At 35.7% G+C, this 178,600-nt stretch carries 165 protein-coding genes, 1 tRNA gene and 3 pseudogenes (1 of these 169 cut by a window edge); 61 read left to right on the top strand and 108 right to left on the bottom strand.

Annotated elements, in window-relative coordinates:
* Both M2265_RS26885 and M2265_RS26880 read left to right on the top strand, forming a co-directional pair.
* Positions 1–2,139, top strand: a 2,139-nt coding sequence (locus M2265_RS26885; protein WP_264599375.1) for an outer membrane beta-barrel protein, incomplete at its 5' end; no start/stop codon positions are given.
* An 85-nt stretch (positions 2,140–2,224) separates the two neighbouring features.
* Complete coding sequence (locus tag M2265_RS26880; protein ID WP_132768789.1) at positions 2,225–2,428, top strand: AAA family ATPase; 204 nt, start codon at positions 2,225–2,227, stop codon at positions 2,426–2,428.
* Positions 2,429–2,704: 276 nt separating this feature from the next.
* Here the strand turns inward: M2265_RS26880 and M2265_RS26875 are convergent, their stop codons facing one another.
* From M2265_RS26875 to M2265_RS26865, 3 genes are all read right to left on the bottom strand, one after another.
* Entirely contained in the window at positions 2,705–3,130 is a 426-nt protein-coding gene (locus tag M2265_RS26875; RefSeq protein ID WP_262708417.1) for a DUF2802 domain-containing protein, read from the bottom strand.
* 43 nt (positions 3,131–3,173) lie between these two features.
* A complete protein-coding gene (locus M2265_RS26870; RefSeq protein ID WP_132768793.1) occupies positions 3,174–3,668 on the bottom strand; it encodes a PD-(D/E)XK nuclease family transposase in 495 nt (164 codons plus the stop codon).
* A gap of 208 nt (positions 3,669–3,876) precedes the next feature.
* Entirely contained in the window at positions 3,877–4,326 is a 450-nt protein-coding gene (locus M2265_RS26865; protein WP_132768795.1) for a nuclear transport factor 2 family protein, read from the bottom strand.
* A gap of 339 nt (positions 4,327–4,665) precedes the next feature.
* Here M2265_RS26865 and M2265_RS26860 point away from each other — a divergent pair, with 339 nt between their 5' ends.
* Complete coding sequence (locus M2265_RS26860) at positions 4,666–4,887, top strand: WGR domain-containing protein (protein WP_132768797.1); 222 nt, start codon at positions 4,666–4,668, stop codon at positions 4,885–4,887.
* Between the two features lie 273 nt (positions 4,888–5,160).
* Here the strand turns inward: M2265_RS26860 and M2265_RS26855 are convergent, their stop codons facing one another.
* On the bottom strand, positions 5,161–6,147 hold the full coding sequence (locus M2265_RS26855; protein ID WP_132768799.1) for a GlxA family transcriptional regulator: 987 nt from the start codon (positions 6,145–6,147) through the stop codon (positions 5,161–5,163).
* A 149-nt stretch (positions 6,148–6,296) separates the two neighbouring features.
* Here M2265_RS26855 and M2265_RS26850 point away from each other — a divergent pair, with 149 nt between their 5' ends.
* Entirely contained in the window at positions 6,297–6,884 is a 588-nt protein-coding gene (locus M2265_RS26850) for an SRPBCC domain-containing protein (protein WP_243655384.1), read from the top strand.
* 508 nt (positions 6,885–7,392) lie between these two features.
* On the opposite strand, the gene M2265_RS26845 is transcribed toward M2265_RS26850, so the two are convergent.
* Complete coding sequence (locus M2265_RS26845) at positions 7,393–7,740, bottom strand: hypothetical protein (protein WP_132768801.1); 348 nt, start codon at positions 7,738–7,740, stop codon at positions 7,393–7,395.
* Between the two features lie 322 nt (positions 7,741–8,062).
* Positions 8,063–8,224, bottom strand: coding sequence for a hypothetical protein (locus M2265_RS26840; RefSeq protein WP_165905800.1), 162 nt, complete (start codon positions 8,222–8,224; stop codon positions 8,063–8,065).
* A gap of 9 nt (positions 8,225–8,233) precedes the next feature.
* Between M2265_RS26840 and M2265_RS26835 the strand changes: the two are divergent.
* Positions 8,234–8,362: pseudogene (locus tag M2265_RS26835) on the top strand (helix-turn-helix domain-containing protein); the annotation flags it as partial.
* 176 nt (positions 8,363–8,538) lie between these two features.
* Here the strand turns inward: M2265_RS26835 and M2265_RS26830 are convergent.
* From M2265_RS26830 to M2265_RS26720, 23 genes are all read right to left on the bottom strand, one after another.
* Positions 8,539–8,712: a hypothetical protein gene (locus M2265_RS26830; RefSeq protein ID WP_165905846.1), complete on the bottom strand. Its 174-nt coding sequence runs from the start codon at positions 8,710–8,712 to the stop codon at positions 8,539–8,541.
* 193 nt (positions 8,713–8,905) lie between these two features.
* Positions 8,906–9,919: an LLM class flavin-dependent oxidoreductase gene (locus M2265_RS26825; RefSeq protein ID WP_132768803.1), complete on the bottom strand. Its 1,014-nt coding sequence runs from the start codon at positions 9,917–9,919 to the stop codon at positions 8,906–8,908.
* A gap of 27 nt (positions 9,920–9,946) precedes the next feature.
* On the bottom strand, positions 9,947–10,864 hold the full coding sequence (locus M2265_RS26820; RefSeq protein ID WP_132768805.1) for a pirin family protein: 918 nt from the start codon (positions 10,862–10,864) through the stop codon (positions 9,947–9,949).
* Positions 10,865–10,880: 16 nt separating this feature from the next.
* The gene (locus tag M2265_RS26815) at positions 10,881–11,984 is read right to left on the bottom strand and encodes an NADH:flavin oxidoreductase (RefSeq protein ID WP_132768807.1); all 1,104 of its coding nucleotides are present in this window, start codon (positions 11,982–11,984) and stop codon (positions 10,881–10,883) included.
* 234 nt (positions 11,985–12,218) lie between these two features.
* A complete protein-coding gene (locus M2265_RS26810; protein WP_132768809.1) occupies positions 12,219–12,854 on the bottom strand; it encodes a (4Fe-4S)-binding protein in 636 nt (211 codons plus the stop codon).
* Positions 12,855–12,923: 69 nt separating this feature from the next.
* Positions 12,924–13,631, bottom strand: coding sequence for an isochorismatase family protein (locus tag M2265_RS26805; protein ID WP_132768811.1), 708 nt, complete (start codon positions 13,629–13,631; stop codon positions 12,924–12,926).
* A 50-nt stretch (positions 13,632–13,681) separates the two neighbouring features.
* On the bottom strand, positions 13,682–14,080 hold the full coding sequence (locus tag M2265_RS26800) for a YybH family protein (protein WP_132768813.1): 399 nt from the start codon (positions 14,078–14,080) through the stop codon (positions 13,682–13,684).
* Between the two features lie 41 nt (positions 14,081–14,121).
* The gene (locus M2265_RS26795; protein WP_132768815.1) at positions 14,122–14,982 is read right to left on the bottom strand and encodes a pirin family protein; all 861 of its coding nucleotides are present in this window, start codon (positions 14,980–14,982) and stop codon (positions 14,122–14,124) included.
* 25 nt (positions 14,983–15,007) lie between these two features.
* A complete protein-coding gene (locus M2265_RS26790) occupies positions 15,008–15,511 on the bottom strand; it encodes a DUF4440 domain-containing protein (RefSeq protein ID WP_132768817.1) in 504 nt (167 codons plus the stop codon).
* Between the two features lies 1 nt (position 15,512).
* Complete coding sequence (locus M2265_RS26785) at positions 15,513–15,923, bottom strand: hypothetical protein (protein WP_132768819.1); 411 nt, start codon at positions 15,921–15,923, stop codon at positions 15,513–15,515.
* Between the two features lie 45 nt (positions 15,924–15,968).
* Positions 15,969–16,694, bottom strand: a complete 726-nt coding sequence (locus M2265_RS26780) for a hydrolase (protein ID WP_132768821.1) — start codon at positions 16,692–16,694, stop codon at positions 15,969–15,971.
* A gap of 72 nt (positions 16,695–16,766) precedes the next feature.
* Positions 16,767–17,357 carry a Crp/Fnr family transcriptional regulator gene (locus M2265_RS26775; RefSeq protein WP_132768823.1) on the bottom strand — a complete coding sequence of 197 codons (591 nt, stop codon included), beginning with the start codon at positions 17,355–17,357 and terminating at the stop codon, positions 16,767–16,769.
* 43 nt (positions 17,358–17,400) lie between these two features.
* Positions 17,401–18,258, bottom strand: a complete 858-nt coding sequence (locus M2265_RS26770) for a nuclear transport factor 2 family protein (RefSeq protein ID WP_264599374.1) — start codon at positions 18,256–18,258, stop codon at positions 17,401–17,403.
* Positions 18,259–19,311: 1,053 nt separating this feature from the next.
* The gene (locus tag M2265_RS26765) at positions 19,312–19,620 is read right to left on the bottom strand and encodes a hypothetical protein (protein ID WP_132768827.1); all 309 of its coding nucleotides are present in this window, start codon (positions 19,618–19,620) and stop codon (positions 19,312–19,314) included.
* A gap of 176 nt (positions 19,621–19,796) precedes the next feature.
* On the bottom strand, positions 19,797–20,381 hold the full coding sequence (locus M2265_RS26760; protein ID WP_132768829.1) for a hypothetical protein: 585 nt from the start codon (positions 20,379–20,381) through the stop codon (positions 19,797–19,799).
* A gap of 299 nt (positions 20,382–20,680) precedes the next feature.
* Complete coding sequence (locus M2265_RS26755) at positions 20,681–20,968, bottom strand: hypothetical protein (RefSeq protein ID WP_132768831.1); 288 nt, start codon at positions 20,966–20,968, stop codon at positions 20,681–20,683.
* A gap of 411 nt (positions 20,969–21,379) precedes the next feature.
* Positions 21,380–21,859 (bottom strand): hypothetical protein, encoded by a 480-nt coding sequence (locus M2265_RS26750; protein ID WP_132768833.1) that lies wholly within the window; start codon positions 21,857–21,859, stop codon positions 21,380–21,382.
* Positions 21,860–22,512: 653 nt separating this feature from the next.
* Positions 22,513–23,205 carry a HEAT repeat domain-containing protein gene (locus tag M2265_RS26745; RefSeq protein ID WP_132768835.1) on the bottom strand — a complete coding sequence of 231 codons (693 nt, stop codon included), beginning with the start codon at positions 23,203–23,205 and terminating at the stop codon, positions 22,513–22,515.
* Between the two features lie 156 nt (positions 23,206–23,361).
* Positions 23,362–23,820 carry a hypothetical protein gene (locus tag M2265_RS26740; RefSeq protein WP_132768837.1) on the bottom strand — a complete coding sequence of 153 codons (459 nt, stop codon included), beginning with the start codon at positions 23,818–23,820 and terminating at the stop codon, positions 23,362–23,364.
* Between the two features lie 316 nt (positions 23,821–24,136).
* Positions 24,137–24,964, bottom strand: coding sequence for a flavin reductase family protein (locus tag M2265_RS26735; RefSeq protein WP_243655385.1), 828 nt, complete (start codon positions 24,962–24,964; stop codon positions 24,137–24,139).
* A 265-nt stretch (positions 24,965–25,229) separates the two neighbouring features.
* Positions 25,230–26,174, bottom strand: coding sequence for an Rpn family recombination-promoting nuclease/putative transposase (locus tag M2265_RS26730; RefSeq protein WP_132768839.1), 945 nt, complete (start codon positions 26,172–26,174; stop codon positions 25,230–25,232).
* A gap of 208 nt (positions 26,175–26,382) precedes the next feature.
* Positions 26,383–26,832: a nuclear transport factor 2 family protein gene (locus tag M2265_RS26725; protein ID WP_132768841.1), complete on the bottom strand. Its 450-nt coding sequence runs from the start codon at positions 26,830–26,832 to the stop codon at positions 26,383–26,385.
* A gap of 246 nt (positions 26,833–27,078) precedes the next feature.
* A complete protein-coding gene (locus tag M2265_RS26720) occupies positions 27,079–27,270 on the bottom strand; it encodes a hypothetical protein (protein ID WP_132768843.1) in 192 nt (63 codons plus the stop codon).
* 484 nt (positions 27,271–27,754) lie between these two features.
* Between M2265_RS26720 and M2265_RS26715 the strand changes: the two genes are divergently transcribed.
* Together M2265_RS26715 and M2265_RS26710 are read left to right on the top strand one after the other, a co-directional pair.
* A complete protein-coding gene (locus M2265_RS26715; RefSeq protein ID WP_165905847.1) occupies positions 27,755–28,198 on the top strand; it encodes a MarR family winged helix-turn-helix transcriptional regulator in 444 nt (147 codons plus the stop codon).
* Positions 28,195–29,619 (top strand): serine hydrolase, encoded by a 1,425-nt coding sequence (locus tag M2265_RS26710; protein ID WP_132768847.1) that lies wholly within the window; start codon positions 28,195–28,197, stop codon positions 29,617–29,619. Before M2265_RS26715 ends, M2265_RS26710 begins: the two co-directional genes overlap by 4 nt.
* Positions 29,620–29,962: 343 nt before the next feature.
* Here M2265_RS26710 and M2265_RS26705 read toward each other — a convergent pair whose 3' ends face one another.
* The 5 genes from M2265_RS26705 to M2265_RS26685 all read right to left on the bottom strand — a co-directional run bounded on the left by M2265_RS26705 (position 29,963) and on the right by M2265_RS26685 (position 33,282).
* Complete coding sequence (locus M2265_RS26705; protein WP_132768849.1) at positions 29,963–30,367, bottom strand: hypothetical protein; 405 nt, start codon at positions 30,365–30,367, stop codon at positions 29,963–29,965.
* 161 nt (positions 30,368–30,528) lie between these two features.
* The gene (locus M2265_RS26700) at positions 30,529–30,783 is read right to left on the bottom strand and encodes a hypothetical protein (RefSeq protein WP_132768851.1); all 255 of its coding nucleotides are present in this window, start codon (positions 30,781–30,783) and stop codon (positions 30,529–30,531) included.
* A 108-nt stretch (positions 30,784–30,891) separates the two neighbouring features.
* Positions 30,892–31,374, bottom strand: coding sequence for an HAD domain-containing protein (locus M2265_RS26695; protein ID WP_132768853.1), 483 nt, complete (start codon positions 31,372–31,374; stop codon positions 30,892–30,894).
* Between the two features lie 363 nt (positions 31,375–31,737).
* Positions 31,738–32,610 carry an Rpn family recombination-promoting nuclease/putative transposase gene (locus M2265_RS26690; protein ID WP_132768855.1) on the bottom strand — a complete coding sequence of 291 codons (873 nt, stop codon included), beginning with the start codon at positions 32,608–32,610 and terminating at the stop codon, positions 31,738–31,740.
* Positions 32,611–32,832: 222 nt separating this feature from the next.
* The gene (locus M2265_RS26685; RefSeq protein WP_132768857.1) at positions 32,833–33,282 is read right to left on the bottom strand and encodes a nuclear transport factor 2 family protein; all 450 of its coding nucleotides are present in this window, start codon (positions 33,280–33,282) and stop codon (positions 32,833–32,835) included.
* A gap of 564 nt (positions 33,283–33,846) precedes the next feature.
* On the opposite strand from M2265_RS26685, the gene M2265_RS26680 reads away from it, so the two are divergent.
* The gene (locus M2265_RS26680) at positions 33,847–35,160 is read left to right on the top strand and encodes a hypothetical protein (RefSeq protein WP_132768859.1); all 1,314 of its coding nucleotides are present in this window, start codon (positions 33,847–33,849) and stop codon (positions 35,158–35,160) included.
* A 73-nt stretch (positions 35,161–35,233) separates the two neighbouring features.
* Positions 35,234–35,917: a prolyl oligopeptidase family serine peptidase gene (locus tag M2265_RS26675; protein WP_132768861.1), complete on the top strand. Its 684-nt coding sequence runs from the start codon at positions 35,234–35,236 to the stop codon at positions 35,915–35,917.
* Positions 35,918–36,005: 88 nt separating this feature from the next.
* Here the strand turns inward: M2265_RS26675 and M2265_RS26670 are convergent, their stop codons facing one another.
* Positions 36,006–37,079, bottom strand: coding sequence for a serine hydrolase domain-containing protein (locus M2265_RS26670; RefSeq protein ID WP_165905848.1), 1,074 nt, complete (start codon positions 37,077–37,079; stop codon positions 36,006–36,008).
* Positions 37,080–37,666: 587 nt separating this feature from the next.
* Between M2265_RS26670 and M2265_RS26665 the strand changes: the two genes are divergently transcribed.
* From M2265_RS26665 to M2265_RS26650, 4 genes are all read left to right on the top strand, one after another.
* Entirely contained in the window at positions 37,667–39,559 is a 1,893-nt protein-coding gene (locus M2265_RS26665) for a serine hydrolase domain-containing protein (RefSeq protein WP_132768865.1), read from the top strand.
* Between the two features lie 54 nt (positions 39,560–39,613).
* On the top strand, positions 39,614–40,729 hold the full coding sequence (locus M2265_RS26660; RefSeq protein ID WP_132768867.1) for a helix-turn-helix domain-containing protein: 1,116 nt from the start codon (positions 39,614–39,616) through the stop codon (positions 40,727–40,729).
* Positions 40,730–40,806: 77 nt separating this feature from the next.
* Positions 40,807–41,493: a hypothetical protein gene (locus M2265_RS26655; protein ID WP_132768869.1), complete on the top strand. Its 687-nt coding sequence runs from the start codon at positions 40,807–40,809 to the stop codon at positions 41,491–41,493.
* Between the two features lie 3 nt (positions 41,494–41,496).
* A complete protein-coding gene (locus M2265_RS26650) occupies positions 41,497–42,426 on the top strand; it encodes a hypothetical protein (RefSeq protein WP_132768870.1) in 930 nt (309 codons plus the stop codon).
* Between the two features lie 557 nt (positions 42,427–42,983).
* Here the strand turns inward: M2265_RS26650 and M2265_RS26645 are convergent.
* From M2265_RS26645 to M2265_RS26610, 8 genes are all read right to left on the bottom strand, one after another.
* A complete protein-coding gene (locus tag M2265_RS26645; protein WP_132768872.1) occupies positions 42,984–43,292 on the bottom strand; it encodes a hypothetical protein in 309 nt (102 codons plus the stop codon).
* A gap of 176 nt (positions 43,293–43,468) precedes the next feature.
* A complete protein-coding gene (locus M2265_RS26640) occupies positions 43,469–44,092 on the bottom strand; it encodes a hypothetical protein (protein WP_132768874.1) in 624 nt (207 codons plus the stop codon).
* A 33-nt stretch (positions 44,093–44,125) separates the two neighbouring features.
* On the bottom strand, positions 44,126–45,046 hold the full coding sequence (locus M2265_RS26635) for an Rpn family recombination-promoting nuclease/putative transposase (RefSeq protein WP_132768875.1): 921 nt from the start codon (positions 45,044–45,046) through the stop codon (positions 44,126–44,128).
* A gap of 199 nt (positions 45,047–45,245) precedes the next feature.
* Positions 45,246–45,695 (bottom strand): nuclear transport factor 2 family protein, encoded by a 450-nt coding sequence (locus M2265_RS26630; protein ID WP_132768877.1) that lies wholly within the window; start codon positions 45,693–45,695, stop codon positions 45,246–45,248.
* Positions 45,696–45,941: 246 nt separating this feature from the next.
* Positions 45,942–46,862, bottom strand: a complete 921-nt coding sequence (locus M2265_RS26625) for a hypothetical protein (RefSeq protein WP_132768879.1) — start codon at positions 46,860–46,862, stop codon at positions 45,942–45,944.
* A 379-nt stretch (positions 46,863–47,241) separates the two neighbouring features.
* Positions 47,242–48,738 carry a lysine--tRNA ligase gene (lysS, locus tag M2265_RS26620; RefSeq protein WP_132768880.1) on the bottom strand — a complete coding sequence of 499 codons (1,497 nt, stop codon included), beginning with the start codon at positions 48,736–48,738 and terminating at the stop codon, positions 47,242–47,244.
* A 146-nt stretch (positions 48,739–48,884) separates the two neighbouring features.
* A complete protein-coding gene (locus M2265_RS26615) occupies positions 48,885–49,775 on the bottom strand; it encodes a helix-turn-helix domain-containing protein (protein ID WP_132768882.1) in 891 nt (296 codons plus the stop codon).
* Positions 49,776–50,280: 505 nt separating this feature from the next.
* Positions 50,281–50,649 carry a nuclear transport factor 2 family protein gene (locus M2265_RS26610; protein ID WP_132768883.1) on the bottom strand — a complete coding sequence of 123 codons (369 nt, stop codon included), beginning with the start codon at positions 50,647–50,649 and terminating at the stop codon, positions 50,281–50,283.
* A gap of 134 nt (positions 50,650–50,783) precedes the next feature.
* On the opposite strand from M2265_RS26610, the gene M2265_RS26605 reads away from it, so the two are divergent.
* The gene (locus tag M2265_RS26605) at positions 50,784–51,386 is read left to right on the top strand and encodes a hypothetical protein (RefSeq protein WP_132768885.1); all 603 of its coding nucleotides are present in this window, start codon (positions 50,784–50,786) and stop codon (positions 51,384–51,386) included.
* A gap of 1 nt (position 51,387) precedes the next feature.
* On the opposite strand, the gene M2265_RS26600 is transcribed toward M2265_RS26605, so the two are convergent.
* The gene (locus M2265_RS26600) at positions 51,388–51,837 is read right to left on the bottom strand and encodes a nuclear transport factor 2 family protein (protein WP_132768887.1); all 450 of its coding nucleotides are present in this window, start codon (positions 51,835–51,837) and stop codon (positions 51,388–51,390) included.
* A gap of 370 nt (positions 51,838–52,207) precedes the next feature.
* Between M2265_RS26600 and M2265_RS26595 the strand changes: the two genes are divergently transcribed.
* The 6 genes from M2265_RS26595 to M2265_RS26570 all read left to right on the top strand — a co-directional run bounded on the left by M2265_RS26595 (position 52,208) and on the right by M2265_RS26570 (position 55,719).
* Positions 52,208–52,603, top strand: coding sequence for a hypothetical protein (locus M2265_RS26595; protein WP_132768888.1), 396 nt, complete (start codon positions 52,208–52,210; stop codon positions 52,601–52,603).
* Positions 52,604–52,624: 21 nt separating this feature from the next.
* Positions 52,625–52,858, top strand: a complete 234-nt coding sequence (locus tag M2265_RS26590) for a hypothetical protein (RefSeq protein ID WP_132768890.1) — start codon at positions 52,625–52,627, stop codon at positions 52,856–52,858.
* Between the two features lie 106 nt (positions 52,859–52,964).
* The gene (locus tag M2265_RS26585; protein ID WP_132768892.1) at positions 52,965–53,528 is read left to right on the top strand and encodes a hypothetical protein; all 564 of its coding nucleotides are present in this window, start codon (positions 52,965–52,967) and stop codon (positions 53,526–53,528) included.
* A 79-nt stretch (positions 53,529–53,607) separates the two neighbouring features.
* Positions 53,608–54,258 (top strand): DUF3885 domain-containing protein, encoded by a 651-nt coding sequence (locus M2265_RS26580; RefSeq protein WP_165905849.1) that lies wholly within the window; start codon positions 53,608–53,610, stop codon positions 54,256–54,258.
* Positions 54,259–54,369: 111 nt separating this feature from the next.
* Positions 54,370–55,005, top strand: a complete 636-nt coding sequence (locus tag M2265_RS26575) for a hypothetical protein (RefSeq protein ID WP_132768895.1) — start codon at positions 54,370–54,372, stop codon at positions 55,003–55,005.
* A gap of 27 nt (positions 55,006–55,032) precedes the next feature.
* Positions 55,033–55,719 (top strand): tetratricopeptide repeat protein, encoded by a 687-nt coding sequence (locus M2265_RS26570; RefSeq protein ID WP_132768896.1) that lies wholly within the window; start codon positions 55,033–55,035, stop codon positions 55,717–55,719.
* 232 nt (positions 55,720–55,951) lie between these two features.
* Here the strand turns inward: M2265_RS26570 and M2265_RS26565 are convergent, their stop codons facing one another.
* The 5 genes and pseudogenes from M2265_RS26565 to M2265_RS26545 all read right to left on the bottom strand — a co-directional run bounded on the left by M2265_RS26565 (position 55,952) and on the right by M2265_RS26545 (position 59,909).
* Positions 55,952–56,299 (bottom strand): hypothetical protein, encoded by a 348-nt coding sequence (locus M2265_RS26565; RefSeq protein ID WP_132768898.1) that lies wholly within the window; start codon positions 56,297–56,299, stop codon positions 55,952–55,954.
* A 252-nt stretch (positions 56,300–56,551) separates the two neighbouring features.
* A complete protein-coding gene (locus M2265_RS26560; RefSeq protein WP_132768900.1) occupies positions 56,552–57,001 on the bottom strand; it encodes a nuclear transport factor 2 family protein in 450 nt (149 codons plus the stop codon).
* 430 nt (positions 57,002–57,431) lie between these two features.
* Positions 57,432–58,226 (bottom strand): annotated as a pseudogene (locus tag M2265_RS26555) (Rpn family recombination-promoting nuclease/putative transposase); the annotation flags it as partial.
* 312 nt (positions 58,227–58,538) lie between these two features.
* Complete coding sequence (locus M2265_RS26550; RefSeq protein WP_132773664.1) at positions 58,539–58,736, bottom strand: hypothetical protein; 198 nt, start codon at positions 58,734–58,736, stop codon at positions 58,539–58,541.
* 87 nt (positions 58,737–58,823) lie between these two features.
* Positions 58,824–59,909 (bottom strand): glycoside hydrolase family 43 protein, encoded by a 1,086-nt coding sequence (locus tag M2265_RS26545; protein WP_021188253.1) that lies wholly within the window; start codon positions 59,907–59,909, stop codon positions 58,824–58,826.
* A gap of 593 nt (positions 59,910–60,502) precedes the next feature.
* Here M2265_RS26545 and M2265_RS26540 point away from each other — a divergent pair.
* From M2265_RS26540 to M2265_RS26525, 4 genes are all read left to right on the top strand, one after another.
* Complete coding sequence (locus M2265_RS26540) at positions 60,503–61,477, top strand: glycoside hydrolase family 43 protein (protein WP_132773662.1); 975 nt, start codon at positions 60,503–60,505, stop codon at positions 61,475–61,477.
* A gap of 284 nt (positions 61,478–61,761) precedes the next feature.
* The gene (locus M2265_RS26535; protein WP_132773660.1) at positions 61,762–62,724 is read left to right on the top strand and encodes an alpha/beta fold hydrolase; all 963 of its coding nucleotides are present in this window, start codon (positions 61,762–61,764) and stop codon (positions 62,722–62,724) included.
* Between the two features lie 315 nt (positions 62,725–63,039).
* Positions 63,040–63,465: a DUF2251 domain-containing protein gene (locus M2265_RS26530; protein WP_132773659.1), complete on the top strand. Its 426-nt coding sequence runs from the start codon at positions 63,040–63,042 to the stop codon at positions 63,463–63,465.
* 203 nt (positions 63,466–63,668) lie between these two features.
* Entirely contained in the window at positions 63,669–64,022 is a 354-nt protein-coding gene (locus tag M2265_RS26525) for a VOC family protein (RefSeq protein WP_132773657.1), read from the top strand.
* A gap of 369 nt (positions 64,023–64,391) precedes the next feature.
* On the opposite strand, the gene M2265_RS26520 is transcribed toward M2265_RS26525, so the two are convergent.
* The 9 genes from M2265_RS26520 to M2265_RS26480 form a co-directional block, all read right to left on the bottom strand.
* On the bottom strand, positions 64,392–65,738 hold the full coding sequence (locus M2265_RS26520; protein ID WP_132773655.1) for an anaerobic C4-dicarboxylate transporter family protein: 1,347 nt from the start codon (positions 65,736–65,738) through the stop codon (positions 64,392–64,394).
* Between the two features lie 252 nt (positions 65,739–65,990).
* Positions 65,991–67,670 carry a sodium:solute symporter family protein gene (locus tag M2265_RS26515; RefSeq protein ID WP_132773653.1) on the bottom strand — a complete coding sequence of 560 codons (1,680 nt, stop codon included), beginning with the start codon at positions 67,668–67,670 and terminating at the stop codon, positions 65,991–65,993.
* A gap of 43 nt (positions 67,671–67,713) precedes the next feature.
* Positions 67,714–69,996, bottom strand: a complete 2,283-nt coding sequence (locus M2265_RS26510) for an FAD-dependent oxidoreductase (protein ID WP_132773651.1) — start codon at positions 69,994–69,996, stop codon at positions 67,714–67,716.
* 73 nt (positions 69,997–70,069) lie between these two features.
* Positions 70,070–70,741 carry a GDSL-type esterase/lipase family protein gene (locus tag M2265_RS26505; RefSeq protein ID WP_132773649.1) on the bottom strand — a complete coding sequence of 224 codons (672 nt, stop codon included), beginning with the start codon at positions 70,739–70,741 and terminating at the stop codon, positions 70,070–70,072.
* An 82-nt stretch (positions 70,742–70,823) separates the two neighbouring features.
* Positions 70,824–72,257, bottom strand: coding sequence for a hypothetical protein (locus M2265_RS26500; protein ID WP_132773647.1), 1,434 nt, complete (start codon positions 72,255–72,257; stop codon positions 70,824–70,826).
* Between the two features lie 21 nt (positions 72,258–72,278).
* Positions 72,279–74,927 carry a glycerophosphoryl diester phosphodiesterase gene (locus M2265_RS26495; RefSeq protein WP_132773645.1) on the bottom strand — a complete coding sequence of 883 codons (2,649 nt, stop codon included), beginning with the start codon at positions 74,925–74,927 and terminating at the stop codon, positions 72,279–72,281.
* On the bottom strand, positions 74,924–75,808 hold the full coding sequence (locus M2265_RS26490; RefSeq protein ID WP_132773643.1) for a DUF5017 domain-containing protein: 885 nt from the start codon (positions 75,806–75,808) through the stop codon (positions 74,924–74,926). Before M2265_RS26490 ends, M2265_RS26495 begins: the two co-directional genes overlap by 4 nt.
* Positions 75,809–75,831: 23 nt before the next feature.
* Complete coding sequence (locus M2265_RS26485) at positions 75,832–77,400, bottom strand: RagB/SusD family nutrient uptake outer membrane protein (RefSeq protein WP_132773641.1); 1,569 nt, start codon at positions 77,398–77,400, stop codon at positions 75,832–75,834.
* A 14-nt stretch (positions 77,401–77,414) separates the two neighbouring features.
* Positions 77,415–80,552 carry a SusC/RagA family TonB-linked outer membrane protein gene (locus tag M2265_RS26480; protein ID WP_132773639.1) on the bottom strand — a complete coding sequence of 1,046 codons (3,138 nt, stop codon included), beginning with the start codon at positions 80,550–80,552 and terminating at the stop codon, positions 77,415–77,417.
* Positions 80,553–80,796: 244 nt separating this feature from the next.
* On the opposite strand from M2265_RS26480, the gene M2265_RS26475 reads away from it, so the two are divergent.
* Positions 80,797–81,807, top strand: a complete 1,011-nt coding sequence (locus tag M2265_RS26475; protein ID WP_207902512.1) for a GntR family transcriptional regulator — start codon at positions 80,797–80,799, stop codon at positions 81,805–81,807.
* Positions 81,808–82,048: 241 nt separating this feature from the next.
* Here M2265_RS26475 and M2265_RS26470 read toward each other — a convergent pair whose 3' ends face one another.
* The 5 genes from M2265_RS26470 to M2265_RS26450 form a co-directional block, all read right to left on the bottom strand.
* A complete protein-coding gene (locus M2265_RS26470; RefSeq protein WP_132773638.1) occupies positions 82,049–83,116 on the bottom strand; it encodes a serine hydrolase domain-containing protein in 1,068 nt (355 codons plus the stop codon).
* 668 nt (positions 83,117–83,784) lie between these two features.
* Entirely contained in the window at positions 83,785–84,129 is a 345-nt protein-coding gene (locus M2265_RS26465; protein WP_132773636.1) for a hypothetical protein, read from the bottom strand.
* A 32-nt stretch (positions 84,130–84,161) separates the two neighbouring features.
* On the bottom strand, positions 84,162–84,494 hold the full coding sequence (locus M2265_RS26460) for a hypothetical protein (RefSeq protein ID WP_132773634.1): 333 nt from the start codon (positions 84,492–84,494) through the stop codon (positions 84,162–84,164).
* 334 nt (positions 84,495–84,828) lie between these two features.
* Positions 84,829–85,389 (bottom strand): hypothetical protein, encoded by a 561-nt coding sequence (locus tag M2265_RS26455; RefSeq protein ID WP_132773632.1) that lies wholly within the window; start codon positions 85,387–85,389, stop codon positions 84,829–84,831.
* A 206-nt stretch (positions 85,390–85,595) separates the two neighbouring features.
* Positions 85,596–86,306 carry a hypothetical protein gene (locus M2265_RS26450; protein WP_132773630.1) on the bottom strand — a complete coding sequence of 237 codons (711 nt, stop codon included), beginning with the start codon at positions 86,304–86,306 and terminating at the stop codon, positions 85,596–85,598.
* 474 nt (positions 86,307–86,780) lie between these two features.
* On the opposite strand from M2265_RS26450, the gene M2265_RS26445 reads away from it, so the two are divergent.
* Complete coding sequence (locus M2265_RS26445; protein ID WP_132773628.1) at positions 86,781–88,091, top strand: hypothetical protein; 1,311 nt, start codon at positions 86,781–86,783, stop codon at positions 88,089–88,091.
* A 262-nt stretch (positions 88,092–88,353) separates the two neighbouring features.
* Here M2265_RS26445 and M2265_RS26440 read toward each other — a convergent pair whose 3' ends face one another.
* The 4 genes from M2265_RS26440 to M2265_RS26425 all read right to left on the bottom strand — a co-directional run bounded on the left by M2265_RS26440 (position 88,354) and on the right by M2265_RS26425 (position 92,520).
* On the bottom strand, positions 88,354–88,827 hold the full coding sequence (locus M2265_RS26440) for an LIC11966 family surface protein (RefSeq protein ID WP_132773627.1): 474 nt from the start codon (positions 88,825–88,827) through the stop codon (positions 88,354–88,356).
* Positions 88,828–88,938: 111 nt separating this feature from the next.
* Entirely contained in the window at positions 88,939–89,568 is a 630-nt protein-coding gene (locus M2265_RS26435; protein ID WP_132773625.1) for a response regulator, read from the bottom strand.
* On the bottom strand, positions 89,561–91,774 hold the full coding sequence (locus M2265_RS26430) for a sensor histidine kinase (RefSeq protein WP_132773624.1): 2,214 nt from the start codon (positions 91,772–91,774) through the stop codon (positions 89,561–89,563). The genes M2265_RS26435 and M2265_RS26430 overlap by 8 nt, the downstream gene beginning before the upstream one ends.
* A gap of 242 nt (positions 91,775–92,016) precedes the next feature.
* The gene (locus tag M2265_RS26425; protein ID WP_132773622.1) at positions 92,017–92,520 is read right to left on the bottom strand and encodes a YfbM family protein; all 504 of its coding nucleotides are present in this window, start codon (positions 92,518–92,520) and stop codon (positions 92,017–92,019) included.
* Positions 92,521–92,715: 195 nt separating this feature from the next.
* Here M2265_RS26425 and M2265_RS26420 point away from each other — a divergent pair, with 195 nt between their 5' ends.
* Positions 92,716–93,852: a hypothetical protein gene (locus tag M2265_RS26420; protein WP_132773620.1), complete on the top strand. Its 1,137-nt coding sequence runs from the start codon at positions 92,716–92,718 to the stop codon at positions 93,850–93,852.
* A 105-nt stretch (positions 93,853–93,957) separates the two neighbouring features.
* A complete protein-coding gene (locus M2265_RS26415) occupies positions 93,958–96,159 on the top strand; it encodes a TlpA family protein disulfide reductase (RefSeq protein WP_132773619.1) in 2,202 nt (733 codons plus the stop codon).
* A gap of 201 nt (positions 96,160–96,360) precedes the next feature.
* Here the strand turns inward: M2265_RS26415 and M2265_RS26410 are convergent, their stop codons facing one another.
* Both M2265_RS26410 and M2265_RS26405 read right to left on the bottom strand, forming a co-directional pair.
* A complete protein-coding gene (locus M2265_RS26410; protein ID WP_132773617.1) occupies positions 96,361–97,446 on the bottom strand; it encodes a serine hydrolase domain-containing protein in 1,086 nt (361 codons plus the stop codon).
* Positions 97,447–97,838: 392 nt separating this feature from the next.
* Positions 97,839–98,195: a hypothetical protein gene (locus M2265_RS26405; RefSeq protein ID WP_132773615.1), complete on the bottom strand. Its 357-nt coding sequence runs from the start codon at positions 98,193–98,195 to the stop codon at positions 97,839–97,841.
* A gap of 473 nt (positions 98,196–98,668) precedes the next feature.
* Here M2265_RS26405 and M2265_RS26400 point away from each other — a divergent pair, with 473 nt between their 5' ends.
* From M2265_RS26400 to M2265_RS26350, 11 genes and pseudogenes are all read left to right on the top strand, one after another.
* Positions 98,669–99,328 (top strand): MarR family winged helix-turn-helix transcriptional regulator, encoded by a 660-nt coding sequence (locus M2265_RS26400; protein ID WP_132773614.1) that lies wholly within the window; start codon positions 98,669–98,671, stop codon positions 99,326–99,328.
* Positions 99,328–100,800 carry a phytoene desaturase family protein gene (locus M2265_RS26395; protein ID WP_132773612.1) on the top strand — a complete coding sequence of 491 codons (1,473 nt, stop codon included), beginning with the start codon at positions 99,328–99,330 and terminating at the stop codon, positions 100,798–100,800. The genes M2265_RS26400 and M2265_RS26395 overlap by 1 nt, the downstream gene beginning before the upstream one ends.
* Positions 100,801–100,805: 5 nt before the next feature.
* Positions 100,806–101,642 carry a phytoene/squalene synthase family protein gene (locus M2265_RS26390; protein ID WP_132773611.1) on the top strand — a complete coding sequence of 279 codons (837 nt, stop codon included), beginning with the start codon at positions 100,806–100,808 and terminating at the stop codon, positions 101,640–101,642.
* A gap of 62 nt (positions 101,643–101,704) precedes the next feature.
* Complete coding sequence (locus M2265_RS26385; protein WP_264599373.1) at positions 101,705–102,097, top strand: hypothetical protein; 393 nt, start codon at positions 101,705–101,707, stop codon at positions 102,095–102,097.
* A gap of 3 nt (positions 102,098–102,100) precedes the next feature.
* A complete protein-coding gene (locus M2265_RS26380; RefSeq protein WP_132773608.1) occupies positions 102,101–102,565 on the top strand; it encodes an SRPBCC family protein in 465 nt (154 codons plus the stop codon).
* Between the two features lie 4 nt (positions 102,566–102,569).
* Positions 102,570–103,028, top strand: coding sequence for a sterol desaturase family protein (locus M2265_RS26375; RefSeq protein WP_132773606.1), 459 nt, complete (start codon positions 102,570–102,572; stop codon positions 103,026–103,028).
* Positions 103,025–103,720, top strand: coding sequence for a lycopene cyclase domain-containing protein (locus M2265_RS26370; RefSeq protein WP_132773605.1), 696 nt, complete (start codon positions 103,025–103,027; stop codon positions 103,718–103,720). The genes M2265_RS26375 and M2265_RS26370 overlap by 4 nt, the downstream gene beginning before the upstream one ends.
* Entirely contained in the window at positions 103,710–104,264 is a 555-nt protein-coding gene (locus M2265_RS26365) for a lipocalin family protein (RefSeq protein WP_206368327.1), read from the top strand. The genes M2265_RS26370 and M2265_RS26365 overlap by 11 nt, the downstream gene beginning before the upstream one ends.
* Positions 104,265–104,391: 127 nt before the next feature.
* Complete coding sequence (gene uraH, locus M2265_RS26360; RefSeq protein WP_132773602.1) at positions 104,392–104,802, top strand: hydroxyisourate hydrolase; 411 nt, start codon at positions 104,392–104,394, stop codon at positions 104,800–104,802.
* Between the two features lie 300 nt (positions 104,803–105,102).
* A complete protein-coding gene (locus tag M2265_RS26355; RefSeq protein WP_132773600.1) occupies positions 105,103–106,125 on the top strand; it encodes an alpha/beta hydrolase in 1,023 nt (340 codons plus the stop codon).
* Between the two features lie 282 nt (positions 106,126–106,407).
* Positions 106,408–106,713, top strand: a pseudogene (locus M2265_RS26350) (VOC family protein); the annotation flags it as partial.
* A gap of 51 nt (positions 106,714–106,764) precedes the next feature.
* On the opposite strand, the gene M2265_RS26345 reads toward M2265_RS26350, so the two are convergent.
* Complete coding sequence (locus M2265_RS26345; RefSeq protein ID WP_132773598.1) at positions 106,765–108,147, bottom strand: M20/M25/M40 family metallo-hydrolase; 1,383 nt, start codon at positions 108,145–108,147, stop codon at positions 106,765–106,767.
* 205 nt (positions 108,148–108,352) lie between these two features.
* Here M2265_RS26345 and M2265_RS26340 point away from each other — a divergent pair, with 205 nt between their 5' ends.
* The 5 genes from M2265_RS26340 (at position 108,353) to M2265_RS26320 (ending at position 116,171) form a co-directional block, all read left to right on the top strand.
* On the top strand, positions 108,353–108,949 hold the full coding sequence (locus M2265_RS26340; protein ID WP_132773597.1) for an RNA polymerase sigma factor: 597 nt from the start codon (positions 108,353–108,355) through the stop codon (positions 108,947–108,949).
* A 78-nt stretch (positions 108,950–109,027) separates the two neighbouring features.
* Positions 109,028–110,098, top strand: coding sequence for a FecR family protein (locus M2265_RS26335; RefSeq protein WP_132773596.1), 1,071 nt, complete (start codon positions 109,028–109,030; stop codon positions 110,096–110,098).
* Between the two features lie 88 nt (positions 110,099–110,186).
* A complete protein-coding gene (locus M2265_RS26330) occupies positions 110,187–113,435 on the top strand; it encodes a SusC/RagA family TonB-linked outer membrane protein (RefSeq protein ID WP_132773594.1) in 3,249 nt (1,082 codons plus the stop codon).
* Between the two features lie 67 nt (positions 113,436–113,502).
* The gene (locus M2265_RS26325) at positions 113,503–115,272 is read left to right on the top strand and encodes a RagB/SusD family nutrient uptake outer membrane protein (RefSeq protein ID WP_132773592.1); all 1,770 of its coding nucleotides are present in this window, start codon (positions 113,503–113,505) and stop codon (positions 115,270–115,272) included.
* 44 nt (positions 115,273–115,316) lie between these two features.
* Positions 115,317–116,171: an endonuclease/exonuclease/phosphatase family protein gene (locus tag M2265_RS26320; RefSeq protein ID WP_132773591.1), complete on the top strand. Its 855-nt coding sequence runs from the start codon at positions 115,317–115,319 to the stop codon at positions 116,169–116,171.
* Positions 116,172–116,240: 69 nt separating this feature from the next.
* Here the strand turns inward: M2265_RS26320 and M2265_RS26315 are convergent, their stop codons facing one another.
* Positions 116,241–116,462 (bottom strand): helix-turn-helix domain-containing protein, encoded by a 222-nt coding sequence (locus M2265_RS26315; RefSeq protein WP_165905985.1) that lies wholly within the window; start codon positions 116,460–116,462, stop codon positions 116,241–116,243.
* A 321-nt stretch (positions 116,463–116,783) separates the two neighbouring features.
* Here M2265_RS26315 and M2265_RS26310 point away from each other — a divergent pair, with 321 nt between their 5' ends.
* Positions 116,784–117,350, top strand: coding sequence for an alpha-ketoglutarate-dependent dioxygenase AlkB family protein (locus M2265_RS26310; RefSeq protein WP_207902510.1), 567 nt, complete (start codon positions 116,784–116,786; stop codon positions 117,348–117,350).
* A gap of 96 nt (positions 117,351–117,446) precedes the next feature.
* Here the strand turns inward: M2265_RS26310 and M2265_RS26305 are convergent, their stop codons facing one another.
* From M2265_RS26305 to M2265_RS26275, 7 genes are all read right to left on the bottom strand, one after another.
* Positions 117,447–118,415, bottom strand: a complete 969-nt coding sequence (locus tag M2265_RS26305; protein WP_132773587.1) for an ROK family protein — start codon at positions 118,413–118,415, stop codon at positions 117,447–117,449.
* A gap of 170 nt (positions 118,416–118,585) precedes the next feature.
* Positions 118,586–118,978 carry a VOC family protein gene (locus M2265_RS26300; RefSeq protein WP_021190678.1) on the bottom strand — a complete coding sequence of 131 codons (393 nt, stop codon included), beginning with the start codon at positions 118,976–118,978 and terminating at the stop codon, positions 118,586–118,588.
* A 230-nt stretch (positions 118,979–119,208) separates the two neighbouring features.
* Positions 119,209–120,012, bottom strand: coding sequence for a hypothetical protein (locus tag M2265_RS26295; protein ID WP_165905984.1), 804 nt, complete (start codon positions 120,010–120,012; stop codon positions 119,209–119,211).
* A 191-nt stretch (positions 120,013–120,203) separates the two neighbouring features.
* Positions 120,204–120,977 carry an alpha/beta fold hydrolase gene (locus M2265_RS26290; RefSeq protein ID WP_132773584.1) on the bottom strand — a complete coding sequence of 258 codons (774 nt, stop codon included), beginning with the start codon at positions 120,975–120,977 and terminating at the stop codon, positions 120,204–120,206.
* Position 120,978: 1 nt separating this feature from the next.
* Positions 120,979–121,503: a DinB family protein gene (locus tag M2265_RS26285; protein WP_132773583.1), complete on the bottom strand. Its 525-nt coding sequence runs from the start codon at positions 121,501–121,503 to the stop codon at positions 120,979–120,981.
* Between the two features lie 125 nt (positions 121,504–121,628).
* Positions 121,629–123,140, bottom strand: coding sequence for an NAD(P)H-hydrate dehydratase (locus M2265_RS26280; protein ID WP_132773581.1), 1,512 nt, complete (start codon positions 123,138–123,140; stop codon positions 121,629–121,631).
* A 32-nt stretch (positions 123,141–123,172) separates the two neighbouring features.
* Positions 123,173–123,667 (bottom strand): hypothetical protein, encoded by a 495-nt coding sequence (locus M2265_RS26275; RefSeq protein WP_132773580.1) that lies wholly within the window; start codon positions 123,665–123,667, stop codon positions 123,173–123,175.
* Between the two features lie 305 nt (positions 123,668–123,972).
* Between M2265_RS26275 and M2265_RS26270 the strand changes: the two genes are divergently transcribed.
* The 8 genes from M2265_RS26270 (at position 123,973) to M2265_RS26235 (ending at position 133,597) form a co-directional block, all read left to right on the top strand.
* Positions 123,973–125,325, top strand: a complete 1,353-nt coding sequence (locus M2265_RS26270; RefSeq protein ID WP_132773578.1) for a WG repeat-containing protein — start codon at positions 123,973–123,975, stop codon at positions 125,323–125,325.
* Between the two features lie 150 nt (positions 125,326–125,475).
* Complete coding sequence (locus tag M2265_RS26265) at positions 125,476–127,728, top strand: sensor histidine kinase (protein WP_132773577.1); 2,253 nt, start codon at positions 125,476–125,478, stop codon at positions 127,726–127,728.
* 5 nt (positions 127,729–127,733) lie between these two features.
* Entirely contained in the window at positions 127,734–128,363 is a 630-nt protein-coding gene (locus M2265_RS26260; RefSeq protein WP_132773576.1) for a response regulator, read from the top strand.
* A gap of 171 nt (positions 128,364–128,534) precedes the next feature.
* Positions 128,535–129,221: a hypothetical protein gene (locus M2265_RS26255; RefSeq protein ID WP_031288690.1), complete on the top strand. Its 687-nt coding sequence runs from the start codon at positions 128,535–128,537 to the stop codon at positions 129,219–129,221.
* A gap of 4 nt (positions 129,222–129,225) precedes the next feature.
* Positions 129,226–131,238, top strand: a complete 2,013-nt coding sequence (locus tag M2265_RS26250) for a hypothetical protein (protein WP_132773574.1) — start codon at positions 129,226–129,228, stop codon at positions 131,236–131,238.
* Between the two features lie 6 nt (positions 131,239–131,244).
* On the top strand, positions 131,245–132,510 hold the full coding sequence (locus M2265_RS26245) for a hypothetical protein (RefSeq protein ID WP_132773573.1): 1,266 nt from the start codon (positions 131,245–131,247) through the stop codon (positions 132,508–132,510).
* Positions 132,511–132,832: 322 nt separating this feature from the next.
* Complete coding sequence (locus M2265_RS26240; protein ID WP_132773571.1) at positions 132,833–133,273, top strand: MepB family protein; 441 nt, start codon at positions 132,833–132,835, stop codon at positions 133,271–133,273.
* Between the two features lie 102 nt (positions 133,274–133,375).
* Positions 133,376–133,597, top strand: a complete 222-nt coding sequence (locus M2265_RS26235; protein ID WP_132773569.1) for a hypothetical protein — start codon at positions 133,376–133,378, stop codon at positions 133,595–133,597.
* An 82-nt stretch (positions 133,598–133,679) separates the two neighbouring features.
* Here the strand turns inward: M2265_RS26235 and M2265_RS26230 are convergent, their stop codons facing one another.
* Positions 133,680–135,893, bottom strand: coding sequence for an NADP-dependent isocitrate dehydrogenase (locus M2265_RS26230; protein WP_132773567.1), 2,214 nt, complete (start codon positions 135,891–135,893; stop codon positions 133,680–133,682).
* A 245-nt stretch (positions 135,894–136,138) separates the two neighbouring features.
* On the bottom strand, positions 136,139–136,783 hold the full coding sequence (locus M2265_RS26225) for an NAD(P)H-binding protein (protein ID WP_132773565.1): 645 nt from the start codon (positions 136,781–136,783) through the stop codon (positions 136,139–136,141).
* A gap of 130 nt (positions 136,784–136,913) precedes the next feature.
* On the opposite strand from M2265_RS26225, the gene M2265_RS26220 reads away from it, so the two are divergent.
* A complete protein-coding gene (locus M2265_RS26220) occupies positions 136,914–137,753 on the top strand; it encodes an aldo/keto reductase (RefSeq protein WP_132773563.1) in 840 nt (279 codons plus the stop codon).
* A 128-nt stretch (positions 137,754–137,881) separates the two neighbouring features.
* Entirely contained in the window at positions 137,882–138,154 is a 273-nt protein-coding gene (locus M2265_RS26215) for a hypothetical protein (protein ID WP_132773561.1), read from the top strand.
* Positions 138,155–138,307: 153 nt separating this feature from the next.
* Here the strand turns inward: M2265_RS26215 and M2265_RS26210 are convergent, their stop codons facing one another.
* From M2265_RS26210 to M2265_RS26170, 9 genes are all read right to left on the bottom strand, one after another.
* Entirely contained in the window at positions 138,308–140,200 is a 1,893-nt protein-coding gene (locus M2265_RS26210) for a DUF3857 domain-containing protein (protein WP_132773559.1), read from the bottom strand.
* Complete coding sequence (locus M2265_RS26205) at positions 140,200–142,203, bottom strand: DUF3857 domain-containing protein (protein WP_132773557.1); 2,004 nt, start codon at positions 142,201–142,203, stop codon at positions 140,200–140,202. The genes M2265_RS26210 and M2265_RS26205 overlap by 1 nt, the downstream gene beginning before the upstream one ends.
* 176 nt (positions 142,204–142,379) lie before the next feature.
* Positions 142,380–144,566 (bottom strand): DUF4954 family protein, encoded by a 2,187-nt coding sequence (locus M2265_RS26200; RefSeq protein ID WP_132773555.1) that lies wholly within the window; start codon positions 144,564–144,566, stop codon positions 142,380–142,382.
* Between the two features lie 4 nt (positions 144,567–144,570).
* The gene (gene glmS / locus M2265_RS26195; protein WP_132773553.1) at positions 144,571–146,412 is read right to left on the bottom strand and encodes a glutamine--fructose-6-phosphate transaminase (isomerizing); all 1,842 of its coding nucleotides are present in this window, start codon (positions 146,410–146,412) and stop codon (positions 144,571–144,573) included.
* 183 nt (positions 146,413–146,595) lie between these two features.
* Positions 146,596–149,772: an efflux RND transporter permease subunit gene (locus M2265_RS26190; RefSeq protein WP_132773551.1), complete on the bottom strand. Its 3,177-nt coding sequence runs from the start codon at positions 149,770–149,772 to the stop codon at positions 146,596–146,598.
* 16 nt (positions 149,773–149,788) lie between these two features.
* Positions 149,789–150,847, bottom strand: a complete 1,059-nt coding sequence (locus M2265_RS26185) for an efflux RND transporter periplasmic adaptor subunit (RefSeq protein ID WP_132773549.1) — start codon at positions 150,845–150,847, stop codon at positions 149,789–149,791.
* 10 nt (positions 150,848–150,857) lie between these two features.
* Positions 150,858–152,207, bottom strand: coding sequence for a TolC family protein (locus M2265_RS26180; RefSeq protein WP_132773547.1), 1,350 nt, complete (start codon positions 152,205–152,207; stop codon positions 150,858–150,860).
* Between the two features lie 8 nt (positions 152,208–152,215).
* On the bottom strand, positions 152,216–152,839 hold the full coding sequence (locus tag M2265_RS26175; RefSeq protein WP_021190384.1) for a TetR/AcrR family transcriptional regulator: 624 nt from the start codon (positions 152,837–152,839) through the stop codon (positions 152,216–152,218).
* Positions 152,840–152,995: 156 nt separating this feature from the next.
* A complete protein-coding gene (locus M2265_RS26170; RefSeq protein WP_021190385.1) occupies positions 152,996–153,667 on the bottom strand; it encodes an NUDIX hydrolase in 672 nt (223 codons plus the stop codon).
* Between the two features lie 164 nt (positions 153,668–153,831).
* Here M2265_RS26170 and pfkA point away from each other — a divergent pair, with 164 nt between their 5' ends.
* Genes pfkA through gap form a run of 3 tightly spaced genes read left to right on the top strand, consistent with a single transcriptional unit; the run spans position 153,832 to position 156,694 of the window.
* Positions 153,832–154,818, top strand: a complete 987-nt coding sequence (pfkA, locus tag M2265_RS26165) for a 6-phosphofructokinase (RefSeq protein WP_021190386.1) — start codon at positions 153,832–153,834, stop codon at positions 154,816–154,818.
* A gap of 21 nt (positions 154,819–154,839) precedes the next feature.
* A complete protein-coding gene (locus tag M2265_RS26160; protein WP_021190387.1) occupies positions 154,840–155,691 on the top strand; it encodes a hypothetical protein in 852 nt (283 codons plus the stop codon).
* Between the two features lie 4 nt (positions 155,692–155,695).
* Complete coding sequence (gene gap / locus M2265_RS26155) at positions 155,696–156,694, top strand: type I glyceraldehyde-3-phosphate dehydrogenase (protein ID WP_132773545.1); 999 nt, start codon at positions 155,696–155,698, stop codon at positions 156,692–156,694.
* A 77-nt stretch (positions 156,695–156,771) separates the two neighbouring features.
* On the opposite strand, the gene M2265_RS26150 is transcribed toward gap, so the two are convergent.
* The 7 genes from M2265_RS26150 to fucP all read right to left on the bottom strand — a co-directional run bounded on the left by M2265_RS26150 (position 156,772) and on the right by fucP (position 163,477).
* Positions 156,772–157,563, bottom strand: coding sequence for an SDR family oxidoreductase (locus tag M2265_RS26150; RefSeq protein WP_132773543.1), 792 nt, complete (start codon positions 157,561–157,563; stop codon positions 156,772–156,774).
* A gap of 8 nt (positions 157,564–157,571) precedes the next feature.
* Positions 157,572–158,399 (bottom strand): amidohydrolase family protein, encoded by an 828-nt coding sequence (locus M2265_RS26145; RefSeq protein ID WP_132773541.1) that lies wholly within the window; start codon positions 158,397–158,399, stop codon positions 157,572–157,574.
* 9 nt (positions 158,400–158,408) lie between these two features.
* Complete coding sequence (locus M2265_RS26140) at positions 158,409–159,263, bottom strand: fumarylacetoacetate hydrolase family protein (RefSeq protein WP_021190390.1); 855 nt, start codon at positions 159,261–159,263, stop codon at positions 158,409–158,411.
* A 48-nt stretch (positions 159,264–159,311) separates the two neighbouring features.
* Complete coding sequence (locus tag M2265_RS26135; RefSeq protein ID WP_021190391.1) at positions 159,312–160,076, bottom strand: SDR family NAD(P)-dependent oxidoreductase; 765 nt, start codon at positions 160,074–160,076, stop codon at positions 159,312–159,314.
* Between the two features lie 132 nt (positions 160,077–160,208).
* Positions 160,209–161,873 (bottom strand): UxaA family hydrolase, encoded by a 1,665-nt coding sequence (locus M2265_RS26130; RefSeq protein WP_132773539.1) that lies wholly within the window; start codon positions 161,871–161,873, stop codon positions 160,209–160,211.
* A gap of 1 nt (position 161,874) precedes the next feature.
* Positions 161,875–162,210: an L-rhamnose mutarotase gene (locus M2265_RS26125; RefSeq protein WP_132773537.1), complete on the bottom strand. Its 336-nt coding sequence runs from the start codon at positions 162,208–162,210 to the stop codon at positions 161,875–161,877.
* A 10-nt stretch (positions 162,211–162,220) separates the two neighbouring features.
* Positions 162,221–163,477: an L-fucose:H+ symporter permease gene (gene fucP / locus M2265_RS26120; RefSeq protein ID WP_132773536.1), complete on the bottom strand. Its 1,257-nt coding sequence runs from the start codon at positions 163,475–163,477 to the stop codon at positions 162,221–162,223.
* A gap of 141 nt (positions 163,478–163,618) precedes the next feature.
* Here fucP and M2265_RS26115 point away from each other — a divergent pair, with 141 nt between their 5' ends.
* Positions 163,619–164,491 carry an AraC family transcriptional regulator gene (locus M2265_RS26115; protein ID WP_132773534.1) on the top strand — a complete coding sequence of 291 codons (873 nt, stop codon included), beginning with the start codon at positions 163,619–163,621 and terminating at the stop codon, positions 164,489–164,491.
* Here the strand turns inward: M2265_RS26115 and M2265_RS26110 are convergent.
* The 8 genes from M2265_RS26110 to M2265_RS26075 all read right to left on the bottom strand — a co-directional run bounded on the left by M2265_RS26110 (position 164,488) and on the right by M2265_RS26075 (position 171,880).
* Positions 164,488–165,456: an NAD(P)H-quinone oxidoreductase gene (locus M2265_RS26110; protein WP_132773532.1), complete on the bottom strand. Its 969-nt coding sequence runs from the start codon at positions 165,454–165,456 to the stop codon at positions 164,488–164,490. The genes M2265_RS26115 and M2265_RS26110 overlap by 4 nt on opposite strands.
* Positions 165,456–168,209 (bottom strand): outer membrane beta-barrel protein, encoded by a 2,754-nt coding sequence (locus M2265_RS26105; protein WP_132773530.1) that lies wholly within the window; start codon positions 168,207–168,209, stop codon positions 165,456–165,458. Before M2265_RS26105 ends, M2265_RS26110 begins: the two co-directional genes overlap by 1 nt.
* A gap of 140 nt (positions 168,210–168,349) precedes the next feature.
* Positions 168,350–168,877, bottom strand: coding sequence for a ferritin (locus M2265_RS26100; RefSeq protein ID WP_021190395.1), 528 nt, complete (start codon positions 168,875–168,877; stop codon positions 168,350–168,352).
* Between the two features lie 181 nt (positions 168,878–169,058).
* Positions 169,059–169,433, bottom strand: a complete 375-nt coding sequence (locus M2265_RS26095; RefSeq protein WP_021190396.1) for a DUF6686 family protein — start codon at positions 169,431–169,433, stop codon at positions 169,059–169,061.
* Positions 169,434–169,628: 195 nt separating this feature from the next.
* Complete coding sequence (gene hpf / locus M2265_RS26090; RefSeq protein ID WP_132773528.1) at positions 169,629–169,973, bottom strand: ribosome hibernation-promoting factor, HPF/YfiA family; 345 nt, start codon at positions 169,971–169,973, stop codon at positions 169,629–169,631.
* A gap of 14 nt (positions 169,974–169,987) precedes the next feature.
* Positions 169,988–170,866, bottom strand: a complete 879-nt coding sequence (locus tag M2265_RS26085) for a tyrosine-type recombinase/integrase (protein ID WP_021190398.1) — start codon at positions 170,864–170,866, stop codon at positions 169,988–169,990.
* A gap of 92 nt (positions 170,867–170,958) precedes the next feature.
* Positions 170,959–171,153 (bottom strand): 30S ribosomal protein S21, encoded by a 195-nt coding sequence (gene rpsU / locus M2265_RS26080; protein WP_021190399.1) that lies wholly within the window; start codon positions 171,151–171,153, stop codon positions 170,959–170,961.
* 88 nt (positions 171,154–171,241) lie between these two features.
* Positions 171,242–171,880 carry an HAD family hydrolase gene (locus tag M2265_RS26075; protein WP_206368335.1) on the bottom strand — a complete coding sequence of 213 codons (639 nt, stop codon included), beginning with the start codon at positions 171,878–171,880 and terminating at the stop codon, positions 171,242–171,244.
* Between the two features lie 87 nt (positions 171,881–171,967).
* Between M2265_RS26075 and M2265_RS26070 the strand changes: the two genes are divergently transcribed.
* Positions 171,968–172,041: transfer RNA gene (locus M2265_RS26070), tRNA-Ile, on the top strand.
* A 512-nt stretch (positions 172,042–172,553) separates the two neighbouring features.
* Here the strand turns inward: M2265_RS26070 and M2265_RS26065 are convergent.
* A complete protein-coding gene (locus tag M2265_RS26065) occupies positions 172,554–172,742 on the bottom strand; it encodes a CsbD family protein (protein ID WP_132773525.1) in 189 nt (62 codons plus the stop codon).
* A gap of 527 nt (positions 172,743–173,269) precedes the next feature.
* On the opposite strand from M2265_RS26065, the gene M2265_RS26060 reads away from it, so the two are divergent.
* Positions 173,270–175,486 (top strand): glycosyltransferase family 4 protein, encoded by a 2,217-nt coding sequence (locus tag M2265_RS26060; protein ID WP_132773523.1) that lies wholly within the window; start codon positions 173,270–173,272, stop codon positions 175,484–175,486.
* Here M2265_RS26060 and M2265_RS26055 read toward each other — a convergent pair.
* The 3 genes from M2265_RS26055 to M2265_RS26045 form a co-directional block, all read right to left on the bottom strand.
* Entirely contained in the window at positions 175,464–176,942 is a 1,479-nt protein-coding gene (locus tag M2265_RS26055) for a glycoside hydrolase family 130 protein (protein WP_132773521.1), read from the bottom strand. The genes M2265_RS26060 and M2265_RS26055 overlap by 23 nt on opposite strands.
* Before the next feature lie 208 nt (positions 176,943–177,150).
* Positions 177,151–178,230, bottom strand: coding sequence for a dipeptidase (locus M2265_RS26050; protein WP_132773519.1), 1,080 nt, complete (start codon positions 178,228–178,230; stop codon positions 177,151–177,153).
* 3 nt (positions 178,231–178,233) lie between these two features.
* Positions 178,234–178,600, bottom strand: the 3' end of a protein-coding gene (locus tag M2265_RS26045) for a D-TA family PLP-dependent enzyme (protein ID WP_206368338.1). The gene runs 743 nt beyond the window's last position; the window shows 367 of its 1,110 coding nt (coding positions 744–1,110); its start codon lies beyond the right edge, outside the window — the gene reads right to left on this strand; it ends in the stop codon at positions 178,234–178,236.

Below are 178,600 nucleotides of genomic sequence, written 5' to 3'. Positions count from 1 at the left end.
TTATCCAATATCATTATTGAACAGAATCCGGTTGCGCTTAAAGAAGTACTCATTATAAAACAGAAATCTCTAATTGAACAGAAAATAGATCGAACGGTTGTTAACGTAAATGGACTGATAAGTAACTCTGGGACATCTGCATTTGATGTATTGGAAAAAGTTCCAGGTGTACGGGTAGATCAAAATGGATCTATTACATTAAAGGGAAGATCGGGTGTTGCTATTTTTATTGATGATAGACCGACTTTTTTATCAGGTGCCGATCTGGAAAGTTACTTAAAATCGCTACCATCAGCATCACTGGATCAAATTCAGATAATGACCAATCCCCCAGCAAAATATGACGCAGCCGGCAATGCGGGAATCATCAATATCACAACAAAAAAACAGAACATAAAGGGTTTTAATATGGGTCTTAGTTCCAGCATAGGTCAACATAAGTACACAACTACAAATCATGCTCTTGACTTAAGTTATAGAAATAGGAAACTGAATGTATATGGAAATCTTGGTTACATGCTCCGAAACGGTTTCGCAGATTTAGTGATAAATAGGACGCATAAAGATGAAAATGGAGCGACTTCCTCATTTTTTAATCAGAATTCAAATATTAGAAAAACCGGACATGGATTTAACGCTATTGTTGGCCTAGACTACTACACTTCTGAAAATACAACCTGGGGTATTAATATTGGGGAAAATCTACGATATCCAACTAGCAATATTAATAGTAAAAGTCTGATCAGTGACGCAAATGGCAAATTGGATTCTACTGTATTGGCAAGTAATACAGAAAAAAGCAAGTACAGAAATCAAAGTGTCAATATAAACTTCAGGCATCTGTTTACAAAATCTAAATCGGATCTAGCGATTGATCTTGATTATATAACTTATCAAATAAGCAATGACCAGTCTTTTATGAACGATGGAAACCTGGAAAATGGAAGCAATCGTTCGCATGAGCTGTTGAATGGTATGTTATTGTCTGATATAAATATTTATGCTGCAAAAACGGACTTTACTTTGCCCTTGAACGGAAATCTTAAAATCACAACGGGACTTAAAACAAGTATGACAGAAACAGACAATATCGCGGATTATTTTTTCACCTTAAAAAGTCAATCTGTTCCGGATTATGATAAAACAAATCGCTTCAAATATAGCGAAAACATAAATGCAGCATATCTGAACGTAAATAAGGATTATAAAAATTTAAGCATTCAGTTAGGATTAAGAGTCGAAAACACATGGTCCAAAGGGAATCAATTTGGAAATATAATGAAACAAGATTCTTCTTTTAAACGAAATTATACGGGTTTGTTCCCAACGTTATTTATGCTGTACAAACTAGATAGTTCAGAAAACAATCAGCTGAGATTGAATTATGGAAGGCGCATTGACCGCCCATACTTCCAAGACCTGAATCCTTTTATATCTCCGCTGGATAAATTTACCTACTTGGTGGGAAATCCCAATTTAAAACCTGCTTATTCGGATAAAGTAGAGCTAAGCTATATATATCTGAAACGTATAACGGGTACAGCTGCATACAGCAATACGAAAAATCAAACTAATGAGACTATAGAAATTGTTGATGAAATATATTATAGCCGTCCGGATAATATCGGTAGTACGAAAGTACTAAGTTTTTCTCTTGATGGCAGTTTTAATCCAGGAGCATGGCTGAACTTGCAGTTCTACAGCGAAGTAGCACATGTACATGCTAAAAGTAGTTTCTACACCGGAATTCTCGACAACAAAGGAATAAATGGATATTTACAGGGAATGATCGGCTTCAAACCGGGGCGAGATTGGCTTATTCAATTTGATGGACATTATCAATCAAAAATAACCAATGCTCAATTTATTTATGGTAGTAAATGGGGAATTAATATGTGGGTGTCAAAAAAAATATCACAAAATGCATCGGTTAAATTTAATGTGAACGATCTTTTTTATACAAACATTAATAAAGGAATCATCAACAATCTGAAGTCGACAGATGCAAATTATAAAAATATTGGTGATTCACGAAGAGCTCTTTTAACGCTAAGCTATAGGTTTGGAAGGAATATAGCTAGTCCTGCAAAATATGACTCGAAAGGTGCCGATGATGAAAAGAATCGGGTAAAACAATAATTTGTTTTCAGTTAAACATAAAGATGATGATCGTATTCGATCTTGATGTTAACACATCTTTTTAGTTAGCTGAAACTAGTAAAACTTGGTAAAAATATTCCTTAAGGCTGCTCAGGAAGAGCGCATCATATATATTGATGAATTTGATTCTCTTGGTCAGGTGCGTGACTGCAGCCAAGATCATGGTGAAATGAAATATATGATTAAAACCATTTTACAACTGTTTGACGACCTGCCGCAAAGTAGCATGGTCAATAACTGCAACAAACCAAAAGGAGATGTTAGATGAAGCCCCACTGCGTCGATTTGACTCTGTCTATCTCATTGGAGCTATCGGAAAAAGAACAGGATCGAAAAATTGATTAATATCGCACAGAAGGAATTCTTGTTTGGATTTGATAAGAAAGTATCTCTTACTAAACTGATAGAGAGTGCTAAGGAACTCTCCTACTATACCATACAGAAAACATTGGTCAGTGCGGTAAATCTACCCACACGTCTACCACAAAGGCACAAAAAAACCGCTTGGTCATCCAAGCGGTTCTGTATATTTTATAACGATGTTCTACTTCAGTTTTTCGATCTCGTTGGTAGTAAGACCTGTCGCCTCAGCAATTTGTTCTACTGATAAACCCATCTTTGTAAGCTTCAAAGCTGTGTCAATGGCTTTATTGTGTTCGCCTTGGGCTTCAGCACTTACAATTGCTTTTTTAGCTTCTTTCAATTGCTTTTCTAGTCCTCCCAATTGTTCCTCTAATCCTTCTTGATACATCCGCACTGCTTCAGCATCCCACTTACGTTTTAAACTAATATCATACATAGTCTTTTCCTCCTTTGTCAATTTTGCGTAGCTGGCCAACTGAAAGAAGCGTTGAAATACCGCCGATTTCATGATCCGTGGCAAGGTCTTTAACGTAGACATATTTTTAAGCATAAAGAATACTTTGTCCAGTTCGTCTTCAACCTCAGCTTCGCTTTTAACAAAGTTAATAATTTATCATATATAATTTAACTTGATGGAATGATAGATCCCTTCAGGATTCGAGGTAAATAAACCCAAATCCTTCATAGAAAATTTGTCCTGAATCTCTATGACACAGGCAGGTATCGTGAAAATAAGTTTTATGATCACCTCCCGGCATATGAAAACCGTCCATCAGGACAATGGTATAAACCTCGGGAATGGCATACCCCCAGGCTTTGCGGTTTCCCTTAGGTGCTGTGTCTGAAATGACCTTGCTGGCATAGTACAGCATACGTTGTTTCAGGTTGGTCTGTGTACTCGTCTGCATCTCGATGATGATCTCTTCTCCTGTACTGATCTGCACTACAAGATCAAAGATAACTTTACCTATCTCTTCGGTTGCTCCGATACGCTCGGTATCCCGATAAGTAAGATCTGTGATGGTCTTACGACCATGAAAGATGATGTTTAAAAAGTTGATCAGGTTGACCTTGTCTCCGAATAATCGCTTGAATCCTTCATCAGTGGTTGGATCAATAAATACGGGTTGTGAATGCTTTAACATAATTTTAGGATTTATTTAAATAATTAATTACATAAACCAAATATGATAAAAACTAAAAATATTAGTCGGTTATTAAACGTTTGTAGTCGTTTGTAACCGTTTGTTGTCGGCTTGCACAACTTGGATCAATCTTTAGAGATGCTATAGAAAAAAGAAAAGCCACATCTTACGATGTGGCTTTAACTAAACATATGCATTCAAACTTAACTTACTTATACGTGTTGATGGATTGGGATACTTTCCAGTTGCCACCGTCATTGACCAAGGTGATTAAATCGGTCTTGGTAAATCCTTCAAATTGTTGGGTCACTTTTGCAAGCATATAATCACCTGATTGCTCAACAATGGTAGTGCTTGTTTTACAGTTCAACTGCTCGCCTTTTTGTTTTTTCAAGAAGGAAATTACTTCTGAACGGCTGTTGATCTTAGCTTCTGATGTCTGAACTTTTTGATTAAAATCTGAAGTAAACAACTGCTCTACTCCTGCCGATTGACCTTCAGTCATAACGGCTACGTAATGATCAATGGCGAGATCTGCTGTGGATAGATTGACCACCGCTTTTTTAGAGTTGTCTCGTACTGGTTTAGCTGCTGCCATCGTGAATGTTGATACGGCGATCAAAGCTGCTGCTGCGAATGTTTTTGCTAAAGTTTTCATAATATCTTTATGTTATATTGTTAGTTTATTGTTCTTAATTGTTGATTCAAAAGTAGGGTGTTAATCGTCCCTTGCCTATGGCAATTAGACTAAACCAATTAAAAACTCGGTGAATGATAGAAATGGGTAGGTGAATCTTTCTAAACTTTTTGATTGGAAAGGAATTGTGACTAAATGTAAGCCAAAAGTTGAGTTTAGGAAATCCTGCGATGGATTGGCTATACTTTTTTGTAAATTAGGTTCGAAAGCATAGTGCTGCTGAGCAAACTACTATATTAGCGTATAAGGTAAAAGAAGACTAAACAGAAAAGGGTAAATAACATATTGAGTAAACCAAATATGAAACGAATTTTTATTAACCAAACAGGAGACTCAAATAAATTTTGGATAACTGAACAAATTGATGAAAAGTATATAGTTAAATGGGGAAAAATTGGTACTGAGGGACGTAATAATGAAAAAGAATTTGCTACAAAAGAAGAATGTTCAAAAGAAATTGAAAAACTTATAAAAGAGAAGATTAGCAAAGGATATTTAGAAACTATACTAATTACGAATTGATGCGGATCATTGCTAAACAATGGAGTAAAATAGAAATTCTTATTTTTCTATGAAACCATTGCAAAACACCTCCATTTTTTCATCGTTTAGGGCGCGCTTGTCATTTAACAGCTCTTTATTCATATTGTACAGGTAGCTTTTTTTGAAAAACTATTTATCATTAAAAATTCAGAAACTCAACTTCTGTAATATTATTTTACAATTTTTATCTGTTAGAAGAATAATTATATTTGCAGCAGAGCATTACAAAGCCTGATAAAACTTAATACACAATCAACTCTCACTATTATATTTTTCTTTGTAGTCAGTTGGTGTTGTACCTGTAATACGATGAAAAACTTCTCGAAATGCTTTAGTATCATTGTAGCCAACGTCATACATTACCTCATTAACCGTTTTTCGAGAATTTTCAAAAGCCTTTTTAGCAGCTTCCACTTTTAGTCGTTGCAAATAATCAAACGGTCTTAAGCTGGTTGCCTTTATAAATCTTCGGTCAAAGTTTCTTCTACTCAATCCAAATTTCAAAGATAGATCTTCAATGGAAATTTTATCTTGATAATGTTTTTCCATATAAAGTTGTGCCTCAAGGATAATCTCATCAATATGATTTTTATGACCATTAAAAATTAAAAATTCAGATTGTTGATTTCTATCTAAATCAACCTGAAAATATTTGGCACAATAAATAGCTGTTTGACGGTCATAAAATTTTTCAACCAAATATAATAACAGATGCAAAAAAGAATAAGCACCACCATTGGTATAAATCCCATTTTCATCCGTAATTAATTTATCAGTCTGTAAATTAACATTCGGGAAAAGTTCTTTAAATTTTTCAGCCAATGCCCAATGGGTAGAACAAACCTTTCCAGTGAGTAAATCGGCAGATGCCAACATAAAACTTCCTGCACACATACTGGCAACTTCTGCACCTTCTTTGTATTGAGACTTGATCCAGTCAATTAATAATTGGTTATTGGTTGTTGCTGTATCATAACTACGAATCAAGGTTGCAGGAATAATAATCAAGTCGTTTTTTGGACATTTAGATATAGTGAGATTTGACTTTATAGTCAAAAATTCATTTTTGAGTAATTTTTCATCTGTAGCACTTACCAAATCAACTTTAAATACAATTTGTTTTCCTAACTTTTCGTAATACAAATTAGCACTCATAAACATCTGATAAGTACCAATTATACAGGCAACGGTACTCAAACTAGTCTGGTCATCGGGAATCAAAATACTTAATTGTTTCATTGTAAATTATTTGAAACAAAAATAGCCTATATTATTGTCCAAATCAACCCTTTAAAACGTCTAATTAACACCCTATATAAGTGATGTATGGAAATTATCTTTGTACCAACTAAACAAGAATCGATAAAATAATCTTGTGAAAAAAAAATATGCAAACATTAATTTCGTTTATGCTAGTTTCAGGATTGTTATCCTTTAACTCAAAAACCAAAATTGTAAATCAACATTCAAATACACATGCAATGGAAAACAACAATTACACTTCAACGTTTAAAGTTGACAAAGATGCCTCAACTACTTTTAAAGCTATTAAAAATTTCAGAGGGTGGTGGTCTGAAGAAATAGAAGGGAATACAGAAAAGCTTGGGAAAACATTTTTATACCACTATAAAGACATCCATTTGTGTAAATTAAAACTGGTAGAAGAAATCCCAAATGTCAAATTAGTTTATCTGGTTACGGATAATGAATTTAACTTCATAAAAGATAAAACCGAATGGGTAAACACCAAATTGATTTTTGATATTTCTAATGATGACGAGCAAACAAAAGTGACTTTTACCCACGAAGGTTTAACACCACTAGATGAGTGTTTCGAAATTTGTAATGATTCTTGGGCAAATTATATTCAAGTTAGTTTGAAAAATTTAATAGAAACTGGTATAGGAAATCCAAATGCCAAAGAAGGCGGTCTTAAAGCTGAACTGGTTGAAAAATGGGGACTATCAAATAAATAACGACTTACACGCAATAATATATCAAAGCAAAAGCGGTTCGAGTGCAAACTTTAGCCAGCTGGATATACTGGCTCATGTTGACCCTTTTGCGAGTAGTTTTTCTTACTTAGTTATCAAAAAATTTGGATCACTGATGGCTGGAGAACCAAAACAAATGAGTCAGATAAAGCAATTAATTAGACTGTATCAGGGCGGTAATGGAATAAAACAGTATCCAAACAGTAGAGGCACAGTAGACATTTCCCGAAGTCTTCCCTAACAGCGTTCGAATAGGTCGCGAAGCTGACTGCTGTAATATTCAGGTGTTAATCATGTCTTTGCGATCCAAAAAGAAAGTGCGTGCGCAAATAATAATCCATGATTAAAACTGCAAGAAAGTAAAGGATTACAGTACTAAGAAGAAAATTAAATAACAAAGGTACGATTTTAGATAAGTTGTAAATGTTATCCAGAAGAGTATACAAGGCGCTTCATAGACGACTTGTATGTTTATTGAAATATATAACAGCTAAAGGCTTGCTGGCACATAAAATTTAATCTTTAGACTGCCTTGTTTTGCTCGATAGGCTTCAAACTGAACTGAAACCTTTGAGTTATACCAATCAACTTTCAATTCCTTGTTAATATTTCCTCCAGCAATTGTCATCCCGTGTACTTTTACTGAGTCGTCTGTATGCCCCTCAATTTTTAGAATCATAGTAGTAGCATCACTTACATTGGTTTCTGCATTAAGCATAGTATCACGACTCGCATCGGAAACTTCCCATTCGCCACGGTTTTGAGTATTACACGAGACAAAGATGGCTGTTTGAATAGCTGTTAAAACTAGTGCAAAAATGACTTTTTCACAAAACATATAAGGAAAGGTATAATGATTAATTAACGTAAAATTTCTTAATTTATTTATTAATAGCAATGAGCTTAATTATGTGCGTTCCCAAATTTCTTACTTAACTTTGAGTTGTAATAGAATTAAGAGCGTGAAAATATGATCTATTCGTAGAATTATCAAGAAACAAAAGTTAAAAGCTTCAGTCTTTATTGAAGTCAAATTTATAAAATCCTAAATAAGATCCATATTGTAATCGCGTGCTATTGTCCAGCGCTTCTGAGGATACTAAAAAGAAAAGCCACATCTCTCGATGTGGATTTGACTAAACATATGAAATTTACTTAACTTACTTATACGTATTGATGGATTGCGATACTTTCCAGTTGCCGCCATCATTGACCAAGGGAACTAAATCGGTCTTGGTAAAACCTTCAAATTGTTGGGTTACTTTTGCTACCATATAGTCACTGGATTGCTCAACGATTGTGGTGCTTGTTTTACAGTTCAACTGCTCTTTTCAACAACAAAATTATCCGTAAGTGAAATCGCATATCGATTAGGTTTTGAATATCCGCAATCATTCAGTAAAGTGTTTAAAAACAAAACGAACCAGACACCATTGGTATATAGACAGTCTTTTAATTGACCTTCGCAGGGCCTAACTCCACGCCTATCAGCTGTAAAAATAAAATGGATAAGATGATTATTGCTTTCTCCATCAACGCCATCAGATATACCACTAATACCAATACTCCCCTTTCGTTAAAAATATGTAAAGAATCATTCCATAACTACTATCCATAAAGTTTTAACAACAAAAGTTTATCTGGTGTCCCGAATATATTTTCTTAACCAGGTAATGATCAACATTCTATCTTCTATATTATACTTAACCATGGCCTCTTCAATCCACAATTCGCCATCCATGATTGCATCAACAACCTCCATTTTAGTTACCTTTGTATAGCGGGATTTAACCCTATTCTTTTCGCCCATAAATCGATTTTTAACATATAATTAAATAAAATCTTAAACTGTAAGTTGATCATTTCGCTTTGAGAAGCTCAATAATGTGTCGATCCTGCATATCCTCTGCATCAAAAAAAACACTTGGATCAATCAGTAGAATAGGCATAGTAAAACCTAGTTTCTGAATGTACTTAACTGTAAAATCATTTTAAATAACATTCTACTTTATAAGCTTGATCACTTTTTCGCCAATCAATCTAATAGAATTCATTAATTGCTGGTGCGTAAGACCAGCATTATCCATTTGAAAAGTAAAACGGTCTATTCCTCCCAAAGCTTCGCTATGCCGGATTAATTTTTCAGCAACTTCTTCGGGGCTACCAACAACTAACACACCATCTGGAGCGATCAGGGAATTAAATTGATCTTTAGTTACTGGTGGCCAGCCTCGTTCTTTTCCTGCTTTGGTCCAAAGCTCTGCGTAACCTGGATAATATTCTTTGATCGCTTTTTGTGTGGTATCCGACACGTAGCCTGGTGAATGCAGACCGACTTTCAATTCTTCTGGTTTATACCCGGCTTTACTTCCGGCTTCACGGTACAAATCTACCAAGGGACGAAAACGTTTTGTTTCTCCACCGATAATGGCAACCATTAGGGGTAAGCCCAATGCTCCTGCTCTTACGAATGATTCGGGAGTCCCCCCTACGCCCAACCATACTGGGATTTTTTCTTGAACCGCTCTTGGATATACAGGTTGATTATGCATAGAAGGCCTAAATCTCCCTTGCCAGGTCACAAATTCCTGATCTCTAATTTGTAATAAAAGTTCTAATTTTTCTTTAAACAAAGCATCATAATCGTTTAAATTGAATCCAAAAAGTGGATACGATTCTATTGCTGAACCCCGACCGACTACAATTTCTGCTCTTCCATTGGAGATGACATCTAATGTTGCAAAATTTTGATATACACGGACTGGATCATTCGTGCTAATCACTGCAACGGCGCTCGTTAATCGAATGTTTTTGGTTCTTGAAGCTGCGGCGGCAAGGATTACAGCGGGTGACGAATCTAAAAACTCTTTTTTATGATGCTCGCCAATGCCAAAAACATCCAACCCGACTTCATCAGACAATTCAATTCTTTCCAGCAATTGCTCCATTGCTTCTACACTGCTCAGGCTTTGGTTACCATACATGCCTGATGCAAAACTATCTATTCCGATTTCCATTTTATTATTAATTTGAGTGTTTATTATTTAGGATAGCATATTAGGTGGCGGAGGTCCTCCTGCTGGTTTGGTTTTATCTTTTGGAAGTGGGACAAATTCGTCATGATCATTTGGCGGTAAAACGAAACGCCCCTGTTTCCAGTCTTCTTTAGCTTGCTCTATTCTTTCTTTACTGCTGGATACAAAATTCCACCAAATATATCGGTCGCCAAGATGTTCGCCCCCCAGCATCATAAAAGTGACGTCTTCTTCTGCTACAATCACGGGATCAACTCCCTTAGTGAAAACCATTAATTTTCCAGCGCTATAGGTAATACCGCTTAGTTCTAAGCTTCCCCTCACGATATAAATTCCTCTTTCGCTATATCCTTGTGGCAAGCCAAATCGAGTGCCTTTTTTTAGTGCAACATGAATATAAAATAATGGAGAATGTGTAGTTATATCGCTCGATAGACCATAGGCATCTCCCGCAATTAAACGCATCCAAATCCCTGTATCTGTGAAAACAGGGAGTTGTTCGGCCGTGTAATTTTTAAAGCTAGGAGCATTCTCTTCGTCTTTTTCCGGAAGTGCAACCCATGTTTGGATCATTTCTAGTTGGGTACCGATCAATAAGGCAGGATCTTCCATTCGCTCACTATGTACGATACCTTTTCCTGCTGTCATCCAGTTTACTTCTCCGGGTTTTATAACTTGTTCTACGCCTAGACTATCGCGATGGGTAACATTGCCACTAAACAGATAACTGACAGTAGATAACCCTATATGAGGATGTGGCAACACATCGAGAGCACTTAGATTGGTAGCGGTTACACTTAATGGCCCTCCATGATCCATAAAAATAAAAGGTCCTACCATTCGACGAAGTTGATAAGGGAGCAGTCGTTTTACTGCAAATCCCGGGCTTATTTCGGCCACTCTGGAGTCAATAACAATATCTAACATAATTTATTATATTAATTTATAGCAATTCGTTTAAATACTCTTTGCGAAAACCTTTTAAATCAGAAAGTTGATTGTTTCTAATTTTTTTCACCCAATTGGCATCTGCCAGTAAGGGTCTTCCAACGGCTACTAAATCAAAATCACCCCTGTCCAACCTTCTGATCAATTCTTCCAGAGAACTTGGTTCGGAACTTTCTCCAGCATAAGCGCCAAAAAAATCACCATCTAAACCTACTGAACCGACCGTAATAGTGGCTTTACCAGTTATTTTTTTTGCCCACCCTGCTAGATTCAAATCAGAGCCTGCAAATTCAGGTTCCCAAAAACGACGTTGCGAACAATGAAAAATGTCGACACCTGCATCTGCCAATGGAGTAAGCCAATACTCCATTTCTTTTTCATTTTTAGCTAATTTCAAATTGTAATCGGCAATTTTGAACTGGGAGATGCGAAAAATGATCGGAAAATCTTCGCCTACTTGTTTACGTATTTCCTTAATAACTTCTACAGCGAATTTAGTTCGATCTCCTAAGGATTTACCTCCATAGGTATCGTTACGAAAATTGGTTACGTCCCAAAAGAACTGATCAATTAAGTATTGATGTGCACCATGAATTTCGACGGTATCATAACCTAACTTCTTTGCATCGATCGCTGCCTGTCCAAAAGCAGTAATGGTGTCTGCAATAGCGGAATCGCTCATCCCGATACCATTGCCAAAACCTGGCTTGTTATTAATCGTTGATGGCCCTTCGAATGGCGCACCTGGTAACCAGCCAGAAGGATGATTAGTCACGATACCCGGATGCCAAATCTGAGGCCCCATTTTCCCGTTCGCTTGATGAACTGTATTAATTATATTTTGCCAACCTTTTAAAGCCTCGGTTCCATAAAAATGAGGAACATTAGGATCATAAGAAGAAGACGGTCTGTTGATAACTGTTCCTTCCGATAATATTAAACCCACATCACCTTCGGCTCTTTTCCTGTAATAATCCGCAACATCGTTTGTTGGAATCCCGTTCGGAGAAAAAGATCTCGTCATGGGTGCCATTACAATACGATTTTTTATCTCTAATGATTTTAGACTAAAAGATCTAAATAAACTTTCTACACTCATATATTTTAAATTAATTACCTGATTGATTATTGGGGTATTTAGTTTTGATAGAACTTTAAAGTTATTTTTTGTTAGAATTGGAAATCACTTTTGATCTAATGGATACATTTTTAAAATCAACAATACTTGAAAATCACCGTGTTGTGCAAACTATGATGGAAACAAGATTTCTAATTTTTAATACTTTGTATTTTATGAACAGTGTTGTGTAGTAATCACCTATACTGTTTTCTATCACTTTTTTATTGCCAATGCTCCAGTTGGACATTTGCTTACTTGCTTTCTGATTGTCTGTGCATCAGCTCCTGAAACATTGATCCAGGGTTGAGATTTTAGATTAAATACTTTTGGTAATTGGGTAATACATCTCGCTGAATGCTTGCAAAGTTCGCCTTTCCATACAACTGCAACTTCTTGATTGCTGTATGTTTTTTCATTTTCTAGGTCATCTTCTAAATAGATAAAAGATCGAATTTTGGTGCTGCCACCAATAATCTTAGAAACAGGACACTGTTCTGCGACCATGAGTAATTTTTCCTTTTGATCGATACTAATTATGCTGTCGGGAAAAGAAATATCGCAGTCGATGGTCGTAACAAGATTCTCTTTAGTTTGAGTTTGAAACAAGTTTGCTTTCCCAACTATCGATGAAATATTCCAACCTTTTTTATCGATATACATCCTTAGCGTAACGATTTTGCACGATACCAAAGAGCTAAGTAACAATGTATATGGATCTGGTCCACTGTCTTTTCCGCCGATCGATTCTGGTTCATCCACAATAAAGTTTCCGTTGCGCCACTCTACATTGCATTGATATTTGGTCGTTCCTATAGTACTTATTACTGGTTTTTCTAACTTATACTGCATATACATTATATTAAAAAATTATTGAACTCTATAAGTTTTGAATTTTATAAAGTCCAATAATTGGATTAATTACCAAGTTCCCACACCAGGAAGATTTAACTTATCTCGTTCTATTTTATACCAATCAAAAATAGGTCTCATTTTTGGCACGAGAGGGCTCTTCCAGTCTCTGAATAATTCTAGAATATAAGCATGTGTAGTGTTCGGTATAGCCTGCGCCTGAATCATGCGTTCTATAGCAATATTATGCGCTTCTACGCTGATTCCACCAACAGCGTCTGTTAGGAACATCACATCATATCCCTCTTTTTTAGCTTCGACTACGGGATATGCCAAACAAATCTCTGTGTACAAACCAATAAAAACCAACTTCTTCTTTCCTGTTGCTTTTACTGCATCCAAAAATGCAGGATCTTCCCAAGCGTCCATAGAAGATCTATCAATTATTTTTTGACCTTTTGGCAGCTCCTCGGCAATTGTTGGAACGGTTGGTTTATTGATTCCCATATCTACTGCGACCGTACTCATCACGATAGGTATATTCAAAGCTGTTGCTACACGCGTGAGGTATTTAGCATTTAATGCAATAAAATCCTTATTGCCCGACACAATTGCATCCAGCATTTCTGGCTGATAGTCAATGACAATTAACGCAACATCGGAAGCATCCCATATAGCACGAGAACTTGTGTTTTTACCTTGGCTAAATACCAAATTTGTAATCAAGAAGAAAGACAGTACTACAAAGCCTTTAATCAAATGAATTTTGTTTTTCATCGTAATAATTTTTTTAGTCGTTATGATTTATGATATTCAGCAAAACACGGTCATTTGATTTGAGAGAACATATATTTAAATATCTTCCAATCTTGATTTTCATTTGCTCTTATAAGTACAAATAATTCTCTAAAAAAGGCTTTTTCAATCTTTCCGTTCAATAATTGCTTTACTTCTGCAGGTTCTTCACATCGCACAAGTGCCACATTATCAAAAACGTTAATCTCTTTAATAATAAGGTCTCCATTTATAGTGATGGTTTCGAATGTTTCCTTGTAAAAAGCCTCAATGTTCATTTTGCTCGATAGTGAGGGCTTGGCTTCTGGAATTATTTCTGCATTTGCGCAATAAAGATTTAATATTTCATCAATATTTCCGCTTTGCAAACATGCCCCATAATTTTTTATAAGGTCAATTGCTTTGTTTTTAGAAACTTCTAGATTATTCATAATTTATTTTTAGTACTATGATTTTGTTTGAAATAATTTTATTAAAATTTAATAAAATCATCGTCTGTGAAGGTATTGATATGAGGCAGTTTTCCTTGTCTATATTTCTTATATAAATCGGCAATACCATCTGCAGAATCTGCAATAAATGGACCTTGTGAAACAATTTTCTCACCCAATGGTTGAGCTGAATACAACAACAATCTCGATTCTTCTGCACCAGAAGTTAATAATAGTTCACTTTCTTCATCTTCTGACATCCGATCTAACCAACCTACATCATATTGTGAGAGACTTTTGCTTTCTTCTCCCACAAAAACGTTTCCGTTAAGAATGTAGAGAAAAGTTGTGTATGAGGATGGAATATGCAAAGTGGTACTTGCATTGGCGTTCAATTTAATGTCAGCAATAATTAATGGAACATTGGTTACCACTGGAGAATTGACTCCACCCAAAGCGCCTGTATATACGCGGATACTAACGTCATCTTTTACTATTGTTGGTATTTTATCTAACTTGATATCTTGAAGTTTGGGAGCTATATTTCTCTTCGCTTTCGGAATATTTATCCAAAGTTGCATCAGATGAAGTAATGCTTTTTCTTCAATCGTTTCAGTGTGAACCATACCGCTACCAGTGGTTAGGACTTGCATCCCCCCTGCCTCAATTCCTTCCATTTTACCATCTATTAACAATGAAACGATTTCGAAACCAGCGTGCGGATGCGCTCCTCCAACAGGCTCGTTATTAGACTTGTCTAAAAAATCGTCCATTAGCATAATGAAAGGATCACTTTCTGGAAATTCTACCTGAATTACAGATCTCGCAATATGGTCCGCCCCCATAAAACCCTGATGCCCAGTAGCCACATATCTGTTCGTTACTTTTCTTTTTATAGCCATCTTATTCTTATTAAAAACTACATAATTACGATTGAGATTTATTCTGAGAGAACATATATTTTTGAATTTGCCACTTACTTGTTTCTGAATTAAGTGTCAAAATAAACAATTCCCGGAAATATGTTTTATCGACAGAACCATCTGCTAATAACGTTACCTCAGCTGGTTCTTCACAACGGACTATTGCGATATTTCCATAAACTTTAACTTCTTTGATTTGCAAAACTCCATTTATCTTTATGGTAAGGAATGTTTGTTCATAAAAATTTTTGATTGATGCAGTGCCAATTAAAGACGAGGAACCGTCTGGTATGATTTCGCCATCTTGATGATAAAGGGTAAGAATTTCATCGGTGTTACCGTCTTTCAGGAATTTTCCATAATACTGAATAACTTGAGATACTGCTGCCTCTCTTTCCTCAGTTTGTTGAGCCACATTTGACTTAATTTCTTGCTGACCTAAACTTAATAAAGGCAATAGCAGAAAGGCAATAATTTTTAGTGATTTTAATAATAATTTAGTTCTCATTTTATTGCGCTTGATTGGGATTCTCTGAAAACATATATTTATAAATTTCCCAATTCTGGGTTTCCTGATTCCTCACCAAAACAAATAGTTCGCGGAAATAAGTATTATGAATGGAGCCTTTTTTTAATGATTTTACTTGAGACGGTTCTTCACAACGGACAATGGCGACATTATCGAAAATATCAATACTTTTAATTTCAAGATCTCCAATTATTTTAATGTATTTAAAACCTTTTTCGTATGAATTTTCGATATCGCGCTTTCCTTTTAATGATTGCGCACCATGAGGAATAAGCTCCGCGTATTCGGCGTATAGCTTAATTATTTCGGGAACATTACTTTCCTTTAAATGTTTGCCGTAATTTAAAATTACATTGGTCACCAAACTTTTCGTTTCTTCAAAACTCATCATAATGATCTTAAATTTAAGGATGTACAAAAAAACTTGTGTTTTTAATTATTTATTAAAGCCTTTGTAAGTTGGATAAGCTGGCACCATGTGATCTGCATAGTCGATTCCTATTCCAAAATTCATATATTTTACCAAACCATCGTGTAACAAAGCCCCAATATCTGGTGTAGCATTGTCTGCCCTTCCATAATCTCTAAGTATTTCGGAAATATAAGTAGAAGTTGTCATAGGGATAGCCCCCGCTTGCACCATTCTTTGGATAGCTATTTGATGTGCTTCAACTGAAGTTGCACCAGAGGCATCCGTAATAATGTAAACTTCGTAACCTGCTTTTAGCGCAGATAAAACAGTGAAGCCTAAACAAACGTCTGTCCATAAGCCGGCCATCACCAAACGTTTTTTATCTGTTGCAATTACAGCTTCACGCGCATTGGTATCTTCCCAAAGGTTCATGCTTATTCTATCATAAACTGGTGCATCTGGGTAATATTGCCTAATTTCTGTCAAGATTGGTCCGGCAAAACCTTTTTCAGCAATTGTAGAAAGGATAGTGGGGATTTCATAAACTTTAGAATAATAAGCCAATATAGCTACATTGTTTCTTAGCTCCAATTTAGGAATGGATTCAACTGGAAAAATCATTTGACCTTCGTGATCGATAAGGATCAAGCTGTGATTTCCTGGATTCAATAGTTCTGGACTTGGATATTCGAAGTCTTTAAAACGTTCTTGATAATTAGTACTGGGAATTAAATTTTCTGTTGTGCTCATAAGTTGATTGATTTTAAGATTAACAAGGAGTTCATAAAAATTCATGATTCATTTATTAATTAATATATTCTTTTACTTTTTTTTCTTTAAAATTTTTGCTTTTTTCATCCTACTCAGAAACTCAGGAGATACGCCCAAATAAGAAGCGATGTGTCGTTGAGAAATTCGGCTTTCTAAATTGGGATACTTCTCCAAAAACTTCAAGTACTTTTCTTCTACTAACAATGAAATATTTTGTAAAATTCTGCTTTGATGAACTACATACGCATTTTCAAGCATCTTTCGTGTAAATTTATTGAGTTGCGGGATGATCTCGTATCTTAGGTCGTACTGCTTTCTAGTAAACTGTATTAAATCTGTATCTTCGAGTGCCTGGATATTATAAACAGCAGGAAGTTGGCCAATAAAACTGTACATATCAACAGCCCACCAATTTTCTATCGCAAAAGAGATAATATGTTCCTTACCCTGTGCATCTATTTGAAAAATCTTTACACAACCCTTAACAATGAAACTGTCGTATAAACAAATTTCTCCTTCTTTTAAAAGAAACTCTTTTTTCTTAATGGTGTGATGCCTTACCAAAAGACCTAAGAGCTCAATCTCTTTCTCATCAAGAGAAATGAACTTAGCGAAATGCTGAACAAGCGGAGTAATATCCATAGTATAAATCTCTTAGTGATGTGTTAGTAGAAAAGGTAATAGTTTACTTTTTTGTAAAAAAATCATCGTACGCTATAGCATCTAAAGGAATATCATTAATTCTAATTATTTTACCGTTCTCAAGCTGGAAATGGAAAACAGCAAAATTGGTCTTGATTTGTTCGTCCCAGCTACGATTCATTCTGATATGTTCTTTCACAAAAACTTCTTTTTCTGAGCAAGCAAAAGATTCCCAATCCAGTTTGTACCGGTCACCTGCAACATTCGAGAGTAGCTTGTCTCTAAACGCGAGATAACCTTGTTTTGTTTTATAAGTACCTGAAAGAAAGCTATTCCCAGGCACCCATAATTCAAAGTCATCTACTATATTTTTTGCCATACTATCCAAATCGCTGTTCCAGAAATAATGATAAAAATCTCTTACAATTTTTTCATTTTCCAACGAATATGAATTGGCCAAACTTTCTGAAATGGTTTGAGGTTTTTCGGAAATTAAAGGGTTTGAAGGATTTTTAAATTTGGAGCCAGGCGTCCAAAAAGTATCATAAACATCTCCTTCGATAGGAATTGTCCAAGCTTCGGCAATTAATCCGTCTTTTATTTTATATTCCATTACAAATTGGAGTAACCACAATTCTTCAGGATTTTCTTTGCGGTTCATTCTAATTTGCTCCCGTGTAAAGACCGAGTCTACATTCACTGCGATAGCGGGTATAGATAATGAAAATACGCCTCCACCAAAAGAGACAATATGATCAAGAAATTTTTTAAAGCCTTCTTTATACCAATATTCACCAGCATTCAATCCTTTTCCTGGAACGTGCATAACAAAATCAGGTGTCACATATTGAAAGATTTCTTCAAATTCGCCTTTTGAAAAAGCGTTATAGAAATTCTCCATAAGCTTTTTGTTATATTCTACTGTTTTAACGTGAAAAGTGTTTCTTTCGGAATTTGAATGTCCCATTTTAAACCTCTTTAATTTTTTAAATTATACTTCTTTTGCAAAACATTAAAATAATTAAGCAATGATCTTTGTTGTTGTTCATTTGCTAATCCTATTTTTTTATTCTTGTTTAAACAAAATTATTTAAATAATACTATTAAGACGTTGACATAGGTTAAGATTTTAAACAAATGCTAAAGTTGCAGCAATTTTGTGAAAAAGATTTGATATCAGTCCAAAAAGGTTGTATTTATAAAATGATAAAGAAAACTATGAGCGTTAGGTTTATGAAAATTCTTCGTTTGGATGAAAAATCACAACAGCATTTTCTGATCCTAAAATTTTCCATATATTTTTTTATGTAGGAAAAAAATATAATTTTGGCCTTAAAAACAAACCACAATTAACACTTATGTAAAGATTTGAGGGATGAGTTTGCTAAATATTACGATGCAAGTTTTGAGGAATTTTGACATGCCTATATCAAATATTAGAGCGGATTTTTGATTTAAAGGTGTAGCTACTCCTATGATCAAATTTCTTTTGATATTAAATTAATCTTGAATAAACACATCGATTCTGAAAAGATCTGATTGAAGAAGAAAAGAAAACCTTATATTATTTTATCTTTAAAAAGAAGATTATAACCAATTAAAAGAAATCGGAGATTTACAGGACAAAGTTTGGTATGCGTGCTATGGTTCTAATCTTTTAGAAGATCGTTTCCTTTGCTACATAAAAGGTGGACAACCGGCAGGTGCAAAAACGGTATCTGGTGGATGTCTTGATAATACATTACCCTCTGAAAGTGAAGATATGTATATTAACTCTGAGCTTTATTTTGCTAGAGCTTCTAAAAATTGGGATTATGCCGCAGCTGAAAGCTTTTTTAAAACGCTACAAACTGAAATGGTCTACCATAGAAAACTACTAGATCAGCAGTCCGCAAAACTGCGTAGTTGAGCGTTATATTTTTCGTGTGCTAACGGGGGAATCCATTTCTAACAACTAATCTGCTAAGCTAATAGCTACTAGCAATTGCGGATATTCATCACTTACTTCATGAACATGATCAATACTGGTCAGTGATATAGTGTTATTAAACACTTCAAATTTTAGTATGAAATTGTCTTTTTTGTTGTAAAGTAATCCATGCTCTTTTCCTTCAGCATCTTCATAGTAACCGACTAATAGCGTCCTTTCTAAATTAATGTTGTTTGATATGATTAAATTTTTCAAATCAAGCCATTCATTATTTAGTAATGCTGTTAATTCTTCTATTTCTAATTTATAATCTTGGAATTCTTCTGTGGTCATTTTCATGGTTAATAAAGGTTTATAGGATCTTAATGTTCTGTTTAAAATGAAATTGCTGTTTATAAATTCCTATCAAAAGCCTTGTCTAATTTATATTTTATTTTCCGTTAAACTGCTTTTGAAAATCAAGTCTGGAAGCGACTGTTTAAAATCAATCTCTTGTAAGGCTAACTTTTTCATAGTTCAAAATTATCTACTTTTTTGTGTGAAAACTTCAGCGTATAATTTATCTCTCCTACTTTTTTTGTTGCAATTCGTGCTTGATTAAGGTCAAGTCGATAATCTTTGAGACAGGTTTTGATACTGCTAACCGCTTTTTCACTGTCTACAACCTTACAAAAAATATTTAATTTCTTTTGACCCATATCAAAACCATCCACATCGCCTACTCCATTCCAGCCTAGATGGTCTTTTAGATATTCTTGCACCTTGTCTTTAAGCCATAAATCTCTTTTATTTCCTAATTCACTCTTTAAAGGAAACTGAACAACAACCCAATGATGATTGTCTTCATCGATTTGATAATAGCCATTACTTTCACAGTCTTTACAGAAATTATGTACAAAATCGTCATTTGCATTTTTCGTTTCAATAGGTATCTCTTCTACTTTTCCTTTATAACCAACTTTTCCATAGTGAACAATGGCTACTTTTCTGTTTTCGTCAAACCAAGTTTCTCTGTAAAGTAGTTGTTCTTTATCGTCAGCTTTATAATATTTTATCATGGTAAGTTCACTTTGTTTATTGTGTACTGGAGTCATTTTGACCAGCATTTCCAATTAATTTTCGATAGATTTCATTACCTTATTAATTTTTTATTGGTTATTATAATTAAGACAACAGCTTCATATGCTAAAATCCTTAATGAACGATAACCGTTGACTAAATTTATTAAAGTAATTCATTGCGCCAGATTTCATATTAAATTGTACCAAAACACCATACTTGTTTGGGTAACGTAACATACTATAACTTTCCGTAATTTGCTGAATCCTGTGGTAATTACAAAAGGGTTTGTTAATGAAGGAATACAATTCAAACCATATTTTCATTATTGGTTTTATTGTCTTTCCTCATATATAATCTCAAAAAATAAATTTCCGGGCCTCTCAGCTACAAAACTCTTTACAAGATCATAAATATTCTCGTTTTCCATCGAAAAACCACTAAGATCAACGCTGTTTGCCAAACTTGGCTGGGTACTATTTTCTGTTATATAAAATCCATCTATTCCTAAAATAGATACAGTGTCTTTCTCGCACTCGTCAATAAATTTTAATGTATCTTCTTTTGAGTAAAGATTCAGTCCCCCTCTCTTCAATATCCGATCTTTAAATAAATTCGCCATCCTATCCATAATTATTTTACTATATATGGATTAATAACTGCGTCATCTGGTATCCATTTAGGATCCAAATTTATTATTAAGTTGAATAATTTCATCATTTACGTTGTCTTTGATGACGTAAGAATTAATTTTTTCGAAATATGTAGGGGAGTCCGATTTTTAAACTGACACTGTTCTACTATAGGTTTTGCTAACTGATACTTGGGTTGTAATTGCCCCAAAACATCTGAATAGATACCAAAATTGATTATGTCTGTTGTACTATCTAGTTTTTCGAAAGTTCACAACCCCTTTATTTTCACCTAATTTCCCCTAAAAGCTATTCTCTTTTTTTATTAAATCCACTTGCTTTAGCAAGGTGAGTGACGCTTTAATAAGATCTTTATACACATTCATTTACTTTTAGCAGTTTTATTGATTCAAATCAAATTTCAATTCTTTACTTTTTCCAATCCAGACCACATCATCTTCAGCATCTTTAAACATAACATAACTACTTTCCTTTTTTTTCGTAATATCCTTCCAAGACATCGCTTTAGTAATAAATTTATTTCCTGTACTACGAAAAAACCTAAATGCTACGTGCTGATAATGAAACCAAATAAGTGGTAACAAATTTATCACTTCTTCGTTAAGATTAATCCCTTCAAATGAAATTTCAAAATTGTTATAAATGAAGTTTTTTTTATCATTTAAAACTAAATTCAATTTTGATAATAACTCTGAATCAGTAAAATTTGGTCTACTTGCATTTATGTAAAAATAGCCCATTTTCTCACTTAAATTTAAAATTGCATTAATTAAACAATTTCTGTCAGAATATGTATTTTCAAAAGATTTAATTGACAATAAATCTCCTCCTTCATTACTATGAATTTTATGTTCTTTCATTATTTTATTTTCTTTATTTGCTAAAAAATGGAGCCTTTAACATCTATGGGAAAGCTGTGTCCTGGAAGCAAATACACATAATAATACAGTACTGATAAACAGAACGTAGATTACATTGGTAAAATTGAAATTCATCTCCATTTAGCTTTTGTTAGTTAGTTTCTTAAACCAATTGTTGAAATAATTTTTGATAGCAATTTTATACTGATTAGTTGATTCTACGATTTTTTTAAGGTTCGCTTTTACTTCTAAATAAAAGCTTCCCGATTCACTCTCAACGGTTATTTCATTTGAGGATTTTACCAGCGTTCTTTTCATTTCTTAATTGAAAGATACGACATTCCCCCGTTCTATTAAAGCATTCCTGAATTTCTGAAAAAATCTGAAATTCATCTTGTATCTGTTACAATTTTTTTTTGTGGCAATGGGAATCCAGAATTAGCCAGTATGTTGAATTTTCCGTTTTCCGCCCCTGCTGTATTATCTTTTCGTTGCTAATGTTTTCCGTTTCAAAAAACCAAAGCACACTCGTACCTGCTATGATACAAGCCCTTCTGATTTGAACAGACTTGAGTAAGCTTCAAAATGTTCAAATAAAATTATATCATTATCCATTGTCGATCTCTCCAGGTCATCTTCATATGAATCAAAACTTATTTTATTATTTTTTTTAATGCTTTTTGAGCTTCCTTTCTTACGAGAGGTTTAGGGTGATCTGTCAATATTGCTATTTTATCTTTTGCTTTTTGTGATTTAATTTTTCCAAGTGCTATTAAAGCGTGAGCAACTACTTCATCATCATTAAGCAAATTTATTAGGACATCTTCCACTTCTGCAGATTTAATTTTCCTTAAAGCGAAAACAAACATCTGTCTTGAGGTTCTGTTTGTTTTATCCTGAACGATCGGTAAAATGCTCTTGACGTCATCTTGAGTAATTGTCATATCTATAGTATTGCCAATAGCCCAACGTAATAAATCCTTATCTTTAGGGATTTGGTGATACATAGTGATTAAATAGGGAGTTGCCTTTCCTTTTGCTTCCTTTACAGCTAATGCCCTTATTATTCCTTCTATATTTCGTTCATGATAGTCTTTTTGTAGGTGATCTAATAGAATTGGAATAGCATCAGGATATCTTTCATTTGTTTTAACCAAGTCCCATACAGAATTTATTTTAATTCCTATTGAATTTAGATCGTTCACTAATTCTGCTTCCTCTTCACTTAAAGATTTTTCTAAAGCAATTCTTATTTCTTCTTGTAATTTTAAATCTTCAGTAGATTTAAATGGTTTAGTGATTAATTCTTTAAATTTCTCATTCAATTCATGTATGTTCAAATTCATGACTATCTATTTAACTGGAATATGTTTATGAATTATTTTTCTTGCCTCCATTAAAGTTTGCAATGGAGTAGAAATAGTAGTATTTGGTCGTGTGGTATAAATTTATACTTTCATTAAAAAAAAATGAAAGTACTACTTGCCACTTATTACATATATCTAAACAGAATCATATAAAAAAGCTTTCATGTCCATTTTGAACTTTTCTTTATCAAAATCTTTTACAGCCTTGGGCAGCTTATCTAAATTTGATAAAGACTCCAATATTCTAGTTTTTAAAAGTTCCATACTATCATAATCGTTGCCGGAAACAAAACTTTCATACTCATCAGAAGTTAAAACAATGTCATCAATGAATAATTTTACCATTCTCTGCATCTCTCCTGTAAATCTGTTTTTTGTTGTTTTATCACGAACATACAAAGGTTTCTTGGCTTTAAAAAGATGCTCAAAACCTGGAGGAGTTAAAACACTTGTAAAACCAATAACATAACTTTCTAGGTCTGAACCATAAAATCTTCCTTCAAAAAAAATTTTTAATTTTTCATGAAGATCGCTAACAAGATCTAATTTATGTTTAGATCCTGCATCCATTATTAAGCTTATATCAAAATTCATAAATAATTATCTAAAAATTTTATTTCCTGGAGGCAATTGCCCATGGGGTATAAAATAGTTACATATCTTAGACTTCTCTGCAATTTTTCTCTGCAGCTGATTTCCATAAAATTGAGGATCCATTTTGGCACCCATAGGACCTATTGATCTTAAATAATTAAGATTGGAGTTGATAACTTATTCGACAGTGTAAGTTAAGAACATTAATAATTGTAATGATAGCATTTTAAAATGGAAATGAAAAGCCATTTTGGCTACATCAGCAGCACTTTCCATGGATCCATTACACGTCCATTATCTAACAATTGCTGAGCTTTTAATTGCAGGAGCATCGTGCGATTCTTGATATTGGTATTAAGCAGCTCTTTACTTCATCAGTTTTACTAAAGGCTTCTACCTCCTCATCTGAAGGCAGCGATTTAACAAGTGCCAATAAACCCAAATTATTCCCGGTTAATACGCTGGAGTTTTTAACCTGTTGAGGAAAAGCATCTATACCGATACCTACTCCTCCATTATCTATGGGTTTGGCTATTTTAAATAAACTGTCGCTGGTTACCCTACAATACCAATCACCACCTAAACGAGCCACAAGATCCATTTTATGAGGGTCTAATTTACCATTATCATCCAAAATATCTTCATTGATATGAATGCGTTTTACCTCAGCAATAATCAAATTACCTGCTCCTCCGTTTTTCCCTAAAGATATTACATCATTCACAACACATTCCAATTGAATGTTAGATTCTGCTACTCTGGGTGGTTTTACCGTTTCTGAAGGCAATTCAGTAAACCCTGCTTTCGAAAACTCATTTACCTCTTTTGGATAGTCGGTGCTTGTTAGATAGGTCTGTTGAACCATATTATAGCTCACAATATTAATCACACATTCAGGTATTTCCAAAATGTTTTCAAGCGTATGTTTAGAACTATTATCCCGCGCCCTGCTTGTAACCGAAAAAACGCATATCGGAGGATTCATACTGACAACATTAAAAAAACTAAACGGACTTAAATTAATCTTACCGTTTTTATCAATAGTGGATGCGAAGCATATCGGGCGGGGTGCAATGGCAGCGTGCAAATAACTTTGTATTTCCGTTTGCGTTAATGATGAAATATCAAAAGTTTTTAAGCCCATTTAAATTTTTATTAACGTGAGTTTGGAATAAGAAAAGTATACAAAAGATATGGTTTCTGCCCGCTAAACGATTGCCAACAATATATACACTAATACCAAAATCCTGAGCTTAGAAATGAAGTTACAAAAATCTTTGTAAACACTCCTACTACACCATACAGAAAACATTGGTCAATGCGATAAAACTACCCACACGTCTATAACAAAGGCACAAAAAAAACCGCTTGGTCATCCCAAGCGGTTCTATATATTTTAGAACTATGTTCTACTTCAGTTTTTCGATCTCTTCTATTGAAAGTCCGGTACCCTTAGCGATTTGCTCTACAAGTAAACCCATCTCTTTAAACCTCAAAGCTGTCTCAATAGCTTTATTGTGTTCGCCTTCAGCAAGTCCTTCAGCAAGTCCTTCAGCTTTAGCTACTAATGATGCTTTTTTAGCTTCTTTTTTAGCCTCTTTCAATTGTTTTTCTAGTCCTTCAACTTGTTCCTGTTGATACATCCGCACTGCTTCGGCATCCCACTTGCGTTTTAAACTAATATCATACATAGTCTTTTCCTCCTTTGTCAATTTTGCGTAGCTGGCCAACTGGAAGAATCGTTGAAATACCGCCGATTTCATGATCCGTGGCAAGGTCTTTAACGTAGACATATTTTTGAGCATAAAGAATACTTTATCCAGTTCGTCTTCAACTTCAGCTTCGCTTTTAACAAAGTTAATAATTTCTAAATAGATAAACCCAAATCCTTCATAGAAAATTTGTCCTGAATCTCTATTACACAGGCAGGTATCGTGAAAATATGTGTTCCGATCAACTCCCGGCATATGAAAACCGTCCATCAGGACAATGGTGTAAACCTCGGGAATGGCATACGCCCAGGCTTTACGGTTTCCTTTGGGTGCTGTGTCTGAAATGACCTTGCTGGCATAGTACAGCATGCGTTGCTTCAGATTGGTCTGTGTACTCGTCTGCATCTCGATGATGATCTCTTCTCCTGTACTGATCTGGACTACAAGATCAAAGATAACTTTACCGATCTCTTCGGTCGCTCCGATACGCTCGGTATCCCGATAAGTAAGATCTGTGATCATCTTTCGACCACGAAAGATGATGTTGAGAAAGTTGATCAGGTTGACTTTGTCTCCGAATAACCGCTTGAATCCTTCATCGGTGGTCGGATCAATAAATACGGGTTCTGCATGTGCTACCATAATTTTAGGATTTATTTAAATAATTAATTACATAAACCAAATATGATAAAAACTAAAAATATTAGTCGGTTATTAAACGTTTGTAGTCGTTTGTAATCGTTTGTTGTCGGCTAGCACAACTTGGATCAATCTTTAGACATGCTATAGAAAAAAGAAAAGCCACATCTCACGATGTGGCTCTGACTAAACATATGCATTCAAACTTAACTTACTTATACGTGTTGATGGATTGCGATACTTTCCAATTACCACCGTCATTGACCAAAGTCACTAGATCGGTCTTGGTAAAATCTTCAAATTGTTGGGTTACTTTTGCCACCATGTAGTCACCTGACTGCTCAACTATGGTAGTGCTTGTTTTACAGTTCAACTGCTCCCCTTTTTGCTTTTTCAAGAAGGAAATTACTTCTGAACGGCTATTGATCTTAGCTTCTGCTGCCTGTACTTTCTGTTTAAAATCTGAAGTGAACAACTGCTCTACTCCTGCCGACTGTCCTTCTGTCATAACAGCTATATAATGATCAATGGCTAAGTCTGCTGTGGATAGATTAACGACTGCTTTTTTAGGGTTTGATACCTCTGGTTTAGCTGCTGCCATACTGAATGTAGATAATGCGATCAAGGCTGCTGCTGCGAATGTTTTTGCTATAGTGTTCATAATGTCTTTATGTTATATTGTTAGTTTATTGTTCTTAGTTGTTGATTCAAAAGTAGGGTGTAATTCGTCCCTGCTCTATGGCAATTAGACTAAACCAACTAAAAACTCGGTGAATGGTGAAAATGGGTAGGTGAAATGGTTGAACCTGGAATGGGATTATTCTGCTGTCACCCACTTGTCAATAATAAAGGCAAAAAAAAACCGCTTGGTCATCCCAAACGGTTCTGTATATTTTAGAACAATGTGCTATTTCAGTTTTTCGATCTTTTCTATGGAAAGTCCGGTACCCTTAGCAATATCTGCTACAGGTAAACCCATTTTCTTAAATTCTAATGCAATAGTACGCTTTTCTACCTTAAGCTTAGCACGCTCTTCTAAACGCCCCTTTTCTATACCTTGCTTCTCTGCTTTATCTAATAAATATTCTTGAGTGCCCATTATACTACTCCTTCCTAATTTTATTTCAATTTCTGACTCAGAAATAGTTAAAACGTGAAAATTAAACAATTTTTAACGCTCTCTCAGCGACCTATCAAAAACAAATATTACGATGAAGTTTAGGTAAACTCCCTGATATTCAAAGTCTACGTAATACGTTAAAAAATGAACTCGCTGTATTCTTTTACGCCTTTGAATCATCAGGATTTATAGGGGGTATAGAAGTGGTATAGAAACTGGCGCTTAATGGCGGATGTAGCACCAATCATTTATCAGCCGACTCTCATGATATATGGTTAATAGAACACGATCCCAAAATTTGAAAACCTAAAAAATATTGCTCCTAATTTGGATGACCACATGCAACATTGCAAAATTTAATACTTACGCGATCTTATGCATTTACTTGATATATCAAATAAATAATTATATTTGTTTGATATATCAAGTAAATAATTATATTTGTTTGATATATCAAGTAAATATGAAATTCAAAACTCCAACTAGCACCGTACTATACTCCATTGAAGAAACTATAAAAGCTTATCGTAGATTATGTCAACAAAATATATCTAGTATAGTACCAACGATTACTGTGGACCAAGCTTTGATTCTAATTATCATTGACAAAGAGGATAAAAGTCAATCTGAAATTGCCGATTTAGTTTTTAAGGATTATGCATCAATGACGCGAATAATCAAGTTGATGATAAATAAAAACTATTTAACAAAAACTATTGACGATGCTGACAAACGAAAATCGGAGTTAAAAATCACAACAAGTGGTAAAGAAATCATTGAAAAACTAAACCCTGTCATAACGAAAAATAGAGAGATTGCATTAAACTCATTATCAGAACAAGAACTAAAACAATTATTTGAAATATTAAGTAAAATTACCCAAAACTGTAAAACAAATACTAAATGAAAAAATGTATCCAACTATTAGCTACCATTATTATATTTTCTTGCACAAATAATAAAACCGTTTTTTCTCAAGACACTAAAGCAAGCGAGATTATTAACTATCTAGATTCTTTAGAAGGTTTTAGCGGTGCCGTTTTAATAGCTAAAGATGATAGTATTTTATTGCAAAAATCTTATGGGTTTGCTCATTTGGGTCACAAAGTCAAAAATAATACGGACACAAGATTTTCTTATGCTTCCATAGGAAAATCATTCACTGCAGTTGCTATATTTCAGTTAATCCAAGCTGGAAAATTATCCTTGGATGATCCTATTGGGAAATTTATCCCAGATTACCCAAATAAGGTAGCAAGAGATTCTATCACAATTAGATTATTACTCATGCACAGAAGTGGGCTGGCTGATTATTTTTATTCCGATAAGTTTTTGAATACTTCTAAAATAAAATTTAGAACAATAGAAAGTCTTTCCAAATTATATGAAGATGAACCGTTGGAATTTAAACCGAATGAGCAATTCTCTTACAGGAATACAAACTATATTTTGCTCGGTAGAATTATAGAAACTGTGAGTAAAATGCCCTATGATGACTATATTAAAAAGCATATTTTCTCAAAAGCAAAGATGCTAAATACGGGCAATGTTGACGTTGACCACATTATAGAAAATGAAGCAGAAAACTACACATTATCAGATGTTTATCCAAACCAGTTACAAAAAACATTTTTCATGAGTGCTGTCAAGGGCAGTTCTGCAGGTGGTGGCTATACCACCATAAATGATTTGTACAAATTTGCATTGGCATTTAAAAATAATAAGCTCTTAAATGCTGATTATACAAATTTTATGAAAAAGGAACCTGAAAACGACCGATATGGATACGGAATGCAGTTTGCAGGAGCACGAGGATCTGGAATTTATGGACACAGTGGCGGGCATTTTGGTGTTGGTGCTGAATGGCGTATATTTGATAAACAAAATTATACTATAATTTTACTTACTAATAAAGACCTAGATCAAGGATTTTTAGATGCTCGTTTTTTTATGGAAAAAACAATTGCTGGTTCAACACCAAAGCTAGATACTTATTTTTATACAAAAAAAATAATCAACACTTGTTTGGATAAGGGTTTTGATGAAGCTAAATTTCTTATAAAAGAATCAAAATTAGAAATATCTGAAGCCGACCTGAATGCCAAAGGCTACGAGATGATTAAAAGAGGTTTACATAAAAAAGCAATAGACTTATTCACACTCGAAATTTTATCTTTTCCAAAATCGTATGAAGCTTACGACTCTTTAGGAGAAGCGTATATGATGGACGGTCATCTTAAAAAAGCTATTGAAAATTATAAAAAAAGTTTAGAATTAAACGCGGAAAACACGAATGCAATGGAAAAGTTAAAAGAATTGTTAAAATAAATTACGATAAAAGGCAACGCTCCAACTTCTCCAAAGCGTTGCCAACTTAATCGACAAATGAAGCTAGAATAATATTCATATCATTTTTGAATCTTTCTTTATCAAAATTTTTTACAAACTTGGGCAACTTATCTAAATTTTATAAAGACTCCATAATCTAGTTTTTAACTAGTTCTAAACTATCGGAATCACTGCCAGAAACAAAATCTTCATATTCATCTATCGCGATATTATCTATAAACAACCTAAACATTCTAATTTTTTCTCCAGTAAATCTATTCGTACTTATCTTATCAAAAACATAAACAGGTTTTTTCTTTACGAATAAATGTTTAAAGCCTTCCTACTCATAATAAAAAGGATTAAATCCATTCGCTATATCAAATCGTTGTGGATAGATAATTTTTTTATTCATATCTGTTGCAGGAAGGAATTCCATAAGAATAAACTGATTCGGAAATATTAATAAAGTCTCTGTGCTGTAAACATCAGCTTTTACAGATAAAATTTCAACTTTCCGAAAACCAATACCCAATTTCTTTTTTATCGTCTTATATTTATATGGATTATTATTGATACTATCTTTTGTAATCAGCTCTCCATCTATTTTCACTTGTGCATCAATACTGTAACCGTCTGATGTTGAAGATGACATACCCAGATATATGATCGTTTCATATTTTACACCAAAGAGAAAAAAAGCTATCAAAGCCAAAACAATCACCAAAATTATAGTTTTTCTTTTCATTAAAAACAAATTATTTATATCGTAGTCCTAATGACTTTATTTGAAAAAAGTTTCGAAGCGTAAAGCTTAACCTTAGTAAATAATAAGCTAACGGATTTCTCTTCTCAATGTTAATCTAATACAAAATTAAACTATCATCAATACCTTCATTTTTATCATTTTCAATATATAGGGTATTTGCCAACTTCAATATTACCTGCAGACAAAAGTAAACATACCTCAATATTATACTCCTCGAAAACTCTTTTCGAAAATACAATTTTTATATCTTTTTCAATTAACACAATATCATTAAAAGACATGCTTAATTCATCTTTCAAGAATTCATTTTCATCACTTTGAATACACCATTCGAAGCTTTCTTTGGCTTTACGATATAGTAGCGATAAATGTGAGTCCGAATTTAAAAACTCCATGATCAATTAATTTTAAGCTTTGTAATAAATTGTATTATTCTTGATTTCTCAATTGAATTTACGGGAGTAATCCCAACCTCGTGTTTAATAGTGTAGAACTATAAGTTCTCAATCGATCTTACTTGACAACCTTCTCTGTAAAATTCGTTTTAAGTCATTTACATCATTTAAACCAGTATAAGAATTTGTCAAGACTAAACGAGCCTTTAGATGTGCAGGTAAATCATTCAGGGACTTATCATCATCTATAATGACAATTTCTTTATAGTCTAAATTATTGGATTGAATCCATCCTAAAATCTCCTCTTTTCGAGTATGTCGATGATTTGAAAAATATGCTTTATCATCTAAAATGGAAAGATTTTTCAGCTCCAGTCCCCTAGTTTTAAAAATGACTTTCCATTCTTGAATACTATATTTAAAACGATGTGATGTGGAAAGAATGACTTTGTCCTTCGTTTTATAAATAACAGACTTTAAAATCTGAATAGCTTGCGGATTAAACTTATAAAAACCATCCTCATCCAATTCCACTTTCTGATGTGGATTAGCATGAACCAATACTCCGTCTATATCTAAGAAAAAAATCATTGCTCCGTCTTTTTATATTATTTGTTCAAAGGTTTGGGTTTGGAAAATATAAGCTATCCTTTATTAAAAATAGCGATTTATTTCTGTATATATCTTAAAAGAAACACGCTATTTAGTGAGCTGAAATTAAAGAGATAAATTTCCATTACCTTTTGATTACCACATTTCTTATAAATTGTCTGAAAATTTTTTAGACACTCTTTCTTCTCTTCATGACTAAAAGTAAAGTTTATCCTATGAAGCAGAAAACTACCTTTCATTCATAGAAGAAGGAATGATTTGGAATTGCACAAAAAAAACCGCTTGGTCATCCCAAACGGTTCTGTATATTTTAGAACACTGTTCTACTTCAGTTTTTCGATTTTAAAGTTTGTTAATAACCTCCAAAGATATGCCTAAACTTTTTGAAATAATTTCATTGCTTACTCCAGATTTCTTTAACTCTCTTGCTGAAGCGATTTTCTCAGCATAGGCTTTAGCCTCTGCTTCTTTCTGTCCTTCTTTTTTTGCGTATGCCAACGTGTTGGTATAATCGCGTTTACGATCTAAGCTGGATATGTATGACATCTGTTCCTCAGGCGTTAGTTTTGCCAGTTCTCCTAGTTCAAAGATACGGGAGAATATTCTTTTATCCAAATAGTTAGGTAGCTTATCGATTTTATCCAAGTGCTTCATAAGATACATCCATTGATCCAGAATCGTCGGTAAATCGGCTTTAGCTTTATTAAAATTAGGTAATACAAGCATCTTGTAACTCAACTTAGGATATAGCACCTCCTGATCGAATTCGTCAATAATCTTACCACTATAAAAGTACTTATCACTATTGGCAACATCCAAACGAAAGCCTAAAACAGCGATAAAATAAATTGGCGGTAACTCATAATTATCTCCTTTCTTTCCTTTTTTAGCTAGACGACTAATGGTCCTAGAGGTGTAACCCACCGCACGATCAAAAAAGAAATCCTGATTCTGCAATTGCATCTCTACTAGAAAAACTTCTCCACCTACACCAACACATCGCAAATCAAAAATAACTTTGCGCTCATTAGGTTCATCGCCATCTTCCTCCACATTGCTATAGGTAAGATCCTCTACAACATGTTCGCCTTCTAAAATACTATTCAGAAAATTAATTAGGTTACCCTTATTCTCCTCTCGACCGAAATAAAATTTCCAACCGAAGTCACTTAAGATATCGATGTACTTCGAAAGGTTACTTATCTTTACACTCATAATGGTATATTACTGGTTATCAAGTAAAAATAAAAAACAAAACCTTTTAAACCAAATAATTTAGCAAAAATACTAAATTATTTATCAAATCAAATAGTTCTCTACTTACTGTTAAAAGAATAGGAAAAAACGTTTGTTGTTGGGTAAAATAGTTGTGAATACTAAAAAGAAAAGCCACATCTCTCGACGTGGCTTTGAATAAACATATGAAATTTACTTAACTTACTTATACGAGTTGATAGATTGAGATACTTTCCAGTTACCACCGTCATTGACCAATGTGATTAAATCGGTCTTGGTAAACCCTTCAAATTGTTGGGTTACTTTTGCCACCATGTAGTCACTGGATTGCTCAACAATGGTAGTGCTTGTTTTACAGTTCAGCTGCTCCCCTTTTTGTTTTTTCAAGAATGAAATAACTTCTGAACGGCTGTTGATCCTATCTGTTGAGGCATGTACTTTCTGTTTAAAATCTGAGGTAAACAACTGCTCTACTCCTGCCGACTGTCCTTCGGTCATAACCGCAACGTAATGATCAATGGCTAGATCTGCTGTGGATAGATTGACGACCGCTTTTTTAGAGTTGTCTCCTAGTGGTTTGCCTGCTGCCATAGTGAATGTTGATACTGCGATCAAGGCTGCTGCTGCGAATGTTTTTGCTATAGTTTTCATAATGTCTTTATGTTATATTGTTAGTTGCTATTTGTTTGTTGATTCAAAAGTAGGGTGTAAATCGTCCCTACCCTATCGCAATTAGACTAAACCAACTAAAAACTCGGTGAATGGTGGAAATGGGTAGGTGAAGTGGTTGAACCTGAAATGGGGTTATTATGCTGTCGTCCACTTGTCAATAACAAAGGCACAAAAAAAACCGCTTGGTCATCCCAAACGGTTCAGTATAATTTAGAACGATGTTCTATTTCAATTTTTCGATATCCTCGATGGAAAGTCCGGTACCTTTAGCAATTTGCTCTACAGGTAAACCCATCTCTTAAATTCTAATGCAATTAAAATAGCTTTTTGACGCTCACCTTTCTCGATACAATGCTTCTCTGCTTTATCCAATAAATAGCATAGAAATGAAAGAACTCTTGTTAAGAAGAGTCATTCTGGGAGCAGATCTTGAAAAGAAATACATAAACAAAAAATGATTGTAAGAATTCAGACCAATCTAATAAATGGTTTAAATATTTGTTTAATTTTGTTTTAGTTATCTTATAAAATTATAACCAGATTATGAAAAAGGTGTTTACGGTCATTGTATATTTAATCCATATTTCAATAGCATTTGCACAACAGTCTAAAGTTGAAAATATAGACAGTATCTCCAATTATTTCAAAGAAATTAAATATGTAACAAAACAAGGAGTAAAATTATGGAATAGGGATTTATATGGAAGTATTTTATTAGTTAATCCTGAAAATCGCCTACTATACAGTAATGAGCCTGATATTAAGAATACTTTAAAGCTACAAAAAGATATTTATGTTGGTACATTACCCGACAGCATTAATATTGCAAATACCTCAATGCAATGGAATGGCAAAACTTGGGCAATGATAATGCTTCCTCTGTCTAAAGATAGATATGACAGAATCAACTTATTAGCTCACGAGCTTTTTCATACAGTGCAGATTTCTTTGGGATTTACCCAATATAACAAAGAAAGTAACCATTTGGAGCTGAAAGATGGAAGAATATATTTACGGTTGGAATTGGAGGCTCTCAAGAAAGCGATCCTTTCTAATACACAGAAAGAGCAAACCAAGCATTTAACCAATGCCTTTATTTTTAGAAAGTATAGAAATGCTATTTTCCCCGAATCTTATGACACTGAAAATCAACTCGAACTTAACGAGGGTCTTGCAGAATATACAGGTTTTATGATTAGCAATAGAAATAAAGAGGCTACAAAACAGCATTTTGTCAATAGTGTAAATACTTTTATCAAAAATCCTACCTATGTGCGGTCTTTTGCTTATAATACTACTCCTATATATGGTAATTTTCTACGTAAAAAGGATAAATATTGGAATCAAAAAATATCTGCTGATAATAACCTAACAGATTTTTTTATTGAAAATTTAAATATTAAGATACCTACTGATTTAAAAGCTACTGTTGTGAAAATTTTTAAAGAATATAACGGCGAAGAAATTATTCAGGAAGAAGAAATAAGAGAGGCAAAAATAAAAATAAGAATAGCAGAATATAACTCTAAATTTATAGAGCAACCACATTTTGAAATAGGTTTTGAAAATATGAATATTTCTTTTGACCCACGCAATATACTTCCAATCGGTGATAAAGGAACAGTTTATCCGAATATGAGAGTAACAGATAACTGGGGGATTCTTGAAGTGAATAATGGTGCTTTAATGTTCCCTAATTGGAATAAAATATCTATCAGTATTCCTACCAAAATAAATGATCAATTAATAGAGGGGGACGGTTGGTCATTACAATTAAATAAAAATTATACTGTTATAAAAGATGAAACAAGCAGTAATTATATCCTTGTTAAAAATAAGAATACCTCCCGCTTGTAGGAGCTGTTACACCTCTGCATCGATTAAGCAAGCTATATACAAATGAAATTGGTTTATGTCTATATTATTTAAAATGACACCATACATTTTAACACACCTATTTCTTATTTTTTCTATGCACTCAAATGGACAAGTAAAGGATAAAGCTAAGTATAACTATGACTTGTATTTACCGAAGGATTATAGTTCTAGTGGAAAAAAATATCCGCTCTTAATTTATCTACATGGAGGATCGCAAAGAGGAAATGACATAAATAAGCTTAAAGTGTACGGAATGCCCTACCTAATACAAAAGGGACATGATTTTGATTTTATAATTGCTTCTCCACAATGTCCCGCTGACAAATATTGGTCATCAGAGAATTGGTTTGAACCTCTTTACTCTGATCTAATGTCTCAATATAGAATCGACACCAGTAGGATTTACTGTACTGGCATCAGCATGGGTGGCTATGGGACATATATAGTTGCCCTGGATTTTCCCGATACCTTTGCGGCTATTGTACCATTGTGTGGTGGAATTAACGATAGTGATACGATGAGAGTATGCAACCTTAGTAAGACACCGATCTGGACATTTCATGGTACTGCTGACGATCAAATCTCTATCAATGAGACAGAACGAATTGTCAATGGCTTGAAGAAATGTAATGAAAAAATAAGATTTACCAAATTAAAAGACAGAGGACACGGGATTGAAGATTTATATGAAACTAAACCGGAAATATATGAATGGTTGCTTAAGAACAAAAAGTAGCTATTGGAGTTGCTAACTCTGTACACCGACGAAGTTGGATATCTGTATATTTGTTACTTTTTGTAATCAGCTTTCTGGATATGATGGGTTACTTAGGGACATTCATCTCGATATTTAATGCCAGTTCACCAAGGTTAGCAACATTCGTATTGCTCAGAATAATAATCGTAGTTTTTTTATTCAAAAATTTCATCCATACTGCGTTAATACCCATTATTTGTCCATATCTCTCCATTCGTCTTTCATCCCCCAGACCTTTAACCCATACCCCATAACCATAATTATCAAGCCCGGGAGTAAGCATTGAATCAAGACTTCTTTTACTTATTAATTTTAGTCCATACAGAGCGTTAGAGAATTTCAGTAGATCTGAAGGTGAACAATACATGGCACCAGCGGCATACCAGTTTTCTATAAACATAGGTAAACTATTAATGAAAATAGCTGAATTTTTGTCCTTAAAATAAGTACTTGCTAGATTTTTTATTATATCTTTCTCATGCATTACGCCCGAATTGTGCATGTCCAAAGGTCTTAATATCTTTTCATACAGCACCTCTTCATAAGTTTTGCGATAGATCTTTTCAATGATTTTACCTAAAATAATGTAATCTGCATTATTGTAAGTGAACTTCGTGCCCGGTTTATTTGCAAGAGGTTTATCCCAAAAACTTTTTAAAATCTGATCTGAAGTATACGGAGTCTGAAATATACCCAGACCATATTTCATCGCTTTATCTACACTTGAAACTGTATCAATGAGTACAACTCCCGAATTATGGTTAAGCAGCTGATGTAAGGTAACTTTTAAACTTACTTTATCTGGATATTCAGGTAAATAAGTCTTAAAAGGTTTATTTAACTCCAGCTTTCCCTGCTCTACCAGTTGAAGGATCAGGACTGCTGTAAAAGCCTTTGTTATCGATGCAATATTGTAGATAGTTTCATTGTTTATTGGAAAATCAAATCTTCGATCCGCTATACCAAAGCTCTCATGGTAGATTATAGCAGAATCCTGTTGAACTAGTATAGTTCCGTCAAAACCATTCTTCGTTACATAAGATTGAATAAAGGATTTCAGAGAGTCTTGTTGTGCTACTGAGTTGTAATGGAATATTATCGTTAAAATAAAAATGATCAGATATTTCATTTTGGTTTTCATGTATATTGGATATAAAGCATTCATTCTTGTTTCGAATTAATATTTCGCGTGATAAATATCAATAGATTTGCCAAATACTCAATCAACTTTTAATGAATGTCTTACACGGATTCGTGATGTCCGATATCGGACGATTAATGTCAGATAATGGACATTAGTGATATATATCTATCAATTTATTTCAAAGCTACTTTACTATATAAAAAGATATTTCTATTTACACTAGAAGGATTCAGTCTTTATTCGGGACTGCTTCACCACTTTTTCGAAACGCCTCTACTGTTTCTCTACCCTGCCTATACCTTGCCTATACTGTTTTTGTAGAGGCAAGGTAGACAACCAGTAGAAAAACAGTAGAGGCACAGTAGACATCTCCCGAAGCCTTCTCGAACAGCGTACGAATAGGTACTGAAGCTGACTACTATAATATTCATTTGAAAAATGGTGAAATACTTTTACGCACTAACTTATCTATTCTTTTCTTCGTAGCCCCAAATTGGTTAAATGAAGGGGGGTGATTAGTTCGTTTGGATAGAATCGGACTAAAACAGCAAATGACAGATGTAATTTGCTGAAAAAACATACCGATGAATAAACTTATAATTTTGTTTTCAATCCTACTTTGTATGGTATTATCATCTAAAGTGGTAAATGCACAGCTGCAGCATCATGATGTTCCAACACCTGCAATGGATCAATTGCTCAAAAAAATAGAAGGTGTACTCCAACAGGAACATATGCCGGGTTTGATGATTGCTATTATCAAAAACGACAGCACATTATTTTCAGGTGGATTGGGATATGTCGATTTAGAGCAAAAAATAAAAGTTGATAGCACAACACGATTTCATCTTGCATCTGTGACAAAATTTTTTGTTGCAATCGGGATCCAGAATCTAATAGCTGAGGGTAAACTGAAACTTAGCGATCGACTGCAGGCCATTGCTCCCGAAATCCCATACTCGAACAAATGGGAGTCGACTCACCCTGTAAGACTTGTACATCTCCTGGAACACACAGCAGGTTTTGAAGATATTATGCTGAATAAGATGGTCAATATGACAGGAAAACCGTTAAAGGGAATCAATGCCGTACAGGACCAAAAAAATTCGCTTACTTCCCGCTGGAAACCTGGTGAAAGGATGTCATATTCTAATCCAGGCTATAATGTTTTGGGGTACATCATTGAGAAAGTTTCCGATATTCCATGGAATGCATATATCCAACAGACACTGCTTAAACCTTTAGCAATGAATAGTACCTTGTTTGATTTAAGTGGCGAAAGTCTACAGCACTATGCTAAGGGATATGATTTTAGGAATGGCAAGTATACACTACTTCCGCTTTATATACCTAGTAGCAACGGTGCTTCTAGTGCACTGGTATCGAACGCATCGGATATGACCAGATTTATGCGGTTCCTCCTGGATCCTGGTAAGAGTTACGCTGACGTTCTACTTCGTGAACATGATTTTCTCGAAATGGAAAAAGTACACAGCACCTTGGCAAGCCAACACGGATTACAGACAGGATATGCCCTGGGTAATGATTTATTCCCGAATAATAAAAAAATAACTTTTAGAGGGCATAATGGTAAAGGTGAAGGTTTTAGCTCCTGGATATTTTTTAATAGAGAGGCCGGATTGGCATATACTATTTCTACCAATTGCAATACAAATTTATGGCCTGTATCGGAACTGATTGAAGATTTTTTAACTAAAAATATGGAGATTCCCAAAATACACACTGTAAAAATAGATCAGTCGAAGATTGGACCTATGCTGGGATATTATCAATTTATGAACCCTAAAAATGAGCGCTGGGAGTTCTACAGAAGAATATTCGAAGGGATTAACCTGTTGGCCATTGATAACGATAAACTTATAATTGATAAAGGAAATGGACAGGTAGACTTCTTGCTTCATATAGGGAATGGTCTTTTTCACTTGAAAGGTGATATAATTCCCTCATTTGTTATCGGCCATGATAATGAGGGACACCCGTTCTTTCAAGGTTATGGTAACAGGTTTTATAGTAAAGCTTCTTATTTACCAATTTTATTGCAAAAGATCCCTATTTACCTTGGCTTGATCGCTGCTTTGCTCTCCATAGTCTATACGATAATCGGAATTCCATTAGCATTTTTTAAAAAAATAAAATTCATAGATCTATGCTTGGTGCTATTACCATCCCTGGGCATAGTCTCTTTCCTAATCTCCTATCGTATATTGGGGGTGACTGATGCGATTCACAAGGAACTTTATACGACCCTAAATAGCACAACTTTATCCATTTTCGCTGGTATGCTTTTTTTCGGAGTCAGTGTTGTGGTTGGCGCATACTTATTGTACAAACGCTGGTCACAGCTAGGTAGAAAATGGATAAAATTTACCTTGGCTTTCAACATCATATTCTTGTTGTATCTGGCGGTACTATTTTCAATACATGGCTGGATTGGAATTCCGATCTGGAGCATGTAGATTTTAATTTTCGTGGAAATATCATAAATTTATGAAAACAATCTAAAAAATCTGATGGCTGAAATAAATACCTTATCTTCTTTCAATGCCTTTTCAGCTGGAGCATTATGGCTATTAGGATCCCTGCTTTTTATCGGGTTTGATAAAGTGAATATCCGAGCTAACCGATGGCTCGGGGCATTTTATGGTATCCTGGCATGCAATTTTACCCAACTTTTCCTTGAAGAGTTTAGAATTGGAGGCAGCTTGCTTATTCATCTAATGGAACTGCCTAGATGGGCTATGCTCCCCTGTCTATATATGGCGGTACATCATTATGTATCGCCTTCTTTAAATAAAAAGGAATGGTTTCTTCATTTCCTTCCTTTCCTTCTTTTCCTTCTGTTTTCTTTTGTCTACTTAATGCCACACCTCTTTAATCAGGAATATGATCTGCCTATATTACCACCTTGGATTGGGTTTATCATCCGGTATTTTTTCTTCGTCCAGATGATTTATTATTGGATCGCTTGTTTTTCTCTGCTCCGTCGTCATCAAAGGAACTTAAAAATGTTGGCTTCGTTTACCGATAAGATAGATCTGAAATGGCTGAGCTATCTGTTGCTTTCCGTGCTTTTCATGATTCTTATCCGTATAGTGAGTATGTCCAACGTTAACGTAACTTATTATTCCCCGATACTATATTTTTTGGGTATAATCATTTTGGCATATGCAACACTTACTCAAAAATCAATTTATGCTTTAGAAACGTATCAGCCTGCGGAAAAAGAGGAAATGATACCAAAAAAAATAAGCAATGAACGGCTTACTATAGAGCAGGTTGAAGAACTCAAATCTATCGTGATGCGAAAAACAGTCGGCGAAAAACTATATCTCGATCCAAGCCTGACACTTTCAGTGCTTTCAGGGAAAATAGGCATCAGCACACATGAACTTTCCTATATTCTTAATAATGGGATTGGAAAGAATTTTTATCAGTTTATAAATGAGTTACGGACGGAAGAGGCAAAATCACTTTTATTATCGGAAGACACCAAGCATTTGGATATGTTCGGTGTTGCTATCAGAGCTGGATTTAACTCCAAAACGACATTTTATACCACCTTTAAAAAAGCTACTGGCCTCACTCCAAAGGAGTACATTAAAGCAAATTCAGACGCTTCCAGATAGCAATTATGTTCACCTGTATCCATCCGAACTGCTTCTGAACAACAAAGGATTATCATTGCTTCATAAAAAAAACAATTATGAAAACAATGAAATTATTCAAATCTGCAACTACCTCAAAAATCTGTGTAATTGTAGCGAATCTCTTATTTGGAAGCACATCCCTTTCAACTCACTGTTTTGCGCAGCATTCAGGTGGTATTGTACAGGAAGAGAGTCGACAATCTAAAACGGTACCCTTGGATCAGCTGTTAGGGTACTACCAGCTTCCTAATAAGATTGCTTTTATTGAGTTTGCACTTAAAGACGAGCTTCTTTTTGCCAAACAATTATGGGATAACAAAGAATACCAACTGATCCGGATTAATGAAACGAATTTCGAGTCAAAAGAGGAAGGTCACAAAATTGAATTCCTAAAAGACAGCTCTGGTCATTTTAATCATGCGAAGATACTGGGAAGGATAACGATGACAAAAGTAGGATTTGATCCAAAAAAAACTAAACAGTTATCTGTCGAACAACTTGGACGACTAGAAGGGAATTACACCTTGAATGATGACAATAATCTTAAGATAAATATCCGTTCTTCGGGAAGCGGATTGATGCTAAAGCAACTATGGGATAATAAAGAGATTGCGTTTACGCCCCGGTCCGAAACTTTTTTCTTGAATGATGACGGCACCTTCCCGCTTACGTTTTTATTGAGCGAAGGTGAAGCTATGCAGGTCACTTGTTTTGAAAATGATATATGGATAAAAGTAAAATAGGTCATGATGATCAACCGAAGGTTTTTTAAGTTCTTTTCTATTTGGTGTTTGCTTGCCATTGGGACAAATCCTGCGGATGCGCAACAGGTGTCAGACGAAAATTTTAACTATCCAATTTCCACTCCTACATACACGAAAGGAAATGGTCCTTTGCTATTATTTGATGAGGCGCATAATAATGCATCGACGTTGAAAGGCGCCTACGCTGCGTTCAGCAAGTTGCTCCGAGATGATGGTTATAAGGTGGTGAGCAACACAGAAAAAATAAGCTGGGAGCTTTTAAAAAAAGCAAAGATCTACGTAACAGTGAATGCAATGTACGATTTGGAAGATTGGAACCTACCTGCAAGATCAGCTTTCTCTACAAAAGAGATGGATGAACTGTCAACATGGGTTGCAGCTGGAGGAAGTTTGTTCCTCGTAACGGATCATATGCCGTGTGGCGCTTCTGTCCATGATCTGGCAGGGAGATTTGGAATAAACATAATCAATGGTTTCGCACTTAGAAAGGATGGCTTACCGGAAGTGTTTTCAAAGGAAAGAAAGACACTTATCTCAAATCAGATTACCAGCTCTCCTGGCGAAGAGATCGACAGCATCATGTGCTGGGGAGGAACGGGGTTTATAGTTCCTTCACACGCTCATGTTATTTCTGCATTGGGAGATGACTACAATATTTATCTTCCTAGCAATGTTTCTCAAATAAAAAGACCGCTGCCGGACACGATTCCTTATATCTCAGGAAGAGGCTTAGTGAACGGTGCATATCTAAAATACGGCAAGGGCAGAGTTGTCATATTTGGAGATGGAGCTCCATTTTCTGCACAACTCCAAGGTATTAAAAGTGAGAAAAGAGGGATGAACCATCCTAGTGCCACACAAAATGCGCAGTTCCTGCTCAATATTATACATTGGTTGGATTGCAAATTTTAGGAATATATTGAAAACCTGTCCGAGACATCACCTACTTACAAAGTCTGCGATGTTTCGGATAACTTTTATGAAGACGTAAAATTGGAAAAAGTATACTTTTGGTAGACATTTCCCAAAGTCTTCCCGAACAGCGTGCGTATAAGTAGCGAAGCTGACTGCTATGATATTTAATCTGACTTCCCGAAAAGGTCTGCTTAAAGAAGAAAAGAAAATCTTATATTATTTTTATCTTTAACAAGAAGATTATAACCAATTTAAAGAAATGGAAGATTTACAGGACAAAGTTTGGTATGCATGCTATGGCTCTAATCTTTTGTGAGAGCACTTTCTTTGCTACATAATAGGTGGACCACCGGCAGGTGCAAAAACGGTATATGCTGGATGTCTTGATAAAACAATACCCTCTGAAAGTGAAGATATATATTAACTGTTAGCTTTTTAATACGGTACAAACTGAAATGGTCTACCATAGAAAACTTCTAGATCAGCAGTCTGCAAAACTGCGTAGTTTAGCGTTATATTTCTCGTGTGCTAACGGGGGAATCCATTTCTAACAACTAATCTGCTAAGCTAATAGCTACTTGTAATTGCGGATATTCATCACTTACTTCATGAACATGATCAATACTAGTGAGTGATATATTGTCGTTAAACACTTCAAATTTTAGTATGAAATTGTCTTTTTTGTTGTAAAGTAATCCATGCTCTTTCCCTTCAGCATCTTCATAGTAACCGACTAATAGCGTCCTTTCTAAATTAATGTTGTTTGATATCATTAAATTTTTCAAATCAAGCCATTCATTATTTAGTAATGCTGTTAATTCTTCTATTTCTAATTTATAATCCTGGAATTCTTCCGTGGTCATTTTTATGGTTAATAAAGGTTTATAGGATCTTAATGTACTGTTTAAAATAAAATTGTTGTTTATAAATTCCTGTCAAAAGCCTTGTTTAATTTATGTTTTATTTTGCGTTAAACTGCTTTTGAAAATCAAGTCTGGAAGCGATTGTTTGAAATCAATCTCTTGTAAGGCTAACTTTTTCATAGTTCAAAATTATCTACTTTTTTGTGAGAAAACTTCAGCGTATAATTTATCTCTCCTACTTTTTTTGTTGCAATTCGTGCTTGATTAAGGTCAAGTCGATAATCTTTGAGACAGGTTTCGATACTGCTAACCGCTTTTTCAATGTCTACAACCTTACAAAAAATATTTAATTTCTTTTGTCCCATATCAAAACCATCCACATCGCCTACTCCATTCCAGCCTAGATGGTCTTTTAAATATTCTTGCACCTTGTCTTTAAGCCATAAATCTCTTTTATTTCCTAATTCACTCTTTAAAGGAAACTGAACAACAACCCAATGATGATTGTCTTCATCGATTTGATAATAGCCATTACTTTCACAGTCTTTACAGAAATTATGTACAAAATCGTCATTTGCATTTTTCGTTTCAATCGGTATCTCTTCTACTTTTCCTTTATAACCAACTTTTCCATAGTGAACAATGGCTACTTTTCTCTTTTCGTCAAACCAAGTTTCTTTGTAAAGTAGTTGTTCTTTATCGTCAGCTTTATAATATTTTATCATGGTAAGTTCACCGAAACTGTAACAAACAAAGGATGAATAAAATGTAAAAATGCCACAAAAAAAACGCTTGGTCATCCCAAACGGTTCTGTATATTTTAGAATAATGTTCTATTTCAGTTTATCGATCTCCTCTATGGAAAGTCCGGTACCCTTAGCGATTTGCTCTACAGGTAAACCCATCTCTTTCAGCTTTAGAGCTGTTTCAATGGCTTTTTTATACTCCCCTTCTGCAATACCCTCTGCTTTAGCTGTAATTGATGCTTTCTTAGCTTCTCTTTTAGTTTCTTTCAATTGTTCCTCTAGTCCTTCTTGATACATCCGCACTGCTTCAGCATCCCACTTGCGTTTTAAACTAATATCATACATAGTCGGTTCCTCCTTTGTCAATTTTGCGTAGCTGGCCAACTGAAAGAAGCGTTGAAATACTTCGGAATTCATAATCCTTGGCAAAGTCTTTAACGTAGACATATTCTTAAGCATAAAGAATACTTTGTCAAGTTCGTCTTCAACCTCAGCTTCGCTTTTAACAAAGTTAATCAATTCGAGGTAAATAAACCCAAATCCTTCATAGAAAATTTGCCCTGAATCTCTATGACACAGGCAGGTATCGTGAAAATAAGTTTTATGATCACCTCCCGGCATATGAAAACCGTCCATCAGGACAATTGTATAAACCTCGGGAATGGCATACCCCCAGGCTTTGCGGTTTCCTTTGGGTGCTGTGTCTGAAATGACCTTACTGGCATAGTACAGCATGCGTTGCTTCAGATTGGTCTGTGTACTCGTCTGCATCTCGATGATGATCTCTTCTCCTGTACTGGTCTGGACTACAAGATCAAAAATAACTTTACCGATCTCTTCGGTTGCTCCGATACGCTCGGTATCCCGATAGGTAAGATCTGTGATGGTCTTACGACAACGAAAGATGATGTTTAGAAAGTTGATCAGGTTGACCTTGTCTCCGAATAACCGCTTGAATCCTTCATCGGTGGTTGGATCAATAAATACGGGTTCTACATGTGCTAACATAATTTTAGGATTTATTTAAATAATTAATTACATAAATCAAATATGATAAAAACTAAAAATATTAGTCGGTTATTAAACGTTTGTAGTCGTTTGTTGTCGGCTAGCACAACTTGGAGCAATCTTTTTAAAGATACAATAGAAAAAGAAAAGCCATATCTCACGATGTGGCTTTAACTAAACATATGGATTTAAACTTAACTTACTTATACGTGTTGATGGATTGGGATACTTTCCAGTTGCCACCATCATTGACCAATGTGATTAAATCGGTTTTAGTAAAACCTTCAAACTGTTGGGTTACTTTTGCAACCATATAGTCACTGGATTGCTCAACAATGATTGTGCTTGTTTTACAATTTAACTGCTCGCCTTTTTGCTTTTTCAAGAATGAAATAATTTCTGAACGGCTGTTGGTCTTATCTTCTGATGCATGAACTTTCTGTTTAAAATCTGAAGTGAACAACTGCTCTACTCCTGCCGACTGTCCCTCGGTTATAACTGCTACGTAATGATCAATGGCTAGGTCTGCTGTGGATAGATTGACTACTGCTTTTTTAGAGTTATCACCTACTGGTTTGCCTGCTGCCATCGTAAATGTTGATACTGCGATCAAGGCTGCTGCTGCGAATGTTTTTGCTAAAGTTTTCATAATATCTTTATGTTATATTGTTAGTTTATTGTTCTTAATTGTTGATTCAAAAGTAGGGTGTAAATCGTTCCTACCCTATGGCAATTAGACTAAACGAACTAAAAACTCGGTAAATGGTGGAAATGGGTAGGTGAAGTGGCTGAACCTGGAATGGGGTTATTCTGCTGTCGCCCACTTGTCAATAACAAAGGCACAAAAAAACCGCTTGGTCATCCCAAACGGTTCTATATATTTTAAAAATATGTTCTATTTCAGTTTTTCGATCTCTTCTATGGAAAGTCCGGTACCCTTAGCAATATCTGCTACAGGTAAACCCATTTTCTTAAATTCTAATGCAATAGCACGCTTTTCAGCCTTAAGCTTAGCACGCTCTTCTAAACGACCCTTCTCAATGCCTTCTTTTTCTGCCTTATCTAATAGATATTCTTGAGTGCCCATTATATTACTCCTTCCTAATTTTTTTTTAATTTCTGACTCAAATATAGTTAAACTCCCCTGATTTTCAAAGCCTACGTAATACGTTAAAAAATTATAGAGACCCTGACGCGTACTCTTATCCATTTTACGACTCATCATCTGTTCATAAAGATCATGCTTAATATCTTTCAACTTATCATCACTGATATTTTTATTCGTGATAGCCAATAATGTAGTTAAAACTACGACTGAAAAGGGATTACTATTTGAACGTAATGCTACCTCATCTTGATGTAAAACCTTATAACTATTAAAGCGGTAATGGAGAATAGTGCCCATAAACTCCTTAATATAAGCAGATGGATGATAACTTCGGCTATCGTCGGTAAGGATAGCAATGGCACAAATTGGAACTTGATACTTATCGGATATTTTATAGTAATACCGAAACATGCGCTCTGCAAGATCTCCCTTGCCTCGACTGGACTGTACCTCAATATGGCATAGCACAAACTGCTCACCGCCGTCTTTCAAATAGACTTTGACCAACTTATCTACAAAACGCACACCCTTGCCGTTGGGTTCTGGAGGGAATAAAGACTCAAACTCTTTATCTAAATAATCAAAAGGTTTACTCAGATCGAATATACCTGCTGCATCTTCAAAGAAAAACTCTAAAAAATGTGCAAAAGTCTGTTCTAAAATAGACTTCCATAGCTGATCATCAACGCGGCTGGAAGATTTACTCATAATAAACTATTTATAATAAGGTTACTAGAATAAAGATACAAAATAAAGAATAGTAAAACTAATATTTTTAGTAATCAAGTTTAATTACTTACTAATTTGTACCACACAAAATGATCCTACAAAAGTAATTTGATAACTATCATTTCTTTTATACTCCTGACATAAAGCGTCACTTTTCAAGTATAAATTTGCGTCATTAATTAATTTTTAAAAGAAACCGTTTGGAGTGGGAAATAAGAAAGGCCTTCTGCTTCAAGGCAGAGGGCCTTTTTTGAATAGCTCTGGTAAACTACGTGACTACTTATCAAAAAAAATCAAATTTAGCTGTGCTATTTTAAATTTCAAATTAAACATAATTCTCTGGATCCTATGGTTTACATCATACTTCTGGCCTCATCTGCGGAAATAATAATACTTCTTGTATGGCCGTTTGGCCGGTAAGTAACATGGTTAATCTATCCATACCAATACCCATCCCAGATGTGGGAGGCATACCATATTCTAATGCACGTAGAAAATCTTGGTCAATGTACATAGCCTCATCATCGCCTTTTTTCTGAAGCTGAAGTTGTTCTTCAAATCTTAAGCGCTGCTCGATCGGATCATTTAATTCTGAATAAGCATTACATAATTCTACTCCATTGACGATAAGCTCAAATCTCTCTGTTAATGTGGCATCATCACGATGACTTTTGCATAGTGGCGACATCGCTACGGGATAATCAATGATAAAGGTCGGTTGCACGTATTTCTTTTCACTGGTTTTTCCAAAAATTTCATCTATTAGTTTGCCTTTACCCATACTTTCATCTTGATCGATATCGAAGGCAATACAAGTACGACGTAATTCTTCTTCGGTCATATTACTGATATCCACACCCGTATTTTCTTGTATGGCACCAGCCATGGTTACTCGTCGATAAGGTGCTTTAAAATCGATAACAGTATCTCCCACCAATACTTCAGTTGTACCCAAAACCTCAAGACATATCCTTTCCAATAGTTGCTCTGTGAATGCCATCATCCAGTTGTAATCTTTATAGGGGACATAAATTTCCATGACGGTAAATTCGGGATTATGGGTACGATCCATACCCTCATTACGAAAATTACGTGAAAACTCAAATACGCCATCAAATCCGCCGACAATCAATCTTTTCAAGTACAATTCATTGGCAATACGCAGATATAAAGGTATATTTAATGCTTCATGATGAGAAACAAAAGGTCTTGCACTTGCACCACCAGGAATGGACTGAAGAACTGGTGTATCAACTTCTACATAACCTTTCGTAATGAAAAACTGGCGCATTGACTGAAAGATTTTCGTTCTTTTAAGGAAAACTTCTTTGACTCCCTGGTTAACAATAAGATCAACATAACGTTGACGGTAACGCTGTTCAGGATCAAGAAACGCATCGTATGCAACGCCCTCTTTATGTTTTACAACAGGTAAAGGACGTAGTGATTTTGACAGAACCTGCAACTGTTTTACATGAATGGAGATCTCACCAGTTTTGGTGCTGAACACATGTCCCTCAACACCAATGATATCGCCTAGATCCAATAGTTTTTTGAATACGATGTTATATAAATCTTTATTTTCACCTGTGCAGATATCATCACGGTTGATGTAAAGCTGAATGCGACCGTACGGATCCTGCAGTTCTACAAATGCGACCTTTCCCATCATACGACGGCTCATGATACGGCCAGCAATAGTGACTTGTTTAACCTCATCTTTTTTAAAACTCTGTTTGATATCGGATGTCGTAGCGTTTATCTTAAATTCTGCGGCTGGATAAGGATTTATCCCCATTTCTCGTAATTGTTCGAGATTCTGACGACGAATTACTTCCTGTTCGTTCAATTCCATATTTTACTTTCATTATGCTATATTTCTCTTCTAATACTGAAGGAATATATAAAACACAAAAATCTCAAATCAATACGGTAATGGGTGTGAATTAACAGGACATTATTGGTAATAATCGAAGGTACGTGAACACTTGGAGTTAAAAATTATAGATTCTGATATGCTTTGGGAGTTTGCCCGGTACGTGCTTTGAAAAATTTACCGAATGTGGATTGGTCGTAAAAATTAAGAGCATCGGATATCTGCTGTACAGATTGCTGTGAGTGTTGGAGCATAATTTTCGCTTCCACCAATAAAGCATCAGCAATCCAATCTTTAGTTCCTTTACCTGTAAGCTGTTTTAATACCGAAGCTAAATACTGGGGTGTGATATGTAGCTTATCAGCGTAAAACGATACATGGTGCTGATGGATGACATCTTCTTTCAATAATGTTAAGAATTTATGAAAAATAATATCCTGCCTGGTTAAATTACTTTGTTTTACCTGATGTTCATGATGATTTATCATCATGTTTTCGGCCTCGATTACATATTCCAGCAAGAGTGCATTAATGATATCTTTCTTGAAATGATGTATGGCCGGCATTCGGTGCTCTAGTCTTTCATGACAAGAAGCTAGTACCTTAAATTCCTCCTCCGAAAGATGGATAACAGGATCTTTACGGATATTTAAAAAACTAGTTTTTAGCACATCGTTTTTTGACCTGTTCATTGTCTCAAAATATGCCTGTTCTACAAAAATAAGTCGATATCGGGTATCTGGGCTACCTGATATGCTTTGATAGATATGCTCGGGTAGGATAAGAAGAAAATCTTGTTTGGATAAATGATGAATGCTATAATCGAGCTCAATACGCATAGTGCCTTGTTCAACGAGCACGAACATAAAAAAAGATGTTCTTATGGGAAACATCCGAGTAATATGCAAATCACGAATACCTACATCTGCGACCAGAATACTCTCTTCAAAATCGTAAATAGCTTCTTGATTGAAACGAAGAATATCTTTGAAATTTACTATCGATATATTTACCATAATCACATCATTATTACACTACAAATTAATAAAAATATTCGTTATTTACCAACTAATAATAAATACCATTTGTTTTTCTTTTCATATCGTGCTACAATTGTCTTAGGTAAAACAGATGAGAGAAGATTGTTATTCGAAAGGTTCCAGAAGTGTGGATAAGGAGAAGATATAGTGAGAAGGCCTTGCTTGGAGCTCATTCTTGAATACCATGACTGGACAGTAAAAATGGAAAAGTCTCCAGCACCAGTGAAAGAGACCTTGTATAACTGACATAGCGATATTGATTATAACACAGTCTTGTTGTTGTAGAAATTTGACTGATGATTTGCTCATAGAATTATCAAGAAACTAAAAGCTGTAATCACTTTTGAATCCGACTTTATAAAATCCTAAATATTATCCAGATGTTAAACGCTTGTTATCGGGCAACACAGCTAAGGATCTTAAAAAGAAAAGCCACATCTCACGACATGGCTTTAACTAAACATATGCATTCAAACTTAACTTACTTATACGTGTTGATGGATTGGGATACTTTCCAGTTGCCACCATCATTGACCAAGGTGATAAAATCGGTCTTAGTAAATCCTTCAAATTGTTGGGTCACTTTTGCAACCATATAGTCACTGGACTGCTCAACGATTGTGGTGCTTGTTTTACAGTTCAACTGCTCGCCTTTTTGCTTTTTCAAGAATGAAATTACTTCTGAACGGCTGTTCGTCTTATCTTCTGCTGCCTGTACTTTCTGTTTAAAATCTGAAGTGAACAACTGCTCTACTCCTGCCGACTGTCCCTCTGTCATAACCGCAACATAATGGACAATAGCTAGATCTGCTGTGGATAGACTGATTACCGCTTTTTTAGGTTTAAGCATTTCTAGTTACGCTCCACCCCTTATGAATATATCGAAAAAATCACGTACATTTACCTAGTAAAGACTTAAAATCTACTTGAATTTTGGATCTTTATATAAACAGCCATTACCTTTAATCATACCAAAACACCCTAATGAAGGAAAAAATTAGAAATTATTGTATTCATTTTATCAAGGAAATTATTCCTGTGATCGCAGGAATTTTAATCGCACTTTTTATTGATAATTGGAATTCCGAGAGAAAGGATAAAGCATTTATTAATCAAGTATTTTCCACAATAGATAGCGAGTTAAAGGATACTAATGAAGATATTATGGAAAAAATACCTATCCAGGAGTCTTTGATTGATTCCTTAAACTTTTATGCTAGCAACAAAAATATTAAAGTGTCGGATGTTGTAAGGAAATGTAATGGAATTCGCATTCCACAAATTAAAATCAATGCTTGGAAAACTATATCTAATACTAAAATTGACTTAATTGATTATGAGAAAATAACGATATTGTCGAATATAGCAGAACTTAAAGATATATTGGATAGTAAAAGAGAGTTTTTGATGAATTTTCTTTATTCAAATAATAATCAAACAGATAAAAATACAAAACAGACCTTTAAGCTGTTAATTTTAGATATGATTCAAATGGAAGGAACTTTACAGCAATATATTGAATTTTATGAAAAAAGTAAAGCCACATCTCACGACGTGGCCTTTACTAAACATATGATTAAACAATAAATTACTTATACGAGTTGATGGATTGAGATACTTTCCAATTGCCACCATCATTGATCAAGGTGATTAAATCGGTCTTGGTAAAACCTTCAAATTGTTGAATTACTTTTGCTACCATATAGTCACTTGATTGCTCAACGATTGTGGTGCTTGTTTTACAATTCAACTGCTCGCCTTTTTGCTTTTTCAAAAATGAAATTACTTCTGAACGGCTGTTGGTCTTATCTTCTGACGCATGTACTTTTTGACTGAAGTCAGATGTAAACAATTGCTCTACTCCTGCCGACTGCCCTTCGGTCATAACTGCTACGTAGTGATCAATTGCTAAATCTGCTGTAGATAGATTGACTACTGTTTTTTTAGAATTATCTCCTACTGGTTTGCCTGCTGCCATAGTGAATGTTGATACTGCGATCAAGGCTGCTGCTACGAATGTTTTTGCTAAAGTGTTCATAATGTATTTATGTTATATTGTTATTAAGTTGCATCAGCCCCACATCCACCAACTCAAACCCTGATGCCTGCTTTGCAGTTCTATTTGTTTGTTGATTCAAAAGTAGGGTGTAAATCGTTCCTGCCCTATTGCAATTAGAATAAGCCAACTAAAAACTCGGTGAATGGTGGAAATGGCTAGGTGAAGTGGTTGTACATATTTAATTTTAGTTTAGTAAGTATTGAGATTAAAAGGAGAGTATATCGAAACCAAATTATCTTTTGAAACATTCAGGAATATTGAAAAATGGAATTCAAATTGTAATTAGTAAATTCGTATAGGACACAAACATGTTAATGGCTAGTCATTAAAGTGAAAGACCTAAAGCAATATGATAAATGATCTCAAAATATTAGATGAATCTCCAGAATATACGTTAGGCCATGTTGATGAGGATATAATTTTAGTCAATAAAGGAGAAAAGACAGCTATATGCATTGGAGATATGTATGGAAACCCATATTGTGGATTGATCGTAAACAAAGTATGTATAATCGGAGGTGATCATATTTTAATTTGGGATAATCATCAAATAACTAAATTGGACATGATAAGTAATATTGTCCAGATGCGCATTAAGAATGATGATATGATCGAGTTTTTAATTGATCCTTGGTCCAAGGAGGCATCAGTCTGGCAATTGAACCTAAAAAATAAGATACCCTATAAAATAAGCGATTTTGAAAATCTTAAAAACATGCCATATACAGAAGAATACACCTGGTGAAAGCATTGATTAAAACAATAAATGGAACCAATATTCAGGTGTGCAAATAGAAAAGCAATTGACGAGCTAGCACAAGAGCTCAACCTATCAAATGAGGAATGGATGCAGGAATGGCCTATTGAAGTCACCAATCCCTCCGATATTGATAGATATATTGATCACTATACAACATTAACTGATGATGACAAGAAGTTTGTATTAATGGAAGAAATAATAGATGCAGCAGAAAACCAACCCACAGAAACGTTATTTTAGTTGAATCGAAAAACATTTTCCTATACCTAACTTTCAAAATAATTGAAGAAGGTCAGTACAAAGCAAAAGAAGACATTTCATTAATACTCACTAAGAAATAATAACGATGACTAAAGTATATAAGCAATTTATCCTTGAAATCATAGATGAACCTGATTATGAAGATGATTCAGCAGATAATATATTTAGATATTCTAAAATTTACTTAGGGAATGATTCCACTTACCATATAACATCAAGACATGGTATCAAAGTTTATCATGAGGGTAAAGCTATCTACAGTTGCATAATTAAAGGTTCACAGGGTGCTAATGGGATTAATCAAAATTCTTTCATTATAGACGAGGATCAACTCGTAATATGCTGCAGTGATACAATATTTTGTTTATCATTACCTGATCTCGACTTGATGTGGAAAATGCAGGCTGACCCAATCACTTGTTTTCAAATTTTCAAACAAAATGACTTCTATTTCGTTGATGGTGAAACTCAAGTAACAAAGCTTAATAAAAACGGAAAGATAATTTGGCAATTTGAAGGTGCTGATATATTTGTTTCCCTTGATGATGAATCATTTAGGATTGAAAACGACAGTATACTATTGATGGACTTCTCTAATAGAAAATATAAAATCGATTTTGATGGTAAAATAATAGAAGGAACCAAATAACTTTGATAAATGGAAAGTTCTATTTTATAATCAAGCAATATTAAATTAAAGAATGCATTCAGCTACTAAAAACAATTATGTGTCAACAATATTAAAAGAATATAAGCAATTTTTAAGAACCAATTTCAAAGAGCTTAGGCTTAGAACACCTTTGTTCTATAGGTGGGATTTCGGACTTCGCTTTGACCTACAAACTGAGGAAACCGCTACAAACGAATACTTTCAGGAGGTAACAAAACGTGCTTCAACAATTTTTCATTCTGTATTTGACAGTTCTGATAAAGTGTTTTTAGTTTATATGGACTATAAATATAAACGGCAGAAAATAAGATTATTAAACTTTACATTTAAGCAAATCGAGAATCTGCAGCAGACTGAGATTAGTTATATAAAAGAGAAACGGCTCTATGAACCAAGTGACAAATTTGACGTAAGAAACATAGCTGTTGTTAAACTGACTGCCGACCGAATACATCATCAAAATATAATAACAGCAATTGGAAACACCGATGTTCCTCCAAGAAAACCAAGACTAGACAACAACTCAATTCTCACAAACAAAGAGGTTTATTTTATCAACATTGACAAAAAACTAATCTTTCATATGTATGACGACAGAGGTCTTGATCTTATTGCTGCCGATAAAGAATCATTAAGGTCTATCTATGAAAAATATAATGACTGGATTCTTGATAATGACAGAGAAAAGATTCAGAAACAGTTTGAATAAATGGAATCTCTATAATTACTTTACCAATGCTGAAAAGGTCTTCTTGAAGAAGAAAAGAAAACCTTTTATTATTTATATCTTTAACAAGAAGATTATAACCAATTTAAAGAAATGGATGATTTACAGGACAAAGTTTGGTATGCGTGCTATGGTTCTAACCTTTTGGAAGAGCGTTTTCTTTGCTACATAACAGGTGGACAACCGGCAGGTGCAAAAACGGTATATGGTGGATGTCTTGATAAAACAATACCCTCTGAAAGTGAAGACATTTATATTAACTCTGAGCTTTATTTTGCTAGAGCTTCTAAGAATTGGGATAATGGTGGTGTTGCTTTTATCAGAACGACTTTTAGTCCTACTATAAAAACAATGGGAAGGATCTATCTGATAACAAATGGTCAATTGATTGATATAGCTAAGCAGGAAACGAACACGGTATCTGGTCTTAAAATGGATTTTAATAAGGCTATACTGGACGGTTCTTATATATTTAAAGAAAAGTCTTGGTATGGTAATCTGTTATATATAGGACAACAGAAAGATTATCCAATATTCACCTTAACAAATGAAAGTGATAACCAAACGGAAACTAAACCTAGTTCAGACTATCTAAAGACTATATGCCAGGGTATCAAACAAACGCATGGATTTGATGATCTTACAATTTTAGATTACTTAAAAAGTAAGCGCGGTATAATAGGAAACTACACCGATGAGGAATTGATGCAAATCATAGCAGAACAATAGAGCAAAACAAAAACTTACTTATCGACTATGAAATACACCATAACATGCATTCTTCTACTTATTACGACTCTCATATTTGGACAACAAATAACGTATTCAAATTGGAAAAAAGAAGCAAAAACTGAAATACGTCTTCTACCTAAATATGGAAATGCTGTCAAGACTAAAGAGCAAAAAACAATTGATCAGGAACTTATAAAGTCGTATTTAGAAAAAGCTGGAACGAATCGTAAAGCTTCTGAACTTTTGATTAAACTGGGCTTTGATTATTTATATAAGCAGGACTTAAAAACAGCCATGTATAGGTTTAATCAGGCCTGGCTTCTCGACCCGACAAATGCAGATGTGTTTTGGGGATTCGGTGCTATTTATTTTTCATTCGAGGATTTTGAAAGTGCAATGCAGCAGTACGACGAAGGTTTGAAATTAAATGCTAACAGTTCCAACATTCTAACCGATAAGGCAACTGTTTATATGACAAGGTTTATGGAAAATCATGGAGATAAAGATTTCAATCTGGCTATAAATAACTTTAAAAAATCTTATTCTATTGATCCCAAAAACCAAAATACCCTTTTTAAAATGTCTGTATGCTACTTTGTAAAAAATGACTGTGAGAATGCTTGGAAGTATTACAATGAATGTATAAAACTTGGCGGTAAACCAATAACAAAGGAATATACAGAGGCTTTAACACAAGGTTGTAAGAAATAAACGCCTGCTGATCATTATAGAATAACTTGAGGGACATGTCTGTGTGATCCACAAAGAAAGTGCATACGCAAATAATAATTCATGATTATATGTGCAAGAAAATAAAGGACTACAGTACTAAGAAGAAAATTAAATAACAAAGGTACAATTTTAGATAAGTTGTAAATGTTATCCAGAAGAGTATACAAGACGCTTCATAGACGCCTTGTATGTTTATTGAAATATATAACAGCTAAAGGCTTGCTGGCACATAAAATTTAATCTTTAGACTGCCTTGTTTTGCTCGATAGGCTTCAAACTGAACTGAAACCTTTGAGTTATACCAATCAACTTTCAATTCCTTGTTAATATTTCCTCCAGCAATTGTCATCCCGTGTACTTTTACTGAGTCGTCTGTATGCCCCTCAATTTTTAGAATCATAGTAGTAGCATCACTTACATTGGTTTCTGCATTAAGCATAGTATCACGACTCGCATCGGAAACTTCCCATTCGCCACGGTTTTGAGTATTACACGAGACAAAGATGGCTGTTTGAATAGCTGTTAAAACTAGTGCAAAAATGACTTTATTACAAAACATATAAGGAAAGGTATGATGATTAATTAACTTAAAATTTCTTAATTTATTTATTAATAGAAAATATGATCTGTTTATAGAATTATCAAGAAACAAAAGTTAAAAGCTTCAGTCTTTATTGAAGTCAAATTTATAAAATCCTAAATAAGATCCATATTGTAATCGCGTGCTATTGTCCAGCGCGTCTGAGGATACTAAAAAGAAAAGCCACATCTCTCGATGTGGATTTGACTAAACATATGAAATTTACTTAACTTACTTATACGTATTGATGGATTGCGATACTTTCCAGTTGCCACCATCATTGACCAACGTAATTAAATCGGTTTTAGTAAACCCTTCAAATTTTTGGATCACTTTTGCGATCATATAGTCACTAGACTGTTCAACGATAGTGGTACTTGTTTTGCAGTTCAACTGCTCGCCTTTTTGCTTTTTCAGGAATGAAATAACTTCTGAACGGCTGTTGGTTTTATCTGTTGTGGTATGTACTTTCTGTTTAAAATCTGAAGTAAACAACTGCTCTACTCCTGCCGACTGTCCTTCGGTCATAACCGCTACGTAATGGTCAATGGCTAGATCTGCTGTGGATAGATTGACCACTGCTTTTTTAGGGTTTGATACCTCTGGTTTGCCTGCTGCCATTGTAAATGTTGATACTGCGATCAAGGCTACTGCTGCGAATGTTTTTGTTAAAGTTTTCATAATGTCTTTATGTTATATTGTTATTAAGTTGCATCAGCCCCACATCCGCCAACTCACACCCTAATGCCTGCTTTGCAGTTCTATTTGTTTGTTGATTCAAAAGTAGGGTGTAATTCGTCCCTACCCTATGGCAATTATACTAAACCAACTAAAAACTCGGTGAATGGTGGAAATGGGTAGGTGAAGTGGTTAAACCTGAAATGGGGTTATTCTGCTGTCGCCCACTTGTCAATAACAAAGGCAAAAAAAAACCGCTTGGTCATCCAAGCGGTTCTGTATATTTTAAAAATATGTTCTATTTCAGTTTTTCGATCTCTTCTATGGAAAGTCCGGTACCCTCAGCAATTTGTTCCACTAATAAACCCATCTTTGTAAGCTTCAAAGCTGTCTCAATGACTTTATTGTGCTCGCCTTCAGCTTTAGCTACTAATTAAAGTTTGTTAATAACCTCCAAAGATATGCCTAAACTCTTTGAAATAATTTCATCGCTTACACCAGATTTCTTTAACTCTCTCGCTGAAGCGATTTTCTCAGCATAGGCTTTAGCCTCGGCTTTTTTCTGACCTTCTTTCTGGCCTTCTTTTTTTGCGTATGCCAACGTGTTGGTATAATCGCGTTTACGATCTAAGCTGGATATGTAAGACATCTGTTCCTCAGGCGTTAGTTTTGCCAGTTCTCCTAGTTCAAAGATACGGGAGAATATTCTTTTATCCAAATAGTTAGGTAGCTTATCGATTTTATCCAAGTGCTTCATAAGATACATCCATTGATCCAGAATCGTCGGTAAATCGGCTTTAGCTTTATTAAAATTAGGTAATACAAGCATCTTGTAACTCAACTTAGGATATAGCACCTCCTGATCGAATTCGTCAATAATCTTACCACTATAAAAGTACTTATCACTATTGGCAACATCCAAACGAAAGCCTAAAACAGCGATAAAATAAATTGGCGGTAACTCATAATTATCTCCTTTCTTTCCTTTTTTAGCTAGACGACTAATGGTCCTAGAGGTGTAACCCACCGCACGATCAAAAAAGAAATCCTGATTCTGCAATTGCATCTCCACTAGAAAAACTTCTCCACCTACACCAACACATCGCAAATCAAAAATAACTTTGCGCTCATTAGGTTCATCGCCATCTTCCTCCACATTGCTATAGGTAAGATCCTCTACAACATGTTCGCCTTCTAAAATACTATTCAGAAAATTAATTAGGTTACCCTTATTCTCCTCTCAACCGAAATAAAATTTCCAACCGAAGTCACTTAAGATATCGATGTACTTCGAAAGGTTACTTATCTTTACACTCATAATGGTATATTATTGGTAATCAATTAAAAATAAAAAACAAAACCTTTTAAACCAAATAATTTAGCAAAAATACTAAATTATTTATCAAATCAAATATTTCTCTACTTACTGTTAAAAGAATAGGAAAAAACGTTTGTTGTTAGGTAAAATAGCTGTGAATACTAAAAAGAAAAGCCACATCTCTCGACGTGGCTTTGACTAAACATATGAAATTTACTTAACTTACTTATACGAATTGATGGATTGGGATACTTTCCAGTTGCCGCCATCATTGACCAATGTGATTAAATCAGTCTTGGTAAATCCTTCAAATTGTTGGGTCACTTTTGCAAGCATATAAGCAGAGGAGCGATTGCAAGATAGACCACAAACAGCACCAAAAGAGGTATAGGGCGCATAATTATATTGAAATATAATCAATAATCAACTTTTAAAATTTTAATTTATAATAAGGTATTCCCGATCTCATCAAAGTCGAAATACAATAAACTAAAAACATCAGCTTTATTAAGGTTTAACAGTTGGACCGTCCACTATAAGCTGACCGTTAGGTAAAATTTTCAGTTCATCTAAGAATACTAAGCGCTGACTGCCTGTTTTAGTCGTGCGGGCATGATATACACACCATACTTTACCTTCTTTATCTTTCAAAAGACTGTTGTGCCCCGTCCCTGAAACAACACCTCCATTGGATATGTTTTTTTGTAATATAGGGTTTGTTGCAGACTTTTCGAATGGGCCTAGTGGATTGGAGGCTGTTGCATAGCCAACAGCATAATTTTCTCCTCCGAAATGATTTGCGGAGTACATCATGTAATAGAGATTGTTATGCTTAAATAGATAGGATCCTTCTGTCCATCTTCTATTTACTTCACCTGAAGTCACAGATCTACTCTCCCATTCAGATTGCTTATCATCCCTTGAGACAGGAGGCCGTAACAATAATGTTGGCTCTCCAATTACATGTGAAAAATCTGAAGCTAGCTCTACTCCATATATCCAGCTTTCTTCTATTTCATCAAACATCCCCTGTTGCTTTGCCCAAGCTGCAATCTCCGACTGAACTGGATTTTTATAACAGCATCGTGAATAGTAAAGATACAAACGTCCATCTTCAGCAAAGTACACGTTACCGTCAATAATGGGATATCCGGGGTCAAATAAGGGACGACCTGTCAAATCTATAAATGGGCCTGTAGGATTGGTTGAGGTTGCGATACCAATGCGATAATTTTCTAATTCATCATTCGGATTTTCTTTCCAATGTGCACTATAAAACATATAGTATTTTCCTCCACGCTTATATACTTCCGGGGCCCAAAAATCTTTCGTCCCCCAGCTTTTATCTTGCTGAGCGGTATACACTGTACCCCTATTCTCCCATTGTTTCAAATCCTTAGAAGAATACGCTACAAAACCATTCTCTACTCCACCAGTACCATACATATAATAGGCATCTGTTTCTTGATCGTAAAGCACAAATGGATCACCAAAAGCAACATCAAGTGGATTATTTGATTGGGCTTTTGAAGTGGAGAATAACAACAGCCAGCAACCAATCAATAAGGATAAACATAAATTTTTAGTAATCATATTTCAATTAATTTTAAAATACAGTGCCCCAACTCCGCCGAATGAACCAGATCGTCAGATCGTAAGATAGGCATCAATGGATTCCCATTATCATCTCCCCAGTTGTCTTCAGTTCTATAGAAATAGCCAGTTTGTTTATTTCTTATAACTGTAGGATCTACAAAAATGTGTTCAAATACCAAGTTTATGTTTTTGCTTTTTTGATACACCTGCTCGTTTATAGTACGTCTAGACACAAATAGTCCACAGGATTATGCCGTTGATAATAATCCAATAGAATAAATTAAAAACTTAAAGCGCTGTTTTAATTTCACATCCGTTTACAATTTGGTTTTTTACATCTACTGACTGACTATTCACCTCAGGCTCTGTAATTTCTCTTTTTATGTATAAATTTTATTTTTTTTGTTTATAATTGTATTGAAGCCCAATTACAAATCTATATCACGTAAAAATGTAAATTAAAGTTTACATAACATTGCCCATTTTATTCAAAATTATTCCAATTTGTATCATGCATGAGCAAAATGCTCAACAGATTCATCGGTATTTGAATTTATGGCTAATTCTTCATAAGATTTGAATTCAAAAAAATGAAAATTATGACAAGCATTCCTTATCGTTTAATAACGATTATAAGTTTATTTTTTATACTGTCTTTATATTGTAATGCAAATGATAATAAGTCTGTTAAAATTATCGAAAACGAGCTACCTATTGCAGACCCTTACGTATTATTCCATAATGGCAAATACTATGCATATGGCAGCCGCATAAATGGTTTTGAAGTTTATATTTCCGATGATCTAAAGCATTGGAAGCGTCATAAAAATTTAGCACTTTCCCCTCAAGACTCTTGGGGAACCCGATGGTTCTGGGCACCAGAAGTATATTATGTAACCGCTCACAAAAAGTTTTACATGTTCTATTCTGTTGATGAACATATTTGTGTTGCTTCTTCCTCAAGCCCAGAAGGGCCTTTTATTCAAGAAGAAAAAAAACCTATTATTCCAAATGAAAAAGGAATTGACACTTCTCTTTTTATCGACGAGGACGGAACGCCATATTTATTTTATGTCCGATTTACGGATGGAAATGTCATTTGGATGGCCGAGATGAATAATGATTTACAGAGTATAAAAGCAGAAACGCTCACAAAATGCATAAGTACAAGTGAACCATGGGAGAAGAAACAAGCTACAGTCGTAGAAGGGCCGTCAATCTTAAAACGAGGCAACACGTACTATCTAATTTACTCTGCCAATCATTTTGAAAGCCAGGATTACGCCGTAGGCTATGCAACAGCCAGTTCACCCAAAGGTCCTTGGAAGAAATATAGTGGCAACCCCATCCTAAGGAGAGATCATCCCTCAGCATCGGGATTGCTCGGTACAGGTCATGGAGCTCCATTTATAAGTGCTGATGGCGGATATAAATATATATACCATGCTCATGCCAGCTCCACAAGTGTCGCTCCAAGGACATCATACATTAATGATTTAGCAATTTCATCTGATGGCGTATTAAGCATTGTTGGAGAACCTATTAGACCGCTAATTGTTAAATAAATTATGTCAATATAATTGCCAGCGTTGCAAAGAAAAATGTGCAAAAGTCTGCTCTAAAATAGACTTCCATAGCAGATCATCAAAATTGCTGGAAGATTTACTCTTAATAAACGACTTATAATAAAGCTACTATAGTAAAAATATAATTATATACAAATTTGGACTTTAAAAATGATCCTACAAGCGTAATTTGACACCTCTCATTTATTTTAGACTCCTGACATAAGGCTGTCACTTCTCCCTTATAGATTTGCGTCATTAATTAATATTTAAAAGATATAGGAATGACAAACGTAATCAATACTGGATCTAATGCAATCGAATTTCCAGAACCTAAAATGATCTCTGTTAATGGAGTAGTTCTGGAAGTATTTGAAGCAGGTCAGCAAAATTCTGAGAAACCTATCGTTCTCTGCCACGGGTTTCCAGAGCATGCATTTTCATGGCGTTATCAAATACCGGCTCTTGTCGCGGCTGGCTACCATGTAATTGTCCCAAATCAACGTGGCTATGGTAATTCTTCAAGTCCGACTGAAGTGACGGATTATGATATTGAACATTTGACTGGTGACCTTATTGCCCTGCTCGACCATTATGGATATAAGGATGCTACATTTGTGGGTCATGACTGGGGGTCAAATGTGGTTTGGAATCTAGCACTATTGCATCCTGATCGGGTAAATAAAATCATCAACTTGGCTTTGCCTTATCAAGATCGTGGTGAAAAGCCATGGATTGAGTTGATGGAAGCAATATTTGGAGCAGACTTCTATTTTGTTCATTTCAACAGACAACCTGGGGTAGCAGATGCGATTATGAATGAAAACACTGCTCAGTTCCTTCGTAATATATTCCGCAAAAACTCAGCTCCCACACCTCCTGAACCAGGAGTGCTGATGATTAATCTTGCAAGGGCGGAAAAACCGCTTGGCGAACCCTTGATGAGCGACAATGAACTCGCAGTGTTCGTTTCCGCCTTTGAATCATCAGGATTTACAGGGGGTATAAATTGGTATAGAAACATGGATAGAAACTGGCACTTCATGGCGGACGTAACGCCAATCATTCATCAGCCGACTCTTATGATATATGGTGATCTGGACACGATTCCAAAGTCTGAAAACCTAAAAAATATTGTTCCTAATCTGGATGTTGTCAGTCTGGATTGTGGTCATTGGATTCAACAAGAAAAGCCAGAGGAAGCTACACAAGCCATTTTAAAATGGTTAGAACAACAAAATGCTTAACAAGGAGGTAGAAACTTATTTTCCTCAAAACCAAACAGATTGGAGACAGTTGTTGAAAAAAACCATCAGTCCAAACAATCTGTTTGGCTTGTTTATTACACAAAAAAATATTACTTAATTAAGTTGGAGTGAAGCCATTGATGAAGCACTTTGCTTCGGTTGGATTGACAGCAAAAAAACGAAAATTATATATAAGTGTTATTAGCGCCTCTTTTATAGGCTAAGCAAAAACCCAAAATACATACACTGCTCCTGAAGAGGTCTGCTTGAAGAAGAAAAGAAAGTCTTATATTAGTTATACCAAACTACAATGAAATGAATGATAGACCTCAGGTAGTACTTTATGAAGAGCAGGTTTTCTCAATCGGTCAAGATACTTTTATAGACTCTACTGCTGAAAATAATAATGCAGTTGTATTTGAAGACAATAATGAAACAGGATATTTTTATGCCATCGGCAGAAATAACGATAAGTTGGATGTTTTAGATGCTTTGCACATTTATAATGTTGCGAATGTTACTGATAAAGAGAAGCCTTCAACTTTGAAAATTCTATGGTCTGAAGATCTTACTAAAGCTTTTTTATCTATTAACAATTATTATCATGCCGTTTTTGATTTTGAAAATAAAGCAGGTTACTGCAGAACTGGCTTTCCAAAATCAAGTAATAAATGGACATTAATTGCTGAAAGACATTTGACTGATGATCTGCTCATAGAATTATCAAGAAACAAAAATTAAAAGATAGAGGTCATGGCATTGAAGATTTATATGAAACCAAACCGGAAAGATTTGAAAGGTTGCTTAAGAACAAAAAGTAGCTATTGGAGTTACTAACTCTGTATACTAACGAAGTTGGATATCTGTATATTTGCTACAGATATCCAACTTCGTTGGCAACAAGCTGAAAAAATAAAATTCACACAACGAAAAATAAAGTAATAATGCTAAGAATTGTTCCAAATATTTATTCAAACGACATAGAGAAAAGCAAGCAATTCTATACTGATTTCTTAGGAATGGACTTAGCGATGGATATGGATTGGATATTAACTTTCGTATCAAAAGAAAACCCAACAGCACAAATTTCTATTTTCAAAAACAACAAAAACAATCCTTTAGATAACTCGGCAATATTTTTATCAATTGAGGTTTCGGATATAGATAACTTTTTTGAACGTGCCAAAAATCAAAAAATTGAAATTGTGTATCCTATAACCAATGAAAGTTGGGGAGTAAGACGATTTTTTGTAAAAGACCCAAATGGAGTAACTATTAATTTATTGACCCATTTATAAAAAAATCGGTTGACAATAACGGCTAAGAAAACTTCATTCTGAAATTAAAAATTCTTTAAAATGACAAAGTGGTTTTATTCAAAAGTTTCATCCACACTTCGTTAATACCCAGTATTTATCCATTTGGAAATGTCTGATACCCGTTGACCTGGCATATCACTCATTCGTAATTTCTTCAACAATATTTAAAAAGGAAAAGCAATAGTGGGCATTTGCCTGATAACGCTTAAAAATATAAAACCAAAAGGACTTCCGAATTTCATTGGCGTAATTTCATTGGCGTACATTCTGAAAACGGAGCACATAGAATAACTGTTGAATGGGATGAAACTGCTGAATCTCACATCAGATAGAAAGCTTGTGAACAAATTAAAGTAAAAAACCACTTAAAATAAAACCAACAAAGATTGTTACGGCAATCGCCACCAACCCAGGTAACATAAAACTGTGATTGACTACAAATTTCCCAATTTTGGTACTTCCTGTTCGATCAAAGTCAATGGCTGCTACGAGCGTGGGATAACCTGGAAGAAAGAAGTCTCCATTTACTGCGGGAAACATTGCCAATAAATGTGGACTCGAGATACCAAGAGCTAGCCCCATAGGCATAATAGCCCGAGTGGTGGCTGCTTGACTAAAAGTAAGTGCTCCCATGAAGAACAACGCAATTGCAAATGTCCAAGGGTGCTCCATCACAACATCTTTGAAAGTATGTTCGATTATCTCTTCATTGGCCAACATAAAAGTGGCACTCATCCACACTACCCCCAATACGGATACGACAGCTGAAGCCATCGAAGTAAAGAGCGTCATCTTTGCCACCTTAGCAGCCGGAGTCTTCGTAACCAACATGATGCATCCAGAAGCAGATAAGGTAATCAGAATAATTAAGCTTGTGAGATTGATAGTTCCATTTTCACTCACACTAAAGCTAGGTCCTCCACCTACATAAGGAACAAAGGCTGGAAATGCACCAAAGAAAATAACCAGAAGAATCGCCAATCCAAATATTGCTACCGCAATTTTGGCCCCTGGCGCAGGGACATACTGATGATTTACGTTCCCGATGCGACTGGGATCCATTGAGTGCGCAAATTCGGGGTCCTTCATCTTCTCTAAAAATATCGGGTCTTTGTCGAGCTCAACTCCTTTTTTGCGCACAGCCAGCACACTTGCCAGTATACCACACAGCGCAGCTGGAATACATACTTTCATAATATCGATGGATGCTGAAGAATATGCCAACATACCTGCAAGAGAAGCACTAGCTGCGCTCATTGGACTTCCTGTGATGGCCAGATGTGAGGCTATCACGGATACTGAAAGTGGTCTTTCAGGGCGTATCCGCCTTTTGGCGGAGACTTCAGCAATGATGGGCAAAAGGGAATAGACGATGTGGGCTGTCCCTGCGAATAGACATAGGAAATAAGTAACAAAAGGGGCGATAAAAGTAATCTGGCTTGGGTTTTTACGGATTATACGTTCGGCAATACTCACAAGATAATCTAATCCACCTGCCGCCTGCAGGGTCGCTGCTGTAGTCACAATGGCCAGAATAATTAATAACACCGCAACAGGTGGGTCTGCGGGTGTCATTTTAAACACCAGCACGAAGATCAGCAAACCAATCATTCCCATTATTCCAAGACCGATCCCTTTCATTTGGGATCCGATCAAGATCATGATCAATAGGATCCCGAGTTGCCAGAATATCATTGTACTATAAAGTTAGGGTAAATTAAATTTCCTATGGAATTGGGTTTCTTACACTTTATCTTCACGATCCTTTCTGCAGATCGATAAGCATCTGCAGAAAGGATCGTAAAATTCAGTTCTGCCCTCCATCTGTGTATTTCTTTCATAATTTAAGGTTTTTTAAAATGGCATCTCAAAGACCTATGCAAATAGCGCACAGGACATGAATAAGCTATTTATGATCAATAATTTAGCTATCCTATCCAATGATATTTACTTAATAGGTGATACTTTTTTAGCCGCTCTCCACGGGATGAGTGCGGTTATCAATATCACCGTCGCAATTCCTCCTACCAATGGCGAACGATCTGCAAAGAAAAAACACAATACGTACAGAAGAACTGCTATAAAGCTAAGTGAAAATGCGATCATCTTCAACCCGAATATATTCTGATTCTGTAATGCAATCTCCTCTTCTTCATCTATTTGTTTTACAGCTTCCTTTCGCTTTGCTTTCACCTTTTGAAGATTGATATACTCTGGACTTATTAACCCTCTCGATTTCGCAAATATTTCAACGCAAATCAACAAGAGAAATGGAAGCGCAACACCGAGTAACATCTCATTGGCCCTACTGAGTTTATAATCCATCAACAACGGAAAGACAATTTTAAATAGCAAATTTACAGATAGGCTTATTCCAGTGATGTATATGGTCGCTTTTCCTGTTAGCCGCTTTGAAAACAGTGCCCATATGGGTGGTGCTAGCAACGGTCCACCTGTAATCGCTCCTATGCTCAGGGTAAACTCGACTATCCCCCCAATTAGTGGCACTATAAGCGCAACAATAATCATAAAAAGTCCAAAAAACCAAGAAGATGCCCGAGCTATAAACATCAGTTTCTTTTCTGATGCCTGCGGATTTACCGATCCTTTATAAATATCATTGGTAAATACAGCAGATACAACATTCAATGCCGTATTTGCTGAAGCCGATGTAGAAAAGTACATTCCTGTCAGCATCAATCCTAATAATCCAGCGGGAAGAACCTGCTTACAAACCATTATATAAGCACCCTCCGTAGCTAGACCTATAAGATTTGGATTAATGACTTTATAGACCATGGGCGGAATCATCCATAACATGGGACTGACAATGTACAATGCGGCAAATAAATAAGCGACCTTCGATGCGGACCGAGGTGTATCCACACTGGTATACCGCTGCACGAATGTCCAGTTTCCGCCGATATAAAAAATATGATACAACGCAAATGCCAATATAAATCCCCAGGTATATTCACCACTCACCACATTAAAAAAGTCTTCGGGCACTTGATCCAAAAATGACTGTACGCCACCAACCTCCTGGAACACCAAAGGAATTACAATCAATATCGCTGCCGTCAATACGACAAACTGCAGTATATCTGTCACCATCACTGCCCACAGCCCCCCAATAGCCGTGTAGGCGATCATCAAAATTCCCAATACGATGGTTACTGGGATCAAAGGATATCCCAACGACTCCGAAACAAGTTTGGCCACTGAATAGAGTACCGATCCTTTGATAAAAACCGATACCAGCATAAATACATAGATATAACACTTCTGAACAGCGTTACCCAAGCGCTCCTTAATAAATTCGGCAGCAGTAAGGTTGCCTGTGGCCTTCCATTTAGGAGCCAAATATAGTCCTGTAATGAGCCCCCCTATACACATTGTCCATTGGATCGTAATGGCTACCCAACCGTGACTATAGGCGATGGATCCCCAAGCTACGAATGTACCAGCTGAGAAGAAACTCATGAACAGTGACATCCCGCCAATAAACCAAGGAACAGCTTCTCCACCTGCAAAAAAAGATTTTAAATTTCTTCCTGTTCGTGAAAAACTAATTCCGACGAGCATAATGAAGACCGAAAAAACTATTATGACTACTGTATCTATCATCTTGTATCAAACATTAAATTAACGAAAATAATTGTCTTCTTATCTATTCATAACACCTGACTGCAAAAACTGCCGCTGGGACATCTGATGACGGATGTTCAAGATGAATAGTCATCTTATCTGTCACGCAAGGTTCTTGAAGTTCGATCACATTTCTGGTTCGGAAATTTTCTCTTCCTGTATATATAACCTTGCCCTGCCCATCTTCAATTCTGTAATTCCGAACACAGAATGGCATAGCCGTCTCCGGATGAGTCATCAATACCGATTCCATCGCATGATCCCAATCGGTATCAAAATTAATTTGAATTCGTCGGATGGTCTGTTTCCGAGACCATTTGATGGAGATCATTGGACTGTTGTCGTCGACTGCAGCGACCCAAGCGTTGGGCTGAATAGTTGGTCTATCAATGCCGTTTCGAACATTTTGGATGTCAAAGACAGAGAGGACAGAAGATAATCCAAGCGCTAGATTGTGTCCTTCCGGTCGACGCTGTGGAGTCCAGAACTCAAAAGAATCCACTCCAGATTCCGGTAGAGCCTCCTGTTTTCCATTATTGGAGACAGCCTTATTGACGCCATTGAATACAGATAGTAATCCCGAGATTCGCTGATTGGAATAAGCCAGACGTATATCCGTATTCTGTAGAAATGTAAGAAAGATATACTGATCTTGATCGACTTCTAATCCGAAATCTAAAGATAGCGTATGAAATCCTTCTTTAAGCGCTATGTGCTTCTTTGCAAGCGTTCTGTCTGGAGTAAATCCGCCCCTCCGTTCACTCGCCCTCACCTCGACATTTAATGTTGTCTGCTTAATAGCTTCTACTTCCAAAAGAAAGATCGGCAATGCACCAACCACCACAGGAAGTAGTTGTGCAGCAGAAATTTCAAGGTCTTTCCACACTAAATTTTCGCTCGAAAATCCCTTAAAAGCCAACGTACTCGAAACGGTTAGTTCCGCCTGCTGTACAAGGTCATCATCGTCGGACAATTTACTTCCGGGAATATACTGACCCGATTTCTGTAGTTCTTTTTGCAACTCAACCATATAATGGTCCTGACCAATCTGTCGTGGCATAAGTTGGTGCCGGATACACAATTGCGCTGCCACAGCCACAGCTTGCGCTACATATGCACATGTTGCCATCACTCTGGTAGCACCAAATGCAACATGGGAAACACTGATAATACGACCAGCCAAGAAGAGATTTTGAATATTATGGCTGTATAGGCAACGATAAGGGATATGAAAAATACCTTTACTATGCCATTGGTTACATGGTTGACGGTCGCTAAATACACCATCTGCAGGATGGAGGTCAATAGACCAGCCGCCATATGCCACCGCATCTGGATACTGCCGTTGCTCCACCACATCTTTCTGTGTCAATATGTAATCCCCTTCAAATCGACGGCTCTCTCTTTTACCGGGTACCATTCCTACCCACTCCAATGTCAGCGTATCGGCTTCAGGAAATTGTCCAGAATTCTTAATATAATCCCACACGCCATAAATGACTTTCCAAAGCTCCCATTTGATCTCTTCGGTATCATGTACCGTATCCAGTCGTCCTCCATATTCCACCCACCACAATTTACATCCATGTTCTTTGGCATTGAAGTTTTTGAATCGTGGAATTTCCTTGGTCACGTCCATCGCAAAGGCAGGTGGAGTATAGGACACTGGTTTTTCTACATCTTTTGTATAAAAATACAAGGTATGTCCCAATAGCTCCCCGTAGGATGTATCTGGCGCCATAGGTTCATCAAATTCTTCCCGACTTTCTGCTCCCATGCGGAATGCAGCGCCAGAAAGAAAGCCTACAATTCCATCTCCAGAAGCATCGCAGAATAAAGGAGATACCAATTCATATTGCGTGGAGTTCTGACTACAAAAAGCATGGACAGACTTGATGATTTCATTTCCGTCTTTCTGCACTTCGTGAACACTGGTATTGAGCAACAACCTTATATTTGATTCCTGTTTTACCTTATCCAATAGGATCATATCTAATATAACTGCGTTACCCTCCGGATTGCGATATACGTTTTCGACCAATATTTCATCAATAACCCCTCCTTCCCGACTCCATCTATTATTATTACCCATATGGGAAGTCGCTCCCAATATCCACAATCTTACCTCACTGGAGGCATTGCCTCCCAGTACAGAGCGATCCTGTACCAATACGACGTTTAGTCCTTGTCTAGCCGCAGTAATAGCTGCACAAACCCCGGACATCCCTCCTCCTACGATCGTCAGATCCGCCGTGATGATTTCCTTTTTTAATACTCTGGAGGTTCCCCCCTTACTGTAAATCATATATTTTTTCTATTTTAATCAACGCTCTACTCACTTTCTAATGTCCCTAAAGCCTGGGGCATATTCTTCAATTTCACTGTATAAACTTGGATATAACTTTTTTCCATACGTCGTATCCCTCCGCAGTAAGATGAAGTCCATCTTCACGATAATATGCTGGAATCAAATCGCCATTAGCTTCCAACATCTCGGTATATACATCCGCATATTTGGCCCGCTCTTGTTTTGCTATAAATCGTTGTATCTCCGCATTTACCTCTTCCACTTGGTTTTTATCTTTTAATCGACGAGGTGATGGCTTTATGGAGATAAAGATTATTTCCGCATTTGGTTTCTCTTTCCTTATTGCATTAAACAGGAGGGCGAACTGCGCAACAATGCGTTCGGTCGACCAGCGTAGTCCGATGTCATTATCACCTTCGTAAATGAAAATTTGCTTCGGATCATAGGGGGTTATCAATCGATCCCTATAATTGTAAAGATCTATTGTCTTGGTTCCGGACACACCCCTATTAAGGATCGCTTTGTCCGAAAAATCATCCTTTAGAGTCTTCCAATTCTCAATGGTCGAACTGCCAACAAACAGAATCACATCAGGTGGAGGTGGATATTGGGCGTCCAACTGTTCATATCGTTGTATTTTTTGTTCCCATTTCTCCTGTTGTGTCAATGTCGACTGGGCATAAAGATGAGGTATAGTCATACCGAGCAGTAAGCATATCCATATTATCTGAGTTGTTTTCATCTGTATAAGTTACTTTGTAATCCGCTATCTGACGGATCGGTTTGTTTTGATTATTTATAAATTATATCATCCATTTCGATTCCTAATCCACCACTGTGATATTGGATGTAAAGGCATTTGCTACAATATCTGACTGAAGCATGTCTCTTCCCCCAACCTTTACGTTTTTGAAACTGACATTTTTGATCATATGCGCGGCATCATAACCCTCAAATATTGCTGCGGTAGCACTACTCGTACAGTCAATAAATCGGATATCGGAAATAGTTCCAGGTCTGTATACAGGGTTTGAATTTGCATTTTGCTTGATATACATAAGGACAAACCGCGTATTGCCTGCTGTTTCATCTCGAATACCTTCAAACGTAATATTCTTTACATCGGCCCAATCCGAGTGCGGTATGGCTACAGAATGACCACCCCAGGTCATTTGGGCAATATCTATGTCTTTAAAAGTAAGCTGTTCGACACTGCTGGTTTCTAAAGACGACCCAATACGAATACCTACCCCCACTTGATTTTTCCAGATCATACAATCGTGCGCACTGCAATTTAATAGGGGTGTTTCCCCATCTGCAGCAGCATTTGTCGCATGCCAACCAAAACCATCATCTCCCGATCCGATAAAGCAGTGGGAAAAATGTACATCCTGACAGCCCGAACCTAGATCTAAACCATCATTATTCTGTCCAAAACTTAATAGATTAAGATGTGATACCTCTACATCTGAAGAGTTGACCATATCCACTTGCCAGCCTAAAGCAGCATGTCGAACGCCAAATCCGCGAAGTTCAATATTTTGGCTGCGATAGACTTTGACGAAATTACCCGCTACAGGAGCAGTGCGGTCATCGATATATCCCCGACCGATTAGTTTGACATTGGAGACATTTTCAATCAGCACTTTTCCTTTTAATATAGCCCCTTCTTCTAGATAATAAGTTGTATTCGATGCAAGTTTGAAGACCCCATTTACGCCTTCGTGCACCCCTTTTGCAAACACAACAGCTCCAGGCTTGTAAGCGCTGTAGTCAGGAGCACCAAATAGGAATAGAGGAGCTCTTCCGGGGATTGCTAAGGCATAATTATAATATTCTGGAACGGTAAATGTCAGTTCGTTCCCATTTTTCACTACCGGTATATCCAATCGCTTAGGCGACAGCGTAAAGTTGGAGAAGGTCGTATTGCAAATAATCTTAACCTGAGCACCAGGGGTATAGTTGAATAACGCCGTATGGACGTCTGTCTGTCCACCGTTTTGGGCAAGATCATAGCAGGTTTCCTGCCATACATCCAAGGTATCATTATTGACGATGACTTGATAAGCCAAACTCTTCACCATTGATGAATCCAATTGGCCGACCGTCGATGCCATGCGTGCAAGATTGTTTGCCGTTAGCTCTTCCGCAATGGGCAGATCCTGTCCGAAGCGGTTGCACCCCAATACTGTAGATACGGCCCCTAGGCATATCAGTAGTACCCAATAACTTTTTAAATAATTTATACGTCTGTTCATGTTGTTAGTTGTTTTTAAAGATTAATGATAGGTGATCCTTACGATTTTGAGTCCAGTCTCGGGCAATGTGATTTCCCAATCTTCGGCACTATCCATGCGTACTTCCTCGGCACCCCTCGAGTTGAGGACATGCGCCTGTTTTCCGATCAACCCAAATATCTCACGGGATTGGTTTTCAGCTACAGAAAGTCGAAAGGATTGTGGAGTTACACTATTATTCAACAAGATGATATAGAGCTCCTTATTATCGCTATCTGTAGCCAAGATATAATCTACATTTGCGTTACCCAGAACTACAAGTCCTTTTTTCATTTTCAAATCCACGGATCTTCCAAATATGCTGCCCTTTTCAAAGCCATAGCTACGATGAGGGCCCACTTTAGGGGTGATAAACCCACTGGGGAAAGTAATTTGTCCATTCGATCGAAGTGTTGCCTCAGCTATTAGATAGTCTGTAATCCACCCCAGCTGCCACCACGCATGGTGCGGAAATGGACCTGCCCCTTTATTCATGGCATCCCAATAGTAAGATGCTACTCCTGTAGAGGCGTCCACAAATGCGTCCCGTCCCCACGCCGCCGCTCTTGCCATATTCAGAAATAAGCTATCATTTGTCTGCGCATAAAGCCTAACGAATAGACCTGCGTGGCTTGACAGCAGAATAGGGCCATGATGATTGGCAGACCCCATGATACCACCATGCTCAAAACTTAACCCCACTTGGCTGATTTCCCAGTCCTCTCGCGTCACACCGTTTACCTGTTTAGTCGTACGGGATGGCATGGGATGCGTATAGATAGCTGTTGTATAGTACTTGGCCACTTGTAGCGCCGCATTTTGATACTGTTCATCATTTGTCAGCTTATACATATCTATCAGGGCTTGCACGGACTGTATTGTTGCAAAATCCGGGGCGAATCGGGTGTCTCCACAAACACCGAGAAACCATCCTTTTTTAGCAGCATTTTCCACAAACCATTTTGCTCCTTTGATGGCCCCTTCTTTATATTTTTCATCTTTCAGCAACTGATGAGCAACCAGTAGGCCGTAAAATGTTGGACGGAGATCTGCTAAATCCTCGAACATCGGAGTGTTTGACTGGTTGTCATAGGCGACCTCCCAGTGTCCATCCGGATGCATTTTTGATAACAACCAATCTGCTGCTTTTCGCAGCTCTTGCTTAAGAGCTGTCCGATCTGGTTCAAAAAGTAATATATTACCAATATCCATTAACATATAGTATGTCGTACCGATAGGTTCACTGTATGGGCCCCATTCTTCAGCAAATCGCTTACTGCGATGCAGGTAGTACTGGCCTGCTGCCGACCCGTAAAAAAATCCTTGTTCGCTATGCTGCTGTTTCAGCTTAAAGTTTAAAGCCGCAGGAAGTCGCTGTTCCTTCAACTTCGTGTCTCCAGTCAATCTGGCCAGCATCCACATCGCTCCATAATCTGAGTTTTTCATCGCGTCTTTTTCGGAACCATAGACCCCTCCCAGATAATCCTGAGCTCCGATCACCTCCCCCTCGTAACGTTCCGTTCGCCACTTAGATGTACTGTCAGCAATGACATAATCATACATAGCGTAGAGACGATCCGTCAAAGACCGCTTTGCTTTCTTCATCTTTAAAAAATCGTCAAATTGATACACGTCTTTTATCACGTGTCCTAGGACGTCATACCATCCTGCTTTTTGGATGGTATACCGAAAAGAAAATGTTACCTGCTCACCTTCCTTTAGGTAAGATCCGGTCGATCCCAATACAGGATGATATAGGGTGGGTGTCAGTTCACTGTTTCGATTCATCAGAGACAATCCGAGTCTCCAGTCTGCATGGGTCTTGACATTCTCCGGCCATGGATCCCTCGCCGTTCCCGGTTCGGCCACAGTGGCTAAGGTTATTCCCGCCTGCGTTGTCAATAAGGAGGTTAATGTAGACGCTGTTCGTTCCCGCACGACCACCGGCCGATCAGGTATACCATGACCATATGCATACGCCCTTACAAAGTCAGGATTGAGTTGCGCTCCTTGAAATAATCCCGGAATCACAGCCCATTGAAATTGTTTTTGATCTGCTGTAGCCAAAGATGGGGTTGATAACGAATAATAACCGCTTTCCTTGGCAACCAAAGTCATACGCACACGGATGTCATGGGCATAATTGGAATCCAAACTCCATTCTTCCGACATTTCAAATTTTTCACTACCATATTGGAAAGTAAGCGCTGATTTCGAAATAGAGCTCACGGAAGTCGGTTGATAAGACCAGGCTTCGCCAGCAATATTTAAGCTGACAGCCGATAGACTCTGCGACCATACTGGTGTCACGTAGCGGTATTGGGAGTCTGGGAACTGAATCGTTTTCCCTTGTTTATCATAGATTGTAACTGCTGTGTCCAACGGCTTTTCTTTCGAGAACAACACCGTTCGTTGATGCGTAGCCATAGTTAAATAGTCCTTTCCCTCCCTTCCCTTTAAAGCGACAGATTGAAGGTTATAGCCAGTTTTTGCATGACGCCACACCAACTGTACGGCACTATTTTCCAAAGCAACTTCGGCATGACTTTGCCCAGATGCTTCTGAACAATACAGTAGCGGCAGTAAAATAAGACACTTTCCTGCGGTACGGCCCTGCTTACCTATTTTATTGAGTATGTGTATAATGATCATGGCTTGATTTCTACTGTTACTTCGGTATATCCTTCTTGACGCCCACTGTACCAATCCGATGAAGTTTCAAATACTGCTTTGTAGATCCCGGGGCTCTGGTACACATATCTGTATTCCTGCATAGTGGTACTGATATTTTTCAGTGCGATTCCTTTATCTGCTACAGATGCTTTCACTGTAAATCCTTTAGAAATGACCCAGTCATCGTTGTCGGTATCGGAGGCAACTCCCCCATACATCATTAGCTGTTTAGCAGAAATGTCCCACACCTTACTATCATTCAAGATGCTGACGGTTTCCCAGCCGGCACTGGACATCGTCGCTACATTTGTCGTCATCCCCTCCGGAGACACTTTGTCAGCATTAAAAGTACGGATGACCCATCTGTTCTGCTGTTTTTTTTGGAAGTCAGTATACCGAAATGCGACATAAAGTGACGCTGTATCGACGGTGCCGACATAAGGTTTCAGACTCACTGTTCCAGAAGCTGTGTTGTCTTTGCCTGTGGAGAATACAGCTTTGTCGGAAATATCCACCCAGGTTGCCTTAGCGATCTGTTCTTGATTATACACTCCACTAAAATCATTGGAGACCAACAATTGTAGATTCTGATAGATTACGCCCCACTGCACCAATGTTTTAAAATCAATCTGTAGGTCATTGTCTGCATATTGCCGATCCTTCAGTTCGTAGTTGTGACCATGTTCTCCTGAATAAAACACGACATTGTCCGGAGCCCCCTCAAATCGGAATACGACAGTATCTCCTACTCTATATTCCGATGCACTCGTCAGGACCTGAAGATCAGCGCTGGCGATATCCTCCTTCATGCAACTAGCTAGCAGTAAGGCCGTCATGATATAAATTGTCAATCTTTTCATTTCTTCTCTATTTAGATCCAGATTTACCAACCTGGATTTTGGACAATCTGTTTATTGATGGTAATTTCAGTGTTGGGGATCGGGAATAACACATTTCTTTCAGTTGCATTCAGACCTGCATTACCGCCATACCGATGTGCCGCAGGTGCGTTGGTCGAAATATCTCTTCCTAGTGTATTCATAGTTGGCACATAGATTCCCCAACGGATCAGATCATGTCTTCTAATACCCTCAAAGCAGAGCTCGCGCAAACGTTCATCTTGGATATATTGCAAAAATTCAATTTTATCCAATCCTGCGGGTACATCACTATCTTTGTTTACCATACTTGAAGGTGTACCAAAAGCTCTTCTGCGAACTTGGTTGACGGCTTCATAGGCTTCCACTGTAGGCGATCCATTAACTTCATTTGCGGCTTCGGCTTTCATCAGCAGCACATCACTGTAACGGATCATCGGAAAATTAGTCGAATTATAACTGCGTGCTTTGGTACCTATCTCATATTCCCGTCTCCATTTGCCGGGATTCCGCTCGTACACCTGCGCCGCAGTATGGTATCGCCGTGAGGTCGTTCCAGAAGCGACTACAAAACGATAAGGGCTGATACTCCAATCGCGTCTAATGGTATCCTTTTGACCAAATAGATCATACAACTTGGCTGTGATCCGCATTGCCCCGCCGGAATATCCAATACGTTCATCAGGACATTCTATTCCATTCTCAATACCGACCATCCCAGCCTGATCAATATTGCCTATCTTATTACCAAACATGCCCACTTCCCAAAGACATTCTTTAGCATCATTGATATCCTGTGAATGGTTGATAAATATTTGCTTATAATCAGGATTGAGCTCATGTTTTCCAGAAGCGATTACTTTATCAGCATAGTGGAGGGCATCTTGATAGCGGGATTGATCATTAAGTGGCTGACCAGCCATTTTTAGAAATACCCGAGCCAACATTGCTTGGACCGCTGTTTTGGAAACTCTTTCATTAGCGACTTCTCCACTTTCGTAGACCAGATTTTCAGCCTCTTCCATGTCTTTCACAATTTGTGCGTACAAAACTGCCAAAGTCGCTTGGGTAGGATATGCTTCATTTGGAGATTGGGTAGACGACAGTTTTAGAGGAACTTCACCAAAAAGATCAGTCAACACATAATAATAGTATCCACGCATAAAGAGTGCTTCACCTTTTATGGCATTTCTCCTGGTGATATCCATATCCACCCGATCTACATTTTCCAATAATAGATTTGACCTGTTTATTCCTTCGTACAACGTCTCCCATAATCTACCGATGTCCAGATCTGCTGCATTCATGACCATCACTCTGATATTGTTGATGGATATATTCTTAAAATAAGCTTCATCACTGAGGACAAAGTAGCTGAAGAGTCCTCGACTGTACATACGACCATACGTATCGATCAACCGATTATAAACGCCATGTAGACTATTCATCAATTCGTCTTCACTCTTGAAATAATTTTCAGTCGTCACAAAATCCGGTTCTTTGTCCAATAATTTGGAACATGAGCTGATTAGACAGACCATACATATGGATAAAATATAGATGCTTTTCATCATGATTGAGGGTTAGTTTAAAAATTAAGATCAAGTCCCAGTGTCACTGTACGAGGTCGTGGATAAGCAGACCAGTCAAACGACGGAGTCAATGCTCCGGGACGTGTATTCACTTCAGGATCGAGTCCAGAATAATTAGTCCAGGTGATCAGATTCTGAGCCGCCATGTATACTCGTATCGATGACATTCGTATTCTTTTGAGCTGCTTGGCATCGAAGGTATATCCCAAAGACACCGTCTTGAGGCGCAGATAAGACCCGTCTTCGATCGTTCTGGAAGAGTACACTGCGGGCCCCTGTCCACCAACCCGATAGAGATCATTGGTTTGATTTTCTGGGGTCCATCGGTCTGCAAAAGAGGCAAACATGTTTAAGAAACCACGAGCGACAGGATCTCCTCCCTCGAATTCAATACGATTGGCGTTGAGGATATCACCTCCGTAGCTCCATTGTAAAAAGACATTCAGGTCAAAATTCTTGTAAATGAAGTTATTATTGAATCCACCAATATGCTTTGGATTTGGATTGCCTATAATCGTCAGGTCGTAGTTGTCAACCTGCCCATCACCATTAATATCTTTAAACCGGATATCTCCAGGTTCAATATTTGCTCTAGGGACACCATTATTGGGCACTCCTGTCTTCAATATGTAACTGCCATTGGCCTCGTCAAAGTCTGCATACTGATATACTCCGTCAAACAGATAACCGTAAAACAAAGCAATTGGCTGTCCCGGTATAGCGATGTAAGGATATGCATTGTTAAAGTTGCCCCATGTAACACGGGTAGCAAGGCTTGGTTCCCCCTCATTCAGTTCGAGCACTTTATTTTTATTGAATGCGATATTAAAGCTCGAATTCCATGAAAAATTTGGAGTTTGTACATTTTTGGTTTCTAAAGTAAATTCGATCCCACTGTTGGATACTCGACCAATATTCTTGAACCCGGTCAGGAATCCCATACTAGGTGCCAAAGTCGCATTTAACAATAGATCACGAGTCTCCTTATGATAGTAATCTGTGGTTAGAGATACCCGATTCTTGAATAGGGAGACATCAAGTCCTACGTTGGTCTGTACGGTGGTTTCCCACTTCAGATTTGGATTTCCCAAGTTGGTCGGCACCATTCCTTGGCCAGCGCTATTACCAATGCTATAACCTGAGGCTGGGTTCATTTGCAATGCACTAAGTGACGCGTAATCAGATACCCGGTTATTGCCGGTCGAGCCTATACCTACCCGTATTTTAGCATCATTGATTACGGTCAATGACTTGAGGAAGTTTTCTTCCTTCAGCCGCCAGGCAAAAGATCCCGAAGGAAAATAAGCCCATCTATTTGCTTTAGGAAACTTTGATGATCCGTCACTTCTGAATGAAAGTGTCAACAAATACCGTGACCGGTAATTATAGTCAACACGTCCCAAATAGGATACCAGTCCATTGGCCTGATCTGTAATCGGGGCCGTTGTCACCTGTCCTTCATCCAGTCCTTTGATACCCAATGCCTCATTGGGTACCAGGATAGATGAAAAACCATTGGTGTAATTCCGAATATCCTGTAAGGTAAACCCTGCTACAGCACTTAAGCGATGTCCTCCTTTAAATTTCTTATCATAAGACAGTGTATTCTCATTTAACAGGTTTGTGATCTCGTTATTCCAGATCGAACCGTTTACTTTATTATTTGTATATGGATGTCCTCCTCTAGACCGAGAATTAAAAAATACTTCTCGTCTTTGATTTATCCGAGTATAACCACCAGTCGTTCTCCATGTTAAGGTCTTTGCCAGTTTATACTCCAGATAACCATTGGCAGTTAGATTAGTGCTGAACAATGGATTATACTCATTCTGCACAGCTAGATAAGGATTGATACGTAGATCTGTACCGGCACTGGGGTCCATATCTGGATCAAAGAGATCATCTATTAACGATGCATCAGCCAAATCACTTCCAGTGACCGGTCTAAATCCCCATATCCCATACATCAGGCTAGCCGTTGGACTTACCTGAGATTCGGACACAACTGTACCGTATCGTTTATAGGCTGTATAATTTAAGTTTATTCCCGCTTTAAATTTTGTGTTTATGGTCTGATCCAAGACTATCCGCCCCTGATACTTATTGAAGCCACTATTTAAAATAATCCCATCTTGATCCAGTGCCGATCCTGAGATTGCATATCGCGTAAGCTCACTGCCGCCACGCATGGCAAGTGTATGATTGTGTGTAACGGCATTGCGAAATATCTTATCTTGCCAATTGATTCCTTCCATATCTCTATAATCATCCAGCTTCTTCCCCTCCTTAAGATAAATACCTGTATAAAGCACAGGATTTTGTTCCAATTGATATTTTACAAATTCATAGGGATCGAGAACCTCTTGTTTTTTGATGACCTGATTAAGCCCTACCCAGCCACTGTAATTAATGACTGGTGCTCCCACTTTACCTTTTTTTGTTGTAATCAGCACCACACCATTGGCTCCCCTTGCTCCATATATAGCGGTGGCAGAGGCATCTTTCAACACTTCTAAGGATGCTATTTCTTCTGGATTGATCATATTCCCGACGGAAGTTTCCACAGGAAATCCATCAACTACATACAGTGGAGAATTATCCTGAGTGACTGAGTTGTTGCCTCGAATAACAATTTTAAGCTCCGCTCCCGGTTGCCCATCATTCGAGCTTACCTGTACTCCAGCTACCCGTCCAGCCAATGCTTCTTCAAAATTCGCTACTGGCGCTTTTCGCATATCCGTCAGATTAGCCTGACCCACAGCGCCGGTCAGGTCGCGTTTTGTTGTAGTACCGTAACCAATTATGACGACATCATCAAGCATTTGGGTATTTGACAATAATGTGATCACCATAGGCTTATCCAATACCGCAGCCTGTTCTACAACTACATGTCCGATCATTGAAAACAGCAGGAGCTCATCTTTGAAAATTGGAGATATTAAAAAATTACCCATAGAATCTGTCGAGGTATTGACGGATTTATTTTGATTAGAAACAGTAACCCCGATTAAAGGAATGCCCTTTACGTCTACTACTCTTCCCTTCGCAGACCTAGACTGCTGGCCAAAGGAGGAGAAAGAAATGAAAAGAATTCCTAAAAACAGCCAAGCTGTCCTTAGATGAAATAGAGTCATAATATATTTATAATTAGTTATCTTCCCTAAACTAGTCTGGTCTAGACTGGTTTGCTTTTATAAAATTATAAATTATATTTGCTTTCGCAAAAAAAATGATAAAAAAAGAATTCTATTTTCAGAACTAGTTTTTATATACACGGAAATCGTTAAAAAAACTCATCCTATGATATGATCTGAACTTGCATATGAAAACAAGTTTATCTAAGTTTGACTGTTATTATTATATATGACTTTCACGCACATGTCCACGACAAACGAAATAGGTAATGGATCACGTATGAAGTATCTACAGTTGGTAGATCACATCTATGCGTTGATCGAAAAGAATGACCTTCATATCGGAGATCGTATTCCTTCTTTAAAACAATTACAGGATCAACTCAGCATGAGTAAGGAGACTGTGCTGAAAGGGCTTAATTATTTGCTTGAAAAAGGTGTAATCGAATCGGTATACCGCAAAGGGTATTATGTAAAGAAAATACAGGTACAACATTCTTATCGTATCCTGCTTCTTCTCGATAAAATGAATCCTATGCGTGAACAGATTTATCAATCTTTGCTTGCTGAAACGAAAGGTATTGCGGATATTGATGTTTACTTTCACCACCATAACTTTAATGTTTTCAAAAATATTATCACTGAAAACATTAATAATTATACACATTTTGTTATTGTCACATTTCTAAAAGAAGATCCCTCTTCAATAATAAATCTTGTTCCACCTAGCAAACGGATTATTATTGATTACAATCAATTGGAGCTTTCTGGTCTTTATGCCTGTATTTACCAAGACTACGAATACGATATCTACAATAGTCTTAGTCTTCTACAGGATAATATTAAAAAATATAAGAATCTTGTACTTATTGCACACCCCGAAGCTTTACATGCGAAGCACGTAATCAAAGGCTTTATTAGTTACTGCGAGGAGTTCAACGTTAAATATAATATCCAGTCGGAAGTAGATGAAAACAAATTTGAAAAGCATACTGCCTTTATTACTTTTAGTCGATACGATTCTGACGATGTATCACTGATCAAATTAGCTAAAAAGCATGGATTTACATTAGGTTACGATATTGGTCTTATTTCTTACAATGATACAGATGTTAAAGAGATTCTCGAGGGAGGAATTACCGTAATCTCTACTGATTTTCAGGCAATGGGAAAAACTACTGCTGAAGTTATACTTCAAAAGAAAATTGTAAATTTTCGCAACCCTACTCAAGTTATTATCCGAAATTCACTATAATTAATTTTTGGTACAGTTAGCATTTAAAGATCGGATAAGCTGTGCTTTTTTGTAAATGCCACTTTATTCTTGGTAGGGTCAGCTCGCAATTAAGTGCCTGTTTATAAAACGGTTATATTTTCAGAAACATTAAAAATCAATTAAATACTTTTGAATATCTCGTTTTTTCATTTTAATTATAGCTAGTTGAATAGAAAGCTTTACCAGCTTATACAAAATATTATCAATCCTTGAGAAGCCTTTATTGTTTCATAACTTCAAGTGTAATCTTAGCAATTTCCCGAACCAACTCTGTAGGTGAGTGACAATCGCAGTTGCTCAATCCAACAATATAAATATCTCTACTGGGAATGTAAACGGCCATAGATTTAAATCCAAAAATACTGCCTCCATGTTCTCTTGTAGGTATACCATTAATTTCTTTAATATGCCAGCCAAATCCATACGAACTGACTTCACCGTTGTTTAATTTATATGATTTAAATGCTTGACTAAGACTTAATGAATCCAATACCTGATTATCATTTAGTGCATTTTGCCATTTTAATAAATCTTCTAATGTTGACATCAAAGAGCCTGAAGAAAATGGGACACTAAAATTGATCCATGTTTTATTAACAAAACCATCTGCTTTTTGATGATATCCATATGCCCTAGATTTTATAATTTTTCGATCTGAAGCATAATAGGAATTATTCATTCCAATTTTTTGAAAAATATTCTTATGTATAAAATCCTCATAAGTAATGCCCGACACTAATTCTATTATATATCCAAGTACAATATAGCCTGAATTATTATACTCAAATTTTTCTCCGGCTTCAAAATTAACAGGCTCATCTTTAAAAAAGTTAACCATCATTTCAGGGGTCATCTGTTTTTGAGCAATATCTGATATAGATTTCATTTTAGTGAAATCTTGAATTCCCGACGTATGTGTTAACAAATGTTTTATCGTAATTTTATGACCAGATGGATAATTAGGAATGAACTTAGAGATTGGATCATTTACAGTTAATTTTCCTTGTTTTTCAAGCATTAATATAGCAACAGCGGTAAACTGTTTGGTCATGGAACCTATTTGAAACACATGGTTGATAGTCATATCAACATCTAATTCCAAATTGGCTTTCCCGAAAGATTTTTTATAAAGCACTTTTCCATTTTTAGCAACTAAAAAAGCTCCACCTGGTTCGTTTTCCTGCATAAATTCTGTTTTAATAATGCTATCAATTTTTTCTTTAAAATCTTGAGCTGACAAAATGCCAAAAACAGAAATTAAAATTAGTATTAAAAATAATCTTCTCATCAGTTAGGTTTTTCATTAAGAATTACAACAGTTATCTAAAAATGTACAGCAATAAAACTAAGATAATATTACACGATATCACATCCAAAAGAGGTGAATATCATATTATTATCGGTAAATCACTCTAAGAAGTCGGTTAATCATAATTAATTTAACAGGTTTATTGTATTTGTTATAAATTTTAAATCATTACTTACTGAGAATTTCTTTTATTAGCACAAAAAAAAACCGCTTGGTCATCCAAGCGGTTCTGTATACAAAAAAAAGTTCTATTTCAGTTTTTCAATCTTATTACGTAGAGATCTTCGGGGCTCTTCACGGGAAATTTATAATGCAACATTAATCTCTTCCTTCGCGATTCTTGTTGCGAGCATTTTGCACTCCAATGAAATTCTAAACTAATTTTTTCGCTTAGGCTAGCGTATTGATATAATCACGTTTACAATTTATGTAGGCATGTCTTCACAAGTCAATATTGCCCAACCTCTTATACCTCCCATAACATAATTACCTGAAATCCTATGCTAATATAAACGATACAGTAAACTTACATGTAGTATTTCATTTTCAGGATAAAGCATGTTACTGAAGCAACGATATTGAACGTAAACAAAATAACATTTGCATTATATTAAAAATTTCACCTCCGAAGATCTATCTAAAGCACTTTATAATTTTATACTGGCTTTGCCATCCACACACACTACATTTTTGGAAGAGTTGGGATTAACTGACTGACAGCCCATTCCTTGAGTCAACCATAACTTAGCGGCATTTAAAGAGCTGTATTGCTGTTCCATTTCTGCAAAAGTTCTAAAGTTAGGTGTATCTGTGATCGCTATAGGTATAAATTCACAGTCTTTTCGTAAAGTGATTACCCCCCATTTACTTGGATCAGTACAAGGTGTATCTTTGAAGAAATCCCTTACCTTGGGAAATAGCACTTCCAATCTTTGGTTAATCTCTACTAGCTCAAGATCTGTAGCCAATAATACAATCATCTTACCATCCATGCAACGGACACCAAAGTGTGGAGGTAGTTCAACTAGTGAAGTATTATAATATTACAAACAATCGCACCGCTTTTACCTGGCTTGTACGCTTTATTGGCCTGTTCAAAAAGTTTTCTGTATTCTTTAATCAATTTACTATACTCTTTTTCAAAACTTGGATGCACCGCTACATAACGGTAAGAAAAGGTATCTATACGCCATTCTTCTATCGGTTTGCAAGATTGATTTTCGGCAAGCTTAATCGCTTCCTGTAATTTTATGTCCGCAAGCTGAGTTAGCTCTTCATATTTATTGTCTTTTTTGCAGGCATAAAATAGAATTACAACAGTCAACAGGCCGCATATTAATAGGTAAGTTTTATTCATAATTTAAATTATTTAGTGTTTATATTAAATATAACGCTTATAAGTTATAAATCGCGACAATAACAAAACCTCTATTTAAGAAGAAAAAGATATCGTCCAAAACTTTAGAAATGGAATAAAGTAAAGCCACATCTCGACGTGACTTTAACGAAACATGTGCATTCTAACTTAACTCATTTGTACTAGTTGATGGATTGAGTTACTTTCCAATTGCCTTCATCTATTGGTTGGCTCCTGCCATTGTGAAGTTTATACTTAAATAAAGAGTCTGATGGGCAAATGAACTTTTATCATTATCCTTTGTACCATGATGTCAATATTCGAAGAAATATCGTTAATATAGATCTTTATCCGAAAATTTAACATCCTGTATTTTGGGTAAAGGTCGTACTAAAACTCTTTTTTTTCGGACTGCAAGTGGTCTAGTTGAACCTAATTTTTCATCGGATTCAGTTCTAGTACCTGTAATCAAGTCAAATTTTGTTTCTGTGAATATTGTATTTTCATCAATATAACATTGGGGCGCGTCATATGTAAGCTTATCGACATAAATCAATTCAAAATTTCCTCTTTTATATTTGAAATGATAGGTAATATTTCCGCCTTTAATTTCGCTCCACATTTTTAAAATCCCTTCTTCAATAAAGAAATTAGGAATTTGATAACCATTAAACTCACCTTGTTTTTCAGCAGGATACTGCGGTTCAATGATCTTATCTGAGGATACTGTCAAAGTTAGCTTTCCATTAGGTTGAGAGAGGAAAATTTGCAATCTTAATGGTCTTGTTTCATCTACAGTATCCATTTTCACAGTTACTCTGTCCATTTTGCCATCATGATTTAAGTCCCCTTTTTCTTCTCTAACCTCGTAAGTATACTTGTTTTTATTTTTCATACTTTGGGAGAATAGATGCATTGGGACTGAAATTAAAATGAAAATAATATAGCGGTAAAAATATTTATTAATGTTATTCATTTTATTTGTTTAGTGAAGTGATAAGTAATAAGACTCCTATAATTAAATATTTTTTTGATTATTTTTTTATGTACTTAGCGTTGTTTCTGCATTATTAATCAAAAACTGAAATCTTCCTAATTATGCTAAAAAGGCATTGTTACAACTCGGGCTTTATAGATCCCTTTTTCAATCTTAAACAATACAGCATATCCTCCTGCACCATCACCATTGACAGAAGTAATGTATAAAGTATCATTTGGATTGTCATAGTAACATGCTGCAAACTCACTGTTTACATTAAACAGATTCTCGATCTCCTTTTCTGGGATTTGGATAGTTCTACCTTTTATCGTGGCTTTTATGGATGTATAATGACTTATAGGAATCGTACCATCAGTTCCCCATACCTGCTGTCCTTTGAATATGTCTTCAACGGTATAATCCTCATATTTTGTCGATGAAAAGTATCTTTTATTTTTTTTGTAATCAAATTTTTCGGATCTAATTTCGACAGTCACATTTTTCGATATAAATTTTGCAATGCTATCATTAAAGGATTTAATTGGGATCTTTTCATAGGATTCAATTAGTTTAATTCTAGAATGGTGTACATATCCAGTAATATTCTCATTTTGACGATCGGTATAATCAACAATGACCCAATCCCGAAGTTTTTCATCGGGAAATGCATAGACAATCTCCTCAGTGTTAATTTTTGAAACAATTTTGCTAGTAACTGTGGGTTGTTTCCTCACATTTACATAACCATCTTTATCGATAATTTCTGCAAATTGCGCGTACGTAAAATGAGTTATCGTGAGGAGAAGTAATGCAAGCAGATGTTTTTTATTCATTTAAAATAAAGTTACAAACTATAATATTTTGACAAAGCTACGAAATAGGACTTGAGCTTTTCGCTAAGATTTATCTTGCCCCATTCAGATCAATTTCTGCCATCGTCTATAAGATTTCTAAAATATCAACTTAACCATAGTAACTACTAAAATATGAATTAGGTTAGAGAACAGCAATCTTCAGACTTCGTTTTTGGTTAATATTGCTATTCAGGTTTCGGATACTTGTTAATTCGTCTAATTGTCTTGTACTCTTATCCATGTCCCTTCTTATCATTTCTTTATATTAGGTCATTGTTGATTTCCTTTAATATTACATCATTGATTTTTTATTTTTGATTGCCAATAAAATAGACACCACAGCTAAATCTAATTGATTTTAGACAGGTTATAAGTTGAGCGAGAGAGAAAGTGACCTAAACTACACTATATTCAGGGATGTTTTTGTCAACAAGATATGCGTAGGTTTGATAGATGGCATTCTCTACAGCATACAAAAAATTGTTCGGTCTTATACTTTTTTCCTTTATTGATAATCTGAGCACACAGGCACAATCGCGGTTTCCTACTTTCGAAGTGAACGAAGCTGTTACCGTTACTGTCGATGAAACTGAAAAAGGTATTGTCGCAAAGCTGAATAATAATAATAATAATAATAATAAAACTGTGTTACTCAAAAAATGGAAACGTACGCTGTCTTTTATTGAAACCTACGATGTCAATAATGACGGGTATATGGATCTAGTTCTCAATTCGGATGAACATCAGTCAAATGATGCCCTTATATTTTTATTTGAGCCTAAATCTTCATCTTATAGGGAACTCAACTATCCGAACCATGAATTCAGTAAACTTATCATCACTAAGCAAGAGCCTGGCATGATCATCAGCTATAGCAATGCGCAAGAATGGATAAAATTCGGTTTTAATAAGCAATGTGAACTGTATAGTGCTGGCGATTCACAGGTATTGCATGACTATGAACTTGCAATTCACCAATATCAAATCCGTATGTATAATGTGGATGGGAGTATAAAAAGTGTAAAACTAGAAAATTTTGAAGATAAAAATATACCTATAATTGAAGTAAAGGTACCCAGGCTTCGATTATACAATGAGCCGGGATATCAAGCTGTTTCTAATAGCTTTGTCGAAAAAGGAGCTTTTCTTGAGATCACCGCTTTTGAAGGAAAGGAGTGGCTAAAAATAAAATATAAATCTGCTTCTGAAACACTAGAACAATGGGTCAATGTGTCAGAGTTAAAGATGGACATCAGCAAACTTCACTATAAGGAGAATAACAATGGCCTAAACCTGGTAATGATAGATCCTCAGAGTGGAGATGATCGCTTTTATTTCTGTATTGCACTGAACAATTATTCCAACAAAATATTCGAATCATATAACGGAAAAATTTACATTCTTTTGGAAAATGAGAATGGTAACAAATTCCTCTACCCTCTTTACAATACAGGATATTTAAAACTACCACCACAAAACCCAAAGGATATACAAGCCAATAAAGCGGATGAAAAGTGGTTTAAACCCGGAGCTGTGCTTGATGACAATATGGTACAATGGGATGTTGAAAAAAAACAGTTCGTTATTTTTCATGATAAAAGTGAGAACGAAGATGTGGATGAGTACCCTTATGTACCTTTCTTTCCTGACGGTTTGTCTGCTGGAATATATAAAATATCAGCGGTTTTTATGGATCGTGAATCTCACCTAAAACCATTGGTATCCAACATGCAGCAACTGAAATTACCTTTAAAAAAGTTTTAATAAAAAGTTTCCAATGGTAAATGGATGGTCCACTCTCCTTTGATGACATTGGATTGAGAGTTTATGATTTCTACGGCTAAACCTCAACGGTACAGTTTTTCCCTATGCCAGTAAAGGAAGGGTATAAATGGAAGTTTCTTAAAGAGAAAGCAAGTATGCTGCCGATTGAAGAAGATCGTTTAAGCTAGTAAAGCGTAAGGGGTAATAAATAAAATAGCCGGTGATCTCCATCACCGACTATTTTATTTATTCTTATGTCCACCTATTTTTTGGCGTAATCTTTTTCAAATTTATCTGAAGCGACATTGACACCATTTGCCATATCTTCAAATGCCTTATTAATATTGTCCAGTAATCCTTGTTCTACCACCGGATCTTGGGTAGTACTCTTTCTAATGTTAATCAGTTTTGGGTAATCTTCTGAAACAATTTTACCATAACCTTTCAACCCTTTTAGAATGGCTTGCTGCAATTGGTCATCACCGTTGAAATCGCCAATTTTTTCAACCTTTTTAATGTCTTCTTTTACAGCTTGGTCCCATTTTAGGGCTACTTTTCCTGCTTCATCATATTTTTTTGACTGCATTGCGCTGTTCATTTCGCTAATATGTACCTCTTCACTGTTGATAATCGTCATCAGTTCATTGTTATAGGCAACTGCATCTTTCTTTTGGCCACAGCTTAAAAGTGTGCAGAACATAATTAAAGCAGCACTTCCTGAAATCACTTTTTTCATCTCTTTTTATTTTTTGTGTTGATAATTTGTTAAAACCTCTTCTGAAGGATAAACAAATTTAAAGGATGAAAAAATTTCAGCAAATCCCTGAATGTAGTGGTTTTTTGACCATTAGTCACGAAGAATACCATATTCAAGTGCAAGTTTGATGACAGATGCAATGCTTTTAACCTCAAATTTTTCGATGAGATTCTTTCTATGACTTTCAACTGTATGATGACTGATAAATAAAGTTTCGGCGATTTGAACGGTAGTTGATCCCTTGATTGCTTCCATTAATATTTCCTTCTCTCTGCGCGTGAGCTTAGGTACATTTTGAAGACCAATATTATCTTTCTTACTCATTTTTAACTTAGTCTTCGCGCACAAAAAAAGTTCTCCCTGACACACGCTCCGAATACCTGCTATAATCTCCGGTCCTAAAGCATTCTTTTGGATATATCCGTCCGCACCTTGTGTGATCATACTATTAATGACAGCGTATTCATTATGAACACTGATAGCAACAATCTTCATGTGTGGACACCGTTTCTTAAATAAGGCGACTAACTCTATACTATTCGTATCAGGAAGATTAATATCAAGCAATAATATATCAGGATTAATCCGTTTAATCCGTTCTAGTGTTGATTTACCATCTGTAAAGCAATCCAAAATTTTAAAATCGGGTTCTGCCTCTAGAATATTTTTTAAACCTTCCAGCATCATCGGATGATCATCAGTAATTACTATATTAACCATAATAAGGATTATTATTTATCGGAAACTCTATTTCTATACTTGTACCTTTTCCGGTACGGGAATAAATATGCATCTTCCCGCTTAAAAATTCGAGGCGAGACTGTACATTGTGAATTCCGGCTGATTTTTTTCCATCTGCACGATGCGGATCAAAGCCCTTTCCATTATCTTCCACAGTGATCAGGATATGATCATTGTGTTGCGACAGTTGCACTATAATCTGTGAAGCCTGAGCATGTTTCACCGCATTATTTACCAGCTCCTGGATTATTCTGTAGACGACTATTTGTTTATCTTTTGAAAGGTCGGCTTCCAACTTTACAAATTGACTGGAAATCTCAAGCTCATCGTTACTCATGCGTTCAGCATATTCTTTAAGAGCTTCCTCCAAGCCATATTTATCCAATAGTTCAGGCATAAGGTTATGTGCAATGCGGCGCAACTCGACTACAGCAACATCGAGCTGATCTAAAGATTTATTCAGTGTATTTCTACTGGAATCATTCTCATTCAATAGCGTAAGACCGGATAAAGTGATTTTTGTCCCGGACAAAATACCGCCTAATCCATCATGAAGATCTCTGGCAATACGTGAACGTTCGGTTTCCTGCCCCTCTAACATGGAGACCAAAACCTGTAGGCTTTCTTTCTGTTTTAATGTTTTGAGATGCTGGCGATAAGCATAATAGATCAACATGGCAGCTATGATAAATGTCAGGATAAGGAAAAAATAGACTGAATTTATTTTTGATTTGTATGCAAGTTCTTTTTGAGAAGTTTTAAGTTGTGCTGCCCGCTGCTGTATCTCAACACGTGAAAGTTTAAGTTCTTTACCTCTGTTATCTGCCTCTAGCTGGATAACTTCTATATGCTGACGCTGAATTTCTTCATTTAATTTTAAGTTTTCCAAATCCTGCAGCTGCGCCTTATTATGCGCATGCATCAACGAGATTTGTTGTTTTCTCTTTTCGGCTTCAAATCGCAGTCTTATCAACTGTTGTTGCTGTCTCTCTTTTTCAAACTGCGCTTCTAATCTGCGCCCCTGTTCCATTTTATTTGCATTGAAAACCTCTTCGTAGAGCTTAACATATTGTTTATAGTAATGATAGGCTTCATGATACTGACCTTCTGTCTCATATACCTCTGCGAGCTTTTGATATAAGCTAAGGGCAATCGTATTTTCTATTACAGTATCTTTCATGAGCGTGGCTAATGAAGCAAGGAGGTATTTTTTTGCGGTTTCTGTATCACCTTCTTTCATGCTATATTCTGCCATTATTCCATAAGCCGAAGCTACCTGAGCATATTGTTCTGTTTTTTGTCCAACTTCTAGTCCCTGTTGCGCATACTGGAGCGATTTTGTTTTATAGGACGCCGGATAATACTGTAAATACAGATTGGCTAGGTTAATTGCTGCAAAAGATAAGTCAGAGGGCACAGCCATTGTTGAGCTGTTCTTTTCATAGAATTTAATAGCTTGGAGGTAATAACTTTCAGACTGATTACGAAGATGCTCATTTTCGGGCTGATTGATGTACTGCTCCTGATAATTATATCCCATAGACATGTAAGCGTCAAAAATATCCATGGGTCTATTTCTTAATTTAGCGACTTCCAGAGTAAGTTTAGCGTATTTTTCCTGTAAGTCATATGTTTTCCAGTTTGAATAGATCGATGATAGCTCCTTATAAATTGCAGTTTTTCTAGATATAACGATATCTGTCTGAGGGGCTTGATCGTAAAACACTAAAGCGTTCTGGAAGCATCGGATCGCCTGTTGCTCCTGATTATTCCTCGCATGCATCCAACCCTCACAATACGACACATATCCTTTAATGCTCAGCTCTTTGGTTTTTTTTGCAAATATTTTAGCCTGCGCGAGATATCTGTTAGCGGATGTATTATCTTCTAGTATCTTGCTGTTCATTGCGGCAATACCACACAGCTGTGCAGCGTATTGTCCGTCAAGCTTTTTAGATGCTCTAGCTATATTTTTTTGCAGCAACTCCATCGCTTCCTTTTGCTGACCATTAAAAAAAAGTGCATGCGCATATTTGCCCGCCAACAGTAGCTGTTGCTCACTGCCTTCAGCGACCTGATGATATTCACTTGCAGCGGTTTCAACAGCACTCTGAGCACTAATCTTCCCGAAGAAAAACATCACTAAAATTAATACTAAATACTTCTTCACTGTACAGATTTTCATGTTTGCTTTTGAAAGCAAGATTTAGGACAGGAACAACATCTTTTTATAATCATATTTTCTTTAACAATTTATAATTAAACCAAAATATGAAAAGACTGTTGAAATGCACGTAAAAAGACAAAATAGTTAAACAATAATAAGATATTCCATTCGATTTGCTATAATTTTACAGCATCTTGTACTTATTGATGTTCGGAGCGGCGAGAAAAATGCTGATATAGCTTCTGGCCCTTAAAATAAAATTAACAAAGGAAGGTAATCACAGCTTGATTTTCTGCTACCGCTAATTGCAAAAATTCTTTCAATTTTCGGAATTCCTGAATCAGATAATTTAGCGCTTCAGGATCTTCCCAAAATTCAGGATAAACACCTTCCTCATTCATTTTTTCGGCATCAAATCGATCTGATAAAGAGGATTCAGAGATGTCATTCACAGCTTCTAATAATTCTTCAGTCTGGGGTGACGTAAGGTATTTCGCAGGGCCATATCCCATATCCTGTTCCACGTCAAGTATATTGGGGCCAAATATTAGCCATTGCAAAGGTGGGGGCACTATTTTGTAATTATTTAAGGGTTCACCTGTAACAACGTAAAACAAGCCATCCCAGCTTTTACCGATGTCTAATAGGTTTGTTTTTTCAGAATTAGAAGTAGAAAAAAGGTCATCTTCCAATAACTGACTGTTATCAAGATAACGCAGTAAAGTACTTTGGTCTATCCGTAGATATTGTTGTATTATTCCCATCCAATAAAATTAACTAATTTTAATTTTATTCTAAAGCAAAGAGTTTTGATATTTCAACTTTACTTTGACTTTGACTAAAACTTAGTTAATAAAAAGATTGACAACCTGATCTTATCAACCTGTTTTAAAAAAAAAATGCATCGATGAAAAGTAGTGATATATTTTATCAATATGTTGTATCTTTCTAAAAAAAATATGAAGAAAACCAAACTACTTATTCTTAGCCTTTTTATTGCCAATTTCAGTTATGCGCAAACCTCACTAATGGATAGCTTAATTCAAAAAAACTATTCCACTTTTAAAAAAAATAATAGCAACGCATTCGAAGGAAAAGGATGGACTACCCTTCAGGGTGAAATCAGCAAAAACAATTCTGTGTTATTGGGCGAATACCATTTCACCAGTGAAATCCCTTACTTCACAAATGCGATTGTAAATAGTATTAAGTTCGACAACTATTTTATGGAAATTGATCCCTATACAATCAATACCATATCAACAAAAATTAAATCCTTATCCCCTGCTGAACTGGATAAATTCCGCAATGAAAACGGTTCTGCTTTATCTTTTTTACAAGGTGAGGCTGAGTTTGATTTGTATAAAAACATACTTCAACAGAACATCAAGATATATGGAGCTGAACAAATTAGTTTATTTTCAGACCAGTTACTCTTTTCTGAACTGAGTAAAAAATCCAAAAATAATAAAGCAATAGAAATTTATAAGCAGATGATCGCTAATTCGGCTGCCTATGACACAAAAAACAACACCACATTCTATTTGTTCTCTGATGATTGTCGGGCTAAATTGGACGCACTGAGCGCTCTAAATTTATCAGCAAACGAAAAAGAGCAACTTGAAGCACTCAAATTAAGCAAAGAACTTTATTTAAATCGAATTCATCCTTTAAGAATTCAATACTTGAAACACTTGATTCTTGAAAAACTCCCTGAATGGAGAGACAAAAAGAATTTATTCAAATATGGTGCTAATCACATGCCTAAAGGAGAGAGTTTAATGGAAGTATTTGATATTGGAAACCTAGTGTATAATATTGAAGAGGCAAATTACCGCAAGTCATTGCATATTATGATTATCGGAAAGGGTGAAGGTGAAACATTGGCTGATTTAGACGAATATAAACCTTTCTTAACCGTTGTGAAAGATGACAATTGGTATACCTATGATTTAAGACCTCTGAAACAAGCTATTTCTAAAAAGAAGCTTAAAGTGGAGGATTTGACGCTGGAAAGAATTATAAAAGGTTATGACTATCTGGTTTTCATTCCAAACCTAACTAAGACCCCAAAAACAGGTAAACAAAATCATTAAATAAGCTCAAAAGAAAACATACGCCACTAGAGTAATTAAAAATTACTTGGTAAATAACTACTTCAATTAATTTTCTTACATTAGAGTAATTTAACCAATTAACCGATGAAGTACTTACTCTTAGTGGTCAGTTTGTGTGTACAAGTGGCTGTGGCACAAAAGAAGCCAACCGTTCATTATATCGTAAAAAAAAACAGCAATTACAACCGAAATGCTGATGAAAAAACCTATTATATAGCATTAATAAAACTAAAGAAGGTAGCCAGCCAAGGTGATCTTATGGAATTGCGCGTAACTGGTTTTGAAAGTAAAAATGGAGACCGTATATTTTCTACTGAAGACCTGAACAAAGGGGAAAATTTCTTGGCTTCGACAGCCGCGATCTCCGACATCTATGGTTTGACAAAACCTTTGCAATTTACAGTCAATAAGGGAGTAATAAGCATAGATACGCTGAAATGGAAGGATGAGATAAGACAGCAACTTACTGCATGGGAAATTAAAGATGATATTGTTGAAAATGCCATAACCAATACATTTTCAGAATACGGTAACCTGCTGCAATCTCTCTATTTTGCGGCATTATCATCTTCGGATGAAAATGCATTGAAGAAATCTGATATCACAAAAAATGGTCTACTATACCATATGGTAAAACAGAATAAGTCTGAAATTGCCGTCAACTATTCGCAAAGCGACAGCTCTTCAACAACGGAAGGAAGTACCAGCTTTGATCCTAAAACCCACCTTGTACGAGATGAAAATCGAATAGCTAACTATTCATTTTTAGATGCGAATGGCAAAAAGATAAACGGCCACTCTTCCAGTTCAATAGAACGTGCGAGCAAATATACTGCAGCTGCGATTGAAAATGATTATTATGATATGCTCGTAAAAGGTAGCTATTGGAGCAATGCAATAAATACAAATGATAAAACAGATAGTATTAAATTACAACGGTATATAGAGCTATACGAAGCGAAATATGCAGGAAATCGTGATTACGTTAAAAATAAACTTGGACATTTGCAAAGCTTTCGAGATAAGCAGTATTATGATGCTTTATCATCCATATCTCCAAAGTTGCTGGCCGGGACTTACCATCTGAGCAACAAAGTTTCATTCGATAATATCTCAGACAATGACTTTAAGGAAATCATACCACTCCTGAATGATAAGCAACTCTTCGAATATCTACAACAAACGCTAAGTCAATACATCATGTCTCTAAACAGTTCAGCTCTGCAAAAGCTCGATCTTATTGCCAATCAATTTAGCGAGAGAGAGCGAGTGGCGGCTAGACCAATGTACTTATGGGCGAAGGCAATGCAGACTCAGAATATAGATAGCCTTAAGCAAATCCAAAATGAAGTGCTCGATATGGATAATGAGTACTGGAATCAAGGAAATGCCAGTCGGTATGCACTTTTGATTCAGAAGATCCTTTCTGAACATGGTAGATATGATGCACAGACGATGCAAATAATAATCGATAAAATTACAGCACTATATGAAGATGAGGTAAATAAGAAACGTTTCCTACAAAAAGCTCATTTAGCTTATGCATATTATCTGGCGTATGAAAAGACACCAGTAGACCAAGAAGATCACGCGCTCCTGTTTTTGGAAAAAGCGGCCTATTATTCTCCAAAAAATTCGGCTGAAAAGGAATATGGAACTTTTTATGACCGCGTCTTTTTAAAATCAAAAGAAAACTACAGTGACAATTATATGGTGTTATTAAGTAAGAGGGGTAAAAAGGATGTGGCTCTTCAAAACTATATACAAGAGTTTTTGAATAATCCGGCGAGTAGTTTTAAAAGCTTATCATCTTTTTATCGAGAAAATTATGCTGAGAGCAGTTTCAATGATTTTTTCAAGAAAGAGATTATTTCAAAACTTGCAGATGCACCATCCTTTTTGCTAAAAGATATGCAGGATAAAGAATTCTCATCCGCACAATTGGCTGGAAAATGGACCGTCGTCGATTTTTGGGGTACCTGGTGTGGCCCTTGTGTTGCTGAAATGCCAAAACTAAACAAGTATTACCTGGAACTAAAGCAGGATAAAATGAGTAAAATTAATTTTATGAGCATTGCCTGCAACGATACAAAAGAAAAAGTGCAACGCTTTTTAACGAACAATAATTATGAAATACCGGTACTGGTGTCCGATTCTAAAGTAGAACAAAATTATAAAGTCCGTGGATATCCAAGCAAATACATCCTAACACCAGAAGGGAAACTGATTCCTACAGAATTTGGATTTGACTGGGAAAGTTTAGTCTTGGAATTAAGTAAGCTATAAACAGATGAAATAGGCTTATAGTTGTAATATTTAAAATGGCTATATACTTTAATACTCCTATTTCTTATTGTTGATTTCAATTCTAACGGACAAGTTAAAGCTAAGTGTAACTAAGTGGTGTTTTACCAAAGGAATATATTGGTTTAAACCACTTTATTGTGAGTAGTCTCCCTGTCTAAAAGACAACTTCAACTTGGATTTTCATTTTTTGTTATTTTTTAGATGATTAATCATTTCGAAGACACCAAGTTGAGCTGATTCAGCGCCACTATTCACTAGTACAATATAACCTATTAGCTTTTTTCGGTCAATTTGTGAATAGGAAAAAAATGTTCCGTCCGACCCGGCGTGTTCTGAAATTTCTTCATCATTTTTAGTGTAATTACCCCAGCCTAATGCGTATTCATCGCTTGCAGTATGAAGAAATTCATAAGTCCTAGATTTTAAAAAATTGTCTTGTCCAGCTAAACCTAGCAAATTTAGTTGGATGAATTTTGCATAGTTTTCAATATTCATACTCAAATCTCCAGCAGGTTCAGCCATTTTTAAATTGTAATCATTATCAGAATAAATTGAGACAATCTTTCCATTTTCAGACCAATGTCCAAAGGGCTGATTTTCGAAGTTTCTATTGGGCCAACCGAAAGCGACGTCAATATTTAATTCTTCACTAAGAAATATATTGATTAATTCTTCCCAAGATTTTCCACTAACTTTTTCAGCCATTAAAGTTGCAACACTATATCCTGCATTTGAATAGTTGTATTTATTACTATTATCGAATGGAGGAAGCGTTAATACATATTGGGAAAACTTTTCACGCATTTCCTGTTTATTTCCGGTAAATTTTGGAAGTTTTTGATATGCAGCTCCGCTTGTGAAAGGCTGTATATTCGCTTTATGAGCAAGCAGATCTGCTAATGTTATATGTTTATAATTTGTGTGTGATCCAACGATTAGGTCTGGAAAAAGGTTAAAGAATTTGGTGTTCCAATCAATTTTTTCGCTTTCGACTAATTTTGCGATCACAAAACTTGTTATAGCTTTTGTATTTGAACCTAAATGAAAATAATCTGATAAGTTAGCATCCGATTTATCATCTATTTCAGATATTTTATGATGTCCTAAAACCTTTTTAATGATAATGCTGTCTTTTGTAACGACAGCAAATGCCATTTCAGGAATGCTATCTCTTTCCATAATTTTTCCCGCAATTTGGGTGAAATCTTGCCCATTCACTGAGATAGATAAAAATATTAATAATGAAAAAATGATTGTCTTAGGCATTGATTTTATAATTGGATGTAACACTCAAATATACTACATTTCTCCATACTTGATCTTGCACAGCTTTTGTTAAATTAGGGTTACATACCGAATAGATTTCGATCATTTGAATTTGATATTTTAAATAACCTGAATAAGTCGCTAATTATACTTTTTACTTCTACTGCAGAAGTAAAGGAGTAGCTCTGCATTGAAAGCAACTCCTTCCTGAAAGATTTGCGTGCAGCTCGGCTAAAAATAAGAACAAACAAAGCCAAATCTCTCGATGTGGCTTCTACTAAACATATGTATTCAAACTTTACTTACTTATACGAGTTGATGGACTGGAATACTTTCCAGTTCCCTCCATCATTGACAAACGTGATTAAATCGATCTTGGTAAACCCTTCAAATTATTGGGTTACTTTTGCGACCCTATAGTCACTGGATTGCTCAACGATTGTGGTGCTTGTTTTACAGTTCAGCTGCTCGCCTTTTTGCTTTTTCAAAAATGAAATTACTTCTGAACGGCTATTGGTCTTATCTTCTGATGCATGAACTTTCTGTTTAAAATCTGAAGTGAAAAACTGCTCCACTCCTGCCGACTGCCCCTCTGTCATAACCGCTACGTAATGATCAATCGCGAGATCTGCAGTTGATAGATTGACTACTGCTTTTTTAGAGTTATCTCCTACTGGTTTGGCTGCTGCAATAGTGAATGTTGATACTGCGATCAAGGCTGCTGCGAATGTTTTTGCTACAGTGTTCATAATGTCTTTATATTATATTGTTATTAAGTTGCATCAGCCTCAAATACACCAACTCAAACCCTGATGCCTGCTTTGCAGTTCTATTTGTTTGTTGATTCAAAAGTAGGGTGTAAATGGTACCTGCCCTATGGCAATTAAACTAAACAAACTAAAAAATCTGTGAATGGTGGAAATGGCTAGGTAAATCTTTTTTTTGATTGGAAAGGATTGATCGTTATCACTATAAGATTAATAGGTTTCAATAATAACTTTTCCTAGCATCCTTTAAAATCAATACGACCATAGACTACAAATAGTAATCGAAACACATAAACATCTTATTTATATATAGTTGCCGCCTATCCAGATCGTCTCTCGATATTTTAGATAAAACTATATATATGAATTTTAGAATATGTTTAATAAAATATATAAGTATACTATTATACTTTATTAAATAAATATTAGTATATTTATATACTTTAAATATACATATGAAATACGATATGGTCAAAAATGTTTTTACACTTCTAGAACAATTTGAGCTAGAAAACGCTTTATACATAAAATACCAATCTAATATTGAAGGTTTTAAGGAGTGGATAGCTGTTAATCATAATCATGGCGATAAACAAAATGATCTTTATTGGGAGGGAAAAGAAAATGGCCGTAGTGCATCAAGTGTCATTAATACTTTGATAGTGCATTTAAATAGGTACGCTAAAAGTTACTCGAAATCTGCCATTTTCGGTTCCGAGTTTTCTACTCAAGAAGATTTTATCTATCTGATTAACTTGAAAGATTTCGGAGAAATGATCAAAATGGATTTAATTAAAAAAAATGTTCATGATAAACCTGCGGGCATGCAAATAATAAACCGTTTAATTACAAAAGGTTGGGTAGATCAAACAAATTCTGAGATTGATAAAAGAAGTAAATATTTAAAAATAAACGATAAAGGCTTAGCTGTTTTAGAACAGCAAATGGAAAAGATAAGACAAGCTAGTGAGATTGTGACAGGTGACTTAACAGATAACGAAAAAATGGAATTAATAAGATTGCTCAATAAGCTCACTGAATTTCATATGCCGATCTACGATAAAAATATCGAATCTGAATATTTATTGACTGAAGTCTTAAAAGAAAAAAAGTAATGAAGAAAAAAATTGCTGTTATAGGTTCTGGTTTTTCAGGTTTATCTGCTGCTGCTTATTTGGCAAAAGCTGGAAATGAAGTTCATGTTTTTGAAAAACATGATCAGCCGGGAGGAAGGGCCCGACAATTTAAAACTGAGGAAGGTTATGTCTTTGATATGGGACCAAGTTGGTATTGGATGCCTGATATTATCGATAATTTTTTTACTGATTTCGGATCTAAAACTACTGATTTTTTTGAGTTAATTTCATTGAATCCACAGTTCGAAATGATCTTCGCCGATGATAAAATTGCTGTACCTGAAAATTTAGATGAATTAAAAATGTTGTTTGAAAAAATCGAAGAAGGTGCCGGATTGCAATTGGAAAAATTTATGAAATCTGCTAAATTTAAGTATGAGGTTGGGATGCAGGATTTTGTCAATAAGCCTTGCCACAGCTGGGCAGAATTTATCTCTCCTAAAATAGCCCGAAGCGCCTTAAAATTAGATCTGCTATCAAATTTCAGAAACTACGTTGCAAAATATTTTAAAAACGAAAAGCTAAGGACTTTAATGGAATTTCCGGTCATATTTTTGGGTGCTTCACCAAAAAATATTCCGGCTCTATATAGTTTGATGAATTATGGTGGTTATGCCCTGGGGACACATTATCCGTTAGGTGGTTTTTACCAGTTGGTATTAGGGATGAAGCAATTAGCTGAAAAACAAGGTGCAACTTTTCATTTCAGTAATATTGTTGAAAGCATAAATACTGAAAACGGAAGTGTTATTTCTCTAACTGTCAATGGAAATATGCTCGATTTTGACACGGTAGTTGCCTCTTCAGATTATCATCATACGGAGACACTCCTTAATAAAGAGGATAGAAATTATACTGAAGAGTACTGGAAAAATAGAGTATTTGCTCCTTCAAGCTTAATCTACTATTTGGGTATTAACCAGACTCTTCCTAATCTGAAGCATCATACGCTTTTCTTTGAGCATGACCTGGACGAACACATTGATTGTATATACGAAGATAAAAAATGGCCAGAGAAACCGCTATTCTATGTGTGCTGTCCATCCAAAACTGACGAAGGCGTAGCTCCTAATGGTAAAGAGAATGTATTTCTTCTGATGCCTTTGGCTACTGGAATTAATGATGAAGAATCAGTAAGAGAAAAATACTTAGCAGAAATGATGACAAGACTTGAAAATCATCTGGGCATTCGTAATCTCATGTCAATGATTGAATATAAAAGAAGTTATTGTGTGCAAGATTTTATTTCAGACTATAATGCCTATGATGGTAATGCTTATGGGTTGGCAAATACAATGGGGCAAACCGCTGTTTTAAAACCTAAAATAAGAAACAAAAAAATTAAAAATTTATTCTATACTGGTCAATTGACCGTTCCCGGTCCTGGAGTACCTCCATCTATTATTTCCGGTAAAATTGTATCTAATGAAATTATTAACGCTAAAAACTAACCTGTATGAAACAACTATTCGACGAACTTTCTTTCACCGTAAGTAAAATTACAACACAAAAGTATAGTACAAGTTTTTCGCTAGGCATTTTAGCGCTCTGTCCATCTATTCGCAATGCGATTTATGCCATATATGGATACGTAAGGCTAGCTGATGAAATTGTAGATAGTTTTCATGGATACGATAAAGCGAAACTTTTGAATAGATTAAAAGAAGAAACTGATCATGCACTGGAGGAAAGAATTTCACTAAATCCGATTTTACAATCTTTTCAACAGGTAGTTCATCAATATTCAATTGACAGAAAACTAATCAGCCAATTTTTACATAGTATGGAAATGGATCTTCACAAAATTGATTATAATTCTGAACGTTATAAGGAATACATTTTTGGCTCAGCTGAAGTCGTGGGATTAATGTGTCTGCAGGTATTTACAAATGGTGATCGAGAATATTATGAAAAATTGAAACCTTATGCGATGAAATTGGGTTCTGCTTTTCAGAAAATTAATTTCTTACGGGATTTAAAAGATGATTATCAGATTTTAGGCCGTACTTATTTCCCCAACATTGACATGGAAATATTTGATAATCAAGCGAAAATTGAGATTGAAAATGAAATTGAACAAGAATTTAATGAAGCATTGATGGGAATAAAAAAACTTCCAAACTCTGCTATGTTTGGTGTTTATCTGGCCTATAAATATTATCTATCTTTATTTAAAAAGATCAAGCGAAAATCTTCTGAAGACATATTGAACAGTAGGGTGCGAATTGCCAATTCTGAAAAAGCTTATGTAGCATTTAAAAGCTATGTGAGATATAAAACTGCTTATTTATGATGAGAACTATTTCCTTACTTCTACTCTCGCTATGTTTTCTGACAGGCTTTAAGAATCCTGTTATGACAGGATTACGTGAAAATTATAATAAGACTGTAGCGGATAAAAAGTTATGTGAAAATACTATAAGGGAATTAAGGACATTAAAAAACATGTCTCCTACTCAATTGGCGTACCTTGGTGGGCTTCAAGCGATATGGGCAAATCATGTTTTTAATCCAATAGATAAGCTTGGAACATTTAACAAAGGAAAAAAAAATATTGAGCGTGCAATATTTCTTGAACCGAATAATATAGAATTAAGATTTATCCGTCTCTCTATTCAAAAAAATACACCGTCTTTTTTAGGGTATAAATCAAACATAAAGGAAGATACAATATTAATAATGGAGCATAGAAAAATGATTAGCTCAGAGATTTTGATAAAAAATATAGATACGCTTTTAAAAAACTAGAAGATGAGACATCAATTATATAGAGAACAACAATTAAATTGTGATATCGAAACTGCTTGGCATTTTTTTTCTTCTCCGGTCAACTTGTCGAAAATAACACCAGAAGATATGCGATTTGAAATCATTTCTACGGATGATCATCAAGATATTTTTGAAGGAATGATCATAAATTATATTGTTTCGCCTATGTTTAAAATTCCATTAAAATGGCGAACCAGAATCAGTCAAGTTGAATTAAATAAGAGCTTTACTGATTTTCAAGAAAGAGGTCCTTATAAATATTGGAGCCATTTTCATGAATTTATCCCAAATAGCAATGGGATTCTGGTAAAGGATACTATAGATTATGAATTACCATTTGGTATATTGGGTAATATCGCACATCGGATTTTCGTAAGAAAGAAATTAACTGATATTTTTAATTTCCGATATGTTGTATTAGAAAAAATGTTTAACGCCAAAAAATAATAGCATGAATTTTTTAATAACAATGATCGTTTTTGTACTGATGGAGGGTGCAACCTGGATTATCCATAAATACATCATGCATGGTTTTTTGTGGGTGCTACATAAGGATCATCACGATCACAGCAATGATGGTCCACTCGAAAAAAATGATTACTTCTTTGTCATATTCGCGATTCCTACGATTATTTTAATGTACTTTGGTTCGCTAAAAGAGCTTAATTATCTGTTCTATATCGGATTGGGCATCATGCTGTACGGTATGGCTTATTTTTTTATTCATGATATTTTTATCCATCAGCGGATTAAATTCTTGACCAAAACTCAAAATGCTTATTTCTTGGCTCTCCGTAGAGCGCACAAGCAACATCACAAGCATACGACGAAACATCATGGGGAATGTTTTGGTTTTTTATATGTGCCCTTCAAATATTTTCAAATGTATTTTAATCCGGATAAAAAATGATAATATATACATATTCTTTAATTTTATTTTTTACAATCATCATTTGTCTGATCGCTTCTTTTGATAAACGAATTCTGTTCAACCGCCACTTTGGAGCATTTTTAAAGGCTGCTCTATTGGTTGCTATTCCATTTATCGCTTGGGATGTTTGGTTTACTTCAAAAGGTGTTTGGTGGTTCAACACAGATTATACACTTGGAATTGTCGTCGCCGGTTTACCTATCGAAGAGTGGTTATTCTTTATCTGTATTCCGTTTTCTTGTGCATTTACCTATTTCTGTTTTGATAAATTTTTCAATCTAGACAGACTTGCAGGTTTTAATAATATAATTGTTTTTGTAAGCATTATTGTCTGTTCGGTGATCGCTTTGCGGCATTATGATAAGATCTATACTTTAGTAACCGCAATAGCGACAATTATAACCTTGATTTATCTACATTTTATTGCGCGAGCAGATTGGATTACCAAAGCTTCTTTAGTATTCAGCGTTTTGATGCTTGGCTTTCTTCCTGTCAATGGAGTACTGACTGGATTTGGATTGGAATCTCCTATTGTGAATTACAACCCCGGTGATTTTTTAGGCATACGCATATTAACAATACCAATCGAAGATGCTGTATATGGCTACACCCAGTTTCTATTGGTTATTTATTTTTTCACAAAATTTAAAAAAAATGAAAATGAATACTAAGACTCTAATTTTTATCTTTTCTTTAACAGCTATACTTTTTAATTCCTGTGCTTCAATTCCAAAAAATACAAAGGCAATTGAAAACTTTGATGTCAATAAATATTTAGGAACTTGGTACGAAATAGCACGTTTTGATTTTCGTTTTGAAAAAGATCTAGACAACGTTTCGGCTCAGTACAGTTTGAACGAAAAAGGAAATGTAAAGGTATTGAACAGTGGATATAATTTTGTAAAGAAAGAATGGAAAAAAGCCGAAGGAATTGCAAAATTTAGAGGAAATAAAGATATAGCGGCATTAAAAGTAAGTTTTTTTGGTCCTTTTTATTCGGGGTATAATGTGGTTTCAATGGATGATGGCTATAAATATGCATTGGTAGCAGGTAAAGACTTAAATTATCTCTGGATTTTATCAAGAACAAAAGAGATTCCTGAATCGGTTAAAACGAAGTTTCTAAAAATTGCAACAGAAATTGGTTATGACACATCTAAATTAGTATGGGTGAAGCATGACCGAACGGATAGTCCCTTTATCCAAAAAAACTAAATTTTCAGTTTTTTGTTACATATGAATCTACCTTTAGATGCTCGTTTGGAGTGATAAGAATCATCTTCTTTCAGCACAATAAATGCAAAATCTCAATTTTAATATAAATAACGAAACATCATTCAAAATGAAAAAAATAACACTTATAATTTTAGTCTTCATCGGCATAATGCAAGTGAGTCTAGCTCAAGAAACTAAGTTTCAACTTTCAAGTCATATTCTAGACATCACGACTGGTAAACCTGCTACGAATGTTAAAATTACATTGTCGAAAATGAACAAGAATGACACCTGGACTATGGTAGAAGAAAAAAATACGGATAGTAATGGTCGAATAAAAGACTTTTTAAAACAGGACGGAAAAGATAATACAGGCATTTATAAGTTAACATTTCACACCAGCCCGTACTTTAAGTCTCTAGGAAATAAATCATTCTACCCATTTATAGAGGTTGTTTTTGAACTTGTGGACAATGAACATTACCATGTACCTATTACGCTATCTCCTTTTGGTTATTCAACATACAGAGGAAATTAAAAACTCTTCCACAGGATGATTACCTTACTTTTTCGCTACTGAGCTTAAGAGCCTATTTAAATCTAAATAGGCTCTTAATATTTTAAAATAAATCAACATTTAATTATCTTTTTTTTATTGTTGGATCGTAAAAATCTGTATAATAACGAATTTAATGATGTCTTATTTTTCACTGATCTTTTTCAATAAAAATACTCTTTTAAAAGAAGCTCTCCTCCCCAGAATGAGAAAACAGGAATAAATTGAATTAAAAAATTGGAAAAATTATTATCTTAGGGAGATAATCCAATATATGTTTAAATGAAAATTATTCTTCTTCTTTTATCTGCTTTTTTATTTCAAGTAACTATTGCTCAAAAAAACAAAATCGTGAATAATGAATTTACAGTTTTTGAGATCAACAATAAGCAAGGCAAAATTGAATTTATGGTATTAGATACGGCAATGAATACAAAGAAACCAATATTTTTATGGTGCCAAGGTTCTCTCCCTATTCCATTATATATCAACTATAAATCCGTAGGGCTGCATCTATATGGCGGAGGGATAACAAATTTTGAATACAATGAAATCAAAAAACATTATCACCTTGTTGTTATTTCAATGCCTGAAACACCACTTATCGTTGATGAAGTACAATTAAATGATTCTTATTGGTACTATGGGGATTCTAAAGATAAAAACATTCCAAGCTTGGCTTATCAAAATGCAGATAATTTGGATAATTACACAAATAGAGCTCTAACTGTTTTGAAATTTTTAAAGAGAAAAGAATGGGTAGACAATACAAAATTGATCGTAGTTGGACATTCGCAGGGTGGTCAAGTGGCTACTAAAATTGCTGTTAAACACAAGGGTGTTACCAAACTTGCTTTAACAGGAACAAACCCATTCGGTCGTATAGACCAGAACATCAGACAGTCTCGAAAAAATGCAGAACAAAACAAAGTATCCTGGGAGCAGGCTGATAAAGAAATGGAACAACAATACCAATTCTATCAAAATGTCAATAACCCATTGAAAAACAAGAATAATCCTAATTTAAGATCTTGGCAGTCATTCTCCAAACCGTTGATTAATGATTGGTTGACCCTCAACATTCCAATTTATATGGCATATGGCACAGCCGATGTCGCATCGGATCTCTGCGATTTGGTTCCATTATATTTCATTAGAGAAAATAAAACCAATCTATCGTATAAGCGATACCTTAATCTTGAACATAATTACTTTGAAATAAATAAAAATGGAGATGTGGATTATGATAAGCCGCATTGGATCGATGTTATGGACGCTATTTTAAATTGGTCATTAAAAATTTAGAAAACATCCATGCAGAATCTTTATAAAAAAAAAATACATTTCAATACAAATCATGTTAATGTTGGCTTTGCACAGTTCTTTTACTGACCAATTGGATGAAATCTCTACTAAAGCATTTAATTTTGCTACAGGTAAATTAAAACAGTGCTACTTGCCCCTTCTTCAAATCAGTAAAAACAATAATATATTACCAAACAAAATACCCTTATGTCCCAAACAAACCCAGTGATCTACTTTGAAATTCCAGTCAATGATCTAAATCGTGCGTAGAAATTTTACACTGCAGTATTCAATTTTAAATTCGAAAAAGAAATCATCGATGGTTATGAAATGTCACTTTTTCCTTTTGAGGAAGCTAGTGGTGGTATTTCTGGAGCACTGGCCAAAGGTGATGCCTATACACCTACCAAACAGGGTGTTATTATTTATTTTAAGACGCAAGATATGGATGCAACACTTGAAAAAGTTATTTCGGAAGGTGGAAAAATATTATATCCAAAAACTATAAATGATTTACTTGGTTTTATTGTTGCTGAGTTTGAAGATAGCGAGGGGATTAGAATTGCTTTACACCAAACGATCAACTAAAAAAAGGAGCCATATTACAGTTTGGCCCCCTTTCTATTTATTGTTTAGCTCTTACAGCTGTTCTATCTGTTGATCAACTAAATACAGCAAAGAGGCAATAGCCGCTACTCCTGATTGCAGTTCTCGTTTATCGACGGCTTCAAAGACATCTTTTGCCGTATGGTGCAGATCAAAATAACGATGCGGATCTGGTCTAAAGTTGAACATTACGGTATTTGGAAAATGCTGTCCCCAGACTCCTGAATCTACTCCTGGACTTCCCTGTAAAAAACGTGATACCCAGAATTTCTGTTCAAATAAAGGCTTCCAATGTTGTTGCATCCACACAACTCTTTCGGCAGAGGCTTTAATGTCAAAACCCCTAGGTGCAAATCCACCAGCATCACTTTCTATTGCGGCAACAATCTGTTCCCGCTTATCTTTAGCGACCTGTCCATAGGTTGATGCACCATGCACTCCATTTTCCTCGTTCATATAAAATACTAAACGGATGGTGTGCTTAGGCTTATATCCTAATGCCATCAAGGTACGTATCGCATCTAGAGTCCCCATAGTACCGGTTCCATTATCGTGTGCCCCTTCTCCTACATCCCAAGAATCAATATGTCCACCGATCGTGATAATCTTATCAGGAAATTCTGCACCTTTCCATTCTGCAATAACGTTGTGTGTCTGCACCATTCCTTTCCAAGCGGAATGCTGTTCCAGATAAACTTTTGTGTGAGGATTGGTTTTTAATGCTTCGCTCAACTTAATGGCTGAAGTCGCAGATATTGCCATAGCAGGAATACTATCGATTCCTTTGACATAACCTGTTCCTCCTGTATGGGGATAGTCATCAGTTGTGGATGATGATAAAGATCGAAATAAGTAAGCAACTGCTCCTAATTTAGCAGCCTCAGCTGGACCGCGGCTTCGCTGACTTGAGTTGAGTCCATATGCAACACCAGTTTCTACGATAGACTCGTCCCATGGTTTATTGACGAAAACAATTTTTCCACGTACCTGGTCACCAAATTTCTTCAGATCACTTAACAATTGGACTTCAATAACCTCGGCTGTTATCCCTTTGGATGGAGTGGCTACTGAACCTCCTAACGCGAGGATATTTAGAGACTCCTTTGAACCTACTATGTAGGCTTTTTCTTTTGGACCGCGATCCCAATAAGGGAGTTTTACATCCTGTAGGTATACCTTGTCGAAATCAAGTTTTTCCATCAGGCTTTTGGACCAGACTACAGCTTTATCAGCCGCAGGTGATCCGGCAATACGATGGCCGATCTGTTTTGTGAGGTAGTGCAAATTGTCGTAAGCCTGTCCTTGATAGAAAGATTCATGATAGATTTTATCTAACATCATGGAATCCTGCTGTGCAAAAACTGCAGTGGTAAAGGTAGAAATAGAAAGTAAGGTTAGTAATGCTGTTCGTTTCATTCGTTTATTTTGTATTCAATGGAATAAACATAGTTATTTTTTTTAGGATACGGGTATTTCTTTTCCTTTGGCGTTCAATTTTATAGATTAACATTTCCTTAATGACAACTTTACATCTTGATAGCATTGATTGGATAGCTTTGTCTTCCATAAAATGGATTGCGATTGCAAATCCTGAAACAATCTGCCAAATACATGTACTGCTATGGATAACTTTCGAATTACAGATACCTCACAACAACCTATTGCTATCGACATGCATAAGTTTGCACAGTTGTATGAAACATATGCAAATGCGGTATACGCTAATATTCTGCGTTTGGTTAAGCGACCTGAATGTGCTGAGGATTTATTGCAAGAGGTATTTACTGCACTTTGGCAAAATAGACTAAAGCTGGTGGATGAAAAATCAATTCCTGGGTGGCTATTTGTGGTGAGCTATAATAAATCCATTACTTTCCTTAAGAAAAAGGTGAAAGAAGCTATTGAAAGTGTGGATACTTATGATCAGTACCTACAACTTGAAAATGAAGATGTGATTGATGAAGATCTGTATGAACAGCAAATCAGGATGATCCATCAGGCGGTTGAAAAATTACCAAAAAAGAAACGGGAGGTTTTTAAACTTTGCCGATTTGAAGGGAGATCTGCGGATGAGGTCGCAAAAATAATGGGGATAAGCAGTCATTCTGTTAAAGATTATCTGAAACAGTCTAACCGTGCAATCAAAGATTATATCCAAAATGAGGCTCCATATACTGCACTGGGACTATTGGTGATCTTTTATACCGAGCATCTTTAGAATTTACATAATCTTAATCATTTGTTAATCCAAAATTTCATCCCCTAAACCATCATTGCTAGTATTTATACCAACGATATGAATACGAAGCAACTTATACAGAAATTTTGGTCCGGTTATGCTTCTCCAAAGGAGAAACAGCAATTACTCGACCAACTCGAAATAACAGATCATAAACTCAAAGCGGAACTGCAAGAGGAATTTGATCAGCAGCCGACTCTTTTATCGGAGAGACTAAGCCCAGAACAAAAAAAGAAAGTTTATGACCGTCTCATCAAGACTATCGGAGACCAGTCTGCTCGTAAAAAACAATCGTTATCCCGTATTATTGTCAAAATAGCGGCAAGTTTACTTCTCGTTACAGGTGGAGTCTCGATTATTTGGGAAAATCAACAGGATTTTGTTCATACTTCGGTCACAGTACTACCCCTTCAAAAGCGGATTGTGAGCAGCACGAGTGTATTTGTGAGACATATATTGCCAGATGGTACAAGCGTCACTTTATCTCCTCATAGTTCCCTGACTTATAACCCTCAGTTTACGGATACCTCCCGTATGCTTTCTCTAACCGGAAAAGGAAAGTTTGATGTTACAAAAGATAAACACCGACCTTTTACGGTTATCTCAAATGGAATAGCAACTACTGCTCTGGGTACAGTCTTTACCATTGATGGGCAAAATAATAAAGAGACCAATATTCATCTGGTAGAAGGATCTATCCGAGTAGCTCCTACAGCCCAAAGTTTGCACAGATTTCATGAAACGGTCTTGCGTGCCGGCGAACAGATCGTCATCAATAATATGACCCAGCTATTGGAATGGAAAATATCAAAAAAAGCGAAAAGTCCTATCAAGAATACGGATCCTATTCCGCAGCATAGCGTTGCTGTATCGTTAGCAGCAACTTCTTCAAGCCTGAATTTTGAAAAAGAAAATCTAAAAACGGTATTTGCTTCAATCGCAAAAGCAAAGCAGGTTGCAATTATATATGACGGTGTGAACGTCAATCAACTGACCTTTACCGGTGCTTTTGAGGCATCTGAAAGCATCGAAAATATCCTACATATTTTATGTGGTCTAAACGAGCTTGAATATAGAAAAGAGCAATCTACTTACTATGTGAGCAAAAAGGCTGAATCTTCCAATTAATGAGCTGATCCACTGAAATTTCCTTGGATAGACAAAGTATAATTAATGTATTACGTGAAATCATATTGACTAATTTTTTAAAATAAACATGAAAATTAACGAACACCTAAAAAAACGAGCATTGATTTTCGCACTGGGGAGCATTGTGCTTACATCTCCGCTGTACGGGCAACAAAAAGGTCGTGTAAAAGGAACTGTCGTCAGCCAAACAGGTTCGCTCCTGTCTGGTGTAACTGTTACGGTCACCGATTCTCTGAACAAAGTGATCACCAATACCGCCACAGATGCTAAAGGACTATTTCTATTTGAATCCCTTGAAGCTGGTAAATCGTATAACATTCGATTTTCAATCGTCGGTTATGGAAACAAAGAGGAAAATAATTTTATTGTTAAACCTGCGGACAATAACTCCATTTTGATCCGAATGGAAGAAGGTTCTTCTCAACTGGACGAGGTTGTTGTTGTGGGTTACGGTACGCAAAAAAAAGCTAATCTTACTGGAGCTGTCGATATGGTCGGCAAAGAAGTGTTTGAAGGACGCATGGCTGCTAATGCAACGCAAATGCTACAAGGTGCTGTTCCAAATTTAAATATCAATCTGGCCGATGGCAAACCGAGCCGTTCAGCGAGTTTTAACATACGCGGCACGACTTCCATTGGTCAGGGTGGAGCTGCTCTTGTTCTGATTGATGGAGTGGAAGGTGATCCTGCAAATTTAAACCCAGATGACATTGAGTCTGTATCTGTTTTAAAAGATGCTTCATCGGCTGCGATATATGGATCGAGGGGTACTTTTGGCGTAGTACTTATCAGTACAAAAAAAGCAAAACAGGGTCGCACTTCTGTCAATTATTCGGGTTCCCTGGCAAGCCAGAAGCCGACCGCAACGCCTCAATTTGTAACGGACGGCTATACCTATGCATCTCATTTTTCGGAGGCTTACAATTCCTGGAATAATTATTCATCAATTCCGAGTAAGATGAACAAGACACAACCTTTTTCACTGGCCTGGCTGGAAGAATTCAAAAGGCGTAATGATGCCGGTATTCAGGAACAGGTGACTGTCGATGGTAATGGAAATTACGTGTATTATGGCAATGAAGATTATTATAAAGCTTTGATCAAGGATAATACGATGGCTCAGAACCATAATATCGCGATCAATGGATCTTCTGGAAAAACAGATTTTTACCTTTCGGGAAGATACTATGGCTACGATGGTCTATATCGCTATAATACCGATAAATTTAGAAGTCTTAATTTAAGAGCAAAGGGAGGCATACAGGTGACCAACTGGTTACGTATCGCTAATAATTTAGACTATTCGGCCAAAAAGTACCATATCCCGATGACTGTTGGTGAAGGAGGAAATATTCTGCGTAACATCGCCGATGAAGGGCATCCCACCTCTCCTATCTTCAATCCTGATGGAACGCTTTCATATTCTGCGGCGTATTCTGTAGGAGATTTTATCATGAGTAAAAATGGTAAAGATACCGATGATGGTCTATTGCGTAATACAACAAGTTTTGAAACTAAATTTTTCAACAACACGTTCAGAGTAAAGGGAGATTTCACTTTTATGAATAAGGATGATGTGGCAACAAGAATACGTATTCCTATTCCTTATAGTATAAAGGAAGGTGAAATCCTTCAGCTGGCAACCCAGTATAATGATATATCAAAGTATGTGCTTCAAGAACGTAACTTATTTACAAATATCTATGCGGAGTATGAGAATACGTTTAAACAGAATCACTACTTTAAAGGGTTAATTGGGTATAACTATGAGCAAAAGGTAAGAGAAAGTGTTGATGTTTCTAAAAATGGACTATTAACCAATGATGTCAGCAATATTAATCTTGCTCTTGGGGATGCCATTACTGCTTCTGGTAATTATGAAAAATACCGGATCGCAGGATTATTTTTTAGAGCTAACTATGCTTACAAAGACCGCTATCTGTTTGAAGTGAACGGTCGTTATGATGGCTCTTCCAAATTCCCGATAGGTTCGCAATGGGCGTTCTTTCCTTCTGCTTCTTTGGGCTGGAGAGCATCACAGGAAGATTTTTGGTCTGTAAATCCTGAAATTATCTCAGATTTAAAATTTCGAGGCTCCTACGGCTCTTTAGGGAATGGTAATATTAAATCCTATTCCTTTTTACAGATTTATAACATCAGTACTTCTGACCGTATCATAAACGGTGAACGGCCACGCTATACGCAGCAACCGGTAGTACTGCCCGATCAGCTAACCTGGGAAACGGCGACCACTGCCAATTTTGGGGTGGATATGAGTTTCTTAAATGGTAAACTGCAATTGGTAGCCGATATGTATACACGTAAAACAACTGATATGTTTACTGTAGGCATGACATTGCCGGATATATTTGGTGCTACATCTCCTAAAGGTAACTATGCTGATATGACCACAAATGGTTATGAACTTACACTTTCTTACAACAATCGATTTGATGTGGCGGGTAAATCATTGCGCTATAGTATTAGAGGAACCTTAGCTGACTATAAATCTAAAATCGATAAATACAATAATCTAACGGGTACGTTAGGCGATTACTATGCCGGTCAAACAGTCGGTGAAATCTGGGGATACGAAACTCAAGGTCTGTTCCAATCGCAAGCGGAGATTGACAATGCCGCAAAGCAGATTTTAATCAAATCGTCTAGTGCTGGTATTGTGTATCCAGGCGATGTCCGTTTTGCAGATTTAAACGGTGACGGGAAGATCGATTACGGCACCAATACATTAGACAATCATGGTGATAAAAAAATCATCGGTAATAAGGATCCCCGGTATATCTATGGATTTAACTTTAATGCGGACTGGAACGGCATATCATTGTCCACATTTTTTCAGGGAGTAGGCCGTCAAAACTGGTATCCAAGCAATGAATCAATTTTCTGGGGACAATATAATAGACCGTACAATAATCTGCCGGAATGGCACTTAAATAACTACTGGACTGAGGACAACAAAGGTGCTTACCTACCCCGCTACGCTGGCTATAACCAGTCTATCAAAGAAACGCCTCAAACACGTTACTTACAAAATGTGGGTTACATTAGACTGAAAAATATCCAAGTTGGATATAGTCTTCCTAAATCTATCGTATCACGATGGGGCTTTCAGGATATAAAAGCTTCGCTATCGGGTGAAAACCTATGGAGCTGGTCACCGTTCTATAAGCATACACGCGATCTGGATGTAAGCAATATCGGTTCATCCGACCCGGATATCAGCGACAGCAATGCTGGTGATGGCTTCAACTATCCGACCATGAAATCAATCAGCTTAGGTATATCAGTCACTTTTTAACATTTATGATTAGAAAGATGCTTCTAGATAACCAGAAGCATTATGCAACGATTAAGAAAAAACACACATGAAAAAGATATTCTATTTATTAAGTATACTGGCTTTATGCAACAGCTGTGAGCTAAATGAATTTCCGGAATCGTCAGCCTTAGAAGAAGACGTATTTGGAACCGAGGGAGGACTCCGTCGCTATTCGATCTCATTTTACAATGATCTGCCTTCTTCTTCTGATGCCTACAGATTGGACCAGATGTCTGATTATGGCGCTGTCAATAACCTCGACAATTTTTTAAAATTGAATGCCTATACGGCACAGACAAGTTCTGGATGGGATTGGAAGAACCTTAGAAATATCAATCATTTTTTAGCAAGCAATAACCGGTCAAACGTATCGGAAACAAGTCGTAACCATTACAATGGTGTTGCTCGCTTTTTTAGAGCATACTTTTACTATAAAATGGTCACTCGTTTCGGCGATGTACCCTGGGTGGATAAGGCTCTTTCAATTACTGACAACGATATCTTATATGGGGACCGCGGAGACCGTACTGTAGTGATGGATCATATCTTGGCAGATCTGGATTATGCCTACGCGAATATACAGACCAGCTCCTCTACAGACGGTTCGGAGATCACGAAATGGACTGCTCTGGGACTGAAAACAAGAATTGCACTTTTTGAAGCTTCATTTCGTAAATACCATACTGAGCTGGGCTTAGCATCAACTGCAAACAAATATTATAAACAGGTGGTGGATGCCGCTCAGGAACTGATGACAAAGGGACCGCACAGTATCTATACCGCTAGAGGTCCCGAACTATCGCAACGTCAGCTTTTTGTCAGTGATGCTGCAGTTACTCAAGAGGTCATGCTAGCTATTGCTTTTAATAAGAACCTGGCCATCCTAAGTTCTGCGAACTGGTATTGGACTTCTCCGACTTATGGCCCACGTTATAGTTTTGTAAGACCGTTTATCAATACGATATTAAACCGAGATGGTACACCGTATACGAATAGAACGGGGTACAATACACAAGAGTTTTATGATGAGTGTCAAAATAGAGATTACCGCTTATCTCAGCTGATCCGTACCCCAGGCTATAAAATAGATGGAAAACCAGCAGCACCAAATTTTAATGGTTATTCGTACACAGGTTATCAGCCAATAAAATATACACTTGATGAAAGTAAATATGATAATGGACAGCTAAATACGAATGCTATTCCATTGATGCGCTATGCAGAAGTACTGCTTAATTATGCTGAGGCACGTGCTGAATTGGGTGAAATTACAGATGGCGACTGGCAAAAAACTATTGGTGCACTACGTTCGCGTGCAGGTATTACAGGAGGTACCTCGCAATTACCGACAGTGATTGATACTTACATCAAAGAAAAATTCTTTAAAGATATCGACAACCCTGTACTGCTAGAAATAAGACGTGAAAGACAAGTTGAACTGGCGCTTGAAGGTTTTAGATTTAATGATCTAAAAAGATGGAATGCGGGTCATATCATGGCTTCTTTAGAATGGTCCGGTATCTATATTCCGGAATTGGACAAACCGATGGATCTGGATCGCGACGGCACTGTAGATGTTATCTTCTATGACGGCAATAATAAAGGTCCTTCGGTAACGGTTGGCGCCAAAGTTGCAAAAATAGCTATTGGTGGACCAGCGACTAACTACCAGACGTTAACTGCAGATAAACATCTGGAGTGGTTTAAAGCGCAAACACGTACCTGGTATGATGACGGCAGACAGTACTACTATCCAATACCAAGCAATGCGATTGTTTTAAACAAAAGTTTGAAAAATTATCCTTTCTGGCAATAGTAGGTCTGCTACTTAACCTAGTAATATGAATATTTAGAAAAAATATGAAAACAGGCTATATCAAAACCATGCTCTGCCTCATGATTTCGGCAGTTACATTAACTGCTCAGGCTCAAAAAATGCGCGTGGCGACGTATAATCTTCGCTATGATACGCCTAATGATAGTCTGGACCGCTGGCAAAACAGAGTGACTCCGATCGCGCAATTAATCCAATTTCATGAATTTGATATCTTTGGGACACAAGAAGCATTAAAGAATCAATTGGATGATCTTAGTAAGCAACTCCCTCAATTTGAACGTTATGGACTAGGACGAGATGACGGTAAAGCTGCGGGCGAGCATGCGGCAATTTATTATAAAAAGGACCGTTTTGAGCTGGTCAGTAAAGGCGACTTTTGGTTATCTGAAACTCCAGATAGACCGAGTCTAGGATGGGACGCGCCATCCAACATCAGAATATGTACTTGGATACAGCTAAAAGATAAAGATTCTAAAAAGTCGTTCTTCCTCTTCAATGCTCATTACGACCATCGCGGAATATTAGCCCGCAAAGAATCGAGCTTGTTAATATTAAAAAAGATTACTGAAATCGCAAAAGAACAGCCAGTTATACTTATGGGTGATTTTAATGGCGATAGCAATTCTGAATGGTATAAGAGTTTAGCGACATCTGATTTATTGAAAGATACTTATCATATGGTAAGCATGCCCTATGCTTTAAATGGAAGCTCCAATGGTTTTCGGACAGGTGAAAAATTCCCTGTTCATAATACAATCATTGATCATATTTTTGTATCCAAACACTTCAAAGGTCATAAATGGGGAATTTTGACAGATACTTATTCCGGTAAATTTCCTTCAGACCATTTCCCTCTACTTACTGTACTGGAACTCTAATGATACATTTTAAGCTAAAAAGCTGTACTACCTAAAAAATAGTACGGCTTTTTTGCGATATAAATTATTCTAACTATTTTCAATTAGCTCTGTTTTTTGATTCAAATTCTTCAAATCTACCGTAATCAGTGTATCGATACTGATCTGATGATATTGACATAATTTCAATAAGACTTCTATCGGAGGCTCTGAGAGGGCTTCCTCGTACTTCGCGTACCTAGCGCGTGTAATGGTTAAGTCTGCTGCTATCTCGCGCTGTGATATCCCTTTTTGTGCTCTTAAATACTTCAAGTTTTTTGACAACATCATACTGCTAATATTTATAGCTTCAAATTTAATAAAAATACTAATATAATTAGTATTTTTGTTGTATCATATTTTAATAAGCATAATAGGAACGTTACTATATATAAATCCGAAGAGCCAGCTGCTGTTTTTGATAACCAAAAAACGTACAATTGGAGACTCTAAAGTTTATAGTAAATGAAGAAAACACCTATTGACTGTTACCACTTTACTAAAACATATACGATGAATTTATTTAATGACACTGAAATATTCGCACCTGGCCATGGAGGTAAGGTTGTATTCGATCTACCTGATACGGAACTCATGCTAATTGATTCTTTTTTTTCAAAGGAAGAATCGGACCATTACTACAATACTTTGCTCCATAATACGAAATGGCGCGAATATGAAATGGAGATCTTTGATAAAACAGTTAAAGCGCCACGCATGATCGCTTGGTATGAGGATAAAAGCAATTTGGGTGCTGATCCCGCAGGTCCTGACTGGACCACAGCACTATTAGCCATCCGAAAACGAGTGGAAAAAGAAACTGGTTTAAGCTTTAATGCTGTTTTGCTCAACCTCTACCGTAACGGGAAAGATGGTGTTGCGTGGCATAGTGATCATACTGATAAGTCTGGTCCTAATCCTGTGATTGCATCGCTCAGTTTTGGGGAAACACGTTTATTCCGACTGCGTCATAAATTTCTAAAGGATATAAAGCAGATCGAAATTCCTCTGCATCATGGATCTTTCCTGCTGATGGCTGGTACGACAAACAGTTGCTGGCAGCACCAGGTACCTAAAACAGCTCGACAAATTCTGCCCAGAATAAATCTGACCTTTAGAATGGTCTGCCGTGCTAATACTCGTGACGATGTGGCTTTATAGGAGTGTCCGGCTGTTAAAATTTAATTTACATTAAAATCCATCAACCGGACACTGTTTATGAAAACGATCGTCTTAAAAGACGAGTTTTATTTTCTTTTATTGTTCCCAAACGAGTGCACTTGCACCTAAAATAGCGGCATCTGCTTCAGGAAGCTCACTAAATACCAATCTCACTTTATCTCTAAAGATGGGAAGTAGGTTTCTTTCCATATGTAATTTTGCAGGTTTGAGAATAAAGTCTCCGGCTTGAATAACTCCGCCAAACAATAAGATCGCCTCAGGAGATGAAAACATCACAAAATTAGCTAATGCTTCACCCAGCTTCTGTCCTGTATAGCGGAATACTTCAATAGCAATTGGATCTTCTTTTATGGCACACTCGTAAACTGTTTTAGAATTGATTGATTCTTCTGGATATTGATTGAGCATAGAACTTGGAAATTCTGCTCTCATTTTCTTCGCTGTAATGGCTATGCCGGTAGCAGATGCATAGGCTTCCAGACTTCCTTCCGAACCTGTACTCCAGTGTTTTCTACCTCCTGGTTTTACAATGGTATGTCCTAACTCTCCCGCAAAACCATCATGTCCATAGATTACATTTCCATTGGCAACGATTCCGCTTCCTACACCTGTTCCTAAAGTAATCATGATAAAATCTTTCATACCACGTGCTGCTCCGAAAAGCATCTCTCCCAAAGCTGCCGCATTCGCATCGTTGGTAATGGTACACTCCATACCAAATTTATTTTCCATAAGTTCGGCAAAAGGAATTACACCTTTCCAAGGTAAATTAGGAGCTAATTCTACCGTACCTGTATAGTAATTACCGTTAGGTACACCGAGACCAATTCCATCAAAGTTTTTCACTGTACCGTATTTCTCGATAAGTGGAGAAACCTGAAGATATAATGCATCAATAAAATCTTCTATTTTCTTATATTCATCTGTTCTTAGGGATCCTTTTTCTAGAACTTCCCCGCGATGATTTACCACTCCGAATTTCGTATTGGTTCCACCAATATCGATTCCGAGAGCGACTCGTCTTGACAAGTTTGTTAACGCCATTTCTCTGTTTAATATGCTAAATCGCTAAAACTATAAAAAAAAATGTATAAATGCGCTATTTAAAAATACTTAATCGATCTTAATGTGTGCTTTATGGAGAGAAAAATGCACTAAAAAGGCATCGCTACTCGATAATAAACGGATATATATTTTTACAAAAAAGTTTCTGGTTAAGGTAACGGAGTACATAATTCAATTAGAAAACCATCTAAATCTCTCACATATGAAACGGTCTGTCCCCAAGGCTTGACTGTAGGCTGTTCAACAATAATTCCATTATACTCCCATACTTTGTCTACTAGATCTTCAACATTATCCGTGATAACGCCCAATTCTATTCCAAAAGGTTTCGCTAAACGAGAACTTTCCTGATATCCTGCACTCAAATTAGTCTGTGCTAAACTGTGTTTGGCAAATGAAATGGTGGTTTCTCCTGTTATTAATTCACCGTAGTCATTTTCAGGTGTTATAAATTTTCGTACAAAGCCAAATACTTGTTCATAAAACTGAATGGCCCGTGTCACATCGGACACATATAAGATAGTATATTTAAATTTGATCATTTTTAACTGTTTTGTTTCTTCAAAATTTTACCGTTTTTATTTTCGCTATATCAATTTGACGTTGTATCAAGTTACTGGAAATAGACAAGTTCGTCGCCTTACTGTGTTTTAGCTAACACAAAAATAGGTCTGTTAATGACAACAGTATGTCAGTAAACCTTATTAAAATACGATAAAAAATAAAAAAGCCTTGTCGAAGTGATCAAGGCTTTTTATAGTTCAATTACAGCTTAATCGGTTCTACTATTGTCAAGTGCTCCTGCTGCTGCACCTAAAGCCACCACCCCTCCTAACAGCAAAGCATTTTCACCTTTTACTTTCTTATAAGCCATTAGATCACCTTGTTTTGTATAATACTCAAGTACATTATTTAATGATGTACCAGTCTGAAATAATGTTTCAGCATAAAATTTTTGTTCTGTAGTTCTGAAAGTAACCTCGCCATTATTCAACACAGAATAGCTCAAAAAACTGCTCAGGATATAAGGCGAATCCTGTATGTTAAACTTGGCTTGTTGTACATTATATGTTCCACCGTTCATGCCATACCGCACAACTTTTTCTTTTTTTGCTTGGGATACCGATTTCTTTACATCATCGCGAAGATCAAAAAACCTTCCATCGACAAACGCATGAGGTGGTATTAATAACATATCTTTAGGTAATGTTGCTGTGCCGTTAAAATATCCATGAATAATATCCTCACTAAAAGCGGAAACATTCTGATTCACTTTACCTTTTAAATCTATCTGGTTGTTAGCGTAACTAAGGGCCTTTCCGTTGATTACTAGTGCAGAATTTTTTAAGTTCCACATGATTGGATAATCTAATTTATTTTCAACCTTAACATATACTTTACCATCCTTCCCCGCAAAAGAGTATTGAACAGCCAAAGTGTCATTTGTGTATAAGAAAGTTCCTTGGTCTTTTTCTTTAATCGTATTGGTGGTATTAACAGTCATCAGGTAATTTGAAGAACAAGCTGACAAGAATAAAGCAGTGCAGAGCGGAATAAATGATTTGTACATCTTCATTTTCAATATGGGTTAATTTAGTAATGGGTTCTTAGCGCGATAAACTTTGAAAGTTTCGTCTGTGATACTCTAAGATATTACAAATATTTAAAAATAAAGTAGCCCTATAACCTATATTTCACTTTATTAATTACCTAATGACCCTAACAAACTGTAAACGTTGTATTTAAATTGACCCAGGAACATGTAAATTATTCTAAAAATCTTGCGATCTGTAATACCGTAAATGTGATTAATTCTTCATCTACTATCCCTGATTCATCGGCCATCATATACCCGCCGTGGGTGGCAGGAAGTATGCATAATCTTGCATCAGGGAGCAAATGACTGATGGTTGCGGCATGTGTGACTGTAACAACATCTCGATCTCCATAAATGAGCAGAACAGGATTTTTAATATGCTGCATATCACGATCTTTCCAGTCTTCAAAATGGATCATCCGCTGACTGTCTTTTTGAAACATATTATGCAACTCATCTATATTCGAATTTAGTTTCAGAAAGTTCTCTTTCAGATAGGTCGGCATATTATCAATTGTTGCCTGTTCCATTGCTTGAAAGAAACCTGGTATCAGGCCATTTCTTTTATAAACTCCAGAGGCTGCTACGATCTTCACGACGCGATCTGGGTAAATCTTTGCTATCTCTAAGGCAGTCGTAGCACCATTGCTAAATCCAAAAAAAGAGGCTTTAGGTATTCCCAACAGATCCAATAATGCGACAATATCCTTTGCATCCTGTTCAAAAGTTTCAGGTTCTTCCCTATGATCTGAGCGTCCGTGATTTTGCAGATCAATGCCGATCAGCAAAAAGCGTTCTTGTAACCGGATAATCGTTTCTCTAAAATCAAACTGTATAGAACCCGCCCCTCCATGAATCAAAACCAAAGGTTCACCTGTTCCATAAATTTCATGATACAGGCGAATTCCGTTTACCTCTAGGTATCCTGTTACATGTGCTTCCATGCTAATATGTGATCTTGTCATCTACACCGTAACTCATACTCGAATAATTAAGGATACGTCTCATCAATGCCATCTGCCCGCCAATATAATCCTGCCTACCTATACACATTCCGATAAAATTGAGTTTATCTTCTGTAACAAAGGGGATATTCATTCCAATCGGAAATAATTCAGACAATTGTTCATCATTGACGGCCAATAAACTCCGGTAAACTTTAGGAGAGATTTTATGAAAACTAGCAATGAGATCGGCTAGAGTCGGGTATTGAAATTGTTCATCTAATGTCTTTCCCATATAAAACAAATCGTTATAGGGATCTGTTTCTTCCAAACCTAAAATGTTTGCTATTCCGTAACGTACATTGACAAAGTTGCCGGCCATCCAAATAATATGATTCGTTCGTCCATCGATCCGCTTCTTGGCATCCACTTCAGATATCCCAGATAACACACTTAAAAAAGTCTGTGTATGCATTCTATAAGCGGGAATAATCACTTCTAGTTTTGTTGATTTTGGCTTATCCATTGTTTATTGATTTAGTGATGGTTAACTACCATCTGTTTAATCAAAAATAAACAATAGATCATAAAGTCCCCTTGCCCTATGACAAGAAAACAAACTATCGTCTGCCATTTAAGTCTTGGACTGGTTTATAGTGTCGCAAGTTCTAATTCAAGAAACGCTTGTGGTAAATACTGAATAATATCTGAGGGAAGAAGACTATAAGTACCGATGGTCTTAACTGCCAAATCTGCTGCCTTTCCATGTAAATATACACCCATGATTAACGCTTCGTTTGCAGGATATCCCTGTCCAAGCAATGCGGTTATAATCCCTGTTAATACATCGCCGCTACCCCCTGTTGCCATTCCTACATTTCCTGTACTATTCAAGTAGATCTTACCGTCGCTCATCACCATTGCACTATTTGCTCCTTTTATCAATATATTGACCTGATATTTACTTGCAAATTCTTTTACTTTTTCTAATTTATCCCAATCGTCCATCCACGATCCTATAATCCGATTCAGTTCTTTTGGATGTGGAGTCAGAATGGTGTTTTTCGGTATAAAGTTCCATAATTCGGGATTTTTTGACATCATATTTAAACCGTCAGCATCTATAATCAATGGCGTTTGGATTCCTCTACTTATGTAATCTATCCAGGCTACACTTGTTTCTGCTGCGGTTCCCATTCCTACTCCAATGCCAACAGCCTGATAATTTGCTAAGTCGGGCATGGTGGTTATCACATCATTATGGTCATCTAATAAGACCATAGCTTCGGGCACAGCAGTCTGGATAATGATATGCCCGCAAGCAGGTACAAAGGCGGTAGCTAAACCACAGCCACTTCGCAAAGCTGCTTTTAGTGCCAGCTGGACAGACCCCATTTTTCCCTTGCTTCCCCCTATGATCATGCTATGTCCAAAATTGCCTTTATGTTCAAATTTTTTCCTTTTTCTATAGTATTTGAGTATTAACCCTTTTTCCACATAAATCAAATCGGAATTTTCTTTTTCAATAGCATTTTTACTCAATTGAATGTCCAGTATTTGAAAATCATCATAAAAAACTTGGTTCTGAGGCATTAATAATGCGAGCTTAGGCATTTGGAAAGTATATACCAAATCTGCATGAATCACAGGAGCAGTAATCGATGTTGGTCTATCTGCCAATAAGCCTGAAGGCATATCAATGGCATATACAGGAACATCAGCTTCATTGATCTGCTTGCAGATATAAGCCCATTTTCCGTCTAATTCTTCTCGCAGTCCATATCCGAACAGACAATCTATAACAATGGTATTATCCGGGATTTGTAACTGATCTGTTTCGTTAAAAAAATGAATTTGCGCCGCGGATAATCTTGCCTGATTGCGGCTATTATCAGGCGCGTAAATTTCGGATTTTAGGACATATACCATCACATTGGCTAAATGTGCATCTAATAAACGTGCTAATACCAATCCATCTCCGCCGTTATTTCCTTTTCCGCAGATGATGGTGAAATGTTGTTTTGGGAGATATGGGTACTTGATCTTTAATGCAGCAAAGACCGTTTGGGAAGCTCTTTCCATTAAATCTAAGCTTGTAATTTGTTGTTCGTTGCAGGTCAGTACATCTGCGTTCATCATTTGTTTTGCGGTAAGAATTTTCATTTGATCCAGATATACGCTAAATATACTTGTATTTATTTAATGTTTAATTTTATAAATTCCTGATCGAGATTAATCAATTCTGGGAGTGCATAAAATGAAAAATAGGTAACACTTGCCCATTCTCTATCTTGCAAAAGTAGACTATAGGAGCGTATACAGTTTTGAATGTGATTTTGATAGAGTTTAATCCAATGACCTTCATTTTTGATGTCGTAATTTTGGAATTTTTTTTCAGCTTCTTGAGAAATGTAATCGAACTGTTTTTGATCTAGGGCAAGTGCTTTACCTTTTATAACTTCTAGTAGCATAGGCTGGGTCTCTGTGTAGTAACGTTTGGCTCGCTTAATTGCGGAAAGCACTTTTTTATTCTTTGACTTTTGCTCTATCAGTTGGGTCATAAGTAATCCCTCGGTACGCATGAAAACAATGTTCGTCAGAATCGCTTCTTCCTGCGATACCTGCTTTAACTGCTGGGGGTTGGCATTTACAAAAGTTGCAATGAAAAAAAGTAGTAAAGGTATGCGCATATGTCTCACATCTGGTCGCTTGAAATAATCTGTACAACTTTTAAACAAATTACATCCTCTTATTGTTTAGATTTTCTCTATTTCAAGTTAAAAAACAACCATTTATATTTAGAAATCGAAAAAATTAAAGCGCTCCAAAATAAACAAATAAACTTCATGCTTAGGTGATCAATACATGAGGAGATGGTCAAGAGCTGTTTATGATAACGAAAATAATCCCTATTCATGTTTTGCAAATGGCTGTTATCAGGGATAAAAATGGTAAAAAACTATCATGACTTTTGTGTTAGAATTACATTAATATCATGAAGAGAATAACACTAACACTAGCAACAGTGTGCTTAATGAGCTTAAGTGCCCTAGCTCAATCCAACAAGTTTTTTCGTATCGATTACGGAATAAAATCGGGAGAAAACAATGGACAGCTGGATGATACGCAATTAAGAGCTTGGGTGAATCAGGATTATATGCGCATCGCTTATACGCAGGATGAAAGTCACATCGAGATAAAAGATAAGAAAAAATTAAAATCATTTATTTTAGTTCCTAACTCTCAAGAGTACTTGATGCTACAAGACGGTACCAAAAATGATTACAGTGATATCCAGATCGAATACATAAAAGGCCAAGAGAAAAAAATAGCGGGATATACATGTAAACTAGCAATAATTAATATAGGAACTGATGAGGAGTCTGGCGAGGATGTAAAACTTGCGGTTTATTATACTGAGCAGATCCCTAATTTATCTTGGGCGGAATTCAATTTCTTAGAAACTTTACCTGGGGCACCATTGTCAATTACGGTATCGGGAGATGGCTACATTGCAAAAAAGATCGACTCTGAGGAATTGACTCAAGAGCTATTCGAAATTCCAGAAAGTTATACGGAAATGCAAGCTGATAGTGCAATAGGATATGGTGATCTTCAAGTTGCTGATAATCGCTATATTTTCACTAATGAAACCGGAGATTTATATGGACTAAAAGATGAGAATGATCAAGTTTTTTTTCAACCTAAGTATACTTTTATAGCACCTTTTGATGGAGACATATCTATAGTAAACAATGCAGAGGATAAATTTGGAGCGATCAACTTAGCCGGTCAAGAAATTATTACGCTACAACACGATTTTCTAAACTATTCTGACGACTCCAAAACATTCATGTACGGTGCACAAGATAAATACGGTTTATTACGTGCTGATGGAAGCGTTTTGATTAACGCAACATATGAGATGGTGAGTTTTCCGGAAAATGGGCTGATCCAATTCATGAAAAATGATAAAAGCGGTTTTATGAATGAGAAGGAGCAGGTGATCATACCAGCAGTACATGAACACATTTTCATGAGAAATAAAGACTATTTTATTACGTTCGAGGATACTTCTTATTCTTTACTCTCTATTAAAGATAATAAAAAAATAGCCGGAGGATATGAATATATGGCTTTACCTGATGAAGGAAATATTTTCTTAGCGATGAAAAATGGTAAGTATGGATACATTGATGAAAAAGGTAAAACAATTATTCCTTTTAAATTTTCAACAGCACTTGCGTTTGATAATGGTGTAGCCATTGTCTCGGAAGATGAAGCTGGTGAAAACATATATTATATTGATACTAAAGGTCTAGAGGTTGCTGCTGTAGAGGCTGAATAATATGAGAAAACTCCCATATTTATTTTACTAAATATGGGAGTTTTCTTGCATTTATGGAGTTTAAACAACTATTTTAATGTTTCGATCTATACATTGTTTATAAAAAATGATATCTTAGTCTCCTATATAACAGGTCCAGAATGAATGCAAATGAAGAAGAGTGCACTATATTTTACCAATAAATCGAGAGAAACTCTGCTTCTATTAATCTTGTGTTTTTTATTTAACTTTTCTTCTGCTCAGGAAGTGCTAGATAAACTAAAGGAACAATATGATAAAGTATCTGTTACGAATCCAGAAAGATTAATAGTTGCCGGCAAATATGCAACTGCCTTATTTTTCAATCAACAAGAAGTTAAGGCCGGTCAAATCCTTAAAGATAATATCCAGATAGCAAGTCGCTTACCAGATGGAAAATATGCGGCTAATCTTTATGCGATTGAGGCTATGAATTATAGAATCAGCGAGCGTATAAAAGAATCTAAAAGTAGTTTTGATAAGGCAAAAGAGTTTGCTAGCAAATCTAAAGATGTAGAGATCAAGGGTTATATAAGTTATTGTGAAGGATGGCTATATACCAGAAATAATAAAGAAGGTGAAGCTGTTAGAAGTTTTCTACGTGCGATCCGCTATTTTGATCAGGCTCCCCCATCCCGTACACTTAATAGCCGTAAATCTACAACTTACAAGGAGCTAACTTCAATTTATGCGAATTGGAATGAGCATCAGCTACAGGAGAAATATAGTCTACTTGCTTTAGATCTTGCTATTCAACAAAATGATCCCATTGCTATATTTGACGCTTATATGCTCATGGGGTATATGTATGAACAACAGTACATAAAGAACGATACTAACCACAAATTACGAGATCAGGCAGAAAAGTATTACCTCTTAGCTATTAATACGTATAACAAAAATAAGGCTACAATCCCCTTCCCATCTAATCTATCTTTTGTTGCTAATAATCTAGCTTACCTCTACTTTAGTTTTTTTCCTGATTCTTATCAAGATCAGGCAATTCAATATGCTGAGCTCGCCCTAAAGCAGGGAGCAGCGACTCAACAATACACGCATGTTGCGTCTGCTTACGGTATAATGGCGGAGATCGCACTGAAAAACAAAAAACCTGAGCGTGCTAAAGCCTATTTGTTGTCGGCACTTATGGAGATTACTAAAAGCAGTGTTCCGGATCAGAACATCATCCTCAGTATTTACGAGAATCTCTCTGAAATTGCGGAACAGGAGAATAATCTTGCTGAAGCCATACGTTACCATAAAGTTTATATGGAAACATTTAAATCCATATACAATCAAGAACAATTGGAATTGGGTAAACGACTAGAAGCACAGTTTGATAAAGAAAGACAGCAACAACAACTTATCAGAATGCAACTGGAAACGGATAAAAAAGAACAGCAGCTCCGTTTGCTGCATACCGTCAGTCTGCAGCAAAAACAGCAATATGAGAATTTGAAGTTGCATGAAGAAAATCAGCGAAAAGAACTTGAGCTCACACAGCTTGAATCTGAAAAAAGAACCCAGGAACTTAAGCTATCTCGTTTAGAGACACAAAATCGTGCTCAGGACATCCTCAGTTTCAAAAATGAGATTTCTTATAAAGAGAAAATAAATAAATATTATGTGGCTTTGATCTTGTTTTTTTTACTGGTTCTACTATTAATGCTATACGCATATAAACAGCGATCCAAAAGTATGCGTCAAAATAAGGAACTGTACAATTTCTCTTTAGATAAGGAACGTCAGAATTCAAAAATATCAATATTAACTGCTATGCTTGATGGTCAGGAACAGGAACGAGGACGATTGGCCAGGGACCTTCATGATGGACTAGGAGGCCTCTTATCCACCACAAAAATCAGTTTATCTCAATTGACAAATAAAGTGGATAGCCCAATGAAAAATGATATGCAAAAATCTCTTCTGCAATTGGATACTGCTGTAGAAGAGCTAAGACGCGTAGCTCATAATCTGATGCCCGATTTGCTAAATAGATATGGTCTTGAGGAAGCATTACAAGATTACGCTGTTCGTATGTCCAATGTAGAATTGGATATTGATGTACAATTTTTACATTATTCGAATCAACTTACAAAAGATGAACAATTACTTGTTTATCGGGTAATCCAGGAGTTGGTTAATAACGCAATAAAACATGCTGACCCCAAACAAATTATCATTCAAATTGTAGAAGAAGCTGATTATTACACCATCACTGTTGAAGATGATGGAAAAGGATTTGATATTGATCAGGTTAAGGGTAATCACTCAGCAGGCCTTCATAATATACAATCGCGGATCGATTTCCTTAAAGGGAAATTTACTATACAGTCGGAAAAAGATGTGGGGACAAGTGTTGAAATTATATTTCCAAAAAAATAAAATAAATGATTAAAATAGCAATTACAGATGATCATCCTTTGCTTTCGGAAGGATTGAAAAATATCCTTTCTAAGGAAGATATGTTAGAAGTAGTGGGTTGTTATCCTGATGCATCAACCATGCATAAAGCGCTTTCGGATGGGCCTGTTGATGTGCTTTTACTGGATATTAATCTTCCTGATGCCAATAGTATTGAGCTGATCAAACCGTTACGGTCCAAGTATCCTCAAATGCGTATTATAGTAATCAGTGTACATAACGAATATGCTGTTATCAATAGTGTACTGCAAGAGGGGGCCCAAGGTTATATTCAAAAAAATGCTTCTGTGGAAGAGATTGTTGCCGGAGTTGAACAGGTTATAAAAGGAAACAAATTTCTATGTTCTCAAACCAAAAATATTGTTGAAAGAAAATCAAAAGATGAACTCAAAAGTGTTCCAAAATTGACCCGTAGGGAAAAGGAAGTACTAACTGAGGCATCTTTGGGATTAACAACGGGGCAAATCGCAGAAAAACTATTTATTAGTCCGCATACTGTGGAAAGTCACCGTAAAAATTTGATTGAGAAATTTGACGCAAAAAATCTTAGTTCTGCAATTAAATTAGCGTTAGAATATGGATTGATTCGTCAATAGTAGAACTTTGATTGGTAAAACCACTAGTTTCGGGGATTGTAGAAATTGCTTCTAATCTCTAGCTTTGAGTAGACGTAAAATTGCTAAAAACCTAGAAAGAAAATCTGATGCCGTACGATGATGGCACGGTAATTAGCAGGAATAATAGCAAATCCTTTAAAACAATAAAAAATGATAAAACTTAAGTCGTTTTCGCGATTAATAATCTTAATCTGCTGTTGCAGTTTATTGACAAGTTGCTTTGACTTTATCGAAGATATCAATCTAAATGCCAATGGTTCTGGCAGTATTAAAGCTACACTCAACCTTAGTAAAAGTAGTACTAAAGTGGCCTCTCTGATGAAATTAAAAAGTGTAAATGGCATTCAAATTCCGACAAAAGAGAAGATAAAGAGTGAAACCGAGGACATGATCCGTATTTTAAAAAATACCCCAGGTATAAGTCAGGTGCAATATAATTTAGATTTTAACAATTATATTGCAACTGTCTCCTGCAATTTCGCTTCCGTAAATGCTCTGAATAATTTTAGTAAAGCGCTTGGAACTCATTTTAAAAGTGCCCTAGGTAATAATAATAATTATTCCTACGATGCTAAAACTGGAACCTTTACCAGAACATATACACACTCTCCTACTTTAAGTAAAGAGTATGCCCGTATATCTGAAACTGACCGCAAATATTTTAATGATGCCTTTTACACACAGATTATACGTTTTGATAAAACGGTCAAATCACAAAAACATGCTTCAGCAAAAATATCCAGTTCTGCAAAAGCTGTTCTACTTAAGTTAAAGGCTACAGATCTTGCTAGTGGCAAAGTTTCATTAGCCAATACCATCACTTTAAATAACAAATAACTACATGAATATTAAATTCTTACCCTTGTTAGCATTATCTGCTTTTGCAGGAATGGAGGCTACAGCTCAAGAACTGACCAGCAAAATACCGGCTCATGCCGACTTTGTTGTTTCTATTAATAATAAAGCTATCGTAGAACAAAGTTCTATGGAACTGCTAAACGAAACACTAACTAAACTAGGTGCATTTGAACAGGCCAAAAACATGGATTTTCCAATCAAAAACCTAAAAGAGCTGGACTTTAATCTAGATAAACAGGCTTATGTTTACCGTGCAAATACCGATAGTTTACACTACATTGGAATTTTACTTCCCCTGAAAGCAAACCATCAGGTCAAACAACATATGTTTTCACAATATGAAGTTCTTCCAATATATAATGGATATGAAAGAAGAGTTTCCAAAGATGGTAAAACACAGGTTGCCTGGAATTCAGAAACAATGTTTATTCTCACAGGTGATGTACACAGTCAGTATTTTCAAATGAAAGATGTAGCAGACCGTTACGGCTTAGATCTTGGCTCTTATGCGACGGACACCTGGACCTATAATGAAGCATTAGGTGATGCGGCAACCGCAGCTACAGCTGCTGCTGAAGAAGCTGTGGAGGCTATGGAAGAAGAAACTTTTGAGAGTGAAGAGGAAATTTTACCTGATACCGTGAACGTATTAGAAGAAATAAGCGAAGCTGAAATGGAGGCCGTTGAAGCTGTTGTTGATTCGACTATAGCCATATCCGCAGATCAATGGGATGATTCAGTAGACACAGTAGAGGCTTACGATTTGGAGTCGGACTCACTTTATCTTCTAAATCAAGCTCGAGAAGCTAAAAATGATTCTATTAAAAATAAATTATTTGGAACATGGCTTGCAAATGACTTTAATGGCTACTTAGATCCTAAGAGCAATATGGCAAACAATAAAGCGATCAAATTAACAGATAACAAACATCTGATTCGTCTCTGGGTGCCCAATGTAGATAAATTATATCAAGGTGCATTGCCTTATGATGTGTTAAAATTGGCCTATGGTATTGATATGGATAAATTTAAATATGGATATGAGGAAGGTACATTTGATTTAATCCAGGATCAGCATACGATTAAGTTTACTGGAACTTTGGGAGTCGATGCTGAAATGGCAAAGATTTTCAAACCGTTGTACAATGGTAAAATCAACAAGAAATTTGCAAAATATATCCCTGAAAACCATTTGGCATATGCGGCCGTAAATATTAATACGGAAGCTTATCTAAAACAACTGCCAGCCCTTGTGAATCGTTGGTATGCTCCCATTGCAGGCGAATATAGTGACGTTGTCACCATTGGCGCTACAGCTTTAGAAATTGCACTAGATGAGAAAGCAATCGGTAAAGTGATGAAAGGTGACCATGCTTTTTTCTTAAATGATCTTCAAAAGGTTAATAAAGAGTATGTAACCTATGAGTATGATGATGATTACAATTACAAAGAAATTACGAAAATGAAAGATGAGTATGTACCTAATTTCTTATGGATGTTTACTTCTCAAGATCAAAGATTGTATAAACGTACACTTGACTTCGCTGTAAAAAAACAAGAAGTAACTTTGGAAAATGGTATTTACAAAATTGCTGAGCAGAAAAATATAAAACCAATCTATATCCTTTTCAAGGAAGATCTTGTATTTGTGGGTAGTGATGTACAACAATTAACTTCTATTGAACAAAACCGTTTTAAAGGTACTAAAAATGCAAAAGTGAAAAAGGATTTACTTGCTAACCCATTCAATTTGGTTGTTCACGCAAATGCTATTCCTGAAGTAGTCCATAAACTAGAAGTACCAGTAACTGCTTCATTGCAACAAACAATGAAAGACCTATCGACTTACGGCGATATTCAATTAAAAGGAAGTACGTTAAAAAATCGTCAATTCTCTGGTGAACTTTCTATAGAATTGCCAAAAGAGGATAAAAATGCATTACAGTATATTTTAAAACATATCATGCAGAACATGGATAGTAAAATCGCTAATTAATTGTACATGAAAAGGATTACAATTATCATCTGCTCGCTATTACTTATACTTATATCGTTCCTATGGGTGACTTATACTGTCCGTAAAAATAGGATTGAAAAACAATATGTCAGTCAATCAAGTACCGGTATTCTCTCCATTGCTGTTGATGACTTAGTGTTGGATAATGTATCTCAGCTCTTGAGCTTTGATACCCGTTCTACAGGAATAGAAGGTGGTGAAGACTTGATAAAAAAAATCGTATGGAATTCAGGAATATCTATTCCAGCCCGTCTGTTTTTATTTAGTACTGATACACAGAAAAATCAATTCTGCGGAATATTAGCTGTATCGAACTATGATGATTGTTTTTCTTTTTTTGCAAACCAATATCCGAAGGCAATTAATTTTGTAGATAAAAAACAAGGTATTGTCAGTGTTAATATAGCAAAACATATTAAAGTACTGTTTGATCATAATCATCTTGTTTATTCGATTGGACTTGATCCTAATTCGGATTTTAGTGAGCTCCATGCACTGTTAAAAAATCAGGATGCATGGGTACAGATCGGTTCTTTTAAAGGCTTTGAACATGCTTTGACCAAAAAACATATTGGTTATGCCCTAAAAGACAGAAGTTTAATGGCTGAAGCTACTGTTACGAAACATAAGACAGACATTACTGGACAGTGGTTGTTATCTGAAAGTATAGAACAGAACCTTCAGGTAAGAAAGATAGATACAGCTAATCAAATTGTTACCTTATGGAGTTTATTGTCGCTAAATGATCTTCCTTTGTTATCCCAGATTATGAGCAAGTATACAGGATTCAATCAGGAACAGTTAAAGAAGAATTATGCTAATTATTTGGATTTAGAGATTAAAACCGATAGTGTCATCCAAAAAGATACCTCGATTGCATATGCATATGATGATGATTTTAATGCTATAGAAGAAATAAAAGTAACAGAGATTGCTGTTCCTTATATTGTACATACCTGGAAATATAACGAGCCATTAGCTGCGTCCCTTCCTGGAAAAATGTTTTATCAATTTCATAAAGCACATATCGATTCATACTTGTTAAATACAACTTCTGAACGATCTCCTGATCGGATTCAAAATGAAAGAACTCAACACCCTTTTTACTTCTTTATTGATTTTAATGCATGGCCAGAAAAGTGGACAATATATCCGTTTAGTAAATTAAAACAGAGCAAAGTCAGCGCTACAATGACAACTACTCTTATGGATAAAAATAAACTTGCTATAAAGGGAGAAATCACCTACTAATACTAATAGTCATATTTGGTTTCATGAAAACAGACAGTACTTAAAAATACTGTCTGTTTTTTGTTATATCTAAGGTTATATACTATGCTAATATCACTCGCTTTAAAAAGATCTGCACAAGTCTCTTTATATTTGCAACAATACAAGTTTTAACAAAGTTTGAAACTGCTTACCATGTTCAAGCAATTCTTCAAATGCATAATCCGTTTCATATAAATAAGCTTTTTAAATTATTATATACATCACATTGCAAGATATTACCCTTACCCCTACGGAGATTCAGCTCATCAATACATTTATTTTTCAGCCCTGTGGATTAACAATGGCACATAGAAAATATGAACGAGAAAGTCAAGAATATGATGCTCAAAATTTTGATCTAGACCATTTGAAAATTAAGTATAGGAAAGCCAAGATAACACCTAAAAAGATTGGTCAATTCGTTACCTTACGGTATAGGGATGCAGCTGGAATTACGACTCCGTATGCAGGCAGTAACCCTATTGATTTTTATATAATAGCTACCCGAAAAGATAATGATTTTGGATTGTTTATATTCCCTAGAAGCATTCTGTTAAAACATGGTATCTTGAGAGGTGAATGTAAAGCTGGTAAACGAGGTTTTAGAGTCTATCCAAATTGGGATATCGCCGAGAATAAACAGGCTAAACAAACACAACTTTGGCAAAAATTATACTTTATAGAGATTCTTGCAGGTGAAGAAGTTGACTTAAAAAAAGCTAAACAACTATTAACCTTATGATGGGGTAATTTTAAAAAATTATTTTCAAGATTCCAATCTATTGTACTTTTCATTTATTTTATGTAAATTGTAAATACCAATTACAGACATAATCGAATCATTATGCATCCATTTCGAAATAAAAATAGAAATCATTCCATTATGAATGAAAATAAGGATTCTAAAAAACCAAATGCTCATCCTTTTGTGAGATCTAATTTTCATTTACTCGACAATGATACAAAACTGCAAAGTATGGTAAAAATACAACATATACCTATTGTTAATGAAGAGACCTTAGAACAGGTTATACTCGAAATGAATTTAATGAAGAACAAAAATTAGTATTCCATAATACTTTATAATTTTTATAAATAAAAGGGCTCCATTCACGATGAATGGAGCCCTTTTATTTATAAAATCACGACTATAAAGAAGCGATTGCTTTATTTAATGTTTGCGAAGGACGCATAGCGGCTGTAGCCAAATCATCATTAGGGAAATAATAACCACCAATGTTTTGTGCTTTACCTTGAGCACCAATCAACTCTTCGTTGATCTTAGCCTCATTTTCAGCTAATGACTTAGCTAAAGGTGCAAACTTCGCTGCTAGTACGCTATCCTTTGTTTGTGCAGCTAAAGCTTCAGCCCAATAAGCTGTCAAATAGTAGTGAGAACCACGGTTATCGATTTGACCTACTTTACGTGCTGGAGATTTATCATTCGCTAAGAATTTTTCTGTTGCAGCATCCAATGCTTCTGCCAAAACTAATGCCTGCGCATTATTCTGTGTTTGTGACAAATGCTCTAAAGATGCTCCTAAAGCTAAAAACTCACCTAGAGAATCCCAACGTAAATAACCTTCTTGTAAGAATTGTTCAACATGTTTTGGAGCAGAACCACCAGCACCTGTTTCAAATAAACCTCCACCATTCATTAAAGGAACGATAGAAAGCATTTTTGCAGATGTACCAACTTCTAAAATAGGAAATAAATCTGTTAAATAATCACGTAATACGTTACCCGTTACAGAAATTGTATCTAATCCTTCGCGGATACGGTCTAAAGAAAATTTAGTCGCCTCAACAGGATTCATAACAAAGATGTCTAATCCATTTGTATCAAAATCACCTAAATATTTCTCAACTTTTTTGATGATTTCTCTATCGTGAGCACGGTTTTCATCTAACCAGAATACTGCAGGTGTAGCCGATAAACGCGCGCGGTTAACCGCCAATTTTACCCAGTCTTGAATAGGTGCGTCTTTAGTTTGACACATGCGGAAGATATCACCAGTTTCAACGGTTTGTTCCATCAAAACATTTCCATTTGCATCTACAACACGGATCGAACCGTTTTCTGATGCTTGGAAAGTTTTATCATGTGAACCATATTCTTCAGCTTTTTGAGCCATTAAACCAACATTGGGAACTGAACCCATCGTTGTAGGATCTAATGCCCCATTTTCTTTACAATCTTCAATAGTTGCTTCATACACTCCTGCATAAGAACGATCTGGAATAATAGCGATGGTATCTTGAGATTTTCCTTCTTTATTCCACATCTGTCCTGAAGTACGGATCATCGCTGGCATAGATGCATCAACGATAACATCTGAAGGTACATGTAAGTTTGTAATACCTTTATCAGAGTTTACCATTGCTAAATCTGGACCATTAGCAATAGCTGATTCGATCGCTGCTTTAACTTCTGCCTCTTGCGGAGTGCCGGAGATTTTAGCAAATACTTCACCTAAACCATTATTTTTATTGATACCTAAAGAGTTGAATAATTCACCATATTTAGCAAATACATCTTTAAAATAAACCTCTACGATAGCACCAAAAATAATAGGATCTGACACCTTCATCATCGTTGCTTTTAAATGAGCAGATAATAAAACATCTTCCGCTTTAGCCGCTGCAATTGTGTCTGCAACAAAAGCTTTCAATGCATTTAAGCTCATTACTGATGAATCGATTACTTCACCTGCTTTTAATGGAGATAAGCCTTTTAATTCAGTTGCAGCACCCGTTGCATTAACAAATTCAATTTTGAACTGTCCTGCATTTTCTACTGTTACTGATTGCTCAGTCTCATAAAAATCACCGTGAGACATTGAAGCTACGCGTGTTTTAGAATCGGGCGACCAAGCACCCATTGAATGCGGGTTTGCTTTAGCATAATTCTTAACAGCTTTTGGAGCACGACGGTCAGAGTTTCCTTCACGTAAAACTGGATTTACAGCTGAACCTAATACTTTAGCATATTTTGCCTTAATTTCAGTTTCTGTTGCAGTTTCTGGGTTGTCAGGGAAATTTGGTATCGCATAACCTGCTGCCTGCAATTCAGCAATTGCTCCTTTTAATTGCGGAATAGAAGCTGAAATATTTGGTAATTTGATGATATTAGCCTCTGGAGTTGTTGCCAACTGACCTAATTCAGCTAAAGCATCAGCTACTTTCTGATCTGCGCTTAATACATCTGAAAAGTTTGCTAAAATACGACCTGCAAGAGAAATATCTCTTAATTCAACATCGATATCAGCTGTTTTGGCGAATGCTTGTACAATAGGTAAGAATGAGTAAGTCGCCAACAATGGCGCTTCATCTGTCTTGGTGTAAATGATTTTAGATGACATAATTTTTTTATTGAAATCTTTTAATTTGCTTAAACAAAATTGAAATTCAAAACGAACGCTGAGGCTGATTCAAAATTCGCCTAAAGATAGGAAATTGAAATTTAAATCGCTACAAAAGGTTGAATTATGACGGTTAAAAGTAAAATGTTGGCATGACTGGATTAAACACAATTATATTTGTCTATTACCTTTCTTTTCAGATGCATGTGCACTTATATTCTATATGCGCTACAGCCTACATCTAATTACTTAGTTAGTGCCCTCATTTCTTTTAATGAAATTACTTGAACGGTTGATCCATATGAAAAAACACTTTCTATCATTGCTTGAGCGAGCTGATGCGTTTTAATAGGCGCATAATGCCGAAAAAAACCTAATGAATTAAAAAAAGTAATTGCTTTCAGTCCGACCTTTTCTCCAAATCGATTTGAATTAGGTCTTTCTATAAAGCCTGGTTGCAATATCATAAGGTGTTTAAATCCAATTTTTTTGATTGCTTCTTCTAAACTTCCTTTCATACGATTATAGAAAATACTGGATTTTGCATCTGCTCCTATTGCTGATAATAGAACAAAATGGGATACTCCATTGTTGAAAGCTAGCTGTGCAAAATCCAGTGGATAATCGTAATCTATATGCCATTGTGCATCTTTACTTCCTGCATCTTTTAAAGTTGTGCCGAGACATGAAAATGCAACTTCTCCTTTTATAACTTGGTGATAAGATGATAATTTGTCAAAATCGACAATAATCTCTTCTAACTTATCATGTTGTTCAAAATAAGCTTTACGTACTAATACACGGACTTTAGTGAAGCGTACATCTTCTAATAATAGCCTAACCAGTTCTCTTCCTGTAGCTCCACTTCCTCCAATAACAATTGCTTCCATGTATTAAATATAATGATTCGTTTCCATATTTCATTATGTTGTCAAATTCTCACTAAAATAAACGGAGGAACTGAGATTGCCTGTTAGAATCGTTAATTTTAGTTTTATTATTTACAAATAACTTTAATACATGACTACATATACATTAAACAACGGGATTAAGATTCCTGCTATCGGTTTCGGAACCTGGCAAATCGAAGATGGTGCGCCTGCCTATAATGCGGTAGCTGAGGCATTAAATGCGGGTTATATTCATATCGATACTGCTGCCGTTTATGGTAACGAAAAAAGTGTTGGAAAGGCCATTCAAGATAGTGGAATTGATCGTGATGATCTTTTTATTACGACAAAATTATGGAACGCGGACCGTGGATATGAAAACACATTAACTGCATTTGAAAAATCACTAGCTTTACTCAATTTAACTTATGTTGATTTATACCTTATTCATTGGCCGGCTAATGAAACACAATTTGAAAATTGGGCAGAAATTAATGCTGATACCTGGAGAGCTTTTGAAAAATTATATGTTGATGGAAGAGTCAAAGCTATTGGTCTAAGTAATTTTCCTAAGAAATATGTTGAAACCCTTTTGAAAACAGTACAAATTAAACCAGCTGTCAATCAACTGGAATTTCACCCTGGGTATTTACAGGAAGAAACAGTTTCGTACTGTAAAGAAAACAACATTTTGGTACAAGCTTGGTCACCTCTTGGATCAGGTCGAATTCTTGACAATGAAGTATTGCTTTCGTTAGCGCAAAAGTATAACGTTAGTGTCGGCCAGATCTGCATTAAATTTGCACTACAGGAGGATATTAATCCGTTACCAAAATCTACTAATCCGATCAATATCAAGGCAAATCTTGACCTATCAAATTTTGAATTGACTGCTGAAGATATAGCATTAATTAAAAATATGGGGGATTTAGGTTTTTCAGGACTCAACCCAGCAGAGGTACCATTCTAAAAAAGAATTGTACTTAAAGTGCTGCACAGGTCTTGTTTTTGTATAATTTACATCTGTACCAAGGTGACCAGGACTCTTACTTAAGAATAAATTTTGTTGTAGAGATGTGATTGACTATGTTTGCATACATGTCTAATTCAGAAAAAAATCCATATCAACTGTTCAATAAAACCATCTGGTCAAATTGGAAAAATCAAGATGTTGTCTGCATAAAAGTGGAGGAATTATCACAGAGCAATGGAATTACATTCTTTGAGCTCATACCTGATTCTGAAATGCTTGATGCAGATAGTGAAACTTTGTATCCAATAGATTCGGAAGATGTCATGGATATGCTATTACCTAATGCACAAGTTAAATTTGTCGTACATGACATCTACATGGCGGATTTGGATGATTAATTATCGTGCATCAAAATTGATTGATAATCACAGACAACACGGGCTCAGATTATTTATTGATCACATATAAAACCAGGTATTTATATCAAAAAAGCTGTAAGGATATCAAAGTTTCCTTACAGCTTTTTAATTTATTACATCAGTTTAAATGAATTATAACGTTTTTGTAATAACAGCTTTCTGCTTATCTGCCTGAACTATTTTTTTATAAAAATCAACATACTCACTGTATTTTTCTGGTGGATATATTTTATCATTCATTTTCTGAGTTCGGCTGTAGATAAGAAGACCATCTTTTTTTTCAAATGTCGCCGTGTAAATACCGAAATCTGATTCGATCAGAATATCTTTTGGAATAAAGTCTATCTGATAGCCTTGTGGCAATTCGAAAACGATCTCATCTTTATCTTCATACGCATAAGGAACGGAAAAAAATGTTTTTCGATCTGCAATCTTAATAGGTACAGCTTCCCTTCTATTCATTTGATTCAGTAACAGAAAATATTTATCACCACCCTTACTTAATAATGGTTTTGATTTAAATGATAACTCCTCTACTAACTCCGGTTTAGTTTTATCTTTTTGATCACATTTATAATAACCAAATGTTTCAATAGGAATATTGCTATTTTCTAATGCTCTTTTTTTCTGTTCACTTGGTTCTAAAACTGTTTTTCGTAAATTATCTTCAAATTGAGAATTACCATATGATGTGTTGATCAATACATCAATATCATTTTCATTGTTAAATTTAATTTTTGTTTTACTCACCTGATAGTTTTGTGAGGCATTATAAGCCGGCGTCTTTACAAGTTTTCCACCAGCTTCTGTCACTAACAGTACGTTTCTATTTGAGTTTCCGTAACCAATAAATCCCATGGGATAATAAGGGCTCGTGCACTCCAGAAAGGTAGTGTCCTTCCCTATCGGTACAGCTAATATCATATGATTAGCCTGCCCGATACTTGAGTATTGAGGGTTTAAACTAGGTTTGCCATTTCCAATCATCACTAAATGTGAATTAATTCCCACTTCATTCAGCATCGCTTTCATAAAATTGGACAGCCCCTTACAATCACCATAATTAACTGTAGCTACTTTCTCGGCCAATACAGGTCTAAATCCGCCAATACCCAATTGCACACTGACATAACGTGTATTCTGTTGCAGATATTGATACAGGATGCGCATCTTTTCTTCTGGAGTCCGTGCTGCTTGTGTTAAATCCCGAATCTTGATTTTAAATGCTTCAGGTAATTGATTTCCACCCTCATTAAGCTTATAAATCCATTGTCCAAAATTATTCCAGTTATCAAAATTACCGGTAGAGCCATCATATTCAAATAAGTTCGGAGAGGCTTTAACCCAGGAACTTAGATTATCAATCCCTATAGCCATCGGTTCTTTAGCTAAAGCAGGTACTTGACTACTCTCCCATTTATAACGTATTTTACCTCCAATACTGGTCGAATCAACTTTTAACCCTGTACTCGAGAGGTATTTCATTTGATAATTTTTATCTTTTTGAATACAATAACTTGATTTTTCTACGGAAACACCAAAATCTTTTAGATCGCGCCACTGGGGAAAATAAAGTAATCCTTTAAAATCTTGGCTAAAACTATATTCAATGGTATACGGATAACTATTACTTACAAATTTCAGACTCTTTAGCCTATTGTCCTCAAATATTGAAAAACCAGATATCAAGCTTTGATCTTTTATATCAGAGGATTTATATTCCTTAATCTTCTTACCGGTGGCATCATACAAAACCGCTTTTATATTATAAATAGTAGAAAACTTATCGTAAACTTCTTCCATTGCAGCAAAGTCATCACCTGCTTTGCTAAAAATGGTTGCAGTTATTTTATAATCATACTTTGCAGCATTGATGCCTTTAATATCGAGGAACTGTTCTTCATTTCTAATAACAATAGTGGCATCTTTTTTAAGCGCTTCGTGGATATTTGCCACATCCCAATTTGTCTGTGCATTACCGTGAGAAAAAAACAGCAATGCCATTAAACCCAATGTATACTTCATTATACCTTCTTTTTAAATACAATTTTTTCTGCTTGCTTCTCTACAATAGCGGCGAAAAGTTCTTTAAGATAGAAATACTCTTCTGAACTGTACATCGACTTATTGATATGAATAGCACTTTTTATTAGAAGTGTCTGGCCATCGATTAAATACGATATCGAAAAGGAGCCGACATCTTCAGGAAGTTTAAAAATGCCGCCCTTAGGAAGTTTATCAATCTGATAATCTTCAGGAAAATTAATGACTACCCGGCAATTTTCAAGTATCGGATGAGCGAAATCTACAGGAAAAAGTCTTTCCTCATGTTTCAATGGGTTTTCCTTTGTTCGTTCGAAAAGTAAAGGTGTGAAATAAACCAGATCTCCAGCTTCTTCCACATTATCTTCTATCTCAACATCCATCGTTTCAATCAATGGATCATCTAGACTATCCAGATTTAAGATCTTGAAGTTATTAAGCTCTAATCCCGTTTTATTTTTTTTCAGGTTCTTGATATAATCTTCTTCATTGATGGCAGTCCTGTAGCTGTTGCGAGCACTTAAACCGGCATATCCATTGAAATAATTGGTTACACTACCTTTTAATCGGTTTTCTTTATCTAACACGAGATTATACACATGCATGCTCTCATCTCCGAAAAGCGTTTCAGTGCTGATCCACCCACCACTTTTTTCACCAACATTGATCAAAAAACCCTCATGATTTAAATTTTGATAATTCATCATTCCAAATGGCATGTCCTTAACCGTTGCATCGAGAAAGTATGATTTGCCTCCAATTTCTACCGCAGCCACAACATTATCAAATTTACTTATGATTGGGTATCCAGGATGTTTCCCATTGGAACGTGTACTAATTAACACTGGATAAACACTGTAATTCGCTTCTTTCAGAAAGTTGATCAGCACCAAATTTAAATCGGCTGAATTTCCTGTTTTTTTCTCAAAAATTGTTTTGGGATTTGTTTCCGTACTATAAAAATTGTACTTCTCATTCCACTTAAGATTATCCTTAACATATTTAAAAATTGATTTCGCATTTGCCAAAGAATCGTTTTCAGCTTTAATGATAGATTTCAAATTATTTTTAGCGAAGCTTGTTTTCTCTATATAACGTCCAAAATTTTCATCTTCTAGCAAAGAACTGATAATCTTTGGCCATGATCCTGTATAATCAACAAAAAACTGTCCAGGGAAATTGGTGGATCGAAGTTCAAAATCTATAGAAGGTCGATAATCATCTAGGCTTGAAATAAAAGGTTCGTCCTTCAAAGCGGGCATATTTTCTGCCACAAAGCGATCACGAATCGCAGCAGATTGAACACCGGAAACGTAACTTGCATTAACGGTTTCGTGCATAGGATGTGCAATATCATAATATCCATTTCTACTGAATTTATAATCAAAATACTCTGGAATAGTTACTGTAAATTCGGACCAACGGGTCGGAATTTCACTTTGGAAACTCCATCCGCGAAGATTAAAAATGAAATCCGATTTAATCTTATACTTATATTCAATTATAGATCCTTCTTTTACATTAGGTAGTGTAAATTTTTTCTGGATAACATTCTTATTTACTTCTTCCGTAAATTTTGAATCTTTATCAATTTTGTCTGTTTTCATGACACCATCCACCATATTATAGGTAGCTGCGCTCATATTATCTAACGTTTCCTTGGACTGTGAATTACTTTTATACAATCCAATAGTATGATTTGCGTAATCATACCCATTTTTATTAATGATTTTATAACGCACGTGTCTTTCATATACATAGACAAATGATTTTGAAGCAGGACTTAATTCAAAATAACAGTTACCGATGTCAAACAATTTAATGGCTGAAGCGGCAGAGTCTGCACCTGATGGCATAATTGAAAATTCTTCAGGTTGAATTTTGCCAAACTTATATTCGATTTTTTCTTTTTTTTGTGCATAAACCTGATAGTGACTGATGGTAAATAACATCAGAAAAACTAATAATACTTTTTTATATGGCATTTTATTTATAATTGGTCATGCAAATATAAATAATAAAACGATATTTAATAGCTATTAAATATCGTTTTAAACTTAAATTGTTTCCTGAAAATATGAATAATATAACTACATAAAATATTTATCAACCATCTATTGTTCTATTTTGAAAGATTTATTTTTTGTTTTTATATTATCGTCTAATTCGACAGTTTTGAAATTAATTTATGGGCACATTTTATAAAGCCATTGAGCTCGTCACGTTGCTGCAAAATAAAACTATTCTCAGATAACTTGCCAACAACCAAATCACGTTCCTCTTCACTGTTGTATACCATATTTCGAAAAGGATTCTCGTAATCTTTCGCCCTACTTGCGTAAATTTCATCAACCATCCATGTTCGATGCGAGATCGCTTCTTTCAGCCAAGCTTGCACAATTTCAACCGATATAGATTCCGATGTTACGTCTGTAATTTCGAGTAACGATGCAAATGCATGCGCCCTTTTTGTTTCTAAGTAAGATCGACTCAATTCATGATAATATTTATGGATATCTTCCCAATCATCAATCTTGCCTGATTTAATTTCACGAAGCAATTGATCAATAGCATTTTTTTCTATCAATTGCCCACCGATATTTTCCCACTCTAGGCGTTGACTATTTGTCATCTCATTTTTCAACTCTTCAAAGCTATGAGTTTCTAAAAAGTCAATCATATGAATGGTTCCGTAGTATTGGATAAAACGCTTAAAAAGTGGATAAGCAGTGCCAATTTTGACCAATTCCACTTTCCTTTTCGAATGTTCAAATCCTTTTACAAGAACTGATGTAGGTATCTGATCTAGCGGTCCAGTCAATTTTGCTCTACCTGCTCGAATAATTTCTTCTTTGGTGAGCAAATTGCTATCTGCATCAATTTTAGAACCAACTGCCAATTCAATAATGCGCAAGGAATTGAAAAGCTCATTGATCGTATCTGGAGCAAGCATATCATACTCTAAATATTGATTTTTCAATAAACGTTTATCTCTACTTTCATATTTATTTGCATTACGAACAAGCGCATACATATTATACATAAACCAATAACCAGGTATGATCATTAATTTATCGTTTTTAACATCATTGTTGACTAAAGAAAATGGAATCGGAATATCCATTTCATATGGAAAATCACCCTTAACTAGAAGTGTATAAGATGCAAATCTTGAATTATGCTTTAAACTAACACATAGGCCTGGCCAGAATCCTCTTCCTGCAATAATTTCGCCATCTGCAGCTCTAGAATTATGATTCGAACCAACTGTCGCACCTGCAGCCATATTGCTCTGCCCCATGATCGTTGCCGCGCATAAGAAAGAATTGTTATGATGTTGCTCATGTGCAGGAAAGATTAAAGAATTTAGAACTTCGCAACACGAAATAGTTGAGTTATCTCCTAAAAAAGAATTTATAAGACGAGCGCCATATTTCAATTGTGAAAAAGACGACAAAATAAACCTTACAGCTTTAACTCCGTAGAATATACGGCATCCATATCCGACAATTCCATTGACCAATTCACAACCTTCACCGATTTGTGTAAATGCTTCGGGCGAAGAATTAATGGTAAGATTTTTCAGTTTATTGATTCCTTTAATATATGCATCTGAACCAATTTGCACATTTTTTATATTCTGCGAATTTTTAATGATACAGCGATCGCCAATCATACTATAGGTGCCTCGTACTGTGGAAAATCTCTTTTCAGTCAGCTCCTTAAATCTATGCTGCAAAACAGTATCTTGCCTATTTCGTGTCCACAAATAAGCATCCGCTGCTTGCATCCCATCAAAAGGAAGAATAGAGCGCACCCCATTTTCGTTACATAGCTCCAATGCTATCCGTAGATCTTCGGCCTCCCCTTCTCGTAAAACTCCATTTCCAAATTTAGCAGTACTACTCGTCTCCATTTCGCTGATGTTACTTAATATAACATCGTTACCAATAATGAAATGAGACATATAACGGACATGGTGTATAGCCACGTAATCACCCAAATCAGAACTTACAATAGTGCTATTATAAATACCTGATTCCAGTTTAAGATTACGATATTCTAAATAGGTTGGTGCCATATGACCAATTCGAACCAACCCAAAGAAATTACTCTGTCTAATTTGATAAGGGATAAATGATTCACTTACCAAGATATTCTCCCAATTATCTGCCCTATTACCATTTTCGATAAGAATGACGATTTCTTCTACTGTCAAATTCCTATAATCTGAACGTGGATTTTGTTCAAAACGATGATGATTTTCATCTTTCCCTTTTGGTATAAATACCTGTGGAATAAAATCAAAACCTAATCGAGTGATGCTACCTTTTTTTATTTGACTCATATTTTTATTCAACAGTCACAGATTTGGCTAGATTACGAGGTTTGTCAACATCTTGATTACGTTCAACGCCCATATAGTATGATAATAATTGCAATGGAATAACGGATAAAATAGGTGCTACAATTTCATCAGCATCCGGAATTTCGATATAATCTTCCGCCAACCCTTTTGATACTTCATCTCCCTCAGTAATAACCGCTATAATACGACCTTTTCTGGCCTTCACTTCCTGAATATTACTCACAATTTTCTCATGATAGCGGTCCTTGGTAGCCACAAATACTACTGGAAGATTTTCATCTACTAATGCAATAGGTCCGTGCTTCATCTCTGCTGCCGGATACCCTTCTGCATGGATATACGTAATTTCCTTTAGTTTTAAGGCTCCTTCTAATGCAATAGGGAAATTATATCCTCTACCTAAATATAGAAAATCTCTTGCGTCCTTATATTTACGAGCTATTTCTCTGATTTTTGGAAGTTGCGTATCTAAAATCGTTTGTACTTTATCTGGAACTGCACTCAGTTCTTTTAAAAGATGTGCATATTGGTGCTCATCAATTGTTTTTTTAATATGCGCTATTTTAATTGCGATTAATTCAAGAACTGTTAACTGCGCAGTGAATGCTTTTGTACTTGCTACTCCAATCTCTGGACCAGCATGCGTGTACGCACCAGCGTGTGATAATCTTGCAATAGATGATCCTACAACATTCACAACACCCAATATAATTGCTCCTTTGCTTTTCGCATTTTCTAAAGCAACCAGTGTATCTGCTGTTTCACCGCTCTGTGATATCGCTAAAATAACATCTCCTTCATTTACAATAGGATTTCGGTATCGAAATTCTGAAGCATACTCGACTTCGACATTGATCCGGCAAAGCTCCTCAATTAAATATTCAGCTACTAATCCGGCATGCCAGCTTGTACCACATGAGACGATGACTATTCGATTTGCTTTACAAATCTGCTCTGCGTACTGCTCAATGCCGCTCAATGTAATGGTCAGTTTATCTAAATCCAAACGTCCACGCATTGAATCAAAAATAGCTTGCGGCTGTTCTATAATTTCTTTGAGCATAAAGTGATCATAGCCTCCTTTTTCAATCGCCGCCAATTCCAGATCTAACTTTTGAACATAAGGTGTAACACGCTCATTTCCTATATTTTTTAATATTAATTCATCAGGTTTAACAATGGCCAATTCGTAATCATTGATATACACAACCTCATTGGTATATGCTAACATTGGAGATGCATCGGAACCAAGAAAATGCTCTCCTTTACCAATACCGATAACCAATGGACTTCCTTTACGTGCCGCAATGATAGTTTCAGGATGTTCCGGTTCTATCAATAAAATAACATAAGCACCAACAACCCGTTTTAAAGCAATACGTACTGCTTCCTCTAAACTACAGGCATTATTTTTCTTAATTTCAGAAATAAAATAGAGTAAAACTTCGGTATCTGTATCGCTTTTAAACTCATACCCTTTACTGATTAATTCATTTTTTATAGTTAGATAGTTTTCAATAATACCATTATGAATCATGGCAATTTGACCATCAGGTGTATAATGTGGATGAGCATTTCTGTCGGAAGGCTCACCGTGTGTAGCCCATCTGGTATGTCCAATAGCGGTATGTGAACTAACATCATGGCCAGAAACGGCAGTTTCCAAATTTGCTACTTTACCTGCTTTTTTAAAAACATTGAGCTTGTTTTCTTGAACTAATGCTATACCAGCACTATCATATCCACGATATTCTAATCTCTTAAGTCCATCAAGCACGATAGAAAATGCCTGACGCGGACCCGTGTAACCAACTATTCCACACATAATTTATTATTAACGTTATTAATTTAAACAATTGAATCAAAATTAGCATTTTTTTAAATGCAATCGATTGTTTGAAATAATTTTATCAAAATTTAACATAAATTAAATACGAACAGTAACAAAAGAAGAAAGCCTTGCAGTTTTGCAAGGCTTTCTTCTTTTAAATAAACTTATGAAAAATATTTAGTGCTTGCTGGACATTTCATCTACATAATCATCACTTGGAACATAGTCTGCAACCATTTCTGCTTCGTAATCTACCTTTTCATGATTACCCAATCTTCTTTGAATGCCATCGAAAAGAGAGTAAACAACTGGTACTATTATCAGCGTAAGAAACAACGATGACAATAAACCACCAATAATCACAATTGCAATACCACGGTTCATGTCGGCACCGTCACCTTGCGCCATTGCAATCGGAACCATTCCAATAACCATTGCAATAGTTGTCATTAAAATAGGACGTAAACGTGCATGGTTTGCCGCAATTAATGATTCATATGTAGTAAAACCGGCGTCTTTCTTATGATTTGCAAAGTCAACCAACATAATGGCATTTTTCGCAACTAAACCAATCAACATAATAATACCTAAAATAGTAAAGATATTTAAAGTCTGGTTCGTTAATGCTAATAACAAAAATGCACCAATGAACGATAATGGGATCGAGAATAATACAATAAATGGCGTTGCAAAACTATCATATAAGGCTACCATCACGAAGTATACTAAGATAATGGATGCTAATAATGCAATTCCTAAAGTACCGAAACCTTCTTGTTGATTCTCCATATTTCCGCCCCACTTGAACGATACACCTGGTTTAAGTTCAAGTTTCTTAAATTCAGTTTCCCATTCACTCGCTATCGTACCAGCAGGTTTACCGACAACTTGCGCTTGTACTGAAACAGATGGTGACTTATCACGTCTCTCCAATAAAGTTGGCCCAGATCCATATTCGATATCTGCAAATTGTTCTAAGGAAATCGACTCGCCCTTCGCATTAATGAATTTTAAGTTTTTCACATTATCCATACTCGTTCTCCCAGATTGATCATAACGAATGTTGATATCATATTCTGTATCACCAGCACGGTATTTTGTATCAGTATTACCAGAGAATGCTGTCTGCATCGTCATACCTACAGAAGCGACATTTAATCCCAGAGCATTCATCTTGTCACGATCTAATTGTACATTGATCTCCGGATTACCATCTTCTGATGTCAATTTTACTTCCGTTGCTCCTGAAATATTACGCAATAATGCGGCAGCCTTATCAGCAAATTCTAAAGCATCTTTTTGCGATGATGCAATTACAGTTAGATTCAATGGAGCCTGCTCTGCCCCCATAATACCGATTGAAACCGTCTTTACTTTGGCTCCCACTAAATGCTCTTCCATCTCTCGTTTCAACTTCGCAGCATACACTTTTGTTGGCACCAATTTGTTTTGACCATCTTTCAAATAAATCTGCATTTCAGATTTATACTTCGTTCCTGAAGTACCAGCCATCATACCATCAGACGCCTGTCCCACAGTTGTGATCACTCTTTCGATCTCTGGTTTAGCCGCTAAAAATGATTCAGCTTTTTGAGTCATAAAGTTGGTTTGTTCAATCGAAGCATCTTTATTAAGTTCTAGCTGTAAATAGAATTCTCCTTTATCATTACCCGGAAAGAAATCTGTACCAATGTAACCCATCACCAATAAACTAATGGATGCAGCAAACATCATAATCGTTACGACTAAGGTAATTACCTTATTCCAGCGATTACGTAATGCCCATTCTAAAATTCCAGAAATCCAATGTGTTAATTTCTGTAATCCTGCTTCAAATTTTTCTAAAATTCTACCAAAGAAAGTCGCATTGCTAATGTGTGACAGTTTCCCAAAACGTGAATACAACCAAGGTACTACGGTAAATGAAACAAGTAAAGAGATTAATGTTGCAAAAATAACCGTTACACAAAATTGACGCAAGATGTCAGATACTAAACCTGATGATAAAGCAATCGGTAAGAATACAACAACAATTACTAACGTAATGGCAGTTACGGTAAAACCAATTTCTGCAGCACCATCATAAGCTGCACGAATCTTGCTTTTACCCATTTGCATGTGCCTGTGAATATTCTCAATAACAACGATCGCATCATCCACTAAAATACCAACCACTAGGGAAAGACCTAATAAGGACATTAAGTTAAGCGTATACCCCATTACATAAAGCCCGATAAAAGTTGCAATCAATGACAAAGGAATAGCTACAACAGCGATAAAGGCATCACGTAAACTATGCAAGAAAAACAACATGATAAAACCTACCAAAGCAACAGCGATCATTAAATCGTGCATTACGTTACTTGCGGCATTAATGGTGTATTCAGTCGAATCACTCGCGACATCAATTTTGATTTTTTGTTCCTTGTAATCTTTTTCTACAACCTCGATTGTCTTTTTAACAAGTTTCGATACAGCAACCGCATTGGCATCTGACTGCTTGAAAACCTGCATTAAAATGGTGTTTTTTTGATCAATACGAGATATCTTTTCAATATCCTTGATACCATCCTGAACATCTGCAACATCACTTAAACGAATTGATACACCAGAAGGCGTAGTGATCGGAAGATTACGCATTTGGTCCAATGAGGTAAATTTACCCGATAGACGGATTGTTGTCTGATTGTCTCTCGATTTAATGCTACCTGTAGGAAAATCTAAGTTAGAAGATGCAATTATTTTTTGCACATCACTGATCGTAAGGCCATATCCTTCTAATTTTTCTGGATTAGCACTTACTTGGATTTCGCGTTCTTCACCACCGGTCAAATCTACTTTTGCAACACCTAATATCCGGGCAAAAACAGGTTGAATCTTTTGATCTAATAAGTCGTATAATTCTTTTTCAGATAAGCTTGACGTTACTGAAAGGTTCATTATCGCCACATCATCGAGTGAAAATTTACTTAACGATGGGGTTTCGGCATCTTCCGGTAAATCATTGATCACAGCATTGATTTTACGTTGTGCATCAGTCAAAAGAAAGTTGACATCGGCACCTGTATTTAACGTAATCATGACGACCGAAACACTTTCCATAGATTTTGTTTCAATCTTCTTTACGTTCTCTAAAGATGAAACGGCATCTTCTATTACTTTAGAAACAGATGTTTCTACTTCCGAAGGAGCAGCTCCGGGATAGACGGTCTGTACAGTTATAACATTCACATCAAATTTAGGAACTAATTCGTAGCCTAAATTCAAATAAGATCCGATACCACCTAATGTCAATAATAAAAATATGACAATGATGATACTCGGTCGTTTTATAGATATTTCAGAAATTTTCATTTAAAACTTACGTTAATTATTTAATGATTTCTACAGCAGTACCATCCAATAAATTGATCTGTCCTGTCGTAATGACTTGTGCACCACTTTCAATACCTGAAATGATTTCAACCTGATCTCCAAACACACGACCAGCAGTTACTTTAGTTAATACCGCTTTTCCGTCTTTAACAACAAATACCTGATTCGAGCTTACACTACCGACAAAAGCATCTCTAGGAACAACTAATGCTTGAGCAGTCTGATCATCACCAAAATAAGCTGTTCCGTACATTCCTGCCTTTAAATCATTAGCAGCATTATTACTTATTTCCAATTCAACAGGGAAATTTAGACTTCCATCTGCTTTGGGCGCAATAAATGTGACTTTACCTTGGAAGGTTTTATTAGCTAACACTGCTGACTGAACCTTGATGTTTTGACTTAATTTGACAAATCCTATATTTTTCTCGTCTACGTTTACCTTCAATTTTAATGAAGACACATTGACGATTTCAAACATTTCATTTCCTGGGCTTACATATGAACCCGGCTCAATACTTCTCTTATTGACAATACCAGCAAATGAAGCTTTTACGTTAACATCTGAGGCCGTGATCTGTGATGAGCGTAAATTGTTTTTTGCATTTTCCAATTGCAATTTCATCTGATCTAATTGCTGTTTCGTAACACCACCTGTTGCAAATGCACTTTCAAATCGAGCTACCTCATTTTTCGCATTATCGTAAACCGCCTGCGCATTGTTTACACTTACATTTTGCTTATCTCCAACAATAATGGCTAATGTCTGTCCTACTTTTACATAATCACCTTCATCTACAAGTACACGAGCTACACGTCCAGCAACTTCTGAAGAAAGTTTAACTTCTTGTTTAGGAAGGAAAGTTCCATTTGTTACGTATACTGTATTGACATCCTTAATGCCTGCCTCAGCAATACGAACAGCAACTGCTGCATTTTTTTGCGCTACTACAGCTGTTTGAGCTTCATTCTCCTTTTTATTTTTTTTCAACACATACATAATACCTGCTAATGCAGCAATAACTATGATTCCTGTTATAAATATCTTTTTCATATATCGGTTACTATTTGCTATTTAATAATGTATTTAATTCCCCTTTAGCCTTAATCAATTGAACCTCAGCTACTTTGTAATTTAATAATGATGTACTTAAATTGTTTTGTGCATCTGCATAAGCATTTTCAGCATCTAATAAATCTGTGAGCGTTGCTAATCCATTTTTATAATTATTCTGCGTGTTATCCAAAACTTCTTTCGCTAATTGTACATTTTCGCGATTACTATTAATTGTCAATAGACTATTTGTAATCTGCGATTTGGCATTTTCATTGGATAAACTCAGAGCCAATTTAGTATCTTCCAAATCAACCTGCGCTTGTTTCAACTGAATAGTAGCTTGGTTAATTTTGGCTTTTGTTGTTCCTCCAGTAAAAATAGGAACTGAGAGATTTAAGCCTAAACCAGAAAAACCCGACCATTTAACTCCTTCATTTTTTGCGAAAATTGGGAAAGTTGGTCCCATTCCTAAATATCCTAAATTACCAGAAAAAGAAAGTTTAGGGTAAAGTTCAGCTTTCATAGCATTTCTATTCAACTCCAATAGTTGGTTTTGCTTTTCCAGCAATCTAACTTCAGTTCTTGATGCTAATTCTGCCGCTGCTAAATCAGCTGTTGATAAGTTTATTTCAAAAGTCTCATTGGGAAGTTTAACTTCCTGTTGCATAGGCATACCAATAGCAAATTTCAACGCATTTTCTTTCAATTCCAATGCATTAATCAAAATTTGACGGTTTGCTTTTAAATTATTGACAGCTACACTTGTACGGTCCAAATCAATTTTCTTTCCCAAACCCGCCTGTACCAAACCCGCGATCACATCTCTTGTTTTAGTTGTGCTATTTAAATTATTATCAACGGTCTCTAGTTGTAACTGTGTCTGAAAAACATCATAATACGCATTTGCGACCTTTTCAATTAATTGCTCATCAGACAAGCTTTTATTAATGATATAGAACTCTTTTGTAGTTTTTGCGGCTTTTAAACCCGTAAATAATGATTGGTTAAATAGCTGCTGATTAACCTGCAGGGAAGCATTTGATTGCCACTTTTGCCCCATTGCGACCATTACTGTTTCACCGGGTTTTCCAATAATTTCTCCAGGTAGTGCCACCTTCTGTAACATTGGGTTATATGTCAATGTACCTGCACCACTAATCTGCGGAAGAGCTCCCCCTCGGACTTCGTCAATTTTATACTGGGCGTTCTCTAAATCAAGTGTTGATTTTTTTGCCTCTGCTTTGTTTTCCAGCGCATACTTAAGAGCTTGGTTCAATGTTAATATTTCCTGCGCATGCGCGAAATTCACTGAAAACAAAGCGGCTAATAGCACTCCTACTATTTTTATCTTTTTCATTTTTATAATTAATTCGAAACCGTATTAAACTTTAAACCATTGTATATTAACATTGTTGCATCTTTTTGCTTCTGTAAAACATCGCCCACATTACATTGCGTTGGAATTCCGGTAAACACATCACATAATATTCCTACTAATCCGATACTTTTCATTAGGTAAACGTACATTTCACTTGTTTTATGTACATCCTCTATAGCAAGTTCTTTATTATCTACTCCATTTTGAAATAATTTTGCAACTTCGATAACTTCCTTTTCATGTATTTGACGCATCAATGTTTGCAATGGCGCACCTTTTATCCATTCCATGTTTTCATTCATATGCAACATATAATGACGCTCTATAAATGCTGATTTTAAATCCAACAAATCTAAAAGAAGATTAATGACGGAAGATTTAGACTTCTTAATTAGTTCTTGTTCTTGCTTCCTGAAATCATCTGTGACAGATAAGATCACATCATGCACTAATGTTGTTTTATCAGGATAATAGTAATAAAGGTTTGCCTTGGTAATTTTAACATCTTCTGCAATCTCATTCATGGTTGTTTTAGAAAAGCCATAGTGCGCAAATCTTCTAATAGCTGCGGCAATAATGAACTCTTTCTTATTATCATTGTTTGTTGACATACTTAATTCTAAACTTTTGACTTTATGTAAACTTTGGTCAAATATACAAAAAGTGAAAAACACTCACAATTTAATTGTCAACAGATCGTCAATTTTTAAAATAAAAAAAGTGCATACTATACGATATGCACTTTTTTTATTTTAAACTTATAACTGTTAAAAAGTTATACTGTTTTGAAATTGCTTTAAAAACTTGCGTTTATCCAACTTGTAAAGCCTTGCCGCACGATAAGCTACTCCTTTTTGAACTTCGTCCAATTCTTTAAGAAAACCGTAGTTAATCATTTTTTTTCTAAAATTTCTTTTATCCAATTCTCTTCCCAAAATACTTTCATAGACCATTTGTAACTGTGTCAACGTAAATTTGTCTGGCAACAGTTCAAAAGCGATGGGTGTATTAGCGATACGACGTCTCAATTTTTCAACACTTTGTTTTAAAATTGTACTATGATCAAAAGCCAAATCTGGCACTTTATTTAAAGGGAACCATTTGGCCTGTCGCATATAAGAAGTAACTGGCTTTAACTTAATTTTTGTCTTGTCCAATTGTAGTAAAGCATAGTAAGCAACTGTCAAGATCCTTCCCTGAGGATGTCTTTTTAAACCTGCAAAGGCATACAATTGATCCAAAAACACATCCTTAAGACCTGTATTTTCATATAATATCCGCTTAACAGCATCCTCCATTTCTTCATCATTATTAACAAAAAAACCAGGCAACGCCCACCAATCCTTAAAAGGATATTCATTTCTCTCCGTTAGTAGAACATGTAGTTCCCCCTCATAAAAACCGAAAATGACACAATCGACTGTAAATGTAGTATACAAAACTTTTCTAATTTATTATCTTTACTTAAACCAATGAGTTGAATATGTAGCTTATGCTATAAAGTTAATAACTTTACCTTAATTTTTATCGAAACAAAAAAATAAAAAATAATTTCAATAGTGTAAAAAATACACTATATTCGTACAACCTAAAATTTTTGACAGTGGTGAATATTAAAAGAATCGGAGTTTTTACATCAGGCGGAGACGCTCCAGGCATGAATGCTTGCATTCGAGCGGTTGTCCGTACAGCATTATACGAAAAATTAAGTGTTACCGGTATATACCAAGGATATCAAGGTATGTTGGACGGTAACTTTACAGAAATGACATCACGTTCGGTTAGTAATATTATCCAATTAGGCGGAACTATTCTTAAAACAGCGAGATGTCTCGAATTTAAAACAAAAGAAGGAAGAGCAAAAGCTTACGAAAATGTAAAAGCGGCCGGTATTGATGCTTTGGTTGCTATAGGTGGAGATGGAACTTTTACAGGTGCAGACTTTTTCTCAAAAGAATATGATATTCCAGTTATTTGTATCCCTGGTACAATCGATAACGATTTATACGGATCTGATTTCACATTAGGTTATGATACGGCAACTAATACAGTTATCGAAGCAATAGATAAAATTAGAGATACAGCTGCATCCCATGAGCGTTTATTTTTCATTGAAGTTATGGGAAGAGACTCTGGCTGTATTGCCTTGAATGCTGGCATAGCTGGTGGTGCAGAAGCAATTTTGTTGCCAGAAAAGGAAACAGCGATAGATGAATTAATTGCTCACTTATCAGCTGCAGATGGCCGTGGAAAAAAATCATCTTCAATTGTTATTGTCGCAGAAGGTGATCAAAACGGAGGTGCCTATAATGTAGCCAAAAAAGTGAAAGAAAAATTTGATTATTATGACACAAAAGTTAGTATCTTAGGGCACTTACAACGCGGTGGTTCTCCATCAAGCTTTGATCGGGTACTTGCGAGCCGTTTAGGTTTTGCTGCCGTAAAAGAATTACTAAAAGGAAACAATCGTATGACTGTTGGTGTTAGAGGGAATGAAGTTGTTACGACTCCACTAGAGGAGGCTATTAATAATAAAGAATACAAATTAAGTTCTGATATGTTAGAACTTGTTCAAGTATTGGCTATTTAAAATAAAAAATAGAGAATTCAGATGATTGCAGTGGTCTACAGTGGTTCAAAATTTGCAGATTGGAGATTAGCCGATAAAGGTCGTGTGATCACGGGCTTTCGTACAAGTGGAATTAACCCTTATTTGCAAGACGAGCGATATATTGCACAACTTTTAAATAAAAATACCAATTTGATCAATAATGCTGAAAAGATCAAACGGATTTATTTTTTTGGTGCTGGCTCATCTTCTCCGGAACGCAAGAACAAAATCAAAACTGTATTTGAAAAATTCTTTATTAACGCGAAAGTAAAGGTGGAACATGATGTTATCGCCTCTGCAATTTCTTCTTTTGGCGATGAAAAAGGCATTATTGGCATTATCGGAAGTGGTTCAAATGCGGCATTTTATACGGGAAAAAAAGTTATCCCAAATAATTATGGCCTCGGTTATATTTTAGCCGATGAAGGATCTACGAATTGGACATCAAGAATGTTGTTAAAACATTATTTAACAGATACACTTCCGCAGGATCTGCAGGATAAACTATTAAATAAATATGCTATTGATCGAAAAATAATCTTGGAAAAGGTTTATAATTCCCCTCAACCAACTATTTTTCTCAATTCATTCTCCGAATTTGTATTGGAAAACAAAAATCATCCATTCATTATTCAGATTGTAAAAAATGGATTTCGTTTGTTTCTTAAAACTTTCATTAAACCATTGTACAAGGAACATCCTGATAATGACATTCACTTTACAGGTTCCGTAGCCGCTAATTTTGAAAATTTGCTAAAAGAGGTGGCAACGGAAGAATTTAATATATCAATAGGGACAATTATAAAGGAACCTATTCATAATCTTATAAAATATTATATCAATAAAAATTAATAATATGAAAATTGGAATTAACGGATTTGGCCGTATTGGTCGTTTAGCATTCAGAGCTGCGGTAAATCGTCCAGATGTTGAAGTTGTTGGTATCAATGACTTGGTGGAGCCAGATTATATGGCGTATATGTTGAAATATGATTCAACACATGGTAAATTCGATGGAACAGTAGAGGTTGTTAACGGAAACTTAGTGGTTAACGGAAAAACAATTCGTGTTACAGCAGAAAAAGATCCTGCAAACTTAAAATGGAATGAAGTTGGTGCAGAAGTTATTATTGAATCTACAGGTTTCTTCTTGACACAAGAATTAGCACAGAAACACATTGATGCTGGTGCGAAAAAAGTAGTAATGTCAGCACCTGCTAAAGATGATACTCCTACTTTCGTTATGGGTGTTAATCATAAAGACTTAAAAGCTGATCAACATATCGTTTCTAACGCTTCATGTACAACAAACTGTTTAGCACCTGTTGCTAAAGTATTAAACGACAAATTTGGTATCGTTGAAGGTTTAATGACAACTGTACACGCTGTTACTGCAACTCAAAAAACAGTTGATGGACCTTCAGTGAAAGACTGGAGAGGTGGACGTGGTGCTTATCAAAACATCATCCCTTCTTCTACTGGTGCAGCTAAAGCTGTTGGTTTAGTTTTACCTGAATTAAAAGGTAAATTAACAGGTATGTCTTTACGCGTTCCTACAGCAGACGTTTCTGTTGTTGATTTAACAGTACGTTTAGCAAAATCTGCTACTTACGAAGAAATCAAAGCGGCTATGAAGGAAGCTTCTGAAGGTGACTTAAAAGGTATTTTAGGTTACACAGAAGACGAAGTTGTTTCAACTGATTTCGTAGGTGATGCGCGCACATCTATCTTTGATGCTAAAGCGGGTATTTCATTAAATGAAAACTTCGTTAAAGTTATCTCTTGGTATGACAACGAGTGGGGTTACTCTAACAAGATCGTTGATTTAGTTCAAGAAATTGGTAAATTAGGTTAATCCTTATCGATTGAATAATAAAAGGGCTTTTAATAAATATTAAAAGCCCTTTTTATTTCCTCAATAACTTCCTATGGTTATTGCTCGGCAATGATCGAGCGATCAAGATGAACATAACCACCATCAACATGAATCAACTGCCCTGTTGTATGACTAGATTTGTCGGACAAAAGAAATAATGCTGTATTAGCAATTTCCTCTGAAGTAGTCATTCTATGTTCTAGTGGAATACGATCTGTAATTTTCTTTAAAGTTTCTACAGGATTATCTAAAGTTTGTATCCAGGTATCATATTGTGGCGTAGCACATTCTGCGACGACAATTGCATTCACGCGGATTCGGTGTGGAAGCAGTTCCACAGCCCACTCCCTCGTTAGCGCATTTCTACCGCCATTAGAGGCTGCATAAGCTGATGTATTGCCTTGCCCTGTCTCTGCCGTCTTTGAAGTAATATTTACAATACTACCTTGTGATGCGATCAAAGCATCTAATGCATGATGAGCCATTAAATAATAATGAATTAGATTTTTATGTAAAGAAGCTAAAAACTTTTCATAATTACCAGAGGCTAAACCTACTCCGTCATTCACTCCTGCGTTATTCACTAAGCCATCTATACGCCCAAAATGAGTAATTGTTTTCGCAACTGCAGTCTCACAATCTTTCGGATCAGACAGTTCTGCCTGCACAGCAAAAGCCTGCCCGCCAAGAGCTTCTACTTCTTGCTTAACAAGATCATTATCAACCTGTCTACGTCCAACAATTACCGGAATAGCACCCTCTTTTGCCAAACCTAAAACAATTGCCTTACCAATGCCTTTTGCACCTCCTGTGACAATTATAACTTTATCTTTCAAATTCAAATTCATATTCTACCTTATAAATTATAGGTTTTTAATGCATTCAATCCCCAGAACGCCTCTTTCTCAGCAGTAGTAAATGCGTCCAATTTCGATTCCACAATGGTAACACTTTCTTCATAAGATGCTGCTAATAAACATACCGGCCAATCGGATCCAAACATAATTCGATCTTTACCAAATGAATCAAATACATGTCCTAAATACTGTGTAAAATCATCCAGTCGCCAACTTTTCCAGTCTGCCTCAGTAGCAAGACCAGAAACTTTGCAACTAACATTTGAAAAAGCTGCTAATTCTTCAATAAATAATGCCCATTCTTCAAACTCGCGTGATTTAATTGGGGGTTTAGCAATATGATCCAAAATAAATGTTTGGTTTGGATTTGATTGCACGCATGTTATAGCACCAGCATAATGACGAGGACGAATCAGAAGATCGTATGTATAACGATATTTCGTTAGAGATTCTATCCCTTTTAAAAATGAATCTCGCTGTAAGAAATCGGGATCTTCCTCCCCTTCTACAATATGTCTAAATCCTTTAAGAATAGCTTCATCTCTATACTGATGCAACTGTTCATCAATATTCGAAGCTCGTAAATCGACCCAACCAACGACTCCTTTTACAAAAGAATATTCTTGTGCCAATTGCACCAAATACTTTGTTTCTTCATCAGACTGATCTGCTTGAACAGCAATACAGCCATCAAAATCATTCTTTTCCAGTATAAACTGCAGATCTAGCGGAATAAAGTCTTGTTGTAAAACCTTCATTTCACTAGTAATCCAATTATGTCGTCTGGGATCGTACTGCCAGAAATGTTGATGAGCATCTATACGCATAAGAATTAATTATTTTGAATAAGCAATTACCTCTTGACGGGACTCACCTAGACCATCGGCACCCAATTCAATCACATCGCCAGGTTTTAAATAAATTGGAGGATTAAATCCTAATCCAACACCTGCTGGTGTACCAGTAGAAATTACGTCGCCCGGCAACAATGTCATAAATTGAGACACATAACTCACAATAAAAGGTACTGAAAAGATTAAATTTTTAGTACTTCCATTTTGATACATTTTACCATTTACCTTCAACCAGATATTGACGTCATTAATATCTTTGATTTCATCTTTAGTTGACAAAAAGGGTCCCATAGGAGCGAACGTATTACAACCTTTACCTTTATCCCATGTTCCACCACGTTCTAATTGATATTCACGTTCAGAAACATCATTATGCAACACATATCCCGCTACATAATCCAATGCAGTAGCTTCTTCCACATAAGATGCGGTTTTACCAATAACAATTCCGAACTCCACCTCCCAGTCAGTTTTAACAGAATCGCGAGGTATCATTACCTGATCGTATGGACCTACTAAAGAAGTAGTAGATTTCATAAAAATAATAGGTTCTGCAGGAATTGTAGCACCTGTTTCTTCTGCATGATCTTTGTAATTAAGACCAATACAAACTATTTTAGAAGGTCTTGCAAATGGTGCACCAATTCTTTCAGTATCTGGTACAGGAATTAATTTACCATTATTTGCTTTAACAAACTCTTCTAAAGCCTCTAAACCGTCATTCTCAAAAAAAGACTCATTATAATCACCTCCAAATGCAGATACATCATAATTTACACCATCTATCTGAACACCAATTTGTTCTTTTCCCGCTGCTCCAAAACGTATTAATTTCATATTTTCAATATTAATATTATATATAAGTGATCTCAAAAGATCCTTAATTTAATTATTTAGTTTTATAAAACCTCCATCAATGGGATAATCATTTCCAGTGATAAAACCGGCATCATCACTACATAAAAACAAAGCCAATTTAGCAATTTCTTCAGGTTGTGCCATACGTCCAATCGGTTGACTCTTTGACAATTTCTCAAAGACCTCTGCTTCTTGTCCTGGGTAGTTTTTGGCAATGAAACCATCCACAAATGGTGTGTGTACTCTTGCAGGTGAAATACTATTACATCTAATTCCATCAGCCATGTAATCACGAGCAACCGATAGTGACATTGCAAAAATGGCACCTTTACTCATTGAATATGCGAATCGATCTGTAATTCCTACCCAAGCTGCAATGGACGCTAGATTAAGAATTGCCCCGCCACCATTTTCCTTCATTTTTGGAACAACTGCATAAAGCGCATTATAAGCACCTTTAACATTTACATTAAATACTCTTTCAAAATCTTCAGTTTTACAATTTTCTAGATTTCCAACATGAGCGATACCTGCATTGTTAACTAAAATATCAATTTTACCGATAGTATTTACAATTGATAACACCTCATCCTGAAGACTTACATTACATGCATGGACAAATCCCCGTCCTCCTTGATTAGTTATTTCAGAAACGACACTTTGCCCCCCTTCAATATTAAGATCCAGAATATGAACAGTTGCTCCTTCTGCGGCAAAAAGTAAACTTATTGCACGACCTATTCCACTTCCACCACCTGTGATAACAGCTACTTTATTTTGCAATTTTGACATGTTATTATATTATTTATTATTAATATCTGATCCATGATACTTCATGAACAGCTACCTTATGATTATTAAAATTTATTAACAAAAAGAACGTGTCTATCAAGCTTTACTGATAATCTTGACACAAAATTATGATTATAAAGATACGCCTCTTCTCCAAGGAATAAAGTCATCCTGTCCCAAAAGTACCGCTTTCGGCACCACTGTTCCGCTAGCCACTTCAATCACATAATCTAATATACGATGTGCCGCTTCTTGAATTGATTCCTCACCCTCGATAATAGTCCCACAGTTAATATCGATGATATCTGGCATTTTCTCAAATGTCTTTGTATTTGTAGACAGTTTAATCACTGGAGTTATTGGATTACCCGTTGGTGTTCCTAGACCAGTGGTAAACAAAACAATATTTGCTCCTGCAGCAACTTCTGCGGTAGTACTTTCAACATCATTTCCTGGTGTACATAGCAGATTAAGACCTGGCTTATTGGCTAACTCTGGATAATCAATTACTGCAGTTACAGGCGATGTACCGCCTTTCTTGGCAGCTCCAGCAGACTTTATTGCATCGGTGATCAGACCATCACGAATATTGCCAGGAGAAGGATTCATATAAAAACCAGAACCATCAGCCTCAGCTTTCGCATTATAAACACGCATTAACTCCATAAATTTATCCGCAGTCTCTTCATCTACACATCGGTCACTTAACTCTTGTTCAACCCCACATAACTCTGGAAATTCAGCTAAAATAACAGATCCACCTAACGTTACTAAAATATCAGAAAGATATCCGAGAGCAGGATTTGCAGAGATACCAGAAAACCCATCCGATCCGCCACATTCGAGACCTATACATAATTTATCTAAGGTAGCGGGTTGACGTATACATTTATTTGCTTCCATCATTCCTGCAAATGTTGCCTTCACAGCCTTTTGCATTAATTCCTTCTCCGTACCTTCTTTTTGTTGTTCAAAAATATACAAAGGTTTATCAAACTTCGAATCCCTTTTCGCGATCTCCGCCTCTAATATTGAGGCTTGAGCATGTTGACAACCTAAACTTAAGATGGTTGCACCTGCTACATTTGGATGTGTAATGTAGCCTGCAAGCAAACCACAAAGTGCATCCGAATCCATACGTGTACCGCCACAGCCCATTTCATGATTTAAAAACTTGATTCCATCGACATTTTCAAATAAGCGATGGTCGCTTGCTCGCGTTGCCGAAGAACTTAAATCCTGAGCTATGATCTGATTAATATCTGCACCTGATTGATATAAACGGATCAATTCATCCACTTCAGTGGTATAATCATTCGCCCTTACTTTATACCCCAACTTCTCTTCAAAAGCTGTCTTTAAAGTCAGGACATTTCTATTTTCACAAAAAACCAATGGGATTACTAACCAGTAATTAGCAGTACCAACCGATCCGTTAGATCGATGAAAGCCATTGAAGGTTTTTGCTAAAAAAGATGAAACATCAGGTTTTATCCAGTCCGTTCTTCTTTTACTTAGCTTAAAATCATCGGCGGCATGACGTAGATTTTCTGTAGAAATCAAGGCACCAGTTTCTAATGCACAGTTTACCTTTCCAACCAACACACCGTACATATAAACCTCAGCGTCCTGACTTAAAGGAGAGATGGTAAACTTATGCTTGGCAGCTACATCTTGCAATAAATGGAAATTGTTATTTTTCCATTCAATTAACGTTCCTTTAGGCAAATCTTGCAAAGCCACTAATACATTATCCTCTGGATGAATCTGCAAATATGTTTTTTTATCTTTTATCATTTTATTTCTTCAAATCAAATATCTGTTTCATTAAAACCCACTTCTCATTTTCTTTAGCTCCCGGAATAGCACTCTGGTACTTCCACATCAGCTGTTCCCATTCCTGAACTTTAGGATTGGTAGCATCCATATTTGCTTTTCTTTCAAATGTAAAAGTGTCATCCACTTCCATGATCATAAACAAGCGATTTTCAAATCTAAAAATTTGCATTTTAGTAACACCGGCATCTAAAATTGATTGTTGAATTTCGGAACTAACACTCCTATGATATTTTTCATATTCAGCAATTAATTTAGGATCATTAACCAGATCTAAGGCAAAAGTATATTGAGTCATTTTACAATTATTATTCGTGAGAAGATTTCGTCTTTAAATTATTTTTATTAGCTAGAGCAAATAAAAGCACTACTATAAAACAGATCATAGGTACCCAGTAGCCCAGTTGAAGATTACCAGTTTTATCTGAAATCAATCCCAATAAAGGCGGCAAAATTGCTCCACCTACAATAGACATAATGATTAAACTTGAAGCTGATTTCGTATCTGCCCCAATTCCCTCAACTCCGACCGCAAATATTGTGGGAAACATAATCGACATAAAAAATGCTACTGCAATTAATGCATAGACTGTTATTGTGCCACTTCCGTATATCACAATAAATGACAATGCAATACAAATGATAGAATAAATCATTAGCAAAGTTAGTGGCTGTATAAATTTCATAAAAAATGTTCCAACAAAACGACCTAACATAAAAGCTAAACCTGCAAAACTAGCATATTTGGAAGCATTTAAGGGAGTGATTCCAGCAACTTCAGTAGCATAAAGTACCATAAAGCTCAACACACACACCTGTGCTCCTACATAAAAAAACTGTCCGATTACTCCCCACTTTACATTTTTATGCTTAAATGCATGAAAGAAACCAGCCTTTTGTTCGCCTTCATCATCTTTAATATCAGGAAGCTTAGTGAAAAAAAGAATCGCAGCAACAATCAGAATAATTAAACCTAAAATCATGTAAGGCGCTTTTACAGTCGCAGTCTCTGCCTCCATATAGGCTAATTTAACCTGCTCGCTCATGGCGGCAATCTCAGTATCAGATTTTGGTTGTTCCGCTAAAATAAATTTTCCGCCCAAGATTGGAGCTATAAATGCTGCCAGTCCGTTAAAGGATTGGGCAAAATTCAATCGCTGTGTTGCTTTACTGGGGTCACCTAAGACCGTAACATAGGGATTTGCCGCAGTTTCCAAAATAGTTAAACCACAAGCCACAACAAATAAAGCCGCTAAAAAGAATACATAACTAATCTGATTAGCTGCTGGTATAAATAAAAAACAACCAATAGCAAAAATTGTCAGACCTATTAAAATACCCGATTTATAACCATATTTTTTCATGATCATACCGGCAGGAATAGCTAGTAAAAAATAAGCAATAAAAACAGCTGAATCCACTAAAGAAGCCTGTAAATGCGTTAGACTAAATGCATTACGAAGATGTGGAATTAAAATAGGGTCCAAATTATGAACAAAGCCCCAAAAGAAAAAAAGGGATGTTACGAGTACAATCGCTAATTTATTATTTTTACTAACTGACATATAAAATATAATTTATCATTGGTTTATGTAAAATAAGGAATAATTAATGAAAGAAAATTTAAGTATTTTACCCAATTATTACGCTATATTACCATTCAAAATAGTAGAACTGTAAAATATAGTGCATATATTTATTAATAAATGAAACCACAACTACTAAAAGTCAATAATAGTAACGTACAGTCATTCAGCGTGAGGAACGATATTATTCCACAAAATCATAATATTTGGCACTACCATGAAGAGCTTGAATTAATTCATTTCGGAAAGGGATCGGGAACCCAATTTATTGGTGACAGTATTAAAAATTTTACAAATGGTGATATCGTATTGGTTGGATCTAACTTACCTCATTATTGGCTATTTGACTCCTGCTATTTAGATAATAACTGTCCCGAACCTGCGGACATTAGAGTTTCCCATTTTAAAGAAAATTTTCTTGGCGACGCTTTCTTTAATCTGCCAGAAAATTATAAATTAAAGAATTTATTAAAAAAATCTAAAAGGGGAATTCAGTTAAATAAATCAATTTTGCAATTAGCTAAATCTCTAATAGAAAAGGTTTTAAACAATAACAACTCAACTAAAATAATAGCACTAATAGAAGTCTTAACTTTAATAGCAGAATCTGAAGCCTATACTTTGTTGTCCAGTGAAAATTATCCGATTGACAGTCAAGATATAGATTTCAGAAGAATGACTGTTATTATGGATTATATTACACAAAATTACAAATCACAAATCAAGTTAGAAGATATTGCGACATTAACTGGAATGACTACAAACTCGTTTTGTCGCTACTTTAAAGCTAAATCTGGAAAAACTCTATTTCAATATCTTATTGAAATACGTATTGGGCATGCCTGTAAATTGTTAGCAGAACGTAAATATAATGTGAAACAAATTTGCTTCGAATGTGGTTTTCAAAACTTTGTCAGTTTTCACAAATATTTCAAAGAAGCGACAGGATTTACTCCATTACAATATCAAAAAGGAATTGCACATCTATTTTAAAGAACAAAGACAAGCTTTCCTGTAAAGTCACCAGAATCTAACAATGCATGGGCAACAGAAGCCTCTTCCAATTGAAAGGTCTTGTAGATATTTGCTTTAAAAACACCTGGTTTGATTAGAGGTAAGATCTGTTTATTTATGTCATCGCGCACATTTTTTTTAAATAAAATAGATCTACTTCTTAAAAGACTACCTGATAGGTAGATTCGTTTTTGCATCAATTTAAAAAGATTTAATTCTACTTTAGCACCTTTCATTGCGTTAATGTAGATCAGATGACCATCCGGTTTCAATACTTCAAGATTCTTTTCAAAATAATCGCCTCCTATACTGTCAAGTATAACATCAATTTTATTGTCTTCAATAATCTCCCTAAAGTCCTGCTCCTTATAATTAATGATCACTGACGCTCCCAATTCTTTACAGTAAGTAGCTTTGTCACCCGATCCCACTGTTGTATACACTTTTGCTCCTGCAAGCTTTGCTAACTGAATTGCCATTGATCCAATACCTCCACTTCCACCATGAACTAAAAAGCTATTGCCATATTTTAGTTCCCCTCTTTGAAAGACATTATGGTACACGGTAAACAATGTTTCTGGTAAAGCGGCAGCTTCTTCGTAAGTCAATCCTTTAGGTATAAGCAGGCACTGTCCCTGATCAACAGCGACATATTCTGCGTATCCTCCACCAGATAAAAGAGTACAGACCTGATCACCAATTTTCCATTCATCTACCAACTCACCAATGGATACAATTTCTCCCGAAATCTCAAGACCAGGAATATCAGCGGGGGCACCTTCAGGGGCCGCATAATTTCCCTTCCGCTGAAACACATCAGGCCTATTCATACCTGCTGCTTTTACAGCAATCAACACTTGATGCCCAGTACAAGTTGGTGTATCCACCTCCTTTATCTTCAAAACTTCAGGTCCACCAAATTTTGTTATAACAACTGCTTTCATTATGATTTTTTAGGATATTTTTGTAAACGGAAATTTAAAGAGACCATAAAATAACGAGATAACCTTTCATTTTGAACGTCAAATATATCATTTCCTATTACATCTCTGGTAATACCTGAATTTTGATTTAGTAAATCAAAGCCCTGAATCCGTAACATTGCTAAATTATTACGCATAAAAGTATATTCAAAATATGCATTAATAATTGTGGGATTTATATTTGTCCATGATGATGATGAATATCCCGAATTTAACCTTTGCGATACCTCTACACCAAAAGATCCATGTGCGCTCACATAATATTTGGATCCCAAACCAAGCACACCGGTATGCGCCACAATTTGATCATTATAAGGTCGTTTATAGGTAGCTTTGTTTAATGCGTAATTTCCATTAAGTTCAGCTTCAAATACATCATTAAACATGTACCTGAATTGCAGAGACTGCGAATATAAAAAATGTCCACCGTCATTACGAATGTCATTTATGTAAGTGACATTATTATAAAAATCAGCATTGCCATTCAAACTCATCTGTATATTATCGTTAAACAAAGCTGCAGTAAATAAGTAGTATGCCTTGATATCATAATAACCCGATGTATTTAAGAAGGTAGTTTTTTGTATTGTTGAATTAGGAATAGTAGTCCGATTAGAGACAATTTTATTTGAAATAAAATTATAAGCAATACTACTTTCAAAATATTGTCCCCTTTTTACAATTGATTTTCGATATTTAGCCAAGATACGGTTAGCGAATTCTGCTTGTAATTCTGGATTTCCTTGTATAATATTTTGTGAATTTGTATTATCCAATATCGGCTGAATCTGATAGAAATTAGGTTGATTATTTTTACCTAAGTAATCAATTGACAAATCAGAATTCTCATTAAATTTCCATTTGACCCCCGCTGCTGGTATAAGATTTACATTACTATAAGATGTTTGAATTGATTTATCTTTAGAAAAACCTTTAAGTTCTGTTGGTTGAACCGCAAATCCGATATTATATTTAAATTTATTGAATATATCCTGTTGATATTTCATGCCAACTCTATTGGATGAAAAAGCATAATCGTAACTTAAACTAAGAGAATCAACTCGACCAAAATCTACCAATTCATTATTTCGTTCATGAACTAACCGCCTTGCATCAATTGAGGTGTAACTAAAGTCATAATTCAATTCTAATACTCCGCCCTTGTCCACTGGCTCTATAATAGATAGCGAACTTTTAATATCTTGATTTTTGTTTTCACTTTTCACAAATTGATTTAAAAAACTATCCTTAATTTGCACTTGATTAAACGCACTATCTATAATCTTATTCCGGTCAACTATATCCTCTTTTTTATCGACTGAATTATATCCCAGATGTAAATTGTACACTAATTTCCGTCCTGGCTTCTTAAAACTTTTGGCATATAAGATGTCTACTTCAGCATTTGGACTCGTACTACTGTTGTCAGAAGCATATTCCCCATCGTTTGTGATCTGTCTATTCTTAATATATCGATCTCTAGATTCATTACCTTTCGATTTATTCCATGAAAAAGTTGGAGATATTTTTAAAAGATCTGAATCAGATAATTTTATATCAAACCCCCAATTCATATGATGCGCATTATCAACAGTCTTTGTTACATAATCCTCTTGGTTGGTTATAATGTTATTACCATATACAGACTGTAGATAGGAATTCCCCCTCGTCGTATTCTTTGTATTTGTATAGCTGTAACGTCCAAAAGCACTAATTTTATCATTCAAATTAGTGGAAAAACTTGTTCCCAAGGACCCAATAGCATTAAAACCATCAGTAGGGTCGGCAAAGTCTGCCAATTCGCCCATTACACGATCCCTGGAACCTCCTCCATTTGGAGAACCGAAAGAAAAAAGATTCGTATTTGTATTATTAACAGATCCTACAAAAGATAGTTCCTGACCATCATTGAATTTATTGAGGCCTGCACTCGCGAGGTATCGTTCTTGATCACCTAAACCACCTGTAACCTGTCCAAAACTTATTTTTTTCTTGTCATCTTTCAAAACAATATTTAGAATTTTCTCAGACTCACCAGTTTTTGTTCCCTTAGCACTTGCTTCATCTCCGAAAAAATCAATAACCTGAATATTTTTAATAAAATCCGCAGGAAGATTTCGAGTAGCGGTAAGCACATCTCCTCCAAAGAATTTTTTACCATCTACTTGTACAGAAGTAATCGGTTTACCAAAAGCATATACAGAGCCATCACGAGAAACCTGGAAGTTCGGTAATTGTTTAAGCGCATCCTCCAGCAGTGTGCGTCGATCAAACTGGAAAGCTCCCATATTAAATTGAACCGTATCCTCTTTGAAGACGATTGGTTTATATTTCTTAATAACAATTTCTTTGAGCACTGAAACCTGTGGTTTTAAAACAACAGTCTCCGCAATAACACGATCTGTTGTATTATACTGAGGGTAAGAACGATCAACAATCTGTAAGCCTAAAGAACTGTAGTTTAAACGGATATTACTTCCTTTAATTTGGTAAAATTTGTAGAAACCTGTTTTGGAAGAAATTGCCATGACGGTATCCAAAGAAGTTGTCAGACGCACATTGACGCCAGCAAGCGGTTGCCCATCGATATCCACAACAAATCCGTACACCTCCTTTTTCTGGAGTTGGGCTTGTGCATTACCCACAACAAAAAAGAAGACGATAAGAAAGATGACCCTATGAGTATTTCCTGATATTTCGAATTTATCCGACATCAAAACAACTTATTCTATTTGTATCTCAATATACATAATAATTTACACAACCATAACGCAAAATAATGAATAGTTGTATATAAAAAAGGCGGCTTATTTGAAATAAGTCGCCTTTCATTTTATTTATAAGAATAAATTAATTATTCACCAGCAAAAGTAACTTTAAGTAAGTGTTTATCAATTTCCCAACGTCCAGTACCATCTTCTCCAATTACATCAAATAATTCTAAGATTCTTCTCGCAACAAATTCCTCTTCAACTTGCTCTGCTAAGAACCATTGTAAAAAGTTAAATGTTACGTAATCTTTAGCTTTCATACATTTGTCTGCGATGTTGTTAAATTGTTCAGTAACGAACATCTCTTGTTCCAATGCTGATTCGAAAATCCCACGGAATGAATCAAAATCTGAAGGAATACCTGTTACTTCTGGTGAAATAGCACGACCGCCTCTATTGTTAATATAATTGAAGATTTTCAACATATGCTCACGCTCTTCATTGGACTGTTTAGCAAAAAAATCTGCTGCATTCTCCAAACCTTGATCATCACACCAAGATGACATCGCTAAGTATAGTGAAGAAGAATGTGCTTCAACTTTAATTTGAGCATTTAATATATTTTCGATCTCTTCTGTTAAAGAAGATTTTAATTTTAATAAATCTTTCATATCTGTAAGTTTTAATACTAATTATAATAATCAAGTTTCAAATACTTGACTTACTTGAACACTACAAATATAGGGGACATTACAGATTTTTGTATAAAAAATTTGCAATACGAATTCAGTCTAAATTAGCGGAAAAAAGGTTAAACTGTTTAGAATCAGTATAATTACAAAGAATGGAAAATTAAGCTAACACAGTAATCTGAGAACTACGTAAACAAGCCTTAACAATACTATTTAATTCGATCATAAATTTAGCTCCATCTAACAAATCTCTTAAATTCAAAACATCTTGAACTGCCAGGAGAAAGCAACGTTCTGTTCGAAAAGGCATTACCAATGTAAAATCCGCAGAACGTGCAGTGTCTGTTAGCATTTTCTCGACATCAATATTATCTATTGATTTCTTAAATTTAAAAAAGTCTGACACCGAAAAAGATGTCGTTGAACCCGCAAATTCCATCCAATAGCAGTTTTTACGACTACACTGATATATGGCACCAGTTTCAGTTTTAAAGACCTCTTCTACATTTGTTAATGGACAGATTTTGTTTGACATTTCTTAATTCATTATGATGAAGCAAAAATAATCATTATTTATAATCAATCCAAGTAAGTTTTAAATTATTTTGAACATTATAAATAGTTGTCTTTAGCATAAAAAGAAGCCCAGATGCGCATTGTTAACTCCTTGTTTTACACAAAAAAAGACTAATCATAATGATTAGTCTTTCATTTATTAAACTATTATATACTAATATTCTTCTTCTTCAGTCGTCAAGATCTCTTTATGATTACTGGCCTGTGTTTTAGTTTTGGTCTTATGTTTATTAATCTGTCTCCTTAAGGATTCTACTGCAATATCAGTTGCTTCTTCAAAACTCTTAGCTTGTCCTTTTGCAAAAAGTTGACTCCCTGGTATATTTATTTTAATTTCCGATACCTTATTAGATTCATCATCTACATTTTCTAAACGTAAATAGCATTCTCCACCAATGATTGAGTCTAAAAACTGATTCAATTTACCTGTTTTTCTTTGGATAAACTCAATTAGCTTTTGATCAGCATTAAATTTAATTGATTGCACAGTAATGTTCATTTTTCCTCCTTTTTTTAAGCTTTTGGATGAGCTTGTTTATAAATAGACTTTAACCGCTCCGCAGAATTATGCGTGTAGACTTGTGTTGCCGCAAGCCCCGCATGCCCGAGGAGCTCCTTTATTGCATTAAGATCTGCACCATTGTCCAATAATGCTGTCGCGAAAGTATGTCGCAAAATATGCGGACTTCTCTTCTGTTGTGAAGAAACCATCGACAGACATTTATGCACAATTCTATAGATCAATTTCTCGTAGGCCGGTTTTCCCTCTTTAGTAACGATTAAGAAACTTGATTTATTATTTTCAATGTATAAACTTTTAGCGTGTAAATAAAGCTGTAGCTCTTTTATTAATGTCCCATTAATAGGAACTAACCTTTCCTTACTCCTTTTACCGAATATAAGAATATTTTTGTTATAATAATCAATATCTCTATCCTGAATTTGTAATAATTCTGCAAGTCGAATACCTGTACCAAATAAAAGTTCCATCACCAATTTATTTCGACGACTTTCAAAATCATGCACGTTCTCTTCTAAGTGGTCCAGCAACAACATCAATTTATCCTTCTCAACTACCACTGGTAACTTCTTAGGCATTTTCAGAGCTTTCACTTGTATCGGATTATCTTTCACAATATCCTCTCGCTGTAAGAACTTATAATAAGTCCGTAATGCCGAGATGCTTCGATTCACTGTCGTAGCCGATTTATTCGCTTCTGTCATCATGGCGAAATAATGACGCATATCACGATGGCCAACCTCTTCGAATGGAAGATGTTCATTCTCTAGAAACACTAAAAACAGACTAATTTCATGTAAATAAGCTATTAAAGTGTGTTTAGAGTAGCGCCTTTCATATTGAAGATACCGTTCAAACTCTTTTATATACATAATCCATTCTATTTGTAACTAATTTACCGAATTAAAGCGCATAAAAAAAGGGAAAAGTAAACTTTTCCCTTTTTTATATCTTTTTAGAAACCTTAGATTGAAACTTCTTGGTTTAATCCTTGTTTGTAGATCGCTTTCTTAACTTGAATACGACGAGTTACAGATCTCTTTTCATAAGCTTGACGAGAACGTAGTTCTCTTAAAACTCCTGTTTTTTCGAATTTCTTCTTGAAACGTTTTAATGCTCTATCTAAAGATTCTCCTTCTTTTACATTTACGATAATCATGCTCTGTATATACCTCCTTTCGTAGCCTTTTAATTTTTAAAGTGATGCAAAGGTACAATTATGATTGAGATATACAAAAAGAATCTCACTATTTTTTCAATAAGCCTTCACGATAAATTAAATCATATAAGGTATCAGGTTTAGTGAGCAAATAAGTTTTTAATCCCAATTCACTCGCAGTCTTTAAATGCTGTGGACTGTCATCTATAAAAACCGTCTCATCGGGGACCAAACCATTTTCCTTTAATACAAATTGGAAAATCTCAATATTGGGTTTACGCATACCCATTAAATGTGAATAATAGTCTTTTTCAAAAAAAGCTGTATTATCATCGAGGTCAAAATTATTTTTTAAATAATCCATAATCCAACCATAATGAATTTCGTTATTATTGCTCAATAAAAATAATCGATATTCATTTTTAAGATCGAGCAATAATTCATGATTTCCATCCATCACACCAATTAACATGGCATTCCATGCAGCATCTATTTGTGTATCCGTCAAAGAATATATACCGGAAATTTCACGAATTCCATCTCGAAATGCTTTTGCGGGAATTTTTCCTTGTTCAAAATCATCAAAAAGTTTTGTTTGTGCTCGGTGACCATAATAATCTCGTACATTTTTGATTCCCAACTCACTAAAGGCAGACTCCATCCTCAAAAAGTCGATCATAAAGATCACATCTCCATAATCGAGGATAATATTTTTAATTTTTTTCATCTTTTTATTTTGAAATATCAATACAAATATCAATATTTGCATCGTCAAAACGCGGTAAACGTTACATTTTGACAAAATATAATAACCGCTCCTATAGCTCAGTTGGTTAGAGTAGAAGACTCATAATCTTTTGGTCACTGGTTCGAGCCCAGTTGGGAGCACTGCTTAGAAAGCCTTACTTTTAGTGAGGCTTTTTCTGTTCAACCTATTCATCTCATTTCTCTAAAAGCAAATATACAGGACTAAGATTGTTATCAAAAAAATATTGAGTAAAATTAGATATGTTGAATAAACAATTTTCAAAACTATTGATAAATAAACATGCGCTTATTATTTATAACAAATCTATGGATGGAAATAAAAAAAGGTCGTGTTAGACTTAACGCGACCTTTTCATCTACCTATGAAAAACATGCCCTTTTGGGATGGGCTTCACAAAGCTAAAATTTTTTTTTCACAAATAAGGGAAAATACCAAAAATAATGCGCAAACTACTGATTTTCAGATCATTTTTTTTCACAACAAACAATTGAAATGTATTATTTTTTAAAATATTAATCCATTAAAAGATGAATCAGGCACTGTTGTAATAATAAATTATTGGAGACAAAAAAAAATGGTTAAGCACTTATCGTACTTAACCATTTTTTATGCTATATAAAACTAAAATTTACTATTTCAATTTATCTAACCAATCTTCTACCTCTTCCTTAGTTTTTCCGGTTTTCTTTTGAAGTTTACCTAATAATTCATCTTCTTTTCCCTCGGCGTACAATAGATCGTCATCCGTTAGATCTGCATATTGTTGTTTCACTTTACCTTTTAGTTCGCTCCAACGACCTTTCCATGTTAATTCGCTCATAATAAAATCTCCTTTTTTAAAGTAAATACTATAGATATAACACTTGGGAAGTGAAATTGTTTTCATGCGCTGGATAATTTGATTCGATTAACAAATATTTAACAGTACGGTAAAAAGAAATTTCTATTGTTGATTTAAAAAGAAGTACCTTCAACAATTCAAAAACATTCAACTTTTCTACTTTCTAATTGTTTAGTATGTTGAATATGGGCAATTCACTAATATTTATTCAGAACCTATACTTTCAATAGCTCTCAAACTAGGCACAACAGCCATGAAAAGCTATCGTGCCTAGCGTGAGGATCAAATACATATATAAATAATTTTTTTAACACCATGTACATTCCTTAAAAAATAAATACGATCATTCTTAATAAACTCATTAAAAATAACAATGATCACCGAATACCATTATATCAACCTGTTTTAGTCATGAAACATAAATAAGGTAAATTCATCAAAACAGCTGAACTAAAAAATCAGGCATATCAAATCATTTAATTATTTAAAAAATTTAAGAATTCAACATGAAAATAGCCTACATCAGTACTTATTTGCCAAAACAATGTGGAATAGCAACTTTTACCAATGATTTACTACAATCCATAGACCATCAGGATTCAACTATTACCCAACATATTATTGCTCTTTCAGACCGATCTTATTCTTATAATGAGGAAGTTGTTTTCGAAATTAACCCCCAACAGCAATTAGATTATATCCAAGCGGCCAATTTTATTAACGAGAATAAATATGATTGTGTAGTGCTGGAACATGAATATGGTATTTTTGGAGGGAATAGCGGTGTTTACATACTCTCTTTGATCAATTTACTTCATATGCCCTTATTGGTCAACTTACATACTATATTAGAAAAACCAAATATTGATGAAAGAGCAATATTGATTGAAATTGCAAAAAGAGCTTCTATCATAGTAGTCATGAGTTCCTATGCAATTGGACTTCTCCAAAAAATATATCATGTACATGAAAACAAAATACGTTTAATACCTCATGGAGTTCCAGCCTTTGATTACCAACAGAACGATGCAAAAGAAAAACTACAGTTGACAGATAGACGCATCATCCTTACTTTTGGTTTTATAGCTCGTAACAAAGGAATTGAAACAGTTATACATGCACTTCCAAAGGTCGTACAAGAATATCCTAATACTGTTTACCTTATTGTAGGAAAAACGCATCCAAACGTTTTATTGGAATCTGGCGAAGAATATCGGGAGTATCTAACTGCCTTAATAAAACAAATGGGCTTGGAAAACAACATCATTTTTGTCAATGATTTTGTCAGTAACGAAACCCTAACCACCTACTTAACAGCATGTGATATCTATATTACTCCCTATATTAATGAAGCTCAGATTACGAGTGGAACATTATCATTTGCTGTAGGGGCTGGAGCGGCTGTATTATCTACTCCCTATTGGCATGCGAAAGATTTATTGGCAGATGGAAGAGGCATTTTATTTGATTTTAAAAATCATAAAGAATTAAAAAATATTCTCATTGACCTATTTGATAACCCTAAAAAACTAGAAGAACTTAGAAGTAGGGCTCGCCATCATGGTGAAAAAATGACTTGGAACAAATTAGGCGGATCTTATGTCAAGTTACTCCAAAAGCTCTCCTCTACACAAGTAAATCTCGACACCGATATAAAAATAACGATGTTAGAGCGTTTTCCAAAATTCAGATGGGATCATCTTGATCGATTGACAAATTATGTAGGAATTATTCAACATGCCACATTTGCAACACCCAACTATCGAGAAGGATACTGTTTGGATGACAACGCTAGAGCGCTATTGGTTAGCCTGATGCAATATGAAGCCTTTGGAGAAAAGGATACTAGAAAGAGAATCTCGACCTATCTTAATTACATTTACTATGCTCAAAGAGAGGACGGATTATTTCATAACTTCATGAATTTTCAGAATGAATTTTTAGAAGAAGTCGGATCTGAAGATTCTTTTGGTAGGGCTATATGGGCATTGGGATATCTATTTAATACAGCACCTTTTGTTGACTTCTATCAGTTAGGATCAAATATGTTTTTTAAAGCTATGCCACACTTTGAAAATTTAAAATCTATACGTGCTATCGCTTATACTATGATGGGTATTGCTGAATATCTAAAACAACAGCCAAATGATGAAAGAGTCACAGAGTTACTCCGTAAACTGGCTTTTAAATTAGTACATGAATATGATTCCAGTGCTGATGATGAGTGGAAATGGTTTGAACCAGTTCTGGCATATGACAATGCGATTATCCCACTGGCAATACTCATGTCAACCAAATATTTAAATGATGATAAACTTAGAAAAATAGGATTTTCAAGCTTTTATTTTCTCGAAAATATCATTATGCAAAATGGGTTTTTATCTATTATTGGCAATCAAAAATGGGCAAAACAAAATCAAAATATAAGCAAATTCGGGCAACAGCCCATTGATGTTACAGCCACAGTACTTTTATTTAGGGAGGTATTTGAAATCACTAAAAATGAAGAATATTTTGAAAAAATGATTCGATCTTTTGAATGGTTTTTAGGCGAAAATGACCTTAAGCTCCCGCTATATGACCACAGCACCAAAGGATGCTGTGATGGGTTAGAAACTTATGGCATTAACCGCAATCAAGGAGCAGAAAGCACGTTATGTTATTTTATAGCCTACTTAACTGTTTATAAGTCTTTAAAAATCAAATTTCAGGTTGAAGAATAGCCTGAATCAACTCATTCAAGTTAATGGTCGCATAAGTCGATGCATAGTCCGACATGGCGTAAGGCATAATTAACTGATCATTATGAACAATAGCTCCACATGAATAGACAACATTTGGCACATACCCTTCTCTTTCCATATCATTAGGAGTTAAAATAGGGAGACTAAGGCGTCCTATTTCTATATGTGGATTTTCCAAATCTAATAATGAAGCCCCAATTGAATACTCGCGCATAGGGCCAACAGAGTGTGTAATAATTAACCATCCGGCTGCGGTTTCAATTGGGGAACCGCAGTTTCCGATCTGTATAAACTCATATGGACTTTCAGGTTCTTGCACCAAATGAATAGCTTCATTCCAAATGTTGATATAATCGGAATAGGCGATATAATTATTTTCACCATCAATACGACATAGCATAGCATATTTCCCTTTGATCTTTCGCGGAAAAATCGCAGCACCTTTATTTGCAATTTCTCCATGGATGGGCTTGACTGTAAAATGATAAAAATCCTTAGTTGTCAATAGTTTTGGTAAAATACTAAATCCGTCATATGCAGTATAAGTTGCATAATAGATAACCTCTCCCTTAGGTGTTATAAAACGAACAAATCTCGCATCTTCAATCCCCCTTTTTTCAGTATCAGAAATTGGAAAAATAACCCTTTCAGATATTGAAGTATCCAAAGAGAAAGTCATCTCATAATGCGATGAAGCGAGCCATATCGCTTGCTTCAATATACTATCATTATCCTCTGTATGCTCTATTTCAGCACGTATTCCCTCCACATATCTCTTCAGCTCCTCATATGTAAATGTTTCTGTTAGATTTTCGCTAAGCTTTTGCATAGCCGTCGCATCTTTTGGATGCAACTCAACCAATTTAGAAATGAAGCTATTTTTATTATACCGATGATTCTTAATATTGATAGGCTTGTCCAGCAATGTTCCCACAACATCTAGATGAATATTATTCTCCGTATCAATATAACCAGAGCGGAATACTATCGAAGATACATGCCCCTCACCGGTTGCTCTAAAACTGATAATAACCCTCTTCTCCCCTTTATAAAGCTCGCTCTGATCTGGATGCTCAACAATAGATGGATTAAATAAAGCTGCCGATTCGATGGAATATTCCATCGTAAAGTAAGAACCAATTAATAATTTAGCTGTCATCGATATTTTATCCGTCGGCATTTCTAATCTTTCCAATAGATGTCTTATGCGATCAAAATTACGCTCAAACACCTTCACAATACTGCGGTGCCGCTGAGAATAACTTCGTAAAACCTGTCCAAAAACTTCCTTTTGTTTTTCATCCGATAATTGTAGCACCCGATGAATTACTTTAATGGAACGTTCATCACCTAATGAAAAAAAACGAGCAAGGACACGTTTGGTATCTGGCCTAAAATAAATATCTTTCCGATTAACTTGAACGGGTTTATACATACATATCAACAATAAAAGTGACTAATAAATTCTTTTTATAAAACACATCAATGATCACATTGTTATACAATTTAAGCACAAAAGATTATTAAAATTTATAAAAATCTTATTTTTAATTATTTAGAAGTACCTTCTGCAGAGAAATATCATTCAAATTATAACGATTGTATGGTAAGTATAAAACACGTATTCGCTAAAAACGGACCATTTATAAGCAATTTCGCAAAAAATTAATCCAATTCGAATGTGCTATTTTATCTAAAGCATCCTCACCATATCCCCTTTGTGACAATATATCAAAAACCAACTGAATATCAGCAATAGTTTTCAGGTCATATGGACATTGTTCTTTACCAAAAGCGCCGTCAAGATCACTTCCTACACCGACATGATTTGTATTACCGGCCAATTGACAGATATGGTCAATATGATTGGCCATAACCTCTAATGAACAATTCATTGTCTTAGGGTCAGATACGCCTCTTACCCATCTGGGAACCATCATCCAGGCATCTAATGCCACCCCAATTACTGCTTTTTTCGAAATCAAGATTTTGATCATATCATCGCTAAATTGTCTGTTATGGTCGACAAGTGCGCGACAGTTGTTGTGACTAGCCCATATTGGACCATTAAATCCATCCATAGCATCCCAAAAAGCATCATCATTAAGATGAGTTACATCTAAAATAACATTAAGGCGTTCCATCTCCCTTAATAACGCTATTCCCTTTGCATTTAGTCTCCCATTTGAGTCCGTACCATTCGCATACCTTCCTGGCCCATAATGAGCTGGCCCAACCGCACGTAATCCCTGCTCATAAGCATATTCGAGATAAGATAAATCAATTAAAGAATCAGCTCCTTCTAAACTTAGCAGAAAACCGATTGGTTTATTTGATTTATTGGTCTCATCATTCCAAAGAATGATATGCTCTTCTAAATCCGTTTTAGTTTTGATCATGCGCATGTACCCATCCTTTTCCATTGCTCTATACCAAGCTAATTGCCCTTGTGTTTGTGCCCAAGCTTGTTCTGGAGAATACCAACCAGGCAAAGAGCTTTCCTTCTCCACGTATCTTGCAATTTGAGTAGCGACAACTAGGCCAATATTCCCCCTTTTCAGTTCACCAAAAGAGACTGTTGCATTTCCACGATCAGGTTTATCGTCCATCCCCTGCTCTCTACTATTTAGTTCAGCAATCGGAAGTCTTAAATCCCGATTCCATTCCATTGCATTCATACTAAGATCTAAATGCGCATCAAAAATCAATCTTTGTTTTTTCATCCTTTAGAAATTAATCTTTCTATCTCTAGCAGTAACATACCAATAATTATCGACCTCTCCATCAGTGATGACCACCAATTTTTCGTACAATGCCACAGTTGGACATATATGCTTTGGTACAGCATAGAAAGCTGCACCTATTTCGTATACTTGTGCATTTGGAACCTTTACGACCATATGTTCTTCACTTTGGCTTACGACTTCAAGATCGGGTTGATCTAAAAATTTGACACGCGGTAAAGCTGATTCACTTGCGACAGCTTTATATCCCAAATCCAAACAAATATGATGCTGATCAACAATACTTATAACACGGGTTAACAGTAATGCCGCATAATCAAAAGGTTGCTCTTTTAGAGTTTCTCCATAA

The sequence above is a fragment of the Sphingobacterium kitahiroshimense genome (assembly GCF_025961315.1).
Lineage (GTDB): Bacteria > Bacteroidota > Bacteroidia > Sphingobacteriales > Sphingobacteriaceae > Sphingobacterium > Sphingobacterium anhuiense.
The sequence above is the reverse complement of the archived record's forward strand: the minus strand, read 5'-3'. Positions and strand labels throughout refer to the sequence as shown.

Coding starts and splice junctions, on each gene's coding strand:
- M2265_RS26270 (WP_132773578.1), top strand. CDS start 123,973: ATGAAGAGAATAACACTAACACTAGCAACAGTGTGCTTAATGAGCTTA.
- M2265_RS26820 (WP_132768805.1), bottom strand. CDS start 10,864: ATGTTAGATATTGTTATTGACTCCAGAGTGGCCGAAATAAGCCCGGGA.
- M2265_RS26525 (WP_132773657.1), top strand. CDS start 63,669: ATGCTAAGAATTGTTCCAAATATTTATTCAAACGACATAGAGAAAAGC.
- M2265_RS26740 (WP_132768837.1), bottom strand. CDS start 23,820: ATGAATTTTGATATAAGCTTAATAATGGATGCAGGATCTAAACATAAA.
- M2265_RS26320 (WP_132773591.1), top strand. CDS start 115,317: ATGAAAACAGGCTATATCAAAACCATGCTCTGCCTCATGATTTCGGCA.
- uraH (WP_132773602.1), top strand. CDS start 104,392: ATGAAAAAAATAACACTTATAATTTTAGTCTTCATCGGCATAATGCAA.
- M2265_RS26260 (WP_132773576.1), top strand. CDS start 127,734: ATGATTAAAATAGCAATTACAGATGATCATCCTTTGCTTTCGGAAGGA.
- M2265_RS26415 (WP_132773619.1), top strand. CDS start 93,958: ATGAAGTACTTACTCTTAGTGGTCAGTTTGTGTGTACAAGTGGCTGTG.
- M2265_RS26305 (WP_132773587.1), bottom strand. CDS start 118,415: ATGGCGTTAACAAACTTGTCAAGACGAGTCGCTCTCGGAATCGATATT.
- M2265_RS26455 (WP_132773632.1), bottom strand. CDS start 85,389: ATGAAAAATAAAAACAAGTATACTTACGAGGTTAGAGAAGAAAAAGGG.
- M2265_RS26245 (WP_132773573.1), top strand. CDS start 131,245: ATGAAAAGGATTACAATTATCATCTGCTCGCTATTACTTATACTTATA.
- M2265_RS26475 (WP_207902512.1), top strand. CDS start 80,797: ATGTCCACGACAAACGAAATAGGTAATGGATCACGTATGAAGTATCTA.
- M2265_RS26330 (WP_132773594.1), top strand. CDS start 110,187: ATGAAAATTAACGAACACCTAAAAAAACGAGCATTGATTTTCGCACTG.
- M2265_RS26700 (WP_132768851.1), bottom strand. CDS start 30,783: ATGGAGTTTTTAAATTCGGACTCACATTTATCGCTACTATATCGTAAA.
- M2265_RS26585 (WP_132768892.1), top strand. CDS start 52,965: ATGACTAAAGTATATAAGCAATTTATCCTTGAAATCATAGATGAACCT.
- M2265_RS26230 (WP_132773567.1), bottom strand. CDS start 135,893: ATGTCATCTAAAATCATTTACACCAAGACAGATGAAGCGCCATTGTTG.
- M2265_RS26290 (WP_132773584.1), bottom strand. CDS start 120,977: ATGGAAGCACATGTAACAGGATACCTAGAGGTAAACGGAATTCGCCTG.
- M2265_RS26605 (WP_132768885.1), top strand. CDS start 50,784: ATGAAGGAAAAAATTAGAAATTATTGTATTCATTTTATCAAGGAAATT.
- M2265_RS26510 (WP_132773651.1), bottom strand. CDS start 69,996: ATGATTTACAGTAAGGGGGGAACCTCCAGAGTATTAAAAAAGGAAATC.
- M2265_RS26565 (WP_132768898.1), bottom strand. CDS start 56,299: ATGTTTTGTAATAAAGTCATTTTTGCACTAGTTTTAACAGCTATTCAA.
- M2265_RS26440 (WP_132773627.1), bottom strand. CDS start 88,827: ATGAAAAAAGTGATTTCAGGAAGTGCTGCTTTAATTATGTTCTGCACA.
- M2265_RS26110 (WP_132773532.1), bottom strand. CDS start 165,456: ATGAAAGCAGTTGTTATAACAAAATTTGGTGGACCTGAAGTTTTGAAG.
- gap (WP_132773545.1), top strand. CDS start 155,696: ATGAAAATTGGAATTAACGGATTTGGCCGTATTGGTCGTTTAGCATTC.
- M2265_RS26175 (WP_021190384.1), bottom strand. CDS start 152,839: ATGTCAACAAACAATGATAATAAGAAAGAGTTCATTATTGCCGCAGCT.
- M2265_RS26345 (WP_132773598.1), bottom strand. CDS start 108,147: ATGAAACGAACAGCATTACTAACCTTACTTTCTATTTCTACCTTTACC.
- M2265_RS26615 (WP_132768882.1), bottom strand. CDS start 49,775: ATGGTAAATATATCGATAGTAAATTTCAAAGATATTCTTCGTTTCAAT.
- M2265_RS26800 (WP_132768813.1), bottom strand. CDS start 14,080: ATGAATAATCTAGAAGTTTCTAAAAACAAAGCAATTGACCTTATAAAA.
- M2265_RS26205 (WP_132773557.1), bottom strand. CDS start 142,203: ATGCCATATAAAAAAGTATTATTAGTTTTTCTGATGTTATTTACCATC.
- M2265_RS26365 (WP_206368327.1), top strand. CDS start 103,710: ATGAATACTAAGACTCTAATTTTTATCTTTTCTTTAACAGCTATACTT.
- M2265_RS26535 (WP_132773660.1), top strand. CDS start 61,762: ATGACAAACGTAATCAATACTGGATCTAATGCAATCGAATTTCCAGAA.
- M2265_RS26845 (WP_132768801.1), bottom strand. CDS start 7,740: ATGTTTTGTGAAAAAGTCATTTTTGCACTAGTTTTAACAGCTATTCAA.
- fucP (WP_132773536.1), bottom strand. CDS start 163,477: ATGTCAGTTAGTAAAAATAATAAATTAGCGATTGTACTCGTAACATCC.
- M2265_RS26715 (WP_165905847.1), top strand. CDS start 27,755: ATGAAATTCAAAACTCCAACTAGCACCGTACTATACTCCATTGAAGAA.
- M2265_RS26530 (WP_132773659.1), top strand. CDS start 63,040: ATGAATGATAGACCTCAGGTAGTACTTTATGAAGAGCAGGTTTTCTCA.
- M2265_RS26075 (WP_206368335.1), bottom strand. CDS start 171,880: ATGAAAAAAATTAAAAATATTATCCTCGATTATGGAGATGTGATCTTT.
- M2265_RS26185 (WP_132773549.1), bottom strand. CDS start 150,847: ATGAAAAAGATATTTATAACAGGAATCATAGTTATTGCTGCATTAGCA.
- M2265_RS26340 (WP_132773597.1), top strand. CDS start 108,353: ATGGATAACTTTCGAATTACAGATACCTCACAACAACCTATTGCTATC.
- M2265_RS26275 (WP_132773580.1), bottom strand. CDS start 123,667: ATGCGCATACCTTTACTACTTTTTTTCATTGCAACTTTTGTAAATGCC.
- M2265_RS26695 (WP_132768853.1), bottom strand. CDS start 31,374: ATGATTTTTTTCTTAGATATAGACGGAGTATTGGTTCATGCTAATCCA.
- M2265_RS26445 (WP_132773628.1), top strand. CDS start 86,781: ATGGCATTCTCTACAGCATACAAAAAATTGTTCGGTCTTATACTTTTT.
- M2265_RS26480 (WP_132773639.1), bottom strand. CDS start 80,552: ATGACTCTATTTCATCTAAGGACAGCTTGGCTGTTTTTAGGAATTCTT.
- M2265_RS26770 (WP_264599374.1), bottom strand. CDS start 18,258: ATGGAGAATTTCTATAACGCTTTTTCAAAAGGCGAATTTGAAGAAATC.
- M2265_RS26640 (WP_132768874.1), bottom strand. CDS start 44,092: ATGACCAAGCGTTTTTTTTGTGGCATTTTTACATTTTATTCATCCTTT.
- M2265_RS26660 (WP_132768867.1), top strand. CDS start 39,614: ATGGCTGAAATAAATACCTTATCTTCTTTCAATGCCTTTTCAGCTGGA.
- M2265_RS26060 (WP_132773523.1), top strand. CDS start 173,270: ATGAAAATAGCCTACATCAGTACTTATTTGCCAAAACAATGTGGAATA.
- M2265_RS26240 (WP_132773571.1), top strand. CDS start 132,833: ATGGCACATAGAAAATATGAACGAGAAAGTCAAGAATATGATGCTCAA.
- M2265_RS26140 (WP_021190390.1), bottom strand. CDS start 159,263: ATGAAATTAATACGTTTTGGAGCAGCGGGAAAAGAACAAATTGGTGTT.
- M2265_RS26380 (WP_132773608.1), top strand. CDS start 102,101: ATGAGACATCAATTATATAGAGAACAACAATTAAATTGTGATATCGAA.
- M2265_RS26705 (WP_132768849.1), bottom strand. CDS start 30,367: ATGAAAAGAAAAACTATAATTTTGGTGATTGTTTTGGCTTTGATAGCT.
- M2265_RS26265 (WP_132773577.1), top strand. CDS start 125,476: ATGAAGAAGAGTGCACTATATTTTACCAATAAATCGAGAGAAACTCTG.
- M2265_RS26435 (WP_132773625.1), bottom strand. CDS start 89,568: ATGGTTAATATAGTAATTACTGATGATCATCCGATGATGCTGGAAGGT.
- M2265_RS26865 (WP_132768795.1), bottom strand. CDS start 4,326: ATGAAAACTTTAGCAAAAACATTCGCAGCAGCAGCTTTGATCGCCGTA.
- M2265_RS26655 (WP_132768869.1), top strand. CDS start 40,807: ATGAAAACAATGAAATTATTCAAATCTGCAACTACCTCAAAAATCTGT.
- M2265_RS26790 (WP_132768817.1), bottom strand. CDS start 15,511: ATGAGAACTAAATTATTATTAAAATCACTAAAAATTATTGCCTTTCTG.
- M2265_RS26235 (WP_132773569.1), top strand. CDS start 133,376: ATGCATCCATTTCGAAATAAAAATAGAAATCATTCCATTATGAATGAA.
- M2265_RS26050 (WP_132773519.1), bottom strand. CDS start 178,230: ATGAAAAAACAAAGATTGATTTTTGATGCGCATTTAGATCTTAGTATG.
- M2265_RS26785 (WP_132768819.1), bottom strand. CDS start 15,923: ATGATGAGTTTTGAAGAAACGAAAAGTTTGGTGACCAATGTAATTTTA.
- M2265_RS26105 (WP_132773530.1), bottom strand. CDS start 168,209: ATGTCGGATAAATTCGAAATATCAGGAAATACTCATAGGGTCATCTTT.
- M2265_RS26855 (WP_132768799.1), bottom strand. CDS start 6,147: ATGAAACAATTAAGTATTTTGATTCCCGATGACCAGACTAGTTTGAGT.
- M2265_RS26100 (WP_021190395.1), bottom strand. CDS start 168,877: ATGAAAGATTTATTAAAATTAAAATCTTCTTTAACAGAAGAGATCGAA.
- M2265_RS26295 (WP_165905984.1), bottom strand. CDS start 120,012: ATGAAGATGTACAAATCATTTATTCCGCTCTGCACTGCTTTATTCTTG.
- M2265_RS26610 (WP_132768883.1), bottom strand. CDS start 50,649: ATGCTTAAACCTAAAAAAGCGGTAATCAGTCTATCCACAGCAGATCTA.
- M2265_RS26860 (WP_132768797.1), top strand. CDS start 4,666: ATGAAACGAATTTTTATTAACCAAACAGGAGACTCAAATAAATTTTGG.
- M2265_RS26300 (WP_021190678.1), bottom strand. CDS start 118,978: ATGATCAAATTTAAATATACTATCTTATATGTGTCCGATGTGACACGG.
- M2265_RS26150 (WP_132773543.1), bottom strand. CDS start 157,563: ATGAATTTGAATTTGAAAGATAAAGTTATAATTGTCACAGGAGGTGCA.
- M2265_RS26225 (WP_132773565.1), bottom strand. CDS start 136,783: ATGGAAGCAATTGTTATTGGAGGAAGTGGAGCTACAGGAAGAGAACTG.
- hpf (WP_132773528.1), bottom strand. CDS start 169,973: ATGAACATTACTGTGCAATCAATTAAATTTAATGCTGATCAAAAGCTA.
- M2265_RS26670 (WP_165905848.1), bottom strand. CDS start 37,079: ATGAAAACCAAAATGAAATATCTGATCATTTTTATTTTAACGATAATA.
- M2265_RS26540 (WP_132773662.1), top strand. CDS start 60,503: ATGAAAATTATGACAAGCATTCCTTATCGTTTAATAACGATTATAAGT.
- M2265_RS26725 (WP_132768841.1), bottom strand. CDS start 26,832: ATGAACACTATAGCAAAAACATTCGCAGCAGCAGCCTTGATCGCATTA.
- M2265_RS26375 (WP_132773606.1), top strand. CDS start 102,570: ATGAATTTTTTAATAACAATGATCGTTTTTGTACTGATGGAGGGTGCA.
- M2265_RS26505 (WP_132773649.1), bottom strand. CDS start 70,741: ATGAAAACAACTCAGATAATATGGATATGCTTACTGCTCGGTATGACT.
- M2265_RS26560 (WP_132768900.1), bottom strand. CDS start 57,001: ATGAAAACTTTAACAAAAACATTCGCAGCAGTAGCCTTGATCGCAGTA.
- M2265_RS26515 (WP_132773653.1), bottom strand. CDS start 67,670: ATGATAGATACAGTAGTCATAATAGTTTTTTCGGTCTTCATTATGCTC.
- M2265_RS26810 (WP_132768809.1), bottom strand. CDS start 12,854: ATGCAGTATAAGTTAGAAAAACCAGTAATAAGTACTATAGGAACGACC.
- M2265_RS26400 (WP_132773614.1), top strand. CDS start 98,669: ATGAAATACGATATGGTCAAAAATGTTTTTACACTTCTAGAACAATTT.
- M2265_RS26495 (WP_132773645.1), bottom strand. CDS start 74,927: ATGATCATTATACACATACTCAATAAAATAGGTAAGCAGGGCCGTACC.
- M2265_RS26745 (WP_132768835.1), bottom strand. CDS start 23,205: ATGAATTTGAACATACATGAATTGAATGAGAAATTTAAAGAATTAATC.
- rpsU (WP_021190399.1), bottom strand. CDS start 171,153: ATGATTATCGTAAATGTAAAAGAAGGAGAATCTTTAGATAGAGCATTA.
- glmS (WP_132773553.1), bottom strand. CDS start 146,412: ATGTGTGGAATAGTTGGTTACACGGGTCCGCGTCAGGCATTTTCTATC.
- M2265_RS26575 (WP_132768895.1), top strand. CDS start 54,370: ATGGATGATTTACAGGACAAAGTTTGGTATGCGTGCTATGGTTCTAAC.
- M2265_RS26545 (WP_021188253.1), bottom strand. CDS start 59,909: ATGATTACTAAAAATTTATGTTTATCCTTATTGATTGGTTGCTGGCTG.
- M2265_RS26765 (WP_132768827.1), bottom strand. CDS start 19,620: ATGACCACAGAAGAATTCCAAGATTATAAATTAGAAATAGAAGAATTA.
- M2265_RS26645 (WP_132768872.1), bottom strand. CDS start 43,292: ATGACCACGGAAGAATTCCAGGATTATAAATTAGAAATAGAAGAATTA.
- M2265_RS26590 (WP_132768890.1), top strand. CDS start 52,625: ATGGAACCAATATTCAGGTGTGCAAATAGAAAAGCAATTGACGAGCTA.
- M2265_RS26125 (WP_132773537.1), bottom strand. CDS start 162,210: ATGACTCAATATACTTTTGCCTTAGATCTGGTTAATGATCCTAAATTA.
- M2265_RS26325 (WP_132773592.1), top strand. CDS start 113,503: ATGAAAAAGATATTCTATTTATTAAGTATACTGGCTTTATGCAACAGC.
- M2265_RS26755 (WP_132768831.1), bottom strand. CDS start 20,968: ATGGCGAATTTATTTAAAGATCGGATATTGAAGAGAGGGGGACTGAAT.
- M2265_RS26255 (WP_031288690.1), top strand. CDS start 128,535: ATGATAAAACTTAAGTCGTTTTCGCGATTAATAATCTTAATCTGCTGT.
- M2265_RS26395 (WP_132773612.1), top strand. CDS start 99,328: ATGAAGAAAAAAATTGCTGTTATAGGTTCTGGTTTTTCAGGTTTATCT.
- M2265_RS26520 (WP_132773655.1), bottom strand. CDS start 65,738: ATGATATTCTGGCAACTCGGGATCCTATTGATCATGATCTTGATCGGA.
- M2265_RS26570 (WP_132768896.1), top strand. CDS start 55,033: ATGAAATACACCATAACATGCATTCTTCTACTTATTACGACTCTCATA.
- M2265_RS26795 (WP_132768815.1), bottom strand. CDS start 14,982: ATGGCTATAAAAAGAAAAGTAACGAACAGATATGTGGCTACTGGGCAT.
- M2265_RS26685 (WP_132768857.1), bottom strand. CDS start 33,282: ATGAAAACTATAGCAAAAACATTCGCAGCAGCAGCCTTGATCGCAGTA.
- M2265_RS26650 (WP_132768870.1), top strand. CDS start 41,497: ATGATGATCAACCGAAGGTTTTTTAAGTTCTTTTCTATTTGGTGTTTG.
- M2265_RS26830 (WP_165905846.1), bottom strand. CDS start 8,712: ATGGGCGAAAAGAATAGGGTTAAATCCCGCTATACAAAGGTAACTAAA.
- M2265_RS26485 (WP_132773641.1), bottom strand. CDS start 77,400: ATGATGAAAAGCATCTATATTTTATCCATATGTATGGTCTGTCTAATC.
- M2265_RS26180 (WP_132773547.1), bottom strand. CDS start 152,207: ATGAAAAAGATAAAAATAGTAGGAGTGCTATTAGCCGCTTTGTTTTCA.
- M2265_RS26390 (WP_132773611.1), top strand. CDS start 100,806: ATGAAACAACTATTCGACGAACTTTCTTTCACCGTAAGTAAAATTACA.
- M2265_RS26405 (WP_132773615.1), bottom strand. CDS start 98,195: ATGAACACTGTAGCAAAAACATTCGCAGCAGCCTTGATCGCAGTATCA.
- M2265_RS26285 (WP_132773583.1), bottom strand. CDS start 121,503: ATGGATAAGCCAAAATCAACAAAACTAGAAGTGATTATTCCCGCTTAT.
- M2265_RS26335 (WP_132773596.1), top strand. CDS start 109,028: ATGAATACGAAGCAACTTATACAGAAATTTTGGTCCGGTTATGCTTCT.
- M2265_RS26775 (WP_132768823.1), bottom strand. CDS start 17,357: ATGGATATTACTCCGCTTGTTCAGCATTTCGCTAAGTTCATTTCTCTT.
- M2265_RS26760 (WP_132768829.1), bottom strand. CDS start 20,381: ATGACTCCAGTACACAATAAACAAAGTGAACTTACCATGATAAAATAT.
- M2265_RS26750 (WP_132768833.1), bottom strand. CDS start 21,859: ATGAAAGAACATAAAATTCATAGTAATGAAGGAGGAGATTTATTGTCA.
- M2265_RS26200 (WP_132773555.1), bottom strand. CDS start 144,566: ATGAGTCAAATAAAAAAAGGTAGCATCACTCGATTAGGTTTTGATTTT.
- lysS (WP_132768880.1), bottom strand. CDS start 48,738: ATGGAATTGAACGAACAGGAAGTAATTCGTCGTCAGAATCTCGAACAA.
- M2265_RS26130 (WP_132773539.1), bottom strand. CDS start 161,873: ATGATAAAAGATAAAAAAACATATTTGCAGATTCATCCAGAGGATAAT.
- M2265_RS26595 (WP_132768888.1), top strand. CDS start 52,208: ATGATAAATGATCTCAAAATATTAGATGAATCTCCAGAATATACGTTA.
- M2265_RS26210 (WP_132773559.1), bottom strand. CDS start 140,200: ATGAAGTATACATTGGGTTTAATGGCATTGCTGTTTTTTTCTCACGGT.
- M2265_RS26680 (WP_132768859.1), top strand. CDS start 33,847: ATGAAAAAGGTGTTTACGGTCATTGTATATTTAATCCATATTTCAATA.
- M2265_RS26355 (WP_132773600.1), top strand. CDS start 105,103: ATGAAAATTATTCTTCTTCTTTTATCTGCTTTTTTATTTCAAGTAACT.
- M2265_RS26600 (WP_132768887.1), bottom strand. CDS start 51,837: ATGAACACTTTAGCAAAAACATTCGTAGCAGCAGCCTTGATCGCAGTA.
- M2265_RS26420 (WP_132773620.1), top strand. CDS start 92,716: ATGAAGAAAACCAAACTACTTATTCTTAGCCTTTTTATTGCCAATTTC.
- M2265_RS26730 (WP_132768839.1), bottom strand. CDS start 26,174: ATGGTAGCACATGCAGAACCCGTATTTATTGATCCGACCACCGATGAA.
- M2265_RS26370 (WP_132773605.1), top strand. CDS start 103,025: ATGATAATATATACATATTCTTTAATTTTATTTTTTACAATCATCATT.
- M2265_RS26630 (WP_132768877.1), bottom strand. CDS start 45,695: ATGAAAACTTTAGCAAAAACATTCGCAGCAGCAGCCTTGATCGCAGTA.
- M2265_RS26625 (WP_132768879.1), bottom strand. CDS start 46,862: ATGAGTAAATCTTCCAGCCGCGTTGATGATCAGCTATGGAAGTCTATT.
- M2265_RS26720 (WP_132768843.1), bottom strand. CDS start 27,270: ATGGGCACTCAAGAATATTTATTAGATAAAGCAGAGAAGCAAGGTATA.
- M2265_RS26385 (WP_264599373.1), top strand. CDS start 101,705: ATGACAGGATTACGTGAAAATTATAATAAGACTGTAGCGGATAAAAAG.
- M2265_RS26735 (WP_243655385.1), bottom strand. CDS start 24,964: ATGGGCTTAAAAACTTTTGATATTTCATCATTAACGCAAACGGAAATA.
- M2265_RS26460 (WP_132773634.1), bottom strand. CDS start 84,494: ATGAATAAAACTTACCTATTAATATGCGGCCTGTTGACTGTTGTAATT.
- M2265_RS26870 (WP_132768793.1), bottom strand. CDS start 3,668: ATGTTAAAGCATTCACAACCCGTATTTATTGATCCAACCACTGATGAA.
- M2265_RS26815 (WP_132768807.1), bottom strand. CDS start 11,984: ATGAGTGTAGAAAGTTTATTTAGATCTTTTAGTCTAAAATCATTAGAG.
- M2265_RS26115 (WP_132773534.1), top strand. CDS start 163,619: ATGAAACCACAACTACTAAAAGTCAATAATAGTAACGTACAGTCATTC.
- M2265_RS26850 (WP_243655384.1), top strand. CDS start 6,297: ATGCAAACATTAATTTCGTTTATGCTAGTTTCAGGATTGTTATCCTTT.
- M2265_RS26465 (WP_132773636.1), bottom strand. CDS start 84,129: ATGGATGGTAAGATGATTGTATTATTGGCTACAGATCTTGAGCTAGTA.
- M2265_RS26280 (WP_132773581.1), bottom strand. CDS start 123,140: ATGAAAATTCTTACCGCAAAACAAATGATGAACGCAGATGTACTGACC.
- M2265_RS26220 (WP_132773563.1), top strand. CDS start 136,914: ATGACTACATATACATTAAACAACGGGATTAAGATTCCTGCTATCGGT.
- M2265_RS26310 (WP_207902510.1), top strand. CDS start 116,784: ATGCTAATTGATTCTTTTTTTTCAAAGGAAGAATCGGACCATTACTAC.
- M2265_RS26425 (WP_132773622.1), bottom strand. CDS start 92,520: ATGGGAATAATACAACAATATCTACGGATAGACCAAAGTACTTTACTG.
- M2265_RS26665 (WP_132768865.1), top strand. CDS start 37,667: ATGAATAAACTTATAATTTTGTTTTCAATCCTACTTTGTATGGTATTA.
- M2265_RS26635 (WP_132768875.1), bottom strand. CDS start 45,046: ATGTTAGCACATGTAGAACCCGTATTTATTGATCCAACCACCGATGAA.
- M2265_RS26085 (WP_021190398.1), bottom strand. CDS start 170,866: ATGTATATAAAAGAGTTTGAACGGTATCTTCAATATGAAAGGCGCTAC.
- M2265_RS26825 (WP_132768803.1), bottom strand. CDS start 9,919: ATGGAAATCGGAATAGATAGTTTTGCATCAGGCATGTATGGTAACCAA.
- M2265_RS26135 (WP_021190391.1), bottom strand. CDS start 160,076: ATGTCAAAATTGCAAAATAAAGTAGCTGTTATCACAGGTGGTGGAAGT.
- M2265_RS26055 (WP_132773521.1), bottom strand. CDS start 176,942: ATGTATAAACCCGTTCAAGTTAATCGGAAAGATATTTATTTTAGGCCA.
- M2265_RS26780 (WP_132768821.1), bottom strand. CDS start 16,694: ATGAGCACAACAGAAAATTTAATTCCCAGTACTAATTATCAAGAACGT.
- M2265_RS26190 (WP_132773551.1), bottom strand. CDS start 149,772: ATGAAAATTTCTGAAATATCTATAAAACGACCGAGTATCATCATTGTC.
- M2265_RS26500 (WP_132773647.1), bottom strand. CDS start 72,257: ATGAACAGACGTATAAATTATTTAAAAAGTTATTGGGTACTACTGATA.
- M2265_RS26470 (WP_132773638.1), bottom strand. CDS start 83,116: ATGAGAAGATTATTTTTAATACTAATTTTAATTTCTGTTTTTGGCATT.
- M2265_RS26095 (WP_021190396.1), bottom strand. CDS start 169,433: ATGTCAAACAAAATCTGTCCATTAACAAATGTAGAAGAGGTCTTTAAA.
- M2265_RS26690 (WP_132768855.1), bottom strand. CDS start 32,610: ATGAGTGTAAAGATAAGTAACCTTTCGAAGTACATCGATATCTTAAGT.
- M2265_RS26490 (WP_132773643.1), bottom strand. CDS start 75,808: ATGAAAAGATTGACAATTTATATCATGACGGCCTTACTGCTAGCTAGT.
- M2265_RS26160 (WP_021190387.1), top strand. CDS start 154,840: ATGATTGCAGTGGTCTACAGTGGTTCAAAATTTGCAGATTGGAGATTA.
- M2265_RS26430 (WP_132773624.1), bottom strand. CDS start 91,774: ATGAAAATCTGTACAGTGAAGAAGTATTTAGTATTAATTTTAGTGATG.
- M2265_RS26215 (WP_132773561.1), top strand. CDS start 137,882: ATGTCTAATTCAGAAAAAAATCCATATCAACTGTTCAATAAAACCATC.
- M2265_RS26710 (WP_132768847.1), top strand. CDS start 28,195: ATGAAAAAATGTATCCAACTATTAGCTACCATTATTATATTTTCTTGC.
- M2265_RS26250 (WP_132773574.1), top strand. CDS start 129,226: ATGAATATTAAATTCTTACCCTTGTTAGCATTATCTGCTTTTGCAGGA.
- M2265_RS26805 (WP_132768811.1), bottom strand. CDS start 13,631: ATGAAAAACAAAATTCATTTGATTAAAGGCTTTGTAGTACTGTCTTTC.
- M2265_RS26145 (WP_132773541.1), bottom strand. CDS start 158,399: ATGCGTATAGATGCTCATCAACATTTCTGGCAGTACGATCCCAGACGA.
- M2265_RS26410 (WP_132773617.1), bottom strand. CDS start 97,446: ATGCCTAAGACAATCATTTTTTCATTATTAATATTTTTATCTATCTCA.
- M2265_RS26450 (WP_132773630.1), bottom strand. CDS start 86,306: ATGAATAAAAAACATCTGCTTGCATTACTTCTCCTCACGATAACTCAT.
- M2265_RS26065 (WP_132773525.1), bottom strand. CDS start 172,742: ATGAGCGAATTAACATGGAAAGGTCGTTGGAGCGAACTAAAAGGTAAA.
- M2265_RS26675 (WP_132768861.1), top strand. CDS start 35,234: ATGACACCATACATTTTAACACACCTATTTCTTATTTTTTCTATGCAC.